Genomic DNA, 228,582 nt, shown 5'->3' with positions numbered 1-228,582 from the left:
TCGTACAGCCTGGTGTACTTCCAGGACCAGTTCGTGTTCCGCGACCGGATGAAGGATTACGACCCGAACAACCCGGGCAACATCCTGTTCTACTTCAAGCAGGAGGTGACCGCGCCGGCACGCCTGGCCGGTACCGTGCTGCTGGTGCACGAGACCCTCGACCAGGTCAAGGAGCCGCGCAAGGCATGGATCTACAACGCCGGCCAGCGCCGTGTGCGCCAGGCCCCGCAGGTGTCGTACGATGGCCCAGGTACCGCGGCCGATGGCCTGCGTACCTCGGACAACCTGGACATGTACAACGGCGCGCCGGACCGCTACGACTGGAAGCTCGAAGGCAAGAAGGAGATGTACATCGCCTCCAACGCCTTCAAGCTGGATGACCCCAAGCTCAAGTACGCCGACATCCTCAAGGCCGGGCACATCAACCAGGACCTGACCCGCTACGAGCTGCGCCGGGTCTGGCATGTGGTCGCGACGCTGAAGCCGGGCCAGCGGCATATCTACGCCAAGCGTGACTTCTACATCGACGAGGACACCTGGCAAGCTGCGGTGATCGACCAGTATGACGGCCGCGGCCAGCTGTGGCGCGTGTCCGAGGCGCATGCCCAGCCGTATTACAACGTGCAGGTGCCGTGGTACACCCTTGAAGCCATCTACGACCTGCAGTCGGGCCGCTACCTGGCCCTGGGCATGAAGAACGAAGAGAAGCGTGCCTACGACTTCGGCTTCAGTGCCAGCAAGGCCGATTTCCAGCCAGCCGCCTTGCGCCAGTCGGGTATTCGCTAAGCTGAAAACCTGCAACTCCGTGTGACCCTCCCAGAACGCCCCGGTATACCGGGGCGTTTCTGTTTGCACGGCCGATAAGGCCGATGAATACCTCGCCAAAGCCCCGCGCCAGCCACTGTCCATCAGCCATGTTGCTTTTTGTCGCAGTCTTTTCCGGGGCAATGGCTTCCATCGTCTTCAAATGCGTTGCATTACCCGCTAGTCTCGCAAGCATCCGTATCGCCGTAGTCTTCCCAACAGAACGAGCCGGCCATGACAGATCTGTCCCGTACGCATGGATTCGCCAGCCAGGCCCTGGGCCTGCTGGACGGGCGCTTCTTCCGGCCGCCACAACCGGACGGCCACGTGCCGCGTGTCCGTTTGTGTCAGCGTTTGCAGGGCGGCCTTGGCGGGCGCCTGCTGCTGGTCAACGCCCCTGCCGGCTTCGGCAAAAGCTCCCTGGCCATCGAATTCTGCGAGTCGCTGCCGAGCCATTGGCGCAGCCTCTGGCTCGGCCTGAGCCAACGGGATGCCGACCCCGGCCGCTTCCTCGAGCGCCTGCTCGAAGGGCTGCAGCAGTACTGCCCGGCTTTGGGGGGGCAGGCCATGGGCCTGCTGAAGATGCGCCAGCGTCACCAACCCTTTGCGTTCGAAGAGTGGATCGACAGCTTGCTCGACGAGTTGGCGCTCTACCTCCAGGCCGATACGCCTTTGCTGCTGGTGTTGGACGACTACCACTTGGCCCAGGGGCCGGTACTTGATCGCTGCCTGCAGTTCTTCCTCAATCACTTGCCCGCAGGCCTGATACTGCTGGTGACCAGCCGCCAGCGCCCGGACTGGCACCTGGCGCGGCTGCGCCTGTCACGTCAGCTGGTCGAGCTTGGTGAGCAGGATCTGCGCCTGACAGCGGACGAATCACTGGCGGTGATCGGCCGCCAGCCCACGGGGCTGCGCGGTCAGGCGCTGGACAACCTGATTCTACGCAGCGATGGCTGGGTGGCTGGGTTACGCTTCTGGCAGTTGGCAGCCAGCGAAACCGGTGACGAGCATGCCTTGCCCCAGGCCCTGCACGGTGGTGAAGGGCTGATCCGTGACTACCTGCTGGAAGAAGTCATCGAGATGCTGCCGGCGGACGTGCAGGCGTTTCTGTTCGACACGGCCTGCCAGGAGCGCTTCTGCGCGGCGCTGTGCGATGCGCTGCGTGAACGTCACGACAGTGACGCGATCCTGCGTTATCTGCAGGCGCATCAGGTGTTTCTGGTGCCGCTGGACGAGCATGGCCACTGGTATCGCTACCATCATCTGTTCTCTGACTTGCTGCGCAGCCGCCAGTCCAGCGAACCGTTGGCGCGCCTGCACCTGCGTGCCTGCCGCTGGTTCCAGGCCCAGGGGTTGCTCGACGAGGCGGTGGAACAGGCATTGCGTGCCGGCCACCTCGATGTTGCAGCCGACCTGGTGCAAAGCCTGTCCGAAGAACAACTGCTGGCTGAGCAGAACGTCGGCATGCTGTTGCGCTGGAAGATGGACCTGCCCGACAGCCTGCTGATCAGCACGCCGCGGTTGATCGTGCTGTACAGCTGGGCGCTGGGCCTGGCCTGCCAGCTGGATGCCGCAGAGGAGCTGGCCGGTTACCTCAGTCGCTTCCTGCCCGCGCCTTCAGCCACTGCCCAGAAGTCGATGCTGGCGCAGTGGCTGGCTCTGAGCGGGGTCATTGCCCGTGGCCGGGGTGACCGCGAACAGACCTTGGCCTATTGCGGCGAAGCGCTGCAGAGCTTGCCGAGCAAGCGCTATGGTCAACGCCTGGTGTGCCTGTCGACGCTGTCCAACCTGGCCATTGCCGACGGCGACTTCTGGCGTGCCCGTGGCTGGAACCGCGAAGCGCTGGAGCTGGCGCAGCGTGTCGGCAACCCATTGTTCGAAGCGCTGGCGCATTACGATCGTGCGCGGGTGCTGCATGCCCGCGGCGAGGTTTTGCGAGCGCTGGATGAAGTACGTCAGGGGTTGCAACGCCTGCAGGGGTTGTCGGCCCAGCGACTGTACGCGGTGCGGGCGCGGCTGACCCTGTACGAAGGCTACCTGCTGGTGGCGCGCCTGCAACCCGCTCAAGGGCGCGCGCGTTTGCGCGCAGGGCTAGGCGAGGCGCGCGCCTGCCGTGACATAAGCGTGTTGATCGGCCATTGCGTGATTGCTTCGCTCGATGGCCGTGAGGGCCAATATGCCGAGGCGTTCGCCGAACTGGCCGAGGCGGAGCGGCTGATGCACATCTGGGATGTGCCACCGATCTTCTACCTGGCAATGATCACCCTGGTGAAGTGCGAGCTGTGGCTCGCGCAGGGGCGTATCGACCTGGCCGAGTCCTGGTTGTTGCGCCTGGGGCAGACCTACGGCGGCGAGCATCCTGCGGCGGCGCCAGAGTTCCACCCTTTGCTGCCGTTACATATCGAACTGCAGCAGGCCCTGCTTGAGCGTGTGCAGCAGCGCAGTGAAGACGCCGTGGCGCGCCTGTGTGCCCTGGCCGAACGTGGCCAGGCCAGTGGCGGCATGATGCTCACCCTGCACGCACTGTCGCAGTGGGTCGACCTGTTGTTGAGCGAAGGGCGTGAAGCACAGGCAGCGCAGCTGTTACCCATGGCGTTGAGCGCAGCCCGGGGCGGGGTGTTACAGCCTTTCCAGCGACTGATCGAATTGCACCCTTCTTGGCTGCGTGAGCAACTGTTGGCGCAACCAGCCTGCCAGGCCCAGGCCGAATTGCTGGCGCGTCTGCCAGAACCTGTGGCACTTACAGGCAGTGCCACTGAAGCATTGAGTGGTCGCGAGCTGGCGGTGCTCGAGCTGATCGCCCAGGGCTGTTCCAACCAGCAGATCAGCGAGCGGCTGTTCATCTCCCTGCATACCGTCAAGACCCATGCCAGCCATATCAACAGCAAACTGGGGGTGGAACGTCGCACCCAGGCAGTGGCCCGGGCCAAGTCCTTGGGATTGCTGGCCTGAAGCTGGTCGCAAGGTGCATGGCACTGTAAAATGATGGCGCAAAGCCATTGTGCCGTTAGCGAGTGAGTGCGCTGCATTCTCCACCCTCATCTTTCCTGACCGGCTGCCGATACAAGTTTCGGCGGTATGCATCGCCTCGCGCCATCCACCCATCCACCCAATACAGGTCGTGTTGATGCTGCAGTACGGGCAAAAGAGCTTTCTGATCGTCGACGACTTCACCGACTTTCGCACGTCGACCCGTTCCATGCTGCGCGAACTGGGCGTGCGCGATGTGGACACCGCAGACAGTGGTGAGCAGGCCCTGCGCATGTGCGGGCAGAAGCGCTACGACTATGTCCTCCAGGACTTCCACCTCGGTGACGGCAAGAAGAACGGCCAGCAGGTCCTTGAAGACCTGATCCTCGACAAGCTGATCAGCCATGAGTGCGTGTTCATCATGGTCACGGCCGAGAGCAGCCAGGCCATCGTGCTCAGTGCCCTGGAGCACGAGCCGGATGCCTACCTGACCAAGCCGTTCAACCGCGTGGGCCTGGCTCAGCGCCTGGACAAACTGACCCAGCGCAAGACCCTGCTCAAGCCGATTCTGCAGGCGCTCGACCGTGGTCGCCCGGCCGAAGTGCTGGTGGCGTGTGCCGAGCTGTGCAAGAAGGACCCGCGTTTCGCGCCGTTGTGCCTGCGCTATCGCGCCGACGCACTGCGTGACCTCAACCGCTTCGATGAGCTAGAGAAGTTTCTCAAGAGCATCCTCGCCAGCCGCCCGCAACCTTGGGTGTATTCGGCACTCGGCAGCCTGATGCACAAGCGCGGGCAGAACGCCCAGGCCCAGGGTGTCTATGAGCAGGCGCTCAAGGCATTCCCGATCATGCCCGGGCTGTACGATGGCATGGCCGAAGTGCTGGTCGCTCAAGGCGAAACCAAGCGTGCCCAGGGCATGCTCGAAGAAGCGGTGCGCTTGTCGCCCCTGGCAGTGCGCCGACAGGCCGCCCTGGGCAAGTTGGCGCTGGATAACGAGGACTACGAAAGCGCCTCCAAAGCCTTCCGCCATGCGGTGAACCAGGGCCAGAGTTCGCGTTACAAGGACGCCGAAAGCAACCTTGGGCTGGTCCAGGCGTTGATGAGCAAGAACGCCGGCTTCGGCCTGGATGCCCGCGCCCGGGTCGAGATAAACACCGTGCTCAGCGAAGTGGCCAAGGACAACCTCGAAGACCAGGGCCTGCAAGTGCGCGCCCGGCTGATGAAGGCCGCCAGCCTGCAGCAGGCGGGCGACCCCGAGACCGCCGCCAAGCTCACCGAGCAGGCCATGCAGCGGCTGGAGAAGATGGACCAGTTCTTCTCGGTCGAGGCCGCCTTGACCGTGGCCAGGCAACTGCAGTCGCTGGGCCAGGAAGCGGCCGGCGGCAGCATCCTCAAGGGGTGCGTGGAAACCTACGGCGATGACCCCAAGGTCATGCAAAGCGTGGCCAAACTGACTGACGACCCAGCCGTACTGGGCGCGGTCACCGAAGCGGTCGACCTCAACCGCCAGGGCGTGCGCAGCTACCAGGCCGGTCAACTCAACGAGGCCTTGCAGATGTTCCGCAAGGCTCTGTCGCTGCAACCGAAAAACATCAGTATCGCGCTCAATACGGCGCAGGCCTTGCTGCGCCTCGGTGGCGAGGTGACACCCCCAGCGATCCAGCAGGAATGCCGCGACTGCCTGACCCGCGTGGCCGGTATCCCGACCAGCGACAGCCGCTACGACCGCTACCGCAAACTGCACATCAAGGTCTTCGGCGCATGAGCCAGGATAACCAGGGGCTGGATTTTTCCACGGTGATCGCCTCCACCGTGCATGACCTGAAGAACTCGCTGTCAGCGCTGATCCAGTCCCATGACCAGTGGATGGCACGGCTGCCTGAAGAGTGGCGCAGCGGTACTGAGCAGGGCGTGATCGAGCATGAGTTCCGTCATCTCAACGGCATGCTGGTGCAGTTGCTGGGGCTGTACAAACTGGGGGTGAATCAGCTGCCGGTATGCCCCGACTACCACGAGCTGGATGACTTCATCGAAGCGCAACTGGCGGCCCATCAGGAAGTGCTGCAGCACAACGACATCCTCGCGACCTGGCGTGTCGAGACTGACAACCCGCTGGGCTTCTTCGACCGCGAACTGGTGGCTTCGGTGATCGCCAACGTGATCACCAACGCCACCCGCTATGCCGGCCATGCGCTGCTGGTCAGCATCGGCGAGGAAGACGAGCACCTGATCATCAGCGTCAACGACGACGGCCCGGGTTACCCGGCGCGGATGCTCGAGCGCCAGCAGGATTACGTGCAGGGTATCGACTCGCAGAGTGGCAGCACCGGGCTCGGGTTGTATTTCGCGGCGCGGATTGCGGCATTGCATGAGCGAAACGGCGTGCGCGGGCGGATCGAGATTGCCAACGGTGGGGCGCTTGGGGGTGGGTTGTTCAGGTTGTATTTGCCGTAAGCGGTTAGATCCCTGCATTGAACTTTGTAATGAATTGAAATCCAAGCTGACGATGGGCAGGTAAATATTCCTAGCGCCTTGTGGGATGAGTCTAAAACACGATAATGGGGCCGTTGGGCCCTTTTTTCTTGGTTTTCGCAATGATAGTAATCGCGCCTCCATTACTCACTCTGCGAGCGCCTTGTGGACAAATTCATCCGCCTCACACCTCTTCGGCTATCCCCCTTTCATCCGGTTAAGTCCTATTCCGGCAAGGGGGAAGTCCGCCGTTACGAACTCGCCTCCCTTTTAGAGCAATGCCAATTTGATGCTCCTCAATCAAAGGAGGTTGAGAGTTGGAAGCGAATGCCTTCCATCGGCCGTGAGATCTGAGTCGGTTCGCGAGGGGACGGGTATGAGGAGGCGACACAATGATCTTCGTTACCAGGTATTTCGCTCTCAAGCCAGGGCACTTTCGTGCGAGTGCATCAGTCAGGACGGATTTTTGAGAGAAGGGCTTGAGGCGGATCAGGTGCGCATAGAGCCTATTACCTCGGAGGCGATATCCACTTGTTTAGGCTGGGGAGAGGAGGCCAGTACTTTTCCGTGGGAAGAGGTTTGCACCTGGAAGGCAAGCGACCTCAAGGGTTTTGACGTTTCCATCTGGTATGGGGCAGACCTTTGTGGTCTTTGCTACGCGAGCCCACGAAAAAGCCGCTTGTGTATCAAAGTCATTCTGTTGGAGAGCAACCCAGACAAGAGTCACCCGTTGAAGGGCGAAATCGCCTCTCTCGCACTCACAGCCATAGATTTTTACGCACGTATGCTAGGTTGCCGCGAGATTGAGATACAGGATCCTGTCACTGCTGCCAGACCCCTATACGAAGCGTTGGGCTTCAGCAGTATGGAGGATGGTCGGCTTGTGATCCGGGTTGAACCTTAATAACATCGAGACAGTGTTAGCGAAGCTATGGAGGAAATCATGCGATCCGAAAAGAGCCGTGAAAAGCCGATAGCCGTAGCCAAATTCGAGGCTGAGGCACGACGACTGGCAGGCCAGATCTCCGTGAATCAGCTGCGTTTTCTTCAAGTCGCCAAAGCCAGGGGTGAGGCACTGGAGCCGGCGGGTCCGCTGGCCGGCCCTCAAGCCTGACATGCCTCAAGTTGCGGCGGCGCACTCATCAGATCGAGAAACCCATGAGCGCTGCCCCCACCACCCTCGTCCGCGAAACTTTCCCTGTAGGCCCCTTGCAGTGCAACTGCACCCTGATCGGTGACCCGGTCAGCAAGAAGGCCATCGTCGTCGACCCAGGCGGTGACCCGGACAAGATCCTCGCCCGTCTGCAGGCCCATGGCCTGACGCTGGTGAGCATCATCCACACCCACGCGCACTTCGACCATTTCCTCGCTTCGGGCAAGCTCAAGGAGCTCACTGGCGCTACCTTGCACCTGCACAAGCAGGACCAGCCGCTGTGGGACAACCTGGAAATGCAATGCCAGATGTTCGGCGTGCCCTTTACTCCGGTACCGTCGCCAGACCGTTGGCTGGGCGATGACGAGGAGCTCGCCTGCGGTTGTGGCGTGGCCCTTCACACGCCTGGGCACACGCCAGGCTCGATGAGTTTCTGGTTCTCCGATGCCAAGCTGCTGATCGCTGGCGACACCCTGTTCCGTCGCGGCATCGGCCGTACCGACCTGTGGGGCGGTGACCAGCGCGCCATCGTTCGCTCGATCAAGGAGCGGCTGTATCGCCTGGACGAAGATGCCATCGTGGTCACTGGCCACGGGCCGGATACACGCCTCGGCGACGAGATGCGCGAGAACCCGTTCGTGCGGGCTTGAGCCTGGATGAAAAGCCTTTCATGGAATTTTTCCGTATCCTAGCGATCTATGCCTGGCATAGATCCCTTTGCGATCTGCCGAACACACGAATTTTTGTAGGAGCTTGTCCATGTTCACCATGCGTCGTCTGATTATCGTCGCAACCGTTGCCGCCCTGATGACTGGCTGCGCCGGGCAGAATCCTTATGACAGCCAAGGCCAGGCTCAGGGTGAGTCCTCGGGGATGAGCAAGACCGCCAAGTACGGCGGCCTGGGCGCGCTGGCCGGTGCTGTTGCCGGTGCCGCCATCAACCACAACAACCGTGGCAAGGGCGCACTGATCGGTGCCGCCGCAGTCGGTGCTGCCGCTGCCGGTTATGGCTACTACGCCGATAAGCAAGAAGCCGAGCTGCGCGCGAAAATGGCTAACACTGGCGTTGAAGTTCAGCGCCAGGGCGACCAGATCAAACTGATCATGCCGGGCAACATCACCTTCGCCACTGACTCGGCCAACATTTCGCCGAGCTTCTACAGCCCGCTGAACAACCTGGCCAACTCGTTCAAGTCGTTCAACCAGAACACCATCGAAGTGGTGGGCTTCACCGACAGCACCGGCAGCCGCCAGCACAACATGGACCTGTCGCAGCGCCGCGCTCAGGCCGTCAGCACCTACCTGACTTCGCAGGGCGTGGACGCTTCGCGTGTTTCGGTTCGTGGCATGGGCCCGGACCAGCCGATCGCCAGCAACGCCGACGCCAATGGCCGCGCACAGAACCGCCGTGTAGAGGTCAACCTGAAGCCTATTCCAGGCCAGCAGTATGACCAGCAGCAAGGCCAGGTTCAGCAGTACCCCTAAGCCGTTCAGCACGGCGCAATGAAAAAGGGCAGGCCGGTAACGGCCTGCCCTTTTTCATTTCAGCGGATGCTGCTGGCCTGAATAGCAGTAAGGGCGATGGTATGGACGATATCGTCCACCTGCGCCCCTCGCGGCAAGTCGTTCACCGGCTTGCGCAACCCCTGCAGCATTGGCCCCAGGCTGACCCCATCGGTACTGCGCTGCACCGCCTTGTGGGTGGTGTTGCCAGTGTTCAGGTCAGGGAACACGAACACCGTCGCCCGGCCGGCCACCTGGCTCTCAGGGGCCAGCTGGCGAGCGACCTGCGGGTTGGCAGCGGCGTCGTACTGCAGCGGCCCGTCGATCAGCAGCCCTTGCTCTGCCGCCTGTGCCAGGCGCGTGGCTTCGCGCACTTTTTCTACTTCCTCGTCACTGGCCGAATCGCTCGAGTAGCTGATCATCGCCACCCGTGGCGCGATGCCGAAGGCCTGCGCCGACTCGGCGCTCTGCCGGGCGATCTCGGCCAGTTCGCTGGCGCTGGGGTGCGGGTTCATCACGCAGTCGCCGTACACCAGCACCTGCTCGGGGAACAGCATGAAGAACACCGACGACACCAGGCTGGCGCCGGGCGCGGTCTTGATCAGTTGCAGCGCCGGGCGGATGGTGTTGGCGGTGGAGTGCACCAGGCCCGAGACCAGGCCATCGACCTCATCCAGGGCCAGCATCATGGTGCCGATCACCACCGGGTCTTCCAGCTGCTGCTCGGCCATGGGCGCGTTGAGGTTCTTGCTCTTGCGCAGGTTGACCATTGGCTCGACATAGCGCCCGCGAATCAGTTCTGGGTCGAGAATCTCCAGGTCCGAGGGCAGGGTAATGCCCTGTGCACGGGCCACGGCTTCGACTGCTTCGGGCTTGGCCAACAGCACGCAACGGGCGATGCCGCGCGCCTGGCAGATTGCCGCGGCCTGCACCAGCAGCGGCTCGGCGCCCTCCGGCAGGACGATGCGCTTGTTGGCCTGCTGCGCCCGCTGGATCAGCTGGTAACGGAATACCGCTGGCGACAGGCGCATTTCCCGTGGCGTGCCGCAGCGCTGGTGTAACCAGGCGGCGTCCAGGTGGCTGGCGACGAAGTCGGTGATGAATTCGGCCCGATCACGGTCATCCACCGGGATTTCGCGGTTCAGCGAGTTGAGCAGGTTGGCGGTGTCGTAGGAGCCGGTGCTTACCGACAGAATCGGCAGGCCGGCCTGCAGGGCACCACGGCAAAGACCAAGGATGCGAGCATCAGGCTTGCTGTCGCTGGTCAGCAGCAGGCCAGCCAGGGGCACGCCGTTGATTGCGGCCAGGCTCACGGCGAGGATGATGTCGTCGCGATCGCCCGGGGTCACCACCAGGGTGCCCGGGGTCAGCAGCGGTACCGTATTGGCCACGGTGCGGGCGCAGATGATGATCTTGTTCATCCGCCGCTGCTCGTAGTCGCCGGCGTTGAGCACCTGGGCGCCGAGCAGTTCGGCCACGTCACGGGTGCGTGGGGCGTTCAGCTCGGGCTGGTAGGGAATACAGCCGAGCAGGCGGAAGTCGTTGCCGCGCAGCAGTGGCGAATGCTCGCGCAGGCGGGTGGCGAAGTCGGCCATGCTCTCGTCGGTGCGCACCTTGTTGAGGATCACCCCCAGCACTTTCGGGTCGCGCGGGCCGCCGAACAGCTGGGCCTGCAGTTCGACCCGCCCGGACAGCTCGCTGAGCACTTCGTTTTCCGGGGCGGAAACCAGGATCACTTCGGCATCCAGGCTCTTGGCCAGGTGCAGGTTGACCCGTGCGGCGTAGCTGGCGTGGCGAGTCGGCACCATGCCCTCGACCACCACCACGTCATTACCGACGCAGGCTTGCTGGTACAGGCGGATGATTTCTTCGAGCAATTCGTCCAGCTGGCCATCGCCAAGCATGCGCTCGACATGGGCCAGGCTCAGTGGCACCGGTGGCTTGATGCCGTGGGTACGGGCGACCAGTTCGGTGGAACGCTCCGGGCCGGTGTCGCCGGGATGAGGCTGGGCGATCGGCTTGAAAAAGCCGACCTTCAGCCCGGCCCGTTCCAGGGTGCGGACCAGGCCCAGGCTGATGGAGGTCAGGCCGACACCAAAGTCGGTCGGCGCAATGAAAAATGTCTGCATGCGTGCTTCTCGAAATAAGCGGTGCAAGGAATCAACGGCCAAGGGTAGCGCTATCGGCCCCTTGTGCGCACCAGCCGCAAGCGAATGGTTGGCCGATGCGCTCGGCGCGCTGTTCGGCGTCGAGCACCCACGGGCGTGCCTGCCACGGTGGCTGGTGGCGCAGGTGCTGGGTGTGGCCGCAGGACAGCTCGACCACCCAGTGGCCTTCTTCGTCCTGGTGGAAGCCGGTGATCCGACTGATGGGTCGCCCCTCGTCCGCGCTGCGGTCGCATTCAGGCGATGCCTTGGTTACACTTGTCAGTTCTACATACTTTTGCAAAAGGTCTTGCCCCATGCTGATCGCCGCCAACAAGGCTGTCTCCATCGACTATACCCTGACCAACGACGCCGGGGAGACCATCGACAGCTCCGCCGGCGGTGCGCCGCTGGTTTACCTGCACGGTGCCGCCAACATCATCCCGGGCCTGGAAAAAGCTCTGGAAGGCAAGCAAGCCGGTGACGAGCTGGAAGTTGCCATCGAGCCGGAAGACGCCTACGGCGAATACCTGGCCGAGCTGGTCAGCACCCTGAATCGCAGCCTGTTCGAAGGCGTCGACCAACTGGAAGTCGGCATGCAGTTCCACGCTTCGGCGCCGGACGGCCAGATGCAGATCGTCACCATCCGCGACATCGACGGCGACGACATCACTGTCGACGGCAACCACCCTCTGGCTGGCCAGCGCCTGAACTTCAAGGTCAAGGTTGTCGACGTGCGTGACGCCAGCGAAGAAGAAATCGCTCACCGTCACATCCACGGTGAAGGTGGCCATCACCACTGATTTTCTGCGCTAAGCTCAGAAAGTCGCCAGGCGCTCGGACAAGCCGGCATGCCTCCCCAGCGGGAGGTGCGCGGCTTGGAAGAGCGCCTTTTTAGTGGGCGCAATTTGCCCCCAGCGGCAACCGGGAACCTGAGAGGGGATTCATCATGAGTGCATTTCACGACCTGACGTTGAAGGCGCTGAACGGCGAGGACCTGCCCCTGGCACCGTTCAAGGGCCAGGTGGTGCTGGTGGTCAATGTCGCCTCCAAGTGTGGCCTGACACCGCAGTATGCTTCGCTGGAAAAGCTCCATCAGCAATTCAAGGGCAAGGGCTTCAATGTGCTGGGCCTGCCCTGCAACCAGTTTGCTGGCCAGGAGCCGGGCAGTGAGAAGGAGATTCAGGAGTTCTGCCGCCTCAACTATGGCGTCAGCTTCCCACTGGGAGCCAAGCTGGAGGTCAATGGCCATGAGCGTCACCAGTTGTACCGTCTGCTGGCGGGCGAGGGGGCGGAATTCCCTGGGGACATAACCTGGAACTTCGAGAAGTTTCTGGTGGGCAAGGACGGCCGGGTCCTCGCGCGCTTTGCCCCGCGTACCGCTCCTGACGATCCAACGGTGGTTCAGGCCATCGAAAAAGCCTTGAATTGATCTTTTGCCGGGGCGCGAAGCGGCCCCGGCGATGTACCAGAATCACTCAAATCAATAATGCTGGGCCCAGCCTCTCGCACACCCTAACCTCAGGCGCATTTCCTACCCCAGACGGAAGCGCCCCATGTCCAGCAACCCCCTGTTCCAGCCGTTCACCCTCGGCGCGCTCGAGCTGCCGACCCGCGTCGTCATGGCGCCGATGACCCGTACCTTCTGCCCTGGTGGCGTGCCGCACGCCGGCGTGGTCGAGTATTACCGCCGCCGTGCCGCGGCAGGCGTGGGGCTGATCATCACCGAAGGCACCACGGTCGGGCACAAGGCAGCCAACGGCTACCCCAATGTACCGCGCTTCCATGGTGAAGATGCCTTGGCTGGCTGGAAGCAGGTGGTCGACGCGGTGCATGCCGAAGGCGGCCGTATCGTCCCGCAGCTGTGGCACGTCGGCACGGTGCGCCGCCTGGGCACCGAGCCAGACGCCAGCGTGCCGGGTTACGGGCCGAGCGAGAAGGTCAAGGACGGCCAGGTGCTGGTGCATGGCATGTCGCATGACGATATCCGCAACGTGATCGCCGCCTTTGCCCAAGCGGCCCACGATGCCAAGGCCATCGGCATGGACGGCGTGGAGATCCATGGCGCCCACGGCTACCTGATCGATCAGTTCTTCTGGGAGGCCAGCAACCGCCGCAGCGACGAATATGGCGGCGACCTGGCTGGCCGCTCGCGCTTCGCCATCGAGCTGATCCAGGCCGTGCGCGCTGCCGTGGGGCCGGACTTCCCGATCATCTTCCGCTTCTCGCAGTGGAAGCAGCAGGACTACAGCGCACGTCTGGTGGAAACGCCGGAAGCACTGGCAGCCTTCCTTGAACCGCTGTCGGCGGCGGGTGTGGATATCTTCCACTGTTCGACCCGGCGCTTCTGGGAGCCCGAGTTCGAAGGTTCCGAGCTGAACCTGGCCGGCTGGACCCGTACACTCACCGGCAAGCCGACCATCACCGTCGGCAGCGTGGGGCTCGATGGCGAGTTCCTGCAGTTCATGGTCGCCACTGACAAGGTGGCCAAGCCGGCCAGCCTGGAAGGCTTGCTGCGCCGTCTGGGCGACGAAGAGTTCGACCTGGTGGCGGTTGGCCGTGCCCTGCTGGTGGACGCCGAGTGGGCGCAGAAAGTGCGCGAAGGGCGTGAAGCGGACGTGCTGCCGTTCAGCCGCGAGGCGTTGACGACTCTGGCTTGATCGCCAGTGCGGCGCCTGTCGGTTGGCTGCCGGCAGGTGCCGTGTGGCAGGCGTTGAACAAGTGTGATTCGAATTGCTCGACGATCGCTGGCCAGCCTTGGCGGCTGGCGTGCTGGCGGGCGTTCAGGCGAACCCGGCGCAGGGTTTCGCTTTCTTCCAGCAGCCAGCAGGCGGCATCGATGAATGCGCACTGCTCGCCAGGCATGGCCAGCGCGCCACTGTGACCATGGCGGATGTGCTGGGCCGCGGCAGCTTCATCGTAGGCGACCACGGCCAGCCCCGAGGCCATGGCTTCGAGCACCACGTTGCCGAAGGTTTCGGTCAGGCTCGGAAACAGGAACAGGTCGCCGCTGGCGTAGTGTTCGGCCAGCGCTTCACCGCGCTGCGCGCCGCAGAACACCGCATCCGACATCTGCTGTTCGAGGGCGGCCCGCTGCGGGCCATCACCCACCACCACCAGGCGCAGGCGCCGTTGTGGATACGTTTTCTGCAAGGCGTGCAGGCAGGGCTGCAACAGCGTCAGGTTCTTCTCTGCGGCCAGACGCCCGACGTGCAGCACGGCGATATCGTCCGCGCCGAGCCCCCAGCTTTCGCGTAACGCCTGGCTGCGTCTGGCCGGGTTGAACAGGCCGGCATCGACGCCCCGGGCCATCAAGGCCAGGCGCTCGAATCCGCGGCGTTCCAGCTCCAGGCGCTGGCTGACGCTGGGTACAAGGGTGGCGGCGGTTCGTCGATGGAACCAGCGCAGGTAATGGGTGAGCAGGCGCGCCAGCAGGCCGAGGCCGTATTGGCCGGAGTATTGCGGGAAATTGGTGTGAAAGCCGCTGACCACGGCAACCCCCAGGCGTCGCGCGGCGCGCAGGGCGCTGAGGCCCAGTGGCCCTTCGGTGGCGATGTACAGCACGTCCGGGCGATGCCGGCGCCAGCGGCGCAACAGCTTGTGCATCGACATCTCGCCCCACTGCAGGCCGGGATAGCCGGGCAGTGCCCAGCCACGGCAGAGCAACAGGCCCTGGTCATCGTCCGCCGGTGCCTCGTTGGCTTGCCGTGGGCGAACGATTTCCACCTGGTGACCACGCTGTCGCAAACCTTCGCTGAGGCGGCCAAGGGTATTGGCCACACCGTTTATTTCGGGTGGGAAAGTTTCGCTGACAAGGCAGATACGTAGGGCAGGTGTATTCATGACAAAAAGTGTCCACCTGTCGCGTTGCGCTCAAATGACGGCTTTGTGACGTGCAGGTGACGCCTGATTTCCGGCAGTTTCGCCTGTGTGAATATTTCTTTGCAGCGTGCTCAAGCGGCACGTGGTGCAGCCGATGAAGATGCATCCGAATCGGTTTGATGCGCTCCGGGAGTGCGGTGATGTTCAACAGCAAGCTCAAGAAAGAAATCCAGCAACTGCGCGAAGAGCTGATGGCCGTCGAGCAGGTCAAGAGCAGCCTCGACAGCGAGATGCTGGTGCTGCAGCTCGACCCCCAGGGGCGCATCGAGCAGGTCAACGGCAACTTCGAGAGCGAGATGCTCTATCGTGCCGAGCAATTGATTGGCCGTAACATCGAAGAGATCGTGCCGGGCCATGTTAAGAAGCTGGATTTCTACCAGCGCATGAAAAACGCCATCACCCGTGGCGAGCACCTCAACGGCGCATTCCGCCTGCTACGCGGCAACGGTGAGGAAGCCTGGCTGCGCTCTATCCTGCAGCCGGTGAAGACTGTCGACGGGCGGATCAAGCATTTCTCCATGCACTCCAGCGACCTGACCCGCACCATCGAGACATCGCGTGAGCATGAAAGCCTGATCAAAGCGCTGATGCGCTCCACCGCCGTGATCGAATTCAACCTCAACGGCGAGGTGCTGACGGCCAACGAGCGCTTCCTGCAGACGGTGGGCTACAACCTGGAGCAGATACGTGGCAAGCATCACCGCATGTTCTGCGAACCGGAGGAAGCCAACTCGGCGGGTTACCAGGCATTCTGGGACAACCTGCGCCGTGGCCAGTATGTGGCCGACCGTTTCAAGCGAATCGACGCCCATGGGCGCACGATCTGGCTGGAGGCTTCCTACAACCCGATCTTCGATGCCCATGACGTGCTGTACAAGGTGGTCAAGTTCGCCACCGTGATCACCGACCAGGTCAATCAGGAGCAGGCGGTGGCGCAGGCTGCCGACATTGCCTACAACACCTCCCTGGAAACCGACACCAGTGCCCGCAAGGCCACCGATGTGGTGACCCAGACCGTGGACGTGATGCGTGGGCTGGAAGGCTCGATGCAGGATGCTGCCGAGGGTATCCAGGCGCTGGACAGGCAGTCCAAGGTGATTGGCGCAATCATCAAGACCATCAGCGACATCGCCGGGCAGACCAACCTGCTCGCGCTCAACGCCGCCATCGAAGCCGCCCGCGCCGGCGAGCAGGGTCGCGGCTTCGCCGTGGTCGCCGACGAAGTGCGGCAGCTGGCCTCGCGTACCAGCAGCGCCACCGAGGAGATTGCCAAGGTGGTGCAGCAGAACGAGCAACTGGCCCAGGCGGCGGTGGACATCATCGACACCAGCAAGCGCCAGGCCGAACAGGGGTTGGCGTTGGCGGCGGATACCGGCGGGGTGATCGTCGAGATTCAGGAAGGGGCGAAGAAGGTGGTGGATGCGGTGGGGCAGTTTTCCAGCCAGTTGAGCCACTGATAGCGGCTCGTGAGGACAAAGGGCTCAGCACGGCCCTTTGCCATGGGCTATGGGTCAATCGGCCTGTTCGGTTTGCTTGATGTGTCGGTAGACGGTCGAGACGGCGTCGCCAACTGCCGCCAGGTCGACGTTGATAAGATGCTCCTCACCGTTCACGCCACGAGCCCCGAAGATACCCCCGGCTGGACTGATGGTGGGGGCTTCGCTGTTAAGCACCGCATCGACCAGCAACTCGACCAGGGGCGGCTGTAGTTGACCGCGCCGCTGTGAGAGTCCCAGGTGGTGTAGTGCAAGCGCTCGATTGGCTCAAGGATGTCATTGGCTTCCAGGGCCTCGCGCAGCCGCCACTTCACTCGCTGCTCGGCGATGGCCGTGCCCTGAAGATGCTCTGGGATACCTGCCAGCTCAATGAAGTCTTTCGATTTGACGTCTGTGAATTCCATCTTCGATCTCCTGTGATTTGAAGCCCGCAATGGTGCGGCCTTGAGCGCATTGAAGATCGAACAGAGCCGAGGCAGGCGCTAAGTATCTACTACGTGCGCTCCCGCACCCAAAACAACGTAGCCCCCGCCACCGCCGCCGGCATCATCAGCACGTTCACGCCCGGAATGAGCAAGGCCAGGTAGGTAATCCCGCCAAACCCCATCGACTGCCAGCGCTTCTGCCGCAGCCAGGCCAGCATGTCCTGCCAGCTCATCTTGTTGTTGTCTGCTGGGTAGTCGATGTACTGGATGGCCATCATCCACACGCCGAATACCAGCCACAGCGGCGCGGCGATCACGTTGACCACCGGGATCAGCGACAGGATGAACAGGCCGATGGCCCGCGGCAGGAAGTAACCGAGCTTGCGCATCTCGCGGCCGAAGGTGCGTGGCACCATGGCCACCAGTTCACCCCAGCTGAACGCCGGGAACGGGTCTTGGCCGCGCACCACCACTTCGACCTTTTCCGCAAGAAAGCCATTGAACGGCGCAGCGATGACGTTGGCCACCAGGGTGAAGGTGAAGAACACCATCAGCACCAGCAAGGCGACGAACAGTGGCCAGAGAATGTAGGAAAGGAAGCTCAGCCAGCTGGGCAGGGTCGGCATCAGGGCGTCGAGCCACAGGCTGAACTCGTGGCCGGCGAAGTAGATCAGGCCGCCGAACAGCAGCAGGTTGATCGCCAGCGGCAACAGCACGAACATCCGCAGGTTGGGGCTCAGCACCAGTTTCAGGCCTTCGCGCAGGTACTGGGGGCCGGAGAGGACAGGGGCTTGCATCGGGACACTCCGCAGAGAAGGGAAAACGCGCTGACCTTACCGAGTTTGCCGCGCCGACGAAAGGCAGGCGGACGTGAAGAAACCGGCTGTAACAAATGTGCCAGGGCCGTTTGCCCAGGTGAAATTCGCAGATAGAGGATGCCTATGAGGTGGATTGTCGAAGGATATTTCCTTAATCTCTGCCACCTCGCTACAGTGCGCTCAACTTTCCGCTTTCTGGGCCTGCGCGTTGTAGCACTTCCCCAAGTGCTGCGTGGGTCCTTTTTAATTTCCAGCTGGCGGCCCCGTTGGGCCCGCTCGACAGGAGTTCGACATGTCTGAAGTACGTCATTCGCGCGTCATCATCCTCGGTTCCGGCCCTGCCGGTTACAGCGCCGCGGTCTACGCCGCCCGCGCCAACCTCAAGCCACTGCTGATCACCGGCATGCAGGCGGGTGGCCAGCTGACCACCACCACCGAAGTCGACAACTGGCCGGGCGACCCCCACGGCCTGACCGGCCCGGCCCTGATGCAGCGCATGCAGGAGCACGCCGAGCGTTTCGAGACCGAAATCGTCTTCGACCACATCAATGCCGTCGACCTGGCCAACAAGCCGTTCACCCTGCAGGGTGACAGCGGCAAGTACACCTGCGACGCGCTGATCATCGCCACCGGCGCCAGCGCCCGTTACCTGGGCCTGCCGTCGGAAGAAGCGTTCATGGGCAAGGGCGTGTCGGCCTGCGCCACCTGCGACGGTTTCTTCTACCGCAACAAGCCGGTCGCCGTGGTCGGCGGCGGCAACACTGCCGTGGAAGAAGCGCTGTACCTGGCCAACATCGCCAGCAAGGTGACCCTGGTGCACCGCCGTGAAACCTTCCGCGCCGAGAAGATCCTGGTCGACAAGCTCAACGCCCGTGTCGCCGAAGGCAAGATCGAACTCAAGCTCAACGCCAACCTGGACGAAGTGCTGGGTGACAACATGGGCGTGACCGGTGCGCGCCTGAAGAACAACGACGGCAGCAGCGACGAAATCAAGGTCGACGGCGTGTTCATCGCCATCGGCCACACCCCGAATACTTCGCTGTTCGAAGGCCAGCTGACCCTCAAGGACGGCTACCTGGTGGTTGCTGGCGGCCGTGAGGGCAACGCCACCGCCACCAACGTCGAAGGTGTGTTCGCTGCCGGTGACGTGGCTGACCACGTTTACCGTCAGGCCATCACCTCGGCCGGCGCCGGCTGCATGGCGGCACTGGACGTCGAGCGTTACCTGGACGGCCTGGCCAACGCCTCGTTCTGATTCAGGAAATAAAAAACCGGCCATCTGGCCGGTTTTTCATGCCTGCGATTCGCTCACAGGCTCAGTCGCATCGACAGGTCAACGGCCTTCACATCCTTGGTCATGGCGCCAATCGAGATATAGTCGACGCCGGTCTCGGCAATCACCCGCAGGGTGGTTTCATTGACCCCGCCACTGGCTTCCAGCTTGGCCTTGCCAGCGGTGATACGCACCGCTTCGCGCATGTCATCCAGGGTCAGCTCGTCGAGCATGATGATGTCGGCGCCAGCATTCAGCGCCTCGCGCAGTTCCTCCAGGCTTTCCACTTCGATTTCCACCGGTTTGCCCGGGGCGATGCGGTGCGCCGCCGCCACGGCTTCGGCCACGCCACCGCTGGCGGCAATGTGGTTCTCCTTGATCAGGAAAGCGTCATACAGGCCGATGCGGTGGTTGTGGCAACCGCCGCAAGTGACGGCGTACTTTTGCGCAAGGCGCAGGCCCGGAAAGGTCTTGCGGGTGTCGAGCAGCTGCACCTGGGTGCCTTCGACCAGGTCGGCCAGGTAGCGCGCACGGGTGGCCACACCCGACAGCATCTGCAGGAAGTTCAGTGCACTGCGCTCACCGCTGAGCAGAGAGCGCGCCGGGCCTTCGAGGTGGAACAGCGGCTGATTGGCGGTGGCGCGCTCGCCATCGGCCACCTGCCAGTGCACGGCCACGCGCGGGTCAAGCTGACGGAACACGGCATCGACCCAGGCAGTGCCGGCAATCACGCAGTCTTCGCGGGTGATGATGGTGGCCTTGGCCAGGCGCTCGGCCGGGATCAGCTGCGCGGTGATGTCGCCGCTGCCGATGTCCTCCAGCAGTGCACGGCGCACATTGGCTTCGATCTCGGCGGTCAGGTCGGCAAGGCGTAGGTTCGGCATGGTCGGCTCCACAAGCTAGATGCCGGCGATTATAGGGCAGGGGGGCTGTGCCGTGTACAGCTTGCCTTGCAGGTGACCATTGGTCAGGTCAAATGAGCATTTGCCCGAAAACACAGTCACTTGCCCGCCAGAGAAGAGTGCTGGCAGCTGCCGGCATTTTTACCGATAATGGCGCCTAACAATTGGCGTCATAGCTTTGACGATTTTTCGCGCTGTCGAATACATTACCCAGCAAGGAGTCCGGGATGCATAAAGAAGGCAAGGTGGTGCCCCTGGCGGCGGCCATCGATCGAGGGGCACGCACGCCCTTGCCTTGCCTTCCGGTGTTGCTCCTGCAGGTGCGTGACAAGGCTGCCCTGCAACTGCGCCAGGGCCTGCAGGCGCTGTTCGACAATGCCGACGACACGCTTTTCGAAATGGCCGACCGGGCAGCCGACCGCTTCGACCAGAACCTGTACTTCGAAGCGATGCGTGACCTGCGCCTGAAGCGCAAGCACATCGAACGCGGTTTTCTCGACATCTTCTACGACACCTTCGCCCGGATCGGCCAATTCGACCCGCTGGGCCAGCAGGCGTCGAAAAACCAGGCGTACAGGGAGCGTGCCGTCGCCGTCGACGGCATGGTCGCACGGGTGCTGTCGCGTGATGGCCTCGCCCTCGAGCAACTGGGCATGCGTTTGCAGTGCCTGCTTGCGCGCAGCTTCGACGAACAACAGAACCCGTTCGGGCCTGCTGCGCTGTGTGGCTATTTCCTCGATGCCGGGCGCAACCTGGGCGTGGGCCTGCGGGTCAAGCTGATCCTGCTCAAGCTGTTCGAGCGCTATGTGCTGCGTGACATCGACGTGCTTTATGTCGAAGCCAACCAGTTGCTGGCCGCTGCGGGCGTGATGCCGGAACTGCAGCCAGCCCCGCGTCGACGCGCCGAAGACCGCCGCCTGAATGCGCGGCGCGCGCCGGCCAACCGGGAACCAGATGCCATGGGGGCTGACAGTGCCGGGCAGGCCTTCATGCGTTCGCTGGAAGGCCTGCTGGCGCCGTGCAGAGGGCGCATCGCCCCGCGCCTGCAAGCCGCCGCCAGCGCCGAGCCGATCAGCACCGCCGACTTGCTGCGCCTGCTTTCGCACCTGCAGCATTATGTTCCGGCCACGATCGACGATGACGACTTCGACCTGGGGCAGCAGCTTGAACAATTGCTGCTGCGGGTCAGCGTGCGCAGCGGTACGCGCCGGCGTATCGCCTGCGCCGACGAGGACATGATCAATCTGGTCGGCCTGCTGTTCGCCTACATCGCCGCCGACGACAACTTGCCGCTGAGCCTGCGCGCGCTGATCGTTCGCCTGCACATTCCGCTGCTCAAGGTGGCACTGCTGGACAAAGGCCTGTTCAGCCGTGCCAGCCACCCGGCACGGCGCCTGCTCAATGAGATTGCCGCTGTCGCGATCGGCTGGGAAACCGGCAGCGAAGGCCTGCGCGACAGCCTGCACCTGCGCGTGGAGCGCATCGTCCAGCGCCTGCTCAACGATTTCACCGAAGATGCCTCGCTGTTCGCCGAGCTGCTGGAGGACTTCCTCGCCTTCAGCCAGGACGAACGCCGGCGCAACGAACTGCTGGAGCAGCGCACGCGCGATGCCGAAGAGGGGCGCGCGCGTGCCTTGCAGGCCCGCCAGCAGGTGCAGCAGGTGCTCAACCAGCGCCTGCGCGGGCGCACCCTGCCGCAGGTGGTCGTGCACATGCTGGTCCAGGCCTGGAGCCAGGTGTTGCTGTTGGCGTGGCTCAAGCAGGGCGAGGCATCCCAGGCCTGGCAGCAAGCGCTGGCGACCATGGATAGCCTGCTCGCCAGCATTGCTCTGCATCAGCAGCCCCAGGTGTTGCTGCAACAGGTGCCAGGCTTGCTCAAGGCCCTGCGCGATGGCCTGGCCAGTGTGGCGCTGGACTCGGCGGCCACTCGCGAATTCTTCCTGCAACTGGAGCAACTGCACTTGCGTGCGTGTGCGGGGGGCGCACAGCCAGATGTCAGCGATGAACTGGCCGAGGTCCTGGTGGCCGAAGACATCGTGCTGGCCATCGCCGAAGAGTCCGCCTGCGCGCCACTGCGTCAACTCGATGAACACGCGGCGGAGCTGCGCCAGGTGCAGCGCTTGCGGATCGGCACCTGGGTAGAAATACTCGATGATGACGAGCCGCTGCGCTGCAAGCTGGTCGCGCGCATCGACAGCAGCGACCGCCTGGTCTTCGCCAACCGTACCGGGATGAAGGTGCGTGAATGGAGCTCGGCCGGCCTGGCGCAGGCCCTGCGCCGAGGCGAGGCGCGCTTGCTGGATGATGGCCTGCTGTTCGAGCGGGCCCTGGAAGCCGTCCTCGAAGGCCTGCGCCAGCAACAGGTGCACTGAGCCGACGGCATTACAATCATTCACATGCACTGTGGCCCGCGTGCAGGGCATACTGCAGCTCTGTACCGGTGTTTTTCAGGATCTGCCCCATGCAATTGGACCGTGCCACTGGCTGGTTCCACGGAAACGGAATCACCCACTGCCCCTCGCCGAACTTCAACGCCCGCCCGGACGGTGAAGCGATTTCCCTGCTGGTAATCCACAACATCAGCCTGCCACCGGCCTGCTTCGGCAGTGGCAAGGTGCAGCAGTTCTTCCAGAACCGCCTGGATCCGAACGAACATCCTTACTTCGCCAGCATCACCCACCTGACCGTCTCGGCACACCTGTTCGTCGAGCGTGACGGGGCGGTGACCCAGTTCGTGTCGTTGCTCGACCGTGCCTGGCATGCCGGTGTGTCGTGTTTCGACGGGCGTGAGGGCTGCAACGACTTTTCCATCGGGATCGAACTGGAAGGCACCGACGATCTGCCCTATACCGATGCCCAGTACGCCGTGCTGGAGCAACTGACCCGGCAGATCCAGGCCGCCTGGCCGGTGATCGACCTTGAGCGCATCCAGGGCCACAGCGACATTGCCCCAGTGCGCAAGACCGACCCTGGCCCGGCCTTCGACTGGGCGCGTTACCGCAAGGCTGTGAGGGACAACGAGGACAACGCATGAGTTTTCTGGTGCTGTTACTGGCGCTGTGGGTAGAGAAGTTTTCTGCGCTGCGCCATCAGGTACAACGGGACGGTTTCTTCCTGGGCGAACTGGTGCGCCTGGAGCGCAGCGGCAAGGTGCATCCCTGGTGGACACTGGCGATCCTGGTGCTGGCGCCAGTGGCGGTACTGGTGCTGTTGCTGCACGTGCTGGACCCGGTGGCCTACGGTTTGCTGGCCTTGCCGGTGCACTTGCTAGTGCTGATCTACAGCCTGGGGCGCGGCGATGCCAAGGCTTCCCTCGGGCCATTCCGCGATGCCTGGCGGCGTGGCGACGACCAGGCCGCACTGCATGTGGCCGAACGCGACCTGGGCCTGGCGGCCGACGAGCCACACAGCCTGCTGGTGCGTGTGCAGGGTTACCTGTTGTGGCAGGCCTATCAGAGCTTCTTCGCGGTGATTTTCTGGTACTTCGTGCTCGGTCCTGGCGCGGCGCTGGCCTACCGCCTGCTGGCGCTGACAGGCGAGCATAGCCGCCAGCCCGCGCTCAAGGCCCGTGCCGAACAGCTGCGGCATATCATGGACTGGCTGCCAGTGCGGATGCTCGCCCTGAGCTTCGCGCTGGTCGGCAATTTTGTCGCAGTAATGCGGGTGATGCTGCACGAGCTGCTCAACTGGCATATCAGCGCCGGGCACCTGGTGGCCAGGGTCGGGCGCATTGCCGATGATATCCCCGAGGAAGAAGACCCCCAGCGCGGGCTGGGGCGGCTGGACAGCCTGTGGGAGCTGCTGCTGCGTTGTGCGGTGTTGTGGTATGCAGGGTTTGCCCTGTGGACAGTGCTGGTGTGAGCACCTTCGCGGGCAACGGTTAACCTTAAGTTACAAACCTCCGATTCGATCTGCGTTATACAAGTGGCCTAGTGCTATCTCTGCAGAACAACAAGAATCCATGGAGGTGCCCCGTGAAGCGTCTGCTCTACCCGGCCATCGCATTGATGAATCGGCTGAGCTTCGGCCAGAAGTTCAGCCTCATCAGCGTCCTGTTCTTCCTGCCCATGCTGGCCACCAGTTTTTATCTGGTGCGCGATGCCTACCAGCAGTTCCATGCCACCCGCGCCGAGTTGCAGGGCATTGCCCCGCTGAGCGACAGCCTGACCCTGCGCGCCGACCTGGAGGCGCTTGGCAACCTGTTGCAGGTCAATGCCGTGCTCGGCCAGTCGGGCCAGGCGGGGGACCTGGAGACGCGTATCGCTGCGTTGCAGGACAAGGTCCAGGCGCAGTTGCACACGCTGCAAGGTGATGAGGCGGTACCCCAAGGCAAACTCGAAGAACTGGCCACTGCATTTGCCAGTGCCCGGGCGGAATCCTCTCTGCAGAACAAGGCTGCGTTGTTCGACAAATTGCTGGCCCAGGCCCAGATGCTGGGCAAGCAGGTGGTCAGCCAGTCCGGCCTGAGCCAAGACAGCCAGGCTACGGTGCGCCAGCTGAGCGAACTGCTCGGGGTCGCCACGGCGCAAGTCACTCAGGCCTTGGGTGAGGGCCGGGCCATGGGTGCCGTTGCTCTGGGGCGGGGGTTCATCGACTCTGCTGGCAGTGCCCGTTTCGAAGATCTGTTGCAGCGCCTCGATCGCCTTGGCGCCGACTATGCCTTGCGGCTGGATGATGCCCTGGCCACGGACCGGGCCGTCAAGGCCAGCCTGGCGGGCGCGGCAGCCACCAGTCAAGCGACAGTCAGGCAGGCTGCGTCGTTGTTCGAGGAGCAGGTGGTGGTGGCGGAAACGCTCGATGCCCCTTGGCCGGCGTTCTATCAACAGGTCAGCGAACTGATGGCGCAGACCTATCGCTTCAACGACGCCGTGCTCGCACACCTGCAAGGGCAGTTGCAGGAGCGCCTGGCCGAGCAGCGCTTGCGGATGCTCGCCCTGGGCACGCTGCTGGCCGGTGTCTTCGTGCTGATCCTGTACTTGTACGGCGGCTTCTATGTCTCGACCCGGGCCACCTTGCGCCGGCTGGGCGGTGCCATGGACAAAGTGGCCGCGGGCGACATGACGGTCAGCTTCCAGGCCCATAGCCGTGATGAATTGGGTGAGTTGGGCCAGGGCTTCAGCGAAACCGTGCGGCGTATCCGCAGCCTGATTGACCAGGTCGGACGCACCGTGGTGGCCGTCGAGGAGCAGGCCGGGCAGGTGCTGGCCGTGTCGGCGCGGAGCAATCAGGCGGTCAGCGGCCAGCGTGAACAGATCGAGCAGGTGGCCACGGCGATGAACCAGATGAGCGCCACCGCGCAGGAGGTGGCGCGCAGTGCCGCACTGGCGGCCAACGGCGCACAGCAGGTCAACCTGGAAAGCGCCAACGGCCGTACCCTGGTGGCCAGCCAGCAACACAGCATCGGCCGCCTCGCCGAGGAAATCGACCAGAGCGTGCTGGCGATCAATCGGCTGGCCGATGACAGCCAGGCCATTGGCCAGGTGCTGGAGGTGATTCGCGGCATTGCCGAGCAGACCAATCTGCTGGCGTTGAACGCGGCCATCGAAGCGGCGCGGGCCGGTGAGCAAGGACGAGGGTTTGCCGTGGTGGCCGATGAAGTGCGTACCCTGGCCCGGCGTACCCAGGACTCCACTGCGCAGATCGCGCAGATGATCCAGCGCCTGCGCGAAGGCGTGGAGCAGGCGGTGCGGGCGATGGGCAGTAGCCATCAGATGGCCGCGGGCACTGTCGATGAGGCGCGCCAGGTGCAGCAGGCGCTGGGCAATATCCTTGGCGCGGTGGGTGGCATCGTCGAGCAGAACCAGCAGATCGCAGCAGCGGTCGAGCAGCAGACGGCGGTGGCCCATGACATCGACCGCAATATCGTCGCGATCAACCGGGCGGCGCAGGATACGACCCAGGGTGCTTGCCAGACCGAGGATGCCAGCCGTGTGCTGTCGACGCAGGTGGTGGAGTTGAAACGCCTGATCGGGGCATTCAGGGTGTGATTGCCTGCACCGGCCCTTTCGCGGGGCAAGCCCGCTCCCACAGGTACTGCGCAAAATTCGAGATGTGTAGAAATCCTGTGGGAGCGGGCTCGCTCCGCGAAAGGGCCGGTACTACCAGCCGAAAAGCTCGCAGGCATTACGGCTGCTGACTTCAGCCAATACCTCAGCCTCGATGCCCATCACTTCGGCCAGTGCCTCGGCAATCTCCGGCAGATGCTCCGGGCTGTTGCGCATACCGGCAAACATCACCGGTGCCATGTCTGGCGAATCGGTTTCCAGCACGATGCTTTCCAGCGGCAGACGCGGCAAGGTCTTGCGCAGGCGCAGTGCCTGCGGCCAGGTCGCTGCACCGCCCAGGCCAAGCCGGAAGCCCAGCTTGATGTACTCGCGCGCCTCTTCGTAACTGCCGGCAAAAGCATGGATCACCCCCGCCCGCGCCGGCTTGTAGCGCTTGAGCGTGGCAATCACCTGGGCGTGGCTACGACGCACGTGCAACAGGGCAGGCAGCGCGAAGTCGCAGGCCATCTGCAGCTGCGCTTCGAACAGCGCCTGCTGGCGTTCCTTGTCCAGCGTTTCGAGGTAATAGTCCAGGCCGAATTCGCCAACTGCACACAGCCGTGGGTCGCCCTGCAGGCGTTCCAGCCAGTCGCGCAGTTGCGTCAGGTGCTCCGGCCGGTGCTGCTCCAGGTAGACAGGATGTAGCCCCAGCGCCGCATGCACGTTGCCTTTGGCGCAGGCCAGGTCCCACACCCGCTGGAAATTCGCCTGGTACACCCCCAGCACCACCAGGCGCTCCACCCCACGCGCCGCCGCGTTGGCCAGCAGGCGCGGGCGGTCGGCGTCGAAGTCGGGGAAGTCCAGGTGGGTGTGGGTGTCGATCAGGCGCATGGTCAGGCCGCGGTGATGCGTTGCTTGAAGGTTCGGCCAATGGCGTGCACGCCGGGCTCGTAGCGCTTTTCCTCGATGGCGGCCAGGGCCAGCTCCAGCGCGGTGGCGGCGATCAGGCCGTGCTGCTGGGCCATGGCGTTGACCGGCAGTGGCAGGAAGTCGAGCAACTGGTTGTCACCGAAGGTGCCCAGGTGCAGCTGGCGCGAATCGGCCGGGAGCGCCTGCAAGGTATCGAATACCCCCTGCAGCAGCACGTAGGAGGTGGTCACCAGGGCATCCGGCAGGCCGCCTTGTTCGTCGATCAGCTGCTGCATCAGGCGTTGGCCGCATTCACGGCTGAAGCCTTCGCCCTGATAGCGGCGGACCACGCCGCCGAAACCTTGCATGGCTTCGTCGAAACCACCGGCGCGCGCCTGGCTGACCGACAGTTCCGGGCGGGCACCGATCAGCGCGATGCTGTTGGGCGCGGTGGCCAGCAGGCTTTCGGCCAGCTGGCGGCTGGCATCGCGGTCGTCGCTGATCACCGAGCAGAACTGTGCCGGGTCCAGGCGCCGGTCAATGGCGATCACCGGCAGGCCCTTGTCCTGCAGCTCACGGTAACTGTCGTCCTCCGGCGGCAGGCAGCTGGCGACAAACAGGGCATCGCAACGGCGGGCGCGGAACAGCTGCTGCAGTTGGCGCTCACTGTCGGGCTGGTCATCGCTGCTGGCGATCAGCAGCTGGTAGCCGCGGGCGCGAGCGCCTTGCTCGAGCTGTTTGGCGATGCGGGCATAGCTGGGGTTCTCCAGATCCGGGAGAATGAAGCCCAAGGTACGAGTGTGTCGGCTGCGCAGGCCGGCTGCTTGCGGGTTGGGGGTGAAGCCATGGGCCTCGACCACCGCGCGCACCCGCTCGACAGTGCTGTTGCTGATGCGCTGCTGTTCGGCCTTGCCATTGATGACATAACTGGCAGTGGTCACTGACACACCGGCCAGACGGGCGATATCGCTGAGTTTCACCGAATTTTCCTTGTTATTACCGGGACTGGCTACGGAACCAGGACCGGGTAGTTTGACCCGTGTTGGCCGCCACGCGCAGGCGACCATTGTCGCAATTGTCCGACAGGATGGGGCTTTTTCCTCGGAAGATTATCGAGTAACGTGGCCGCTTGGTCAGATTAAACGTTTCAGCTATTAATTTTTCTGCCTCGGCTGCCTGCTGTGCAAGGCTGTCGAACTGGCTGATTCTGTGAATATCACAACAATACCTCAGTACCCGGCATCAAAACCAAGCTGGGGCTGCAAAAGGAGAAGGTCATGCTCGAGCTCGCCAAAGAGCAGATAGCCATGGGCCAGACGGCCGCCGACAAGGCCGGGGCGTTGCGCCTGCTGGCGGATCAACTGGTGGCCGACGGCCTGGTTGCCGAAGGTTATCTCGAAGGCCTGCAGGCGCGCGAAGCGCAAGGCTCGACGTTCCTTGGGCAGGGCATCGCCATCCCTCACGGCACCCCGCAGACCCGCGAGCTGGTGTTCGCCACCGGCGTGCGCCTGCTGCAGTTCCCCGAGGGTGTGGACTGGGGCGATGGCCAGATCGTTTACCTGGCCATCGGCATCGCCGCCCGTTCCGACGAACACCTGCGCCTGCTGCAGCTGCTGACCCGCGCCCTCGGCGAAACCGACCTGGCCGAGGCATTGCGCCGGGCCAGCTCAGCCGAGGCATTGCTCAAGCTGCTGCAAGGTGCGCCGCAGGAACTGGCGCTGGACGCGCAACTGGTCGGCCTGAACCTGCCAGCTGAAGATTTCGATGAGCTGGCCTGGCGCGGTGCCCGTCTGCTGCAGCGTGCCGGTTGCGTCGACAGCGGTTTCGCGGCCGTGCTGCAGCAGGCCGACCCCCTGCCACTGGGTGAGGGCCTGTGGTGGCTGCACAGCGAGCGTCAGGTGCGCCAACCCGGCCTTGCCTTTATCACCCCGCAGCAGCCCCTGCGTTATCGCGACCAGCCGCTCAATGGCCTGTTCTGCCTGGCCAGCCTTGGCGCGGCCCACCAGGCGCTGCTCGAACGCCTGTGCGAAGTGCTGATCGAAGGCCGTGGGCAAACCCTCTACCAGGCCACTAGCAGCCGAGCCGTGCTCGAGGTGCTGGGCGGCGAGGCGCCGCTTGACTGGCCCACTGCGCGTATCGTGCTGGCCAACCCACATGGGCTGCATGCCCGCCCGGCGAAGGTGCTGGCGCAACTGGCCAAGGGTTTTGAGGGCGAAATCCGTGTGCGGGTCCTCGATAGCGTGCAGCCGGCGGTGTCGATCAAGAGCCTGAGCAAGTTGCTCAGCATCGGCGCCCGCCGTGGTCAGGAACTGGAGCTGAGCGCTGAACCGTCTATTGCTGGCGATGCCTTGCCCGTCCTGCTGGCCGCCATCGAGCAAGGTTTGGGCGAGGAGGTCGAGCCGCTGGTGCAGACCACCACTGCGGACGTTGCTGGCACCGCCGTGGCAGTCCAGGCGCCTGCTGCGGGCAGCCACATCCAGGGCGTCAGTGCATCGCCTGGGATCGCCAGCGGGCCGGCGCATGTCTGCGTCGAGCGCGATATCGATTATCCACTGCGCGGCGAGTCGCCCGCCCAAGAGCGCCTGAAGCTGCGCGACGCGCTGAATGTCGTGCATGGCGAATTGCAGGCGCTGGTGCAGCGCAGCAGCAAGTCGATTGGCGAGATTTTCGTCACCCACCAGGAAATGCTCGCCGACCCGGCCCTGAGCGACGATGTCGACGCCCGCCTGGCCCAGGGTGAAAGTGCGGCGGCGGCCTGGATGGCGGTGATCGAAGCCGCAGCGCGCCAGCAAGAAGCGCTGCACGATGCCCTGCTGGCCGAGCGCGCTGCCGACCTGCGCGACATTGGTCGCCGGGTGCTGGCCCAGTTGTGCGGCGTGCAGGCCCAGGCCGAGCCGGAACAACCCTATGTGCTGGTCATGGGCGAGGTCGGCCCCTCCGATGTCGCCCGCCTTGACCCGGCCCGAGTCGCCGGCATCGTCACCGCTCATGGCGGTGCCACCGCGCACAGCGCGATCGTCGCCCGTGCCTTGGGCATCCCGGCGGTGGTCGGTGCGGGCCCGGCGATCCTGATGCTCGCTTCCGGCACGCCGCTGCTGCTCGACGGCCAGCGCGGCGTGGTCAGCGTCGCGCCGCCCGCCGACGAGCTGCAACGCGCCCTGGCCGAACGCGATCGGCGCGAACAACGCCTGCAAGCTGCCTGGTCACAGCGCCATGAACCGGCAGTAACCCGCGATGGCCATGCCGTCGAAGTGTTCGCCAACATCGGCGAGAGCAGCGGCATCGACAAGGTGGTGGAGCAGGGCGCCGAAGGCGTTGGCCTGCTGCGCACCGAACTGATCTTCATGGCTCACACCCAGGCGCCCGATGTCGCTACCCAGGAAGCGGAGTACCGCCGCGTACTCGACGGCCTCGGCGGCCGGCCACTGGTGGTGCGCACCCTCGATGTGGGGGGCGACAAGCCGTTGCCCTACTGGCCGATCGCTGCCGAAGAAAACCCGTTCCTCGGCGTGCGCGGTGTGCGGCTGACCCTGCAGCGCCCGCAGATCATGGAAGACCAGCTGCGTGCGTTGCTTCGCGCCGCCGATCAGCGGCCCCTGCGCATCATGTTCCCCATGGTCGGGCAAATTCACGAATGGCGTGAGGCGCGGGCCATGGTCGAGCGCCTGCGCCTGGAAACCCCGGTCGCCGATCTGCAGGTCGGGATCATGGTCGAGGTGCCGTCCGCCGCCTTGCTGGCGCAGCAGCTGGCCCGTGAAGTGGACTTCTTCAGCATCGGTACCAACGACCTGACCCAGTACACCCTGGCCATCGACCGTGGTCACCCGAGCCTGTCTGCCCAGGCCGACGGCCTGCACCCGGCGGTGCTGAGCCTGATCGACATGACCGTGCGCGCGGCTCACGCCGAGGGCAAGTGGGTAGGCGTGTGCGGCGAGCTGGCCGCCGACCCGCAGGCGGTGGCCGTGCTGCTGGGGCTGGATGTGGACGAGCTGAGCGTGGCCGCCCGCAGCATTGCGGAAGTCAAAGCCCTGGTGCGCCAGGCTGATCACCAAACGGCCCGCGCCCTGGCGCGCGAGGCCTTGCAACAGGACAGCGCCGCAGCGGTTCGTGCGCTGGTGGAGCGTTACTGAATGGCCAAGATCCTCACCCTGACCCTGAACCCGGCGCTGGACATCACCGTCAGCCTCGACGCCCTGCGCCCAGGCCACGTCAACCGTGCCCACGACCAGCAAAGCCATGCTGCAGGCAAAGGCCTGAACGTGGCCCAGGTGCTGGCCGACCTTGGCCACAGCGTCACAGTCGGGGGCTTCCTGGGCCGCGACAACCTGCAACCGTTCGAGGCGCTGATCGCCCGGCGCGGTTTTGCCGACTGCTTCGTGCGGGTGGCCGGTGAAACCCGCAGCAACCTCAAGCTGGTCGAGGCCGATGGTCGGGTTACCGACATCAACGGCTTGGGGCCGGAGGTCGACGAAGCCGCCCGCGCCGAGCTGCTGCGCCGCCTGCAGCAAGTGGCGCCCGGGCACGACGCGGTGGTGGTCGCGGGCAGCCTGCCGCGTGGCATCAGCCCCGAATGGTTCCGCCAACTGCTCGAGCAGTTGCAGGCACAAGGGCTCAAGGTGGCCCTCGACAGCAGCGGTGACGCGTTGCGTGCCGGCCTGCAGAGTGCCCCCTGGCTGGTCAAACCCAATACCGAAGAACTGGGCGAAGTCCTGGGCCTGGCCGTGCAGACCAGCGCCGAGCAGCGCGCCGCTGCCGGGCAACTGCTGGCCAGTGGGGTCGAGCATGTGGTGGTGTCGGCGGGCGAGCAGGGGGTCAGCTGGTTTACCGCTGGCCATTCGCTGCAAGCGCGCCCGCCCCTGGTGCGGGTTGCCAGTACCGTAGGCGCCGGTGATTCGCTGGTCGCCGGCATGGTCCACGGCCTGCTGGCGGCGGAATGCCCACAGCAGACCTTGCGCCGCGCCACGGCCATTGCCGCGCAGGCCGTCACCCAGGTCGGCTTCGGCATCTGCGACCGCGAGCAGCTCGCGCAGCTGGAGGCCGCCGTGCAACTGACAGAACAACAAGAGGGTTGCCGATGAACATCGCCATTGTCACCGCTTGCCCCAACGGGCAGGTGTCCAGCGTGCTCAGCGCCCGCCTCCTGGCGGCTGCCGCCCAGCGCCGGGGTTGGAGCACCAGTGTCGAGGTACAGGATGCCGAACATCCAGAGCGCCAGCTGACGCCTGCGCAGATAGCCGAGGCCGATTGGGTGCTGGTGGTCGCCACCGGCCCGGTGGACCTCGCGCGATTCGCCGGCAAGCGCGTGTACCAGAGCACCCCGGCGCAGGCCCTGGCCGACCGTGAGGGCTTCCTCGACGAGGCGGCGGGCAAGGCCGAAGTGCTGGCTGCCCAGCCGGTCAGCGCGGTGCCTTCTGCGGCTGTACGGATCGTCGCGGTCACCGCGTGCCCGACGGGCGTGGCGCATACCTTCATGGCGGCTGAAGCCTTGCAGCAGGCGGCGCAACAGCTGGATTACCAGCTCACCGTCGAGACCCAGGGCTCGGTCGGCGCGCGCAACCCGCTGTCGGCCCAGGCCATTGCCGATGCCGATGTGGTGCTGCTGGCCGCTGACATCGAGGTGCCAACGGCACGCTTTGCCGGCAAGCGTATCTACCGCTGCGGCACCGGTATCGCCCTCAAGCAGGCGCGTGCGACCCTGGACAAAGCCCTGGCCGAGGCCAGGGTCGAAAGTGCCACGGATGCTGCAACAGCGGCACCTGCCAAGGCTGAGAAAACCGGTGTCTACAAGCACCTGCTGACCGGTGTTTCGTTCATGCTGCCGATGGTGGTGGCCGGTGGCTTGCTGATCGCCCTGTCGTTCGTCTTCGGCATCGAAGCCTACAAGGAGCCGGGCACTCTGCCCGCCGCACTGATGCAGATTGGCGGCGAGGCGGCATTCAAGCTGATGGTGCCGTTGCTCGCCGGTTACATCGCCTGGTCCATCGCCGACCGCCCGGGCCTGGCGCCGGGGATGATCGGCGGCCTGCTGGCCAGCACCTTGGGAGCCGGCTTCATCGGTGGCATCGTCGCCGGCTTTCTCGCCGGCTACAGCGCCAAGGCCATCGCCCGCTGGGCACGCCTGCCGAGCAGCCTGGACGCGCTCAAGCCAATCCTGATCATCCCGCTGCTGGCCAGCCTGTTCACCGGCCTGGTCATGATCTACGTGGTCGGCCAGCCGGTGGCGGCCATGCTCGAAGGGCTGACGCACTTCCTCGACAGCATGGGCACCACCAACGCCATCCTGCTCGGGCTGCTGTTGGGCGGGATGATGTGCGTCGATCTGGGCGGGCCGATCAACAAGGCCGCCTATGCCTTCTCGGTGGGGCTGCTGGCGTCCTCCAGCTATGCGCCGATGGCGGCGACCATGGCCGCCGGCATGGTGCCGCCGATCGGCCTGGGCATCGCCACCTTCCTCGCCCGGCGCAAGTTCGCCCAGAGCGAGCGCGAGGCGGGCAAGGCGGCGCTGGCGCTGGGGCTGTGCTTCATTTCCGAAGGTGCGATCCCGTTCGCGGCCAAGGACCCGCTGCGAGTGATCCCGGCGAGCATTGCCGGTGGCGCCTTGACCGGTGCGCTGTCGATGTACTTCGGCTGCAAGCTGATGGCGCCCCATGGCGGGCTGTTCGTGTTGCTGATCCCCAATGCGATCAACCATGCGCTGTTGTATCTGCTGGCGATTGTGGCGGGGAGCCTGGTGACGGCAGTGGTGTATGCGGTGATCAAGAAGAGCGAGCGGGTGGAATTGGCTGTGGCATCAGCTAAAGGCTAGAGCCTTCTGTTGGCCTTACCGGCCTCTTCGCGGGGCAAGCCCGCTCCCACAGGAATCGCATGATCCCGTAGGCAACGGTGTACATGTGGGAGCGGGCTTGCCCCGCGAAGAGGCCGTAACAGGCTAGCGCCGATGCTTCTGCCGCAACGGCACCAGCAGATCGGCCAGGCCGTTGTGGTCGACCTCGTGCATCAAGGCCAGTAACCCACCCAGTTCCCCCGCCGGAAAGCCCTTGCGTGCGAACCAGGCCAGATAATCCCCCGGCAGGTCGGCAATGATCCGCCCCTGGTACTTGCCAAAGGGCATGGTGCGAGTTACCAGCAGTTCGAGCATTTCCGGTTTCATCGACGAAGCCTGGCAGTGAATGAGCGCCGACCATACTGCAATCTGCACGAGCACCCAAGCGGCAATCATGCATAACGCCGTTTTCAGGCTTTGCTCAATATCTTTTAACTTTATGATTTAAAAGGATTTATTTTTTAATCATGGCTTGGCACGAAGGCTGCTCTGGTACAGATGACTATCACCTGCCAAGGAGTTCGTACCATGAGCAACCCCAACAAAGACGTGATCGACGTACTTAACGATCTGGTCGAGTACAGCAAGGATGGCGAAAAAGGCTTCAAAGCCTCGGCCGATGATGTGAAAAACTCCGAACTGAAAGCGTTCTTCGTCCAGCGCGCCGGCGAATGCGCCAGTGCGGCGGCTGAGCTGCAGAGCGAAGTGCGCCGCCTGGGCGGCGACCCGGAAACCTCCACCAGCATCAGCGGCGACCTGCACCGTGGTTGGGTCAACCTGAAGTCGATGGTCACCGGCAAGGACGAGGAAGCGGTGCTCAATGAAGTGGAGCGCGGCGAAGACCATGCCCTCAAGGCCTACAAGGAAGCACGTGAGAAACTGGTGAAGCTGGGCCGGATGGCCAGCGATCAGAGCTATGCGCTGGTGGAGAAACAGCTGCAGGGCGTGCAGCGTAACCATGACCAGGTGAAAGCGCTGCGCAACGCCGCCCGCGCGCGTTCCTAGTCCACCGGCCCCTCGACCCGGTTGCGGCCATTGGCCTTAGCCCGGTAGAGCGCTTCGTCCGCGGCACCCAGCACTTGTGTGAGATCTTGCTGGGTGCCGGGGGTGTAGACCCCGACGCCAATGCTCACCGTCACCGCGTGGTGATCGTCAGCAAATGGCGCCAGTGATTCGACTTGTGCGCGGATGCGCTCTGCCAGTACCAACGCGCCCGCCAGCTCTGTCTCAGGCAAGAGTACCTGAAACTCTTCGCCCCCATACCGTGCAGCCAGGTCGGCCGGGCGGCGAATGCACAGCTGCAGCGTGCTGGCGACCTCACGCAAGGCATGGTCACCCCCTGCGTGGCCATGGCGCTGGTTGAATGCCCTGAAGTGATCCACATCCACCATCAGTACTGCCAACGGCTTGCGGTTACGTTGGGCGCGCGACCATTCCTGGCGTAATACCTGGTCCAGCCGGCGGCGGTTGGCCAGGCCGGTCAGGCTGTCGGTGGCGGCCAGGGTCGCCAGGCCTTGTTCGGCTTCGTGGCGGCGGCGCAGTTCGCGGCCCAGCAGCAGCGTCAGCCAGAGAATGCCGATACACAAAACCCCGGTTGCGACGCTGACGACGATGGCGGTTCGTCGCCACGACTGGAAGACTTCCTCGGCCGAATGCACCACCAGCACGATCAAGGGAAGGTCGGCAACCCGGGCAAAGGTATAGATGCGCTGGGTGCCGTACACGCTGGATCTGGCGGTGAAGCTGCCGCTGCGTTCTCCCAGGATGCGTTTGAAGTTGGGCCGGTCGCCGAAGTTGGTGCCGATCAGCGGATCCTTGTCCCTGGTTGGCTGCCGGGCCAGCAACTGGCCGTCGGTATTGAGCAGGTTGATGCTGCTCTCATCACCGATGTCGAGGCGTTGGAACAGCTGATTGAAATAGGACAGGCGCAACGCACCTGCGGCCAACCCTGCAAAAGAGCCGTCAGCTGCAGAGATGCGCCGGCTGAAACTGATGCACCAGTCGAGGTCGCCCAGCCTTGCCTTGAAGGGTGGGCTGATGAACAAGCCGAGGCGCGGGTTGTCGCGATGAGCCTGGAACGCCGGGGTGTCGGCAAAGTTGGCCTGGCGTGGTTTGATGCTTATCGAGTCACCGACCACATCGCCTTTGGCATTCAGCCAGAGGATGTCACCTCGTACCGGGGCGGCGAAGGTCTGATTGAACAGGATCTGCTGGCGCAGCTCGGGGGCAACCTTCAGTAGCTCCGGGTGCCGCACGGCCCAGATCAATCCGCGCAGGGACTGATCGTAGAGTTCGACGTTGCGCAGGATATCGCTTTCGATCAGCTGCACGATGTTGCTGGAGGAGCGCATGGCCGATTGCTCGACGTTTTCGCGTTCGCGGGCCAGCAGGTAGCTGACGATGGCCACGATGGCGAGCACGGCAAGGCAACTGCCCAGGTTGAGGATCAGCTCGGGGTGCGACCTGTAGAATGCGAAACGCGGAGATCGAGTGGGCATGCGCGCTACTGCTGAGGCAGGGCCATTTTCGGCGGGCGACATTCTAGGGAAGTGCGGATTGTCGGACAACATTTGTCCGACGGAATCATGTGGCATTGAGTTGTACTGTGGGCGGGCTTGCCCCGCGAAGCAGGCAACGCGTTGCATGGCACCGGCTCTGCCGGTGTTCGCGGGGCAAGCCCGCTCCCACAGAGGACCGAGGTCTCAGGTCAGAAGATGTTCAGTGGGTAATCGACGATCACCCGCACTTCATCGTTGTCGCTGTTGCTGTCGATCGAGGCATAGCCCTGGCTGCCACGGTGGGTGGCATAGCGCAGCTGCACCGCCAGATCCTTCAGGTCGCCTTCCTGGAACACATACTTCACGTCCAGGTCCCGCTCCCAGTGCATGGCGTTCTTGCCATCGGCGCGGTAGTAGTCGTAGTGGCTGGTGTCCTGGGTGGCCTTGGTCAGGTCCGCCTCACCGCGCGAGTACGACAGCGACGTGCTCAGGCCCGGGATACCGATACCGGCGAAGTTGTAGTCGTACTGCAGCTTCCACGAACGCTCATTCGGGGCGTTGAAGTCCGAGTACATGCGCGAGTTGTCCAGGTACACGCTGTCGCCCAGGTTGATGTAGTCGAACGGCGTGTTGCCGTTGACCCGCTGGTAGGCGGCGGTGATGCTGTGGTAACCGGCGTTGACCGTGAAGTGCAGGCTGTAGGTGTTGTTGTCGATCTTGCCCAGCAGCGCCTGGCCGGTGTCCTGGGTGTGATAGAAGTGCACGCCCGGGTTGAGGCTGACCAGGTCGTTGACCACGTAGGTGTAGTCGAAGTCGGCGTAGTACTGGTTCCAGATGTCCTTCAGCTCGGCCGCGTACAGGTTGGTGGTGATGTTCTCGGTACCGCTCCACGACGCGCCCGCCCAGTTCAGGTGCTTGCTCTTGTCGTGCTCATCCAGGGTGCCGTAGTAGGTGTCGATGCGACGGTGGCCGCTCTGGTTGTACGGGTGGGTGAAGCTGACCTGGCCGCCTTCGAGCAGCAAGCCGTCGACGCTGTGGTTGGTCAGGCTCACACCGCGGAAGGTCTGCGGCAGCATGCGGGTTTCACCGCCAGCGATCACCGGGTTGGTGATGAACAGGTCACCGGCTTTCAACTCGGTGTCGAACGCCTTGAACTTGACCGCTGCACCGGCCGTGGAGAACGAGTGCGGGGCTGCGCCCAGTTCACCGTCGTCCTTGATGTGCTCGGGCAGGATGCTGGTGCCGGCATGGCCGCCACCGCCGTCGAGCTTCAGGCCCAGCATGGCATGGGCATCGAGGCCGAAGCCAACCACGCCCGGGGTGTAGCCGGACTCGAAACGGGCGACCGCGCCCTGGCCCCACTCGCGGGTGTCGCGCACGCCGGCGTTGTGGTTGTCGCGGTTGAAGTAGGCATTACGAAAATGCAGGTTGAAGGACGAACCTTCGATGAAGCCATCAGCCTTGTCTTCATCTGCCTGGGCGGCGAAGGGGATCGTTGCAGTCAACGCAATGAACAGCGGGGTAAAACGAAACGCGGAAGGCACCGGTACTAGCTCCTTTGGTCTGGCGGTGGGGCAGTTTTTATTTTTGAATGTGCGTTTTTTTATTGTGTACGTTACGGCGGGGCTGATAGTTAGAGCACATAAAAAAAGCCGCTGATCGGCAGCGGCTTTAAAAGGCTAACATATCGGCACCAACGGTGCCCATGGCGTAGCCGAGGGAAAACAGGAGCGGGTTCGATGCGCGATCAGCTATCGGCATTGGCGTCGCTGGAAATTTTCGAAGCTGTCTGTTCTGCGTCTTTGCCGGCGTCAGCCTTGTGTGCCAGGGCTTCGCGGGAGTCTTGGTGAACAGCGGCAAGTTCTGCAGTGCGCGCAACGAAAGCCGGGGATTCTTCGGCCATGGCCAGGGGCGACAACAACAGGGACGACAGAACGAAAACGCTGGCAATACCCATACTGTTGGACATGATTGAAACTACCTTCTTGCGGGGCAAGTGCTATGAGGACGGGGCTAAAGTTAGTCCGTTTAATGCCCCGGAAACAGCGTCTATGGCGATAAGCACTGTTGCGCAAAAGGTAATGATGCCGGAAGAGCACTTGGGCGTTTGCCTGAAAGGCCCGTGCCAGAGGGTTCGCGTGGCCCATTGTCGGAGCGGTTTCAAATCGCAGAACTATCACTTTTACCAGGTGACACGCGGCGCGTCAGGCCAGATGCTGGATGCATGGCTTCCGATATCTTCTCGAAACGCGAGGCAGGCACGACATGGCAGCGCGTTCGACCAGGCAAATGCGAGCACAGGCAGCTGTCCTGCATGCAGGTACGCCAACAGTCACCAGCCCTTTCCATACCTTGGCTCTTTATCGTGCGGAATACACCCCCGGCGTTTCGCCGCGCTTGCTGAGTGAACGCACGGTCAAGGATCCGTCAGCCCGGGCAACACGAATATTCGGTGCGCGAGCCTTGCTCAACGAGGTCACCGCAAACGCGGACGCAGAGACGGTCACTGCCCTTGATGGCCGACCCTTGTCGTTGCATACCGCGGATGGTGATGTCGCCCTGCGTTTACAGGACAGTGCCGGGCGCCCGCTGTGGTCGCTCAATGCCCAGCAGACAGCGACCGCTATGAGCTACGAAGCAGCCTCGCTCAGTGGGCGGCCACTGTCGTTGACGGAGATGGCTGCCGGTGCCCCGTTAGGCCGTGTACGTGAACGTTACTGTTATGCACCTGCGGGAGAATCGTACTGGAAGGCCCGCAATCTCTGCGGACATGTGCGGGAATCCTGTAACAACGCAGGCATCGACCGATCACTCAGCCTGTCACTGACTGGCCAATCTTTGGCGTCCGAGCAATGTCTCCTGAAGGTTGAAATAGAACAACCGGATTGGTTTCGTACCACAGAAGAAGATGTCGAGGCCCCCCTGGAGGTTTTGAATCGGCTCGATGCTACCGGCGCCCTGCTGAGTACCACTCATGCCGCCGGTGTCACCACTCTCGAGATTTACGGCATCAGCGGTGCACGCGAGCAGACGCGGGTCAGATACATGAAAGGTGGCAAGGTTGGAGAAGTCGTTACTTTGCGCGACGCTCGCTATGCTGCCAATTCCAGGCTGCTGGAGCAAACCGCTGGTAACGGTGTCCTGGACCGCTATGAATATGACCCCCGGGTTCCTCGTCTCAAGCGACGTCTGACCGCTCGCCCTGTGGGCCACCCTCTGGGCGGTCTGGTCATCAGTGACCTGCATTACGAGCACGATCCAGTCGGCAACATCCTCAGCCTCGATGACCAGGGTGCAGACCCTGAGTGGCACAACAACCTGCAGGCCACGGGGCTTCGACAATACGCTTACGACACGCTGAACCGCTTGGTTTCGGCAACCGGACGTGAGCGCGTGCTTGCGGCTCGGCATCATCCCTCATCAGGCATTCGCAGTGACCCGAGTGCTGGCCAGGTGTGGGCTCCCTACAAAGAAGAGTATTCCTACGATGATGGAAACAATCTTTGGCGGATCTGGCATAACGCAGGCGCAGGTCAGCGCACGGTCGAACTCGACGTGGCGCTAGGGAGCAATCATGCCGTCATGAAAGGGCAAGGGCATACGCCTGAGACGGGCTTTCTGGCTGGAGGGTTGCAGAAACAGCTGGCCGGTGGGGGGCATTTGCAGTGGCATGCGGACAACCAGCTCAAGGCTGTCACCCTGATCAGGCGCAACCATGAAGACGATGACGAAGAACGCTATCACTACGCGGATGGAGCTCGACGGACCCGCAAAGCGCTTTCGGTAAAAGTCGGTGGTGGCAGGCAGACTACCTTGACCACGTACACCCACGCTTTCGAGCTGCGCCAGCGAGCGTTGGGAGGTGTGTCCGAGCCCCAGCGTCATGTGGTTATCACGACGATGGGAACTGCTCGTTTGGTGATGAGCCCACCCAATGGCGAAGCGCAACTGCGTTTCGGCTTCAGCGATCACTTGAACAGTTCGGGCGGTGAGACGGACGCTGCTGGCAAGGTCATCGTGCGTGAGGAATATGCACCCTATGGTGGGACGGTTGGTGAAGATGAACCCGCAACCGAAGTCGACAACTTGACGCAACGAACGCTGCGCCATGCGGGTAAGGAGCGGGATGCGACGGGTTTGTATTTTTACGGTTGGCGTTATTACCAACCGGAAGTCGGACGCTGGTTGAGTGCGGATCCAGGCGGCTTGATCGATGGGGTAAATCTATTCCGGATGGTCAAGAATTCGCCTGTGAATTTTCATGATGACAACGGCAGGGTCCCGCTTGACGTGAACGCACTCAGAAATAATAACGTGGGTGGCTATCCTGCAACTTCCGTAAGTCTTTCATTGTTGAATGAAGAGACACCTAATGACGTGCTCATGAGGGAGGAAATGGAACATTCGGAAATTGATGATTACAAAATCTCATCGTTTTCTGGTCAGCCCCCTCAACTCTCAGGGTTCACGGCTGAGTTTCTCCCGAATGTTTGGATAATAAGTTTTTTGCAGCGGGACCCTATCCTGAAAGCCCATGCATCAACGGTGGTGCTTGAACAATATAGGCTGGTGTCGAAGGCGAATAACTTCTATGGCACGTTGCCGACAGCCATCGTGTTTAGCGATGTCGTCAATCAGCAGGCAATCCTTTCGCTGAAAACGAGATTTAAAGATCTATTTTCATCCTCTCAAAGACAAGCTTATTCAAGGGTAAAGCGCTTTCTTGGAACGCCAGGGCTGGGTATGTTTACCACTGGATTAATTAATCGTCTGGGTTTGGAGGCTACAGCCGTCAGCTTGCATGATAATAAATTTATCAAGGTTGAAGTCAGGCCTGCGACTGAGACGACCCTGGAGCAAAATCGACTGGCGGAAACTGCTCTGCGCGCTCAGCTGTCGAAGCAAAAAGCTGATTACCGTACCCAGGCAAGTAACAGAAGAGGGCGATTAACACGATTGTAAGCCATCGGGTCTCGCCTGCGTGATCGCGGCGTACGTTTAGAGGACGTCGGCAGCATATGGCGGCGTAGAGTATCTCTGACAATGTAGAAGCATCAACCTGAGCTTGTCATGTGCACGCGGGGCAAGCGTATGCCAAATGTATTTGAACCTGACACACTGCGCACGAAAACTTCGCCACCGTGCATCACCGCAATCGCCTTGACGATCGCCAACCCCAACCCATGATTACCGCCACCGCTGTTGCTGCGCGCCGCGTCCACCCGGTAGAACCGCTCGAACAGCAGCGGAAGGTGTGCATCATCGATGGCCGGCCCGGGGTTGCTCACTGCGATGCTGACCTGTTCAGGGCCTGCCTCGATACGAACATCAATGAGCTGGTGCGGCGCCGTATGCTGCACGGCATTGTTCAGCAGGTTGATCAGCGCCCGGCGCAGTTGGGCCTTCTCGATGGGGGCCTGGGCATCGCCGCTGACGGTGACGCTGACCTGGGCGTCTTCGAGGATGTAGTCCAGGTAATCGAGGGTGGTGGCGACTTCTTCGGCCAGCGAGGCCTGGGTCAGTGCGGTGGCCTTGCTGCCCTGGTCGGCGCTGGCGAGGAACAGCATGTCGTTGATGATGCTGCGCAGGCGCTCCAGCTCTTCCAGGTTCGATTGCAGCACCTCGAAGTAGTGCTCGGCGCTGCGTCCGCGGGTGAGGGCGACCTGGGTCTGGCCGATCAAATTGGTCAGCGGCGAGCGCAATTCGTGGGCGACGTCGGCGTTGAAGGCTTCGAGCCGCGAATAGGCCTGGCTGACCCTGTCCAGCGCTGCGTTGAAGGCGCCGGCGAACTGCGCCAGCTCCGGCGCCAGGTTGACCGTCTGCAGACGCCCGTCCAGGCGTGGTGGTGCCAGGGCCTGAGCCTCGACGGACAACGCCAGCAGCGGCCGCAGGCCGATACGCGCCACCCAGTAACCCAGCACCGAAGCCAGCAGCACACCGAGCACGGCCAGGCCGACTATGGCCACCAGCAGGCTGTGCTGGGCTTGCCAGAAGGTTTCGGTGTCGATGCCGATCAGAAAGCGCAGCGGCGGGCGCTCGCCCAGGGCCGGCAGTTCGCTGACCAGCACTTTGTACGGGTAGGGCCGCTCGGGCAGGCGCAGGTCGCGCATGCCTTGTCCACCTTCGGCGAATGCCCGGACCAGCTCGCTGGGGTGGCCGTATTCGTAGTCCGGGTTACTGCTGACTACCCAGAAGCGGATGCGCTTGTCTTCCTCGCTGAGCAGGTTGAGCTTGTTGTTGATCTTGGCCCAGTGCTCGGGTGTGCCGAAACGGTTGAGGGTGGACTCCAGCACGCTGAAACGCGCATCCAGCTCGGCCGCCGGCAACAGGTCGAGGCTGCGGTCGACCTGGCGGTACAGCGCCGAGCCGATCAGCACGAACACCCCCAGCGCCACCAGGATGAACAGTGCCGACAGGCGCAGGGCGATGGAATTAAGCGGCGCGGTTTTCCAGGACATAGCCCATGCCTCGGATGGTGTGCAGCAGCTTGTTGTCGAACGGCCCGTCGAGCTTGGCACGCAGGCGCTTGATGGCCACTTCGACGACATTGGCGTCGCTGTCGAAGTTGATGTCCCAGACCAGCTCGGCGATGGCGGTCTTGGAAAGGATTTCGCCCTGGCGCCGGGCCAGCACGCTGAGCAGCGAGAATTCCTTGGCGGTCAGCTCCAGGCGCTGGCCGGCGCGGCTGGCCTTGCGCGCCATCAGGTCGATCCACAGGTCGCCGACCTGGATCTGCAACGGCTCGTGGCTGCTGCTGCGGCGGGTCAGGGCCTGCAGCCGGGCGACCAGTTCGAGGAACGAGAACGGCTTGCCCAGGTAATCGTCGGCGCCTTCGCGCAGGCCGTGGATGCGGTCTTCGACGCGCTCGCGGGCGGTGAGCATGATCACCGGCGTCTGCTTGCGCGCGCGCAGTGCGCGCAGTACGCCGTAGCCGTCCAGGCCCGGCAGCATCACATCGAGCACGATCACCGCGTAGTCGCCCTCCAGGGCCAGGTGCAGGCCGTCGATGCCGTCCCGTGCAAGGTCGACGGTAAAGCCCTGTTCGGTCAGGCCGCGATGCAGGTAGTCGGCGGTTTTTTCTTCGTCTTCGATGATCAGCACACGCATGGTCTTGTCCTAGCTGGCACTTGGCGCCGCCGCACGGGCGGCCTGGCGGCGGTGGAACAGGCGCTCCAGGGCCAAGTATATGACCGGGGTGGTGAACAGCGTCAGCGCCTGGCTCACCAGCAACCCGCCGACCACCGCGATGCCCAGCGGCTGGCGCAGCTCGGCGCCGGCGCCGAAGCCGAACATCAGCGGCACCGCGCCCAGCAGGGCGGCCAGAGTGGTCATGATGATCGGCCGGAAGCGCGTCAGGCACGCCTGGTGAATCGCCTGCTCGGGCGTCATGCCGTGGTGGCGTTGGGCTTCCAGGGCGAAGTCGATGAGCAGGATGCCGTTCTTCTTGACGATACCGATCAGCAACACCACGCCGATCAGGCCCATGATGCTGAAGTCCTGGCCCATGGCCCAGAGCAAAATCAATGCTCCCAGGCCGGCCGAGGGCAGGGTTGAGATGATGGTCAATGGGTGGACGAAGCTCTCGTAGAGCACGCCGAGGATGATGTACACCGCCACCAGTGCGGCGAGGATCAGCCATGGCTGGCTCGACAGCGAACTCTGGAAGGCCTGGGCCGCGCCCTGGAAGTTGCCGCTGATCGAGTCGGGCATGCCCAGTTCGCGCTGGGTGCGTTCGAGGATCTTCACCGCGTCGCCCAAGGCCACGCCGGGGGCCAGGTTGAACGACAGGTTGGCCGCCGGGAACAGGCCATCGTGGCTGATCGACAGAGGGCCGGTGCTCGGTGGCGCGACATGCGCCAGGGCCGACAGCGGCACCATCTCGTTGGTCAGCGGTGAGCGCAGGTAGAAGAAGTTCAGGCTCTCGGCCTTGCCGCGCTGCTTCGCGTCCAGCTCGAGGATCACCTTGTACTGGTTGGTCTCGGTCTGGAACTCGCTGATTTGCCGCTGGCCGAAGGCATCGTACAGCGCCTGGTCGACGTCGGTGGTGGTCAGGCCGAAGCGCGCCGCAGCCTGGCGGTCGATGTCGATGCGGGTGACGCTGGCGCCCAGCTGCAGGTCGTTGGACAGGTCGCGGAACACCGAGTTTTCCCGCAGGCGGTCGGTCAGGCGCTGGGTCCACAGGTTCAGCGCCACGCCGTCGTTGCTCTTGAGCACGTACTGGTACTGGGTGCGCGAGGGGCCGGAGCTGAGGTTGATGTCCTGGCCGGCGCGCATGTACAGGACGATGCCCGGCACCTGGGCCAGCTTCGGCCGCAGCCGGTCGATCAGCTCGCTGGCCGACACATCGCGCTCACCACGCGGCTTGAGGGCGATCCAGAAACGGCCGTTGGCGATGGTCTGGTTGCTGCCGGTGACCCCCACCGAATGGGAGTAGGCTTGCACCGCCGGGTCGTCACCGATGATCTTCGCCAGCGCCAGGTGCTTCTCGACCATCGACGGGTACGACACGTCTGCCGCCGCCTCGGTGGTGCCGAGGATGAAACCGGTGTCTTGCAGCGGGAAGAAGCCCTTGGGGATGCCGACGTAACCGACCACGGCCAGGGCCAGGGTCACGCCGAACACGCCAAGGGTCAGGCGCTGGTGGGCGAGCGCCCGGTTCAGGCCCTTTTCGTACCACTTCACCAGCCGTTCGCCGAAGCCGCCGTGGTGCTCGCCGGGTGGCCGGCGCATGAACAGTGCGCACAGGGTTGGCGCCAGGGTCAGCGACACCACCACCGAAATGAGGATGGTGGAGGTGGCGGTCAGGGCGAATTCCTTGAACAGCCGGCCGACCACACCGCCCATGAACAGCAACGGGATGAACGCGGCAATCAGCGAGAAGCTGATCGACACCACGGTAAAGCCGATCTCGCCCGCGCCTTTGAGCGCCGCCGTGCGGCTGTCGTCGCCGGCCTCCAGGTGCCGGTGGATGTTCTCCACCACGACGATGGCGTCGTCCACCACGAAACCCACCGAGATGACGATGGCCACCAATGTGAGGTTGTTGAGGCTGAAGCCCATGACGTACATCAGCGCGCAACTGGCGATCAGCGACACGCCGAGCACGCTGGACACCACCATCGTTGCCGACCATTGGCGCAGGAATAGCGCCATCACCCCGATCACCAGGGCCACGGCGATCATCAAGGTCAGCTCGACTTCGTGCAAGGAGGCGCGAATGGTCTGGGTGCGGTCCTGCAGCACCGACACTTCGATCGACGCGGGTAGCATTTCCTGCAGCTTGGGTAGGGCCGCCATCACCCGGTCGACGGTGTCGACGATGTTTGCCCCAGGCTGGCGGAACACCACCAGGTTGAGCCCCGGCTGGTCGCCGGACCAGGCTTTGACATAGGCGTTCTCGGCGCCGTTGATGACCTTGGCCACGTCCTTGAGGTGCACCGGCGCGCCGTTACGGTACGAGACGATCAGCTGGGCGTAGTCTTCGGGGTGGAACAGCTGGTCGTTGGCGGCGATGGTCGAGACGCTGTGTTCGCCGTACAACGCGCCCTTGGCCAGGTTCAGGCTGGTCTGCTGGATGGCCTGGCGCACATCGGCCAGCGTCAGGCCGATGGCAGCGAGTTTTTCCGGCTGGGCCTGCACGCGAATGGCCGGGCGCAGCTGGCCGGTGATGTTGATCAGGCCGACCCCTTCGATCTGGCTGAGCTGGCGTGCCAGCAGGGTTTCGGCGTAGTCGCTGAGGTCATTGCCGGGCATTTGCGCGGAGCTGACGGTGAGCACCAGCACCGGGCTGTCGGCCGGGTTGACCTTGCGCCAGGTCGGCGGGTTGGGCAGGTCCTGGGGCAGGCGGGCGGTGGCGGTGTTGATCGCCGCCTGGACTTCCTGGGCGGCGGTGTCGATGTTCTTGTCGAGGGTGAACTGCAGGATCAGCGTGGTCGAGCCCAGCGCACTGCTGCTGGTCATCTGGGTCATGCCGGGGATGGCGCTGAACTGCACCTCCAGCGGCGTGGCCACCGAGGACGCCATGGTTTCCGGGCTGGCACCGGGCAGCTGGGTGGTGACCTGGATGGTCGGGAAGTCCGCTTCGGGCAACGGTGCCACCGGCAGCCGCGGGAAGGCGATGGCGCCGAGCAGTACCAGGGCGAAGGTCAGCAGCAGGGTGGCGATCGGGTGGTCGATGCACCAGGCCGAAACACCGTTGCGGGTATTCATGGCTGGCTCCTGCGGTCAGCCATTTCCGCCGGCGGCGGTGCGTCCGGAGTGACCTCGACCCGCGAGCCGGGCTTGAGCCGTGACTGGCCGTCGAGCACCAGGCGCTCGCCAGGCTTGACCCCGGCGATGATGTTCAGGCCGCTGTCCTGGTACAGCACCTTGACCGGCACGCTGGTGACCTTGTCACCGTCCAGGCGGTAGACGAAGTGCCCATCGACGCCCCGCTGCACCACCGGCGGCGGCACCACCAGCGCGTTCTCCTCGACCGCCGTGCGCAGGCGGATGGTGACCAGTTGCCCCGGCCACAGGCGGCCGTCCTTGTTGTCGAATTCGGCCTTGACCCGCACCGTGCCGGTGTTGGCCGAGATCTGGTTGTCGATCAGCGCCAAGTGGCCTTCGCCCAGCAGGCTGCGTTCGCCGTCGGCGTCCATGTAGGCCTCTACCAGCGCCGGGGTTGGCGCCTTGAGCAGGGCCTGCAGGGTGGGCAGCATCTGTTGCGGCAAGGCGAACTCGACGGCGATGGGGTCGATCTGGGTGACGCTGAACAGGCTTTGGGTGTCGCTGGTGCGTACCAGGTTGCCGGGGTCGACATTGCGAATGCCGACGCGCCCGGTCACCGGCGAGCGGATCTGTGTGTAGGACAGCTGCACTTCGGCATTGGCGATGGCCGCCTGGTTGCCCTTGACCGTGGCCTGCAGCTGGTTGACCAGTGCCTGTTGCTGGTCGAGGGTTTGCTTGGACACGCCATCGTCGGTGCTGAGCAGGCGGTAGCGCTTCAGGTCGACGCCGGCCACCTGGATCTGCGCCTGGCTCTGGCCGAGCTGGGCGCGGGCCTGGTCGAGGCTGGCGCGGATTGCGCGGTCATCCAGGGTGGCGAGCAGGTCGCCTTCCTTGACCCACTGGCCTTCTTTGACCAGCACCTGGGTCAGTACGCCTTCGACCTGTGGTCGCACTTCGACGCTGTGCAGTGAAAGCACCGAGCCGATGGCGCTGGCATAGCGCGGCACGTCCTGCTGGGCGACGCTGACCACGCGCACCGGGATCGCCGCTTGTGCACGGGGCGTGGAGGCCTCCTGGCGTTGGCCATACCAGACGCCCAGGGCCACCAGGGCGAGCAGCGCCAACGCGACGAGAAGTACAGAACGGGAAGGACGTCGCATCGGCGCGGGCACCTTGGCCAAGGGGTGGGAAACGGAGGTATGTATTGGAGTTTATAGCGCTGTGACCGGGTCGGCAGCGTGACAGCTGGCTGACAGCGGTGACAGGTTGGGGGTGGTGTTGGGTTTGGGGATGTCCGGCTTGAGTTTTGGCGTGATGCGGAAATCGAGCGCCGCCCGCGCGGCGCATCGCGAGCTAGCGCTCGCTCCTACGTTTGTTCCGGGCCAGTAACGCTTGTGGCAGGCGCGCGCGACCGCCTTGGTGGTACGACGCGATATCACGACATGCGCCAAGGCGCCCGCGCGCAAATCCCACAGGAATAACTGGCCCGAAATAAACGTAGGAGCGAGCGCCAGCTCGCGATGCGCCGCGCGGGCGGCGCTCGATCTCATAGGCGCTGAAGATGTCGTGGCAAGCACCTTGTGGCCCTAACGCGAACCTGCCACGGCCTGCTCACCTAAAACCCAATGAAGGCATAGTAGACCGGCGCCTCAGCAGTGGTCCGCAATCCCCGAGCCTGCAAATCACTCACCAGTTCAGGCTGCTCCACATGCAGCATCCACTCAGCCCCGTTCCCTGATGACGCCTGCGCCAGAGCAGCGGCAAAGGCCGTCATGTCCGGCAGCCAAGCGGTAAACCCATTGCCCTTGAGCGCGCTGGTGGTCATCCCCAGTGCCTCGCAGATGGCCACCTTGGCCGCAATATCATCACGATCCGCCTGCCGCGAAGCCTGCACCAGCGCCAGCAGCGCCGGGTCCACCGGCAGCGAACCATGGATCAGTTCAGGCCCTTGCTCCCAAGCCTCCGGTGGGCAGTCCTTGTTCTCCGGCCGCAGCGGAATATGCGGGTTGATTTCCACCGGGTAGATGCGACAGACCAGTGGTCGGTTTTCATAAATGGTGCACAGGTCGTTGTCGTCGAGGTTGCGACAGCGCCCCGGGTTGAACGCGGCAAAGGTCACCGAAACGCGCACTTCGCTGCCGCCGCAAGGCACCGGATACGAGCGACGCAACACATGCTCGCGCTGGTCCACCGGCATCCCTGGGCCATCGGTCACGAAGCCTTCGATCAAGACCACCACCTGACCACCGCCTGTTGCCCATTGGCGCGCCTCGTCCAAGGTCAATGGCACATGGTGGCCAGTACAGCATTTGCCACAGCCAGTACAGGCAAAACGCAGGCCGTCGTTCACTTGGCGTCCGGGTTCCATTCGCTGACGTAGGCATGCTGCTGCTTGCGGTCGTACAGGCACAGCTCGGTGCCGGTGCGTTGCTGCATGTGCTTCTGTGGATAAACCCCTTCGATCAGCAAGGCGCTGAAACCGACCTGGTCATCGAACTCCGCCGGTTTGCCACGGGCGTGGGCATCCTTGAACTGGCTGGCCTTCAGGCAGGCCTTGAGCATCTGCTGGCGCTGCTCGTTCCACGCCTGGGTGCTGGAGGCCTGGGCAACACCGCTGAACAGGGCGCAGGCGATCAGGAGAGAGCAGAAAAACTTCATACGCGGTTCCGGGAATTGTTCCGAGGGGCGCGAATTATGCCCGAGTCATCCCTGGCGGCAAGCCAGGGAGTTTGTCGCTGAATATAACAACACGTGCTTCAGCGCTCGGCAAACACCACGGTCCGCGCCGCCGTCACCAGGCAGTCGGTCAGGTCGGGCGAGGAGAACTTGGTGAGGATGGCATTGGCCCCGGCCACCTTGGCTTTCTCGCTGCTCATGGCGCTGTCCAGCGAGGTGTGCAGTAGCACATAGAGGTGCTGGAAGTCCGGCGTCTCGCGCAAAGTGCGGGTAAACGCATAGCCGTCCATCTCGGACATTTCGATGTCCGAGACGATGATGTTGATCTCCTGGGCGGTGCCCTGCAGCTCCAGCAGCACGTTCATCGCATCCTTGGCACTGCGTGCCGTGTGGCAGTCGATACCGAGATTTCGCAGGGTGTGCACCGACTGCTGCAGCGCCACCTGGCTGTCGTCGACCACCAGGATGTTGGCGGCGGCCAGCAGGCTGGCGTCTTCCTCGCTCAGCTCGCCCGGCTGTGGCTCAGGCTCCGGTGGGGCGATGCCGTGGATGACCTTTTCGATGTCCAGCACCTGCACCAGGGTGTTGTCGACCCGGGTCACGCCGGTGATGAACGAACGGTTGCCCGAGCCGAACGGCGGCGGCTTGATGTCGGTGCTCAGGCAATGGACGATGCGGCTCACGGCCTGCACGTGCAGGCCTTGGCGCGAGCGGCTGATCTCGGTGACGATCAGGCAGCCGCCCTGTGGGTCTTCAAGTGGGCGTTCGCCGATGGCGCGGGACAGGTCGATCACCGACAGCGAGTTGCCGCGCAGGATGGCCACGCCTTTAACGTGCGGGTGCGACTCGGGCAGCTTGGTCAGGGGCGGGCAGGGGATGATCTCGCTGACCTTGAGCAGGTTGATTGCCATCAGCTTGCCGCTGCGCAGGGTGAATAGCAGCAGCGACAGCGAGTCCGCGCGGGCATTTTGCGTGGCCATGGTGACCTTCGTGGGAGACAGGGGATGACGGGTTATCGGCCTGATTTCGCGGCGCTTTAGCGTCCATGCACAGATTGCCAAGGAGTGCAGGATCCTGTGGGAGCCGCGCTTGCCGGCGATGGGCCGCGAAGCGGCCCCACGATTTCAAGGTTGTTGCATAAATTGCCGGGGCCGCTTCGCGGCCCATCGCCGGCAAGCGCGGCTCCCACAGGTATCTGTGTCGCGCCTGAGATCAGCGTTCACGCAGGGCCTCGCGGGCGCGGTTCAGCGGTTTGATCAGATAATCGAGGATGGTCTTCTCGCCCGTACGGATATCCACCGTGGCAATCATCCCTGGCACGATCGCGAAGTGCTTGCCGGCTTTGTTGGTCAGGCTGTCCTGCTCGGTGCGGATGAACACCCGGTAGTAGTAGATCTCCGGTTTCACCTCATCCTGCAGGGTATCCGGCGAGATCCCCACCACTTTGCCTTCCAGCCCGCCATACACCGAGTAGTCATAGGCGCTGATCTTAACCTTGGCCGCCTGGTCTGGGTGGATGAAGGCGATGTCCCGTGGGGCGATGCGCGTTTCGATCAGCAGCCGTTCGTCCATCGGTACGATCTTCATCACCTGCCCGCCAGGCTGCACCACGCCACCCAAGGTATTCACTTCGATATCCTTGACGATGCCGCGCACCGGCGAGCGCAGGGTCAGGCGGGTGAGCGAATCGCTGCGCCCGCGAATCACCTCCGACAGGCTGTCGGCCTCGGCACTGGCCTTGGCCAGCTCTTCGCGGGCGCGCACCAGGTATTCGGAGCGGGCTTCATTGGCCTTGAGCTCCAGCTCCGAGCGCTGGCGGTTCAGGCGGATCACTTCGACCCGGCTGGAGGCGCCCATCTTGGCCAGGTTTTCGGTGATCTTCAGCTCTGCACGCACCAGCCGCAGCGAATCCTCGATGCCGGCCAGGGTCTGTTCCAGGCCACGGCGGCGGGTTTCGTACAGCGCCGTCTCGGCGTCGATCAGGTCGGGCGAATCGCGCAGGCTTTCAGGGAAACTCAGCGGCTTGCCGGTAACCTCGGCACGCAGGCGCGCCACGCTGGCCTTGGCCGCACGGTACTTGGCTTCGCTCTCGCCAACGCTGGAGGCGGTCTTGGTCGGGTCGAGCTGGGTGAGGACCTGACCGCGTTCGACCAGGTCGCCTTCGGCCACGTTCATCTCGGCGACGATGCCGCCTTCGAACGACTGGATCACCTGCTCGCGTGAACTGGGGATCACCTTGCCCGTGCCGGTGGACACCTCGGTCACCTCGAACCAGGCGGCCCAGGCCAGGAACGCGGCGAGCATGATTGCGCAGATGGTGATGATGCGGCCGGCGCGCAGCACGGCCTGGTCGTCCTGGCCATCCAGGTAGGAGGCGGGGAGTTCGTGGTTGCTCATGCCTGCGCTCCTTGCAGCTTGGCCAGGGCGGCGTCGCGTTTGTCGTCGATGACGATGCGCCCGCCGTCCAGCACGATGATGCGCTCCACGCGCTGCAGTACGCTGAGGCGGTGGGTGGCGATCACCAACGTGCGGCCCTGGCAGAAGCGATCGAGGTTATCCAGCAGCTTGCGTTCGGTGACGTCGTCGAGCGAAGCGGTGGGCTCGTCGAGCAGCAGCACCTGCGGTTGGCGAACCAGCAAACGCGCCAGCACCAGGGCCTGACGCTGCCCGCCGGACAGGCCCACGCCGCCTTCGAGAATCAGGTGGTCGAGGCCCTTGGGCAGGTGGCGGACGAACTCCAGCGCCCCGGTGGCGGCCAGCGCGGCTACCAGTTCCTGGTCGCTGGCCTGGCCGGCGCCGAGGGTGAGGTTTTCCCGCAGGGTGCCGTGGAACAGCCGGGCGTACTGGGCCAGCAGGCCGACGTCACGACGCAGGTCGGCCGGGTCGAGGTGGGCCATGGCGATGCCGTCGAGGCTCACTTCGCCCTGGCTCAGGTCCATGGCACCGCCCAACGCCTGCAGCAGGGTCGATTTGCCGGCGCCGTTGCGCCCGAGCACGGCGATGCGCTCGCCGGGCTGGATGTCGAGCTGGCCGATGCTCAGCACCGGTGGCGCTTCCGGGCTGTAGCGGAAGTGGGCCTGGCGCAGCGCATATTCGCCACGGATCGCCGGCAGGTGCACGCGGGCCTCGCCTTCGGGGTGGTCGACCGGCGCCTGCATCAGTTTGTCCAGGCCTTGCAGGGCCACCTTGGCCTGCTGCCAGCGGGTCAGTACGTGGGTCAGCTGCGCCAGTGGCGCCATCATCCGTGACGACAGCATCGAGGCAGCCACCAGGCTACCGGTGGTGAGGTCGCCGGCAATCACCATCGGCGCGCCGATCACGATGACCACGGCGAACACCGCGCCTTGCACGTTCTGGGTCCAGGTCACCAGGCCGTTGGTCAGGGTGCGCAGGCGCAGGCTGGTGTGCGCGCAGGCGGCGTTGTACTGGTTCCACTGGCGCTCGAAGCGCGCCTCGGCCTGCAGCGCCTTGATCTCGTCCAGGCCCTGGATGCTCTCCACCAGCATGGCGTTGCGCAGCGACGACTCGCGCATCGAGGCATTGGCCAGTGCCGCCAGGCGCCGCTGCGCCAGCAGCCCCGGGATGACCATGGCCAGCAGCGCCACCAGCGGGATGAACACCAGCACCCCGCCGATCAGCCAGAACACCAGCAGGAACAGCAGGAAGAACGGCAGGTCGGCCAAGGCCGTGGCGGTGCTCGAAGTGATCAGGTCGCGGATCGACTCCAGCTCGCGCAACTGCGAGATGAACGAGCCGGTGGATTTCGGCCGTGCCGAATTGCGCAGGCGCAGCGCATGGCCGTAGACCAGGTCGGACACCCGCAGGTCGGCACGCTTGCCCAGCAGGTCGGTAACCTTCAGCCGCAGCAGGCGCATGCTGAAGTCGAACACCAGCGCCAGTACCACGCCACCGAACAGCACGTACAAGGTTGGCAGTGACTCGGCGGGGATCACCCGGTCATACACCTGCATCGAAAACAGCACCCCGGCCAGGGCCAGCACGTTGGCCACCAAGGAGGCGACCATCACCTGGCCGTACGGGCGCAGGTCGCGCAGCACGATACGGGTGAACCAGTGGCGGTCATAGGGCGCGGTATAGTCGTCGGTGCGCACATCCCGCAGCGGCCGTGCCGGGCGCATCAATGCCACGCGGTTGATGCGCCCTTCGAGCGCATCACGGGGCAGGCGCGAGGTCAGGCGCTGGTCGCCGGCGAACACCACGGCCAGCTCGTTTTCCTCGGTCACCGCCTCGACCGTGGCCAACTGGCCATCGTCCAGTTCCAGCACCAGCGGCGTGCGCCACTGGCGCAGGCCCTTGGCGTCGTAGCGCACGAAGCGCAAGGTCAGCCCGGCCTGGCGGGCCATGTGCCGGAGGATCTCATCCAGCGGGCGCGCATCTTCGACCGCCGCCAGGCGAATGCGCTGGGGCGAGACATCCAGGCGATAGTGGTGGGCGACCTGCAGCATCACTTCCAGCCACGGGCCCAGATCGGGCCGGTGCACCACCGGCTGCTCCGGATTCTGCGCCTGACCGGCCTGGGTCAGCTTGACGGTATCGTTCATGGCTCGATTTCCACCCCTTGCAGGTTGCGCCCTTCCAGCCCGAAGGCGGTACGCAGGGCGCCGGAGTTGTACAGGCAGTCGACATCCAGGCGCAGCAGGTCGGAGCGGGTGCCGGCGAGTTCGAAGCGTGACTGGTAGATCTCCTGCTCGGCGTTGAGCAGGTCGAGCAAGGGCCGGGTGCCCAGGTCCAGGTATTGCCTGCCATACAGTGCGCGGGCTTCCTGGATGCTGGCCTGGCGCGCTTCAAGCGAATTCAGGCGACGGCCCAGCCCGGACGTCTGCGCCATGGCTTCGGCCAGGCCGCGGCGGGCCTGCAGGCGTGCGGCGTCTTCGGCGGAATCGGCGGCGCTCAGGGCATGGCCGGCGGCGCGGCTGCGGGCGCTGATGGCACCACCCTGGTAGATGGGCACCTCGACGTTCAGGTAGATGCCCGCCTGGGTGCGGTCCAGGCTTCGGTTGTCGCGGTTGTAGTCGTTGTCCAGGTAGTGGTTGACCTGCGGTTGCAGCGACAGCGTGGGGTAGGCTTCGGCCTTGGCCTGGGCCAGTTCGGCCTGGGACTGGGCGCGCAAGGCCAGGGCCATCAGCACGGCCGGCAACCGGTCGCTGCCGCCTGAAGCGCGCTTGCACGCATGGTTCAGCTCTGGTGGCGACTCCTCGGCCAGGGCCGGCGGTGCTACCCGGCCAAGCAGTTCGGCCAGGGTCGAACGCCAGCGTTCGTACTGCGACTGGTATTCCTCGAGGGTGGCGCGGGCGCCTTCCACCCGCGACTCGGCCTGGACCACATCGGAGCGGGTGCTGGCGCCCATGTCGCTGCGCTGGCGGGCCATGCCGGCGATGTCGCCGACGCCACGGATCTGGTCGCGGGCGATGACCATCAATTGTTCGTAACGGCGGGTTTCGATCCAGGCGTAGGCGGTGTCGCGGGCGAGGTCGTCGACCACCAGCAGGATATTGGCCTGGGCCCGGGTAGCGGCGGCCTGGGCGGCACTGACGGCATTGTCGACCTTGCCGAAGTCGTAGAGCATCTGCTTCAACGACAGGTTCAGCGCCTGGCTGTTGCGGTCGCCGCCGTAGCCGGTGTCATAACCGGTGCGCAGACCGCCGGAAATCTGTGGGTAGTAACCGGCACGGGCGACGTTGATGCCTTCGCCCTGCTTGTACAGGTTGCCGACCGCCTCGGCGATGCTCGGGTGCCACTGCGCGGCGGTCAGCACCGCCTCGGCCAGCCCCAGGCGGTCGCCATTGTTGTTGGACTGCCCTGAAGGCGGGCGAGCGGGGATGGCGTCGGGCGCGTCGCGCATCAATGAGGGCCCGATGGTGCGCAGTCTGGGGTCTATGTCATCGGCTGCCTGGGCGACCGGGTTCAGGTTCAACACCAGGAGCCCGAAGGCTCCCAGCCACAGCGGTGACAGCGTACTGCTTCGCTTCACGAAATTCCCTTACTGCTGTTCGTCCTTGCCGCCGGGCAGCGTGCCCGGCGGGTTACAGCGGCCTCAGACAACATGGATGCTGTTCTGCACCCAGAGGTGATGGCTCGGATCTTCCTGGGCCGTGTATTGGTTATAGTCGATGCCATCGACAGTCTGGTTACTGACCAGGGCCCAGTTGTCCGTCATGTGCACCGAGTCTTTGTCATCCCCCTTGATGATCAGTGTGTCGTTGCCGGTTTCGGTGATTTTCACCACGTCCGCCAGGTTGAGCGTCAGCGCTACGGCGCTGGTGTCGTTGAGGTCGATCACCTCGATGTTGTGGATACGGTCGGCCAAGGTGCCCAAGTCGATGCTGGCATCGCCGCCACCCCACAGCAGGGTGTCGGTGCCGGTGCCGCCATCGACGCTGGCGAAGTTCTGGTCGACCAACTCGAGGGTGTCGTTGCCAGCGCCGCCCTCCAGGGTGATGTGCCCGCCCTGGCTGCCGACCAGGTGGTCGTTGCCGTCGGTGCCGGCGATCACCTCGCTGGAGGCTGAGGCTGCGACGCTGGCCACGGCCACGCTATCGTCGCTGGTGTCGGCCACCAGCGCGGAGAAGGTGGTGAGGCCGGCGGCGTTGTCCAGGTTGACGGTGAGCGTGGCGGTGTCGGTGGTGCCGTTAGGGTGGGTCAGCTCATAGGTGAAGGTGTCGTGCTGGCCGATCACCGCCGAGGTCAGCCCGCTGTTGAGGGTGTAGGTGTAGCTGCCGTCCGCTTGCACCAGCAGCGTGCCGTAGGTGCCGGCCACGCTGACCCCGTTGTGGCCGGGGATGGTGTAGGTGCCCGCGGCCGTCAGCACGCTCAGCACCGTCAATGCCGAACCCAAGGTGTCGGTACCCGACGGGTCGGTGATCAGGTTGCCGCTGGCCACCGTGGCGCTGCTGACCACGTACTCGGTGAGGTGTGTGGTGGTGGTGTTGAGGCTGGTGGTGATGGAACTTGCCAGGCCGATGCCGCCGGCGCTGACCACGATGTGGTAGGTGCCCGCGCCCTGGTTCTGGAAGGTGTAGCCGGAGCCGCCACCGAGCAGGCTGACCAGCGAGCTGCCCGTGACCGTCTGCACCACCACGTACTGGCCGGTGCTGGTGTTGAGCTTGAGCAGCTGGATGGTGGTGCCATTGAGCAGGCTCAGCAGGTTGGCCGAATTGACCACCACTTGCAGGTTGGCCGTAGTGTCGGTGGCGACCGTGGTGGTGTAGGTGGCCGAGCGCGAGCCGATCAGTGGCAGGGTCAGCGAGCCCAGGGTGGCGCTGCTGCTGTCGACCCGGTTGGCCAGGGTGATGTGGCTGCTGTCGATGTCGTTGACGGCATTCACCACCGTGGCCGGCGCGCTGAGATTGCTGTCGTTCCAGATCTCCGTGGCCTGTGGGCTGTCGATGCGCACGTAGAGGTTGGCCGTGGCGGTCAGGCCGTTCGGGTGCACCAGCTCATAGCTGAACACATCCACCTTGCCGACACTCGACGGGCTGCCGCTCGGGGTGTAGGTGTAGCTGCCGTCGGCATGGATCAACAGGGTGCCGTACTGGCCCTGCACCGTGGTACCCGCGCCACTGGCGGCGGTTACGTAGGTGCCGTTGACCAGTATCTTCAGCACGGCGCCGCTGTCCGGGCCGAGGGAGTCGACCGCACCATTGGTGCCCGGGTCGGTGATGACGTTGCCCGAGGTGGCAGTGCCGGTACCGGTGAACTGGGTCAGGCTGGTGGCTTCGATGTCCAGGCTGGTGGTGACCTGGGTTATCAGGCCGATACCTCCGCTGGCCACGGTCAGGCGGTAATCGCCGGCCTGCAGCTTGCCGATGTCGACCTGCAGCCCCAGCGGCAGCACGATCAGGTCCAGCAGCCCCTGAGTGTTGCCGGTGGCGATGGTCACCCAGGCACCACTGGCATCTTTCACCTGCAGGGTGAAGGTGGAGTTGTTGAGCAGTGCCAGCACGCTGTTGGTGGTCAGCGTCAGGGTCGGGTCGACCGTGGTGCCAGGTGCCACCGTCCAGGTGTAGGTCTTGCTGAAGCCCGACAACAGGGTGGTGAAGCTGTCGGTGTAGGTGGTAGTGGCGGTGACCGGCGCCAGGTTGACGGTGGCGGTGGCCAGGTTGTTGCTGGCGATGACCGGGGCGTTGGCGTCGACGTCCGGTGCGGTGATATTGACGTTGCCCGACACATTGCTGCGTGGGTCGGTCAGCGTCACCGACAGCACCTGGCCGTTGTCCTGGGCCGGGCTGAGGGTCACGGTGAAGGTACCGTTGGGTTGCACGGTCGCAGTCTGCAGCACGGTGCCGCTGGCGCTGCGCACGGTGACGGTGGCGCCGACCTCGCCGGTGCCGGTGAGGGTGGTGCCGTCGGCGCTGATCACCAGGTTGGCGGCATTGGCCGGAGGAGTGAGGTCCGGCGCGTTCAGCGTAGTGGCGGTGGAGGTGTTGCCGGCGGCATCGGTGAGGGTGACGCGCAATGCCTGGAAGTTGATCTGCGCCGTGCTCAAGCTGACCACGTACTGGCCATTGCTGCCTACTGTGGCGGTGCCGAGCACAGTCCCGGCACTGTTGCGCACGGTCACCGTGCTGCCGATCTCGCCGGAGCCGCTGACCGAGTTGCCGTTGGCGTTGATGCTGGCCACCGGCGCGGCTGGCGGAGTGGTATCTGGCGCGGTGATGCCGGTGCTGCCGGACAGGTTGCCGGCGGCATCGGCCTGGCGCACCACCAGTGCCTGGCCGTCGTTCTGTGCGGTGGTCAGGGTGACGCTGAAGGTGCCGTTGGCCTGCACCACGGCTGTGCCAAGTGCTGTTCCTCCCGGGCCTGTCACTGTAACGGTGGCGCCCGCTTCGCCGACGCCAGTGAGCACGGTCCCGGTGCCATTGATCGCCAGGTTGGTCGGTGCCAGCGGCGCCTGGGTGTCCGGCACGGTGTAGCTGGTGATGCCGGAAACGTTCAGCGCGGCGTCGGCCTGGGTCAGGCTCAGCACTTGGCCGTTGAGCTGGGCGCTGGCCAGGTTGATGCTGAATACCCCACCACCATTGACCAGGCCGGTGCCGAGCAGGTTGCCGCTGGCATCGCGCACGGTCACTGTGGCGCCGGCTTCACCGGTACCGGCGAGCACCAGGCCGTTGACCGACAGCGCGGTGACCACCGGGTTGGCCGGTGGGGTGATGTCGGCTGCTGTCAGGAACACCGGTTGCGACTCGCCGCCCAACAGCGACACCGAGGTCACGGACAAGTGTTGGCCGTTGAGTTGGGCGGCGCTCAAGGTGATGCTGAAGCCACCATTGCCAATGTTGGCCGAGCCGCTGCCGATCAGGTTGCCGGCGGCGTCGTAGACGCGAATCGACGTGCCGGTGGCGGCGGTGCCGGTCAGGGTCAGGCCGTTGGCGGCCAGCGCCACGTTGACCGGTGGCTCGGGAGGCGGAATGAGCGGCGTGAGATAGGTTGCCACCGCCGAGGTATTGCTGGCGGCATCGGTTTGGGTAACAGCCAGGGAGGCTGCTGAACCGGGTGTTGGCGACAGATTGATCGAGAAGGTGCCGCCACTGCCGACCACGCCAGTGCCGATGACTACGCCACCGAAGCTGACCGTCACGGTCGCACCGGCTTCGCCACGCCCGGTGAGGATGTCGTAGGTGTTGCTGATGGCGAGGTTGGTGACCGCCGCGGGTGGCACGCTGTCGATGGTCTGATAGGTGGCCGGCAGCGAGGCATTGCCAGCGGCATCGGTCGACACCACGGTCAGCACCTGGCCAGTGCTCTGCGAACTTGCGAAGGTGACGGAGAAGACGCCGCCAGCCGGCACCGTGACAGTGCCCAGCACGGTGTTGTCCGGGGCGCGCACGGTGATGGTGCTGCCCACCTCGCCCGTGCCGGTGAGCAATGTGCCGCCGGTGAGGACCAGGTTGCCGGGCTGCACGGGTGGGGTCAGGTCCGGTGCGGTCAGCAACAACGGTGCGGACGGGTTGCCGGTGGCGTCCTGGGCGATAATGGTCAGCACTTGGCCATTGATTTGCGCAGTGGTGAGGGTGATCACGAAGCTGCCATCGGCAGCAACGGTGCCTTGGCCGATAAGATTACCCAGGTTGTTCATCACCGTGATGTGCGCGCCAGCCTCGGCGCTAAGTGGGATACCGCTGATCTGCGTGCCACTGGCGTTGAGGGTGGCGACCACCGTGGCCGGCGGGGTTATGTCGGCGGCGGTGAGGGTGGTGATCGGCGAGATGTTGTTGCTGGCATCCTGCAGGGTGACCTGCAGCACCTGGCCGTTGAGTTGAGCCCCGCTCAGGTTGACCACGAAGGTGCCGTTGGCGGCCACCGTGGCGGTGCCGATCTCCACGGTGCCGACGTAGACCCGCACCGTGGTGCCGGCTTCGCCGGTGCCACTGAGCTGGTCGCCAGCAGCATTGAGGTGCAGCGCGGTGGCGGCAGCCGGCGGAGTCAGGTCCGGTGCGTTGACCGAGACCGGTTCGCTGATGTTGCCGGGTGGGTCGGCCTGTTGTACCGAAAGCACCTGCTGGTTGATCTGCGCGGGGGTCAGCGTGACGCGGAAACTGCCGTCGGCGAGTACCAGGGTGGTGCCCAGCAGTACGCCCGCGGCGTTGGTCACTGTGACGGTCGCACCCGGTTCACCCGAGCCGCTGACCACGCTTCCGTCGGCGTTGATGACGACGTTGGTGAGCAGGTCTGGTGGGGTGAAGTCCGGTGTCAGCAGGGTCGCGACGGCCGACACGTTGCCGGCGCCATCGGTCTGGGTAAAGCTGAGCAGTTCGGCATTGCCCAATGCCGGGTTGAGGGTAATGGTGAAGTGGCCGCTGGCGTCGACCAGCGCCGTGCCGATCGTTTGGCCGAGCGGGTTGAGGACCGTGACCGAAGCTCCCGCTTCGCCCCGGCCGGTGATGGTCACTCCATCACTGGAAATGGCCAGTTCGCTGGGCGCATTCGGTGGTGTCGTATCCGGCGCCGTGATGGCGGCGGCGGTGGACTGGTTGCCGGCGGCATCGGTCAGCACCACCTGCACTTGCTGGCCGTTGGCCTGCGGTGTGAGCAGGGCGACCTGGAAGGTGCCGTTGGCCAGGACCACGCCAGTGCCCAGCACGCTGCCATCGAGCGCGACGACCTTGACCTGGGCATTGGCTTCGCCAGTACCGTTGAGCAGTGTGCCGCCCCCGGCGAATGCCAGGTTGGCCGCTGCATCCGGCGCTACCCGGTCTGGCGCGGTGAGGCTGATGCTGTTGGACTCGTTGCCGGCGGCGTCGGTTTGCGCGGCGCTGAGCAGCTGCCCGTTGATCTGTGCGGCACTGAGGTTGAGGGTGAAGTTGCCGTTGGCATCGACCACTGCGGTGCCCAGCGCCAGCCCGCCGAGGCCGGTGACCGTAACGGTGGCCCCGGCTTCCCCGTGGCCGGTCAGTATCAGGCCATCGGCTGACAGCACCAGGCTGCTCAGCGGTTGCGGCGCGGTGGTGTCCGGCGCCTGCAGGGTGGCCGGCAGCGATACGCCACCGTCGGTGCCCACTGCACTCACATGCAGCACTTCGCCATTGGCCTGGGCACTGCCGAGGGCGACGGTGAAGGTGCCATCGTTGCCCACCGGTGCGCTGCCGAGCAACGCGCCTGAGGGGCCGTAGACGTTGACCGTGGTACCCGGCGTGGCCGTACCGGTGATGGCCAGGCCATTGGCCGACAACACCAGGTTGCCGGGGATGTCCGGCGCGGTGATCCCGGGTGCGGTGACCGTCAATGCCGGGGAAGTGTTAAGTGCGGCATCAGCCTGGGTCACGCTGAGGATTTCGCCGGTGCTGGCGGCAGGGATCAAGGTCACGCTGAAGTGGCCATCGGCACCGACGACCGCGGTGCCCAGGATCGTGCCGTCCGGTGCACGCACGGTCACCGTGGCGCCGACCTCGCCGGTGCCCGCCAGCGTCGCACCATTGGCAGCGACGGCGAGGCTGGCGACTGCGGCAGGGGGCGTCGTGTCGGCGGCCGTGTAGGACGCGGCAGTCGAGACATTGCCCGCAGCATCGGTGGCGCTCACCTGCAGGATCTGGCCGTTGTTCTGCGCGCTGTTCAAGGTGAGCTGGAAGGTGCCATTGCTGGTGGCCACGGCGGTGCCCAGCACATTGCCCGCAGCATCGCGCACGGTCACGGTGCTGCCCGCTTCGGCGTTACCGCTCAGCTGCAGGCCGCCACTGGACAGGGCCAGGGCGCTCGGTGCCGCGGGTGGCGTGTGGTCAGGGGCGATGACGCTGACGGCGGTGGAGGTGTTGTTGCTGGCGTCGGTCTGGGTCACGCTCAAGTGCTGGGCATTGAGCTGGGCACTGGTGAGGGTGAGGGTGAAGCTGCCATTGGCCGCTACCAGGCCGGTGCCGATGATGGTGCCATCCGCGCCGCGCACGGTCACGCTGGCACCGGCTTCGCCGAGGCCTGTGAGGGTGAGCCCGTTGTTGTTGAGCACCACGTTGGTCAACGCGGTTGGCGCGGTCAGGTCTGGAGTCACCAGGCTGATGGCGGGCGACACGTTGCCCGCAGCGTCCACCTGGCTCACGCCAATCGCCTGGCCGCTGATCTGCGGCGTGTCGAATGTCACCGTGAAGCGCCCGTCGGTGCCTACGATGGCACTCCCCAGCACGGTGCCGGCGGCATTGCGCACCTGCACGGTGGCACCCACTTCGCCGCTGCCGGACAACTGCTTGCCATCGGCACTGAGTACCGGGTTGGCAACTGCGGCGGGTGGCGTGCGGTCTGGCGTCGCCAGGCTGGCGGGTCCGGACACGTTGCCCGCGGCATCGGTCAGGGTCACCTGCAGCGGGCTGCCGGTGGTCTGCGCGCTGGGCAGGGTGATCTGGAACTGCCCGCTCAGGTTTACCGTGCCGGTGGCCAGAATGGCCCCGCTGGCGTCACGCACTGTCACGGTCGCACCGGCTTCGCCCTGGCCGCTGACTACGGTGGCGGCGCTGTTCAGGCTCAGGCCAGTGGCGGCGTTCGGCGCCTGCAGGTCGGCCGCTTGCAGCGTGACCGCCAATGAAGTGTTGCCGGCGGCGTCGGCCTGGGTGATGGTGAGGTTCTGGCCATTGGCCTGGGGCGGCACCAGGGTGACGCTGAACAACCCGTTGCTGGCGACGGTCGCCGTGCCCAGCACGGTGCCTTGGGCATCGACCACGCGTACCGTGGCGCCCACTTCACCGTGGCCGGTCAGGGTGCTGCCGGTGCGGTCGAGGGCCAGCAGGTTCGGCGCATCCGGCGCAATGGTGTCGGCGGCGACAATGATCGCCGGCACCGACGGTTTGCCACCGACCGACAGGCGGGCGCTGACCTGCAGGGTCTGGGCATTGAGCAGGGCATTGGCGAAGAAGATATGGAAGACGCCATCGGTGCCGACCGTGCCAGTGCCCAGGGTGGTGCCGCCAGAGGTAACGGTGATCAGTGAGCCGACCGTGCCTTCGCCGGTCAGCAGGAAACCGTCGGCGCTCAGCGACAAGGCGGATGGCGTGGCCGCTTCGGTTCCGTCAGGGCCGCTCACGTTGATCGATGTTTCGTTGTTACCGCCATCGCGCACCACCACTTGCACCGTGTCGCCGGTGACCAGGTGTGGGTTGACCGGTATCACGAACGTGCCATCCGGGCCGGCGGTGCCGGTGCCCAGCACGGTGTTGCCATCGCGCACGATGACCGTTGTGCCAGGCTCGGCGCTGCCGCTGATGGTGCCGCCGTCGGGGCTGACCGTGACGTCGGCGGCCGGGGCGGGCGGGGTGGTATCGGGCGCAGTGACGGTGGATGGCGCGGTTGCGTTGCCGGCTGCATCGCTGACCACCACGCTCAGGGTCTCACCGTTGGTGAGCGGCGTATCCAGTGGCACGCTGAAGCTGCCATCGCCGTTGACCGCGACAGTGACCACGTTGCCGTTCGGGTCGGTCACGGTCACCGAACTGGCACCTGGCGCACTGCCGGTGACGGTGCTGCCGTCCGGGCTGACCAACAGTCCGACGGGCAGCTCCGGCGGGGTGATGTCCGGCGCGTTGACCGGTGCGCTGGTGGACGCGTTGCCTGCTGGGTCGAGCAATGTTACCTGCAGCGTCTGGCCATCGAGCTGCGCCGGGGTCAGCGCCACACTGAAGCTGCCACCGACGGGTACTACCACGCTGCCGAGCAGGTCGCCTGCGGCGTTGCGCACTTCGACCGTCGCGCCGACTTCGCCGGTGCCATGCACGCTGCTGCCGTCGGCGCTGACCTGCAGACCAGCCGGCGTGGCCGGGCCGGTGGTGTCCGGTGCGGTGAACGAGGTCGATGGCGAGTTGTTCCCGGCACCGTCGATCAATACCACCGACAGGACCTGGCCATTGGTCTGTGGGGCGCTGAGGGTAATGCTGAAGCTACCGTCGGCACCGACAATGCCGTCGCCGAGCAATTGCCCGGCGCTGTTACGCACTTCCACGGTCGTGCCGATTTCGCCCACACCGTTGAGCACGGTGCCGCCACTGACCAACCCCAGGACCACTGCCGGGCTGGGTGCCTGCAGGTCACTGGCGACCACGGTACCAGCGCCAGAGGCGTTGCCGCCGCCATCGGTCTGGGTGACGGACAAGGTCTGGCCGTTGAGCTGCGCAGGGATGAGGGACACGCTGAAACTGCCATCGGCCTGAACCACTGCGGTGCCCAGTACCACGCCACCGACGCCGGTCACTTTCACTTGCGCGCCAGGCTCGCCGCTACCGGTGACCATGGCGCCGTCGGCCGACAGCAGCAGGCCAATCGGCGCATTCGGCGCCTGGGTATCCGGGGCCGGTAAACCGACGGCGGCCGAAACGTTACCGGCAAGGTCGGTCTGTTCGACGGTCAATGCCTGGCCGTTGGTCTGTGGCGGAACCAGGGTGACCGCGAAGCTGCCATCTCCTGCCACCAGCACGCTGCCCAGCACGCTGCCGTCCGGCCCGCGTACCGTGACCGTGGCGCCGGGTTCACCGGTACCGCTGACCGTCGTGCCCGTACCGTCGATGGTCGGGTTGCCGACCACCTGCGGCGGGGTGTGGTCGGGTGCGGAGAAGGTCACTGGCCCGGCACTGTTGCCGAGGCTGTCGGTGGCCTCCACGGTCAGGCTTTCACCGTTGCGCTGCGCCGCAGTGAGGGTGACGTCGAAGCGCCCGTCGGCGCCGACCAGCGCAGTCCCCAGTACGCTGCCATTGGCCGCGCGCACGGTCACCGTCGAGCCGACCTGACCCAGGCCGGTGAGGTGCAGGCCGGTGATGTCGACAGCCAGGCCGGAAGGCTGCAGCGGGCCATCTGTATCCGGGGCGGTTATGTTGGCGGTCGAACTGTTGCCAGCAGCGTCGCGCAGTACTACATCCAGTGCCTGACCATCGGTTTGCGCGGGGGCCAGGGTGACGCTGAACTGGCCGTTGGCACCCACCACCGCGCTACCGAGCAGCGTGCCCTGGGCATTGGTCACCTGGACCGTGCTGCCAGGTTCGCCGCGGCCGGTGAGGGTGGCGCCGTCGGCGCTTACCAGCAGGTCGCTGGCCTGGTTGGGCGGGGTGATGTCCGGTGCGCTGATCTGGGTCGGCAACGAGCTGTTGCCGTCGGCATCGATGGCAACCACGTCGAGCAGTTCACCGTTGGCCTGGGCCGGATTGAGGCTGATGGTGAAGGTGCCATCGTTGCCGGCCTGCACGCTGCCGACCACGCTGCCGTTGGCATCACGGACCTCCACCAGGCTGCCGGCCGGCGCACTGCCGCTGATCGATGTGCCATCGCCGGCGACCACCAGCCCGCTGGGGCTTTCCGGCACCTCGGTGGCCGGGACGATGACCGTCAGGGCCACCGACGGGTTACCGGCTGCGTCGGTCTGTACCAGCACCAGCGACTCGCCCGCAGTGACCGGGTTATCGAGGTTGACCAGGAACGTGCCATTGGCCGCGACCACACCGGTGCCGAGGACGGTGCCATTGCCATCGCGGATTTCTACAGTCGCGCCGGGCTCGCCGCGGCCGGAAACCGTCAGGCTGCCGTCACCGACCACCACATCGCTGATGATTGCCGGCGGGGTGGTGTCCGGTGCGGTGTAGCTCAGCGGCGCAGAGGCGTTGCCGGCCGCGTCGGTGGCGGTGATGGACAGTTGTTCGCCATTGGCCTGGGCAGGGGCGAGGACCAGGCTGAAGCTGCCATCCCCAGCGACGATGCCGCTGCCGATCAGGTTGCCATCGGCATCACGCACATCGATTCGGGCACCCGGCTCGGCGGTACCGGCCAGGGTGATGCCATCGGTCAGGCTGAGCCCGATCGGTTGCGCAGGCGCCAGGTGATCCGGCGAGGTCAGCGGGCTGGGTGTCGAGACGTTGCCAGCCGCGTCGGTGAGGGTGACCTGCAGCGACGAGCCATCGACCACCGGTGCCGTGAGTTGCAAGGTGAAGGTGCCATCGGCTTGCACGGTACCGGTACCGATTACTTGGCCCTGGTCATTCAGCACATTGACCGTGGCATTGATTTCGCCACGGCCAGAAACCGTGCGCCCATCGGCACTGATGATCAGGTCGGTGGCGGGCTGCGGCGCAGTGGTGTCACCACCGCCATCGACATCCGGCGCGGTGACGTTGCCTGCCGTGGAGGTGTTGCCTGCAGCGTCGGTGGCAGTGACCTGCAATTGCTCGCCGTCGACTTGCGCGGGCGAGACGGTGACGCTGAAAGCGCCTGAAGCGCCGGCCACAGCGGTGCCGAGAACAGTGGTGCCATCGGCGGCCAATACCCGTACGGTGCTGCCGGGCTCCGCGCGGCCGGTGACCGTGCTGCCATCGGCGCTGACGGCGAGGTTGCCGGGTGCGGTGGGGGCGGTGATGTCCGGAGCGCTGACCTGAGTGGGCAGGGAGGTGGTGCCGGCGGTGTCGACGGCCGTCACATCCAGCAGTTCGCCATTGGCCTGTGCCGGGTTGAGCACGACAGTGAAGGTGCCGTCGGCGCCTACCACCACGCTGCCCACCACGGTGCCGTTGGCATCGCGCACATCCACCCGGGTGCCGGCCGGAGCGTTGCCGCTGATGCTACTGCCGTCGGCGGCGATGACCAGGGCGTTCGGGCTGTCCGGTACCTGAGCCAGCGGCACGTCGTACTGCAGCGCCGGGGAAGCATTCCCGGCAGCATCGGTCTGCACCAGGCTCAGGCGTTCGCCAGGCTGAACTGCGGGGTCGAGGTCGATCAGGAAACTGCCGTTGGCGGCGACCGTGCCGGTACCTAGCAGGGTGTTGTTGCTATCGCGCACCTCGACGGTGGCGCCGGCTTCACCGCGCCCGCTCAGGGCCAGGCCACCACTGCCGACCACAATGTTGCTGACTTCGGCCGGTGGGGTGTTATCCGGCGCCGTGTAATCGAGTGGCGCGGAGGTATTGCCCGCCGCATCGGTCAGGCGCACGTCCAGGGTTTCGCCATTGGCCTGGGCCGGGGAGAGGGTGATGCTGAAGTTGCCATCGGCACCCACCGTACCGCTGCCGATCAGGTTGCCATTGCCATCGTGCACTTGCACGATGCTGTTGGGTTCGCCTTTACCGCTCAGCGTCACGCCATCGACCAGGGCCAGGTCGGTGGGTTGCGCCGGTGGTTGCAGATCGAGCGAGGTTACCGAGCCTGGTTGCGACACGTTGCCGGCTGCGTCGGTGAGGGTCACCTGCACGCTGCTGCCATCGTTCACAGGCGGGTTGAGGGTAATCAGGAAGTTGCCATCGCCGGCGACGGTGCCACTGGCGATCAGGTTGCCCTGGGCATCACGCACCTGCACGCTGGCGCCGACTTCGCCGCGACCACTGAGTTGCTGGCCGGCCAGGCCGATCACCAGGTTGGTGGGCGCATCGGGTGGCGTGGTGTCGCCGCCATCGATGTCGGGGGCGGTGACGTTGCCTGCGGTGGAGGTATTGCCGGCGGCGTCGGTGGCGGTGACTTGCAGCGCTTCACCGTCGACCTGTGCTGGCGTGAGGGTAATGGAGAAGACCCCCGTTGCATCGACCACGGCTGTGCCGAGCACGGTGGTGCCATCGGCAGCCAGCACACGTACGGTGCTGCCGACTTCGGCGCGGCCGGTGATGGTGCTGCCATCGGCGCTCACGGCCAGGTCGGCAGGTGCGCTTGGGGCGGTAATGTCCGGGGCGCTGACCTGCGCAGGTAGCGATGAGGTACCGTCGGCATCGACGGCGGTCACGTTCAGCAGTTCGCCGTTGGCCTGTGCCGGGGAGAGGGCGACGGTGAAGGTGCCGTCGCCACCGACCAGCACGCTACCCACCACGGTGCCGTTGGCATCGCGCACATCCACCCGGGTGCCGGCCGGTGCGATGCCGCTGAGGCTGCTGCCGTCGGCGGCCACGGTCAGGTCGGTCGGGCTGGTCGGTACAGTGGTGCTGGGCACTGCATAGTCGACGGCGGTGGAAGCATTGCCGGCGGCATCGGTCTGCACGATGCTCAGCTGCTCACCCGGCTGGGCAGCCGGGGCCAGGTCGATGATGAAGGTGCCATTGGCACTGACCGTTGCGGTGCCGATCAGGTTGCCACTGGCATCGCGAACTGCGACGGTGGCACCGGCTTCACCGCTGCCTGCCAGTTGCAGGCCACCTGGGCCCACGGCAATGCCGCTGACCGGGTTGGGTGCGGTGATGTCAGGGGCGTCGAACTGCAGCGGCGCAGAGGTATTGCCGGCGGCATCAAGTAGGCGCACGTCCAGCGCTTCGCCATTGGCCTGGGCCGGGGAGAGGGTGATGCTGAAGTTGCCATCGGCACCCACCGTGCCAGTGCCGATCAGGTTGCCGCCGCCATCGCGTACTTGCACGATGCAGTTGGCTTCACCTTTACCGCTGAAGGTCACGCCATCGACCAGGGCCAGGTCGGTGGGCTGTGCCGGGGGTTGCAGGTCGGGCGAGGTGACCGAGCCCGGTTGCGAGACGTTGCCGGCTGCGTCGGTGAGGGTCACCTGCACGCTGCTGCCATCGTTCACAGGCGGGTCGAGAGTAATCAGGAAGTTGCCATCGCCGGCGACGGTGCCACTGGCGATCAGGTTGCCCTGGGCATCCCGCACCTGAACGCTGGCACCTGCTTCACCGCGGCCGCTGAGCTGCTGGCCGGCTTGGCCGATCACCAGGTCGGTCGGGGAGCCCGGGGGTGCTGTATCGGGCGGATTGCCGACGCCATCGTCCGGTGCGCTGATGGTGGTGGCGCTGGAGACGTTGCCGGCAGGGTCGGTGACCGTGACTTGCAAGGGTTGGCCATCAGTCTGTGGTGGCTGCAAGGTGACGCTGAACTGGCCGTCGGCACCGGCCACCGCACTCCCCAGAACAGCGCCGTTGGCACCGACTACTTGCACGGTCGAGCCGGGTTCGGCGCTGCCGGTGAGGGTGTTGCCTTGTGCGTTGATTGCCAGCTCCGTCGGTGCTGTTGGCGCGGTGGTGTCCGGTGCGGTAACCGCACCAGGCTGCGATGCGTTGCCCGCAGGATCGGTCAGGGTGACGCCGAGGTTCTCACCGTTGGCCTGAGGGGTGTTCAGGGCGACATTGAAGCTGCCGTCGGCATTCACCGTGCCGCTGCCGATCAGGTTGCCTGCGGCGTCGAACACCTTCACCGTCGCGCCCGCTTCACCGCGCCCGCTCAGGCGCAGGCCGTCGGGCGAAACCAGCAGGTCGATGGGCGTGGTGGGCGGTGTGGTGTCGCCGGGCGCGCTGCCGCCACCTCCGCCGCCACTGCTGTTGTTGGCCGCTGCGGCCGCGCCGCCGACACCGAGCAGGCTGAGGCCGGCGATGGCGAAGGTCGAGGTGCCGGCGCCAGCGACACCGATGCCGGCTACCAGCTCGTCAAGCGAGGCCACTTCGTCGAAGGTGAAGCCGGTGAACGCCGTCGTATCATAGTTGGCGTGCCACAAAGTGCCGTCTTCGCCAACGAACACCATGTCGCTGCCAACACCTGCCTGGTCCACGGCAAAGAAATTGCCGACGGTAACCTTTTCTCCGGATTTGAGCGTAACGATGAGGTCCTGGCCACGCCGGGTGACGGTGGCCACCTGGTCGGGAGCAACCGGCATCTGCACGACGCCTGGGCTGTTGAGGGTGATATTGCCCCAGGCATTCTGGGTGGCTACGGCGGATTGCTTGTCGGCGACGACGATGTTGTCCATGAGTGCTCCCTGCTGGATTTCGGTACACAGGGCCGCCTTCGCGACCCTTGGCCGTGTAACCGGAGATTAGGGAGATATAGCAGTCCAGCAGATTGCCACCAGATGGCTTTCCGGGTAGTCCTTTAGTGAATGTGGGGTCAGCGAAGCCCCAGGCGACGGGCCAGGCGGCTCAGGTTGGCACGGTCCAGGCCCAGCTCGCGGGCTGCTGCGGCCCAGTTGTCCTGATGACGTTGCAGGCAGGCATCGATCACCTGGCGCTGGTAATCATCCAGTGCTTCGCGCAGGCCGCCGACGGGTACCGCGAGGGTTGCAGGCGTGGCATGGGCAAGGGGCGCTATCGTGGCTGGCTGGGCGGCTCGCAGGTCGAGGTCGCTGGCTTCCAGGGTGAGGATGCGTGGGCGCTCCGGGTGTTGGCCCATGGCCTTGAGGGCCGAGCGACCGATCAGGTGTTCGAGTTCGCGCACGTTGCCCGGCCAGTCATACGCCAGCAGTGCTGCTTGCGCTTCACTGCTCAGCCGAAGGCTGTTCAAGCCAAGGCGCGATCGGTTCTGTTCGAGGAAGTAGCCGGCAAGAAGCAGCACGTCGCGCCCGCGCTCGCGTAAGGGCGGGACCTGTAGCGGGTACACGCTGAGGCGGTGGTAGAAGTCGGCGCGGTAGTTGCCTGTACGCACCTCGGCGGCCAGGTCGCGGTTGGTGGCGGCGATCAGGCGCACATCGACGCGGTGTTCGCGGTCCGAGCCCAGGCGTTGCAGTTGGCCGCTCTGCAGCACGCGCAACAGCTTGGCTTGCACGGTCAACGGCAATTCCCCGACTTCATCGAGGAACAGCGTACCGCCGTTGGCCAGCTCGAACTTGCCGCGGCGTTCGCCGTGGGCGCCAGTGAAGGCGCCACGCACATGGCCGAACAGTTCGCTTTCCACCAAGGTGTCGGGGAGGGCTGCGCAGTTTAGGCTGACCAGGGGTTTGTCGGCGCGGTTGCTGGCCTGGTGCAGGGCCATGGCCACCAGTTCCTTGCCCACGCCGGTTTCGCCAGTGATCAGCACGGTCAGCTCGCTGCCGCCTACCAGGCGGATTTCTTCGAGCAGGCGCTTGTGCGCCGGGCTCTGGCCGATCAGCTCCTTGTCCTGGCCGCTCGCCTGGCGGTAGATCTCGGCGCGGTGATGCTCGTCTTCGGCGCGCAAGGCCAGGTGCTCGATGCGCTCGGCCACGGTCACGGTAGCGGCGGCGAGGCTGGCGAAGGCCTGCAGGGCCTCCAGCTCAAGGCTCTGGAACTGGCCGGGGGTGAGGGCGTCGAGGGTAACCAGGCCCCAAGGGCGCTCGTCGACCATCAGCGGGCAACCCATGCAGTCGTGCACCTCAAGGGCAGCGTCATGAGCGTTGACCAGGCCATCGTAAGGGTCGGGCAGCTCGGAGTCGCTGGCAAAACGTGTCGGCTCCGGGCGGCTGAGCAGGATCTGGAAGCGCGGGTGCTCACTCACTTTGAAGCGACGGCCCAAGGTATCGGGCGAAAGCCCGTCGACGGCCAGCGGCACCAGCCATTCGCCGTCCAGGCGCAACAGCGCGGCGGCATCGCAGGGCAACAGCCCGCGCATGGCCTGCAGCAGGCGCCGGTAGCGCTCCTGGTCGGGCAAGTCGCGGGACAGGTCACTGACCAGGGGCAGCAAGGTGGTGAGCAACGGCTTTGTAGTCATATGGACTCCTGTAGGTCGTTTTGACTATACGCCCGGGTAGGTCGATTTGACATGATCGGCGTCAATACCCTGATTTCATTGGCGAAAAAAGTTGGCACGATTGCTGTAATAGCAGGGGCAACCATTTGAAGCCTCAGGCTCAGGAGTTGTCGCAAATGCTCAATGCCGAACAACGTGCAATCATCAAAGCCACTGTCCCACTGCTGGAAACCGGTGGTGAGGCGCTGACCACCCACTTCTACAAGATGATGCTCAGCGAATACCCAGAGGTCCGTCCGCTGTTCAACCAGGCCCACCAGGCCAGCGGCGACCAGCCGCGCGCCCTGGCCAATGGCGTGCTGATGTATGCCCGTCACATCGACCAGCTGGAGCAGTTGGGTGGCCTGGTCGGCCAGATCATCAACAAACACGTTGCCCTGCAGATTCTGCCGGAGCACTACCCGATCGTCGGCAGCTGCCTGCTGCGCGCCATCGAAGAAGTGCTGGGCAAGGAAATTGCCACCCCTGAGGTCATCGCTGCCTGGGCCGCTGCCTACGGCCAGCTGGCCGACATCCTGATCGGCGCCGAGGAAAGCCTCTACAAACAGAAGGAAGAGGCTGCCGGCGGCTGGCGTGGCACTCGCGAATTCCGCCTGGCCCGTCGCGAGCAGGAAAGCAGCGAGATCACCTCGTTCTACTTCGCCCCGGTGGATGGCCAGCCGGTACTCAAGGCCGAGCCAGGCCAGTACATCGGCCTGCAGCTGTTCATCGACGGTGCCGAGCAGCGCCGCAACTACTCGCTGTCGGCCCTGTGCGACGGCCAGCAATACCGTATCAGCGTCAAGCGCGAGGATGGCGGCAAGGTCTCCAGCTACCTGCACGATGAACTGGTGGTGGGCGACACCCTGCAGCTGTTCCCGCCTGCGGGTGACTTCACCTTGGCGGCCAGCGACAAACCGTTGGTGCTGATCAGCGGTGGCGTGGGCATTACCCCGACCCTGGCGATGCTCGAAGCCGCACTGCAAACCCCGCGTGAGGTGCATTTCATCCACTGTGCGCGTAACGGTGCCGTGCATGCCTTCCGCGACTGGGTCGACGGCCTGGCCGAGCGCCATCCGCAGCTCAAGCGCTTCTACTGCTATGCCGAGCCGGAAGGTGGTGCTGCCGCCGATGCGGTGGGCCTGCTGAGCGAGGACCTGCTGGCCGAGTGGCTGCCGCACGGGCGTGACGTGGATGCCTACTTCCTTGGGCCTAAGGGCTTCATGGCGGCGGTCAAGCGTCAACTCAAGGGCCTGGGTGTGCCAGAGCAGCAGAGCCGCTACGAGTTCTTCGGCCCGGCGGCTGCCCTGGAGTGATGTATTGACTGTGCTGGCCTCTTCGCGGGGGCAAGCACAGGCGCAAGAATTCCTGCCTATATATAAGGAAAGATGAACGGTGCCTCGGGCACCTTTCATCTTTAATCCTCCTTTAATCACTGTATCCTTCACTCCCGGGTGTCGAGGGGCTTGCCCCTGCGCGGCACCCGGGCAGCCGCTTTTTTACCGGCCGACGTTGAACCGACGTTGCTGCAGCCGGTCACAGAGTCTCCGGATAGCCCTGCGCAGTACTGCCTCGCCGCTTCCTCGACACGCTAACGGGCCATGCCTGCGTGTAGAATTGCACTCAGGCGGGCGGACCACGCTGCCACCTATCCATCGAAGGAATCGGCAATGAACGAACAAACATCGCGCCTGAATCGCGAACGGCGCTTTCTGGTGCTGCTGGGGGTGATCTGCCTCGCCCTGATCGGCGGAGCGCTGTACATGCAGGTGGTACTGGGTGAGGCACCTTGCCCACTGTGCATCCTGCAACGCTATGCCTTGCTCTTTATCGCCCTCTTCGCGTTCATTGCCGCTGCCATGCCTGGGCGCCGCAGCCTGACCCTGTTCGAGGGCCTGGTGGTGCTCAGTGCCATCGGCGGAATCGTTGCGGCTGGCAACCATGTGTATATACTCGCCAACCCCATGGTCAGTTGCGGCATCGATACGCTGCAACCGATCGTCGACGACCTGCCCCTGGCCAAGCTCTGGCCACTGGCGTTCCAGGTCGACGGCTTCTGCAGCACGCCGTACCCGCCGATCCTTGGTTTGTCACTGGCGCAGTGGGCCCTGGTGGCGTTCGTCCTGACGGCCATCCTGGTACCGTTCGGCATCTACCGCAACCGGCGCCAGTCTTAGACATAAGTCCCGATTTCGGTGTGGTCTTTTGCACCGGATGAGAAGAGCGAAAAGTCCTCTCCCGCTTGATCCAGATCAACCTCAAAGCCTTGCGAAATGCGGGTTCGAGGGCTAGCAAGCGGGGTGCGACAAACTGTCGCGAAGTTGATTTGTCGAGTCGGATTGTTACGGATTCTGTAAAGGACTGTTGCTCAATAAGTCATAGTCAAGGGTTGGCGACCTATCTACAATCGCCCCCAATTTCCGTTCGGCACTGCTTGCGAGTCGCAGGATTGAAGGAAGCCCCAGCGCTCCTTTTTGCTGACTTCGTCAAGTTTCGCCCAACGGCGATACCGGGCGGACCCCCCTCCGCGTTTTCCCGCACCAAATGGACTTGGTCTGAAGTACAGGCCTGTTGCCTACGAAACCATAAGCACCGCTAACACGCTTTGCGCCAAGGTCCTGCAGTCGGACCCGGGCAGGAGCGAGTACGGGCGCGAAATGCCGCACTTGGCAGGACGAAGTGTTGGCTACCAAAACACAAATTGCATTGAAGCAAGCTGATCTAGAGGTCGTGAGATGAGTAAAAAGCGTTACCCCAGACTGTTTGGCATATTGCCCTTTTTAGGCATGCTTTTACTCAGTGGGTGCAACTGGACCCTGCTCGACCCGAAAGGTCAGGTCGGCATTGAGCAAAAGAACCTGATCCTGATCGCGACCGGCCTGATGCTGCTGGTGGTGATTCCGGTCATCATCATGACCGTGGCGTTCGCCTGGAAGTACCGTGCTTCCAACAAGGCTGCCACCTACACCCCCGACTGGTCGCACTCGACCAAGATCGAACTCGCGGTGTGGATCATCCCGATCATCATCATCATCGCCCTGGGCTACGTCACCTACAAGTCGACCCACAAGCTGGACCCATACCGTCCGCTGGATTCCGACGTGAAGCCGATCCAGATCGACGTGGTCGCGCTGGACTGGAAATGGCTGTTCATCTACCCGGAACAGGGCATCGCCACCGTCAACCAGATCAACTTCCCGGCTAACGTCCCGGTGAACTTCCGCGTCACCTCCGACGCCGTGATGAACTCGTTCTTCATCCCGGGCCTGGGTGGCCAGATCTACGCGATGGCGGGCATGACCACCAAGCTGCACCTGATCGCCAACGAAAACGGCGTGTTCGACGGTATCAGCGCCAACTACAGCGGTGCTGGCTTCACCGGCATGAAATTCAAGGCCAATGCGACCTCTCAGGAAGACTTCGACAAGTGGGTCGCCGAGGTCAAGCAGTCGCCACTGAAACTGGGCAAGGCCGAATACGAAGCACTGGCCAAGCCTAGCGAATACAACCCAGTCGCGCTGTACAGCGAGGCACCTGCTGAGCTGTTCCAGACCATCGTCGACAAGTACGAAGGTATGAACCGCGGCAAGCCGGTCCACGAAGAAGCTGGCAGCAAAGACCTGGCCACAACCAAGGGTGTGGAATCGAGTATGCAACCAGCTGCCGGGGCAGAGGAGTAAGAGATGTTCGGTAAACTAAGCCTGGAGGCGATACCCTATCACGAGCCGATAGTCATGGTGACGCTTGCCATGATCGCGCTCGGCGGTATCGCTGTCGTCGGTCTTATCACCTATTTCCGCAAGTGGACCTACTTGTGGACCGAGTGGCTGACTACTGTCGACCACAAAAAGATCGGCGTGATGTACATCATCGTCGCGATGGTCATGCTGCTGCGTGGCTTTGCCGACGCCATCATGATGCGTACCCAGCTGGCTGCCGCTACCGGTGGCTCCGAAGGCTACCTGCCGCCTGAACACTATGACCAGATCTTCACCGCTCACGGTGTGATCATGATCATCTTCATGGCGATGCCGTTCTTCACCGGCCTGATGAACCTCGCGGTTCCTCTGCAGATCGGTGCACGTGACGTTGCCTTCCCGTTCCTGAACTCCCTGAGCTTCTACCTGCTGCTGGCAGGCGTGCTGCTGGTCAACATCTCGCTGGGCGTTGGTGAATTCGCCAAGACCGGCTGGGTTGCCTATCCGCCGCTCGCGGGCATTCAGTACAGCCCTGGGGTGGGTGTCGACTACTACATCTGGGCGCTACAGCTCTCAGGCTTGGGTACGACACTGACCGGCGTGAACTTCCTCGTCACCGTGATGAAGATGCGCGCACCTGGCATGAAGCTGATGGACATGCCGATCTTCACCTGGACCTGCACCTGGGCCAACGTGCTGATCGTGGCTTCGTTCCCGATCCTGACCGCTGCACTCGCACTGCTGACTGTTGACCGTTATCTGGACTTCCACATTTTCACCAACGAGCTTGGTGGGAACCCGATGATGTACGTCAACCTGTTCTGGGCGTGGGGTCACCCTGAGGTTTACATCCTGATCCTGCCGGCCTTCGGCGTGTTCTCGGAAGTGACTTCGACCTTCTCCGGCAAGCGTCTGTTCGGCCACCACTCGATGATCTATGCATCGGGCGCCATCGCCGTTCTGGGCTTCGCTGTATGGCTGCACCACTTCTTCACCATGGGTGCCGGCGCCAGCGTCAACACCTTCTTCGGCCTGGCGACGATGCTGATCTCCATTCCGACCGGTGTGAAGCTGTTCAACTGGCTGTTCACCATGTACCAGGGCCGTGTGCGCTTCACCGCACCGATGCTGTGGACCCTGGGCTTCATGATCACCTTCTCGATCGGTGGCATGACTGGCGTTCTGCTGGCTGTTCCAGGTGCTGACTTCGTGCTGCACAACAGCCTGTTCGTAATCGCTCACTTCCACAACGTGATCATTGGTGGTGCGGTATTCGGCTACATCGCCGGCTTCGCCTACTGGTGGCCAAAAGCGTTCGGCTTCAAGCTGAACGAGAAGTGGGGCAAAGCTGCCTTCTGGTTCTGGATCTCCGGCTTCTACGTTGCGTTCATGCCGCTGTACGCCCTGGGCTTCATGGGCATGACCCGTCGTCTGAACCACTCCGACAACCCACTGTGGGAACCCTACCTGTACGTAGCCGTTGTCGGCGCCGTGCTGATCCTGTTCGGTATCGCCTGCCAGCTGATCCAGATCGTCGTTTCGATCCGCGATCGCGAGCAGAACCTGGACGTGACCGGCGACCCATGGGGCGGCCGTACCCTGGAATGGTCGACCTCGTCGCCACCTCCGTTCTACAACTTCGCCCACATGCCAGAGAAAGTTGGCCTGGACTGCTGGAACGAAGCCAAGGAAGCCGGTGTTGCCTACAAGGTGCCGGGCAAGTACGAAGCGATCCACATGCCGAACAACACCGCTACCGGTCTGTTCATGGGTCTGTTCCTGACTGTCTTCGGCTTCGCTTTCATCTGGCACATCTGGTGGCTGGTTGGCGCGAGCCTGCTGGCAACCATCGCGGTCTTCGTTCGCCACGCTGCGCGTGACGACCAGGGCTACATGGTTCCGGCCGAAGAAGTGGCGCGCATCGAAGGCGAGCGTCTGAAGGCGCTGGCCAAAGCAGGTGCTCTGCCTGCCGGCGCACGTGTCGAATCGTTTGAACGGGTGTAATCAATGTCCAGTCAAGTAATCCACGGTGGCGCGCATGGTCATGACCATGCTCACGATGACCACCACCACGACTCGGGCCAGATGACCGTCCTCGGTTTCTGGCTGTACCTGATGACCGACTGCATCCTGTTTGCGTCGCTCTTCGCCACCTACGCGGTGCTGTCCGGCAGTTTTGCCGGCGGCCCGTCGGGTCACGACATCTTCCAGCTCGACTTCGTAGCTGTAGAAACGCTGTTCCTGCTGCTGTCCTCGATCACCTTCGGCTTCGCCATGCTGAAGATGTTCGACGGCAAGAAAGCGGGCGTACTGGGCTGGTTGGCTGTGACCTTCCTGTTCGGTGCAGGCTTCATCGCGATGGAAATCTATGAATTCCATCACCTGATCAGCGAAGGCTTCGGCCCGACTCGCAGTGGCTTCCTGTCGGGCTTCTTCGCCCTGGTAGGCACCCACGGTCTGCACGTGACCGCCGGCCTGATCTGGATGGCAATCATGATGTACCAGATCAACAAGCACGGCATCACGCCGACCGCCAAGACCCGCATGAGCTGCCTGAGCCTGTTCTGGCACTTCCTGGACGTGGTCTGGATCTGCGTATTCACCGTCGTCTACCTGCTGGGAGTTCTGTAATGGCTAACGCACACGACACTCATCACGAAGGTAACCACGGCAGCGTCAAGTCGTACATGATCGGCTTCATCCTGTCGATCATCCTGACCGCGATCCCGTTCGGCCTGGCCATGTCGCCAAGCCTGCCGAAGAACCTGACCGTTCTGATCATCGTGGCCATGGCTGTGATTCAGGTAGTGGTACACCTCGTGTACTTCCTGCACATGGACCGCTCGAAAGAGCAGCGTTCCAATGTGTCGACGTTCCTGTTCACCGCGATGGTAATCGCTCTGCTGGTCGGCCTGTCGCTGTGGATCATGTTCAGCATCCACTTCGAAATGATGGCCAAGTGAGGTAAGACTGCATGTCCGTAAAGCACTTTATCCAAATCACCAAACCGGGGATCATTTTCGGTAACGTGCTTTCCGTGGCAGGCGGTTTCTTCCTTGCCTCGAAGGGCCATGTGGACTTCGCCCTGTTCCTGGCGGTGGTGATCGGTACTTCGCTGGTGGTGGCGTCCGGATGCGTGTTCAACAACTGCATCGACCGTGACATCGACCACAAGATGGAGCGCACCAAGAACCGCGTCATGGTGCAGGGTGGCATGTCGCTGACCCTCGCGCTGATCTACGCCACCCTTCTCGGGGTGGCGGGCTTCAGCCTGCTGTATGTCCAGGCCAACCCGCTGTCGGCGTTCTGCGCGCTGATTGGCTTCATCGTCTACGTCGGTTTCTACAGCCTCTGGCTGAAGCGCAAGTCGGTGCACGGCACCTTGGTCGGCAGCCTGTCTGGTGCCATGCCTCCGGTGATCGGCTACTGCGCCGTGAGCAACAGCTTCGACCTGGCTGCAGTGACCCTGCTGGTGATGTTCAGCCTGTGGCAGATGCCGCACAGCTTTGCCATCGCGATCTTCCGCTTCAAGGATTACAGCGCTGCCAACATTCCGGTCCTGCCGGTGGCACGTGGTGTCCTCGCGGCGAAGAAGCAGATCGTGCTTTACGTGCTGGCGTTCCTGCTCGCCACTTTGATGCTCACCCTCGGCGGTTACGCCGGCCTCGGCTACCTGGCCGTGGCGGCAGCCATGGGCCTGTACTGGCTGTACATGGCCTGGGGTGGCTACAAAGCTGAAGACGACAGCAAGTGGGCCCGCAAGGTGTTCGGCTTCTCCATCCTCACCGTCACTGCCCTGAGCGTGATGATGGGTGTGGACAGCCAGACCGCTGCGGACGTGCTGATGACCTACGCGCGCTGATCGAGGCGAGTGCTTCACCAAAGAACCCGGCCATTGCGCCGGGTTTTTTTATGCCTGAGATTTTTGTGTTGGCTTCTTCGCGGGCGTGTCCGCGAAGAGGCTTGGCTTGAAAACATAAAACTCTGATTCTCGAACAATAAATCTGAAAAGTTCTAACAAAACAGGAAATTGTCCTTTACAGGCATCCTGTTTCGGCACTATCTTCTGATTCAGGCCGCCGCAACGGCCAGCGTCGCTCGGACGGTTCCGGGCGCTTACGTCTCCAGAGGAAACCATGGCCAATCCAGGTTCGCCGCGCCGCTTCGCGCGCATCGATCGTCTCCCCCCTTACGTCTTCAACATCACTGCCGAACTCAAGATGGCTGCCCGCCGCCGTGGCGAGGACATCATCGACCTGAGCATGGGCAACCCCGATGGCGCGACCCCGCCGCACATCGTCGAGAAGCTGGTGCAGGTCGCCCAGCGTGATGACACCCATGGCTATTCCACCTCCCGCGGTATTCCACGCCTGCGCCGGGCCATCTCCAACTGGTACAAGGAGCGCTACGAGGTCGATATCGACCCGGAAAGCGAAGCCATTGTCACCATCGGCTCGAAAGAAGGCCTGGCGCACCTGATGCTCGGCACCCTCGACCATGGTGACACCGTACTGGTGCCCAACCCGAGCTACCCGATCCACATCTACGGTGCCGTGATCGCCGGCGCCCAGGTGCGCTCGGTGCCGCTGGTGCCAGGGGTAGACTTCTTCAACGAACTGGAGCGGGCGATCCGCGAATCGATCCCCAAGCCGAAGATGATGATCCTCGGCTTCCCGTCCAACCCCACAGCCCAGTGCGTGGAGCTGGACTTCTTCGAGCGCGTGGTGGCCCTGGCCAAGCAGTACGACGTGCTGGTGGTGCACGACCTGGCCTACGCCGACATCGTCTACGACGGCTGGAAGGCCCCGTCGATCATGCAGGTACCTGGCGCCAAGGACATCGCGGTGGAGTTCTTCACCCTGTCCAAGAGCTACAACATGGCCGGCTGGCGGATCGGCTTCATGGTCGGCAACCCTGAGCTGGTCAGCGCCCTGGCACGGATCAAGAGCTACCACGACTACGGCACCTTCACCCCACTGCAGGTGGCGGCCATCGCCGCGCTGGAAGGCGACCAGCAGTGCGTGCGTGACATCGCCGAGCAGTACCGCCAGCGCCGCAACTTGCTGGTCAAGGGCCTGCATGAACTGGGCTGGATGGTCGAGAACCCCAAGGCATCGATGTACGTGTGGGCGAAGATCCCGGAGCAGTACGCGCACCTGGGTTCGCTGGAGTTTTCCAAGAAGCTGCTGGCTGATGCCAAGGTCTGCGTATCGCCGGGCATCGGTTTTGGCGACTACGGCGATGACCACGTGCGCTTCGCCCTGATCGAGAACCAGGACCGCATCCGCCAGGCGATCCGCGGTATCCGCCAGATGTTCCGGGCCGATGGCCTGACCCAGAAGTAACGCTTCACCCGGGCCCGCTCAGGCGGGCTCGGGATTGCCGGATCAACGGCAAACTATTTTTGCATTGCCCCTCTTCTCAGCCGACCTGGCTTCGATTACAAATGGCGCGCGGGCCCAGCCCCGATAACAACAACCCTCCTTCCGTGCCATCATGTCAGAATACAACCCTTGCCTTGACTGCGGCGCCTGCTGCGGGTATTTCCGTGTGTCCTTCTTCTGGGGCGAATGCCAGTCTGCCGGCGGCCTTGTGCCGGATGACCTGGTGGTACAGATCAACCCCACCCGCGTTGCCATGATCGGCACCGACGCCAAGCCTTGCCGCTGTGTGAGCCTGCAGGGCGAGATCGGTACCGAGGTGGCGTGCACCATCTACGCCAACCGTTCCAGCCCATGCCGTGAGTTCGAGGCGTCGTGGGAGGGCGGGGTGCATAACCCGAGTTGTGACGATGCGCGGGCGGCCTATGGGCTGCCGCCGTTGACGCCGCCGGGGGCCAACGAGCCGCATTGGCCGGATGATGGGGCCGAGGTGGCCTGAGACATCAGCTGTAAGAAATGTCTGAATCTGAAACCAAATGCTTCAGCAGGGTGGGGGTGGCGATTTATCCTACGGCCTCTGTCGGATGCCGTCTGATAGGCAGGGAACTGCTTCAGCGATAACTTCATGGCTCGCCCACATTGGCGAGCGAGTGTGAGAACTCGTTGTTGGTAGACGGCCATTTTTATGGCAGCTGTGCGCGTGCAGGCTTCGGTCTGACCGTGATGTCTCCAACACGGGCTTCTCACCTCGCGCACGGCTGCCACCCTAATCTGTGAGAAGGATTGAGGCGGTTGCTTCCATTTAAGCCATTGGAGACAACCATGAAAAAGTTGGTACCTGATCCACCTCCTTCTTTTCCTATCCCCTACATTTCAATTATTTCCGACCTGTCCCTCGAAGATGCCAAGCCCCACGCCGCCGTGCTCATGGATGCCCTTTCCAACACCATCCAGCTCTATCTGAAAACCGAAGATAAAGAGCAGCGCAAAGTCGTGCAGGAAAACCTCGCCATCCTCACCGAACTGCTCCGAGCGCTGTTCGCTCATATGGCGAAGCTCGAGGTGGCCCATGACTGATGAGCTGAAGTCCCGAACCACGGCAGGCAAGGAGACCTTTCTCGACCTGTACGCCATCCAGCCCGGTATCCCGCTCGATCATGCCTTTGATGAGCTGTCGGTGTTGCTGGGGTGTATTCGCCACCTGAGCGAAGAGGCCGAGATGGAGAGCAACCTGATCGCGGGCAGTGCGACGCGGATTCTCAGTGCCATGGCCAAGGCGCTGATAAATGACATGGAAATGGGCCTGAACCGCAGCGCCTGATAGTTTTTGGGGCCGCTTTGCGGCCCATCGCCGGCAAGCGCGGCTCCCACAGGTACAGCGCAAGCCTCGGCCCTGTGACACTCCTGTCGGAGCCGCGCTTGCCGGCGATGGGCTGCAAAGCAGCCCCGGGATGCTTGAACCGGTCACATGACGTTAAACTGTCATCTCCCCAGCAATGGACAGGAGATCCGGCGTGACCCCACCCCGCAGTTTCCCGACTGACCTCTGCCTCGACAGCCCGCGCCTGCAGCTGCGGCCGATGCGCCACGCTGACGCTGTGCAGTGGCTGACGATCATGGCCGACCCCGAGGTCATGCGTTACTGGCACCATGCACCCTGGCAAGACCTGGCCGAAGCCGAAAGCGCCCTGGCCGCCGACCGCGAAGCCTATACCAATGGCGACCAGCTCAAGCTGGGCATGTACCGCCGCGACAATGGCGAACTGATCGGCATGGTCCAGCTGTTCAACATCGACGATGTCTCGCGCCGTGGCGAGATCGGCTACTGCCTGGCCAGCGCGGTGCAGGGCAGGGGCTACATGGACGAAGCGCTGACCTGCTTCATCGACTACATCGCCCATACCCTGCACATGCGCCGTCTGGAAGGCGAGATCGACCCACGCAACCAAGGCTCGGCCCGCACCCTCGAACGCCAGGGCTTCGTGCTCGAAGGCACGCTGCGGGCGCGCTGGTGCGTGGCGGGCGAGCTGACCGATTCGGGCATCTACGGCCTGCTGCTGGAGCCGCCAGTCGCATGACCCTGAGCGCCCGCTTACCGGCCTTCTACCTGACCCTGAGCCTTGCCCTTTACCTGCTCAGCCTGGCCTTCGACGGCGCCCAGTTGAGCGCAGGCCGGCATATGCCGGCACTGCAGATGTTCCTGTATGGGCCCTGGGGCATCCCCTTCGGGATGTTCCAGTGGTTCGCCAACCCGCTGCTGGCGGTCGCGATTCTTTGCCATCGACGCTTTCGTCGGCTGGCGTTGCTGCTTGGGCTGGGCGCGTTGTACCTGGCCGCCACCAGCTTCGGTATCGAACGCCTGCCAGACAACATCAGCTATGAATTCACCAACCGTACCGGTTTCGGCGCGGGCTTCTACCTGTGGCTAGCAGCGATCGCAGTGTTCTGCGTGGGCCAGGCCTGGCAGTGCTGGACCGCGCGCAGCAGTGACGATGTGCCGGGCTGGAACTGGCTGGATGTCGCCCTGATCGCGGCGCTGGCCGTGGCCGCTTATGCGGCGACCCAGATGCCAGCGCTGCAATTCGAGCCGGGCAAGGTGCTGATGCCGCCAGAGCCGGTACAAACGCTATGAAGGGATTTGCGATGAACAAGCGATACCTGATGCTACTGGCCTTCGTTGCGCCGGTGGCGCTGGCCGATGACAACTCGCCGGCCTACAGCCAGTGCATGGACAAAGCCTCCAGCACGGTGGCCATGAGCAGTTGCATCCAGGCAGAGACCCAACTTCAGGACCAGCGCCTGAACCGGGTTTACAAGCAGCTGACGAGCAAGCTTGAATCGGGGCCGCAGAAGAGCCTGCGCGATGTGCAGCGGCAGTGGATCGCCTACCGCGATGCCAACTGCAGGTTCCACATACAGGCCAGTGGCGGGACCATGGCGCAGCTCGAAGGCGGCATGTGTGTGCTGGACATGACCCGCGAGCGAGCGGCGGAGCTGGAGCGGGTGCTCAGCCCCGGGCAGTGACCTTGCCTGAGGCTAGCTCCCACAGGAGGGGCGCGCCTCGATCAACGTCGAGCGCGGGCCTTGAGGTATTCGCGCACTTCCACGCCATCCCCGGCAAACTCGATCCGCTCGGCCTTGGCTTCACGCTGGTAGGCGTACATCGGGTCGTAGTATTCCTTGAGCAGCCCTTCGATCCAGCCCCGGTGCAGGTCCACCGCGCCACTGCGCAGTTGCTCGTCCAACGCCTCGTTCAACATGGCTGACAAGCGCTGGAAGCGCTCTCCACCAAGACGCTTGTGGATGTTGCCCATGCTCTGCAGCATGCGCCCGGCAAACTTCAGCCGACCGCCTTCCTCGCCATGCACATCAACGAACTCGGCGCACAGGTTGATCACGTAATCGCGCAAGATACGCTCTACGCGGTTCTCGAAACTGTCCTCCAGCCACACCATCGGGTACTGCTGCATGCCCTGGTACAGCTCCAGCGGCACCGAGCAACTGCCGACGATGCGGCCTTCATCTTCCAGCACGAACTGTTCGATGCCCCGGGCACGCTTCTTCAGCACGTCGACGGCCAGCTTGTTCTCGAAGTCGATCTGCGCCGGCTGGCCGGTGGCGCGTTTGCCGAAGCTGGAGCCGCGGTGGTTAGCGTGGCCTTCGAGGTCGAGCACGTTGTTCAGCTGGTGCAGCACGTCGGTCTTGCCGGTGCCGGTGAGGCCGCCTACCAGCACGAAATCGCATTGCTCCACGGCCTGCTGGGTGGTTTCCAGCAGGAAGGTGCGCATGGCCTTGTAGCCGCCCTTGATGCGGGGGTAGTCGATGCCGGCCTCGTCGCGCAGCCACTGCTGCACGATCAGCGAGCGCAGGCCGCCACGGGCGCAGTACAGGTAGCCATCAGGGTGGGCCTTGGCGAAGCTGGCCCAGGCATGCAGGCGCTCGCGCTTGGTCGCGCCGCTGACCAGCTGGTGGCCGAGGGTGATGGCAGCGGCCTGGCCCTGCTGCTTGTAGCAGGTGCCGACCTTCTGCCGCTCCTGGTCCGTCATCAGCGGCAGGTTGACGGTGCCGGGGAAGGCACCTTTGACGAATTCGATCGGCGCGCGCATGTCCATCATCGGTGCGTCGTCGAGGAACAGTTGGCGCAAGTCGGTGCAGTCGGGGCGCATCAGTTCACCTCGACCGCATGGCTCTGTCGCTCGACCAGCAGGCCGATCGGCGACAGGTTGAGCCCCAGTTCGCCTGCCACTGCCAGGAACTCGGCCTCGCCTTCGGGGGTGACGGCAACCAGCAGGCCGCCGCTGGTCTGCGGGTCGCACAGCAGGTGCTTCTGCTCGTCGGTCAGCGCGCCGAGCTTGTGCCCGTAGCTGTCGTAGTTGCGCAGTGTGCCGCCAGGAATGCAGCCTTCGGCAAGGTAATGGTCGACGCTCGGCAGGCGTGGCACGGCGGCGTAGTTAAGTTCCGCCGTCAGGCCGCTGCCTTCTGCCAGCTCCACCAGGTGGCCGAGCAGGCCGAAGCCGGTGACGTCGGTCATTGCCTTGACCCCATCGAGCTTGCCAAAGCGGCTGCCCGGGGTATTCAGCGTGCACATCCAGTCGCGTGCCAGGCCCTGGTCCTGCTCGCGCAGCTTGGCCTTCTTCTCGGCGGTGGTGAGGATGCCGATGCCCAGTGGCTTGGTCAGGTACAGGCGGCAGCCTGCAGTGGCGGTGTCGTTGCGTTTGAGGTGGTGCTTGCTGACCACGCCGGTGACCGCCAGGCCGAAGATTGGCTCGGGGGCGTCGATGGAGTGGCCGCCAGCCAGCGGGATGCCGGCTTCGGCGCACACGGCGCGGCCGCCGCGGATCACTTCGCGGGCGACTTCCGGTGGCAGCACGTTGACCGGCCAGCCGAGGATGGCGATGGCCATCAGCGGGTCGCCGCCCATGGCGTAGATATCGCTGATGGCATTGGTGGCGGCGATGCGCCCGAAGTCGTACGGGTCGTCGACGATCGGCATGAAGAAATCGGTGGTCGATACCACCCCGCGCTCGTCATCCAGGGCATACACGGCGGCGTCGTCACGTGAGGCATTGCCGACCCACAACTTCGGGTCCAGGGCCTGGGCGCCGCTCTCGGCGAGGATCACATCCAGCACCTTGGGGGAGATCTTGCAGCCACAGCCGGCACCGTGGCTGTACTGGGTGAGGCGAATCGGCTCGCTCATGTGTACCTCGCAAAGGGGTCAATTTGTTGCGCCGATTGTAGCAAAGCTGGCCTTTGTGCCTGCGCCTCTTATACTTCCCACGGTCGGCGCGCATGCCGGCCTTTGACTGCAATTGACCCGGAGAACTCCCATGCTCAAACGCCCCCTGGCGCTCGCCGCCGGCCTCGTGCTGTCCTGCTGTGCCGTAGTTGCCCAGGCAGCCGATACCTTGCGGGTCAGTGCCATCCCCGACGAAGCGCCGACCGAACTGCTGCGCAAGTTCGAGCCACTGGGCCAGTACCTGTCCAAGCAACTGGGCATGGACGTGAAGTTCGTTCCGGTTGCCGACTACCCGGCGGTGGTCGAGTCGCTGGCCAGCAACCGCCTGGACATGGCCTGGCTGGGTGGTTTCACTTTCGTCCAGGTGCACCTGAAGGACCCGACCGCCACGCCGCTGGTGCAGCGTGAGCAGGACGCCCAGTTCACCTCCAAGTTCATCACCGCCAACCCGGCCGTGAAGAGCCTGGCCGACCTCAAGGGCAAGTCGTTCGCCTTCGGTTCGATCTCGTCCACCTCGGGCAGCCTGATGCCGCGCTACTTCATGCTCAAGGAAGACAACATCAAGCCTGAGAGCTACTTCAGCCGTGTGGCCTATTCCGGTGCCCATGACGCGACCGTAGCCTGGGTGCAGGCGGGCAAGGTCGACGGCGGCGTGCTCAATGCCAGCGTCTGGCAAAAGCTGGTCGATGCCGGCAAGGTCGATACCAGCAAGGTCAAGGTGTTCGCCACCACGCCGGCCTACTACGACTATAACTGGACCGTGCGCGGCAACATGGACCCGGCGCTGAAAGAGAAAATCAAGAAGGCCTTCCTCGACCTCGACCCGGCCAACCCGGAGCACAAGGCGATCCTCGACCTGCAGGCGGCCAGCCGCTTCATCGAGACCAAGCCTGAAAACTATGCGGGCACCGAGCAAGCTGCACGTGAGGCCGGCCTGCTCAAGTGACTATTCATGTACACGGCGCCGGCCTGCGCCACGGCCAGGTCCGCGCGCTCGATGCTGTCAGCCTGAGCATCGCCAAGGGTGAGCGGGTGGCGATCATCGGCCCCTCGGGGGCCGGCAAGTCCAGCCTGCTGCACCTGATGGCCACCGCCGTGCAGCCCAGCAGCGGGCACCTGGAACTGTTTGGTGAGCAGCCCTGGGCGCTGTCTGCCGGGGCGCGCCAGCGCCTGCGTGCACGGATTGGCCTGGTGCACCAGGCACCGCCGCTGCCGCCACGCCAGCGTGTGGTGACGGCAGTACTGGCGGGGCGCCTGGGGCAGTGGGGCCTGCTGCGTGGCCTGCTCAACCTGGTGTATCCGACCGATGTGCCGGGGGCGCGTCAGGCCTTGGCCGAGTTGGGCCTGGCCGACAAGCTGTTCGTTCAGTGCGGGCAGTTGTCCGGCGGGCAGTTGCAGCGGGTCGGCATCGCCCGGGCGTTGTATCAGCGGCCGGAAGTGCTGCTGACCGACGAGCCAGTGTCGGCCATGGACCCGGTGCTGGCCGATCACAGCCTGGCATTGCTCAATCGCCATGCCCAGGCCAATGGCGTGACCCTGGTGGCCAGCCTGCATGCAGTGGACCTGGCGCTGGCGCATTTCCCACGGGTGATCGGCATTCGTGAAGGGCAGGTGGCGTTCGACTGCCCGGCCGAGGCGGTGACCACGCAATTGCTGGATGCGCTGTACGCCAACGAGCAACTAGGCTCGCCCGCGCAAGCCCAGGGGCCGACCCTGACCGTGCAGATTCCACGATGCTGAAGGCCGACGCCCGCGACCCGGCTGCGTTGCCGCGTTTGTTGCTGACTTTGCTGGCGTTGACCGTGCTGTGGCCTGGGCTGCAATTGAGCGAACTGAACCCAGGCGTCTTGCTGCAGGCGGAGAACCGGCAGCAGATCGCCAGCTTCACCAGCGCCTTCTGGCCGCCGGCGCATGATGCCGAATTCCTCAAGTTACTCTACGAATCCACCTTGCAGACCTTGGCCGTGGCGACTGCCGGCATGGCCCTGGCGCTGTTGCTGGCGGTGCCGACCAGCCTGCTGGCCAGCCGTGCACTGTCACTGCGCGCCGCCTCCCGGGGTGGCCGGGCCGGGCCGTGGTCGCGCTTGTTGCGCCTGCCTGTGCGCGGCTTGCTGATTTTCCTGCGCAGCGTGCCGGAGATCGTCTGGGCGCTGTTGTTCGTGCGGGCCGTAGGCCTGGGGCCGACGGCCGGGGTGCTGGCCATCGCCATCACCTACAGCGGCATGCTCGGCAAGGTCTATGCGGAAATCTTCGAATCGGTCGACCAGCGCCCGGCGCATGCCTTGTTGCAGGCTGGCAGCGGCCGATTGACGGCGTTCTTCTACGGCATCCTGCCCAGTGCGTCGGCGGAAGTGGTGTCGTACACCGTCTATCGCTGGGAATGCGCCGTGCGCGCGTCGGTGGTGATGGGCTTTGTCGGGGCTGGCGGGCTGGGGCAGCAAATCGACCTGTCGATGCGCATGTTCGCCGGGGGCGAGGTGGCGAGCATGCTGCTGGCGTTCCTCGGCCTGGTGCTGCTGGCTGACCTGCTCAGCCGCTTCCTGCGCGGGAGGCTGGCATGAACCGGGTGATCAACCTGCTGGTGATCGTTGCCATCGGGGTAGCGGTGGTGGCGTCGTTCGGTTATCTGCAACTGGACCTGCATGCCTTGGTGGGTGATGGCGGGTTGGGGCAGATGGGCGAGTATGCAGCTCGCTTCCTGCACCCGGACTGGTCCGGCGAGCACTTGCAGGCTGTAGGGCGGGGTGCCATGGAGACCCTGGCCATGTCCGGGCTGGGCACCTTGCTGGCGATGGTCCTCGGCATGCTGCTGGCCTTGCCGGCGGCGGGGCGCTTCGGTTGGCCGCTGCAATCGCTGGCGCGGTTGCTGCTCAATGCCTTGAGGGCCATTCCGGAGTTGGTGTGGGCCGCCTTGACGGTGCTGGCGGCGGGTCTTGGGCCCAATGCCGGTACCTTGGCCCTGGCGCTGCACACATCCGGCGTGTTGGGGCGCTTGTTCGCCGAAGCGCTGGAGAATGCGCCGGTAGAACCTGCCGCTGCGATTCGCTTGCAGGGTGGTGGCCAAGTGGCGGCGTTCTGTTTCGGGACCTTGCCGAACCTGTGGCCGCAGCTGCTCGCTTACAGCCTGTACCGCTGGGAGAACAACATTCGCATGGCCAGTGTGTTGGGGTTTGTCGGAGCAGGGGGGCTGGGGCAGATGCTCTACACCACCCTGAGCCTGTTCCAGGAGGCCCAGGCGAGTACGGTGATCATGGCGATGTTGCTGCTGGTGTTGCTGGTGGATGCCTTCAGTGATGTGTTGCGCCAGCGGTATGTGCGGGCCTGACCGATAGCCGGGGCTGCAAAGCAGCCCCATTCACGAGACCAACTCCCCACACTGAGCTTCCCGCTGCATCGATTCCAGATTCCGCTCGATGGTCTCGCAGATGGTATCCATCTGGATCTGATGCTCACTGAAGCGAAACGGACTCTGCAGATCAGTCCCGATCCGCTCGATCGCCAGCAGCATGAACCCAACCACTGTCGACGCCAGTGGCGTGAACCAGCCCAGCGATTCCACCAGGCCCACCGGTACGATCAGGCAGAACAGGGTGATGAACAGCCGTGGAAAGTACACGTAGGGGTAGGGCAGCGGTGTATTGGCGATCCGCTCCATGCCGCCCTGGGCATTGGACAGGTCCACCAACGTCGACTCCAGCCGCGCCAGGCGAATGCTGTCCAGCCGCCCGGCCTGGTATTCCCGTGCCAGCAACGCCGCCGAGCCGCTGAGAATATCGTTGGCGAAGTTGTTCGAACGGTTGCGCCGCTCGAACTCCCCCGGCGGGATGAATGCCATCAGTTCGTCCGGGCAGGCCTCACCCTTCAGGTGCGCCGCCAGGCAGTTCACATAGGCGATGTGCCGGCGCAGCAGGGTCGCCTTGACCGGGTTCAGTCCATCCTCGCTGTCATCGATCAGTGTCAGCGTCTGCCGGGCGAAGCTGCGCGAACCGTTCACCAACGCTCCCCATAAAGTTCGCGCTTCCCACCAGCGGTTGTAGGCGCTGCTGTTGCGAAAGCTCACCAGCACCACCAGCGCCGAACCCAGCAAGGTCAGTGGAATCAACGGCAGGGTGAACTTGCTGTTGAAGAACAGCATGAAGTCGATGGTGACCAGTACGTCCCAGAGCAGCAGCCAGAACAGCGACCAGCCGATGTAGCCGAACGTCTTGACGATCAGGCGGTACTTGCGGGCGATGACGTCTTTCACACGAGCTGCCTCGAAAAGCCGGGGATGCAGGATGGGACGTCGAAGGGCGGGTATGGTTCGGTGCTGTTCGTCCTGAGGTGTTACTGAAGGTGTTGTTTAAAAGCGGGAAGCGGACTACACGGCTTTCAGAAGCCGCTGGCTAGGGTATCGATAAAAGAACTGGCACTGTCGATGCTTCTTCATTTCGCGCATTTATGCAGAGGTTCTGATGAAGCGAAATCCGATTCCTTTCGACATGGCAACACTCCTGGATTGCGAAGAAGCAATCGAGGAGTATCTGATGCAGGTGATGAGCGATGGCAACTCTGCCGAGCTCGCCCGGGCGCGACTTGACGTCGACAGGGCCCGGACGCGCAGTGCCCTGATCAACGAAGCTGCTGTTTCATCTGCACCAAGGCCACCCGCCTGCCATCCTGAGCCTGCCGCTCCTCGATGCCAAACGGCACGAAGCCAAGCTGTGGATAAAGCAGCAAGCCTGCGGTGTTGTGGTTGAAGCACGACACCCAGACCTCCCGCGCCGCGAACTGCTCGCGGGCCAGCTCGATCATGCACTGCACTAGGTAACGTGCCACGCCCTGACCGCGAACGGCGGGGGCCACCACTACGTTGCCGAGGGCGCATACACCACCGTGCTCGGCCTTGTAGAAGTTGGCGAAACCGAGCACCAGGCCGTCGCCTTCGACCACGGTCGAACCGTTGCGTTGGGCGATGGCGTCGCTCAGTTGCGCGGGGGTGAGCGGGTAGATGGCTTTGGGGAACATGTAGTACAGCTCGTCCGGGCCCTGAGGGAAGCAGCAGATGGCCGGGATGTCACTGGCGTGAACGGGGCGGTGGGCAAGGTGCATGGCAGGTCCTTTTGCGTGAATGTGCCGGGCACATCAACAGTATCGACTGCAACCGTATCATGTTGGCCCGCAGCGGTGGATCAAGGCTTGCCGGCTACTGCCACATAGCCCTTGATCGCAGCAGGCGCGCCGTGTGGCTTGCCCTTGTGCGCCAGGTACTGGAAGCGCCGCCATTCCTTGTCGATCTCGCTGTACGACATGAACACACTGACCCGTGCCTTGTCGGCCAGGTCCGGGCGGTTGCGGGCATCGATCCCGTCCTTGGCGATGAAGGCGACATTCATTCCGACCACCTTGCCGTCATCGGCGAACACAGGGCCGCCTGACATGCCCTTGGTGATTGGGCCATCATGCACCGCGTAGAAAACACTTCCCGGCGTGCCTTCGAGGCGCACCAACGAGTCGAGCGTGTGACCCTTGCCCTGCACTGGCATCATCAAGCTGTTGAAGCCGACCGCAGTCACCGACTCGCCCGGCACGAACTGGCGCCACTGCGGCACCTTGCCGGCCTTGTGCTTGAAAAACACCACATCACCCAGCCCTTCATGCACCACGTTGCGCAGGAACGGAGTGTGCTTGGCAGTGACGGCGTAGTCTTCGTTCCACTGGATGGCACTGGCCATCAGCAGCATCGGGAGGGGGGCACCGGAAGTGACGACAAAAGCCTGGTCGTAAACGGGGTCTGAAACGTATGCGGTTGGCATTCCATTGCACCCACTCAGCAGCATCATTGCTGCCAGACAGGGCGCGGTTTTGTTCATGGGGCACGCAGTGATCAAGGATGAAGGGGATGTCACTATGGCCAAGTGACATTACGGTATCAATACTTTTGGCATATCACCGACGAGTGACAGCTTATGGCCATCACTGGGGTGGCGGCCAATTGATTTGCTGGATGCCTGGAGGGGCTGAAGCCGTTGGGGTGGCGTCAAAAGGGCGGGGCTTTTGGCTTGTCAGGACGAATGAGTTGAGTTGAGCTCGATTTAGCTCATGACTTGGATCGATGCAGGTCGTCCATTCTGAAGTTGTTTGAACGCCCCACAGCCAGCCACACGGGTGTGTAATCTGCTGTGGAGTGATCACGGTACCAGGTGAGATCTCAAAGGCCGGGTTGGTCGTTGTGCAGCGTGATCACGCTGTAGGCAAATTCGTTGTCCTTTTTGGACTTCCCTTTGGTTGAGTCGGCCACCTGAACTCTGTCGTCGTCATGCACGACCAGTATCTGGCTGTCGCTAAGTACTTCGACGCCCTCCGGCTTGTTATCGAACCAAAGTGGCCGTCCATCAGGGTCGAGGAACGGCTCAGGCATGCCTGCCTTGTCTTGGGAAAGTAAGGACATCGGTAAACTCCACAGGTAGCCCCCGATCTTGTCGCCATCCTCATGGCTGGTGGTCGCCAGCAGACGCTTGTTGTAAGGGTCATACTCCAGCCCCGAGAGACCAAGCGGGCGGTCGTCCCCTGGCACTTTCGGGGTGAATTGATATGCCACTTGGAAGTCGCCGTCCAGCACGATTTGACCCTTGGTCATTTTGATCGGCGTTTGCAGGATGATGAACGCTGGCTTGGCGGCATGGTAATCAGCGCCCAGTCGGCGGATGCCCAAGAGCAGCCTGTTGCCCGGAACCACTGCGATGCCTTCTACCTGAAAGAAGGATTCGCCAAGCACTGCGCCGATCTGCTGATGAAGCGCGTTCGGATCACCCAGAACATTGATGGACTCGGGGTTATCCACAGGCCAGTAGAGCACTGTGCTGGATGCCGGGTTGATTGCCCTGGTAAAGGCATTAGTAGCGATTGCATAGGAGGCGTCACCGAAGGTGACCTTTGTCAGGCCCTCCAGCTTATCTGCGGTTTCTATCGGCTCGCCTTGTAGATAGGTCAGTGATTTGAAGTTGAATGGGGGCTTCGGCGAGCCTTGAAAATTAATTGAGAACAGGGAAGAAGTGCCTTCGCCCGGAATGGGCTTGTCATTGGCAAGGTACAGTTGCTGGCCAATTTTCACGACGGCGGATATCTCGCAGTTCACGTCTTTGTGGCTGCGGTGGGCAGCATCGAGACAGCGGCCGGTAAAGTGCTGTACGGAACTGGACTGAATCGACGGTGCCGCATGGGTCGATGCAGCGACCAGCAGGGTCGAGGCGAGCAAGGCGAAACACAGGTTCTTCTTCATGGCGAGACTCCATGCATAAGCGGTAATGGAGGAGTCAGGTTATGGAACAGAGCGCAGCAAGGGGATTGGGAGCTTTTGCCAGGCGCAAGCCAAATTTCAGGCACAAAAAAACCGACCATAAGGTCGGTTTTTTCTGGATCTTGGTGCCCCGAGGGAGACTCGAACTCCCACTCCTTTCGAAAACGGATTTTGAATCCGCCGCGTCTACCAATTCCGCCATCAGGGCTTAGGCGCCGCAGTATAGAGAGGTCGTCCAAGCCGGTCAATCGGCTTTCATGGTCAATTTTCACACATTGGGCTAAACTTCCCGGCCCTGTCGAACCCGAACATCATCATGCGCGTCGCCGATTTTTCTTTCGAACTCCCCGATTCCCTGATCGCCCGCCACCCTCTGGCCGAGCGCCATGGCAGCCGTCTGCTGGTCCTCGATGGGCCGAGCGGGGCGTTGGCGCACCAGCAATTCCCCGATCTGCTCGACTATCTGCGGCCGGGCGACCTGATGGTATTCAACAACACCCGGGTGATTCCGGCGCGGCTGTTTGGCCAGAAAGCCTCCGGCGGCAAGCTGGAAGTGCTGGTCGAGCGCGTGCTCGACAGCCACCGCGTGCTGGCCCATGTGCGTGCCAGCAAGGCGCCGAAGGAAGGTGCAGTGATCCTCATCGATGGCGGTGGCGAGGCCGAGATGGTCGCCCGTCACGACACGCTGTTCGAGTTGCGCTTCACCGAAGAGGTGCTGCCGCTGCTCGATCGCGTCGGCCACATGCCGTTGCCGCCATACATCGACCGCCCCGATGAAGGCGCTGACCGTGAGCGCTACCAGACCGTGTATGCCGAACGCGCGGGTGCGGTTGCTGCGCCGACTGCGGGCCTGCACTTCGACGGAGCGCTGCTGGAAAAGATCGCCGCCAAGGGCGTCGAGCGCGCCTTCGTCACCCTGCACGTGGGCGCCGGCACCTTCCAGCCGGTGCGGGTCGACAAGATCGAAGACCACCACATGCACAAAGAGTGGCTCGAAGTGAGCCAGGATGTGGTCGACGCCATCGAGGCCTGCCGCGCCCGTGGCGGTCGGGTGATCGCGGTCGGTACCACCAGCGTGCGCTCGCTGGAGAGCGCGGCGCGTGATGGCGTGCTCAAGGCCTTCAGCGGTGACACCGACATCTTCATCTATCCGGGCCGGCCCTTCCATGTGGTCGATTGCCTGGTCACCAACTTCCACCTGCCGGAGTCCACGCTGCTGATGCTGGTCTCGGCCTTCGCCGGTTACCCCGAGACCATGGCTGCCTACGCGGCGGCGGTCGACAACGGATACCGCTTCTTCAGTTACGGTGATGCCATGTTCATCACCCGCAATCCGGCGCCACGCGGCCCAGAGGATCAAGCATGAGTCGCACCTGTCGAATGTCGTTCGAACTGCTGGCCACCGACGGCAAGGCCCGTCGCGGCCGGCTGACCTTCCCCCGTGGCACGGTCGAGACCCCGGCGTTCATGCCGGTGGGCACCTATGGCACGGTCAAGGGCATGCTGCCGCGTGACATCGAGGCCATCGGCGCCGAGATCATCCTCGGCAACACCTTCCACCTGTGGCTGCGCCCGGGTACCGAGGTGATCAAGAAGCACAACGGCCTGCATGACTTCATGCAGTGGAAAGGCCCTATCCTCACCGATTCTGGTGGATTTCAGGTGTTCAGCCTGGGCGCCATGCGCAAGATCAAGGAGGAGGGTGTCACCTTCGCCTCGCCTGTCGATGGCTCCAAGGTGTTCATGGGCCCGGAAGAGTCCATGCAGGTGCAGCGCGACCTGGGCTCGGACATCGTGATGATCTTCGACGAGTGCACGCCGTACCCGGCCGAGCACGACGTGGCGCGCACCTCCATGGAGCTGTCGCTGCGTTGGGCCCAGCGCTCGAAGAATGCCCACGGCGACAGCACCGCAGCGTTGTTCGGCATTGTCCAGGGTGGCATGTACCAGGACTTGCGCATGCGCTCGCTGGAGGCGCTGGTCAATATCGACTTCGACGGCCTGGCCATCGGCGGCCTGTCGGTCGGCGAACCGAAGCACGAAATGATCAAGGTCCTGGATTACCTGCCGGACCAGATGCCGGCTGACAAACCTCGTTACCTTATGGGGGTAGGCAAACCGGAAGATCTGGTTGAGGGTGTGCGCCGCGGCGTCGACATGTTCGACTGCGTGATGCCCACGCGCAACGCGCGCAACGGCCACCTGTTCGTCGATACAGGGGTGATCAAGATCCGCAACGCGTTCCATCGCCACGATGATTCGCCGCTGGATCCGACCTGTGACTGCTATACCTGCACCAACTTCTCCCGTGCTTATCTGCATCATCTGGACAAGTGCGGCGAAATGCTGAGCAGCATGCTGAATACCATCCACAACTTGCGCCATTACCAGCGCTTGATGGCCGGTTTACGCGAGGCTATTCAACAGGGTAAATTGGCCGCCTTTGTCGACGCCTTCTACGCCAAACGCGGGCTGCCTGTGCCGCCTTTGGACTGACTGTTCGCATCCATTATTAGAAAATTACATTAGGAGTGCCCAATGAGCTTCTTGATCCCCGCCGCTTACGCGGACGCTGCAGCACCCGCCGCCGGCCCAGCCGGTACCGGTTTCGAGTGGATTTTCCTGGTCGGTTTCCTGGTCATCTTCTACCTGATGATCTGGCGCCCGCAGTCCAAGCGCGCCAAAGAGCAGAAGAACCTACTGAGCAACTTGCAGAAAGGTGACGAAGTTGTCACCAACGGCGGCATCGCCGGCAAGATCGTCAAGGTTTCCGATGACTTCGTGGTCCTGGAAGTTTCCGACACCGTCGAGCTGAAGTTCCAGAAGGGTGCCATCGCGGCCACCCTGCCAAAAGGTACGCTCAAGGCTATCTGAGTTACCGGTTTCATTTTTCCAGTCGGGGCGCGCAAAGCGCCCCGCGTCTTGAACGGGCGGCGTGATGCTGAACAAATACCCTCTGTGGAAATACGCACTGATCCTGGTGGTACTGGCGATCGGTTTCATTTATTCCGCTCCCAACCTCTACCCGGATGATCCGGCGGTGCAGATCAGCGGTGCCAGTTCGGCGCTGCAAGTCAACCAGGCCGACCTCGACCGCGTCAGCAAGGCGCTGGGCGATGCCGGTATCACCGTCAAGGGCGCAAGCCTGGGTGAGAAGGGCAGTGGGCTGATTCGCCTGACCAACCAGGAAGATCAACTGCCAGCCAAGGATGTAGTGCGCAAGGCACTGGGCGATGATTACGTCGTGGCCCTGAACCTGGCCCAGACTACCCCGCAATGGCTGCGCAACCTGGGTGCAAGCCCGATGAAGCTGGGCCTGGACCTGTCCGGTGGTGTGCACTTCCTGCTGGAAGTGGACATGGACAAGGCCATGAGCGCCCGCATGAAAGTCTACGAAGGCGAGGTCAAGACCTTGCTGCGCAAAGAGCGCATCCGCTACCGCAGCCTGCCGCAGCAGGATGGCGGTGTAATGCTGGGCTTCACTGACGATGCTACCCGCGAACAGGCACGTGCCCTGATCCGCAAGAATTTCAATGATTTCGACCTGACCACCACCGAGCGCAACGAGCTCGCCGTGCTGCGTCTGGCGCTGACCCAGGCGAAAGTCGCCGAGATCCGCGAATACTCGATCAAGCAGAACCTCACCACCGTCCGCAACCGTGTGAACGAGCTGGGCGTGGCCGAGCCGCTGGTACAGCGCCAGGGCGCCAACCGCATCGTGGTCGAGCTGCCGGGCGTGCAGGACACTGCCGAAGCCAAGCGTATCCTCGGCAAGACCGCCAACCTGGAGTTCCGCTTCGGTGCCGAGCCGGGTGCTTCCAAGGCCACTACCGAGGTCTTCGAGTTCCGCGAGGGCAACCGTTCGGCTGCTGTCGAGCGTGGCCTGATCATCACCGGTGACCAGGTCACCGATGCCCAGGCCAGCTTCGACGAGCACGGCCGCCCGCAGGTTAACATCCGCCTGGATGGCCACGGTGGCGAGCTGATGAGCCGTGCGACCCGCAGCAACGTTGGGCGCAGTATGGCGGTGATCTTCATCGAGCAGAAGCCGGTCACCCGCTACGTCAAGCAGACTGTCGATGGCGTCGAGAAGGACGTTGCCGTACAGAGCTTCCAGGAAGAGAAGAAGATCATCAGCCTGGCGACCATCCAGTCGCCGCTGGGCAGCCAGTTCCGCATTACCGGCCTCAACGGCCAGGGTGAATCCTCGGAGCTGGCCCTGCTGCTGCGTGCCGGTGGTCTGGCCGCGCCGATGTACTTCGCCGAAGAACGTACCATTGGCCCAAGCCTGGGTGCCGACAACATCACCAAGGGTATCGATGCGTCGCTGTGGGGCATGCTGTTCGTCTCGCTGTTCATCATCGCCATCTACCGCGGCTTCGGCGTGATCGCCACCGTCGCCCTGGCGGGCAACATGGTGCTGCTGCTGGCGCTGATGTCGCTGCTGGGTGCGACCCTGACCCTGCCTGGTATCGCCGGTATCGTGTTGACCATGGGTATGGCGGTGGACGCCAACGTGCTGATCTTCTCGCGTATCCGCGAAGAACTGAATGCCGGCATGTCGGTGCAGCGCGCCATCCACGAAGGTTTCAACCGCGCCTATACCGCGATCATCGACGCCAACCTGACCAGCCTGCTGGTCGGCGGCATCCTGTTCGCCATGGGTACCGGCCCGGTCAAGGGCTTTGCGGTCACCATGTCCCTCGGGATTTTCACCTCGATGTTCACCGCCGTCATGGTGACCCGCGCAATGGTCAACCTGACTTGCGGCGGGCGTGACATCAAGAAGCTGTGGGTTTGAGGGAGCTGCGATGAAAACCATCAACTTCATGGGCGTGCGCAATGTCGCGTTCGCCATTACCGTGCTCCTCACCGTGCTGGCGCTGTTCAGCTGGTGGCAGAAGGGCCTGAATTTCGGCCTGGACTTCACCGGCGGTACGCTGATCGAGCTGACCTACGAGCGCCCGGCCGACCTCAAGGCGGTGCGTGCCGAGCTGGTCGATTCCGGCTTCCACGAGGCCGTGGTGCAGAGCTTTGGCGCCACTACCGACCTGCTGGTGCGCATGCCGGGCGATGACCCGCAGCTGGGTGCCAAGGTGGGCGCGGCCCTGCAGAAGGCTGGCGGCGACAACCCAGCCACCCTCAAGCGCGTCGAGTTTGTCGGTCCGCAGGTGGGTGAAGAGCTGCGCGACCAGGGCGGCCTCGGCATGCTCCTGGCGCTGGGCGGCATCCTCATCTACCTGGCTTTCCGCTTCCAGTGGAAGTTCGCCGTGGGCGCGATCGTCTCGCTGATCCACGACGTGGTGGTGACCCTGGGTATCCTGTCGTTCTTCCAGATCACCTTCGACCTGACGGTGCTGGCAGCGGTACTGGCGATCATCGGCTACTCGCTGAACGACACCATCGTCGTGTTCGATCGGGTGCGTGAGAACTTCCGCGTGATGCGCAAGGCCTCGCTGATCGAGAACATCAACGTCTCGACCACTCAGACCCTGCTGCGCACCATCGCCACCTCGGTGTCGACCTTGCTGGCGATCGCCGCGCTGCTGTTCTTCGGTGGCGATAACCTGTTCGGCTTCTCTCTGGCACTGTTCATCGGTGTCATGGCCGGTACCTACTCGTCGATCTACATCGCCAACGTGGTACTGATCTGGCTGAACCTGAACAGCGAAGACCTGATCCCGCCGGTGAAAAACGAAGGTGTGGATAACCGTCCTTAAGGATTAGTCCTACGCCGTTCGGCGATGAAAAGGCGTGAGTGTTGAACTCACGCCTTTTTTTTTGCTCCAAGGCTGGGAGAAAGCAGGTTAGCCCCTGCAGGTACAACAGGAGGTTCATGTGAACAAATCAATGCTCGTAGGCGCTGTGCTGGGTGCTGTCGGTGTTACTGCCGGAGGTGCTGTTGCCACCTACAGCTTGGTGAACAAGGGGCCTGAGTATGCCCAGGTCACCGACGTGCAACCGATCAAGCAACAGGTCAAGACCCCGCGCGAGGTCTGCAAGGACGTCGCCGTTACGCGTCAGGCGCCGGTCAAGGACCAGCACCAGATCGCCGGTACCGTGGTCGGTGCCATTGCCGGCGGCCTGCTGGGTAATCAGATCGGCGGCGGCACTGGCAAGAAGATTGCCACCGTGGCCGGTGCGGTCGGTGGTGGTTATGCCGGTAACAAGGTGCAGGAAGGCATGCAGCAGCGTGACACCTACACCACTACGCAAACGCGCTGCAACACGGTCAACGACATCAGCGAGAAGGTGGTGGGTTACAACGTGACCTATTCCATTGGTGATCAGGTGGGCAAGGTGAAGATGGACCGCGAGCCGGGTTCGACCATTCCGCTGGACAAGAATGGCAAGCTGATCCTCAGCGAAGCCGGGCAGTAAGCACCGGGTACAAAAAAAGCACCTCGAGAGGTGCTTTTTTTGTACCTGAAATCCGCGCTTAGCGCTTCATGTGCTCAGGCAGGTGTGGCTGGATAGCGGTCAGTACGGCCTTGAAGCACTTGATGTTGCCTGCAACGATGTGGCCCTTGTCGAGGAAGTCGTGGCCACCGTTGAAGTCGCTCACCAGGCCACCGGCTTCCTGGATCAGCAGCACGCCCGCCGCCATGTCCCATTCGGACAGACCCGACTCCCAGAAGGCGTCGAAACGGCCGGCAGCCACATAGGCCAGGTCCAGGCTGGCGGAGCCGGCGCGGCGGATGCCGGCGGTCTGGCCAGTCAGGGCGCGGAACATGCCCAGGTAGTTGTCCATGTCAGCCATCTGGTTGTCACGGAACGGGAAGCCGGTACCCAGCAGGGCGCCGTCCAGGCTGGTACGCGAGCTGACGCGCAGGCGGCGGCCATTGAGTTGGGCGCCACGGCCACGGCTGGCGGTGAATTCTTCCTGGCGAACCGGGTCGACGATCACGGCGTGCTCGAGGCGGCCACGGTATTTGCAGGCGATGCTGACAGCGAAGTGCGGGATGCCACGCAGGAAGTTGGTGGTGCCGTCCAGCGGATCGATGATCCACAGGTAGTCCTTGCCTTCTTCGCCGGTGCCGGCGTGCAGGCCGGTTTCTTCACCTTGAATGGAGTGGTTCGGGTAGGCCTTGCGCAGGGCGTTGACGATGCTCTGCTCAGCGGCGCGATCCACTTCGGAGACGTAGTCCTTGGCCTCTTTCTCGTCGACCTTGATGCTATCCAGGCGTTCGATGGAGCGGAAAATCAGTTCACTGGCGCTGCGAGCGGCGCGCAGGGCGATATTCAGCATAGGCTGCATGGGCGGGTCACCTGGAGATGTTAAAGAAGAAAGCCGAACATTCTAGCAGAAAAGTTTGGCGGCAGAAGTGTCACATTTGCTTTCATGGCGTTACGCTGGTCGGTTCTGTAAGATCGATTTCCCCCAAACCTGCATCTGTGAGCACAACACCTTGCTGCAAAATATTCGTGTTGTTCTGGTCAATACCAGCCACCCCGGCAACATCGGCGGCGCTGCGCGTGCCATGAAAAACATGGGCTTGTCGCGTCTGGTGCTGGTGCAGCCAAAAGAGTTCCCGTCCGGCGACGCCACCGCGCGCGCCTCGGGCGCCGACGACATCCTGGCCAATGCCCAGGTGGTCGACAGCCTTGAAGACGCGCTGGTCGGCTGCAGCCTGGTCATGGGCACCAGTGCCCGTGAGCGCAGCATCCCCTGGCCGTTGATCGACCCGCGCGAGTGCGGGGCCAAGGCCGTGGAGCACGCCACCGGCGGTGAAGAGATCGCTCTGGTGTTCGGGCGCGAACACGCCGGCCTGACCAACGAAGAACTGCAGCGATGTCACTTCCACGTGCACATTCCCTCGAACCCCGACTTCAGTTCGCTGAACCTTGCCGCCGCGGTCCAGGTGCTCTCCTATGAGGTGCGCATGGCCTGGCTGGCAGCCGAAGGCGCGCCCTCGAAAGTCGAGAAGTTCGATGCCAACTCGCTGCGCAGCAACGAGCTGGCGACCATGGACGAAATGGAGCTGTTCTATGAACACCTGGAGAAGACCCTGGTGGACATCGGCTTCCTCGACCCTGAGAAGCCCAAGCACCTGATGGCGCGCCTGCGCCGGCTGTATGGGCGCAGCTCGGTCAATCGTTCGGAAATGAGCATTTTGCGCGGCATCCTCACCGAGACCCAGAAGGTCGCACGGGGCGAGCCGCATAAACGGAAGGACTGACAGATGTTCGAGCGTCTGCGTGAAGATATCCAGAGCGTTTTCCATCGCGACCCGGCGGCGCGCAATGCCTTTGAGGTGCTGACCTGCTACCCCGGCATGCACGCTATCTGGCTGCATCGCCTGGGCAACGCCCTGTGGAAGCGCGATTTCAAGTGGCTGGCCCGCCTGGTGTCGAACTTCGGTCGCTGGCTGACCGGTATCGAGATCCATCCCGGTGCGACCATTGGTCGGCGCTTCTTCATCGACCATGGCATGGGTATCGTCATCGGCGAAACCGCCGAGATCGGCGACGATGTCACCCTCTACCAGGGCGTGACCCTGGGCGGTACCAGCTGGAACAAGGGCAAGCGCCACCCGACCCTGGAAAACGGTGTGGTGGTAGGGGCGGGCGCCAAGGTGCTGGGCCCGTTCACCGTCGGTGCCGGGGCCAAGATCGGTTCCAATGCAGTGGTGACCAAGGCGGTGCCAGCCGGCGCCACTGCCGTCGGCATCCCGGGGCGGATCATCGTCAAGAACAGCGAAGACACCGAGCTCGAGGCCAAGCGCAAGGCCATGGCCGAGAAGATCGGTTTCGATGCCTACGGTGTCAGCGGCGACATGCCGGACCCGGTAGCCCGTGCCATCGGCCAGATGCTCGACCACCTGCAGGCCGTCGACGAGCGCCTGGAGGGCATGTGTGGCGCGCTGACCAAGATGGGCAGTGACTACTGTGCCAAGGAACTGCCGAAACTGCCGGAAGATGATTTTGCGATCGAAACCCAGGCGGCTCAGCGCGACACTCAGTCGCATTGATTGCGCCGCAGTGAAGTCACTCTGACATATGGGGCGTGTGCTCACGTCCCATTGCTGCTACACTCGCGCCCGCCTCCCAGATGCAAATCCGACTAAAGCAGTAGGTCTAATAGTTGACTTAAATGCTCGGGAATCGCATACTCGCACACATTCCGTAACTCCCGTGGTACCCATTAGCCATGCGACTGACTACCAAAGGCCGATACGCCGTCACTGCCATGCTCGACCTGGCATTGCACGCGCAGCATGGGCCGGTGTCTTTGGCCGACATTTCCGAGCGCCAGGGCATTTCCCTTTCTTATCTGGAACAGCTGTTCGCCAAGCTGCGCCGCAGCAGCCTGGTCTCCAGTGTGCGCGGTCCGGGCGGTGGCTACCAGCTGTCGCGCGGCATGGAAACCATCCAGGTGGCCCAGGTCATCGACGCGGTCAACGAGTCGGTCGATGCCACCCGTTGCCAGGGCCTCGGGGATTGCCATGCCGGTGACACCTGCCTGACCCACCACCTGTGGTGCGACCTCAGCCAGCAGATCCACGAATTCCTCAGCGGCATCAGCCTGGCCGACCTCGTCATGCGCCGTGAGGTGCAGGAAGTCGCCCAGCGCCAGGACCTGCGGCGTGTCGCAGGCCGTACCGCCTTGCTGGACAAGATTGAGACGTCCGCCGTCGACTGACCTTTTAATAGTGACGAGCGACGCCACCGCCTGATAGGAGATACCCATGAAGTTGCCGATCTACCTCGATTACTCCGCTACCACGCCGGTCGACCCTCGTGTCGCCCAGAAGATGGCCGACTGCCTGCTGGTCGACGGCAACTTCGGTAACCCGGCCTCGCGCTCCCACGTGTTCGGCTGGAAGGCCGAGGAAGCGGTCGAGAACGGCCGCCGCCAGGTTGCCGACCTGATCAACGCCGACCCGCGCGAAATCGTCTGGACCAGCGGTGCCACCGAGTCCGACAACCTCGCCCTGAAAGGCGTGGCGCACTTCTATCAGACCAAGGGCAAGCACATCATCACCTCCAAGATCGAGCACAAGGCGGTCCTGGATACCGCTCGCCAGCTCGAGCGTGAAGGTTTCGAAGTCACCTACCTGGAGCCCGGCGAAGACGGCATCGTCACCCCGGCCATGGTCGAAGCTGCCCTGCGCGACGACACCATCCTGGTCTCGCTGATGCACGTGAACAACGAAGTCGGCTCGATCAACGACATCGCCGCCATCGGTGAACTGACCCGTTCGCGCGGCGTGCTGTTCCACGTCGACGCCGCCCAGTCGGCCGGCAAGGTCGAAATCGACGTTCAGAAGCTGAAGGTCGACCTGATGTCGTTCTCGGCGCACAAGGTTTACGGCCCTAAAGGTATCGGCGCGCTGTACGTCAGCCGCAAGCCGCGCGTGCGCCTGGAGGCCATCATTCACGGCGGTGGCCATGAGCGCGGCATGCGTTCGGGCACCCTGCCGACTCACCAGATTGTCGGCATGGGCGAAGCCTTCGCCATCGCCAAGCAGGAAATGGCCGCCGAAAACGTGCGCATCAAGGCCCTGAGCGACCGCTTCTTCAAGCAGGTCTCGGACCTCGAAGAGCTGTACGTCAACGGCAGCAAGACTGCTCGCGTACCGCACAACCTGAACCTGAGCTTCAACTACGTCGAAGGCGAGTCGCTGCTGATGTCCCTGAAGGACATCGCCGTATCGTCCGGTTCGGCCTGTACCTCCGCTTCGCTCGAGCCGTCGTATGTACTGCGCGCTCTGGGCCGCAACGACGAGCTGGCGCACAGCTCGATCCGCTTCTCCTTCGGCCGCTTCACCACCGAAGAAGAAGTCGACTACGCCGCGCAGCAAGTCTGCATGGCCGTCAACAAACTGCGTGAGCTGTCGCCGCTGTGGGACATGTACAAAGACGGCGTTGACATCTCCAAGATCGAGTGGGCCGCCCACTAAGCAGTCGCCGGCAAGAGCGGCTCCCTGATGAGGAAGGAATTGCACCATGGCATACAGTGAAAAGGTCATCGACCACTACGAAAACCCACGCAACGTCGGCAAGATGAACGCCGAGGACCCGGATGTCGGTACCGGCATGGTCGGCGCTCCAGCGTGCGGTGACGTGATGCGCCTGCAGATCAAGGTCAACGAGCAAGGCATCATCGAAGACGCCAAGTTCAAGACTTACGGCTGCGGTTCGGCCATCGCTTCCAGCTCCCTCGCCACCGAGTGGATGAAGGGCAAGACCCTGGACGAAGCCGAAACCATCAAGAACACCCAGCTGGCGGAAGAACTGGCGTTGCCGCCAGTGAAGATCCACTGCTCGGTACTCGCCGAAGATGCCATCAAGGCAGCCGTTCGCGATTACAAGCAGAAGAAAGGCTTGATCTAAGCCGCCCGTTGCAAGGTAAGACTCAAGGAGTTCCGATGGCTATCAGCATGACAGAAGCCGCCGCCAACCACATTCGCCGCTCCCTCGACGGGCGCGGCAAGGGTGAGGGCATTCGCCTGGGCGTGCGCACCACCGGCTGCTCGGGCCTGGCCTACGTGCTGGAGTTCGTCGACGAGCTGGCCGCAGAGGACCAGGTGTTCGAGAACCATGGCGTCAAGGTGATCATCGATCCCAAGAGCCTGGTATACCTCGATGGCACCGAGCTGGACTTCGTCAAGGAAGGGTTGAACGAGGGCTTCAAGTTCAACAACCCCAACGTGCGCGGTGAGTGTGGCTGCGGCGAAAGCTTCAACGTTTGAGGCTGGCCGTGGGTACTCCTTGTCATTTCGCTCTGTTTGACCTCCAGCCCTGCTTCCGCCTGGACCTCGACAAACTGGCCACTCGCTATCGCGAGCTGGCCCGCGAGGTTCATCCGGACCGCTTCGCCGACGCCTCCGAACGCGAGCAGCGGGTAGCGCTGGAAAAGTCCGCGGCTCTCAACGACGCCTACCAGACCCTGCGCAGTGCGCCACGCCGTGCCCGCTACTTGCTGGCTATCGGTGGCCACGAAGTGCCCCAGGAAGTCACGGTCCATGACCCTGATTTCCTGTTGCAGCAGATGCAGTGGCGCGAAGAGCTCGAAGAGCTGCAGGACGAAGCTGACCTTGATGGCGTGGCCGTGTTCAAGAAGCGCCTGAAGGCCGCTCAGGACACGCTCAACGAGGATTTCGCCGCCTGCTGGGATGTGCCTGCCGAGCGCGACAAGGCCGAGCGCCTGATGCGCCGCATGCAGTTCCTCGACAAGCTCGCCCAAGAAGTGCGCCAACTGGAAGAGCGCCTCGACGATTAACCCGGTGTCGCCCGTGATGACGCCTAAGGTATTCAGATAAGCATGGCCCTACTGCAGATCGCCGAACCCGGTCAAAGTCCTCAGCCGCACCAGCGTCGCCTGGCGGTGGGGATCGACCTGGGTACCACCAATTCTCTGGTCGCTGCCGTGCGCAGCGGTCGCAGCGAGCCCCTGCCCGATGCGCAGGGCAACGTCATTCTGCCGTCGGCGGTGCGTTACCTGGCTGGCCGCAACGAAGTCGGCTTGGCCGCACGTGAAGCAGCATCCAGCGACCCGCTGAACACCGTGCTGTCGGTCAAGCGCCTGATGGGTCGTGGCCTGGCGGACGTCAAGCAGCTCGGTGAGCAGCTGCCTTACCGCTTTATCGGCGGCGAGTCGCACATGCCGTTCATCGACACCGTCCAGGGGCCGAAAAGCCCGGTGGAAGTGTCCGCCGACATCCTCAAGGTGCTGCGTGAGCGTGCCGAAGCCACCCTGGGTGGCGAGCTGGTGGGTGCGGTCATTACCGTACCGGCCTATTTCGACGACGCCCAGCGCCAGGCCACCAAGGATGCCGCGCGTCTGGCCGGTCTGAATGTGCTGCGCCTGCTCAACGAACCAACCGCCGCTGCCGTGGCCTATGGCCTGGACCAGAACGCCGAAGGCCTGGTGGCCATCTATGACCTGGGTGGCGGTACCTTCGATATTTCCATCCTGCGCCTGACCGCCGGTGTGTTCGAAGTGCTGGCTACCGGTGGCGATACCGCCCTGGGCGGCGACGATTTCGATCATGCCATTGCCGGCTGGATCATCGAACAGGCCGGCCTGTCCGCCGATCTCGACCCGGCTACCCAGCGCCAGCTGCTGCAGGCCGCCTGCGCTGCCAAGGAAGCCCTGACCGACGCTGATACTGTCAGTGTCAGCCACGGCGGCTGGTCTGGCGAGCTGAGCCGCACCGCCTTCGAAGCGATGATCGAGCCACTGGTTGCCCGCAGCCTGAAAGCCTGCCGCCGCGCCGTGCGCGACAGCGGCGTCGAGCTGGAAGAAGTGGGCGCAGTGGTGATGGTTGGTGGTTCGACCCGCGTGCCGCGTGTGCGCGAAGCGGTGGGCGCGCTGTTTGGTCGCACCCCGCTGACCTCGATCGACCCGGATCAGGTGGTGGCCATCGGTGCCGCCATCCAGGCCGACACCTTGGCCGGCAACCGCCGCGAAGGTGGCGAACTGCTTCTGCTCGACGTCATCCCGCTGTCCCTGGGTCTTGAGACCATGGGCGGGCTGATGGAGAAGGTGATCCCGCGCAACACCACCATTCCGGTGGCCCGCGCCCAGGAATTCACCACCTACAAAGATGGCCAGTCGGCCATGATGATCCACGTCCTGCAGGGTGAGCGCGAGCTGATCAGCGACTGCCGCTCCCTGGCGCGCTTCGAACTGCGCGGCATTCCGGCCATGGTTGCCGGCGCTGCCAAGATTCGCGTGACCTTCCAGGTCGATGCCGACGGCCTGCTCAGCGTTGCGGCCCGTGAACTGGGTTCGGGCGTGGAAGCCAGCATCCAGGTCAAACCATCCTACGGCCTGACCGACGGCGAGATCGCCCGCATGCTCAAGGACTCCTTCGAGCACGCCGGCTCCGACAAGCAGGCGCGCCAGCTGCGCGAGCACCAGGTCGACGGCGAACGTCTGCTCGAAGCGGTGCAGGGCGCCCTGGATGCCGACGGCGAGCGCCTGCTCAGCGAAGACGAGCGGGTCGCCATCGAGTACCAGATGCAAGAATTACGTGATTTGCTCAGCGGCACCGATGGCGCGGCCATCGAGCAACAGACCAAGCGTCTGTCGCAGGTGACCGATGCATTTGCCGCCCGTCGCCTTGATTCGACGGTCAAAGCCGCACTGGCCGGGCGCAACCTGAATGAGATCGAGGAGTAACCGATGCCCCAGGTGATTTTCCTGCCGCACGAGAAGTTCTGCCCGGATGGGCTGGTGGTTGAGGTGGAGCCAGGGACCAACATCCTGGAGCTGGCCCACGAGCACCACATCGAGATGGAAAGCGCGTGCGGCGGTGTGTGCGCCTGCACCACCTGCCACTGCATCGTGCGCGAAGGCTTCGACTCGCTCGAGGAAGCCGACGAGCTGGAAGAGGATATGCTGGATAAGGCCTGGGGCCTGGAGGCGCAGTCGCGCCTGGCCTGCCAGGTGATCGTTGGTGAGGATGACCTCACCATCGAGCTGCCCAAATATACGCTCAACCACGCTGCCGAAGCGCCGCACTGAGGTTTGCCCCATGAGCTTGAAATGGATTGATGTACTTGAGATCGCCATCCAGCTTGCGGAAAGCAAGCCGGACGTCGATCCTAAATATGTGAATTTCGTCGATCTGCACCGTTGGGTGCTGGCCTTGCCAGAGTTCAGCGACGATCCGTCACGTGGCGGTGAGAAAGTCCTCGAGGCCATCCAGGCGGCCTGGATTGAAGAAGCCGACTAAGCGTGACGCTGCAGGTTAGGCAATCCCCTGGAACCCGCGTATAATTCGCGGGTTTAATTTTTCGTAACACTCATATTCTGGAGTTTTCCATGGCTGTTCAACGTACTTTCTCGATCATCAAGCCTGACGCCGTTGCCAAAAACGTTATCGGCAAGATCACTACCCGCTTCGAAGAAGCTGGCCTGAAAATCGTTGCCTCGAAAATCAAGCAACTGTCCAAAGCCGAAGCTGAAGGCTTCTACGCCGAGCACAGCGAGCGCGGCTTCTTCGGTGACCTGGTTGCCTTCATGACTTCCGGCCCGGTCGTTGTTCAGGTTCTGGAAGGCGAAAACGCCATTGCCAAGAACCGTGAGCTGATGGGCGCTACCAACCCTAAAGAAGCTGCTGCCGGCACCATCCGTGCTGACTTCGCCGAGTCGATCGACGCCAACGCCGTTCACGGTTCGGACTCCGAAGCTGCTGCTGCTCGCGAAATCGCTTACTTCTTCGCTGCTACCGAGGTAACCACTCGCTAAGCGAAAGCTTACGGGTGAAGGTGAATCCATGACGACATCTACTGGCAAAATCAACCTGTTGGGGCTGACCCAGCCGGAAATGGAAAAGTTCTTCGACTCGATAGGGGAGAAGCGCTTCCGTGCCGGTCAGGTGATGAAATGGATTCACCATTTTGGCGTGTCCGACTTTGCGGCCATGACCAACGTTGGCAAGGTCTTGCGCGAGAAGCTCGAGGCCGTTGCCGAGATTCGCCCTCCGGAAGTGGTCAGTGAAGACATTTCCGCCGACGGCACCCGCAAGTGGGTGATCCGCGTTGCCTCCGGCAGCTGCGTCGAGACCGTCTACATCCCCACCGACGACCGCGGTACCCTCTGCGTTTCGTCGCAAGCCGGCTGCGCCCTGGACTGCAGTTTCTGCTCCACCGGCAAGCAAGGCTTCAACAGCAACCTCACCGCCGCTGAAGTGATCGGCCAGGTGTGGCTTGCGAACAAATCCTTCGGGACCGTCCCGGCCAAGATCGACCGCGCGATTACCAACGTGGTCATGATGGGCATGGGCGAGCCCCTGCTGAACTTCGACAACGTCATCGCCGCCATGCACATCATGATGGATGACCTGGGCTATGGCATTTCCAAGCGTCGCGTGACCCTGTCCACCTCGGGCGTGGTGCCGATGATCGACGAACTGGCCAAGCACATCGACGTGTCCCTGGCGCTCTCGCTGCATGCGCCGAACGACGAACTGCGCAACCAGCTGGTACCGATCAACAAGAAGTACCCGCTGAAGATGCTGCTGGAATCGTGCATGGGCTATATGTCGACCCTGGGCGGCAAGCGCGTGCTGACCATCGAGTACACCCTGCTCAAGGATGTCAACGACCAGCCTGAGCATGCGGCACAGATGATCGAGCTGCTGCGCGACGTACCGTGCAAGATCAACCTGATCCCGTTCAACCCGTTCCCGCATTCGGGCTACGAGCGGCCGAGCAACAACGCGATCCGCCGCTTCCAGGACCTGCTGCACCACGGTGGTTTCAACGTCACCACCCGTACCACCCGTGGCGACGACATCGACGCCGCCTGTGGTCAGCTGGTCGGCCAGGTCAACGACCGTACCCGCCGCAGCGAGCGCTACATTGCGGTACGCCAGCTGTCCGCTGACGCCGAGCTGCAAGACAGCGCCGTGCGTCACTGAGTCCGGCCTTGCCATGAGCCTGCGCGCCGCGCTGTCGATCCTTGCGCTTTTGCTGCTGGCCGGCTGCGTGTCGGGCGGCGCGAGCGATCCCCTGGCCAACCGCCAGGGGCGGACGGAGGCAGGGCGGGCCTACACACAGCTTGGCCTGGGTTATTTGCAACAAGGTTTGACCCAGCAGGCCAAGGCACCCTTGGGCAAGGCCCTTGCGCTGAATGCCGGGGATGCCGATGCTCACGCGGCCCTGGCCCTGGTGTTCCAGGCCGAAGGCGAGCCAGCACTTGCCCAGGCGCACTTTGAAAAAGCGCTGGCCGCCCGCTCGGACGACACGCGAATTCGCAACAACTACGGCAGTTTCCTATATGCTCAGCAACGTTTTGCCGAAGCCGAGCAGATGTTTCGCCTGGCCAGTGCCGATACCCTGTATCCTGAACGTTCGCGGGTGTACGAGAACCTTGGCCTGACTGCCCTGGAGCTCGACGATCGCGTCCAGGCACACGCGTATCTGACCAAGGCCCTGCAACTCAATCGACGCCAGCCCAGAGCGTTGCTGGAAATGGCTGAGTTGTCCTACGAAAACAGGCATTATGTGCCGGCCCGGGATTACTACGATCGTTTCAGCCAGTTGAGCGATCACAGCGCCCGTAGCCTTCTGCTGGGCAGCCGCCTTGCCCGGGTGTTCGACGAGCAGGGCACCCTGGCCGATCTGGGCCAGCAATTACAACGACTTTATCCCGGTACGCCGGAATATCAGCAATACCTGTCGGAGCAACGATGAAAGCCGCGCATCCCGAAGTAGCAGCAGCGACTGGCCAGAACCCCGGTGACCTGTTGCGCCAGGCCCGCGAGAAACGGGAGTGGTCGCAAGCCGAGGTGGCTCGCAAGCTCAACCTCACCGTAAGTTCGCTGAACCACTTGGAAACCGGCGCCTTCGACAAGCTGCCTGGGCATACCTTCGCCCGTGGTTACATCCGCGCCTATGCCAAATTGATGGACATGGACCAGGCACCGCTGGTCGAGGCCTTCGACCAGTACACCGGCACCCACGCCAAGGGCAGTGAAGTGCATTCCCTGGGGCGTATCGAAGAGCCGGTGCGCCTGTCGCACAACATCATGCGCGGTGTCACCTTGTTGCTGCTGGTCGCGGTGGTCGGTGGCAGCTTCATCTGGTGGCAGGACCAGGGCAGCATGAAAGGCAAGGACCTGGCCAAGATGGCGCTGGAGCACGTGGAAGTCGAAAGTGCTGACGGCACCACCCAGATTCACCCGCTGGACGAGCCTGAAGACCAAGCCGTGACGGCGGGCCAGCAACCTGAGAGCGCACCGCTGCCGCTGGAACAGGCCTCTGCCGAAGCCACAGCTGAAACTACCAGTGAAGCCGCTCCGGCCACTACGGCACCTGCTCCAGCAGCCGTTCCCGCTCCGGTTCAGCAGGCACCGGCCCATGCTGTCGCACCAGCCCCGGCCCCTGCGGCTCCAGTAGCGCCAGTAGCGCCTGTTGCCAGCGTGCCGGCTGTCGCTGCCGCCGAGCCTGTCGCCCCTGCGGCCGTGCCGGCCGGCAGTGCCAAGGTTGCAATCCAGTTCACCGCCGATTGCTGGACCCAGGTGTCCGATGGCAACGGCAAGGTGCTGTTCAGCGCCATCAAGCGCAAGGGGGACAACCTCGAGCTGACCGGCAAGCCGCCGTTCGCGGTCCGCCTGGGCTTTGCCCGTGGCGCCCAGGTCAGCTACAACGGCCAGGCCGTCGATGTTGCCCCGTTCACCAGTGGCGAGACTGCTCGCCTGAAGTTGGGACAGTAAGTCATGCACGGCGAATCTCCGATCAAACGTCGCGAATCCCGCAAAATCTGGGTCGGCAATGTGCCGGTGGGTGGTGATGCCCCCATCGCGGTGCAAAGCATGACCAACACCGACACCAACGATGTCATGGCCACCGTGGCGCAAATCCAGCGCCTGGTCGATGCCGGCGTCGACATCGTCCGCGTCTCGGTACCGGACATGGACGCCGCCGAGGCGTTCGGCAAGATCAAGCAGCTGGTCAGCGTGCCGCTGGTTGCCGATATCCATTTCGACTACAAGATCGCCCTGCGCGTGGCCGAGCTTGGCGTCGATTGTCTGCGTATCAACCCGGGCAACATCGGCCGTGAAGACCGTGTGCGCGCGGTGGTCGACGCTGCCCGCGACCGCGGTATCCCGATCCGCATCGGCGTCAACGCCGGCTCCCTGGAAAAGGACCTGCAGAAGAAGTACGGCGAGCCGACCCCGGCCGCGCTGGTCGAGTCGGCCCTGCGTCACGTCGAGCACCTCGACCGCCTGGACTTCCAGGACTTCAAGGTCAGCGTCAAGGCCTCCGACGTGTTCATGGCGGTGGAAGCCTACCGCCTGCTGGCCAAGCAGATCATCCAGCCGCTGCACCTAGGGATCACCGAAGCCGGTGGCCTGCGCTCGGGGACGGTGAAATCCGCCGTCGGCCTCGGTATGCTGCTGGCCGAAGGCATCGGCGATACCATCCGTATCTCGCTGGCGGCCGACCCGGTCGAGGAAGTGAAGGTCGGCTACGACATCCTCAAGTCGCTGCACCTGCGTTCGCGTGGCATCAACTTCATCGCCTGCCCGAGCTGCTCGCGGCAGAACTTCGATGTGGTCAAGACCATGAACGAGCTGGAAGGGCGCCTGGAAGACCTGCTGGTGCCGCTGGACGTGGCGGTGATCGGTTGCGTGGTCAACGGCCCTGGCGAAGCCAAGGAATCCCACGTGGGGCTGACCGGTGGTACGCCGAACCTGGTCTACATCGACGGCAAGCCGGCGCAGAAGCTGACCAATGACAACCTGGTCGATGAGCTGGAGAAGCTCATCCGCCAGAAAGCGGCCGAAAAGGTCGAGGCTGACGCGGCGCTGATCGCCCGCAGCTGACACACAGATTCGTAAGGACTTTTCGTGAGCAAATCGCTGCAAGCCATCCGTGGCATGAACGACATCCTGCCAGAGCAGTCGCCGCTCTGGCGCTACTTCGAAGGCACCGTTGCCGGCCTGCTGGACACCTACGGGTACAGCCAGATCCGCACGCCGATCGTCGAGTTCACCGAGCTGTTCAAGCGCTCCATCGGTGAAGTGACCGACATCGTCGAAAAAGAGATGTACACCTTCGAGGACCGCAACGGCGATTCGCTCACCCTGCGCCCCGAAGGCACTGCAGCCTGCGTGCGCGCTGTGCTGGAGCATGGCATTACCGGCAACGGCCAGGTGCAGAAGCTCTGGTACATCGGCCAGATGTTCCGTCACGAGCGCCCACAGAAGGGCCGCTATCGCCAGTTCCACCAGATCGGTGTGGAAGTGTTCAACCTGGACGGTCCAGATATCGACGCCGAGCTGATCATGCTGACCTGGCGCCTGTGGGGCCTGCTGGGTATCCAGGACGCGGTCAAGCTGGAGCTCAACAGCCTGGGTACCAGTGAAGCCCGTGCCCGCTACCGTGACGCGCTGGTCGAGTTCCTCTCGGCGCGCCTGGAGCAGCTCGACGAAGACAGCCAGCGCCGCCTCAAGAGCAACCCGCTGCGCATCCTCGACAGCAAGGATCAGGGCACCCAGGCGGTGCTGGTCGGCGCGCCGAAGCTGGAAGACTACCTGGACGACGATTCCCGCGTGCACTTCGAGGGCCTCAAGGCACGTCTCGATGCCGCTGGCATCCCGTTCGTGATCAACACCAAGCTGGTACGCGGCCTGGACTACTACAGCAAGACCGTGTTCGAGTGGGTCACCGACAAGCTCGGCGCCCAGGGCACCGTCTGTGCCGGTGGCCGTTACGACGGCCTGGTCGAGCAGATGGGCGGCAAGCCGACCACGGGCGTTGGTTTCGCCATGGGCATCGAGCGCCTGATCCTGCTGCTGGAAACCCTCGGCAAGGTCCCCGAGTCGATCAACCGCACCATCGACGTCTACCTGTGCGCCTTCGGCGAGCAGGCGGAACTGGCTGGCCTGCGCCTGTCCGAAGGCCTGCGCGATCGCTTGCCGGGCCTGCGCCTGGCGGTCAACGCCGGGGGTGGCAGCTTCAAGAGCCAGTTCAAGAAAGCCGACAAGAGCGGCGCACTGTTCGCCCTGATCCTCGGCGACGACGAACTGGCCAAGCAAGAAATCGGCTTGAAGCCCCTGCGTGGTCAGGGCGAACAACAGAACATTGCCTGGGATGCTCTGGCTGAGCACCTGGAAACCGCGATCGCTAAGGCGTAACGCGGTTCAACAAGCGAATAGGCGAAAAGGAGTATTGGGGTGTCGAGTACCGATGATGAACTGGCAGGGGTCAAGGACTGGTGGAACCGCAACGGCAAGCCGCTGCTGACCGGTGCCCTGCTGGCTGGCGTGGTGGTGTTGGGCTGGAATACCTGGCACAAGTACCAGAACAACCAGTCGCAAGGTGCCTCGCAGCTGTATCAGGCTTTGCTTGAGACCAGCCTGACGCCAAATGGCCAGCCAGACGCGACCAAGGTTGCGGAACTGGCCGGCAAGCTCAAGAGCGAGTTCGGCGGTACGGCGTACGCCCAGTACGGCAGCCTGTTCGTGGCCAAGGTCGCGGTCGAGAGCGGCAAGCTCGACGACGCCGCTGCCGAGCTGAAAAGCGTGCTCGACAAGCCGGCCGACGTCACCCTGGGCGAAATCTCGCGCCAGCGCCTGGCGCGCGTGCTCGCCGCCCAGAACAAAGCCGAAGAGGCTCTCAAGCTGCTCGACGGTGACGCTGACAAGGCCTTCCTGGCCAGCCGCGAAGAACTGAAGGGTGACCTGCTGGTGCAACTGGGTCGCGGCGACGATGCCCACAATGCCTACGAAAAAGCCAAGGCCGCGCTGTCTGATGAAGCAGCGGTCGGTGGCCTGCAACTGAAGCTGGATGACCTGGCCAAAGGGGACGCGTAAGTGATCGGTTGGAAACAAGCAGCAGTGCTGACCCTGGCCGTGCTGGCCGCAGGTTGCAGCAGCAACAGCAAGAAGGAACTGCCACCGGCCGAACTGACCAAGTTCACCGAAGAAGTGGTGCTGAAGAAGCAGTGGAGCCGTTCGATCGGTGACGGCCAGGGTGAAACCTACAACACCCTGGTTCCGGCGATCGAGAACGACCGTATCTACGCCTCCGACGTCAACGGCGAAGTCTTCGCCCTCGACCGCATCACCGGTGACGTGGTGTGGAAGAAAGACCTCGAGCTGCCGGTATCCGGCGCAGTCGGCGTGGGCTACGGCCTGGTCATGCTCGGCACACTCAAGGGTGAAGTCATCGCCCTGGACTCCAGCACTGGTGAAGAACGCTGGCGTTCGCGTGTTACCAGTGAAGTGCTGGCTCCGCCAGCCAACAATGGTGACGTCGTCGTCGTGCAGACCCAGGATGATCGCCTGATCGGCCTGGACGCCGCTACCGGCGACCGTCGCTGGATCTATGAAAGCACCCCGGCCGTGCTGACCCTGCGTGGTACGGGCGCGCCAATCGCCACCAACCGTCTGGCCGTCGCCGGCCTGTCCACCGGCAAGGTGGTAGCGGTGGACATCAACAACGGCGTGCCAGTGTGGGAGAGCCGCGTGGCGATCCCGCAGGGCCGTTCCGAGCTGGACCGCGTGGTCGACATCGACGGCGGCCTGCTGCTGTCCGGTGGTACCCTGTACGTCAGCACCTACCAGGGCCGCGTAGCGGGCCTGGACCTGGAAAGCGGCCGCGTGCTCTGGCAGCGCGATGCCTCCAGCTACGTGGGTGTCGCCCAGGGCTACGGCAACGTCTATGTCAGCGAAGCCACCGGTACCGTTGAAAGTGTCGACGAGCGCTCTTCCAGCGCGCTGTGGACCAACGATTCGATGGCCCGCCGTCAGCTGAGTGCGCCAGAAGTTTTCTCCAGCTACGTAGCTGTGGGGGACTTCGAGGGTTACCTGCACCTGCTGAGCCAGGTCGATGGCCGCTTCGTCGGCCGTGAGCGTATCGACAGCGATGGCCTGCGCGCCCGCCCACTCGTGGTCGGCGACACCATCTACGTCTTCGGCAACAGCGGCAAGCTCGAGGCACTGACCATCCGCTGAAGCTATGCTTGAAGCCTTGGCGGGCTTCAGGCTGCGGCGTAGGACACGCCGCCCGAACTCCGGCCGCTGCCTTGCAGCGGCCTTTGCATTTTCAAGAATTCAAGAGTGGAGAGCCGCATGGTTCCCGTAATCGCCCTGGTGGGCCGCCCGAACGTCGGCAAATCCACCATGTTCAACCGCCTGACCAAGACCCGCGATGCCATCGTCGGTGACTTGTCGGGCCTGACCCGTGACCGTCAATACGGTGATGCCACCTGGCAGGGTCGTTCCTTCATCCTCATCGACACCGGTGGTATCACTGGTGACGAAGTGGGCATGGACGAGAAGATGGCCGAGCAGTCGCTCATGGCCATCGAAGAAGCCGACTACGTGCTGTTCCTGGTCGACGCCCGCGCCGGCATGACCGCCGCCGACCAGATGATTGCCGAGCACCTGCGCAAGCGCAACAAGTCGGCCATCCTGGTGGCCAACAAGATCGACAACATTGACGCCGATGTCGCCCGCGCCGAGTTCTCGCCGCTGGGCATGGGCAACGCCATTCCGGTGGCCGGCTCCCAGGGCCGTGGCATCAATGCGCTGATGGAAAGCGTACTCGGCCATATTCCTCGTGACGCCGAGGAAGAAGCTCTGGACCAGGAAGTCGCCGAAGGCGAGGAAGCGGTTCGCATCCCCGGCCCGAGCGAGAAAGATGGCATCAAGATCGCCATCATCGGCCGCCCGAACGTGGGCAAGTCGACCCTGGTCAACCGCATGCTCGGCGAAGAGCGTGTGGTGGTATACGACCAGCCGGGCACTACCCGCGACAGTATCTACATCCCGTTCGAGCGGGATGATGAGAAGTACACGTTCATCGACACCGCCGGTGTGCGCAAGCGCGGCAAGATCCACGAGGAAGTCGAAAAGTTCTCGGTGGTGAAGACCCTGCAGGCGATCAAGGACGCCAACGTGGTGATCTTCGTCATGGATGCCCGCGAAGGTGTGGTCGACCATGACCTCAACCTGCTGGGCTTCGCCCTGGAAGCCGGCCGCGCCATCGTCATCGCCCTGAACAAGTGGGATGGCATGGAGTCGGGCGAGCGCGACTACGTGAAGACCGAGCTGGAGCGCCGGCTGTTCTTCGTCGACTTCGCCGACATCCACTTCATCTCGGCCCTGCACGGCACTGGCGTCGGCCACCTGTACAAGTCGGTACAGGCTGCGTTCAAGTCGGCGGTCACCCGCTGGCCGACCAGCCGCCTGACGCAGATCCTCGAAGATGCCGTGAGCGAGCACCAGCCACCGCTGGTCAACGGTCGCCGCATCAAGCTGCGCTATGCCCACCTCGGTGGCGCCAACCCGCCGCTGATCGTGATCCACGGCAACCAGACCGAGAAGATTCCGAAGTCCTACTCGCGTTACCTGGAAAACACCTACCGCCGTGTGCTGAAGCTGGTCGGTACGCCGATCCGCATCGAGTACAAGGGCGGTGAAAACCCGTACGAGGGCAAGAAGAACACCCTCACCGATCGCCAGGTCAACAAGAAACGCCGCCTGATGTCGCACCACAAGAAGGCCGAGAAGAAGCGTCGCGACAAGCGCTGATTCCAGCTTCTGCTTCTTCGCGGGCTCGCCCGCGAAGGGGCACTTTGATTCAGCGCAATCCCCTATTGTTTCAACCTTTTTCCTGACCGCTCGATCCGCTATGCTCGGACTCCACCCCCGTGCCGGATACACCCCAGGAAAGAGGGCTCCATGATCCGCAGCAAACTGCCGAATGTCGGCACGACCATCTTCACCACCATGTCCCAGCTCGCCGTTCAGACCGGCGCGCTCAACCTGTCCCAGGGTTTCCCCGACTTCAACGGCCCGCAGGCGCTGCTCGATGCAGTCGGCCGGCACGTGGCCGCCGGGCATAACCAGTACTCGCCGATGACCGGCCTGCCAGCCCTGCGCCAGCAAGTAGCGGCCAAGGTCGCGCGGTTGTATGGCGCACAGGTGGATGCCGATCAGGAGGTGACCATCACCCCGGGCGCGACGGAGGCGATATTCTGCGCCATCCAGGCAGTGATCCACGCCGGTGACGAGGTGATCGTCTTCGATCCCTGCTACGACAGCTACGAGCCCTCCGTGGAACTGGCGGGCGGGCGCTGTGTGCATGTGCAACTGAGCGACGGCGACTTCCGCATCGACTGGCAGAAGTTCAGCGATGCCTTGAGCCCAAGCACGCGCATGGTCATTCTCAACTCGCCGCATAACCCCAGCGGCGCGCTGATCAGCCGTGAAGACCTCGACCAGCTGGCCCGGCTTATCGCCGATCGCGATATCTACCTGATCAGCGACGAAGTCTACGAACACCTGGTCTACGACGGCGTGCGCCATGCCAGCGTGCTGGCCCACGAGCAGCTGTACTCGCGGGCGTTCGTCATCAGCTCGTTTGGCAAGACCTACCACGTCACCGGCTGGAAAACCGGCTACGTGATCGCACCGCCGGCCTTGAGCGCCGAACTGCGCAAGGTGCATCAGTACGTCAACTTCTGTGGCGTGACGCCGCTGCAATGTGCATTGGCCGATTTCATGGCCGAGCACCCAGAGCACATCGATGAGCTGCCGGCCTTCTACCAGGCCAAGCGCGACCTGTTCTGCGACCTGCTCGAAGGCTCGCGCTTCAGCTTTACCCGCACCGCGGGCACCTATTTCCAACTGGTGGACTACTCGCAGATCCGCCCGGACCTGAACGATGTCGACATGGCCCTTTGGCTCACCCGTGAGCATGGCGTAGCGACCATTCCAGTGTCGGTGTTCTACCAGCAACCCATCCCCGAGCAACGCCTGGTGCGCCTGTGCTTTGCCAAACGTGAGGAGACGCTGCGTCAGGCAGCGGAAAAACTATGCGCGATCTGAGTGCACTGCCCAACCTGAAAGTCGCCCTGGTCCAGACCACCCTGGCCTGGCATGACCGTGAGGCCAACTACGCGCATTTCGAGGTGCTGCTGGAGCAGGCGCGCGGTAGCGACCTGGTGGTTCTGCCAGAGATGTTCACCACGGGTTTTTCCATGCAGTCGGAAACCCTCTGCGAGCCCGAGAACGGCCCGACCTACAAATGGCTCAAGGCCCAGGCCAAGCGCATCGACGCGGTGATTACCGGCAGCGTGATCATCCAGGCCGCTGACGGCAGCCACCGTAACCGCTTGCTGTGGGCGCGGCCTGACGGCGAGATCCTGCATTACGACAAGCGTCACCTGTTCCGCATGGCGGGCGAGCACAAGCACTACACCCCGGGTGAGCGCCAGGTGCAGTTCGAGGTCAAGGGTTGGCGGGTGCGCCCGCTGATCTGCTACGACCTGCGCTTCCCGGTGTGGAGCTGCGACGCCCAGGACACCGACCTGCTGCTGTATACCGCCAACTGGCCGGCGGCGCGCCGCCAGCACTGGAACCGCCTGTTGCCGGCGCGGGGTATCGAGAACTTGTGCTACGTGGCGGCGGTGAACCGGGTGGGGACGGACGGCAAGGGCTTTGCCTACTCAGGGGACAGCCAGGTGCTGGACTTCCAGGGTGAAAGCCTGCTCAGTGCAGGGGAGGCGGACGGGGTTTTCACCGCGGTGTTGAGCGCGGCGGAGCTGGCTGCGTACCGCACCAAGTTCCCGGCCAACCTGGATGCCGATACCTTCGAGCTGCACTGAAGCCTGTACCGGCCTCTTCGCGGGCATGCCCGTTCCCACAGGTACTACACCATCCCTGTAGGAGCGGCGGTGCGGCGATCCGACTTGTCCCGCGAAGAGGCCGGCCCTGGTTACACCAATCTCAAATCAATACACATCCCGTCTATACCGCCCATCCTCGATCAGCTGCTGTACAGCCTCTTCCCCCAGCAAGCCGTTAAGCGCCGCATCCACCCCGGCAGCCATGCCTTGCAGGCTACCGCAGACATACACACAAGCCCCGTCAGCCACCCAGCGCTTGAACTCATCGGCGTGCTGCAGCAACACATCCTGCACATACACTTTCTCGGCCTGATCCCTGGAGAACGCCAGGTCCAGCCGCGCCAGGTCGCCGCTGTCGAGCCACCCTTGCAGCTCCGCGCGACACAGCAGGTCATGCGCCCGGTTACGCTCGCCGAACAGCAGCCAGTTACGCTGCTCGCCCGCATTGACCCGTGCCCGGAGCAGGCTGCGCAGGCCGGCCAGGCCAGTGCCGTTGCCGATCAGGATCATCGGTGCAGACGTCTCCGGGAGGTGGAAACCACTGTTGCGGCGCAGGCGCAGGCTCAAGGTGCCGCCCTGCGGCAGGTACTCGGTCAGCCAGCCGGAACCCAGGCCGAGGTTGCCGTCGGCATGGCGCTCCTGGCGCACGATCAGCTCCAGCACGCCATCGCTGGCGATCGAGGCGATCGAATACTCGCGGCTACCGATCGGCACCAGCGCATCGACCAATGCCTGCGGATGCAGGCCAAGCAGGTGATCGCGACGGCTCGGTAGCTGGCGGCCAGCCAATGCTTGGCTCAAGGCCTGCGGCAGGCCATCGACTTGTACGCTGGCCATGGCGTCCAATGCCATGCCGTGAAGGAACGCGTCGATCCGTGGCTGGCCATTTAGCGGCAGGATCTCCACCAGGTCACCGGCTTCCCAGCTGGCGGGCTCTTCAGGTTGCAAGCCCAGCAGGTAGACCGGCTGGCCTTGGCTGCCCGGGTTGAGCAGATCGCGCTGCACCAGGGTCCAGTTGCCGAAGCTTGGCGGTTGCCAGGCGCTTACCGGTTGAGCACCGGTCAGTTGCGCCAGTTCCTGCTGCCACTGCTGCAGTGCGGCCTGGTCGGCGTTGTCCACTTCCACCGGGCTGAATGCGCTGCTGGCGCCACGCTCGCCAAGCCACGCCTGCAAGCGCCGGGCGAAGCCGCAGAAGTGCGGATACTGGCGGTCGCCGAGGGCGAGTAGGGCATAGCTGAGATTGTTCAGTGCCCACGGCTGGCCGAGGATATTGCGTTCGAAACTGCGGGCACTGTCGGGCGCCTCGCCATCGCCGAAGGTACTGACCACGAACAGCGCACGGCGGGACTGACGCAGGTCCTCTTCGCGCAGGTCGCCAAGGGCTCGAACCTGAACCGGCAGACCTGCTGCCTGCAACTGCCCGGCACTCTGCCAGGCCAGTTGCTCGGCGAAACCGCTCTGGCTGGCGAAGCCGATCAGCCAGCTGTCGCTGCCGGCCTGGTTGTCATCGACAGTGCCGCGGGCGGCGCGCACCTGGCGCTTCTTGCGGCGGCGGTCGAGGTACAGCAGCCAGCCGGTGACGAAGAACAGCGGCATGGTCAGGCTGGCAATGGTGACGATGATGCGACCCGGCAGGCCGAAGTATTCGCCGACGTGCAGGGCGTAGACGCTTTGCAGCAACTGCGCCTTGAAGGATTTGTCGCGGTAGCGGTCCTGGCTCTTGACCTGGCCGGTGGCCGGGTCGAGCACCAGGGTGTTGAACGCACGCGGATGAGCGGCGTCCTCAAGCAGGTAGAACAGGTTGGCCGGTTGTCCGCCCACCGGCGGCAGGCGCAGGTTGTATATGGCCAAGCCAGGGCCGGCGGCGTCCTTGAGGTTGGCCCAGATGGCGTCGTAGTCGACCACCAGCGGCGGCGCGTTCTTGTCGACCTTGGGCGGCCCGTGGCGGCCGCGTCCTTCGCCGCGCTTTTGTTGCTGGCCGGCGGCGGGTTCGTCAGCCAGCAGTTTGTTCAGGCCGGAGCGGTACCATTCATAGGACCAGAACAGCCCGGTCATTGCGAACAGGAGGTAGAACAGCAGGCACCAGGTACCGGCCACGGCGTGCAGGTCCCAGTTGAAGGCACGGCCTTTCTTGGCCCAATCGAGGGTCAGCCAGGTGCGCCAGTTCAGCGCCTTGCGCGGCCAGCGCAGGTATAGGCCGGACAGGCAGAAGAACACCAGCATCAGGGTGCAGGCACCGGTGATCTGGCGGCCAGTGTCGCCCATGGCGAGGAAGCGGTGCAGGGTCAGCATCAGGTTGAAGAAGCCTTGCCCGGCCGCCTCGCCCTTGAGTTCGCCAGTGTACGGGTCGGCATAGCGCAGCGCGCCTCGGCGCTCGCCCGGTGGCGGGGTGAAGAACACCCGCGCGGCATTGCCTTCGCGCACGTCCACCCACAGCATCGACACCTTGTCGCCTTGCTCGGCCTCGACCCGGCGCACCAGCTCGCCCGGCGGCAGCACGCCCTCGGCGCGCACCTCGACCTTGAGCACATCGGCGTTGAAGGCGCGCAGCAGCTCTTCCTGGAACGAGTACAGCGCACCGGTGATGCCCATCAAGGCCAGCACCAGGCCAGCAGTGATGCCAAAGAACCAGTGCAGTTGGAACAGCGTCTTCTTCACCACATCTCTCACCTTGTGTTGCTGCCACAAACCGCGCGGCTTGCATTATGCCTTGATACGCAAAAGCCCCGCTCACTGGTATGAACGGGGCTTGGCGGTGTTTCGTCAGAAGTGGACGCTGGTGGTCAACAAGGCAGTCCGCCCGGCCGCCTGGTTGGCGAAGTGGGTGGAGAACGCCTTGTCGTAGTAGACCTCGTTGGTCAGGTTCTGCACGTTAAGTTGCAGGTCGACGTTCTTGGTCAGCTTGTAGGCGGCCATGGCGTCGTAGCGCACGTAGCTGTCGACCATGGTGGTGTTGGCCACGCTGCCATAAACGTCATCCACGTAGAAGGCGCCGCCACCGACGGTCAGCTTCGGCGTGATCGAGTAGGTCGTCCACAGGCTGGCGCTGTTGTTCGGCGTGTTCGGCAGCTGGTTGCCGTCGTTGGCCTTGCCCAGCGGGCCGCCGTCGATCTGGCGCGCTTGCATGTAGGTGTAGCCGGCGAATACCTGCCACTTGTCGGTGATCTTGCCGCTGGCCGACAGCTCGATGCCCTGCACGCGGGTTTCGCCGACGTTTTCGTAGGTGGTGGTGTTCACCTGGACGCGGGCGTTTTCCTTCTCGGTGCGGAACAGCGCAGCGGCCAGGGACAGGCGCTCGTCGAGCAGGTCCCACTTGGTGCCGATTTCGTAGTTGGTGGTCTCTTCCGGCTCCATGTCGCTGCTGAGCAGGTTGCCGTTACGGTCTGGGGTGCCACCCAGCGGGTTGCCTTCGGTGCCTTCACCCAGCATGGCGCCTGGTGGCGTAGCCGAGGTGGCGTAGGACACGTAGATGCTGCCGTTCTCGGCCGGTTTCCACACCAGGCCCAGTTGGCCGGTCACGAACTCGCTGACGTCGTCGCCTTTGGCTGTGGTGGTGCCGGCGGCATTGTAGGTCTTGTAGTCGGTGTCGAAGTGGTCGTAGCGCAAGCCCATGTTGAGCAACCACTCGGGGGTCAGCTCCAAGGTGTCGAACACGTAGATCGCGCGGGTCTTGCTCTTGGTGTCGGTGCCAGCGTAGTTGCGGGCAACACTGCCGTTCCACGGATCATCCGGGTTCGGATTGCTCAGCGAGGTGCAGTTGTAGCCGCTGGTAGCTCCGATCATGCCAGGGGTGCAGTTGGTGTTGGCAGCGCCGCCCGGGACGGTGTCGGTGTTGACGGTGTACGACGAGCGGTCGCTCTCTTCCCGGCTCAGCTCGATACCGGTGGAGAAGCTGTTTTTCAGGCCTCCCAGGTAGAACTCGCCGAACAGGTCGGTCTGGTTGGTAGTGGTGGCGGTGTTGCCAACGCGGGTGTTGGCGCGGCGCCAGACGCTGCCGTTGTTGACGTTGCCCTTGCTGTCGTCGGGCTGGGTCAGGATGTAATCCTGCATGCTGTTGCCGTGACGCAAGGTGTTCTTGATGGTCAGCGTGTCGGTCAGGTCGTGCTCGATGGCGAAGGTGGCGATGTCGACACGGGTCTTGCGGAAGTCGCGGTCGGTGAGGCCGTAGAAGTTGTCGCTGTCGCCACCGTCGTTCGGCTTGCTCGGGTGCGCAGAGGTACGTGCGGCGCTGCCACCGGTAGGGATGGTGTACGGAATGCCCGAATCCGGCAGGTCGTCACTTTCCAGGTGGTAGTAGTCGAGGTTGACGCGGGTGGCGGTGCCCAGACCGAAGGCCAGCGACGGGGCGATACCCCAGCGGTCGTAGTTGACCTTGTCACGGCCGGCGACGTTGCTTTCGTGGGTCATCAGGTTCAGGCGGCCGGCAACGGTGTCGCTGAACTGGTAGTTGCCATCGAAGGTGTAGCGCTGGGTCTGGTCGCTGCCCCAGGTCCAGGCGCCATCGAGCGAGTTGCCCAGGTGTGCACGCTTGCTCACCAGGTTGATGGTACCGCCTGCGGCGCCACGGCCACCGATGGCCGAGTTAGGGCCCTTGGCCACTTCGACCGATTCGATGGCGAAGATTTCGCGGGTCTGGGCGCCCGTGTCGCGCACGCCATCCAGGTAGGTGTCACCCTGGGCGTCGAAGCCACGGATGAACGGGCGGTCGCCTTGCGGGTTGCCGCCTTCGCCAGCACCAAAGGTGATGCCGGGCACGGTGCGCAGGGCGTCCTGCAGGGTCAGGGCGTTGGTGTCCTTGATCACTTGCTGCGGGATGACGGTGACCGAACGCGGGGTGTCCACCAGCGGTGCGGTGTACTTCTGCGAGGAGGCCTTTTCGACCTTGTAATCGGTACTGGCCTGCTCAGCCTTGCCATTGACGCTGGTGGCGTCGAGGGTGACGGCATTGCTGGCAGCCGGGTCGGCGGCGTAGGCGCCCGAAGCGCTCAGGGCTACCCCGATGGCCGAGACGATCAGGCGTGGTGAACTCACTGCAGATGGTACGTGACGCATTGTTATTGGCCTTCCCCAAGGTGTGAAGGCCGCGGATGTTAATGTAAGGGATTGTAAGGCACAATTGAGACTCGTTACCATTCGCTAAGAATTTACAATCTTTACATATTCTCTTTACGATTTATGGACGCTGAATCGTCTAAGGCACAGCCAGGGCTTGTGCAGCGTAAAAGGGAATCAATATCATTGAGCCCTTTACAGATCTTAACGGTGCCGCCGCCATGCTGCTTCATATCCCAGGGTTGTTCGACGCCGATGAACTGGCCCGTATCCGCGAGGCGCTGGAGCAGACTGACTGGGCCGACGGCAAGGTCACGGCCGGTTACCAGTCGGCCAAGGCCAAGCACAACCTGCAGCTGCCGGAAGGGCACCCGCTGGCCAAGGAGCTCGGCAGCGCACTGATCGACCGCTTGTGGCAGACCCCGCGTTTCATGTCGGCGGCGCTGCCGCACAAGGTGTTCCCGCCACTGATCAACTGCTACCGCGAGGGCGGCAACTTCGGTTTCCACATCGACAACGCCCTGCGCCAACCCAAGGGCAGCCCGGAGCGGGTGCGCACCGACCTGTCCTCGACCCTGTTCCTCAGCGACCCGGACAGCTACGACGGCGGTGAGCTGGTGATACAGGACACCTACGGCATGCAGCAGGTCAAGTTGGCGGCCGGCGACCTGGTGCTGTACCCCGGCACCAGCCTGCACAAGGTCAACCCAGTGACCCGTGGCGTGCGCTATGCGGCGTTCTTCTGGACCCAGAGCCTGGTGCGCGAGGACAGCCAGCGGGCGCTGCTGTTCGAAATGGACAATGCCATCCAGCAGCTCACCGCCGATGTGCCGGATCACCCGTCACTGCTGCAGCTGACCGGCACCTACCACAACCTGCTGCGCCGCTGGGCCGAGGTCTGAGCCATGTCCTATCAGTTGCGTCGTGAAGAAGTGGTGGATGCTGCCGGCCTGCAGGCCATGCTCGAACACAGCCCAGGCAAGGCGGCTCAGGCGATCCTGGCGGCGGCGGGGGAGGGCATGGTCGAGGCGCAGTTGCTGCTTGGGCAGATCCTGCTCGATGGCCGTGGCATCGAGCAGGATGCCGGTGTCGCCCGACGCTGGTTCGGCATTGCCGCGCAGGGGGGCAGTGCCATGGCGCACAACATGCTCGGTCGTTGCCTGGAACATGGCTGGGGGGGCGAGGTGAACCTGGCGCAGTCGGCCATTCACTATGCACGGGCGGCCGATGCCGGGCTGGATTGGGGGTTGTACAACCTCGGCAATCTGCTGGCTACCGGGCGTGGCCTGCCGGCCAACCAGGCCCAGGCGCTGAGCTGTTACGAGAAGGCCGCGCAGATGGGCCATGCCAAGTCGATGAACCTGTATGGGCGCTACCTGGAGCATGGTATTGCTACGGCGCCGAGCCCGGTGCGGGCGGTGCGCTGGTATCGGCGATCGGCCGAAGCGGGGGATTTTCGTGGGATGTTCAGCCTGGCGATGGTGTTGGCCGAGCGGGGTGAGGTGGCCGAGGCCGGGAGCTGGCTGGAGCGCGCGCGAGTCCAGGGGAATGAGAACTTCCTGCGCAGCGCCCTGGTGACATTGCAGGGAGCGGGGCCGGTGTTGATGGCCTTTGCCGGGAGCTATGCTGAAGAGCTGCAGCGGCGCGAGGCCTGATGTCGCCTGTGCCGGTACAGGAGATCACACATGAAAACGGGGCCTTTCGGCCCCGTTCTGCATTACAGGTAGTAAGCCTTCAGCGGCGGGAAGCCGTTGAATTCCACTGCGCTGTAGCTGGTGGTGTAGGCGCCGGTCGACAGCCAGTACAGGCGGTCACCGATGGCCAGGTTCAGCGGCAGGCCATACTTGTAGTTTTCGTACATGATGTCGGCGCTGTCACAGGTCGGGCCGGCGATGACCACTTCTTCGGCTTCGCCTTTCTTCTCGGTCCAGATCGGGAACTTGATGGCTTCGTCCATGGTTTCGATCAGGCCGGAGAACTTGCCCACGTCGGTGTAGATCCAGCGCTCGACGGCGGTGCGCGACTTGCGTGCGACCAGCACCACTTCACTGACCAGGATACCGGCGTTGGCGATCAGCGAGCGGCCTGGCTCGAGGATGATTTCCGGCAGGTCGTCACCGAAGTCTTCCTTCAGGAAGCGAATGATCTCTTCGGCGTAAGTCTCGAGGCTGTTGGTACGGGTGATGTAGTTGGCCGGGAAGCCGCCACCCATGTTGATCAGCTTCAACTCGATGCCGTCTTCTTCCTTCAGGCGCTCGAAGATCACCTTGACCTTGGCGATGGCCGCGTCCCATACGCTGATGTCGCGCTGTTGCGAACCAACGTGGAAGGAGATGCCGTAAGGCACCAGGCCCAGGTCACGGGCGAGGATCAGCAGGTCCATGGCCATGTCGGTCTGGCAGCCGAATTTGCGCGACAGTGGCCAGTCGGCCGTGGTCGAGCCTTCGGTGAGGATGCGAACGTATACCTTCGAGCCCGGCGCGGCCTTGGCGATGTTGCGCAGGTCGGCTTCCGAGTCGGTGGCGTACAGGCGCACGCCCTTCTCGTAGAAGTAGCGGATGTCCTTGGACTTCTTGATGGTGTTGCCGTAGCTGATACGGTCGGCGCTGACGCCACGGCTCAGGACCTTGTCCAGCTCGTAGATCGAGGCAATGTCGAAGCTCGAACCTTTCTCTTTGAGCAGGTCGATGATCTCGACGGCCGGGTTGGCCTTGACCGCGTAGTACACCTTGGCGAATTCGAAACCAGCACGCAGGTCGTCATAGGCCTGGCTGATCATCTGGGTGTCGATGAGTACGAACGGGGTTTCCTGCTTGTCGGCGAACGCCTTCATTTTCTGGAAGGTATCACGCGCGAAATAGTCTTCGACCTGGATCGACATGCTCAGGGACTCCATGGGCAAACTGAAAGATTAAGTGGCTGCAAACTGAACGTCCTCCGTATCCCCACTTTGGTTCGCCTACTCAGTACTTGAGCCGGATGGATCGTTTCCAGCATGGACGTTCGGCGCGCACTTTAGGGCGTGAAGAATGCAGAATCAACAGGCAATCCGGGCGCGATCGTCGTGGAACGACGCCCTACCCGTTGAATAACCGACTCGCATGACCAGCTGATGTTCCCCTGGGTGTTTCAAGCGTAAAAAATTGTGGAATGGAGCGTTCTGACCCCTGTGCAGGCAAGCCCCTTTTTACAGGCATCAAGCGATTCCTGTGGGAGCGGGCGTGCCCGCGAAAAGGCCTCAGGTGTTCATATTTATGGCCACATTTCCCTGGCACCACCGTGCATGAAAAAGACGATAAATTTTTTGTTACCGTCGGGCAGATTTGCCGTTATGGATGAGAAACATTACTATTCGCACCCTCATCCGCCTCCCTGACGACCCCGACCGTGTCCGGACACAAAGGCTTCCTCGACCACTACCATGAGCTGATCGGCACCTGGACGCGCAAGTTGCGCAGTCGTCAGCAGGCCGAGGACCTCACCCACGATGCCTTTGTCCGGGTACTGGAAAACCCGCGCGAAGAGGTCGAGCAGCCTCGCGCCTACCTGCACCAGACCGCCCGCAATATCGCCGTGGACGGGTTTCGCCGCGAAGACCGGCGTCAGGCCCTGGAGCTGGAGGCTTTCGATGAAGGCAGCAGCGCCAGCGACGACCCGGAAGCCTACATGCATGCCCTGGAGCTGGCCGACAGCGTCGAGCGTGCATTGGCCGAGTTGCCGCTGAACTGTCGCCGGGTGTTCATCTGGCAGAAGCTTGAAGGCCTGAGCCAGGCCGAGATTGCCGAGCGCATGGGTTTGACCAAGAACATGGTCGAAAAGTATATGATTCGCACGCTCCGACATCTGCGTGAGCACCTGGATGTGTCAGCACGATGAGTCAGGAGACCTTTCCGATGAAACAGCACGGTTCCGAGACCGTCCGTGAGCAGGCGGCCGCATGGTTCGTGCGCATGCAGGACGCGCCGCGCGATGCCGCGCTGCACAAGCAGCTACGTGCGTGGCTGGCCGCCGACCCCAGCCACCGTGCCGAGTACGATGCCCTGGCCACGGTCTGGAGCGCGGCGGAGCTGATCCCGCGCCAGCGCCTCGAAGCGCTGTGCGAGCCAGACCCGGTACGCCAGCTGCCGCAGCGGCGCCTGCTGCGCCAGGCGCTGGCGGCGAGTGTGGCGGTGGTGGCGCTGGGGCTGGGCTGGACGGGCTGGCACTACCAGCAGCTCAATCACCAGGATCAGCTGCAGACGGCCTTTGGCGAGCGCCGCCAGGTCGAGCTGCCCGATGGTTCGCACCTCGAACTCAACGGCGCCACCCAGCTGCACGTCGATTTCAGCCCAGGCCGTCGGCACATCCAGTTGAACGCAGGTGAGGCGATGTTCATCGTCGCCCACGACAGCAGCCGCCCGTTCGTGGTCGATACCGCCCAGGGCAGCGTGACCGTGACCGGCACCCGTTTCGATGTGCGCCTGGACCCGGCCGCTACCCGTGTTGCGGTGGAGCAGGGTTCGGTGCGTGTGCAGGGGAGCGACACCTCGTTGGCGCAACTGGGCGCTGGCCAAGGTTCCCACATAGACGCGCATGGCAAGGTCGCCGCACCTTATGCGGTCAACGCCAGCGCACTGACCGCCTGGCGCCAGGGCAAGCTGGTATTCGACAACGCTACCCTCGCCGAGGTGGTGGCCGAAGTGTCGCGATATCGCGCCCAGCCACTGCGCGTGGCACCTGGCAAAGTTGCCCAGTTGCGCGTCTCCAGCACCTTTAGCACCGATGACACGGACGCGCTGCTGCGCGCCTTGCCGAGCATCCTGCCGGTGGCGATCAAGGCCAATGAAGACGGCTCCCGCGAAATAATTGCGAAATAGATTCAGGTTTTTTTCCGCTCGTTCGTCTTCCCCGCCAGCTGCAACTGCCAAGCATTTCCATTCGCATGCGGTTGGCGTTTATTCCTTCTTCAGGATGTTTCGACGACGTGAACAACAACAAACCTTATCCACGCTTGAGCGCTCTGGCGCTGGCCCTGGCGGTCAGCACCGCAGCCGTCAATGCCCAAGCCGAGCAGGCAGGCACGATCCAGATCCAGGCCCAGCCTCTGGCCTCGGCACTGAGCCAGTTGGGCCAGCAGACCAACCTGCAGCTGTTCTTCAGCCCCGAGCTGGTGGCTGGCAAGCAGGCCCCGGCCGTGTCCGGCAACCTGGCGCCCGAGCAGGCGCTGCAGCAACTGCTGCAGGGCAGCGGGCTGACCTACGAGAAGTCCGAGGACACGGTGGTGGTGAAGCCGGCCCAGCCTGCCGGCACGCTCACCACCGGCAGCCTGGAACTGGCGCCCACCGACGTGAAGGTGGTCGGTGACTGGCTGGGCGATGCCGACCAGGCCGTGGTGCAGAACCACCCTGGCGCGCGCACCGTGGTGCGCCGCGAGGCGATGGTGGAGAAGGGCGCGATGAACGTGCGCGATGTGCTGCGCGGCATCCCTGGTGTACAGGTACAGGACAGCAACGGCACCGGTGGCAGTGACCTGTCGCTGAACGTTGGCGTGCGTGGCCTGACCTCGCGCCTGTCGCCACGCTCGACCGTGCTGATCGACGGCATTCCGGCAGCCTTTGCGCCCTACGGCCAGCCGCAGCTGTCAATGGCACCGATCTCTTCGGGCAACCTCGACAGCATCGACGTGGTGCGCGGCGCAGGCTCGGTGCGCTATGGCCCGCAGAACGTCGGCGGGGTGATCAACTTCGTGACCCGGGCGATCCCCGAAAAGGCATCGGCTGAGCTGTCCACCACGCTGGAAACCTCCCAGCATGGCGGCTGGAAGCACACCGAATCGGCGTTCGTCGGCGGCACTGCCGACAATGGCATGGGCGTGGCGTTGCTCTATACCGGTGTGAACGGCAATGGCTACCGTGAAAGCAACAACGGCAACGACATCGACGACGTCATCCTCAAGACCCATTGGGCACCGACCGACGTCGACGAGTTCTGGCTCAACTTCCACTACTACGATGGCCGTGCCGACATGCCTGGTGGCCTGACCCAGGCGCAGTACGACAGCAACCCGTACCAGTCGCTGCGCGATTACGACTACTTCGCCGGCCGGCGCAAGGACGTGTCGTTCAAGTGGCAGCGCCAGCTGGACGATGCCACCCAGTTCGAAGTGCTGACCTATTACACCGACAGCTTCCGTGGCAGCGCCATCGCCGCGCGCGACATGAAGACCCTGTCGTCGTACCCGCGCAATTACCACACCTTCGCCATCGAGCCACGGGTGTCGCGGATCTTCTTCGCAGGCCCTACCACGCAGGAAGTCAGCGTCGGTTACCGCTACCTGAAAGAGGCCATGCGCGAGCAGTCGACCCGCCTGGCGCTGATCGACAACGTGCCGACGCCCACGCCGACGTCCGACGGCCACGTGTTCCAGGACCGCAGCGGTGGTACCGAAGCCAGCGCCTACTACATCGACGACAAGATCGATGTCGGCAACTGGACCATCACCCCGGGCATCCGTTTCGAGCACATCAATACTGACTGGCGGGATCGCCCGGTGCTCGATGCCAACAACCGCCCTGTGCCGGAGAAGAACCGCAGCATCACCAGCAACGAGCCACTGCCGGCGCTGAGCGTGATGTACCACATCTCCGATGCCTGGAAGCTGTTCGCCAACTACGAGACCTCGTTCGGCAGCCTGCAGTACTTCCAGCTGGGCCAGGGCGGCACCGGCAACAGCACGGCCAACGGCCTGGAACCGGAAAAAGCCAAGACCTACGAGCTCGGTACCCGTTATGACAACGGCGGCTTCGCCGGTGAGCTGACCGCGTTCTACATCGACTTCGACGACGAGTTGCAGTACATCAGCAACGACGTGGGCTGGACTAACCTCGGCGCGACCAAGCACCAGGGTATCGAGGCTTCGGTGCGCTATGACCTGGCCGGGTTGGACCCGCGCCTGGACGGCCTGTCGGTGAGCGGTGGCTACACCTATACCCGCGCGACGTATGAAGGGGATATTCCGGGCTTCAAGGGCCGTGACCTGCCGTTCTATTCACGCCAGGTGGCCACAGCCGGCGTGCGCTATGCGATCAACCGCTGGACCTGGAATCTGGATGCCTTTGCCCAGTCCAAGCAGCGTGCGCCGGGGACCGGGATCAATGCCAATGGTAGCTTCACGGGTGACTACATCACCGAACCGAGTGCCGATGGGCAGTATGGCGATATTCCGGGGTATGTGACCTGGCATGCCCGTGGTGGGTATGAGTTCGGGCCGCAGATGTCCAACCTGAAGCTTGCGGCGGGGGTAAAGAACCTGTTCGACAAGCAGTTCTTCACGCGTTCGAGCGACAACAATGCCGGCATTTATGTCGGTGAGCCGCGGACCTTCTATGTGCAGGCCAGTGTAGGGTTCTGATACCGCGTTGCCTGCTTCGCGGGACAAGCCCGCTCCTACAGGTGCAGCGCCAGCCTCAAGGCTAGTAGAGGACCTGTGGGAGCGGGCTTGTCCCGCGAATGGGGCGCGAAGCGCCCCCAGCGATTACGAAGCCACCACCTCGGCCGGCGAAACAATGCTGGTCTTCGCCCCCCGCGAACGCCCCGAGCTCAGGTAGGCCGCAATCGACTCCTGCGTCACTTCGCCCAGGAACACCTGCTCGGCATCCAGCACCGGCAACCAAGCCCGGTTGAACTCGTACATCCGCGACAACAGGATGCGCAGGTGCTCGTCATGCGACGCCGTGGCATTGAACGGCCGCAGGAAGTCGCCACAGGTGCCTTGCTGGCGGTGCATGTCACGCCGACGCACATACCCCAGCGCCTTGTTCTGCCCATCGGTCACCACCACATAGCGGCGGTCGTGCTCGTCGAGCAGCTCCAGCGCATCGCTGACCGGCGTCTGCGGGCTCACCGATGGCGCGTTGTCCGCCGCATCCTCCGCACGCACCAGCAGCAGGCGCTTGAGCGTGCTGTCCTGGCCGACGAAGTTGCTTACGAAGTCATCCACCGGGTGCGCCAGCAAGGTGTCCGGGTGGTCCAGTTGCAGCAGCTTGCCGGCGCGGAAGATGGCGATCTTGTCGCCCAGCTTGATCGCCTCGTCGATGTCATGGCTGACCATGATCACAGTCTTGTTCAGCGCCCGTTGCATCTCGAAGAACTCGTTCTGGATCATCTCGCGGTTGATCGGGTCGACCGCGCCGAACGGCTCGTCCATCAGCAGCACCGGTGCTTCCGCCGCCAGTGCGCGGATCACGCCGATGCGCTGCTGCTGGCCGCCGGACAGCTCACGGGGGTAGCGCTGCAGGTATTGCTTGGGTTCGAGCTTGATCATGTGCATCAGCTCGCGGGCGCGCTCGTGGCACTTCTGCTTGTCCCAGCCGAGCAGACGCGGGACCACGGTGATGTTCTCCTCGATGGTCATGTTGGGGAACAGGCCGATCTGCTGGATCACGTAGCCGATGTGTCGGCGCAGGGTCACTTCGTCGAGGGCGCTGGTGTCTTCGCCGTTGATCAGCACCCGGCCTGAGGTCGGTGCGATCAGGCGGTTGATCATCTTCAGCGTGGTGCTCTTGCCGCAGCCTGACGGGCCGAGGAATACGCAGATTTCACCTTCATTGACGGTGAGGCTGACAGAGTCGACGGCTTTGACGTCCTTGCCGTTGACGTTGAAGGTCTTGCTGAGGTTCTGGAGTTCGATCATGAGCGCAGTCCTTCTGGAGTCAGGGCACGTTGCAGGGTTTGCAGGAGCAGGTCGGCGACGATCGCCAGCAGGCTGACCAGCACGGCGCCGACCAGCAGCATCGACATGTCGCTGCGGCTGATGGAGGTGAGGATGAGCACGCCCAGGCCGCCGGCGCCGATGGTGGCGGCGATGGTCATGACGCCGATGTTCATCACCACGGCGGTGCGCACGCCGGCGAGGATCACCGGCACTGCAATGGGCAGCTCGACCATGCGCAGGCGCTGGCCGAAGGTCATGCCGATGCCGCGCGCCGCTTCACGGATGCCGGGCTCGACGTTGGTCAGGGCCAGGTAGGTGTTGCGCAGGATCGGCAGCAGCGAATAGAGGAACACCGCAGTGATCGCCGGCAGCGGGCCGAGGCCCTGGCCGAACTTGGAATAGAACGGCAGCAGCAGGCCGAACAGGGCGATGGACGGGATGGTCAGCAGCACCGTGGCGCTGGCCTGCAGCGGGCCGGCAACAGCCGGGAAGCGGGTCATCAGAATGCCCAGCGGCACGCCGACGATGATTGCCAGGCCCACGGCGACGCCGACCAGCATGATGTGCTGCCAGGTCAGCTGCAGCACCTGGGCCCAGTCGAGGTGGGCGAATGTGTCGAGCAGGCTCATGGCTGTACCTCGCTAGGCATTGGGTGCTCACGCAGGAAGGCCGCGGCCACCGTGGTCGGGTTCTGGTGTTCCACGTCGACCTTGGCGTTGAGCTGGCGCATGGTTTCGTCATCCAGCTGCTCGGCCAGGGGCTTGAGCAGGCCGACCAGTTTCGGGTTGGCGTCGAGCACCTGTTTACGCACCACTGGGGCGGCGGTGTAGTCGGGGAAGTAGTGCTTGTCGTCTTCCAGCAACTTGAGGTCGAACGCGCTCAGTCGGCCGTCGGTGGTGTACACAAGGCCGGCGAACACCTGATTGTTGTGCATGGCGGTGTAGACCAGCCCGGCATCCATCTGGCGGATGTTGGCACGGCCCACTTGCAGGTCGTACATCTCTTTCAGGCCGACCAGGCCGTCCGGGCGGTTGGCGAACTCGGTGTCCAGTGCCACCAGATGCTTGCGCTGGCTTTCGTCACGCAGCACCAGGTTGAGGTCGCTGATGGTATTGACCTGTGGATAAGCCTCGGCCACCTGCTTGGGCAGGCCGAGGGCATAGGTGTTGCTGAACTTCGACGGGGTCAGCCAGATCAGGTCCTTTTTCGCGTCCAGTTCCTTGACCTTGGCGTAGGTGGCCTCGGCATTGGGCATGCGCTCGTCGATATGGTTGTATGAGACCAGCGACACGCCGGTGTATTCCCACATCAGGTCGAGTTGCCCGGTTTCCTGGGCCTGGCGCGCGATGCTGCTGCCAAGGCCGGTGGTGACGCGCACGTCGAAGCCGTTGGCACGCAGGTATTGCGCGGTGATTTCGGCGAGCACGGTCTGTTCGGTGAACACTCGCGCGCCGATGCGGATCAGGGGTTTTTCCGCTGCCTGGGCAAATCCTGCGAACAGCAGGGCCGCGCCCAGCAGCAAGGCGATTCTCTTGTTCATGGGTTCCCTCTTGTTATCCAGCCAGGCCACGTTCCAGCCAGCGCTTGCTGGAGAAACTCACCAGCGCATCCAGCACCAGCGCCAGCAGTGCGGTACAGGCGGCACCGAGCAGCAGTTGTGGCTGGTTGTTCAGGGCGATGCCGGGGAAGATCAGGCTGCCCAGGCTGTTGGCGCCGATCAGGAAGGCCAGCGGCGCGGTGCCGACGTTCAGTGCCAGGGCCACGCGCACGCCGCCGACGATGATCGGCACGGCGTTGGGCAGTTCCACCTGCCAGAGTTGCTGGCGCGGGGTCATACCGATGCCGGTGGCGGCTTCCTTGAGCGAGGCGGGGACGTTTTTCAGGCCCTCGTAGGTGTTGCGCACGATGGGCAGGAGGGAGGCGAGGAACAGCGCGAAGATCGCAGGCCCGGCACCGATGCCCAGGATACTCAGGGCGATGGCCAGAACGGCCAGGGGGGGAATGGTGTTGCCAACGTTGAAGAACTGCATGAAGCGTTCGGCTTTGTCGACCCGGTGCGGTCGACTGAGCGCAATGCCGGCAGGGATGCCCACGGCCAGCGCCGCCGCCATCGAAGCCAGCACCAGTACCAGGTGCGCTTGCAGGTAGAACCCAAGATCGTCGCGATAACGCGCGATCGTGTCGATGCCGATCCAGTGGATCAGCAGGGCCAGGATGACGAGCACGGTGGCGCATCCCAACAGCCCTTTACCGTAGCTTTTTGCCACAGGCGGACTCCTTGTGTTGTCGGCGAGCACACTTCTTGGTAGCCGGCCAGTGCTGGCGGCGGGTGGTGTGTTCGCGAGTAGCAGCGTGAGGCAGCCGAAGGCTGCGATCAGGCCATGAGCCGAACCCCGTCGGGCCCGAAAATGCTGATGACACTAGCCCCCCAACCGAAGCGGATTGCAGGGGGATGGACGTCTCCGTTGGCGTAAAGGTTCCCATCTGAGACGGCATTTGGCCAGCGTTAATCACTGGGGGAAAGCTAGCATGGCGAGAAAAAACAGCGGGTTAATGCGCTGCAGGCGTTGAAATAGCTGCCCTGTGGCCTTTTGTCGTGATAAAGCGATTGTCTGATGAATTTGTTGCGTCTGTACTGGCCCTTTCGCGGGCACCACTCATTCCTCAGGTTTTGGTCCAGGCCCAACTTCAGGTATGATATCGCCCCTTTTAAATCCCCCAGTCAGGCGATTTCCCATGACCAACCAGGCCGCCGAAGTCGCGAAGCGCCGCACTTTCGCAATCATTTCCCACCCCGACGCCGGTAAGACCACCATCACCGAGAAGCTCCTGCTGATGGGCAAGGCCATTGCCGTCGCCGGTACCGTGAAGTCGCGCAAGTCCGACCGCCACGCCACTTCCGACTGGATGGAAATGGAGAAGCAGCGCGGCATCTCCATCACCACCTCGGTGATGCAGTTCCCGTATCGCGAGCACATGATCAACCTGCTCGACACCCCCGGCCACGAAGACTTCTCGGAAGATACCTACCGCACCCTGACCGCGGTGGACTCGGCGCTGATGGTGCTCGACGGCGGTAAAGGTGTAGAGCCGCGGACCATCGCCCTGATGGATGTGTGCCGCCTGCGCGACACGCCGATTGTCAGCTTCATCAACAAACTCGACCGTGACATCCGTGACCCGATCGAACTGCTCGACGAGATCGAAGCCGTCCTGAAGATCAAGGCCGCGCCGATCACCTGGCCGATCGGTTGCTACCGCGACTTCAAGGGCGTGTATCACCTGACCGGCGACTACATCGTGGTGTACACCCCGGGCCACGGTCACGAGCGCACCGAAGCCAAGATCATCCAGAACCTGGACTCCGACGAAGCTCGCGCGCATCTGGGCGACCAATACGATTCGTTCGTCGAGCAACTGGAGCTGGTGCAGGGCGCCTGCCACGAGTTCAACCAGGAAGAGTTCATCAGCGGTCAACTGACCCCGGTGTTCTTCGGTACCGCGTTGGGCAACTTTGGTGTCGACCATGTGCTCGACGCCGTCGTCGACTGGGCGCCGCGCCCGCTGGGCCGCGTGGCCCACGAGCGGACCGTCGAGCCTGTTGAAGAGAAGTTCACCGGCTTCGTGTTCAAGATCCAGGCGAACATGGACCCGAAACACCGCGACCGTATCGCCTTCATGCGCATCTGCTCGGGCAAGTACGAGAAGGGCATGAAGATGCGCCATGTGCGTATCAACAAGGACCTGCGCATCGGCGATGCGCTGACCTTCTTCTCCTCCGAGCGTGAGCAGCTGGAAGAGGCCTATGCCGGCGACATCATCGGCCTGCACAACCACGGCACCATCCAGATCGGCGACACGTTCACCGAAGGCGAGTCGCTGGGCTTCACCGGTATCCCGCACTTCGCCCCGGAGCTGTTCCGCCGCGTGCGCCTGAAGGACCCGCTGAAATCCAAGCAGCTGCGTCAAGGCCTGCAACAGCTGGCCGAAGAGGGTGCGACCCAGGTGTTCTTCCCGGAGCGCAGCAACGACATCATCCTCGGTGCGGTCGGTGTGCTGCAGTTCGACGTGGTCGCCAGCCGCCTGAAGGAAGAGTACAAGGTGGAATGTGCCTACGAGCCGATCACCGTCTGGTCGGCCCGCTGGATCGGCTGCGATGACAAGAAGAAGCTCGAGGAATTCCAGAACAAGGCCATGGAAAACCTGGCCATCGACGGTGGCGGTCACCTGACCTACCTGGCGCCGACCCGGGTCAACCTGGCGCTGATGGAAGAGCGCTGGCCGGACATCAAGTTCCGCGCCACCCGCGAGCATCACTGATCGCTGATTTGGGGCTGCTGTGCAGCCCTTCGCGGGACAAGCCCGCTCATGGGATCGCACTCACCTGTAGGAGCGGGCTTGTCCCGCGAAGGGCCGCAAAGCGGCCCCATTTCAATTCCCGGCTTTGATGCTGGTCCAGATCCGGGTCCGAATACGATCAATCTTCGCCGGCATCGCCTCAAGGGCATACAACTTGCCCATCACATCCTCGCTCGGGTAAATCATCGTATTACCCTTCATCGCCGGCTCCACCAGCCCGTCCGCCTTGAGGTTGCCGTTGGCGTACTGCACATGGTTGCTGATGTTGGCCATCACTTCCGGCTGCAGCAGGTAGTTCATATAGGCATACCCGGCCTTTTCATCCGGCGCATCGGCCGGCATGGCCACCATGTCGAACCACATCGGCGCACCTTCCTTGGGGATCGAATACCCCACCTTCACCCCGTTCTTCGCCTCTTCGGCGCGGTTCTTCGCCTGCAGTACGTCCCCCGAGAAGCCCACCACCACGCAGATATCGCCGTTGGCCAGGTCACCGGTGTACTTCGATGAGTGGAAGTAGCTGATGTACGGCCGCACCTGCATCAGCAGCGCCTTGGCCTTGTCGTAGTCGGCCGGGTTCTGGCTGTGGTGCGGCAGGCCCAGGTAGTGCAGGGCGATCGGCAGCAGCTCGGGGCCGTTGTCCAGCACCGCGACGCCGCAGCTCTTCAGCTTGCTCATGTACTCGGGCTTGAAGATCAGGTCCCAGGAATCCACCGGCGCATTGTCGCCGAGCACTGCCTTGACCTTGTCGATGTTGTAGCCGATGCCAGTGCTGCCCCACAGGTACGGGAAACCATACTGGTTGCCCGGGTCGTTGACCTCCAGCGCCTTCATCAGCACCGGGTTGAGGTTGTGCCAGTTGGGCAGCTGCGACTTGTCCAGAGGCTTCAGGGCCTTGCCCTGGATCTGCCGGGCCATGAAGTGGTTGGAGGGGAACACCACGTCGTAGCCGGAGTTGCCCGTCATCAGCTTGCCGTCGAGGGTCTCGTTGCTGTCGTAGACGTCGTAGGTCGGCACGATGCCGCTGGCTTGCTGGAAGTTCTTCAGCGTGTCGGGCGCGACGTAGCTGGACCAGTTGTAGATCTTCACCGTTTCGGTGGCGCTGGCGACGCTGGCGGCCAGCATCAGGGGAGCGAGAAGGAGCGTGCGCATGTCGGGTTTACCTTGCTTTGTCTGTTGTTATCGAAGGCAGGCGATCAGCGGATCAGAAAATCAGAACGTAGGTCTTGCGCACGGTCTCCTGGATGTCCCAGATGCCGGTGCTGTTGGCCGGTAGCATCAGTACGTCTCCGGCTTCTATGACCAAGGGCTCGCCACCGTCGGGGGTGAAGGTGCAGCGGCCCTTGATGAAATGGCAGAACTCCTGCTGCACGATCTGCCGCCGCCAGCGCCCGGGCGTGCACTCCCAGATGCCGGCTTCGACGCCGTCGCTGCGTTCCACGCAGGTGACCGAAGCCACTGCCACGGGTTCGCCAAGCGGCACCGCGACCGGGTTGGCGCTTTCGAGCACGGCGCTGTCTGTGTGTTTGAACTGGGTGATGTTCATGACCGGTGGATCCTGTGTCGGGGTAAGGGAAGTCAGTGCATGAAGCCTTCCATGAAGTCCGCAAGGGAGCTGGCCAGGCGCCGCCTCCAGGGCGCGCTGGCGGGGTTGGCGAGGGTCCGGTCCTCGTGGACGAAGCTCTGGATGATCGCGTTGTAGCCGAGCCAGCGGCAGGGCTCGGGCGGCCAGCTGGCCAGGCTCGCAACCGGGCGGTTGTCGAGCACCCAGGGTTGCGCGGTCAGTTGGTTGTGCTGGTTGAGGATCAGCGCCGCCAGCGTGCGGCCGCCAAGGTTGGTGGCACCGACACCTTCGCCACCGTAGCCGCCGGCCAGGGCGATGCCGCGCTGGCGGTCGCACAGCATGTGCGGGCGGAAGCGCCGCGCCATGCCCAGGTTGCCGCCCCAGGAGTGGGTGATGCGTGCGTGCTTGAGTTGCGGGAACAGTTCGCCGAACAGGTAGCGCCGCAGTTCGATTTCGTGCTCTTCAAGGTTGAAGTTCTCGCGCAGGCGGCCACCGAAGCGGTAGCCGCCACGGGCGCCGAACACCAGGCGGTTGTCGGCGGTGCGCTGGCCGTAGGTGACCTGGCGGCTGCTCTCGCTGAAGGCCTGGCCTTGATTCAGGCCGATCTGTTCCCAGGTGGATTCCGGCAGTGGTTCGGTGGCCACCAGCAGGCTCTGCACCGGCAACTGGTGCTTGCCCAGCGGCGGCAGGCTGGCTGCGTACCCTTCGACCGCCGGCACCATCCACTGGCAGCGGATGCGCGCCAGGGGCGAGCGTACTTCGCCGGGCTGCCAGTCGATGGCCGGGGTGTTCTCGTAGATCGTCACGCCGAGGGCTTCCACGGCCCGAGCCAGGCCACGGGCCAGCTTGGCCGGGTGAATGGTCGCGGTGTGCGGGCTGTAGATCGCGCCGTAGGCATTGCTGACACGCAGTTGCGCGTCCAGCTGCTCGGGGCGCAGCCAGCGGTAGTCGTCTTCGGTCATGCCTTGGCGATACAGATCGTCGAGGTAGGCGCGCAGGCTGCGTTCCTGCTCCGGGTAACGCGCGGCGCAATACAGCACGCCGCCTTTGCGGTAGTCGCAGTCGATGCCCTCGCGCTGCAACACGCTGTGCACTTCATCAGGAATGCCATGCAAAAGGTCGATGCTGGCGCGGCGCTGCTGCGGCGACAGGGTGGCGAGCAGGCGGTCTTCGCCGAGCAGGTTACCCATCAGCCAGCCGCCATTGCGCCCCGAAGCGCCGAAGCCGGCGATGTTGGCCTCGATCACCGCGATGTTCAGTTGCGGCGCCTGGCGCTTGAGGTAATAGGCGGTCCACAGGCCGGTGTAGCCGGCGCCGATGATGCAGACATCGACCTCGAGGTCCTGGCGCAGGGCCGGGCGCGCGCACAGCGGCTCGTCGAGCTGGTCCATCCACAGGCTGAGCGTGCGCAAGGGTTGCATCGGGTTTTGCTCCACATCCGTCAAGGTCTGTGGGCGATGCTAGTGGTGTCGGCCGGTGGCTGTCTTACGTGCGTGCACGCAGGGAAATTTGCTTGAGATAGGCCTTGGGCGTGAGGCCGGTGTGTTCGCGGAAGCACTTGTAGAACGCCGAGAGCGAGTTGAAACCGGCGTTGAATGCCAGATCGTCGATCGGCGCCTCGACGCTGTCGTCGTCGAGGCTGGCCATCAGGTGTTGCAGGCGCGCCTGGTTGACGTAGCGGTAGAAGCTTTGCCCAAGCACCTGGTTGAGCAGGTAGGAGATCTGGTTGCGGCTGTAGCCACTGGCGTCGGCCACCTGCTGCAAGTCCAGCTCTGGGTCGAGGTAGGGACGCTGGCGCTGGAAGTAGTGCTCCAGGTCCTGGGCCATGGTCGACAGCTGCCGTGGCGACAGGCCCAGGCGGCTGGTGGCCGGGCGCGGGCCGCTGCTGACCAGGCCGTTGCCGTTCTGGCGAACCAGGGTGGCGTACTCGTTGACCCGCCAGATCAGGCCGTCCTTGACGGTGATCGCTTCGCTGGACTGGAACGCCACCAGGCCGTCGCCGCCCTGTACCGTGACCTGGTACTGGATGAAGGCGGTGCAACCGTCGACGCGGATGCGGTCGCTGTGGACGATGTCCTCGCCGGCTTCATGGGGCAGGCAGGCGCGCACGTAGTCGCGTAGCTCGCGGTAGCCGAGCACGCGGTTCTGGAAGAAGTCGTGGTAGTGGATGTCGGGGTGGTAGAGCGCGATCACGCCGTCGAGATCACGGTGCTTCCAGCACAAGTGGTAGCGCAGCACGGTGTCGGCGGTCAGCGGGGTCTGGGCGGGCGTGTCGAGAAGGGTCATGCCCGAATCATGCCTTGCCCTCTGGGCGTCGACAAGAATGCAGAACACCTGATGCAGTTCGGCAATTCGCGCATTTTGCACGGTTCAGGCGCTGGTCTGATTGCTAACTTGTTGATTTGGAAGGGTGTCATTTTTTGTCACAACTGGCACAGCCGCTGCAATGGTTATTGCGCGAATGGAATTCTCGCTAACAACCCAATACAGGCGAACACATCATGATCCCCTCTGCCGACTATCCCGTTGTTGATCCCCAAAGCCGTTCAGGAGTGTCCTGGGCCGCGATCTTCGCTGGTGCCGCCGCCGCTGCTGCCTTGTCCCTGATCCTTGTGGTTCTTGGGGCAGGATTGGGCTTTGCAGCGACTTCCCCTTGGGCTAACGAAGGGGCGAGCGCCAAGGCGCTGGGCATTTCCACCATCGTCTGGCTTCTGCTCACCCAGATCATTGCATCAGGCCTAGGCGGCTACATCGCGGGTCGGCTGCGAGTGAAATGGGCCAACCTGCATGGTGATGAAGTGTACTTCCGCGATACCGCCCACGGCTTCTTGTCCTGGGCAGTGGCGACACTGGTGGCGGCAATGCTGGTACTGGGCGCTGCGGGCAACGTGATTGGCGCGGGTGCCAGCGCGGCCTCCCAGGCGGCGACCGTGACCGCTGCGGCAGGGGGAGCTGCTGCGGCTGGCAACAACAGCAATTCGATGGGGTATTTCGTCGATAGCCTGTTCCGTGGCGAGGGGCCAGCTCCAGTCAGTGAGGATGCCGCCAATGGCGTGGCAGCTCGCATTCTGGCCAAAGGAATCGCCAGTGACGGCGCCTTGCCCGCAGAGGATCGTGCCTACCTGGCGCAGCTGGTGGCCCAACGTACCCGCTTGACCCAGCCGGAGGCCGAGGCACGCGTCGATCAGGTCATGGCACAGGTACAGCAGCTGAAGGTGGATGCCAAGCAAGCGGCTGACAAAGCGGCCAAGGTGGCGGCCTGGACTGCGCTGTGGACCTTCGTCGCGCTGCTTTGCGGCGCATTCTTTGCCAGCGTGGCTGCGTTGTATGGCGGCCGTCTGCGCGACCGCGTGCAATGGCTTGAAGGCGACTACGTCGCTCATCGCACCATTCAACGTTAATCAAGGAGAATCACCATGCGCTCGATATTGCTTTGGATGCTCGGGGTACCTATTCCCGTCATCATCCTGATTGCTTTGTTCATGCATTGATCCAAAGGGCGGCGTAAGCCGCCCTTTGCGTTGGTGCCCGATAGAGAAATGAACCATGCGCTCTTTATTGCTATGGATGATTGGGATACCGATACCCGTAATCATCCTGATCTGGATTTTCATGCATTGAGAAGCTGGGGCTGCGAGGCGGCCCCAGCAATCTAAAGCCTAAAGAAACTGCTCGGCATAATGGCAGGCGACCTGTCGCGTACTCACTTGCCGCAACGCCGGCACCTCCTTGGCACAGCGCTCGGTCGCATACGGGCAGCGCTTGTGAAACGCACACCCATCCGGCGGATTCAGCGGGTTGGGCAACTCCCCGGCAATACGAATCTTCGGTTTCAACGGGTCGGGATGAATCGCCGGTGTCGCCGACAGCAGCGCCTGGGTGTACGGATGCAAAGGTTTCTCGTAGATATCCTCCTTCGGCCCCATCTCCGCCGGCCGCCCCAGGTACATCACCAGCACCTGATCGGCCACATGCCGCACCACCGCCAGGTTGTGGGAGATGAACACGTAGGCGGTGTTGAACTCTTTCTGCAAGTCCATGAACAGGTTCAGCACCTGGGCCTGGATCGAAACGTCCAGCGCCGAAGTCGGCTCATCCGCCACCAGCACCTTCGGTTGCAGCATCATCGCCCGGGCCAGGGCAATCCGCTGGCGCTGACCGCCAGAGAACATATGCGGGTAGCGCTGGTAATGCTCAGGGCGCAGGCCGACCTGCTCCATCATCTTCTGCACTTTCTCGCGCCGCTCGGCCTTGCTCAGTGAGGTGTTGATCAGCAGCGGCTCGACCAGTTGGTCACCGATCTTCTGCCGTGGGTTGAGCGAGGCATAGGGGCTCTGGAACACCATCTGCACGTCGCGGCGCAGTTGCTTGCGCTCGGACTTGCTGGCGCCTTTCACTTCGGTGCCAGCAATCTGCAGCGAGCCGGAGGAGGGCTCCTCGATCAGCGTCAGGGCGCGGGCCAGGGTCGACTTGCCGCAGCCGGACTCACCGACCACGGCCAGGGTCTTGCCGGCCTCCAGTTCGAACGACACGCCGTTGAGCGCGCGCACCAGGGCGTGGCCCTTGAACAGCCCGCGGGAGACTTCGTAATGCCGGGTCAGCTCCCGGGCAGTGAGAACGACGGCCATCACGCCACCTCCTGGTTCAGCGGGTAGAAGCAACGCACCAGGCTGTGGGCCTGCGGGTCGAGGGGTGGGCGCTGGTGGCGGCAGTTGTCCTGCACGTACGGGCAGCGCGGCGACAGCAGGCAGCCAGCCGGGCGGTCATAGCGGCCGGGGACGATACCGGGCAGGGTGGCCAGGCGCTCGGCGCCGATGCTGTGCTCGGGGATCGCCGCCAGCAGCGCTTCGCTGTAGGGGTGGGCGGGCACGTCGAACAGCTCCGGCACCTGGCCGACTTCCACGGCCTGGCCGGCGTACATCACGCACACGCGTTTGGCGGTTTCGGCGACCACGGCCAGGTCGTGGGTGATCAAGATGAGCGCCATGTTGCGCTCTTTCTGCAGGTTGACCAGCAGTTCCATGATCTGCGCCTGGATAGTCACGTCGAGCGCAGTGGTCGGTTCGTCGGCGATCAGCAGCTTGGGTTCGCCGGCAATCGCCATGGCGATGGCGACGCGCTGGCTCATGCCGCCGGAGAGCTGGTGCGGGTAGGCGTCCAGGCGGCTTTCCGCAGCCGGGATTTCGACTTTTTTCAACAGCTCAAGGGCACGCTGGCGCGCCGCCTTGCCCTTCAGGCCCAGGTGCTGGCGCAGCACTTCCTCGATCTGGTAACCGACGGTGTAGCTGGGGTTGAGCGCGGTCATCGGGTCCTGGAAGACCATGGCGATGTCTTTGCCCACCACCTTGCGCCGCTGGCGGCCGCTGAGCTTGAGCATGTCGGTGCCATCGAAGGTGAGCGAATCGGCGGTGATGCGCCCGGGGGCATCGATCAGGCCCATCAGGGCCATCATGGTGACGGACTTGCCCGACCCGGACTCGCCGACAATGGCGAGGATCTCGCCGACCTCCACCGCCAGGTCCAGGCCGTCGACCACGGGCACGGCATTGGCGTCGCCGAAGCGCACGTTCAGGTTGTTGATCTGCAACAGTGACATGGCGTTCTCCTCAGGCGGCGTTCTTGAGTTTCGGGTCCAGCGCATCGCGCAGGCCGTCGCCCATCAGGTTGATTGCCAGCACACTGAGCAGAATGGTCAGGCCAGGCAGGCTCACCACCCACCAGGCGCGCTCGATGTAGTCACGGGCCGAAGCCAGCATGGTGCCCCACTCGGGGGTTGGTGGTTGCACGCCGAGGCCGAGGAAGCCCAGGGCGGCGGCGTCGAGGATCGCCGACGAGAAGCTCAAGGTGGCCTGCACGATCAGCGGTGCCATGCAGTTGGGCAGCACGGTGACGAACATCAGTCGTGGCAGACCGGCACCGGCCAGGCGTGCGGCGGTGACGTAGTCACGGTTCAGTTCGCCCATCACCGCAGCACGGGTCAGGCGCACGTAGGACGGCAACGACACGATGGCGATGGCGATCACGGTATTGATCAGGCCAGGGCCGAGGATGGCGACGATGGCCACGGCCAGCAGCAGCGAGGGCAGGGCCAGCATCACGTCCATCAGGCGCATGATCGAGGGGCCGAGCACCTGCGGGAAGAAGCCGGCCAGCAGTCCCAGCAGGATCCCCGGGATCAGCGACATCACCACCGACGACAGGCCGATCAGCAGCGACAGCCGCGCGCCCTGGATCAGGCGCGACAGCAGGTCGCGGCCCAGTTCGTCGGTGCCGAGGATGAACTGCCAGCTGCCGCCGTCAAGCCACACCGGCGGGGTCAGCAGAAAGTCGCGGTACTGCTCGCTCGGGTCATGGGGGGCGACCCATGGCGCGAACAGGGCGCAGAACACCACCAGGCACATGAAGGCCAGGCCCATTACCGCGCCCTTGTTGCGCGAGAAGGCGTGCCAGAATTCTTTGTACGGCGATGGGTAGAGCAGGCTCTGGTCCACCGGGCTGGCCGGTGTGACGGATTTCGGAATCGGGCTAGTCATGGCGAAGGCCTCAGCGCTGATGACGGATGCGTGGGTTGGCCAGGCCGTAGAGGATATCCACGACGAAGTTGACCAGGATCACCAGGCAGGCGATCAACAGGATGCCGTTCTGGACCACGGGGTAGTCACGGGCGCCGATGGCTTCGATCAGCCATTTGCCGATGCCCGGCCAGGAGAAGATGGTTTCGGTGAGCACGGCGCCGGCCAGCAGTGTGCCGACCTGCAGGCCGAACACCGTCAGCACCGGGATCAGCGCGTTGCGCAGGCCATGCACGAACACCACGCGGGCGGGCGACAGGCCCTTGGCGCGGGCGGTGCGGATGTAGTCTTCACGCAGCACTTCGAGCATTGACGAACGGGTCATGCGGGCGATCACCGCCAGCGGAATGGTGCCAAGCACGATGGCCGGCAGGATCAGGTGCATCACTGCGTCCTTGAACGCGCCTTCCTCGTCGCTGAGCAGGGTGTCGATGAGCATGAAGCCGGTCTTCGGCTCGATGTCGTAGAGCAGGTCGATGCGCCCGGAAACCGGGGTCCAGCCCAGGCTCACCGAGAAGAACATGATCAGGATCAGGCCCCACCAGAAGATCGGCATGGAATAGCCGGCCAGGGAAATCCCCATCACCCCGTGGTCGAACAGCGAACCGCGCTTGAGCGCAGCGATCACCCCGGCCAGCAGGCCGACCACGCCAGCGAACAGCAAGGCGGCGAGGGCCAGCTCGAGGGTGGCGGGGAACAGGGTGAGGAACTCGGTCCACACGCTCTCGCGGGTGCGCAGCGATTCACCGAGATCGCCGTGGGCCAATTTGCCGACGTAGTCCAGGTACTGGACCGGTAGTGGCTTGTTCAGGCCGAGGCGCTCCATGGCCTGGGCGTGCATCTCGGGGTCGACCCTGCGCTCGCCCATCATCACTTCCACCGGGTCGCCGGGGATCAGGCGTATGAGCGCGAAGGTCAGCAAGGTGATACCGAAGAAGGTCGGTATCAGCAGGCCCAGGCGCCGGGCAATAAAACTCAACATTGTCGGGGTTACCTCATCAGCAGGTCACGCAGTGTCGCCGGTGCCCGTGCGGGGTCCCGGCGATCGTTGTTGTTCTACTTCACCCGGGTGGTGGCGAAGTTGTTGTTGGTCAGAGGGTTGATCACGTAGCCCTCCACGTTGTCACGCATGGCGGTGAACATCTTCGGATGGGCCATGCTGATCCAGGGTTGATCGTCATCGTACACCTTCAAAGCCTCGGCATAGAGCCTGGCGCGTTCGTCGTTGTCGATCACTTCGCGGGCGCGGGTGATCAGCTCCTGGAATTCAGGGTTGCACCAACGTGCATAGTTCTCGCCGCTTTTGGCGGCATCGCAGCTGAGCAGCGGGCTGAGGAAGTTGTCCGGGTCGCCGTTGTCGCCGGCCCAGCCGGTGGACACCAGGTCGGCCTCGCCGTTCTTGGCACGGCGCAGCATCTCGGCCCACTCCATCACGCGGATATCCAGCTTCAGGCCGATCTGCTTGAGGTCGGCCTGCAGCATTTCGGCGGACAGGCGTGGGTTGGGGTTGGTCGCCCCGCCGCCGTTGCGGGTGAACAGGGTGATCACCGTGCCTTCCGGTACCCCGGCTTGCTTGAGCAGCTCGCGGGCTTTGGCCAGGTCGCGGGGCGGGTTCTTGTTCTCGGTGTTGTAGCCGATCATGGTCGGCGGGTAGGGGTTCACGCCGACCAGTGCGTTGCCCTTGCCGAACAGCTGGTCGACGTGGGTCTGGCGGTCGAAGGCCATGTTGATGGCTTTGCGCACGCGTACGTCGCTCAGGTACTTGTGTTCGGTGTTCATCGCGATGTAGCCGGTGACCAGGGCTTCGATTTCGTCGACCTTGAGCGTCGGGTCTTGCTTGATCAACGGTATGTCATCGGGCTTGGGGTAGAGCGCCACCTGGCATTCGTTGGCACGCAGTTTCTGCAGGCGCACGTTGCTGTCGGTGGCGATGGCAAAGATCAGCGCATCGGCCGGTGGCTTGCCGCGGAAGTAGTCCGGATTGGGCTTGTAGCGAACCTGGGCATCCTTGTTGTAGCGCTGGAAGATGAACGGGCCTGTGCCGATCGGCTTGCTGTTGAGGTCGCCAGTCTTGCCGGCCTTGAGCAACTGGTCGCCGTATTCGGCGGAGTAGATCGAGGTGAAGGCCATGGCCATGTCGCGCAGGAACGGTGCTTCGGGGCGGGTCAAGGTGATCACCACGGTGTGGTCGTCGGTCTTGGCCACCGACTTGAGCAGGTCCTTGAAGGCCATGCTCTCGAAGTACGGGTAGCCGACGCTGGTCTTGTCGTGCCACGGGTGGTGCGGGTCGAGCTGGCGATTCACGCTCCACAACACGTCGTCGGCGTTGAAGTCGCGGGTCGGCTTGAAGTAGTCGGTGGCGTGGAACTTCACCCCCTGGCGCAGGTGGAAGGTGTAGGTCAGGCCGTCGGGCGAAATGTCCCAGCGTTCGGCCAGGGCCGGCTGGATGTCGGTAGTGCCGGGCTTGAAGTCGACCAGGCGGTTGAACACTGTCTCGGCCGAGGCATCGGCGGTGACCGCAGTGGTGTACTGGACGATGTCGAAGCCTTCCGGGCTGGCTTCGGTGCACACCACCAGCGGCTTGGCCGCGAGGTTGCCGGCGGCGCCGAGGATGACCGCTGCCAGGGCAGCGCGGAGCGGTAGCGATGTCATGGAAACTCCCTGCATGCATTGATTCCAGCGTAGCCGCCACGGCCCGGGTTGAAGCGGGCCATGGCGCCAGCGGTCAGAGAATGTTGAATGGAATGGTGGTGACCACGCGAAACTCGTCCAGGCTGCCATCGGCCTGGGCCTTGCTGGCGCGGTGGGCGGTGTAGGTGGCGCGGATGCTGGTGTCCTTGAACGGCCCGCTCTGCACGGCGTAGCTGGTGCCGATGCCCCACTCGTAGTGGGTTTCGCCGTCCAGGCCGTTCACGTCATAGGCGCTGCCACGGTAGTGGGTGCCGTCGATGCCCCAGCCACGGGCGTTGTACAGGTTGAACTTCAGGCCCGGCACACCGTAGGGCGCCATGTTCAGCACATAGGAAAGCTGCAGGGATTTCTCGTTGGGGCCGTTGAAGTCCGACAGCAGCGAGTTGGCCAGGTAGATGCCGTTGGTTTCGTGCAGGTAGTCGAAGTACTCGTTGCCGTTGACCTGCTGCCACGACGCCGTAAGGGTGTGCGCCTGGTGGGTCAGGCCGAGCGACAGGCTGTAGGTGTCGTTGTCGATCTCGCCCATCTTCTTGCTGCCTTCGTCCACCGTCTTGTAGTAGTTCAGGCCAGTGGTCAGGGCGAGCACGGCGTTGTCGCCGAGGACGTGGTTGGCGCCGAAGTAGTACTGGTTCCAGAAGTCGTCGACCTTGGTGGCGTACAGGCTGGTGGTCAGGCTCTTGAACGGCTGGTAGTTGACCCCGGCGGTGCTGGCACGGTCGGTCTCGACGCCGGTGGCGCTGTATTCGCTGCGGAACTTGCTCAGGCTCTGTTCGGTGCGTGGTGAAACGCGGTCGAAGGTGCCCAGGTCGATCGACAGGTTGTCGAACTCGGCACTGTGCAGGAACGCACCCTGGAAGCTCGACGGCAGCGCACGGTTACCGATGTAGGCGATCATCGGCGTGTCCACCGACTGGCGGCCAACGGTGAGGGTGGTGTTGGAGACGCGTGCCTTGACGTTGGCCAGGCCCATCTTGCTCCACTGGCCGACCGGGTCGCCGTCGCTGTGGGTGAGCGTTCGGTTGTTCGGCCCGGCAATCGCGGCGCGGCCCTGTTCCAGCGCGATGGCGTTGTAGCCGGCGGCTTCGACGGCGAAGCCCACGGTGCCCTGGGTGAAGCCCGAGCTGTAGTTGAGGATGGTGCCTTGCACCCAGTTGTCGCGGCTGTGGGTGTCGTGGCGGGTGCCGTCGCTCTTGTAGTACTTCCACAGCGGTGCGCGGGTGGCGCGTTCGCGGGCGTACCAGTTGCGCGTGCTACCGGATAGGCTCTGGCCACCGATGAAGCCGTTGGCCTGGTCCTGTTCGCTGCTGGATTTCAGGCTGATCGGGACGTAGTCCTGGCTCTGGGTGTCGGCCTCTGTCACGGCGGAAAAGGTGCCGATGGATAAGGCCAAAGCGGTTAAGGTGAATAGTCTCAAGGTTAAAGCTCCCTTTCTGTTCTTTTAGTTATTGCCTGGCCTTGTGGGCCGGGTTGCTTGCTGCGGTGTTGCCAGGGTTGCCCGGGGTCGCCGGGCAAAATCGGGGGAGGTGTGTTGGCCGGAAAGGGCTACCGCTCAGTCAACACTCACACCGGAAAAGTTATTGCGCCCGAACGGGCTGACCTTGAAATCGGCCACCTTGATGCTCAGCGGCTGGTTCACCGTGGAATGCGCCACCGGAGTGATCGGCACCTGCTGCTTCAGCCGTTGCTGGGCCTGCTGGTACAGCGCCGTGCGCTGCTCGAGGTCGGTAACTTGCTTGGCCTGCTTGACGAGGCTGTCGTACTGCGGATCGCACCACAGCGAGTAGTTGTTGCTGCCGATGGCGTCGCAGTTGTAGAGGGTGCCGAGCCAGTTGTCCGGGTCGCCGTTGTCGCCGGTCCAGCCGATCAGGGCGATGTCGTGCTCGCCGCTCTTCATGCGCTTGAGGTATTCGCCCCATTCGTAGCTGACGATGCGCACCTTGAAACCAAGCTTGTTCCAGTCGGCCTGGAGCATCTCGGCCATCAGCTTGGCATTGGGGTTGTACGGGCGCTGCACGGGCATGGCCCACAGGGTGACCTCGGTGCCCGGTTTGACCCCGGCCTGCTGCAGCAGCCGCTTGGCCTTTTCCGGGTCGAAGGGGGCGTCCTTGAGGCTGCTGTCATAGGACCACTGGGTCGGTGGCATGGCATTGACCGCCAATTGGCCGGAGTCCTGGTACACCGCCTGGATAATCGCTTTCTTGTTCACCGCCATGTCCATGGCCTGGCGCACTTCCAGGCGGTCGAACGGCGGGTGCTGGGTGTTGTAGGCGATGTAGCCGAGGTTGAAGCCCGGCTGCTGCATGACTTGTAGATTGCCATCGGCCTTGAGCGCGGGCAGGTCGGCCGGGCGCGGATGCAGGGTGACCTGGCATTCATTGCGGCGCAGCTTCTGGATGCGCACCGATGGGTCGGTGTTGATCGAGAACACCAGGTTGTCGATCTTCACTTGCTCCGGCGCCCAGTAGTTCTTGTTCCCCTTGAAGCGGATCTGCGAGTCCTTCTGGTAGCGCTGGAACACGAACGGCCCGGTGCCGATCGGTTGCTGGTTGATGTCGCTGGGGCGCCCGCTGGCCAGCAATGTTTCGGCGTACTCGGCCGAGAGTATCGAGGCGAAACTCATCGCCAGGTTCTGGATGAAGGCGGCATCGACCTTGTTCAGGGTGAATATCACGGTCAGTGGGCCGTTTTTCTCGACCCGGGCGATGTTCTTGTCCAGGCCCATGCTGACGAAGTAGGGGAATTCGGTGGGGTAGGCCTTACGGAATGGCTGGTCCTTGTCGAGCATGCGGTTGAAGGTGAACAGCACGTCGTCGGCGTTGAAATCGCGGCTCGGTTTGAAGGCCTTGTTGGCGTGGAACTTCACGCCCTCGCGCAGATGGAAGGTGTACCGCAGGCCATCGTCGGAGACCTCCCATTTCGTCGCCAGCGCCGGGTGCACGGCCGTGCCACCGCGCTCGAACTCCACCAGCCGGTTGTAGATCGGCTCGGCGGCGTCATTGTCGGTAGCACTGGTGTACTGGGCAGTGTCGAAGCCGGCCGGGCTGCCTTCGGAGCAGAACACCAGGTTCTTGGCCTGAAGGGCAGGGGCCTGGCTCAGCAGGCCGAGGGCGAGCAGGGTCGAAAGGCGGGTGACGTGGCGCATGGCGGTTCCTTTTCCAGCTGTTCAAGCCGCTTCGGGGTACGAATGGCGGCAACAGTTTCCCGACTCCGTCGCGGGTGGCGTCGGAGCGGGTGTGCAGTGCTTGGTTGCGGTGAAGCGGCCCCCGCTGCGGTCTGGCGGGGGCCGGGATCTACCCTATTTGTCCACGCTGACGCCGTAGAAGGCGTTCAACGCGAACGGGCTGATCTTGAAGTCTTTCACCTTGGCGCTCATCGGCTGGTACACCGTGGAGTGGGCGATCGGGGTGATCGGCACCTGCTCCTTGAGGATGTGCTGGGCCTTCTGGTAAAGCTCGGTACGCTTGGCCTGGTCTGAAGTGGCCTTGGCCTGCTTGATCAGGTCGTCGTAGGGCTTGTAGCACCACTTGGAGAAGTTGTTGCCGTCGATGGCATCGCAGCCGTAGAGGGTACCGAGCCAGTTGTCCGGGTCACCGTTGTCGCCGCTCCAGCCGATCAGCATGGCGCCCTGTTCGCCGCCTTTGGAGCGCTTGATGTACTCGCCCCATTCGTAGCTGACGATCTTCGCCTTGATGCCGATCTTGGCCCAGTCGGATTGCAGCATCTCGGCCATCAGCTTGGCGTTGGGGTTGTACGGGCGCTGCACCGGCATGGCCCACAGGGTGATCTCGGTGCCTTCCTTGATGCCGGCTTCCTTGAGCAGCTGCTTGGCTTTCTCCGGATCGTACGGCGCGTCCTTGATGCTGGTGTCATAAGACCACTGGGTCGGCGGCATGGCATTGACTGCCAGCTGGCCGGCGCCCTGGTAGACCGATTCGATGATCTTCTTCTTGTCCACGGCCATGTCCAGTGCTTCGCGGACTTTCAGCTGGGCCAGCGGGTTGGGCTCGTTGCTGCCCTTGATCTTGTCCATCACGTTGTAGGCGATGTAGCCGAGGTTGAAGCCGGCCTGCTGTGGCATCTGCAGGTTCTTGTCGGCTTTCAGCGGCTCGATGTCGGCCGGCCGCGGGAACAGGGTGACCTGGCACTCGTTCTTCTTCAGCTTCTGCATGCGCACCGAGGCGTCGGTGGTGATGGCGAAGATCAGGTTGTCGATCTTCACGTCCTCGGGCTTCCAGTAGTCCTTGTTGCCCTTGAAACGGATCTGCGCGTCTTTCTGGTACTTGCTGAACACGAACGGGCCGGTGCCGATCGGCTTCTGGTTGATGTCGGCGGCCTTGCCGTCCTTGAGCAACTGGTCGGCGTACTCGGCGGACTGGATGGAGGCGAAACTCATGGCCAGGTTCTGGATGAACGCGGCGTCCACTTCATTGAGGGTGAACTTCACCGTGTGATCGTCGAGTTTCTCCACCTTGGCGATGTTCTTGTCCATGCCCATGTCGGTGAAGTACGGGAATTCGGTGGGGTAGGCCTTACGGAACGGGTGGTTTTTGTCGAGCATGCGGTTGAATGTGAACAGCACGTCATCGGCGTTGAATTCGCGGGTCGGCTTGAAGTAGTCGGTGGTGTGGAACTTGACCCCTTCGCGCAGGTGGAAGGTGTAGGTCTTGCCGTCGTCGGCCACGTCCCACTTGCTTGCCAGGCCAGGGATTACTGCGGTACCGCCGCGTTCGAACTGGGTCAGGCGGTTGAACACGGTCTCGGCCGAGGCGTCGAAGTCCGTTCCGGTGGTGTATTGCCCCGGGTCGAAGCCGGCCGGGCTGCCTTCGGAGCAGAACACCAGGTTGGACGCGGCGTGGGCTAGCGGAGCGCCGGCGAGCAAGCCTGCACCGAGCAGGAACGGAATGACTGCGTGTTTAAGCATGGTGGCCTCATTGTTGTCATTTTTGGTTTGAGGTGGCCTCGTGAGCCGACCTGCGGATACTTATGCAGGGGGTATTCCCAATGCAACAGGCAGAAGGATAGTTGGCGTCAGAAAAGTAGTACGGGCGTACATGGATGTCGCATTCGTATAACTTTCAGCGAAGTTGAACGTTTGCGAGGGTGAAATGATGGCTTTTTGCTGGATGTTTCCGGGCATCAGAGGGTGTAGGAAGCACCTGCATGGTGCGTAGGAAATATCTGAAATTGGCGAAAGGGGGCGCCGAGCGCCCCCGGCGATCTTCAGGGCATCTGCACTTCGATCAGTCCATCGGCATTCATGCTGACCTCGCTGGTACCCGCCTCGATATCCGGCGCAGGCGCCGCCTCGTCCGCCGCCTTCGCCATCATCGCCATCGGCGCGCTACGCAGGTAAGGACGCGGGTAGCCGGAGCTGTTCAGGTTCAGGCTGACCACTTTATAGCCCTTGCCCCCCAACGCTTCGGTGGCCAGCTGCGCCCGGGCCTTGAACGCATTCACCGCATCCTTGAGCAGTTCATCCTCGCTGGCCTTGCGCGTGGCCGGGGCAATGGAGAAGTCCATGCCGCCCATCTTGAGGTCCTGCAGCAGGTCGGCAGTGAGCTGGGACAGGGCCGGGAAGTCGGCACCTTCCAGGCGCAGCTCGGCACGCTCGCGCCAGCCGGTGATCTTCTGGCCCTTGCTGTCATACACCGGGTAGCTGTTGCGGCTGCCCTGGCTGATCTTCACGTCCTTGACCTGGCGCGCCTGCTGCACGGCCTTGTTCATGGTTTCGGTGATCTGCTTGGCGAGCTTGCCCGGGTCGGTATTCTGCGCTTCGCTGTAGAGGGTCACGACCATCAGGTCGCGCGCCACTTCCTTGCTGACTTCGGCGCGCAGCGAAACCTGGTTATAGCGCGGTTCGTCGGCCGCCAGTGCCGGCAGGCTGGCGAGCAGGCCGCAGGACAGGATCAGGGCCGCGCCGCGACGTGGGATGTGCATGTGTTACTCCTTGGCAATAGTGGGCGTGGGTTCTGGACATCCATTCCACGCATGGCCCATCAGACTCGCAGCAGTGTAGTGGGTTCAAAAGTGCCATCATGAACTTGTGACAAAGTGTGGCGCTTTGCCGCATCGCTGCAGCGGGGCGCCCGGCTTCGGTATACTCCAGCCGATTTTCCTGGAGCACTCATCGGGAGAGCGCATGCTCGCCGCCGCACAACCGTTGTCCGCAACACGCCAGAACCTCTGGCGCCTGACTGTAATTCGCGTTCTGGTCCTGGCCGCCCAGGCAGGCTCCGTGGGCGTTGCCTACTGGACCGACCTGCTGCCGCTGCCGTGGCTCTCGCTGGCCGCGACCCTGGCCCTGTCGTCGCTGCTCTGCGCCTTCACCGCCTTGCGCCTGCGCCTGTCGCTGCCGGTCACCGAGACCGAATATGCCTTGCAGCTGGCCTGCGACCTGCTGATTCACAGCGCCTTGCTGTACTACTCAGGTGGCTCGACCAACCCGTTCGTGTCCTATTACCTGGTGCCGCTGGCTATCGCTGCGGTGACCTTGCCGTGGCTGTATTCGCTGATCCTCTCGGGCATCGCCCTGACTGCCTACAGCCTGCTGCTGGTGCAGTTCTACCCGCTCGAAGGGCTGCCGATGGCGCGGGACAAGATGCAGGTCTACGGCATGTGGCTGAGTATCGCCCTGGCCGCCGCGGTGATTACCTTCTTCGCCGCGCGCATGGCCGAGGAGCTGCGCCGCCAGGAGCAACTGCGTTCCGAGCGCCGCGAAGAAAGCCTGCGTGATGAACAGCTGCTGGCCGTGGCCACCCAGGCTGCCGGCGCGGCCCATGAACTGGGCACACCCTTGGCGACCATGAGCGTGCTGCTCAATGAAATGCGCCAGGACCACACCGACCCATTGCTGCAGGAAGACCTGCAGATCCTTCAGGACCAGGTCAAGCTGTGCAAGGAAACCCTGCAGCAGCTGGTGCGTGCCGCCGAGGCCAACCGTCGCCTGGCCGTGGTCGAACAGGATGTCACCGCCTGGCTCGACGAGGCGCTGAACCGCTGGCACCTGATGCGCCCGGAGGCCAGTTACCGCTTCCAGCGCCTGCGCGACGGCCAGGTACCGCGCCTGACACCGCCACCGGACCTGACCCAGGCGCTGCTGAACCTGCTGAACAATGCCGCCGATGCCTGCCCCGATGACCTGCAGGTGACCCTTGACTGGGACGCCCAGGACATCCTGATCAGCATCCGCGACCATGGGCCCGGCGTGCCGCCGGCCATTGCCGAAGCGATCGGCAAACCCTTCATTACCACCAAGGGCAAAGGCTTCGGCCTGGGCCTGTTCTTGAGCAAGGCCAGCGTGACCCGTGCGGGCGGTTCGGTAAAACTCTATAGTCATGAACAGGGTGGCACCCTGACCGAACTGCGCCTGCCCCATGGCAAGCGAGGAGATGAATGATGAGCGAAGAAAACCAGGTCGAAGGCGAAGAGCTGCCGCACCTGCTGCTGGTGGACGATGACGCCACCTTTACCCGGGTCATGGCCCGCGCCATGAGCCGCCGTGGTTTCCGCGTGAGCACTGCTGGGTCCGCCGAGGAAGGCCTGATCCTGGCCCAGCAGGACCTGCCGGACTACGCCACGCTGGACCTGAAGATGGAAGGCGACTCGGGCCTGGTGCTGCTGCCCAAGTTGCTGGAGCTGGACCCGGAGATGCGCGTGGTGATCCTGACCGGTTACTCGAGCATCGCCACCGCCGTCGAGGCGGTCAAGCGCGGTGCCTGCAACTACCTGTGCAAGCCGGCCGACGCTGACGACGTGCTGGCCGCGCTGCTGTCGGAGCATGCCGACCTGGATTCGCTGGTGCCGGAAAACCCGATGTCGGTGGACCGCCTGCAGTGGGAGCACATCCAGCGCGTGCTGAACGAGCACGAAGGCAATATCTCCGCCACCGCGCGGGCGCTGGGCATGCACCGCCGTACCCTGCAGCGCAAACTGCAGAAGCGCCCCGTACGCCGCTGAGACGGTGTTGGCTTCTTCGCGGGGCAAGCCCGCTCCTACAGGATTTTCATCAGGCCCTGGGCCGGCGGTGAACCTGTAGGAGCGGGCTTGCCCCGCGAAAGGGCCGGCACAGGTCTATCAAGATAGTCCTCCACGATCCCCGCAATTCCTGACGCGTTGGCGTATCATTAGCCGCCTAACGGCAAACCTTTCAGGACCGCTTGCGCATGCTCGCCCTTCTCATCCAGACGCTGAACATCACGGCGCCCGTTTTCGCCATGCTGTTCATGGGCGTGTTGCTCAAACGCATCCACCTGATCGACGACAATTTCAATCGCGTCGCCTCGCAGCTGGTGTTCAACGTCTGCATGCCGGCGTTGCTGTTCCTCGGCATCTATCACGCCGACCTGGCCACGGCGGTGCAGCCCAAGGTCATCCTCTACTTCGTCGCCGCCACTCTGGTCGGCTTCGCCGTGTCCTGGGGCATGGCCATCTGGCGCAGCCCGCTGGCCGACCGCGGCATCTACACCCAGGGCGCGTTCCGCGGCAACAACGGCGTGATCGGCCTGGCCCTGGCCGCCAGTCTCTATGGCGACTACGGCATCTCCCTGGGGGCGGTGCTCGCCGGCCTGGTGATCCTCATGTACAACTCGCTATCGTCGGTGGTGCTGGCGGTGTACAGCCCGGACCTCAAGTCCGACCCCTGGAGCATCTGCAAGAGCATCTTCAGCAACCCGCTGATCATCAGCGTGCTGGTGGCCACGCCGATGGCTTATGGCCAGGTGCCGCTGCCCAACTGGCTGCTCACCTCGGGCGACTACCTGGCACAGATGACCCTGCCGCTGGCGCTGATCTGCATCGGCGGCACCTTGTCGCTGGCGGCGCTGCGCGACAGCGGCAAGCTGGCCATCGATGCCAGCCTGGTGAAGATGGTCTGGCTACCGCTGATCGGCACCCTGGGTGCCTGGTTGTGCGGTTTCCGTGGGGCCGAGCTGGGCATCCTGTTCCTGTACATCGGCAGCCCGACGGCGGCGGCCAGTTATGTCATGGCTCGCGCAGCCAACGGCAACCATGAACTGGCGGCGTCGATCATCGTGATCACCACGTTAATGGCGGCGATCACCACCAACATTGGTATTTTCATCTTGCAGTGGGGCGGATGGATCTAGATCCTTGTCTGCAAAACAACAGCAACAACACTGCCTCACTGAGCCAAAGGACACTTCATGCAAGACCAGAGCACGCCCGAGCAGCTGAAGCGCGGGTTGAAGAATCGCCATATCCAGCTGATCGCGCTGGGTGGTGCCGTCGGCACCGGGCTGTTTCTGGGCATCGCCCAGACCATCCAGCTGGCCGGCCCCTCCGTTTTGCTGGGTTACGCCATCGCCGGTCTGATGGCCTTTTTCATCATGCGCCAATTGGGTGAAATGGTGGTCGAGGAGCCGGTCGCTGGCAGCTTCAGCCACTTCGCCCACCAATACTGGAGCGAGTTCGCCGGGTTCGTCTCCGGTTGGAACTACTGGGTGGTGTATGTGCTGGTCGGCATGGCCGAGCTCACTGCCGTGGGTATCTATGTGCAGTACTGGTGGCCGGAGTTCCCGACCTGGGCCACGGCGGCGATCTTCTTCGTGGTGATCAACCTGATCAACCTCACCCAGGTGAAGGTCTATGGCGAAATGGAGTTCTGGTTCGCCCTGGTCAAGGTGGTGGCCATCGTCAGCATGATCGGCTTCGGCGCCTGGATGCTCGCCAGCGGTCACGGCGGCCCCGATGCCAGCGTGGCCAACCTGTGGCAATACGGCGGGTTCTTCCCCAATGGCGTGACCGGGCTGGTGATGGCGCTGGCGGTGATCATGTTCTCGTTCGGTGGCCTGGAGCTGGTCGGTATTACCGCCGCCGAGGCCGACAACCCGCGCCAGAGCATCCCCAAGGCGACCAACCAGGTGGTCTACCGCATCCTGATCTTCTACATCGGCGCCCTGGCCGTACTGTTGTCGCTGTACCCTTGGCAGAAAGTGGTGCAGGGCGGCAGCCCGTTCGTGATGATCTTCCACGAGCTGGACAGCGACCTGGTGGCGACCATCCTCAACATCGTGGTACTGACTGCCGCGCTGTCGGTGTACAACAGTTGCGTGTACGCCAACAGCCGCATGCTGTTCGGCCTGGCCAGCCAGGGGGATGCGCCACGCCAGCTGCTCAAGGTCAGCCGCAGCGGCGTGCCATTGACGGCGTTGGGCGTTTCGGCCTTTGCTACCGGCATGTGCGTGGTGATCAACTACCTGATGCCCGGTGAGGCGTTCGGCCTGTTGATGGCGCTGGCGGTGTCGGCGCTGGTGATCAACTGGGCCAGCATCAGCATTACCCACCTGAAGTTCCGCAAAGCCAAGCTGGCGGCAGGGATTACCCCGTTCTACCAGAGCTGGGGGCACCCGCTGACCAACTACCTGTGCCTGGCGTTCATCGTACTGATCCTGGTGGTGATGTACCTGACCCCGCCGATTCGCATCTCGGTGATGCTGATTCCGGGGTGGATTGCGGTGCTGTGGGTGGCCTTCAAGCTGAAGAAGGCTCGCCAGGTTCGTCGTTAGATTTTTATCGCCATTGAGACCGAGCGCCGCCCGCGCGTCGCTCGATCTCACAGGCGAAAAAAGGCCCAAGGCATGCACTGTCCTGCCTTAATGCTGTCGCCGCCAGGCACGTACGGTGGTAAACAGCAGCACCGCACCTAGCACCGGTAGCACATAGAACAGCATCAACCGCTCCAGGCGGCCGGCCAGTGGCATGCCCATGGTGAAGGCTGCCACATGCAGGCCATAGACCACATACAGGCAGAGGAACACCAGTCCCTCGACGCGGGTGACACGGTAGCCGGAGTAGAACACGGGCAGGCTCAGGGCTGCGACACCCAGCATTACCGGAAGGTCGAAAGCCAGCGCATTCGGCGAGATGCTCAGCGGCTCGGGGGTGATCAGCGCCGTCAGGCCGAGCACTGCCAGCAGGTTGAACAGGTTGCTGCCGATCACCGTACCGACCGCAATCTCCCGCTCGCCGCGAATGGCAGCGACCAGCGCGGCGGCAAGCTCAGGCAGGGACGTGCACACGGCAACCACAGTCAGGCCGATGACGCGTTCGGACAGGCCGAGATCGGTGGCCACTTCAACGGCCGCTTCCAATAGCAGGTGGCCGGCCAGGCTCAGCAGGCCAAGGCCGAACAGGACCTGCAGCAGTGTTCCGGACCAGAAGCGCCCGGCGCTGGCAGCCCCGGCATGCTGGGCGGGATAGGTGCGGGCATAGTGGCGAGACTGGTGCCACAGCATGGCCAGGTAGCCGGCCAGGGCGAGCAGCAGCAGCAACCCTTCGGCCCGGCCCAGGTGGCCATTGGCACAGAGCGCATAGACCAGGCCGCTGGCGACGATCATCAACGGGATGTCCAGGCGCACCAGTTGGCGTGATACCCGCAGCGGGATGATCAGCGCGGCCAGGCCGAGGATGACCAGTACATTGAAGATGTTGCTGCCGATCACGCTGCCCACGGCCACATCGGGCGCACCTTGATAAGCGGCTTGCAGGCTCACGGTCAGCTGTGGCGCGGTACTGCCGAAGGCCACCAGGCTCAAGCCGATGATCAGTGGTCGCACGTGCAGGCGCTGGGCCAGGCGCAGGGCGGCGCGCACCAGGAGCTCGGCTCCGGCGATCAGCAGCAGCAGGGCAACGCCCATTTGCAGCAGGCTGAAGGTGGGGAGGGTGGCCAGGTCGAAAATAATCGGGCTCCAGTCAGGACGGGTGTCAGGTCAGTCGCTCAGACCTTGTACCCGGACGCGCGCCGTTCCGCTACGGAGCATGCCGATTTTTTCTGCTGCGGCACGTGACAGGTCGATCAACCGGCCGCGGGTATGCGGGCCGCGGTCGTTGATACGGACCACCACGCTGCGATCGTTGGCCAGGTTGGTGACCAGCACCCGGCTGCCGAATGGCAGGCTGCGGTGGGCGGCGGTGAGACCATGCTGGTTGAACGGTTCGCCGCTGGCGGTGCGTTTGCCATGATGGCGCGAGCCGTAAAAGGAGGCGGTGCCGGTTTGGTTGTAACCGCGCGGGTCGATGTCGTGGCTGGCGCAGCCGGCCAGGACAGAGAAGAGGGCTAGCGTACCTAGGGATCGTTTTAGCAATTCGGATGCTCCGGTGCATTGGGGCCGCTGTGCGGCCCATCGCGGATGAATCCGCTCCTACAGGCGTGTCGCTATCCTCTTTAGGAGCGGATTCATCCGCGATCGAGGGCAAAGCCCTCGCCGCTTTTTTCAGCTCAACCTTCGAGCTTGGCCTTGAGCAATTGGTTCACCTGCCCCGGGTTGGCCTTGCCTTTGGACGCCTTCATCGCCTGGCCGACGAAGAAGCCGAACATCTTGCCGCGCTTGGCCTCGTCGGCGGAGCGGTACTGTTCGACCTGCTCGGCGTTGGCAGCGAGCATTTCGTCGAGCATCTTGTCGATCGCACCGGTGTCGGTGACCTGCTTGAGGCCTTTGCTCTCGATGATGCTGTCGGCATCGCCCTCACCGGCGGCCATGGCCTCGAACACGGTCTTGGCAATCTTGCCGCTGATGGTGTTGTCGCGAATGCGCAGCAGCATACCGCCCAGGTGCGCGGCGCTGACCGGCGCCTGGTCGATCTCGATGCCCAGCTTGTTCAGCAGGCTGCCCAGCTCGACCATGACCCAGTTGGCGGCCAGTTTGGCGTCGCCACCGATCTTCACCACTTCTTCGAAGTAGTCCGCCTGTTCGCGGCTTGAAGCCAATACGTTGGCGTCGTAGGCCGACAGGCCGTACTGGCTCTGGAAGCGCTCGACCTTCTGTGGCGGCAGCTCCGGCAGGCCGGCGCGGACGGTCTCGAGGAAGCTGTCCTCGATCACCACCGGCAGCAGGTCCGGGTCGGGGAAGTAACGGTAGTCGTTGGCCTCCTCCTTGCTGCGCATGGAGCGGGTCTCGTCCTTGTTCGGGTCGTACAGGCGGGTTTCCTGCACCACCTTGCCGCCGTCCTCGATCAGGTCGATCTGGCGCTGGATTTCGCTGTTGATCGCGCGCTCGATGAAGCGGAACGAGTTGACGTTCTTGATCTCGCAGCGGGTGCCGAACTCGGCCTGGCCTTTCGGGCGGATCGACACGTTGCAGTCGCAGCGCAGCGAGCCTTCGGCCATGTTGCCGTCACAGATGCCCAGGTAACGCACCAGGGCGTGGATGGCCTTGACGTAGGCCACGGCTTCCTTGGCGCTGCGCATGTCCGGCTCGGAGACGATTTCCAGCAGCGGCGTACCGGCGCGGTTCAGGTCGATGCCGGTGGAGCCGCTGAAGTCTTCGTGCAGGCTCTTGCCGGCGTCTTCTTCCAGGTGCGCGCGGGTAACGCCGATGCGCTTGATGGTGCCGTCTTCCAGGGCGATATCCAGGTGGCCCTTGCCGACGATCGGCAGGTCCATCTGGCTGATCTGGTAGCCCTTGGGCAGGTCGGGGTAGAAGTAGTTCTTGCGCGCGAACACGTTGCGCTTGCCGATTTCGGCATCGATCGCCAGGCCGAACATGCAGGCCATGCGCACGGCTTCCTGGTTCAGCACCGGCAGTACGCCGGGCATCCCCAGGTCAACCAGGCTGGCCTGGGTGTTCGGCTCGGAGCCGAAGGTGGTGGCGCTGCCGGAGAAGATCTTCGACTGGGTGGCCAGCTGGGTATGAATCTCCAGCCCGATCACAACTTCCCATTGCATGTGTGAATTCCTCAGAAGCCGTTAGGGGCGCGGGTGTGCCAGTCGGTGACTTGCTGGTAACGGTGCGCGACGTTGAGCAGGCGGCCTTCCTGGAAGTACGGGGCCAGCAGCTGCACGCCGACCGGCAGGCCATCGACGAAGCCGGCTGGCATCGACAGGCCCGGCAGGCCCGCCAGGTTGGCGGTGATGGTGTAGACGTCTTCCAGGTAGGCGGCGACCGGGTCGCTGCTCTTGGCGCCAAGCTTCCAGGCCGGGTTCGGCGTGGTCGGGCCGAGGATCAGGTCGACATCGTTGAACGCGGCCATGAAGTCGTTCTTGATCAGGCGGCGGATCTGCTGCGCCTTGACGTAGTAGGCGTCATAGTAGCCGGCCGACAGGGCGTAGGTGCCGACCATGATGCGGCGCTGCACTTCGGCGCCGAAGCCTTCGCCACGGGAGCGCTTGTACAGGTCGGTCAGGTCTTTTGGCTCTTCGCAGCGGTAGCCGAAGCGCACGCCGTCGAAACGCGACAGGTTGGAGGAGGCTTCTGCAGGCGCGATCACGTAGTACGCCGGAATGGCATGCTGCATGTTCGGCAGGCTGATTTCCTTGACCACCGCACCGAGCTTTTCCAGCTCCTTGACGCTGGCCTGGACCAGCTCGGCGATGCGCGGGTCGAGGCCGGCACCGAAGTACTCCTTCGGCAGGCCGATGCGCAGGCCCTGCAGCGAGCCGTTGAGGCCAGCGCTGTAATCCGGTACCGGCTCGTCGATGCTGGTGGAATCCTTGGCGTCGAAGCCAGCCATGCCTTGCAGCAGCAGGGCGCAGTCTTCGGCGGTGCGTGCCAGTGGGCCACCCTGGTCGAGGCTGGAGGCGTAGGCGATCATGCCCCAGCGCGATACACGACCGTACGTCGGCTTGAGGCCGGTGAGGTTGGTCAGTGCCGCCGGCTGGCGGATCGAGCCCCCGGTGTCGGTGCCGGTGGTGGCCGGCAGCAGGCGCGCGGCCACGGCGGCGGCCGAACCACCGGACGAGCCACCAGGCACGTGCTCGAGGTTCCACGGGTTCTTCACCGCGCCGTAGTGGCTGGATTCGTTGGCCGAACCCATGGCGAACTCGTCCATGTTGGTCTTGCCCAGGGTGACCATGCCGGCTTCGGCCAGCTTGGCGACCACGGTGGCGTCGTACGGCGCCTTGAAGTTGTCGAGCATCTTCGAGCCGCAGCTGGTGCGTACGCCGAGGGTGCAGAACAGGTCCTTGTGGGCGATCGGTGCACCGAGCAGCGCGCCGTTCTCGCCAGCGGCGCGACGGGCGTCGGCGGCACGCGCCTGGCCCAGGGCCAGCTCTTCGGTGACGCTGATGAAGCTGTTGATCTGTGGGTCGATCTGCTTGACGCGCGCCAGCAGGGCGCCGGTCAGCTCTTCGGAGGAAAACGACTTGTCGGCGAGTCCGCGAGCGATCTCGGCCAGGGTCAATTCATGCATGGCAGGCTCTATCCCTTACTCGATGACTTTCGGAACCAGGTACAGACCGCTTTCGGTCGATGGTGCGATCGCCTGGTAGGCGTCGCGCTGGTTGCTTTCGGTGACCTGGTCAGGGCGCAGGCGCTGGCTGGCCTCCAGGGGGTGGGCCAGGGGTTCGATGCCGTTGGTGTCGACCGCTTGCATCTGGTCGACCAGCCCGAGAATGCTGTTCAGGGCGTCAGTAATGCGTGGCAGTTCGCCGTCATTCAGGCCCAGACGGGCCAGATGGGCGATCTTTTCCACGTCGCTGCGTTCAAGCGCCATGGTGATCTCCTGGGGAAACAAAGAACCGAATAGGGTCCGCGGTGAGGAACATGTCAGCATTTTGGCGGTCTAACGGCCGCGATCATCTGCTGGCGTGCTCGGAAAAACAGCCAATTTAACATATTGGCTCCTTGCCCAAAATCCCTGCCATTGTTAGAGTTTGCCGCACTTTTTTACCCACGCTTTCCCCAGGGTCACTTTCCCATGTTCAAGAAACTGCGTGGCATGTTTTCCAGCGATCTTTCCATCGACCTGGGGACTGCCAACACCCTTATTTACGTGCGTGAGCGCGGTATCGTCCTGAATGAGCCCTCGGTTGTTGCCATCCGTACCCACGGCAACCAGAAAAGCGTCGTCGCCGTCGGTACCGAAGCCAAGCGCATGCTGGGCCGTACGCCAGGTAACATTGCTGCCATTCGTCCGATGAAGGACGGCGTCATCGCCGACTTCAGCGTCTGTGAAAAAATGCTGCAGTACTTCATCAACAAGGTTCACGAAAACAGCTTCCTGCAGCCGAGCCCACGTGTGCTCATCTGCGTGCCGTGCAAATCGACCCAGGTAGAGCGCCGCGCCATTCGCGAGTCGGCCCTGGGCGCCGGTGCCCGTGAAGTGTTCCTGATCGAAGAGCCGATGGCCGCTGCCATCGGTGCCGGCCTGCCGGTCGAAGAAGCCCGTGGCTCGATGGTCGTCGATATCGGTGGCGGTACCACCGAAATCGCACTGATCTCGCTGAACGGTGTGGTTTACGCCGAGTCCGTCCGCGTCGGCGGCGACCGCTTCGATGAAGCCATCGTCACCTACGTGCGCCGCAACTACGGCAGCCTGATCGGCGAGTCCACCGCCGAGCGTATCAAGCAGGAAATCGGCACCGCCTACCCGGGCGGCGAAGTGCGCGAAGTCGATGTGCGCGGCCGCAACCTGGCCGAGGGCGTACCACGCGCCTTCACCCTGAACTCCAACGAAGTCCTTGAAGCCCTGCAGGAATCCCTGGCGACCATCGTTCAGGCGGTCAAGAGCGCCCTGGAGCAGTCGCCGCCGGAGCTGGCCTCCGACATCGCCGAGCGCGGCCTGGTGCTGACCGGTGGTGGCGCACTGCTGCGCGACCTCGACAAGCTGCTGGCCCAGGAAACCGGCCTGCCGGTGATCGTCGCCGAAGATCCGCTGACCTGCGTCGCCCGTGGCGGCGGTCGCGCCCTGGAGATGATGGACAAGCACGCGATGGACCTGCTCTCCAGCGAGTGATCCCCACTGCTTTCGAAAGCCCGGTTTACAGGTAAGCACGCGCAGTGCTACCTGTATGCGCTGGGCTGGCGTCCATCCGGGCGTTGTTTCCGTCAACCCGCAAACAGGCTGGTGCGTTGTCCCATGTCCAATGACCTCCTGAGTCGTCCACGAGGAACGGCCCATTAAACCGCTTTTCTCCAAGGGCCCTTCGCTGGGCGTTCGCCTGCTGGTGCTGGTGGTGCTGTCGGTCGCGTTGATGGTTGTCGATGCGCGTTTCGACGTGCTCAAGCCGGTGCGCAGCCAGATGGGCCTGGTACTCATGGAATCGTACTGGATCACCGACCTGCCGCAGCGAGCGTGGCAAGGCGTGGCCGGCCAGTTCGGCAGCCGCACCGAGCTGATCGCCGAAAACGAAAAACTCAAGACCGAAGCCCTGCTGCTGCAGGGGCGCCTGCAGAAGCTGGCGGCCCTGACCGAGCAGAACGTGCGCCTGCGCGAGCTGCTCAACTCCTCGGCGCTGGTCAACGAGAAGGTCGAGGTAGCCGAGCTGATCGGTGTCGACCCCAACCCGTTTACCCACCGTATCCTCATCAACAAGGGCGAGCGTGACGGCGTGTTCCTCGGCCAACCGGTGCTCGATGCCCGGGGCCTGATGGGCCAGGTGGTCGAATTGATGCCGTATACCTCGCGGGTCCTGCTGCTGACCGACACGACCCACAGCATTCCGGTGCAGGTCAATCGCAATGGCCTGCGCGCCATCGCCAGCGGCACCGGCAACCCGGAGCGCCTCGAGCTGCGTCATGTCGCCGACACCGCCGACATCAAGGAAGGCGACCTGCTGGTGAGTTCCGGCATGGGCCAGCGCTTCCCGGCCGGCTACCCGGTGGCCACGGTCAATGAAGTGATCCACGATTCCGGCCAGCCATTCGCCATCGTCCGCGCCATCCCTACCGCCGCGCTCAACCGCAGCCGCTACATGCTGCTGGTGTTCAGTGATCGCCGGACCCCGGAGCAGCGCGCCACCGACGCAGCGATCGCCCAGGAAGAAGCCGATCGAAAAGGCACTGGTCAACCTGCAGTCAATGCCGAGCATCCGGCGGCGACTCCGGTGACTCCGGCGACTCCGGCGGCAGCGACCGCTACGGGTCAGCCACCTGCAGCCCCGGCCGCAGCGCCTGCCAGCCCCGCCGCCGCACCGGCGGCACCTGCCCATCCACGGAGGCAATGATGGCCAAGTCGCGCCGTAATCACGGTTGGGTCATCTGGCTGACGTTCGCCATCGGCCTGCTGCTCAGCGTTTCGCCCATGCCGCAGTTCCTCGAAGTGTTCCGGCCCATGTGGCTGGCAATGCTGGTGTCGTTCTGGACCTTGAACGTGCCGAACAAGGTGGGCATGACCACCGCCTTCGTCCTGGGCCTGGCCGAGGACGTGCTGTACGGCACCTTGCTGGGGCAGAACGCGTTCATCCTCACCCTGATCACCTTCCTCGTACTGTCGCTGCAGCAGCGCCTGCGCATGTTCCCGCTGTGGCAGCAGAGCCTGGTGATCCTGGTGATCTTCGGTATCGCCCAGCTGATCCAGCTGTGGCTCAGTGCGCTCACTGGCAACCGCCTGCCAACCCTGGCGCTGGTCTGGTCTGCCGTGATCAGTGCCTTGCTCTGGCCATGGATCAGCTTCGCCCTGCGCGACCTGCGCCGACGTTTGCATATCAACTGACGGCGCTGCCACTGACAGGGAGATGTCTGAATGAAACCCCTCTACCTTGCCTCCGGCTCACCGCGCCGGCGTGAATTGCTCGGCCAGATCGGCGTGCCGTTCACCGTCATCAGTGCACCCATCGATGAAACTCCGCTGCCGGGTGAAAGCGCCGAGGCCTATGTCGAGCGCCTGGCCCGGGCCAAGGCCGAAGCCGGCCTGGCCACGCTTCAAGGCCCTGCCGTGGCGCTTGGCGCCGACACCGCGGTGGTGCTCGATGGTCGTATTCTCGGCAAGCCGGAAAACCGGGAACATGCCCTGACGATGCTGGCCGAGCTGGCTGGCCGCGAGCACCAGGTGCTGACAGCGGTGGCCTTGAGCGATGGCCAGCACTGCGAGAGCCTGTGCGTCAGCAGCACGGTGCGTTTCCGCCCTGTCGATGCCGCAGAAGCCGAGCGCTATTGGGCCAGTGGCGAACCTGCGGACAAGGCGGGGGGCTACGCCATCCAAGGCCTGGGCGCGGTGTTCGTCACCGGGCTCGAAGGCAGTTACTCAGCGGTGGTCGGCCTGCCCTTGAGCGAAACGGCCGACATGCTCGCCCGGTTCGGTATCGCCTGCTGGCAGGTACCGGCGCTTTTGCCAGAGGTAACAAACCAGCGGTAGCCAGCCCGGCGCGCGCGATCCATCATTACCGAAGACCTTTGACGAGAGCCTGCCATGAGTGAAGAGATCCTGATCAACATCACCCCGATGGAATCGCGTGTGGCGGTGGTGGAAAACGGGGTGCTGCAGGAAGTGCATGTCGAGCGCACCCAGCGCCGCGGCATCGTCGGCAATATCTACAAGGGCAAGGTGGTGCGGGTGCTGCCGGGCATGCAGGCGGCGTTCGTCGACATCGGCCTGGAGCGCGCGGCGTTCATCCATGCGTCGGAAATTTCCCAGCGCGAAGGCTCTGCGGTGGAGAACATCACCGCACTGGTGCACGAGGGCCAGGCCCTGGTGGTGCAGGTGACCAAGGACCCGATCGGCACCAAGGGCGCACGCCTGACCACGCAGCTTTCGATTCCCTCGCGTTACCTGGTGTACATGCCGCGCAGCAGCCATGTCGGCATTTCCCTGAAGATCGAAGACGAAGCCGAACGCGACCGCCTCAAGCAGGTGGTCAGCGACTGCATGGACAGCGAGAACATCAAGGACGCCGGGGGCTTCATCCTGCGTACCGCCGCCGAGGGCGCGCGGGCCGAAGAAATCCTTCAGGACATCCGCTACCTGCGTCGCCTGTGGGAACAGATCGGCAGCCAGATCCAGACCTGCGGCGCACCCACGGTCATTTACGAAGACCTTGGCCTGGCCCTGCGCACGCTGCGCGACCTGGTCAACCCGAAGATCGAGAAGATCCGCATCGACTCGCGGGAAACCTTCCAGAAAACCACACAGTTCGTCGTCGAACTGATGCCGGAAATCGCCGATCGGCTGGAGCATTACCCAGGCGAGCGGCCGATTTTCGACCTGTATGGGGTCGAGGACGAAATCCAGCGTGCCCTGGAGCGCAAGGTGCCGCTCAAGTCCGGTGGCTACCTGGTGGTCGACCCGGCCGAGGCGATGACCACCATCGACGTCAACACCGGTGCGTTCGTCGGCCACCGCAACCTCGAAGAAACCATCTTCAAGACCAACCTCGAAGCGGCGACGGCCATCGCCCGCCAGCTGCGCCTGCGCAACATCGGCGGGATCATCATCATCGACTTCATCGACATGGAAGACGAAGAGCACCAGCGCCAGGTGCTGCGGACCCTGGAAAAGCAGCTGGAACGCGATCATGCCAAGACCAACATCATCGGCATCACCGAGCTGGGCCTGGTGCAGATGACCCGCAAGCGCACCCGCGAAAGCCTCGAACAGGTCCTGTGCGAACCCTGCGTCGCTTGCCAGGGCCGTGGCAAGCTGAAAACCCCCGAAACCATCTGTTACGAGATCTTCCGCGAAATCCTTCGCGAAGCCCGTGCCTACCAGGCTGAAGGTTATCGCGTGCTGGCCAACCAGAAAGTGGTCGATCGCCTGTTAGACGAAGAGTCAGGCAACGTTGCCGAGCTGGAAACCTTCATTGGCCGAACCATTCGCTTCCAGGTCGAGTCGATGTATTCGCAGGAACAATATGACGTGGTGCTGCTCTGAGGCTTTCTGATACCCGCCCTGGATGGTACTGGCTGGCAAAATCGGCACGTCAGGCCATCATGGATAAACGACCTGGAGGGCCATGGCCATGGGACGTCTGAACCGCGTTCTTGTCGCCTTGACCCGCTGGGGGCTGGGCATCTGCGCCTTGCTCGCGGTACTGGTGGCGTTGTATGTCAGCCTGGGTCGCGAGCTGGTGCCACTGGTGGCCGAATACCGTGCCGACGTCGAAAGCAAAGCCGAACAGGCGCTGGGCCTGCCCGTGCATGTGGGGGCTCTGGAAGGGCGCTGGAGTGGCTTGGCGCCTGTATTGCGCGTGCGTGACCTGCAACTGGGCGAGGGCGCATCGGCCCTGCGCCTGGATGACGTCAAGGTGGTGCCCGACCTGTGGGCCAGCCTGACCTCCCGTGAGGTGCGCCTGGCGCGTATCGAACTCGGTGGTCTGCAACTGATTCTGCGCGAAGACGAGCAGGGGGCCTGGGCCCTCGAAGGGCTGCCAAAAAAGGACGACGCGCCGCTGGACCCTGCCGAGCTGTTGCAGCGCTTGCGCCAACTGGGCCGCATCGATGTGTTCGACAGTCAGGTCACCCTGCAGCCCTGGCAGCGGGATCCGCTGACCCTTACCTACGTCAGTGTCGGCCTGCAGGCCGGCGCATCACGCCAGGCCCTTGACCTGCGTGCGACCTTGCCCGACGGCCAGCCGCTGGCGATCAATCTGCGCAGCCGGGCAAGCGCCAAGGCGTGGCGCGAAGGCGAGGTCGAGGCCTACCTGAGCCTGCCACAAAGCGACTGGGCGCGGTGGTTGCCGCCCCGTTTGCTGGGCCAGTGGCGGGCAGAGGCGCTGCAGGCCGGTGGCGAGTTCTGGGTCGACTGGAGCAAGGGCCAGTTGCAGCAGGCGGTGGTCCGTCTCAACGCCCCGCAGTTGCGCGGTGCCTACACCGAGCGCAAGGCCGTGACCCTGGACAATCTTGCCGTGGCGGCCTGGTTCCAGCGCCGCGATCAGGGCTTCGATGTGGTGGTGGATTCACTCGCTGCGAGCATTGGCAAGACGCGCTGGGAATCGCACCTGCAATTGAACCAGCGGCTGGGCGATGACCCGGCGGACGAAACCTGGCAAGTGCAGGCCGACCGCCTAGACCTCACTCCCTTGACCCCCTTGATCGATGCATTGGCCCCCTTGCCAGACAAGCTCATGACCGTGGTCGATGCGCTGAAAGTCACCGGGGCCCTGCGCAACGTTCGCCTGGAAGCACGGCCAAAAGCCGAAGGTGATCAGCGCTTGAAGTTCGCTGCCAACCTGGAGCGGGTCGGTTTCGATGCCTATCATGGCGCGCCGGCGGCCGGTAATGTCAGCGGCAGTATCAGCGGCGACCTGGGGCATGGCGAGCTGCGCCTGGATACTGATGCTTTCATGCTGCATCTGTATCCGATCTTCGCCAAACCCTGGCAGTACCAGAAGGCCAATGCGCGCCTGACCTGGGCACTGGACAAGCACGGTTTCACCCTCATCGCACCCTACCTCAAGGTGCTGGGCGAGGAAGGCAAGATTGCCGGCGACTTCCTGATTCGCCTGCTGTTCGACGAAGGCGCCGAAAGCTACATGGACCTGCGCGTCGGGCTGACCGAAGGCGATGGTCGCTACACCGCCAAGTACCTGCCGGAAGTGCTGAGCCCGGCCCTCGACGAATGGCTGCGCAGCGCCATCGTCAAAGGTAACGTCGACCAGGGCTACTTCCAGTACCAGGGCTCGTTGAACCATGGCGCCGCGCCGGAAGCTCGCAGCATCAGCCTGTTCTTCAAGGTCCACGATGCCGCACTGGACTTCCAGCCAGGCTGGCCGCAGGTGCAGCAGGTGGACGGCGATGTGCTGATCGAAGACAGCGGCGTGCGCATCAAGGCCAGCAAGGGCCTGTTGCTCGACACCAAGGTCAGCGACGTCAGCGTGAACATTCCCCATGTCGACAGCGGCCAGCACAGTCACCTGTACCTCGACGGCAATTTCGACGGCAGCCTCGGCGATGGCTTGAAGATTCTCAAGGAAGCACCGATCGGCACTGGCGAGATCTTCGCCGGCTGGGAAGGCGAGGGCCCACTCGAGGGCAAGCTCAAGCTCGACGTACCCCTGGCCCACGGCGAGCGGCCAAAAGTGCTGGTGGACTTCGCCACTGCCGACGCACGCCTGAAGGTGGCCCCGCCCAGCCTGGACCTGACGCGCCTGAAGGGCGACTTCAGCTTCGACTTCGACAAAGGGCTGAGTGGCAAGAACATCAGCTTGCAAGTGTTCGGCAAGCCGGCCACTGCGCAGATCAGCGCCGAGGGCCAGCCCGGGCAGATGCAGACGCGCATCAACGCCAGTGGCCAGGCTTCGCTGAAGTCCCTGACCGACTGGCTGCAGTTCAAGCAGACCTTGCCCGCCTCCGGCGATCTGCCCTACCAGTTGCAGGTCAATCTGGGCAGCCGTGATAACAGCTTGAATGTCAGTTCTTCGCTCAAGGGGCTGACCATCGACCTGCCGGCCCCCTTCGGCAAGGCAGCGGCGGATACTCGCGACACCCGTTTCAGCATGAACCTGCAAGGGCCTGAGCGGCGTTTTGATGTCGCTTACGCCGACCTGGCCCGTTTCGCCTACGCCGCACCGGCCGACAAGCTGGGCCAGGGCCGTGGCGAATTGCTGCTTGGCGCCGGGCAGGCGCAACTGCCAGCGGCGCAGGGGTTGCGGGTGAAGGGGCGGCTGGACAGCCTGGACCTGGGCCCCTGGCAGGAACAGGCGGCACGCTTTGCCGGTGACGACCCCGGTGGCAATGCCCGGCAGAACCTGCAGGGTGTCGACTTGAGCATCGGCCAACTGAAAGCCTTCGGCATGAACCTCAACCAGGCCGTGGTGCGCCTGGCCCGTGGCGGTACAGCCTGGGACCTGCGCCTGGACAGCAAGGAAGTGATCGGTAACGCACGAGTGCCGGATGCCAAGGCTGCGCCGATGGTCGTGCGCCTGCAGACCCTGCGCCTGCCGCCTGCCGACCCGGCCGAGACACAATCGGAAGAAGGCCCTGACCCGCTGGCCTCGTTCGACCCGCGCAAGGTGCCGGCCCTGGACCTGAGCATCGACAAGCTGTACCGCGGCGACGACCTGTTCGGCAATGTCGCACTGAAGCTGCGACCCACTGCACGGGGTGTGGCGGCGCAGGACATCGACCTGGATTTCAAAGGCCTGCATGTCGATGGCAGTGGCGGTTGGGAAGGCGAAGCCGGGGCCACCAGCAGCTGGTACAAAGGCCGACTCGATGGCAAGAACCTCGCCGATGTGCTCAAGGCCTGGGGTTTCGCTCCGACCGTGACCAGCCGTGATTTCCGCCTGGATGTCGACGGCCGTTGGCCCGGTTCGCCAGCCTGGGTCGGCCTCAAGCGCTTCTCTGGCAGCATGGATGCTGCCTTGCGCAGCGGTCAGTTCGTCGAAGTGGAAGGTGGTGCCCAGGCCCTGCGCGTGTTCGGCCTGCTCAACTTCAACTCGATTGGCCGGCGCCTGCGCCTGGACTTCTCCGACCTGTTCGACAAGGGCCTGGCCTACGACCGGGTCAAGGGCCTGCTGGTGGCCAGCAGCGGTGTCTACGTGACCCGCGAGCCGATCACCGTGACCGGGCCGTCGAGCAACTTCGAACTCGATGGCACCCTGGACCTGGTGCGCGATCGGGTCGCGGCCAACTTGCAGGTGACCTTGCCGGTGACCAACAACCTGCCGCTCGCCGCGCTGATCGTCGGTGCACCAGCGGTTGGTGGCGCGCTGTTCCTGGTCGATCGGCTGATCGGCGACCGGGTGTCGCGTTTCGCCAGCGTGCACTATCGCGTAGAAGGCCCGGTGAAAGAGCCTAAAATCACCTTTGTGAAACCGTTCGATAAATAACTTCGGGAGTGCCCATGAAGGCAGCGGTCATCCAGATGGTCAGCCAGGACGATGTGCTGGCCAACCTGCAGCGTGCGGGCGCCCTGCTCGAACAGGCGGCCTTGGGCGGTGCACGGCTGGCGGTGCTGCCGGAAAACTTCGCGGCGATGGGGCGCAAGGATGCCGCTGCCATTGGCCGCGCCGAAGCCCTGGGCGAAGGCCCGATCCTGCCATGGTTGAAACGCACCGCACGCGACCTCAGATTATGGATTGTTGCCGGTACCTTGCCGCTGCCGCCACAAGGCCAGCCAGACGCCAAGGCCCACGCCTGTTCGCTGCTGATCGACGAACACGGCGAAGTAGTGGCGCGCTACGACAAGCTGCACCTGTTCGACGTGGATGTGGCCGACAACCGTGGCCGCTACCGCGAGTCCGATGACTATGCCCATGGTGCCCAGGTGGTGGTGGCCGATACGCCGGTAGGGCGGCTGGGGCTCAGCGTATGTTACGACCTGCGCTTCCCCGAGCTGTACAGCGCCTTGCGCGGTGCAGGCGCGGAGCTGATCACGGCATCGGCCGCCTTTACTGCGGTCACAGGTGCTGCGCATTGGGAAGTACTGATCCGTGCCCGGGCCATCGAGACCCAGTGCTATGTGCTGGCGGCGGCCCAGGGCGGTACCCATCCAGGCCCGCGGGAAACCCACGGGCATGCGGCGATCGTCGACCCTTGGGGGCGGATCGTCGCAGAACAGGCGCACGGCGAAGCGGTATTGCTCGCCGAGCGCGACATTGATGAACAGGCGTCCATCCGGGCGCGCATGCCGGTCACCACGCACCGGCGCTTTTTCTCGCAGGACGCCTTGCGGCCTGCGCACACCTCGGAGTGACTATGAGCCAGATGTTATCCACCGTCAGCGAGCAGCTCCTGGCCCCGGGCGGACTCACCCTCGACAGCCTGCAGAGCGTGCTGGGCGAACTGGCCGGCCCCGGCATCGACGCCGCGGACCTGTATTTCCAGGGCCAGATCTCGGAAACCTGGGCGCTGGAGGACGGCATCGTCAAAGAAGGCAGCTTCAACCTCGACCAGGGTGTGGGCGTGCGTGCCCAGTCCGGTGAGAAGACGGGCTTTGCCTACAGCAATGCGATCAACCTCGAGGCGCTGACTTCGGCGGCCCGTGCTGCCCGCTCGATTTCCCGAGCCGGCCAGAACGGCACGGTGCAGGCGTTCCGCAGCCAGGATGTCACTGCGCTGTATGCGCCGGACAACCCGCTGGATGTGCTCAGCCGTGCCGAAAAGGTCGAGTTGCTCAAGCGTGTCGATGCCGCCACCCGTGCCCTCGACCCGCGTATCCAGCAGGTCAGCGTAAGCATGGCCGGGGTCTGGGAGCGCATCCTGATTGCTGCCGCCGACGGTAGCCTGGCCGCCGATGTGCGCCCTCTGGTACGTTTCAATGTCAGCGTCATCGTCGAGCAGAATGGCCGCCGCGAGCGTGGCGGGCAGGGCGGTGGCGGGCGTACCGACTACCGCTTCTTCACTGAAGACCGCGTCATGGGCTATGCCCGTGAAGCACTGCGTCAGGCGCTGGTGAACCTTGAAGCTATCCCGGCCCCAGCCGGCACGTTGCCGGTGGTACTGGGTTCCGGCTGGTCGGGCGTGCTGCTGCATGAAGCGGTCGGCCATGGCTTGGAAGGCGACTTCAACCGCAAGGGCAGCTCGGCATTCAGCGGGCGTATTGGCGAGAAGGTCGCTTCGGAATTGTGCACCATTGTCGACGATGGCACCCTCGAAGGTCGCCGTGGCTCGTTGAGCGTCGATGACGAAGGCACGCCGACCGAATGCACCACGCTGATCGAGAACGGCATCCTCAAGGGCTACATGCAGGACAAGCTCAATGCACGCCTGATGGGCATGGCGGTTACCGGCAACGGTCGCCGCGAGTCCTATGCGCACTTGCCGATGCCGCGCATGACCAACACCTACATGTTGGCCGGCAAGAGCGATCCGCAAGAAATCATCGCTTCGGTGAAGAAAGGCATCTACTGCGCCAATCTCGGCGGCGGCCAGGTCGATATCACCAGCGGCAAGTTCGTGTTCTCGACCAGCGAAGCCTACCTGATCGAAGACGGCAAGATCACTGCGCCAGTGAAGGGCGCGACCCTGATCGGCAACGGGCCGGAGGCCATGAGCCGGGTGTCGATGGTCGGTAACGACCTGGCGCTGGACAGTGGTGTGGGCACGTGCGGCAAGGATGGGCAATCGGTGCCGGTAGGCGTCGGGCAGCCGACCTTGAAGCTGGATGCGATTACCGTGGGCGGTACTGGCGCTTGATGAATGTCCGGGGGCTGCAAGGCAGCCCCAGACGGCGGGAATCAGCGCAGGCCGCGCTGCATCTCGTCGAGATCGCGGATGTACTTGAACACCTTGCGCGCAGCGGCAGGCGGTTTGTTCCGCGCCTTTTCGTGCTGGGCATGACGGATCAGCGAGCGCAGTTGCTGGCGATCGGTCTCGGGGTATTCGTTGACGAAACGCTCGAGGTCTTCGTCGTTACCGTCGATCAGGCGGTCGCGCCAGCGCTCCAGGTTGTGGAAGCGCTCGTTGTACTGGCGGCTGGAGCTGTCGATCTGCTCGAGCACGGTGTGGATGGCATCCAGGTCCTGGTCGCGCATCAGCTTGCCGACGAACGACATGTGGCGTTTGCGTGCACCGTGGGCGGTGTGCTTGCTGGCATCGGCCAGGGCCTTGCGCAGCTCGTCGGTGAGCGGCAGGCGCGCCAGGGTGTCGGCCTTGACTGTGGTCAGCCGCTCGCCGAGTTCGACCAGCGCATGCAGCTCGCGCTTGATCTGGGTTTTGCTTTTTTCGCCGTCGAAGGCGTCGTCGTATGAATCAACCATGGTGGCAGTCCGCTAGAAATCGCCGCCATGATAACCAGTCGGGGGCCGCTTGTCCGGCCCGGTCGTAGAATGACCCTCGCCGAACGCAGAATTTGAGTGGAGAAAACCATGAGTGCAGTCCAGAGCGTAGGCCCCAAGGACCTGCCAGCGTTGCAGGAGCAGGTCGAGGCGATCATTGCAGAAGCACGCAAGCAAGGCGCCAGTGCCTGCGAAGTAGCGGTATCGCTGGAGCAGGGCCTGTCCACCACGGTGCGCCAGCACGAGGTCGAGACGGTCGAGTTCAACCGCGACCAGGGCTTTGGCATCACCCTCTATGTCGGCCAGCGCAAGGGTTCGGCCAGCACTTCGGCCAGTGGCCCGGAGGCCATCCGCGAAACCGTGGCCGCCGCGTTGGCGATTGCCAAGCATACGTCCGAGGACGAATGCTCGGGGCTGGCTGACGCCGCGCTGATGGCCCGCGAGATCCCCGACCTCGACCTCTATCACGACTGGGATATCGAGCCGGAGAAGGCCATCGAGATGGCGCTGGCCTGCGAGGCGGCGGCATTCGATGCCGACAAGCGCATCCTCAATGCCGATGGCACCACTCTGAACACTCACCAGGGTTGCCGCGTGTATGGCAACAGCCACGGCTTCATTGGTGGCTACGCCTCGACCCGGCACAGCCTCAGTTGCGTGATGATCGCCGAAGGCGACGGCCAGATGCAGCGTGACTACTGGTATGACGTGAACCGCCAGGGCAATCTGCTGGCCGACCCGCGCAGCATTGGCGTGCGCGCCGCCCAGCGCGCCGCCAGCCGCCTCGGTGCGCGGCCGGTACCGACCTGCGAAGTCCCCGTGCTGTTCTCCGCTGAACTGGCGGGTGGCCTGTTCGGCAGTTTCCTGTCGGCCATCTCGGGCGGCAACCTGTACCGCAAGTCGTCGTTCCTCGAGGGTACCATCGGTCAGCGCCTGTTCCCGTCCTGGCTGACCCTCGACGAGCGTCCGCACATCCCACGCGCACTGGGCAGCGCTGCATTCGACGGTGACGGGCTGGCGACTTACGCCAAGCCGTTCGTCGACAAAGGCGAGCTGGTGTCGTACCTGCTGGGTACCTACTCAGGGCGCAAACTGGGCTTGCCGAGCACTGCCAACGCCGGGGGCGTGCACAACCTGTATGTCACCCATGGCGTAGAAGACCAGGCGGCTCTGATCCGGCGCATGGGCCGTGGCCTGCTGGTGACCGAGCTGATGGGCCATGGCCTGAACATGGTGACCGGCGATTACTCGCGCGGCGCGGCGGGCTTCTGGGTTGAGAACGGCGAGATCCAGCATGCAGTGCAGGAAGTGACCATTGCCGGCAATATGAAGGACATGTTCCAGCAGATTGTTGCGATTGGCAGTGATCTTGAAACGCGTAGCAATATCCACACAGGGTCGGTGCTGATCGAGCGGATGACGGTCGCTGGCAGCTGATTTTTGCAGAAATGCCCACTGACATTGAAACCCGGCCATCGCGCCGGGTTTTTTCTTTCATCACCTCCCACTTGAAGTGATTCTGGTTATCACTTAATAATGAATATCATTATCTAGTAACCCGGCGATGATGTTCATGAAACCCGTCCTCCGCGAACTGCCCTACCTGGAAAACTGGCGCTGGCTCAGCCGGCGCATCCGCTGCGCGCTCGAGCCCGACGAGCCGCGCCTGATCGAGCACTACCTGGCCGAAGGCCGTTACCTGGTGTGCTGCACCGAAACGTCGCCATGGACCGTGGCACTGACCTCCTTCCGCCTGCTGCTGGATACCGCCTGCGACCGCATGTTGCCCTGGCACTGGCGCTGCCTGTGCCTGGACCAGGCCTGGCGCCCACTGCTCGACCTGCGCAACCTCGATCGCCGCGAGCAGAACCAGCGCTGGCAGCCCTATGCCTTGCAGCTGGCCAACTGCCGGCTGCTGCCGTCGATTTCTCCCGATGAACTGATGCAAGGATTTGAAGATGAGTGATACCCGTATCGAGCGTGACAGCATGGGCGAGCTGCAGGTACCGGCCAAGGCCCTGTACGGCGCCCAGACCCAGCGCGCGGTCGACAACTTCCCGATCAGCGGCCAGCGCATGCCGGCCCAGTTCATCCGCGCCCTGTTGCTGGCCAAGGCCGCTGCGGCCAAGGCCAACGTCGAGCTGGAGCAACTGTCGGCAGGGCAGGGCCAGGCCATCGTCAAGGCAGTCGAGCAACTGCTGGCCGAAGACTTCATCCAGCACTTCCCGGTGGATGTATTCCAGACCGGCTCTGGTACCAGTTCGAACATGAATGCCAACGAGGTGATTGCCACCCTGGCCAGCCGCGTGCTCGGTGAAGCGGTCAATGCCAACGACCACGTCAACTGTGGGCAGAGCAGCAACGACATCATCCCCACCACCATCCATGTCAGCGCCGCACTCGCGCTGCATGAGCAACTGCTGCCTGCGTTGAGCCACCTCGTTCAGGTGATCGAGGCCAAGTCGTCCCAGGTGCATCAGTATGTGAAGACTGGCCGTACCCACCTGATGGATGCCATGCCGGTGCGCATGAGCCAGGTGCTCGATGGCTGGGCTGCGCAGATCAATGGCGCCAAGGCCCACCTCGAAGCGACCCTGCCGAGCCTGCAGGCACTGGCCCAAGGCGGTACCGCGGTGGGCACCGGGATCAACGCCCACCCGCAGTTCGCTGCTGGCTTCGCACGCCAACTGAGCGGTCTCACCAAGGTCGAGTTCACCCCCGGCCATAACCTGTTCGCGCTGATCGGCTCCCAGGACACCGCCGTGGCGCTGTCTGGCCAGCTCAAGACGACTGCCGTGGCACTGATGAAAATTGCCAACGACCTGCGCTGGATGAACTCTGGCCCCTTGGCCGGCTTGGGTGAAATCGAGCTTCAGGGCCTTCAGCCGGGCTCCTCGATCATGCCGGGCAAGGTCAACCCGGTGATCCCGGAAGCCACTGCCATGGTCGCTGCCCAGGTGATCGGCAATGACGCCACCATCGCTGTGGCCGGCCAATCGGGCAATTTCGAGCTGAACGTGATGCTGCCGGTGATCGCCCGCAACCTGCTGGAGAGCATCGAGCTGATGGCCAATGCCAGCCGCCTGCTGGCCGACAAGGCCATTGCCAGCTTCAAGGTCAACGAAGGCAAGCTCAAGGAAGCCTTGGCGCGTAACCCGATCCTGGTCACCGCGCTGAATCCGATCATCGGCTACCTCAAGGCCGCCGAAATCGCCAAGACCGCCTACCAGCAGGGCCGCCCGATCATCGATGTGGCACTGGAGCACACCGACCTGTCGCGTGATCAGCTCGAGGCGCTGCTGGATCCGGAAAAGCTCACCGCTGGTGGCATCTGATACGCCATAGCGCCCAGAGGAAACATCGTCATGCAGCACTGGAAACGCACGACCGAGACGGCCAACCGCCTGTTCGAACAGGGCGAGCTGGTCGACGCCCGGGAGCACTACCTGCAGGCCCTGGCCCTGGCGCAGGTGCTGTTCGAGCGCTGGCATGACGTCGATGAGGCCGTGGCCGCCCTGGTCATCGCCCATCACAACCTGGCCGACCTGCACCTGCGCCTGAACCAGCCACACGAGAGCGCCGACTACCTGTGTGCCGCACATCAGCGATTGCTCCAGGCCAGCCAGGAAGCGCGCTTGCCGCAGACGTTGCGTGATGCCGCGCTGCGCCACAGCGGCCGCACCTACACCGAACTGCTGAGTTTCATTGCCGAGTACGGCCAGTACCCGCGTACCGAGCGCCTGCTCAATCGACAAGGCGCCGAGACCAGTGAGCTCGCTACCGCGCCGAACCTGGCGCCCAGAACCCCTGCCTACGGAATCCATTGATATGCCGCATACCTTGCCTGCACTGACTTACGCCTACGATGCGCTGGAACCACACATCGACGCGCAAACCATGGAAATCCACCACACCAAGCACCACCAGACCTACGTCAATGGCCTGAACGCGGCCATCGAGGGCACCGAGTGGGCCGAATGGCCTGTCGAGAAACTGGTCGGTGCGGTCAAGCAACTGCCTGAGAACCTGCGCGGTGCAGTCACCAATCACGGTGGCGGCCACGCCAACCACAGCCTGTTCTGGACGGTCATGTCGCCCAAGGGCGGTGGTCAGCCACAAGGCCAGCTGGCCACGGCCATCGAAGCCGAGCTGGGTGGCTTCGAGGCATTCAAGGAGGCCTTCACCAAGGCGGCGTTGACCCGTTTCGGCAGCGGCTGGGCGTGGCTCAGTGTCACCCCGCAGAACAAGCTGGTGGTGGAAAGCAGTGGTAACCAGGACAGCCCGCTGATGCACGGCAATACGCCGATCCTCGGCCTGGACGTGTGGGAGCACGCCTATTACTTGAAGTATCAGAACCGTCGCCCGGAATACATTGGCGCTTTCTACAACGTGATCGACTGGGCGGAAGTGGATCGCCGCTATCTCGAAGCCCTGAAGTGAGTCGGCCCGGTATGCGCTCTGAGGTGATGTCTGTCAGCAGTGTGCGCCTGTTCCGCTTGGCGCTGGGAACCTTGCTGCTGCTGGCCGGTACAGCGCTGCTGCTGGCCCGTGGCATTGCCTGGCTGGACCTTGAACCGCGCATGTTGCGTGCCCTGGAGGGGGGCGCACTGTGCGCATTGGGTACGGCGCTGGGCGCAGTACCGGTGCTGGTGATTCGCAACATGCCGGTGGCCTTGGCCGATACCTTGCTGGGCTTTGGGGCGGGGGTAATGCTGGCGGCCACGGCGTTCTCGCTGATCATCCCTGGGCTGGATGCCGCCCAGGCCATCGGTTTCAGCCCTTGGGGCGCCGGTGGCCTGATCAGCTTCGGCCTGATGCTCGGCGCCCTGTGTCTGTTTCTGGTCGATCTCAAGGTCTCTGGCGCATCGCCGGAGGCGCTGGTCGGCACCGAAAATCAGCCGGTGATCGCCGCAAGGATCTGGTTGTTCGTGATCGCCATCATCGCCCACAACATCCCCGAAGGCATGGCCATCGGTGTGTCTGCCGGTGGTGGCATGGCCGACGCCGATAGCCTGGCCATGGGCATCGCCTTGCAGGATGTGCCTGAGGGGCTAGTGATAGCCCTGGTGCTGGCAGGCGCTGGGATGCCCCGGTTCAAGGCGTTCCTGATCGGTGCCGCCTCTGGCCTTGTCGAGCCACTGGCTGCGGTGATCTGTGCCTGGCTGGTGAACATGGCGGAGTTGCTATTGCCGGTGGGCCTGGCCTGTGCGGCCGGGGCGATGCTGCTGGTGGTGACCCAGGAAATCATTCCCGAGTCGCGCAGCAACGGGAATCACCGCTTGGCCAGCCTGGGGCTGTGCATCGGCTTTTGCCTGATGATGGTGATGGATACTGCGATGTCTTGAGTGTGGATGAACGAGGGACCTTGGGTTGGGTCAGGCGAAGATGACTTCCACCCGACCTTCTCGGCGGGAGCGAGGGGCGGCTTTCACTACGATTTGTACATCGCGGCCAAGCCGGGCCAGACAATCGATCATCTTGGTTTCACTGATACCGCGAAATTTACCGCGCATCATGTCGGAAACCTTGGGTTGGGGAAGGCCAAGGACTGCCGATGCTTGCACCTGGGTCATATGACGGGCCTTGATGATGCTGCATATCTTGCTGGCGAGATGCGCCTTTACCAGCATCTCGCTGGCATTTTCACTGCCAAGGTCGGTATAGACGCTGCCGCTGCCTTCTTCGATCTCAATCATGTTTCTCTCCTCGAGAGTGAGCTTCAGCCAGTTTCAGGCGTGACTTGATCAAGTCAAGGTCGTGGCTGGAGGTCTTGATGCCAGAAGTGGATTTTTTCTGGAAGCAATGCAACACGTAGACTGCTGAGCCGAATGTCACCGTGTACACCGCACGATAGGTGCTACGGTTGTGGTCCTCCACGACCTCCAGCACGCCCGCCCCGCTGAACCCTTTGAGACACTTTGCCTGCAAATGTTTGCCACCTTCCTGCGCCTGGTGCAGTGCAAAACCGAAAATGTCCTGAACATCTTCTGGCAGTGCTTGGAGATCCTTTTTAGTGCTGCCCACCCAGTAAAGCGTCTTGATCCGTTTGTATGCTTTCATGGCGTGATCTCAATCTATACCTATATAGGTATAAAGACAACCGCGCCAGATTTCACTCTGATAATTGGCAGGGGATGTTGCAGGTAGGGGGTTACTCGCCTTCGTCGAAGTAGTTGTTGATCAACGCCACCAGCGCCTCCAGGGCGTCGCTATCCTGCTCACCCTCGGTCAGCAGGTGCACCTGAGTACCTTTACCCGCCGCCAGCATCATCACCGCCATGATGCTTTTGCCGTCCACCATCTTGTCGGGCGCGCGGCCGACGCGGACCTGGCAGGGGTATTTGCCGGCCACGCCGACGAACTTGGCTGCCGCCCGGGCATGCAGGCCCAGCTTGTTGATGATGGTGATTTCGCGGGCGGGCATCGTGCGGTGGATCCTGTGGGCTAGAGGTCGCGGTGGCGAACCTGGACGTTTTTCAGGGATTGCTGCAACAACTGGCCGAGGCGTTCGGTGATGTAGACCGAGCGGTGGTGGCCACCTGTGCAGCCAATGGCGATGGTGACATAGGCGCGGTTGCTGGCAGCAAAGCGCGGCAGCCATTTGAGCAGGTAGCTGGAAATGTCATTGAACATTTCTTCGACGTCCGGCTGTGTGGCAAGGTAGTCGATGACTGGCTGCTCCAGGCCGGAGTGTTCGCGCAGCTCCGGCTTCCAGTACGGGTTGGGCAGGCAGCGTACGTCGAAAACCAGGTCGGCATCGACCGGCATCCCGCGCTTGAAGCCGAACGACTCGACCAGGAAGGCGGTGCCGGGCTCGGGCTGATTGAGCAATCGCAGCTTGATCGAATCGCGCAGCTGGTAGAGGTTGAGGCTGGTGGTATCGATCTTCAGGTCGGCAAGGTCGGCAATCGGCCCCAACAGTTCGCTTTCAACCCGGATCGCTTCGGCCAGCGAGCGGTCGGCATTGGTCAGCGGGTGGCGGCGGCGGGTTTCCGAGAAGCGCTTGAGCAGCGTGTCCTCGTCGGCATCAAGATAAAGCACATCACACTGGATGTGGCGTGCACGGGCTTCCTCTAGCAGTTCGGGGAAGCGTGACAGATGGCTCGGCAAGTTGCGAGCATCAATACTGACCGCTACCCGTGGCTGCAAAAGCTCGGTGTTCATCAGCGCGTTCTCTGCCAGCTGTGGCAGCAGCCCGGCCGGCAGATTGTCAATGACGTAGAAACCGTTGTCTTCCAGTACATCGAGGGCGGTGCTCTTGCCGGAGCCGGACCGGCCGCTGACGATGATCAGGCGCATATTCAGTGCTCGTTCTGTGCGTCCAGGACAACCTGGTACAGGGCCTCGCTGCTACCGGCGGCACGCAAGCGATCGCGGACCTCCTTGCGATCGAGCATGCTGGCGATCTGGCGCAGCAGTTCAAGATGGGCATCGGTGGCCGCCTCTGGCACCAGCAGGACGAACAGCAGATCCACCGGGGCGCCATCGATGGCGTCGTAGTCGATCGGCGCGTCCAGATGCAACAGTGCACTTACCGGGGCAGAGCAGCCTTCAAGTCGGCAGTGGGGAATGGCAATGCCATTGCCAAAGCCGGTCGAGCCCAGTTTTTCGCGAGCGATGAGCTTTTCGAAGACGTCTTGCATCGCAAGCTCGGGTACTTGCTCGGCAATCAGGTTGGCGACCTTTTCCAGGGCGCGCTTCTTGCTGCCGCCCGGCACGTTCACCAGGGAACGGCCGGGGGTCAGGATGGTTTCAAGTCGGATCATGGATGAGAGGGATCAGCGGGCGGCTGCACCTTGCAGCAAGCTTTGCTGTTTTTCCTTGTGTTTTTTCAGTTGGCGGTCGAGCTTGTCGGCCAAGGCGTCGATCGCTGCATACATGTCTTCGTGTTCCGCGTTGGCAACCACTTCACCGCCGGGAATCTGCAGGGTCGCCTCGACCTTCTGCTGCAGCTTCTCGACTTTCATGATGACCTGCACGTTGGTGATCTTGTCGAAGTGACTCTCCACGCGAGCGAGCTTTTCAAGCACATAATCGCGCAGTGGCTGGGTGACTTCTACATGCTGTCCACTGATATTGACTTGCATACAGCTTCTCCTTTGTTGCCCGTGCATAAAGAGGCAGGTCTTGCACCTGCCCCACAAACGCTGTGGCACATCCGGGGGCTACATCAGTCGCTTGCGCTCGCTCGACGGTGCGATGCCGAGGGACTCGCGGTACTTGGCGACGGTGCGACGGGCTACCTGGATGCCTTGTGCCTCCAGTAAACCAGCGATCTTGCTGTCACTCAATGGCTTTTTCTGATTTTCCGCGGCAACCAGTTTCTTGATGATCGCGCGGATCGCCGTAGACGAGCATTCTCCGCCTTCGGCAGTGCTGACGTGGCTGGAGAAAAAGTATTTCAGTTCGTAGATGCCACGCGGGGTGTGCATGTATTTCTGCGTAGTCACCCGCGAAATGGTCGACTCATGCATGCCCACCGCTTCGGCGATGTCATGCAGGACCAGCGGCTTCATCGCTTCGTCGCCGTGGTCGAGGAAGCCGCGCTGATGCTCGACGATCTGCGTGGCGACCTTCATCAGCGTTTCGTTGCGGCTTTGCAGGCTCTTGATGAACCAGCGTGCCTCTTGCAACTGGTTGCGCATGAAGGTGTTGTCGGCGCTGGTATCGGCGCGGCGAACGAAGCCGGCATACTGCGGGTTGACCCGCAGGCGCGGGATCGCCTCCTGGTTAAGCTCGACCAGCCAGCGGTCGCTGTCCTTGCGCACGATCACGTCGGGCACCACGTATTCCGGTTCGCTCGACTCGATCTGCGAACCTGGCCGCGGGTTGAGACTCTGGACCAGCTCGATCACCTGGCGCAGTTCGTCTTCCTTGAGCTTCATGCGGCGCATCAGCTGGCTGTAGTCGCGGCTGCCGAGCAGGTCGATGAAGTCGGTGACCAGGCGCTTGGCTTCGCTCATCCAGAGCGTGCTGGCAGGCAGTTGACGCAATTGCAGCAGCAGGCACTCGCCCAGGGAGCGGGCGCCGACACCGGCCGGCTCGAACTGCTGGATGCGGTGCAGCACCGCTTCTACCTCGTCGAGTTCGATGTCCAGCTCCGGGTCGAAGCCTTCGCAGATTTCTTCGAGGGAATCTTCCAGGTAGCCCTGGCCGTTGATGCTGTCGATCAGGGTGATGGCGATCAGGCGGTCGGTATCGGACATCGGGGCCAGGTTCAGCTGCCACAGCAGGTGGCTCTGCAGGCTTTCGCCGGCCGACGTGCGGGTGGTGAAGTCCCACTCGTCGTCATCGTTGCTCGGCAGGCTGCTGGCGCTGGTCTGGTAAATATCTTCCCAGGCGGTGTCGACTGGAAGCTCGTTGGGTATTCGCTCGCTCCACTCACCGTCTTCCAGGGTTTCGGCACTGGTGGTGCTTTCCTGGAAGCTGTTTTCCTGGACTTCGGCGACCGGCTTGTTTTCGGCGTTGTCCGCCATCGGGTCGCTGTTGTCGAAGTCGTCGCCGTCTTCCTGACGTTCGAGCATCGGATTGGACTCCAGCGCTTCCTGGATTTCCTGCTGGAGGTCCAGGGTGGAGAGCTGAAGTAGGCGGATGGCCTGTTGCAACTGCGGGGTCATCGTCAGTTGCTGGCCCATTTTTAGGACGAGCGATGGTTTCATGGCTGGGGCTTAATACCTTGTTCGCCGGCGCGCATGCGCCATCCACTACACGAGGGCGCCGGAGCGCCAAATTCAAGCAAGTTTTATGCCTCAAATTGTAGCGTTTGCCTAGAGCACTGTAACAACTTAAGCCCCGACAGGGCGTTAATGCCAGTGCTCCAGGCAGGTCCTGGGGATCAGAGTCGGAACTCGTGGCCCAGGTAGACCTCCTTGACCAGGTCGTTGGCCAGGATGGTCTCGGCGTCGCCTTCGGCGATCAGTCGACCGTCGTTGACGATGTAGGCGGTCTCGCAGATGTCCAGGGTTTCACGGACGTTGTGGTCGGTGATCAGTACACCGATACCCTTGGCCTTGAGGTGGTGGATGATCTGCTTGATGTCGCCCACGGAGATCGGGTCGACACCGGCAAACGGTTCGTCCAGCAGGATGAACTTCGGTGCGGTGGCCAGGGCGCGGGCAATTTCGACGCGGCGGCGTTCACCACCGGAAAGGCTCATGCCGAGGTTGTCGCGGATGTGGCTGATGTGGAATTCCTGCAGCAGGCTTTCCAGTTCCTTGCGCCGCCCTTCACGGTCGATGTCCTTGCGGGTTTCGAGAATGGCCATGATGTTGTCGGCCACCGACAGCTTGCGGAAGATCGAGGCTTCCTGCGGCAGGTAGCCGATACCGGCGCGGGCACGGCCGTGCATGGGCTGGTGACTGACATCGAGGTTGTCGATCAGTACGCGCCCCTGGTCGGCCTGGACCAGCCCCACGATCATGTAGAAGCAGGTGGTCTTGCCGGCGCCGTTGGGGCCGAGCAAGCCGACGATCTGCCCGCTGTCGATCGACAGGCTGACGTCACGCACGACTTGCCGCCCCTTGTAGCTCTTGGCCAGGTGCTGGGCTTTGAGGGTTGCCATTTACTCGGCCTTCTTCTTCGGCTGGATCACCATGTCGATGCGCTGACGTGGCTGTGTCACGTTGCCACCACGTCCGGCGGTCGCAACCTGGGTCTTGGTGTTGTAGACGATCTTCTCGCCTTCGGTGGTGTTGCCTTCGTTCTCGACCTTGGCGCGGTCGGTGAGGATCACCGTGTCTTTCTGCGCCTGGTACTGGATGGTCACCGCCCAGCCTTTCATCTTGTCGGGCTTGGCCGCAGTCTGCTGCTGCTCGAAGTACGCCAGGTTGCCCACCGAGGTCACCACGTCGATGTCGCCATTGGCGGCACGGGTCATGGTCACGGTGTTGCCTTTGATCATCATCGAGCCCTGGGTGATGATCACGTCGCCGGTGTAGGTGGCCACACCCTGCTTATCGTCCAGGTGCGCGTTGTCGGCCTGGATACGAATAGGCTGGTCACGGTCGTTCGGCAGGGCGAAGGCGCTCGCGCTTCCCAGTGCTGCTGCGCTCAGGCTGAGCAAAAGGGGGAGGGTTTTAACGAGCCTCATACTGTCCTCTTACGTTAGAGAGCAAGTCGATCTTGCTTTCTTTCAAATACGCTTTCATTCCCTTGCCTGTGGTTGTGCCACCGGCGCCGTCGATTCTAACGGCTTGCTCGGTCTGCGCATATTGCTTCTGCGGGAATACGGTCATGCGCGAGCTGGTAATGATGGTATCGCGCTGTTTTTCGTCGGTGCGGGCAATCCGCACCTGGTCGATCAGTTCGACTTCGCTACCGTCAGGGTTGACCTCGGCGCGCACGGCCTGCACGTGCCACGGGTACTGAGTGCCGCGGTACATGTGCAGGTCGGGTGTGGTCACCAGTGTGACTTCGCTGGCCTTGAGGTGTTCGACCTTGTCGGCTGTCATTTCGTATTGCAGCTTGCCGTCGGGCAGGAACTGCACGCTGTGCGCGTTAATCGCATAGTAGTCGATGGCGCTTTCGTCGACCTGGACCACTGGCTTGTCGAGGAAGCTTTCAGGGCTGACATTCCAGTAGCCGACTGCCGCCAGCACCGCGGCGATTACCGCGAGCAGTGCAATGTTGCGGGCTTTCTTGCTGAACATGGGCAACCTTAAAGGTAGTTGGCGTTGGCAGCGTCCAGGGTGCCCTGGGCCTGCATGATCAGTTCGCAGAACTCGCGTGCAGCACCTTCGCCGCCGCGTGCCTGGGTTACGCCGTGGGCGTGCTGGCGAACGAACGGCGCGGCGTTGGCTACGGCAATACCCAGGCCGACCCGGCGGATCACCGGCAGGTCGGGGAGGTCGTCGCCCAGGTAGGCGACCTGGTCATAGCTTAGGCCCAGATCGGCGAGCAGGCCGTCGAGCACTACCAATTTGTCTTCGCGACCCTGGTAAAGGTGAGGAATACCGAGGTTTTTCGCCCGGCGCTCTACCACTGGGGTCTTGCGTCCGCTGATGATTGCCGTGGTTACGCCCGAGGCCATGAGCATCTTGATGCCTTGGCCATCAAGGGTGTTGAAGGTCTTGAACTCGCTGCCATCTTCGAGGAAATAAAGGCGGCCATCGGTCAGCACGCCGTCGACGTCGAAAACGGCGAGCTTGATTGCCTGGCCGCGTTGCATGAGATCTTGGGTCATCGGTTCGTTCTCCTTTACATCACACCGGCGCGCAGCAGGTCATGCATGTTCAGGGCGCCGGTCGGGCGGTCGTCCTTGTCCACGACCACCAAGGCGCTGATCTTGTGGTCTTCCATGATCTTCAGGGCCTCGGCGGCAAGCATTTCGGCGCGAGCAGTCTTGCCGTGCACAGTCATCACCTGGTCAATCAGTGTGGTGTGCACGTCGATGTTGCGGTCCAGGCTGCGGCGCAGGTCGCCGTCGGTGAAGATCCCGGCCAGCTTGCCATCGTCGTCCACGATCACGGTCATGCCCAAACCTTTGCGGGACATTTCAAGAAGCGCGTCCTTGAGCAGTGTGCCGCGCTGTACCTGGGGCAGTTCGTCACCGGCGTGCATGACATTCTCGACCTTGAGCAGCAGACGGCGGCCCAGGGCACCGCCAGGGTGCGAGAAGGCGAAGTCTTCGGCGGTGAAACCACGGGCTTCGAGCAGGGCGATGGCCAGCGCGTCACCCAGCACCAGCGCCGCAGTGGTGGAGGAGGTCGGGGCCAGGTTCAGCGGGCAGGCTTCATGGGCGACGCTGGCGTCAAGATTGACCTCGGCGGCCTGGGCCAGGGGCGAGTCCGGGTTGCCGGTCAGGCTGATCAACTGGATCCCCAGGCGCTTGATCAGCGGCAGCAGGGTAACGATCTCGGCGGTGCTGCCGGAGTTGGACAGGGCCAGAATGACGTCATCGCGGGTGATCATGCCCATGTCGCCATGGCTGGCTTCAGCCGGATGCACGAAGAACGCTGGCGTGCCGGTGCTGGCCAGGGTGGCGGCGATCTTGTTGCCGATATGCCCCGATTTGCCCATGCCGACCACCACGACCCGACCCTTGCTTGCCAGGATCAGCTCGCAGGCCTTGACGAAATTGGTGTCGATGCGGGCCACCAAGCCTTCTACGGCCTCGAGTTCCAGGCGCAGGGTGCGCTGGGCGGAGTGGATCAGCTCGCTGGATTGGCTCATGTCGAAAAGCAATGCCTGATTAAAAGGCGGCGATTATAGCCGCAATACAAGAAACCCTCATCCTTTCGATTGCCCTGGCAAATGTCATCAAAGCCTGTCGTTGGCCTGAACGACCTGTTTCCATGCCCTTGGGGGCGCAGGGTCAGCGGTGCTATAGTTCGCCGCTATTCGGCCTGCCAAGGGTGTGTGTGCCTTCACGATGAGGGCCGGCGTCCATTAGTGCGAGGCTGCACTAGCAAGGAGTCTAGATGAGTGTGGATAGCGCCTACGCGGTCGAGTTGAAGGGAGTCACCTTCAAGCGCGGTTCGCGCAGCATTTTCAGCAATGTCGACATCCGTATCCCGCGCGGCAAGGTCACCGGGATCATGGGGCCGTCGGGTTGCGGCAAGACCACGCTGCTGCGCCTGATGGGCGCGCAGCTACGCCCGTCGGGCGGTGAAGTGTGGGTGGCCGGGCAGAACCTGCCGAGCCTTTCGCGCAGCGACCTGTTCGATGCGCGCAAGCAGATGGGCGTGCTGTTCCAGAGCGGTGCGCTGTTTACCGATCTCGACGTGTTCGAGAACGTCGCATTCCCTTTGCGCGTACATACCCAGCTTTCGGACGAAATGATCCGCGACATCGTGTTGATGAAACTGCAGGCGGTTGGCCTGCGCGGTGCCATCGACCTGATGCCGGACGAGCTGTCCGGCGGCATGAAGCGCCGGGTGGCACTGGCACGGGCGATTGCCCTGGACCCGCAGATCCTGATGTACGACGAACCGTTCGTCGGCCAGGACCCGATTGCCATGGGTGTACTCGTGCGCTTGATCCGCCTGCTCAACGATGCCTTGGGTATTACCAGTATCGTGGTCTCCCACGATCTGGCCGAAACCGCCAGTATCGCCGATTACATTTATGTGGTTGGTGATGGCCAGGTGCTGGGCCAGGGTACGCCCGACGAGCTGATGGGCTCGGACAATCCGCGCATTCGCCAATTCATGAAAGGCGACCCGGACGGCCCGGTGCCATTCCATTTCCCTGCGCCTGACTACCGCGCCGATCTGCTGGGAGCGCGGTGATGCGCAGAAAATCCTTACTCGAGCGTATCCGCCTGCTTGGGCGTTCGGCGATCGACGTGCTGGCCGTGCTCGGGCGCTCGTGCCTGTTCCTGTTCCATGCGCTGATCGGCCGTGGCGGCATTGGCGGTGGTTTCCAGCTGCTGACCAAGCAGCTGTACTCGGTGGGCGTGCTGTCGCTGGCGATCATTGTCGTTTCCGGCGTGTTCATCGGCATGGTGCTGGCCCTGCAGGGTTACAGCATCCTCACCAAGTACGGTTCCGAACAGGCCGTCGGGCAGATGGTTGCCCTGACCCTGCTGCGTGAGCTTGGCCCGGTGGTCACCGCGCTGCTGTTCGCCGGCCGTGCAGGTTCCGCGCTGACCGCCGAAATCGGCAACATGAAGTCCACCGAGCAGCTGTCCAGCCTGGAAATGATCGGTGTCGACCCGCTCAAGTACATCGTTGCGCCACGCTTGTGGGCCGGTTTCATCTCGCTGCCGCTGCTTGCGCTGATTTTCAGCGTGGTCGGCATCTGGGGTGGATCATGGGTCGCAGTCGACTGGCTGGGCGTTTACGAAGGCTCGTTCTGGGGCAACATGCAGAACAGTGTTTCCTTTACCGACGACGTGCTCAACGGGTTGATCAAGAGCCTGGTGTTCGCCTTCGTCACGACCTGGATTGCCGTATTCCAGGGGTACGACTGCGAACCCACCTCAGAAGGGATCAGCCGTGCCACTACCAAGACCGTGGTCTATGCCTCGTTGGCAGTACTGGGTCTGGACTTTATTTTGACCGCCTTGATGTTTGGAGATTTCTGATGCAAAACCGCACCCTGGAAATCGGTGTCGGCCTGTTCCTCCTGGCCGGGATCCTGGCACTGCTGCTGCTGGCCCTGCGCGTCAGCGGGCTGTCGGCCAGCCCGAGCAGCGATACCTATAAAGTTTATGCGTACTTCGACAATATCGCCGGTTTGACGGTCAGAGCTAAAGTGACCATGGCCGGTGTGACGATCGGCAAGGTCACCGCCATCGATCTGGACCGTGATTCCTACACCGGTCGGGTGACCCTGCAGCTGGACAAGGCGGTCAACAACCTGCCGACCGACTCTACTGCTTCGATCCTGACCGCCGGCTTGCTTGGCGAGAAGTACATCGGTATCAGCGTGGGCGGTGAAGAAGACGTGCTCAAGGACGGTTCGACCATCCATGACACTCAGTCGGCGCTGGTACTGGAAGATCTGATTGGCAAGTTCCTGCTCAACTCCGTTGGCAAGGAACCCAAAGAAGCGCAACCGGCTAATTAAGGAGTTTCCATGATTTCGATCCTGCGACGTGGCCTGCTGGTGCTGCTGGCGGCCGTCCCCCTGTTTGCCCTGGCCGCGCAGTCGCCGCACGACGTGGTGCAGAGCACGACCACCGAGCTGCTGGGTGAGCTCAAGGCCAACAAGGAGCAGTACAAGTCCAACCCGCAAGCGTTCTACGACACCCTTGACCGGATCCTCGCGCCGGTGGTCGATGCCGACGGTATCTCCAGAAGCATCATGACCGTCAAGTATTCGCGCAAGGCCACGCCCGAGCAGATGCAGCGCTTTCAGGAAAACTTCAAGCGCAGCCTGTTCCAGTTCTACGGTAACGCGCTGCTGGAGTACAACAACCAGGGCATCGTCGTAGACCCGGCCAAGGCCGATGACGGCAAGCGCGCCTCTGTAGGCATGAAGGTCACCGGCAACAATGGTGCCGTGTACCCGGTGCAGTACACCCTGGAAAACCTGGGTGGCGAGTGGAAGGTGCGTAACGTCATCGTCAACGGCATCAACATCGGCAAGCTGTTCCGTGACCAGTTCGCCGACGCCATGCAGCGCAACGGCAACAACCTGGACAAGACCATCGACGGCTGGGCCGGCGAAGTGGCCAAAGCCAAGGAAAAGGCCGACGAATCGCCAGAGAAGACCGTCAAATGAGTGAGGCCGCTGTAACCATGGCCGAGCCGGGCGTGCTGCGCCTGGCCGGCGAACTGGATTACCGCAGCGGGCCGGCCCTGCGCAAGCAGGGCAAGGCGCTGATCGGCGCTTGCCGTGAGGCGCGTCTGGTGCTGGATTGTTCGGCCGTGGCGCGCTCCACCAGTGTCGGCCTGTCACTGCTGCTGGCGTTCATCCGTGACGCCGAGGCAGCCGGCAAGGCCGTCGAGGTGCGTGCCATGCCCGACGACATGCGGGAAATCGCCGGGGTTTATGACCTGGATGAGGTGCTGGCAAGCTGATGGCTTGGCAGTGATGAGAGGCCCCTCGGTCGCGCGCCCCTTCGTTGGGCTTCGCAGGCGAGGGGCTTTTTTGTATGATGGCCGACCCGTGCGCATCGGGCGCCGATTGAGGTTGAGCATGCAGGCCGTAGAAGTTAAGAGCTTCCTTGAAGAGAAATTGCCGGGATCCCGGGTCGAAGTTGAAGGCGAAGGCTGCAACTTCCAGTTGAACGTGATCAGCGACGAGTTGGCTGGCCTGAGCCCGGTCAAACGTCAGCAGGCGATCTATGCTCACCTGAATCCGTGGATCGCCAATGGCAGCATCCATGCGGTAACCATGAAATTTTTCAGCAGCGCAGCCTGGGCTGAGCGCACCTGAGCCAACTTGGCGGCGAGACACCAATGGACAAACTGATTATTACTGGCGGCGCTCGTCTCGACGGCGAGATCCGCATTTCCGGCGCGAAGAACGCGGCTCTGCCGATCCTGGCGGCGACCCTGCTGGCCGATGGCCCGGTCACCGTGGGCAACCTGCCGCACTTGCACGACATCACCACCATGATCGAGCTGTTCGGGCGCATGGGCATCGAGCCTGTGATCGACGAAAAGCTGGCGGTGGAAATCGATCCGCGCACCATCAAGACCCTGGTAGCCCCTTACGAGCTGGTCAAGACCATGCGCGCCTCGATCCTGGTGCTCGGCCCCATGGTCGCGCGCTTCGGCAAGGCTGAAGTGGCCCTGCCAGGCGGCTGCGCCATCGGTTCGCGCCCGGTCGACCTGCACATCCGCGGCCTCGAGGCCATGGGTGCGAAGATCGAAGTCGAAGGCGGCTACATCAAGGCTGAGGCTCCTGAAGGCGGCCTGCGCGGTGCGCACTTCTTCTTCGACACCGTGAGCGTGACCGGTACCGAGAACATCATGATGGCCGCTGCCCTGGCCAAAGGCCGCAGCGTGCTGCAGAACGCCGCGCGCGAGCCTGAAGTGGTCGACCTGGCCAACTTCATCAACGCCATGGGCGGCAAGGTCCAGGGCGCCGGTACCGACACCATCACCATCGATGGCGTTGAGCGCCTGCACTCGGCCACCTACCGCGTCATGCCCGACCGTATCGAGACTGGCACCTACCTGGTCGCCGCTGCCGTGACCGGCGGCCGTGTCAAGGTCAAGGACACCGACCCGACCATCCTCGAGGCAGTGCTGGAAAAGCTGAAGGAAGCAGGCGCCGAACTTACCACCGGTGAGGACTGGATCGAACTGGACATGCACGGCAAGCGGCCGAAAGCCGTCAACCTGCGCACCGCGCCGTACCCGGCGTTCCCGACCGACATGCAGGCGCAGTTCATCTCGCTGAACGCCATCGCCGAAGGCACTGGCGCAGTCATCGAGACGATCTTCGAAAACCGCTTCATGCACGTGTACGAAATGCACCGCATGGGCGCGCAGATCCAGGTCGAAGGCAATACCGCGATCGTCACCGGCGTGCCGGCACTCAAGGGTGCTCCGGTGATGGCCACCGACCTGCGTGCATCCGCCAGCCTGGTGCTGTCGGCGCTGGTCGCCGAAGGCGACACCCTGATCGACCGCATCTACCACATCGACCGTGGTTACGAGTGCATCGAAGAAAAACTGCAGATGCTCGGCGCGAAAATCCGCCGCGTACCGGGCTAGTTGCCCGCTGGCACAAGGATGTGCCATTCGAATTGAATGCGGCCGGGCTGTAGCAGCCCGGCCGGCAGTAGCCGCTTAAGGACCGACGTTCCAATGTTGACCATCGCGCTTTCCAAAGGCCGTATCCTCGACGATACCCTGCCGTTGCTGGCCGAGGCCGGTATCGTGCCGACCGAGAATCCGGACAAGAGCCGCAAGCTGATCATCCCCACTACGCAGGACGACGTGCGCCTGCTGATCGTGCGTGCCACCGACGTGCCGACCTATGTCGAGCATGGTGCCGCCGACCTCGGTGTGGCTGGCAAGGACGTGCTGATGGAGTACGGCGGCCAGGGCCTGTACGAGCCACTGGACCTGCAGATTGCCCGCTGCAAGCTGATGACCGCCGGCGCGGTCGGTGCGCCCGAGCCCAAGGGCCGTCTGCGCGTCGCCACCAAGTTCGTCAACGTGGCCAAGCGTTATTACGCCGAGCAAGGCCGCCAGGTCGACATCATCAAGCTTTATGGCTCGATGGAACTGGCACCGCTGATCAACCTCGCCGACAAGATCATCGACGTGGTCGACACCGGCAACACCCTGCGTGCCAACGGCCTGGAACCCCAGGAACTGATCGCCACGATCAGCTCGCGCCTGGTGGTCAACAAAGCCTCCATGAAGATGCAGCACGCCCGCATCCAGAGCCTGATCGACACGCTGCGCGCAGCGGTCGAATCGCGACACCGCGGTTGACATCTGCGCGCGGCCTTCGCTGTCGCGCCCGTCTATCCGCGTCATAGCCACTTTTCTCGGGTGCCCGCGCGGATGGACTGGTAGCCTAGGGCGCCTGAGCATTCGCTAATAATCGAGGCCCTCGCCATGACCGTGTCCACTGCAATTGCCCGTCTCAACGCTGCTGACCCGGATTTCGCCCGACATCTGGATCATCTGCTGAGCTGGGAAAGTGTGTCCGATGACGCGGTCAACCAGCGCGTGCTCGACATCATCAAGGCCGTGCGCGAGCGCGGTGATGCCGCGCTGGTGGAGTTCACCCAGCGCTTCGACGGTGTTGACGCCAAAAGCATCGATGACCTGATCCTCGGCCGCGAGCGCCTGGAACTGGCCCTGACCCGCATCACCGACACCCAGCGTGCAGCCCTGGAAAAGGCCGCCAACCGTGTGCGCCTGTACCACGAGCGGCAGAAGCAGGACTCCTGGCAGTACACCGAAGCCGACGGCACCGTGCTCGGCCAGAAGGTTACCCCGCTGGACCGTGCCGGCCTCTACGTGCCGGGCGGCAAGGCGTCGTACCCATCCTCGGTGCTGATGAATGCCATTCCCGCGAAGGTCGCCGGTGTCGCCGAAGTGGTGATGGTGGTGCCGACCCCACGTGGCGAAGTCAATGAACTGGTGCTGGCCGCTGCCTGTATTGCCGGTGTCGACCGGGTGTTCACCGTCGGTGGAGCCCAGGCCGTAGCCGCCCTGGCCTATGGCACCGAAAGCGTGCCACAGGTAGACAAGATCGTCGGCCCGGGCAACATCTACGTGGCGACCGCCAAGCGCCACGTGTTCGGCCAGGTCGGTATCGACATGATCGCCGGCCCGTCGGAAATCCTCGTGGTATGCGACGGCCAGACCGACCCGGACTGGATTGCCATGGACCTGTTCTCCCAGGCCGAGCATGACGAAGACGCCCAGGCGATCCTGGTCAGTCCGGATGCCGCATTCCTCGATCGCGTGGCCGCCAGCATCGACAAGCTGCTGCCGACCATGGAACGTGCCGAGATCATCGAGAAGTCGATCAACGGCCGTGGCGCGCTGATCCAGGTGCGTGACATGCAGCAGGCCATCGAAGTGGCCAACCGCATCGCCCCCGAGCACCTCGAACTGTCGGTCGCCGACCCGCAGGCCTGGCTGCCACAGATTCGCCACGCCGGTGCGATCTTCATGGGTCGCCACACCAGCGAAGCGCTGGGCGATTACTGCGCTGGCCCCAACCACGTGTTGCCGACCTCCGGTACCGCGCGCTTCTCGTCGCCGCTGGGGGTGTATGACTTCCAGAAGCGCTCGTCGATCATCTTCTGCTCCGAACAGGGCGCATCCGAGCTTGGCCACACCGCCTCGGTCCTGGCTCGTGGCGAGTCGCTGACCGCCCACGCCCGCAGTGCTGAATACCGTATCCTGACCCAAGACAAGGGGAACTGAGCATGAGTCGATTCTGGAGCCCCTTCGTCAAGGCGCTGGTGCCTTACGTGCCGGGCGAGCAGCCCAAGCTGGCCCGCCTGGTCAAGCTGAACACCAACGAGAACCCGTATGGCCCGTCGCCCAAGGCACTGGAAGCCATGCGCGCTGAGCTGAACGACAATCTGCGCCTGTATCCGGACCCTAACAGTGACCGGCTCAAGCAGACGGTGGCCGAGTATTACGGCGTCACTCCGGCCCAGGTGTTCGTCGGCAACGGCTCGGACGAGGTGCTGGCGCACATCTTCCACGGCCTGTTCCAGCACGCTCGCGGCCCGCTGCTGTTCCCGGATGTCAGCTACAGCTTCTATCCGGTCTACTGCGGCCTGTACGGCATTCCTTTCGAGCAGGTGGCGCTGGACGAGCAGTTCCAGATCCGCATCGCCGATTACGCCAAGCCCAACGCCGGGATCATCTTCCCCAACCCCAACGCGCCAACTGGCTGCCTGCTGCCGCTGCAAGCGATCGAGCAGCTGCTGCAAGCCAACCGCGACTCGGTCGTGGTGGTGGATGAAGCCTACATCGACTTTGGTGGCGAGACCGCCATCAGCCTGGTGGACCGCTACGACAACCTGCTGGTGACCCAGACCCTGTCCAAGTCGCGTTCGCTGGCCGGGCTGCGCGTCGGCCTGGCCGTCGGCCATCCGGACCTGATCGAGGCCCTGGAGCGGATCAAGAACAGCTTCAACTCCTATCCGCTGGACCGCATGGCCATCGTGGGGGCGGCGGCGGCGTTCGAAGACCAGGCCTACTTCGAGGAAACCTGCCGCAAGGTGATCGACAGCCGTGAAACGCTGGTCGAGCAGCTGGTTGCAAAAGGCTTCCAAGTGCTGCCATCGGCGGCCAACTTCATCTTCGCCCGCCATCCGCAGCAGGATGCCGCGCAGTTGGCGGCGCGCCTGCGTGAACAAGGGGTGATCGTGCGTCACTTCAAGCAGGCGCGGATTGCCCAGTTCCTGCGTATCACCATTGGCACGCCGGAGATGAACCAGGCGTTGGTCGATGCGCTGAACTGATCACGGCCATTTGCAGGAGTGAGTGAGCTCGCTCCTGCAGGTGGTCCCGCGCACATAGTTGCTGCTTTCCTCGATGACGAATGGCTTGCTTACCGGCCTGGTGCGCACCGCTACGGGTGTCTCATTCAGTTCGAGCACATAGTCGCTGGCCTGGCGCATGCCCTGCGGATCAGTCCATTGCTGCAGGTAGGCCTGCACGGTCGCGACTAACTGGCCATTTCTGTGAATGGTCACGGTGCCTTGTGAATCGCTGTTCCACAGCAACTTGGCTTCGCCTTCAATGGCCCGTGCCTTGCGTACTCCGGTAGCACCCAGCAGTGGCGTGCCATCGAGCTTCCATTCCGTCAGCAGGTCGAGCCCCATGTGCCGGAGCACGGTCGGGGCCACCGATGTCTGCGCTGCATAGCCATACAAGTTGTTGGGCCCCGGGTTGTCCTCTGGAATGCTCGGTTGGTTCAACTCTTCGTTCAACGGCTTGTTGCTGGCGATGAACACCGTCTTCTCCTGCTCGGTCACGCCACCATGGCCTGAGCCCCAGTAATCACGACCGTGGTCGGTAGAGACGATCACCAACCAGTCCTCCTGCGGGTTCTTGTGGGCACGCGCCGCGACCTCGTCCAGCAGGCGCCCCAGTCTGTCGTCAGTCTCGCGCAAGGCAAACTGGTAAGCCGGGCCGAAACCGCTGGCGTGGCCTGCTGCATCCGGCTCGTCAAGCTGGATGAAGGTGAAGTCGGCAGGTGTGTTTTCGAGGATTTCCAGGGTTCGGGCGGTAACCTGCTCATCGCTCAGGCCGCTTTCGCGCACATTGTTGCCTTGCGCGTCTTCCAGCAGGAACGCCGTGTTGATCGGTGACCAATTGACGATGCTGGAGAGATAGGCGTTTGGCAGGGCGTCACGCAGTCGTTTGAACAGGCTGGGGAACTCAGGGTCGACCCGCAAGGATTCGTTATTGGAAATGACCCCGTGCTTGTTGGCCCATACCCCGGTGAGCAAAGTCATCCAGCCCGGCCCACTGTTAGTCGCCTGTTCGCTGGCGCGGCCGTTGATGCCTCCGGCATAGGCTTTGCCGTAGATCAGGCGCTTGCGCAGGTTGCTATCCCCACCCAGTTGTTCATAGTGCTTCAGTTGCACGCCGTCCATTCCGATGATGAGCGTCTTGGGCTGGATTGGCGGTTGTCTGGTGTCGCACCCTTTGAAGAGCGCGACGAGCAGCAGGCCGGTTGCTGTCAGGGCAATCAACCGCAATGTTCTGGACATGGTCATGAATGGGGCCTTGATGGAGTCGTGCCAAGCGTTGCAACAAGGTACATTGCTGACAACTGTTAGAAATGCCAGTTGAATTGATGTCCGGAAGGCGTTCCATTAAGCTCTGTAAATTCATCGGATGATTGGTTGAGTGAAATGAGCAGCGAATTGACCAAGCGTTCCCTGGTCGAACTTGCGGTCGAACGTATGCGTGAGCGCATCCTGCAAGGCGACTGGCAAGTCGGGCAGCGCTTGCCAACCGAACCGGTACTGGCGCTGGAACTGGGCATCAGCCGCAATACCGTGCGCGAAGCCATGCGTGTGCTGGCGTTCAGTGGCCTGGTGGAAATCCGCCAGGGTGACGGCAGTTACCTGCGGACCTGCCAGGACCCGTTGCAGGCCGTGCAGGCCATGTCGCGCTGCACCCTGGAACAAGCCCGCGAGACTCGGCACATCCTCGAAACCGAGGCGATTGGCCTTGCAGCGCTCCGCCGTACCGAAGCCGACCTACAAGACCTGCGCGTAGCGCTGACGGGCAGTGCCGAGCACTTCCACGGTGATGTCGATGCCTATGTCAGCTGCGACCTGGTGTTTCACCAGCGCTTGATCGACGCCGCGCACAACCCGGCACTGAGTGAGCTGTACCGCTACTTTTCAGGCGTCGTGGCGGCAGCGCTGCAACACAACATGGCGACCGTGCCCCGTTGCCAGGCGACCTTCGACCTGCACGGGCAGATCCTCGACGCCATCGAACAACGCGATCCGGAGCGGGCCAAGGCCCTGAGCCGGACCCTCATCGAATCCTGAAGACGAGAAGGCCATGGCTGAACCCATCACCCGAGACGCGCCTGCACGCGCGCGCGAACTGGAAGAACTGCTGATCGACGCCGAGGCCGACGATGCCCAGGTGCAACAACAGCCACCGGCCCTGCAGCGGCCCTGGCTGTTGCTGCTGGGCCTGGTGCTGGTGGCATTGAACCTGCGCCCGGCGTTGTCGAGCATGGCGCCGGTGCTCGGGCAGGTCTCTGCAGGGCTTGGCCTGAATGCCTCAGAGGCCGGCCTGCTGACCACCTTGCCGGTGCTCTGCCTGGGGCTGTTCGCACCGCTGGCGCCGGTGCTAGCGCGCCGCTTCGGCAGCGAGCGGGTGATCCTGGGCATCCTGCTCACCCTGGCGTTGGGAATCGTGGTGCGCAGCGCCCTGGGGGCTGTCGGTGTGTTCATCGGCAGCGTCATGGCCGGTGCCAGCATCGGCATCATCGGCGTACTGCTGCCCGGTATCGTCAAGCGCGACTTCCCGCGACATGCGGGCACCCTGACTGGCGTCTACACCATGGCCCTGTGCCTGGGGGCGGCCATGGCAGCGGGGGCTACCGTGCCGTTGACCCAGCATTTCGATGACAACTGGGCCTTTGGCCTGGGCTTCTGGATGCTACCGGCGTTATTGGCCATGCTCGTCTGGTTACCGCAAGCGCGCCAGGGCCATGGCCTGCACAAGGCTGCCTACCGGGTGCGCGGGCTGTGGCGTGACCCGCTGGCATGGCAGGTCACGTTGTACATGGGGCTGCAGTCGTCGCTGGCCTACATCGTCTTTGGTTGGTTGCCATCAATCCTTATTGGTCGTGGCCTTAGTCCGACCGAAGCCGGCTTGGTGCTTTCCGGCTCGGTGATCGTGCAGTTGATCAGTTCGCTGGGCGCACCCTGGCTGGCGACCCGTGGCAAGGACCAACGGCTGGCCATCGTGATCGTGATGCTGGTTACGTTGGCGGGGCTGTTCGGATGTCTGTATGCCCCGATCGACGGGCTGTGGGGCTGGGCGGTGCTGCTGGGGCTGGGGCAGGGCGGTACCTTTGCCTTGGCGTTGACGCTGATCGTGCTGCGCTCGAAGGATGCCCATGTGGCGGCGAACCTGTCGAGCATGGCCCAGGGCGTGGGTTATACCCTGGCGTCCATGGGGCCGTTCGCGGTTGGCCTGGTGCATGACCTGACCGGTGGCTGGGCAGCAGTGGGGTGGATCTTTGCCGTGCTGGGCGTTGGGGCCATCGTATTCGGGCTTGGCGCCGGGCGGGCGCTGCATGTGAAGGCGACCTGCGAAAAACTCTGATAAGGAGGATGGCCTTGCCCGCGAAGAGGCCGGCACTGGCGAAAGCATTGTTGGCAGATTATCGTGCAAGCTTCGACTCCCAGGACGGACCTGCTTCCATGACTGACGCCAACCATGACCTGATCACCCGCTTCTACCAGGCCTTCCAGCGCCTGGACGCCGAGGCCATGGTGGCCTGCTACAGCGAAGACATCGTCTTCAGCGACCCGGTATTTGGCACCCTGCGCGGTCGTGATGCCGGTGATATGTGGCGCATGCTCACGGCGCGCGCCAAGGACTTTACCCTGACCTTCGACCAAGTCCGTGCCGACCCACACAGCGGCTGTGCGCACTGGGTTGCAACCTACCTGTTCAGCCAGACCGGCCGCACCGTGGTCAACGATATACAGGCGCGCTTCGTCATCCGCGACAACCTGATCTGCCAGCATGACGACAGCTTCGACCTGTGGCGCTGGTCGCGTCAGGCACTGGGGGCGCCAGGTTTGTTGCTGGGTTGGTCGCCGATGCTGCAGAACAAGGTTCGCCAACAGGCTTTCAAAGGGCTGCGCGCGTTCCAGCAAGCGCATTGAGCGGTTAAGCTGTCGGCCATGAGCATCGTCAACGAAGTCGCCGTAAACCCGCAGTGCAAACCTTGGTACGTCTATCTGGTACGGGCTGCCAATGGCTCGCTGTACTGCGGTATCAGCGATGACCCGCAGCGGCGTTTCGCTGCCCACCAGAAAGGGCAGGGCGCGCGCTATTTCAAGACCAGCCCGGCACAGGCGCTGGTGTATGTCGAGCAGTGGCCGGACAAGGGCGAGGCGCTGCGCCAGGAGCGCCTGGTGAAAAAGTTGCGCAAGTCGGCCAAGGAGGCGCTGGTCGCCTCCTATGTGGCCGTCTGATCAGTCCTTGCGGCGCTTGAGCTGATCCACCAGCGTGGTCGGCAAGCCTTTGATGATCAGGGTACCGGCGGCCTCGTCATACTCCACCTTGTCACCCAGCAGGTGCGCTTCGAAGCTGATCGACAGGCCTTCGGCCCGCCCGGTGAAGCGGCGGAACTGGTTCAGGGTGCGTTTGTCTGCGGGGATTTCCGGCGACAGGCCGTAGTCCTTGTTGCGGATGTGATCGTAGAACGCTTTCGGGCGGTCCTCGTCGATCAGGCTCGACAGCTCTTCCAGGGTCACCGGCTCACCCAGCTTGGTCTGGGTGGTGGCGTACTCGACCAGGGTCTGGGTTTTCTCGCGGGCGGACTCTTCCGGCAGGTCCTCGCTTTCGACGAAGTCGCTGAAGGCCTTGAGCAGGGTACGCGTTTCGCCCGGCCCGTCGACACCTTCCTGGCAGCCGATGAAGTCGCGGAAGTAGTCCGAGACCTTCTTGCCGTTCTTGCCCTTGATGAACGAGATGTACTGCTTGGAATTCTGGTTGTTCTTCCACTCGGACAAGTTGATGCGCGCCGCCAGGTGCAGCTGGCCGAGGTCGAGGTGGCGCGACGGTGTCACGTCGAGCTCGGCGTTCACCGCCACGCCTTCGCTGTGGTGTAGCAGGGCAATGGCCAAATAGTCGGTCATGCCTTGCTGGTAGTGGGCGAACAGGATGTGGCCACCGGTGGAAAGGTTCGACTCTTCCATCAGCTTCTGCAGGTGCTCGACCGCTATCCGGCTGAAGGCAGTGAAGTCTTTCTCGTCTGCCAGGTACTGCTTCAGCCAGCCGCTCAGCGGGTAGGCCCCGGACTCGCCGTGGAAGAAGCCCCAGGCCTTGCCTTGCTTGGCGTTGTAGCTGTCGTTGAGGTCGGCCAGCAGGTTTTCGATGGCGTCCGATGCGCTCAGCTCGGTATCCCGCGCATGGAGCACGGCGGGGCTGCCATCGGGCTTCTTGTCGATCAGGTGAACGATGCAATGACGGATTGGCATGGAATTCTCGGTGAGTCTGGGGCGGCCATAAGCCGCGCTGCAAAAGTCGTCCAGTTTACCCCAAGCAACAGGCGCTGCAGTGGCCGGATGTTGGCAGAAATGCCGGTTGTTCGTTTTTTGTTCAGATTTGTAGGTTTTCGGCTGAAACCCCCGAAAATCCTGCACTAAATCGAAGCGGGTAGCGGATATTTATCCATTCCTGTGGTAGCTTTGCGCCGTCTTGCGCCCCTCGTGTGGCGCATTGCTGGCAGCGTGCTCATGCCGTGTCGAACCAAACGCCGATTTGCGCATCTACATTCGCGATTGGCGCGGCCCTCCAGAATCCAGGGGCTGGCCCGATAACGTCGTAGAACGCTGCATAACTACTGATTTAGATAGGGAAGGAACACCACCATGGCATTGACCAAAGACCAACTGATTGCCGACATCGCTGAAGCCATCGACGCGCCAAAAACCACCGCTCGCAACGCACTGGAGCAACTGGGCCAGATCGTTGCCGACCAACTGGAAAACGGCGCTGAAATCACCCTGCCAGGCATCGGCAAGCTGAAAGTCAGCGAGCGTCCTGCCCGTACCGGCCGCAACCCTTCGACTGGCGCTGCCATCGAAATCGCTGCCAAGAAAGTCGTCAAGTTCGTTCCGGCCAAAGCCCTGAACGATTCCATCAACAAGTAATTGTTGATGCGTTGACCGAACCGCGCCCGGCTTGCCCGGGCGCGGTTTTTTCATGCCTGCGATTTGCGCCCGGCGTGCCAGGCCTGGCGTGCGATGTCGTCGTGGAAGCTCCACGCGACCATGCGGCTCTGCTTCTGGCCCTGGCCCATCTCGGTGATGCGCACCGCCTTGGCACCGGCCTTCTTCAATGCCGCCTCGATGCCAGGCAGGTTGCTGGCCTTGGACACCAGGCTGGTGAACCACAGCACCTGCTGTGCGTACTGTGCGCTTTCGTCGACCAGCTGGGTGACGAAGCGGATCTCGCCGCCCTCGCACCACAGTTCGTTGTTCTGCCCGCCGAAGTTGAGCACTGGCAGCTTGCGCTTAGGGTCTTGCTTGCCGAGGTTCTTCCACTTGCGCTGGCTGCCACGGGTGGCTTCCTCGCGCGAGGCATGGAAGGGTGGGTTGCACAATGTCAGGTCGAAACGCTCATCCGCTTGCAATAGGCCGCTGAGGATGTGCTTGCGGCTGGCTTGCTGGCGCAGGCTGATGCCCTTGGTCAAACCGTTGGCCTGGACGATGGCCTTGGCCGAGGCCAGCGCAACCGGGTCGATGTCCGAGCCGAGGAAACGCCAACGGTAATCGCTATGGCCGAGCAGCGGGTAGATGCAGTTGGCACCTACGCCGATATCCAGCGCACGCACCTGGGCGCCTCTGGGCACCTCGCCGGCATTGTCCTCGGCCAGCAGGTCGGCGGCCACGTGAATGTAGTCGGCGCGGCCGGGGATTGGCGGGCACAGGTAGTCGGCCGGGATGTCCCAGTGCTGGATGCCGTATTGCGCCTTGAGCAGGGCACGGTTGAACACACGCACGGCTTCAGGGTTGGCGAAGTCGATGCTGGGTTTGCCGTGGGGATTGGTGATGGTGAAGCGGGCCAGGTCAGGGTGGGCCTTGATCAGGCTGGGGAAGTCGTAGCGACCCTGGTGGCGGTTGCGCGGGTGCAGGGTGGGTTTGTTCGGAGTCATGCTCGGGTCCGGTTTTGCATGTGCTGGCCAGAGGGCCGCTGTGCGGCCCATTCGCGGCACAAGGCCGCTCCCACAGGATAGTGGTGCTCCTTGAAGGCAGCGCCATTCCTGTGGGAGCGGCCTTGTGCCGCGAACGAGGGCGAAGCCCTCGCTGCTCAGATCAGCAATGTCAGGTTACAGCGCTGCAATCCGCGCATGCTGCTCGGTGAAGTTGGCCAGGGCCTGTTCGGACTCGGCCAGCTTGGCGCGTTCCTTCTCGATCACGGCAGGCGGCGCCTTGTCGACGAAGGCGGCGTTGGACAGCTTGCCGCCCACGCGCTGGACTTCACCCTGCAGGCGCTGGATTTCCTTGCTCAGGCGCGCCAGCTCGGCGTCCTTGTCGATCAGGCCGGCCATCGGTACCAGCACCTGCAGGTCGCCAACCAGAGCGGTGGCCGACAGCGGTGCTTCGTCGGCATCGCCGAGCACGGTGAACGATTCGACCTTGGCCAGCTTCTTCAGCAGGGCTTCGTTTTCCTGCAGGCGACGCTGGTCGTCGGCGTTGGCGTTCTTGAGGAACAGCGGCAATGGCTTGCCTGGGCCAATGTTCATCTCGGCGCGGATGTTGCGCAGGCCGACCATCAGCTCCTTCAGCCACTCGATATCACCTTCGGCGGCGGCATCGATGCGGCTTTCATTGGCCACTGGCCATGGCTGCAGCATGATGGTCTTGCCTTCGATACCGGCCAGCGGTGCGATGCGCTGCCAGATTTCTTCGGTGATGAACGGCATGAACGGGTGCGCCAGACGCAGCGCCACTTCCAGCACACGGACCAGAGTGCGACGGGTGCCGCGGGCGCGCTCGACCGGGGCGTTTTCGTCCCACAGCACAGGCTTTGACAGTTCCAGGTACCAGTCGCAGTACTGGTTCCAGATGAACTCGTACAGCGCCTGGCTGGCCAGGTCGAAGCGGAACTGCTCGAGCTGGCGGGTTACTTCGGCTTCGGTGCGCTGCAGCTGCGAGATGATCCAGCGGTCCGCCAGCGACAGCTCGCAGGCTTCGCCGTTCTGGCCGCAGTCCTCGCCCTTGTCCAGCACGTAGCGGGCGGCGTTCCAGATCTTGTTGCAGAAGTTGCGGTAGCCTTCGACGCGGCCCATGTCGAACTTGATGTCGCGGCCGGTCGAGGCCAGCGAGCAGAAGGTGAAGCGCAGGGCGTCGGTGCCGTAGCTGGCGATACCTTCCGGGAACTCGGCCTTGGTCTGCTTGGCGATCTTCTCGGCAAGCTTGGGCTGCATCATGCCGCTGGTGCGTTTTTCCAGCAGGGCATCGAGGGTGATGCCATCGACGATGTCCAGCGGGTCAAGCACGTTGCCCTTGGACTTGGACATCTTCTGGCCCTGGCCATCGCGCACCAGGCCGTGCACGTACACGGTCTTGAACGGTACCTGCGGGGTGCCGTCTTCGTTCTTGATCAGGTGCATGGTCAGCATGATCATGCGCGCAACCCAGAAGAAGATGATGTCGAAGCCGGTCACCAGCACGTCGGTGGAGTGGAACTTCTTCAGGAACTCGGTCTGTTCCGGCCAGCCCAGGGTGGAGAAAGTCCACAGGCCCGAGCTGAACCAGGTGTCGAGGACGTCGTCGTCCTGGCGCAGGTTCACATCGCTGCCGAGGTTGTGCTTGGCGCGGACTTCTTCTTCATTGCGGCCGACATACACCTGGCCGGCCTCGTCGTACCAGGCCGGGATGCGGTGGCCCCACCACAGCTGGCGGCTGATGCACCAGTCCTGGATGTCGCGCATCCAGGAGAAGTACATGTTCTCGTATTGCTTGGGCACGAACTGGATACGGCCATCTTCCACGGCTTCGATGGCAGGTTCTGCCAGCGGCTTGGTGGAGACGTACCACTGGTCGGTCAGCCATGGCTCGATGACGGTGCCCGAACGGTCGCCTTTCGGCACTTTCAGGGCGTGGTCATCGATGCTCACCAGCAGGCCCTGGGCGTCCAGGTCGGCGACGATCTGCTTGCGCGCGACGAAACGGTCGAGGCCGGCGTACTGGGCAGGCAGGCTGGTGTCGATCTGCTCGTTGAGGCTGCCATCGAGGTTGAAGGCCTGGGCGGCGGACAGCACCAGGGCGTTCTTGTCGAAGATGTTCAGCAGCGGCAGGTTGTGGCGTTTGCCGACTTCGTAGTCGTTGAAGTCGTGGGCCGGGGTGATCTTGACGCAGCCAGTGCCGAATTCCGGGTCGCAGTAGTCGTCGGCGATGATCGGGATGCGGCGGCCGACCAGTGGCAGTTCGACGAACTTGCCGATCAGTGCCTGGTAGCGCTCGTCGGTCGGGTTGACGGCAACGGCGGCATCACCGAGCAGGGTCTCCGGACGGGTGGTGGCGACCACCAGGTAGTCCTTGCCCTCGGCGGTCTTGGCGCCGTCGGCCAGCGGGTAGCGCAGGTTCCACAGGTGGCCCTTCTCGTCGTGGTTTTCCACTTCGAGGTCGGAAATGGCCGTGTGCAGCTTGGTGTCCCAGTTGACCAGGCGCTTGCCGCGGTAGATCAGGCCGTCCTCGTGCAGGCGCACGAAGGCTTCCTTGACCGCCTCGGACAGGCCGTCGTCCATGGTGAAGCGCTCGCGGCTCCAGTCGACCGACGAGCCCAGGCGGCGGATCTGGCGGCTGATGTTGCCACCCGATTGATCCTTCCATTCCCAGACTTTCTCCAGGAACTTCTCACGGCCCAGGTCGTGACGGTTCTGGCCCTTGGCCTCGAGCTGGCGCTCGACCAGCATCTGCGTGGCGATACCGGCGTGGTCGGTACCTGGCTGCCACAGGGTGTCGCGGCCTTGCATGCGGCGGAAACGGATCAGGGCGTCCATGATCGCGTTGTTGAAACCGTGCCCCATGTGCAGGCTGCCCGTCACGTTCGGTGGCGGGATCATGATGGTGTAGGACTCACCTGCACCTTGTGGAGCGAAATAGTTTTCGGACTCCCAGGTGTTGTACCAGGAAGTTTCGATGGCGTGCGGCTGGTAGGTCTTATCCATGCGCGGCGGGACCCTGTGCATTTATTCGGGAAAGCCGAAAAGTATAACGAAGGCACAGGGTTTAGGCGACAGGCCGGGGGCTGCTTTGCAGCCCTTTCGCGACACAAGGCCGCTCCCACAGGAGGACTGCGCTCACTGTGGGAGCGGCCTTGTGTCGCGAAAGGGGCGCAAAGCGCCCCCAACGATGTTATTCCGAGCGCTTGATCAACCGCTCGATCCGCGCATCCAGGCGGCGCTTGATCTCGTTCTCGATATGCGGGGTGAAGTCGTTGATCACGTCCTGCATGATCATCTGCGCGGCGGCTCGCAACTCGCTCTCCAGGTGCAGCAGGGTGTCCTGGCGGCGGGTCTGCGGATCATCCTCGGGCTCAGCTGCTGCTGCGGGCTCGGCTTCAGGCGCTGGCGTCGCGTTACCTGCAGGTACATCGAGCAACAGGGGAATCTGCTCGACCGTTTCGGTCAGCAGCGGCGGCTGCAGGTCGGCATCGCCGAGCAGCTGGCGAATCGATTCCAGATCATCCAGCAGATGGGCGGAGTCGGGTAGGGCGGAAGGCTTGTCCATCGTCGTTAAAGTCGCTGTAAGCGGTGGTCTTGCAGAGCATAGCCCTGTTCGCGGTAGAAACGGAACCGCTCGCGGGCCGATTGGCGAATGCCGGGCTCCTCGACAACGATCTCGGCAACCCGCTCGAACTGGCCGACGAACCCCGGTACACCGGCACCCAGGTTGATCAGCAAGTCACGGTGTTCGCCGGCATCGTCGGCAAGGCCCAAGGCTACCCTGGCATCTGCGTGCACTTCGGCCAGGTCGTGGGGCACGAAGGCTTCGCCCTTGAAGCGCCACAGGCGTTGATCCAGCTCGTTGCGCTGCTCGGCATCCTGGCAATGCAGGTAGACCCGGTGGCCGAGGCGCCAGGCCTTCTCGCACAGCTTGCAGGCGAAGTCCAGCCGCGCCGACAGCGAGTCGGTGGGCAGGATATAGAAATCGACTTTGCTCATGGTGTGGTCTGCCAGCCGGCGGCACCTGGGGTGCCGCCAGCGTCATGGCATCAGGCGCCAGCGCGGTCCAGCAGGTACTGGGTCAGCAGCGGGACCGGGCGACCGGTAGCGCCCTTGTCCTTGCCGCCGCTGATCCAGGCCGTGCCGGCGATGTCCATGTGCGCCCAGTTGTAGGCCTTGGCGAAGCGAGACAGGAAGCAGCCCGCGGTGATGGTGCCGGCTTTCGGCCCACCAATGTTGCCCATGTCGGCGAACGGGCTGTCGAGTTGTTCCTGGTACTCGTCGAACAGCGGCAGCTGCCAGGCACGGTCGTCGGCACGCTTGCCGGCATCGAGCAGTTGGCCGACCAGCTCGTCGTTGTTGCCCATCAGGCCCGAGGTGTGGCTGCCCAGGGCGACGATGCAGGCGCCGGTCAGGGTGGCGATGTCGATCACCGCCTGCGGCTTGAAGCGTTCGGCGTAGGTCAGGGTGTCGCACAGCACCAGGCGGCCTTCGGCGTCGGTGTTGAGGATCTCGACGGTCTGGCCACTCATGGTGGTGACGATGTCGCCTGGGCGGGTGGCACCGCCGCTCGGCATGTTCTCGGCGCAGGCCAGCAGGCACACCAGGTTGATCGGCAGCTGCAGTTCGAGGACCGCGCGCAGGGTGCCGAACACGCTGGCGGCGCCGCACATGTCGTATTTCATTTCATCCATGCCGGCGCCTGGCTTGAGGCTGATGCCGCCGGTATCGAAAGTGATGCCCTTGCCCACCAGCACGAACGGCTTGTCGGCCTTCTTGCCGCCCTGGTAGTTCAGCACGATCAGGCGTGGCGGCTGGTCGCTGCCCTGACCCACGGCATAGAACGCGCCCATGCCCAGGTCCTTGATCTTCTTCTCGTCCAGCACTTCGACCTTCAGGCCCTTGTGGGCCTTGCCCAGTTCCTTGGCCTGCTCGGCCAGGAAGCTCGGGTGGCACAGGTTGGGCGGCAGGTTACCCAGGTCGCGGGTAAAGGCCATGCCGGTGGCGATGGCGCTGGCGTGCTTGACGGCGCGCTCGACCTCGGCCAGGCCGGCCTTGTCGGCCAGCACGGTGACCTTCTTCAGGGCACGCGGTTCGGCCTTCTGGCTCTTGAAACGGTCGAACACGTATTCACCGTCGAGCAGCGTCTCGGCCAGCAGGCGGTATTTGCCGTAGTGGGCGTCGCGGTTGCTGACCGCGATGTCGTCCAGGGCCAGCACGGCATCGCCGCCGTTCAGACCCTTGAGCACGCCGGCCACGCTGGCCACCAGCTTGCGCCATGCGCGGTCACCGAGGGCTTCGTCCTTGCCGCTGCCGACCAGCAGCACGCGCTCGGCCTTCAGGCCTGGCACGCTCTGCAGCAACAGGGTCTGGCCAGGCTTGCCGGCCAGGTCGCCACGCTTGATCACCGCGCTGATGGCGCCTTCGCAGGCTTGGTCGACGGCCTTGGCCACGGTACCGAGCTTGCGCCCTTCACCGACCGGCACCACCAGAGTGGCGGTTTTTACGGATGCAGCGGCTACGCTTTTTACAACCAGTTCCATGTCAGGGTCCCCGAATGATCTATGCAGTTGGCGCTATGCGAATTCGCGCTCTGGACGGGCCTGGCCGCGTTGTCGCGTGCCAGCGGAAAAGCTGCCAGTTTGAGCCTCCCGCAAGCGTGCTGACAAGCCCGATGTGGGCCTTCATGCGCGGCCAAGTGACAGGCGCGGCCAATCACAGGATAATGCGCGCACTTCATATGGAGGTTCGCCGTCGGCGAACCGGCTTTGGTCCTGGCTGTCACAGGCCAATGTTTGGCAGTCCGCCCCTGACAACCCAGGAGTGTCTGGTTTGATCGTCTTTCGTTATCTGTCCCGCGAGGTCCTGGTGACCTTGAGCGCCGTCAGCGCCGTGCTGCTGGTGATCATCATGAGCGGGCGCTTCATCAAGTACCTGGCCCAGGCGGCCCAGGGCATCCTCGACCCTGGCGTGCTGTTCCTGATCATGGGTTTCCGCTTGCCTGGTTTCCTGCAGCTGATTCTGCCGTTGGGTTTGTTCCTCGGCATTCTCCTGGCCTACGGCCGGCTGTATCTGGAAAGCGAAATGACCGTCCTGTCGGCAACCGGCATGAGCCAGCAGCGCCTGCTGGGCCTGACCATGGCGCCAGCGGCGCTGGTCGCCCTGGTGGTTGCGTGGCTGAGCCTGAGCCTGGCGCCGCTGGGTGTTGCCCAAGTGCAGCAGATCATTGCCCAGCAGGACACCCTGACGGAGTTCGACACGCTGGAGGCGGGCCGCTTCCAGACCCTGCGTGACGGTAGCCGGGTCACCTACACTGAAGCGCTGTCCGACGACCGCATCAAGCTGGGCGGGGTGTTCATTTCCGAGAAGCGCTTCAATCAGGACAAGACCAAGGACCGCGCGCCTTCGGTACTGGTTGCAGAAAAGGGCCATCAGGAAATACAAGCCGATGGCAATCGCTACCTGGTGTTGGAAAACGGCTACCGCTATGACGGCAACCCCGGCCAGGCCGATTACCGTGCAATCAAGTACGACACCTACGGCGTGTTGCTGCCAAAGCCGGAGGTCGCCGAAGAAGTGACCGACCGCGAAGCGATTCCGACGCTTGATCTGTTCGGCAAGACCGACCTGCGAGAGCGTGCCGAGCTGCAATGGCGCCTGTCGCTGCCGATCCTGGTATTCATCGTGACCCTGATGGCCGTGCCACTGGCCAGGGTCAACCCGCGCCAGGGCCGCTTCCTCAAGCTGCTGCCGGCGATTCTTCTCTACATGGCTTACCTGACGATGCTGATTTCCGTACGCGGCGCTCTGGAGAAAGGCAAATTGCCGATCGGCCTGGGCATCTGGTGGGTGCACGGCCTGTTCCTGTTGGTCGGCCTGGCCCTGATGTACTGGGAACCCGTGCGCCTGAAGCTGGCTGCCCGTCGTGCGGAGGTAGCCCATGGCTAAGCTCGACCGCTATATCGGCCAGAGCGTGTTGCTGGCCATCCTGGCCGTGCTGGGGATCATCCTCGGCCTGGCTTCGCTGTTCGCCTTCATCGATGAGATGGGCGACCTGAGTGATACCTATACCCTGATGGATGCGGGCAGCTTCGTCCTGTTGACAGCACCGCGGCGTCTGTACGACATGTTGCCGATGGCGGCGCTGATCGGCTGCCTGATCGGCCTGGGCAGCCTCGCCAGCAGCAGCGAGCTGACCATCATGCGCGCTGCCGGTGTATCCATTGGCCGTATTGTCTGGGCGGTGATGAAGCCGATGCTGGTGCTGATGCTGGCCGGCCTGCTGATTGGTGAATATGTAGCTCCCGTCACCGAGAACAAGGCCCAGGCCGACCGCTCGCTGGCTCAAGGTGGTGGTGAAGCGCAATCGTCCAAGCATGGCATGTGGCACCGCCAGGGTGAGGAGTTCGTACACATCAACGCCGTGCAGCCCAATGGCCTGCTACTGGGCGTCACCCGCTACCGTTTCGATAACGAGCGCAAGATTCAGACTTCGAGCTTCGCCCGCCGTGCCCAGTATGAGGAAGACCACTGGGTGCTCAGCGATGTCAGCACGACCCACTTCCGCGGTGACCACACCGAAGTGGTCAAAGCCCCGACCGAAAACTGGGATGTTTCGCTGACGCCGCAACTGCTCAATACCGTGATCATGGCCCCCGAGTCGCTGTCGATCACCGGGCTGTGGGACTACATCCACTACCTGTCCGACCAGGGCCTGAACAACGCTCGCTACTGGCTGGCGTTCTGGACCAAGGTCATGCAACCGATCGTGACCGCAGCATTGGTGTTGATGGCGATCTCCTTCATCTTCGGCCCGCTGCGTTCGGTCACCCTCGGCCAGCGCGTGTTCACCGGCGTGCTGGTGGGCTTCGCGTTCCGCATCGGCCAGGATTTGCTGGGCCCGTCGAGCCAGGTGTTCGGCTTCCCACCGTTGCTGGCGGTGGTGATTCCGGCAGGCATCTGTGCCTTGGCTGGGGTGTGGTTGTTGCGTCGGGCGGGTTGATGACCTGAGCAGTTGAAAAAGCCGACCCCAGGGTCGGCTTTTTTGTGCCTACTTTTTCTGCTTCGGTACCCGCACCAGTTGGGTGTCCGAATAGATGTCATGCCAGCCGCGTTTGCGCTTGTCGATCAGCGACCAGAAGAACCCAAGCCCCAGGCACAGCCAAGAAGCAATCGACACCACGAAGCGCAACAGTGCCTGCCACAGGCTGATCGCGCTGCCGTCGGCGTTCTGCACACGCACGCCCCACACCTGCATGCCCAGGGTCTGGCCGCCATGGGTCCAGAACTTGGCAAAGAAGCCGAACAGGGCGAACAGCAGCACGGTCGAGAGCAGCGGGTCGCCATCCAGCGCGCCGGCCTCGGTCAGTTCACGCATGCGGGCTTCGCCGATGATCGTCATCTGGATCATCTTGTAGGCCCCGGCGGTGACGATCAGCAGTGCCGTGCACAGCAGGAAGTCGTAGAACATCGCCGCCAGGCGTCGGCCCAGGCCGACCGGTGGGAAATCACCCTGGGGGGAGAGCAGAGGCTTGGACATGCAGAACAGCTCCGAATGGCGAAGCCGCTATTCTACGGGCAAAAAAAAACCCCTGCATATGGCAGGGGCTTTTTAGAAGTCGGGCTTGTGCTTAGACAGGCTGGACTTTGTCAGCCTGCATGCCTTTTTGGCCTTGGACTGCTTCAAAGGTGACCTTCTGGCCTTCTTTCAGGCTCTTGAAGCCGTTACCTTCGATGGCACGGAAGTGCACGAACAGATCCGGACCGCTTTCTGGGGTGATGAAGCCGTAACCTTTTTCGTCATTGAACCACTTGACGGTACCGTTCTGACGCTCAGCCATTGTCTTATTTCCTATGAAGCTTAAATTTTGATGACAGTTTCTTTCACGTTATATATGAGTGAAAGATTACTGGGCTGGGTTGCAGGAAAGTAAGAGACGTCGAACGGGTTGTAGCAAATCTCGGCTACTGGCCCAGGTCACGAACTGTTGCGACCCATGCAAACACAGTGCAGTGACTCTACGCCAACTCCCGAGAAAAAAACAAGCCCTTGGTCGTATAGAAAATCGGCGTTTTTCCGATAACCGACAGATTTGTCGGAAACGGCGTGGCGCCTGGCCTGGCGCCATGTTCAAAAGTTATTGGGCAGGTTCGAAATCGAATATTTAGCACCTGCCCGTACACCTCAGACGCTACCTTCAGCCACGGTAGTAACGCTGTGCAACGAAAGGCATTTTGCTGACTTTCAAGGCAACCTTCTTGCCGCGTACCACGGCAAACAGAGGCGTATCGATTGCAGCATGTTCACTATCGATATAACCCATTGCTACAGGTGCGCCGAGTGTCGGGCCAAAGCCACCACTGCACACTTTGCCTACGGGTTTATCGTTTGCATCGACAATATCCGCGCCTTCACGTACTGGCGTACGTTCCTGCGGCAACAAGCCCACACGTTTGCGCGCCACGCCATCGCGCTGATGGGCAAATATGGCCTCGGCACCCGGGAAACCGGCGGCACGCGCGCCATCGGCACGGCGTACTTTGGAAATCGCCCACAGCAGGCTGGCTTCGACCGGGGTGGTTTCGGTGTTCATGTCGTGGCCATACAGGCACAGGCCAGCTTCCAGGCGCAGCGAGTCGCGCGCACCCAGGCCGATAGGCTGCACCTCAGGCTCGGCCAGCAGGCGACGCGCCAGGGCTTCGGCAGTGCCCACCGGCACGGAGATCTCATAGCCGTCTTCGCCGGTATAACCCGAGCGGCTGACGAAGCAGTCTACACCCAGCAGTTGCACCGGGCGGAACTGCATGAAGGTCATGCCCGCCACTTCCGGCGCCAGGCGCTCAAGCACCTTGACCGCCGCCGGGCCTTGCAGGGCGAGCAGGGCACGTTCTTCGAACAGAGGCTGCACTTCACAACGGCTGCCGATGTGTTTCTGCAGATGGGCCAGGTCCTGGTCCTTGCACGCCGCGTTGACCACCAGGAACAGGGTGTCGCCACCCAGATTGGCGACCATAAGGTCATCAAGGATGCCGCCTTGCTCGTTGGTGAACATGGCATAGCGCTGCATCCCCACCGGCAGGTCGATGATGTCCACCGGCACCAGCGACTCCAGGGCCTTGGCTGCGTCGGCGCCGCGCAGGACGATCTGGCCCATGTGCGAGACATCGAACAGGCCGGCCTGCTCGCGGGTATGCAGGTGTTCCTTGAGCACGCCCAGTGGATACTGCACTGGCATGTCGAAGCCGGCGAACGGCACCATGCGCGCGCCCAGTTCCAGGTGCAGGGCGTGCAGCGGGGTCTTTTGCAGTGTTTCGGACATCGGTGACTCCTTGGTTTTTTTATCGGGTCAACATTCGATGATGTTGACGGCCAGACCGCCGCGGGCGGTCTCCTTGTATTTGCTTTTCATGTCGGCACCGGTCTGGCGCATGGTACGGATCACCTTGTCGAGCGAGACGTAGTGTTGCCCGTCACCACGCAGGGCCATGCGCACGGCGTTGATGGCCTTCACCGAGCCCATGGCGTTGCGCTCGATGCAGGGCACCTGAACCAGGCCACCTATCGGGTCGCAGGTCAGGCCGAGGTTATGCTCCATGCCGATTTCAGCGGCGTTCTCCACTTGTTGCGGGGTACCGCCCATCACTTCGCACAGGGCGCCTGCAGCCATCGAACAGGCCACGCCGACCTCGCCCTGGCAGCCGACCTCGGCTCCGGAAATCGAGGCGTTTTCCTTGTAGAGGATGCCGATCGCGGCAGCGGTGAGCAGAAAACGCACCACGCCGTCCTCGCTGGCGCCAGGGACGAAGCGCATGTAGTAGTGCAGAACTGCAGGGACGATACCCGCTGCACCATTGGTCGGTGCGGTGACCACGCGCCCGCCGTAGGCGTTTTCCTCATTGACTGCCAAGGCGTAGAGGTTGACCCAGTCGAGTACCGACAGGGCATCGCGCAGGCTCGCTTCCGGGTGACGGCTGAGCTGCCGGTACAACGCCGGAGCACGGCGCTTGACCTTGAGCCCGCCGGGCAGGATGCCCTCATGGCGGCAGCCGGCCTCTACGCAGTCCTGCATGACCTGCCAGATGCGCAGCAGCCCGGCGCGGGTTTCGGCTTCCGGGCGCCAGGCCGCCTCGTTGGCCAGCATCACCTGGCTGATCGACAGGTGCTGCGCGGTGCAGTGGCCGAGCAGTTCCTTGGCGGTCTTGAAAGGGTAGGCCAGCACGGTGCTGTCCTCGACGATGCGGTCCTGGCCGGCGGCATCTTCGTCGACTACGAAGCCGCCGCCCACCGAGTAGTACTCGCGGCTGCGGATTTGCAGCCCGGCGGCATCGAAGGCACGAAAGATCATGCCGTTGGGGTGATAGGCCAGGGGTTTGCGGATCATCGCCAGGTGCTGCTTCTCAACGAAGGCGATGGTCTGCTCACCCAGCAGGCTGAGCTGGCCGCTGGTGCGGATGGCCTGCAGGCGGGCGGGGATGGATTCGGTGTCGATGGTATCTGGGTGCTCGCCTTCCAGGCCGAGCAATACCGCCTTGTCGCTGCCGTGGCCTTTACCGGTGGCGCCGAGCGAGCCATACAGCTCGGCCTTGACGCAAACGGTGCTGGCCAGCAGGCCATCGCGGCGCAGCCCTTCGGCGAAGCGTGCGGCGGCGCGCATCGGGCCGACCGTGTGGGAGCTGGAGGGGCCGATGCCGATCTTGAACAAGTCGAAGACGCTCAGTGACATGGTGGATCCTCCTGAAGATCTTTGGGGCTGCTACGCAGCCCTTTCGCGACACAAGGCCGCTCCCACAAAGAGCGGCGCGGTCCCTGTGGGAGCGGCCTTGCGTCGCGATTGGGCCGCAAAGCGGCCCCAGCTTCCTAAAGGCCGCCTCAGGCGTCCTGATAGCTCTCGATCGACGGGCAGGCGCAGACCAGGTTGCGGTCACCAAACACGTTGTCGACCCGGCCAACTGGCGGCCAGTACTTGCCTTCCACCAGGCTCGGCAGCGGGTACACCGCCTGCTCGCGGCTGTAGCCATGGGCCCATTCGCCAACCAGCTCTGCCGCAGTGTGCGGGGCGTTCTTCAGCGGGTTGTCGTCCTTGTCCAGGCTGCCGGTTTCCACCGCGCGAATTTCCTCGCGGATCTGGATCATCGCGTCGCAGAAGCGATCCAGTTCTTCTTTGGACTCGCTCTCGGTCGGTTCGATCATCAGCGTGCCGGCCACCGGGAACGACATGGTCGGCGCATGGAAACCGAAGTCGATCAGGCGCTTGGCCACGTCATCGACGCTGATGCCGCTGGTGTCCTTGAGCGGGCGCAGGTCGAGGATGCATTCGTGGGCGACCAGGCCATTGCCACCGGTGTACAGGACAGGATAGTGCTCTTCCAGGCGGCGGGCGATGTAGTTGGCGTTGAGGATGGCCATCTGCGAAGCACGCTTGAGGCCGGCACCGCCCATCATGCGAATGTACATCCAGGTGATCGGCAGGATGCTGGCGCTGCCGAACGGCGCGGCGCACACCGCGCCCTCGGTGTTTGCAAGCGCAGCGTGGCCTGGCAGGAATGGCGCCAGGTGCGACTTGACGCCGATCGGGCCGACGCCCGGGCCGCCACCGCCGTGCGGGATGCAGAAGGTCTTGTGCAGGTTCAGGTGCGACACGTCCCCACCGAACTTGCCTGGGGCGCACAGGCCGACCATGGCATTCATGTTGGCGCCGTCGATATAAACCTGGCCTCCGTTGTCGTGGATGATCGCGCAGATTTCGCCGATCGCTTCCTCGAACACGCCGTGGGTCGACGGGTAGGTGATCATGATCGCGGCCAGGCGCTCGCGGTGTTCGATGGCCTTGGCGCGCAGGTCCTCGACATCGACGTTGCCACGGGCGTCACAGGCCGTGACCACCACGCGCATGCCGGCCATGTGTGCGGTGGCGGGGTTGGTGCCGTGGGCCGAAGACGGGATCAGGCAGATGTCGCGGTGGCCTTCGCCACGGCTGCGGTGGTAGGCGCGGATGGCCAAGAGGCCTGCGTACTCACCCTGGGAGCCGGCGTTGGGCTGCAGCGACACGGCGTCGTAGCCGGTGGCGGCGCAGAGCATGGCTTCCAGCTCGGTGGTCATCTGCAGGTAGCCCTGGCTCTGCGCGGCCGGGGCGAACGGGTGCAGGTTGCCGAATTCGGCCCAGGTCACCGGGATCATTTCGCTGGCAGCGTTGAGCTTCATGGTGCACGAGCCCAGCGGGATCATGCTGCGGTCCAGGGCCAGGTCCTTGTCGGCCAGGCGGCGCAGGTAGCGCATCAGCTCGGTTTCGCTGTGGTAGCGGTTGAACACCGGGTGCTCGAGGATGGCCGACTGGCGCAGCAGGGCGGCCGGCAGGCGCGAGCCGGTGCTGGCGGCCAGAGCGGCGAAGTCAGGCTGGGCCTGGTCAGCGCCGAACAGCTGCCAGAGGACTTCGACGTCGGCCTGGGTGCTGGTCTCGTCGAGCGACAGGCCCAGGTGAGCGGCGTCGATCTGGCGCAGGTTGATGCGCTGGGCGCGGGCCTTGTCGTGCAGGCTGGCGGTGGCGCTGCCAGTGGCCAGGGTCAAGGTGTCGAAGGCGGTTTCGCCAACCACGTCCAGGCCCAGGGTTTTCAGGCCGGCTGCCAGAATCGCGGTCAGGGCGTGGGTGCGTTCGGCAATGCGCTTGAGGCCGGCCGGGCCGTGGTACACGGCGAACATGCTGGCGATGTTGGCCAGCAGCACCTGGGCGGTGCAGATGTTGCTGGTGGCCTTCTCGCGGCGGATGTGCTGTTCGCGGGTCTGCATGGCCAGGCGCAGGGCGGTCTTGCCGAAGCGGTCGATGGACACGCCGACCAGGCGGCCTGGCATGTCGCGCTTGAAGGCATCACGCGTGGCGAAGTAGGCCGCGTGCGGGCCACCGAAGCCCAGTGGCACGCCGAAGCGCTGGGCACTGCCGATGGCCACGTCGGCGTCGAACTCGCCTGGCGGGGTCAGCAGGGTCAGGGCCAGCAGGTCGGCGGCAACGGCAACCAGGGCGTTGGCTGCGTGGAAGCGCTCGACGACGTCGCGGTAGTCGAACACTTCGCCGTTGCTGGCCGGGTATTGCAGCAGGGCGCCGAAGAAGGCGCTGACATCGCCCAGCTCACGCTCGTCGCCGACCACGATCTCGATGCCCAGCGGCTCGGCACGGGTGCGCAGCACGTCGAGGGTCTGCGGGTGGCAGTGCACGGAGGCGAAGAAGGTGTGGCTGGCCTTGTTCTTCGACAGGCGCTTGCAGAAGGTCATGGCTTCGGCAGCGGCGGTGGCTTCGTCGAGCAAGGAGGCGTTGGCGATCGGCAGGCCGGTGAGGTCGCTGATCAGGGTCTGGAAGTTCAGCAGCGCTTCCAGGCGGCCCTGGGAAATTTCTGGCTGGTACGGAGTGTAGGCGGTGTACCAGGCCGGGTTTTCCAGCAGGTTGCGCAAGATCGGTGCCGGGGTGTGGGTGTTGTAGTAGCCCTGGCCGATGTAGCTCTTGAACAGCGCGTTCTTGCCGGCGATGGCTTTCAGCGCAGCGAGGGCATCGGCCTCGCTCTGGCCATCTTCCGAGCCGAGCACGCTGGTGCCCTTGATGCTGTCGGGGATGACTGCGGCGCTCATGGCCTCCAGCGAGTCGAAGCCCAGGGTGGCGAGCATGGCTTGCTCGTCAGCGGCGCGCGGGCCGATGTGACGGGCGATGAATTCGTTGGCGGTGCTGAGGTTGATGGTCATGGTCGGATTCCTCAGGCGTCGTCGTTGGCTTTGATCAGGCGGTCGTAGGCGTCCTGGTCGAGCAGGGCGGTGACTTCAGCCATGTCGGCAGGCTTGAAGCGGAAGAACCAGCCTTCGCCCAGCGGGTCTTCGTTGACCAGTTCGGGGCTGTCGTTGAGGCCTTCGTTGACGGCGACCACTTCACCGGTCAGGGGCATGTACACGCCGCTGGCGGCTTTTACCGATTCGACGGTGGAGGCTTCGGCACCTTTGTCGTACTGCTGCAGCTCGGGCAGTTGCACATAGACCACATCGCCAAGGGCGTTCTGGGCGTAGGCGGTGATGCCCACGGTGACGCTACCGTCGGCTTCGACGCGCAGCCATTCGTGATCTTCAGTGAAACGCAACTCGCTCATGGGGAATCCTCGGGAAGCAGGGCGTTGGGCGCGGTACGTCCGCGCTCTTGGGTTGGGATTCCATAAGCAATAATGCGGCCACTCTAGTAAAATATATATAAATCAATGACATATATGAAATCCAAGCGAGTGTGCGCTGCGTGCTGTAATGAAATCGTTACAGTGGCTGCCGCGCCAGAAACATATATTGGAATCATGGCCTTGCCTTTACTGGATAGGATGTAGCTGTATTGAATTCGTTACAACGTATCGAAATCGATACGATCGGTTGATGGTTAGCTTAATTTTTAGATGAATAGGTAGTTTTCAGGTGCTCTATTGGTTGTTGTAAGAAACTTCTGTTTTTACGTGTCTGCCGTTTAAGTTGGCTCTTGTAGTTCTATCTCTCTTTGAATTGGTAGCATTGCCTGCTGCGACTTTATATGACTCTTCATGCAGATTCTCTGCTGGCTGCCGAGTATCAGGCGCGTAGTTGAAATGACGTACAAGTGGCCAAATATGCCAGATATCTCAAGCAGTTGCACTTTCGAACACACGTTTCTGAGGAAAAACGGATGTCTAGAAAACGCAGGCAAGTAGAGTTGGCCAACAGCTATGTAGAGGGAGTGCCACCTGAGTTAGACATTCCCCCTGGTTATTCTGGGCCGCTACCACCGTTGGGGAACAATCCCCAGGGGGACTGGTTCAGGGATATGAAAGCTGGCAGTAAAGAAGCAAAGGAACAGCGCGCGCTTTTCAATAAAGCGCCTTATGCCATGAAAGCGGCTGACGATGAAGCGAAAAATGAGTATGTAACACAATTAGCGATGGTGGCGCAGCGTATTGAATTGGATGCGCAAGCACTTCACCAGAGTTTGGGTGGGCAGCCACAAACTCATATTGAAGTGCTCAGGCAGGACGTCAGTGTACGAAGTATGCTTGTTGAGCGAAAAACTCAGGATTTAAACAGGCATCCCGCGGCTGCAAGCAGTTACTTCGGCTCGACCCCATTCGGCAAAAGCCCCGTTGAATATGCGGTTGCAACTTATCGCTTGAGCGTACAGATGCGTTTGCGACCTCCAGCCTTGGAACAAGCACTGAAAAGTTCTTATCGCGCTGCTTACTCGGCTCAGTTGAGTGAAGCTGAGATACAGATACTTCAGGCGCAGATCGGGGCGTTGCACCAAGCCATTGCAAGCGCTGAAGCACAAGCGCTTGCAATGACACAAGCCCAAGCCCAAGCCCAAGCCCAAGCCGAAGCCGAAGCTGCGGCTCGAGCCAGGCAGAATTAGAAGCTGCGGCGCGAGCCGAGGCGCATGCCAGGGCCCAGGCTTTAGCTACCGCACAGGTCAAAGCCCGCGAGGCAGCCGAGAAGACCGCAGCCCAGAGGGCGTTGGCAGAGCAGGTCATACGCCAAGCCAACACTTACAAAGCTCCGCTATCTGAGCTAGTGGCAAAGCCAGCCATCGTCATGGCCACGGCAGCAGCTCCGGCGCTGCAGGGTGGCGTAGAGCTGGCCACGGCCATACGCACTGCCGTCTTATCAGTGGGTGCCGCTTCGATCGAAGCGGTGGCAGGGTCCTTCCTGGCAGGAACCTTTGCTTTGCTGTATTCCCCCAAGCTGGGCAATGGGGAGCTGCAAGACAACTACATCCTGAGTACGCCGCTGACCGACCTTAACGTCGAACTCGATGCTGCTGCCCAGGCTGCTGCTGTCGAACTCGGCGCGGTCGACCTGCCGGTACGGATGGGTGACAAGCGCGAGCAGATCGGGCCGACCGAATTGTTCGCCGTTCGCACTGATGGCGATGTCATCTCTTCTGCGGTGCCGGTACTGGCGGCGGAATTCAACGCGCAGAACGGTCAGTACATCGTCACCACAGACGATTTACCACCCAGAACATTGATCTGGACGCCCGCCGTCGAGCAATCTGACAGCTCGACTACCTTGCCAGCGACCCCTCCACGCGCAACGGCGATGGTTGGGCCTACGCTCGAACCGCTCGAAGGCCGAATCGACGCATACCCTGATTTGCCGGATGTCGGGTTTGATGACTACGTCATCATCTTCCCGGCAGACTCGGGGTTACCCCCCCTTTATGTGATGTTCAAAAGTCCCAGGAATATGCCTGGGGTGGTATCAGGTAAAGGTCAACTGATACAGGGGGAGTTCCTGTATGACGGAAACAGAGAGGGGGCTCCGATTCCTGCTCAGATCGCCAGCAAACTGCGAGGCAAGAAATACAGTAGCTTTGGTGCATTTCGTCGGCGACTTTGGCAATTGATCGGTCGTAGTCCAATCTTTGAGAAACAATTCCAGCTTGGCGATCTACTGATCATGCGTAGAGGGTTGGCTCTCCTTGCAGATCCGGATGAACGGGTTGGAGGAAGAATAAAATATGAGATTCACCATGTGAAAAGAATTGCCGATGGTGGCGGGGTATATGATGTTGATAATATGCGGATAATGTCGCCAAAATTCCATGCTGAAATTCATGAGGGAAGGTAGGGTTCATGCGCAAGGAATTATCTGATTTTACGGAAAAAGAGTTTTTTGAGCTAGTGTATGCAATCTATCACGGTGATCCTAGGTTCTATCCAACAGATCGGGCTCACACTCAAGGGATACTGGAGTTCGAACGCTTGGCAGGGCATCCGGCAGGATCCAATCTGATTTTTCGGCCTAGAAAGGTAGGAATTGGAGACTCACCAGCTGATGTAGTAAATGAAGTTAAAAGATGGCGAGCTGAACAGGGATTATCGGGTTTCAAAGTTTCATAACCACCCAATGGAACTCCCCGGTCGCGTTATGGCGGGGAGTTCCGACTTAGGGGACGCAATCTTCCAGTTCAGTAATGCTTCCCTCCGTGTATCAGCTTGCTGCAAAAAACGGCAGCGCCAGATACAGCTTGATCACGATGACGTTAATGATGTCGATAAAGAACGCCCCCACCATCGGCACCACTAGAAACGCCAGTTGCGACGGCCCGAAGCGGTGGGTCACGGCCTGCATGTTGGCAATGGCGGTCGGTGTGGCGCCCAGGCCGAACCCGCAGTGCCCTGCCGCCAGTACCGCAGCGTCGTAGTTGCGTCCCATGACCCGGAAGGTGACGAAGATCGCGAACAGGGCCATGAGCAAAGTTTGCGCCGCCAGTATGATCAGGAAGGGCAGGGCCAGTGCTGCCAGGTCCCACAATTTGAGAGACATCAGGGCAATGGCCAGGAACAGCGACAGACTGACATTACCCAGCACCGACACTTCACGCTCGAACACCTGGTACAAGCCCAACGCTGAAAGCCCGTTGCGTAGCAGTACGCCCACAAACAGGACGCACACGAAGGTGGGCAGCTCGAAGGCCGTGCCGAGCAGTTGACCATTCAAGAGTGTGCCGCCGAGCAGGCTGACGGAAATCAGCGCCAGGGTTTCGATAAACGAAAAGGGCGTGATCAGGCGTTCTTTTTGGGGTTCTTCAAAACCCTTGGGCAAGTGAGGTACTGTTTGCTCCGCGCCGGGGATCTGCACACGTTTGATCAGTAGGCGGGCAACCGGGCCGCCAATCAGGCCGCCCAGCACCAGACCAAAGGTGGCGGAGGCCAGGGCCAGTTCCGAGGCGGAGGCCAAACCATATTTTTCGCTGAAGGTGCTGCTCCAGGCCGCGCCCGTGCCATGGCCGCCGGACAGCGTGATGGAGCCGGTCAGCAGGCCCATCAGCGGGTCCAGCCCCAACGCCGTGGCCAAGCCGATGCCCATGGCGTTCTGCACCAGCAGCAAACCGGTCACGACGACCAGGAAGATTGCGACTACGCGTCCACCTTTTTTCAAACTGGCGAAGTCTGCGTTCAGGCCGATGGTGGCGAAGAACGCCAGCATCAGCGGCGTCTGCAGTGAAGTATCGAACTGCACGTTCAGATCGAAACTGCGTAATGCCAGCAAGATCAGTGCAACGACCAGCCCACCGGCAACCGGTTCGGGAATGTTGTAGGTTCGCAGGATGGTGACACGTGTGACCAGCCCGTGACCCAGCAACAGGACGAGAGAAGCGGCGACTAAAGTGCCGTAGAAGTCGAGTTCCAGCATGAGAGGCGTTCTTTCCAGCAACAGGGATGAACGCCAATTTTCGCAGCAGCGTGCGAGCAAGTATCGGTCGAACTCGTAGGGATATTCTTAGAAATGGGGCGTCAAGTCCTAGGTTTTGCCGGGAATTCCGTACTTGCGCAAACGTTGAGCAATGGCCGTATGCGATGTCTGCAAGCGCCCGGCCAGTTGCCGGGTCGAGGGGTAGCTGGCGTATAGGCGCTGCAGCAGTTCACGCTCGAAGTCCCCCACCGCCTGCTCCAGGCTCGCCACGTCGCCATCCTGCCCACGCGCCACCGAGGTGCCGGCGATGTCCAGGTCGCCGATATCCACCAGGTTGCTCTCGCAGATGGCCGCCGCACGGAAAATCACGTTCTGCAGCTGGCGCACGTTGCCGGGCCAGGGGTTGGCCAGCAAGGCCGAATGGGTGGCCGGGGTCAGACGACAAGGCGGGCGCTGAATCTGCGTGCAAGCCTGCTGCATGAAGTAGTGCGCCAGCATCAGGATGTCCTGGCCACGATCACGCAGCGGCGGTACCTGCAGGTTGAGCACATTCAGCCGGTAGAACAGGTCTTCACGGAACGTGCCTTCGGCGACCATGCGTTCCAGGTCGCGGTGGGTGGCGCTGATGATGCGCACATCCACCTTCACCTCGCGGTCGCCGCCCACGCGGCGGAAGCTGCCATCGCTGAGAAAGCGCAACAGCTTGGCCTGCAGGTACGGCGACATTTCGCCGATCTCGTCGAGAAACACCGTGCCTTGGTTGGCCAGCTCCATCAGCCCCGGTTTGCCGCCACGCTGGGCGCCGGTGAAGGCGCCGGGTGCGTAGCCGAACAGCTCGCTCTCGGCCAGGCTCTCGGGCAGTGCGGCGCAGTTCAGGGCGAGGAACGGTGCGGCATGGCGGCTGCTGATGGCATGGCAGGCGCGTGCCACCAGTTCTTTGCCGGTGCCGGTTTCGCCATGCACCAGCAGCGGCGCGTCGAGGGCCGCCACGCGCAGGGCGCGGGCCTTGAGCGTGCGAATCGCTGGCGACTCACCAAGCAGCGCATCGAAGCCTTCGGCGTGGTCGTGGTGCAGGGCCGACAGACGCTCACCCATGCGGTTGGGCGGATACAAGGTCAGCAGGCCGCCCGCGTTGGTGATTGGCGAGGCGTCCAGCAGCAGGCTCTGGCCGTTGAGCTGCATCTCGCGCATCGGCAGGTGGAAGTTGTTGTCCAGCAAGGCCTGCAGCAGGCCGGGGTCGTTGAACAGCTCTCCCACCGAGCGCCCGGCCGATTCACGGCCGCACAGGGCGATCAGCGCCGGGTTGGCCAGCAGCACCTTGCCAGCGCTGTCCACCGCCAGCACCGGGTCGCTCATGGCGGCGAGCAGGGCGTCGAGCTGCAGGTGGCGGCGCTGGCCGGGGAGGATGTCGACCACGTCCACCGACTGCACGCCACGGACTTCGAACAGCGCGTCGTGGAGTTCTTCGAGCACGGCGGGGCTGAGGGTCGGGGCGTCGATGTAGACGTTTGGTGGGACCATCTCCACGGCGTCCAGGTTGAGGTTGCGGGCACCGAGCAGGGCGAGGACTTCCTGGGTGATGCCGACGCGGTCGATGAAGCTGACGTGGATGCGCATGGGGGAGGCGGGGGTTGTGGCCGGGGAGGACAGTAGTATGCCTTAACATCGCCGGGGCTGCGCAGCAGCCCCCGGTCCTTGAAATCACTCCAGATGTTCAGGCTTGATCGGGTCGCCCGACTTCACATCCAGCTTCTCGCGAATATCCGCGAACATATGGTCATAGAGCTTGTGCGGCGAGCTCAGGTTCTCGAATTTCTTCGGCGGCGTCAGATAAGACTGCGCCTTGCGGGTCAGTAGCATGAGGAAGCTGGGCAACACCTGGTCCTTGGCCAGGAAGAACTTTTCATCCACTGGCTTGCCTTCGATGCCGCCGTGCATGCGGAACTGGATACCTCTGCCTTCCTTGGGATCGGTAGTCGCCTCGTATTCGATGTTGAGGTCATAGCTGTGGTCATTGTTGTTCAGCGCAGTGCGCTCGATATGTACATGACCGGGCTCATACTTGGCCATGGCGATCTCCTTCAGAAGGTTGAATGACGGGCGCCGGGCGCCCGCCCACTGCAATCAACGGTAGCTGATACCCGGCTTTTCGGTGCTCACGCGGGTGCCGGCGACGCCTTTGACGATGCCCTCGATATTCTCCAGCGAGCTGATCACCGCCACCTTGCCGGTGTGCCGGGCAAAGTCGCAGGCTGCCTGCACCTTCGGCCCCATGGAGCCGGCGGCAAAGCCGAGGCGTTCGAGTTCGTCGGGGTGGGCCTGGGCAATGGCTTTCTGGGTCGGCTTGCCCCAGTCAATGTAGGCGCCATCGACGTCCGTGGCGATTACCAGAAGGTCGGCTTCCAGCTGTTCGGCCAGCAGCGCCGAGCACAGGTCCTTGTCGATCACCGCCTCGATGCCTTTGAGCTTGCGGTTTTCATCGTACATGGTGGGGATGCCGCCACCGCCGGCGCAGATCACGATGCTTTTCTTTTCCAGCAGCCACTTGATCGGGCGGATCTCGAAGATGCGCTTGGGTTTCGGGCTGGCGACCACGCGGCGGTACTTGTCGCCGTCGGCCTTGACCACCCAGCCTTTTTCCTTGGCCAGGCGCTCGGCCTCTTCCTTGCTGTAGACCGGGCCGATGAACTTGCTCGGGTCCTTGAAGGCCGGGTCGTTGGCGTCCACTTCCACCTGGGTCAGCAGGGTGGCGAACGGCACTTCGAAGGCCAGCAGGTTGCCCAGCTCCTGTTCGATCATGTAGCCGATCATGCCTTCGGTTTCGGCACCGAGCACGTCGAGCGGGTAGGCTTCGTCGGGCTTGTAGGCCATGCCCTGGAGCGACAGCAGGCCGACCTGGGGGCCGTTGCCGTGGGCGATGACCAGTTCGTTGCCGGGGTGAATCTTGGCAATCTGCTCGGTGGCGGTGCGGATATTGGCGCGCTGGTTGTCAGCGGTCATGGGCTCGCCACGGCGCAGCAGGGCGTTGCCGCCCAATGCAACAACGATACGCATGGGGAATGTCCTTTAGCGAAGAGGGAGGGGCGCCGCCCCATGGGCAAGGGCGGCGCGGCCGGCTTACAGGTCAGCCAGGGTCGAAACCAGGATCGCCTTGATGGTGTGCATGCGGTTTTCCGCCTGCTCGAAGGCGATGCACGCCGGCGACTCGAACACGTCATCGGTCACTTCGATGCCGTTGGCCAGGTCCGGATACTGTTCGGCAATCTGCTTGCCGACCTTGGTCTCGGAGTTGTGGAACGCCGGCAGGCAGTGCATGAACTTGGTCCGTGGGTTGCCGCTGGCTTTCATCAGCTCCTTGTTCACCTGGTAGGGCTTGAGCTGCTTGATGCGCTCGCCCCAGGCTTCGATCGGCTCGCCCATCGAGACCCAGACGTCGGTGTGGATGAAGTCGACGCCCTTGACCGCGGCCTTGGGGTCTTCGGTCAGGGTGATGCGTGCGCCGCTTTCTTCGGCGTACTTGTGGCAACGCTCAACCAGGTCGTCATGAGGCCACAGCGCCTTGGGCGCGGCGATGCGCACATCCATGCCGAGCTTGGCGCCGATCAGCAGCAGCGAGTTGCCCATGTTGTTGCGGGCGTCGCCCAGGTAGGCGTAGCTGATGTCGTGCAGCGGCTTGTCGCTGTGCTCACGCATGGTCAGCACGTCGGCGATCATCTGGGTCGGGTGGTATTCGTCGGTCAGGCCGTTGAACACCGGCACGCCGGCGAACTTGGCCAGCTCCTCGACGATTTCCTGCTTGAAGCCGCGGTACTCGATGGCATCGTACATGCGCCCCAGCACGCGGGCGGTGTCCTTCATGCTTTCCTTGTGGCCGATCTGCGAGGAGTTGGGGTCGATGTAGGTGACGTTGGCGCCCTGGTCATAGGCGGCGACTTCGAAGGCGCAGCGGGTGCGGGTCGAGGTCTTCTCGAAGATCAGGGCGATGTTGTTGCCCTTCAGGTGCTGCTGCTCGGTGCCGGTGTACTTGGCGCGCTTGAGGTCGCGGGACAGGTCCAGCAGGTACTTCAGCTCGCGGGTGGTGTGGTGTTCGAGGCTGAGCAGGTTGCGGTTGTGAATGTTGAACGCCATGACTTTTCTCCTTGAGTTTGGTGAACACACCGGCCGCCGCTTTGTGAGGGCGGCCGGGGGTAATGGGCGTTAGTAGTCGATTGGGTCGCGCACGATCGGGCAGGTCATGCAGTGGCCGCCGCCACGGCCCCGGCCCAGCTCGCCGGCGCTGATGGTGATGACCTCGATGCCGGCCTTGCGCAGCAGGGTGTTGGTGTAGGTGTTGCGGTCGTAGCCGATGACCACGCCCGGCTCGATGGCCACCACGTTGTTGCCGTCATCCCACTGTTCGCGTTCGGCGGCGAAGCTGTTGCCGCCGGTCTCGACCACGCGCAGCTTGACGCCCAGCTGCTCGCCGACCACCTCGATGAACGACTTGTTGATACGGCGCACATCCATACCGTAAGGCTTGCTTTCGTCCGGACGGATGATGAACGGTACGATCTCATTCACCACTTCCGGGAAGACCGTGACCAGGTCGCGGTCGCAGAAGCTGAACACGGTGTCCAGGTGCATGGCAGCGCGGGACTTCGGCAGGCCGGCAACGATGACTTCCTTGACCGCACCCTTGGCGAACAGGTTGCGTGCCAGCTGGCCGATGGCCTGACGCGAAGTGCGCTCGCCCATACCGATCAGCACGATGCCGTTGCCGATCGGCATCACGTCACCGCCTTCGAGGGTGGACTGGCCGTGTTCCTTGTCCGGGTCGCCGTACCAGACTTCGAAGTCGGCGTTGGTGAACTCCTTGTGGAACTTGTAGATGGCGGTGGTCAGCAGGGTTTCCTGGCGACGCGCCGGCCAGTACATCGGGTTCAGCGTCACGCCACCGTAGATCCAGCAAGTGGTGTCGCGGGTGAACTGGGTGTTGGGCAGCGGCGGCAGGATGAAGCTGGAATGGCCCAGGTAGTCGTTGTACATCTTGACCACATCGGCGCCTTCGCTCTGTGGCAGGTCCTGGCCGGCCACACCACCGATCAGGAACTCGGCCAGGTGGCGTGGTTCGAGGCCTTCCAGCCAGCTGCGAACTTCGTTGTTCAGGCCTACGCCGACGGTGTCATCGGTGATCTTGCGGTCGAGGATCCACTTCAGGGCCTCGGGTTGCTGGACGATGTCGGTCAGCAGGTTGTGCATTTCCAGCACGTCGACGCCGCGCTCGCGCATCTTGGTCACGAAGTCGAAATGGTCACGCTTGGCCTGATCGACCCAGATCACATCGTCAAACAGCAATTCGTCACAGTTGCTTGGCGTCAGCCGCTTGTGTGCCAGGCCCGGTGCGCAAACCATTACCTTGCGCAGTTTGCCGGCTTCGGAGTGGACACCGTACTTCTGTTTTTCAGCGGACATGGTTTCATTCCTCCAATTGAACGAAGACGTGGGTCAAAGGGTCAGGAAGCCGTCATACAGGCCGAAGGCTGCCACCAGGGCGCCGATGACCACGGCTGCGAAGATCAGTTTTTCCACGTTGGTGAAGATCGGTTGGCCTACTTCACGCTTGGCCTTGGCGAACAGGATCACGCCAGGGGCATAGAGCAGGGCCGAGAGCAGCAGGTATTTCACGCCGCCGGCATACAGCAGCCAGATGGCGTATATCAGCGCGATGCCGCCGATGATCAGGTCCTTCTGCCGCTCGGCAAGGGCCTGCTCGTAGGTTTCGCTGCGCAGTGCCAGCAGGAAGGCATAGCCAGCCGACCACAGGTAAGGCACCAGGATCATCGAGGTGGCGAGGTAGATCAGCGACAGGTAGGTACTGCTGGAGAACAGGGTGATGACCAGGAAGATCTGCACCATGGCGTTGGTCAGCCACAGAGCGTTGGCCGGCACCTGGTTGGCGTTCTCGCGGCGCAGGAACTCCGGCATGGTGTGGTCCTTGGCGGCGGCGAACATGATCTCGGCGCACAGCAGCACCCACGACAGCAGGGCCCCGAGCAGCGAGATGATCAGGCCGACGCTGATCAGCACCGCGCCCCAGTGACCGACCACGTGCTCGAGCACGGCGGCCATCGACGGGTTCTGCAGCTTGGCCAGTTCCGGTTGGGTCATGATGCCCAGCGACAGCACGTTGACCAGTACCAGGAACAGCAGCACGGTGACGAAGCCGATGACCGTGGCCTTGCCCACGTCGGAGCGTTTTTCCGCCCGGGACGAGAAGATGCTCGCGCCCTCGATGCCGATGAACACCCAAACGGTGACCAGCATCATGTTGCGCACCTGGTTCATCACGCTGCCCAGGTCTGGCGTGCCCACCGCCCAGATGTCGGCGGTGAAGATGTCGAGCTTGAA

At 63.3% G+C, this 228,582-nt stretch carries 200 protein-coding genes, 1 tRNA gene and 2 pseudogenes (2 of these 203 running past the window's edge); 113 read left to right on the top strand and 90 right to left on the bottom strand.

Translation table 11 applies throughout. From position 1 onward, the window contains the following. From C2H86_RS07745 to C2H86_RS07720, 7 genes are all read left to right on the top strand, one after another. On the top strand, positions 1-786 hold the 3' portion of the coding sequence (locus C2H86_RS07745; RefSeq protein WP_103445685.1) for a DUF1329 domain-containing protein. Its footprint begins 579 nt before the window's first position; the window shows 786 of its 1,365 coding nt (coding positions 580-1,365); the start codon falls outside the window, past its left edge; it ends in the stop codon at positions 784-786. A gap of 252 nt (positions 787-1,038) precedes the next feature. Beyond that, entirely contained in the window at positions 1,039-3,756 is a 2,718-nt protein-coding gene (locus C2H86_RS07740) for a LuxR C-terminal-related transcriptional regulator (RefSeq protein ID WP_159412098.1), read from the top strand. A 175-nt stretch (positions 3,757-3,931) separates the two neighbouring features. Further along, positions 3,932-5,539, top strand: coding sequence for a tetratricopeptide repeat-containing response regulator (locus C2H86_RS07735; RefSeq protein ID WP_159412097.1), 1,608 nt, complete (start codon positions 3,932-3,934; stop codon positions 5,537-5,539). Further along, a complete protein-coding gene (locus C2H86_RS07730) occupies positions 5,536-6,228 on the top strand; it encodes a sensor histidine kinase (protein WP_159412096.1) in 693 nt (230 codons plus the stop codon). Before C2H86_RS07735 ends, C2H86_RS07730 begins: the two co-directional genes overlap by 4 nt. 961 nt (positions 6,229-7,189) lie before the next feature. Then, positions 7,190-7,360 carry a hypothetical protein gene (locus C2H86_RS28175; RefSeq protein ID WP_205524598.1) on the top strand — a complete coding sequence of 57 codons (171 nt, stop codon included), beginning with the start codon at positions 7,190-7,192 and terminating at the stop codon, positions 7,358-7,360. Positions 7,361-7,404: 44 nt separating this feature from the next. Next, positions 7,405-8,049 carry an MBL fold metallo-hydrolase gene (locus C2H86_RS07725; protein WP_159412095.1) on the top strand — a complete coding sequence of 215 codons (645 nt, stop codon included), beginning with the start codon at positions 7,405-7,407 and terminating at the stop codon, positions 8,047-8,049. Positions 8,050-8,158: 109 nt separating this feature from the next. Beyond that, the gene (locus C2H86_RS07720) at positions 8,159-8,884 is read left to right on the top strand and encodes an OmpA family protein (protein ID WP_159412094.1); all 726 of its coding nucleotides are present in this window, start codon (positions 8,159-8,161) and stop codon (positions 8,882-8,884) included. Positions 8,885-8,943: 59 nt separating this feature from the next. On the opposite strand, the gene pta is transcribed toward C2H86_RS07720, so the two are convergent. Both pta and C2H86_RS07710 read right to left on the bottom strand, forming a co-directional pair. Next, positions 8,944-11,031, bottom strand: a complete 2,088-nt coding sequence (gene pta / locus C2H86_RS07715; RefSeq protein WP_159412093.1) for a phosphate acetyltransferase — start codon at positions 11,029-11,031, stop codon at positions 8,944-8,946. 31 nt (positions 11,032-11,062) lie between these two features. Continuing rightward, positions 11,063-11,365 (bottom strand): DUF3565 domain-containing protein, encoded by a 303-nt coding sequence (locus C2H86_RS07710; protein ID WP_159412092.1) that lies wholly within the window; start codon positions 11,363-11,365, stop codon positions 11,063-11,065. Between C2H86_RS07710 and C2H86_RS07705 the strand changes: the two genes are divergently transcribed. The 3 genes from C2H86_RS07705 to C2H86_RS07695 all read left to right on the top strand — a co-directional run bounded on the left by C2H86_RS07705 (position 11,364) and on the right by C2H86_RS07695 (position 13,706). Continuing rightward, a complete protein-coding gene (locus tag C2H86_RS07705; protein ID WP_027918346.1) occupies positions 11,364-11,849 on the top strand; it encodes an FKBP-type peptidyl-prolyl cis-trans isomerase in 486 nt (161 codons plus the stop codon). The genes C2H86_RS07710 and C2H86_RS07705 overlap by 2 nt on opposite strands. 146 nt (positions 11,850-11,995) lie before the next feature. Continuing rightward, positions 11,996-12,478, top strand: a complete 483-nt coding sequence (locus C2H86_RS07700; RefSeq protein WP_159412091.1) for a glutathione peroxidase — start codon at positions 11,996-11,998, stop codon at positions 12,476-12,478. Positions 12,479-12,602: 124 nt separating this feature from the next. Further along, positions 12,603-13,706 (top strand): NADH:flavin oxidoreductase, encoded by a 1,104-nt coding sequence (locus C2H86_RS07695; protein ID WP_159412090.1) that lies wholly within the window; start codon positions 12,603-12,605, stop codon positions 13,704-13,706. Here C2H86_RS07695 and C2H86_RS07690 read toward each other — a convergent pair. Then, a complete protein-coding gene (locus C2H86_RS07690; RefSeq protein WP_159412089.1) occupies positions 13,675-14,889 on the bottom strand; it encodes a glycosyltransferase family 4 protein in 1,215 nt (404 codons plus the stop codon). The two genes, C2H86_RS07695 and C2H86_RS07690, sit on opposite strands and share 32 nt — an antisense overlap. A gap of 158 nt (positions 14,890-15,047) precedes the next feature. Here C2H86_RS07690 and C2H86_RS28635 point away from each other — a divergent pair. Both C2H86_RS28635 and C2H86_RS28630 read left to right on the top strand, forming a co-directional pair. Further along, positions 15,048-15,797 (top strand): annotated as a pseudogene (locus tag C2H86_RS28635) (PAS domain-containing protein); the annotation flags it as partial. A 156-nt stretch (positions 15,798-15,953) separates the two neighbouring features. Then, positions 15,954-16,385, top strand: a complete 432-nt coding sequence (locus tag C2H86_RS28630; RefSeq protein WP_430738581.1) for a methyl-accepting chemotaxis protein — start codon at positions 15,954-15,956, stop codon at positions 16,383-16,385. Positions 16,386-16,537: 152 nt separating this feature from the next. On the opposite strand, the gene C2H86_RS07680 is transcribed toward C2H86_RS28630, so the two are convergent. Both C2H86_RS07680 and cysZ read right to left on the bottom strand, forming a co-directional pair. After that, positions 16,538-16,828 (bottom strand): hypothetical protein, encoded by a 291-nt coding sequence (locus C2H86_RS07680; protein ID WP_163985944.1) that lies wholly within the window; start codon positions 16,826-16,828, stop codon positions 16,538-16,540. Positions 16,829-16,917: 89 nt separating this feature from the next. Beyond that, on the bottom strand, positions 16,918-17,646 hold the full coding sequence (gene cysZ, locus C2H86_RS07675; RefSeq protein WP_159412086.1) for a sulfate transporter CysZ: 729 nt from the start codon (positions 17,644-17,646) through the stop codon (positions 16,918-16,920). A 313-nt stretch (positions 17,647-17,959) separates the two neighbouring features. Between cysZ and trxB the strand changes: the two genes are divergently transcribed. After that, positions 17,960-18,922: a thioredoxin-disulfide reductase gene (gene trxB / locus C2H86_RS07670; RefSeq protein ID WP_159412085.1), complete on the top strand. Its 963-nt coding sequence runs from the start codon at positions 17,960-17,962 to the stop codon at positions 18,920-18,922. Positions 18,923-18,975: 53 nt separating this feature from the next. Here the strand turns inward: trxB and nadC are convergent, their stop codons facing one another. Continuing rightward, the gene (nadC, locus tag C2H86_RS07665) at positions 18,976-19,824 is read right to left on the bottom strand and encodes a carboxylating nicotinate-nucleotide diphosphorylase (RefSeq protein ID WP_159412084.1); all 849 of its coding nucleotides are present in this window, start codon (positions 19,822-19,824) and stop codon (positions 18,976-18,978) included. A gap of 245 nt (positions 19,825-20,069) precedes the next feature. Between nadC and C2H86_RS07660 the strand changes: the two genes are divergently transcribed. The 4 genes from C2H86_RS07660 to C2H86_RS07645 all read left to right on the top strand — a co-directional run bounded on the left by C2H86_RS07660 (position 20,070) and on the right by C2H86_RS07645 (position 25,829). Continuing rightward, on the top strand, positions 20,070-22,214 hold the full coding sequence (locus tag C2H86_RS07660) for a DUF1631 domain-containing protein (RefSeq protein WP_159412083.1): 2,145 nt from the start codon (positions 20,070-20,072) through the stop codon (positions 22,212-22,214). Positions 22,215-22,303: 89 nt separating this feature from the next. Beyond that, complete coding sequence (ampD, locus tag C2H86_RS07655; protein WP_159412082.1) at positions 22,304-22,876, top strand: 1,6-anhydro-N-acetylmuramyl-L-alanine amidase AmpD; 573 nt, start codon at positions 22,304-22,306, stop codon at positions 22,874-22,876. Next, on the top strand, positions 22,873-23,703 hold the full coding sequence (ampE, locus tag C2H86_RS07650; RefSeq protein WP_159412081.1) for a regulatory signaling modulator protein AmpE: 831 nt from the start codon (positions 22,873-22,875) through the stop codon (positions 23,701-23,703). Before ampD ends, ampE begins: the two co-directional genes overlap by 4 nt. 113 nt (positions 23,704-23,816) lie before the next feature. Continuing rightward, on the top strand, positions 23,817-25,829 hold the full coding sequence (locus tag C2H86_RS07645) for a methyl-accepting chemotaxis protein (RefSeq protein ID WP_159412080.1): 2,013 nt from the start codon (positions 23,817-23,819) through the stop codon (positions 25,827-25,829). Between the two features lie 111 nt (positions 25,830-25,940). Here the strand turns inward: C2H86_RS07645 and C2H86_RS07640 are convergent, their stop codons facing one another. Both C2H86_RS07640 and cra read right to left on the bottom strand, forming a co-directional pair. Continuing rightward, positions 25,941-26,717, bottom strand: coding sequence for a TatD family hydrolase (locus tag C2H86_RS07640; RefSeq protein ID WP_159412079.1), 777 nt, complete (start codon positions 26,715-26,717; stop codon positions 25,941-25,943). 2 nt (positions 26,718-26,719) lie between these two features. Continuing rightward, positions 26,720-27,715 (bottom strand): catabolite repressor/activator, encoded by a 996-nt coding sequence (gene cra, locus C2H86_RS07635; protein ID WP_159412078.1) that lies wholly within the window; start codon positions 27,713-27,715, stop codon positions 26,720-26,722. Between the two features lie 297 nt (positions 27,716-28,012). On the opposite strand from cra, the gene ptsP reads away from it, so the two are divergent. The 3 genes from ptsP to C2H86_RS07620 are packed head-to-tail and all read left to right on the top strand — an operon-like array spanning position 28,013 to position 33,540. After that, positions 28,013-30,865 (top strand): phosphoenolpyruvate--protein phosphotransferase, encoded by a 2,853-nt coding sequence (gene ptsP / locus C2H86_RS07630; RefSeq protein ID WP_159412077.1) that lies wholly within the window; start codon positions 28,013-28,015, stop codon positions 30,863-30,865. Further along, the gene (gene pfkB / locus C2H86_RS07625; RefSeq protein ID WP_159412076.1) at positions 30,866-31,813 is read left to right on the top strand and encodes a 1-phosphofructokinase; all 948 of its coding nucleotides are present in this window, start codon (positions 30,866-30,868) and stop codon (positions 31,811-31,813) included. After that, entirely contained in the window at positions 31,810-33,540 is a 1,731-nt protein-coding gene (locus C2H86_RS07620; RefSeq protein WP_159412075.1) for a PTS fructose-like transporter subunit IIB, read from the top strand. Before pfkB ends, C2H86_RS07620 begins: the two co-directional genes overlap by 4 nt. A 123-nt stretch (positions 33,541-33,663) precedes the next feature. Here C2H86_RS07620 and C2H86_RS07615 read toward each other — a convergent pair whose 3' ends face one another. After that, positions 33,664-33,885, bottom strand: a complete 222-nt coding sequence (locus C2H86_RS07615; protein WP_060512540.1) for a DUF3820 family protein — start codon at positions 33,883-33,885, stop codon at positions 33,664-33,666. A gap of 201 nt (positions 33,886-34,086) precedes the next feature. Here C2H86_RS07615 and C2H86_RS07610 point away from each other — a divergent pair, with 201 nt between their 5' ends. Then, on the top strand, positions 34,087-34,563 hold the full coding sequence (locus tag C2H86_RS07610; protein WP_159412074.1) for a ferritin-like domain-containing protein: 477 nt from the start codon (positions 34,087-34,089) through the stop codon (positions 34,561-34,563). Here C2H86_RS07610 and C2H86_RS07605 read toward each other — a convergent pair. The 3 genes from C2H86_RS07605 to C2H86_RS07595 form a co-directional block, all read right to left on the bottom strand. Then, a complete protein-coding gene (locus C2H86_RS07605) occupies positions 34,560-36,056 on the bottom strand; it encodes a GGDEF domain-containing protein (protein ID WP_159412073.1) in 1,497 nt (498 codons plus the stop codon). The genes C2H86_RS07610 and C2H86_RS07605 overlap by 4 nt on opposite strands. A gap of 209 nt (positions 36,057-36,265) precedes the next feature. Further along, on the bottom strand, positions 36,266-37,600 hold the full coding sequence (locus tag C2H86_RS07600; protein WP_159412072.1) for an OprD family porin: 1,335 nt from the start codon (positions 37,598-37,600) through the stop codon (positions 36,266-36,268). Positions 37,601-37,803: 203 nt separating this feature from the next. Next, the gene (locus C2H86_RS07595; protein ID WP_159412071.1) at positions 37,804-38,025 is read right to left on the bottom strand and encodes a hypothetical protein; all 222 of its coding nucleotides are present in this window, start codon (positions 38,023-38,025) and stop codon (positions 37,804-37,806) included. A gap of 296 nt (positions 38,026-38,321) precedes the next feature. On the opposite strand from C2H86_RS07595, the gene C2H86_RS07590 reads away from it, so the two are divergent. Next, positions 38,322-41,018: an RHS repeat-associated core domain-containing protein gene (locus C2H86_RS07590; protein WP_159412070.1), complete on the top strand. Its 2,697-nt coding sequence runs from the start codon at positions 38,322-38,324 to the stop codon at positions 41,016-41,018. A gap of 92 nt (positions 41,019-41,110) precedes the next feature. On the opposite strand, the gene C2H86_RS07585 is transcribed toward C2H86_RS07590, so the two are convergent. The 12 genes from C2H86_RS07585 to norR all read right to left on the bottom strand — a co-directional run bounded on the left by C2H86_RS07585 (position 41,111) and on the right by norR (position 70,766). Next, positions 41,111-42,514: a heavy metal sensor histidine kinase gene (locus tag C2H86_RS07585; protein ID WP_159412069.1), complete on the bottom strand. Its 1,404-nt coding sequence runs from the start codon at positions 42,512-42,514 to the stop codon at positions 41,111-41,113. Then, positions 42,489-43,163 (bottom strand): heavy metal response regulator transcription factor, encoded by a 675-nt coding sequence (locus tag C2H86_RS07580; protein WP_027918369.1) that lies wholly within the window; start codon positions 43,161-43,163, stop codon positions 42,489-42,491. Before C2H86_RS07580 ends, C2H86_RS07585 begins: the two co-directional genes overlap by 26 nt. Before the next feature lie 9 nt (positions 43,164-43,172). Next, complete coding sequence (locus C2H86_RS07575) at positions 43,173-46,265, bottom strand: multidrug efflux RND transporter permease subunit (protein ID WP_159412068.1); 3,093 nt, start codon at positions 46,263-46,265, stop codon at positions 43,173-43,175. Then, positions 46,262-47,425 carry an efflux RND transporter periplasmic adaptor subunit gene (locus tag C2H86_RS07570; RefSeq protein ID WP_159412067.1) on the bottom strand — a complete coding sequence of 388 codons (1,164 nt, stop codon included), beginning with the start codon at positions 47,423-47,425 and terminating at the stop codon, positions 46,262-46,264. The genes C2H86_RS07575 and C2H86_RS07570 overlap by 4 nt, the downstream gene beginning before the upstream one ends. Before the next feature lie 455 nt (positions 47,426-47,880). Next, positions 47,881-48,615 (bottom strand): YkgJ family cysteine cluster protein, encoded by a 735-nt coding sequence (locus C2H86_RS07565; RefSeq protein ID WP_159412066.1) that lies wholly within the window; start codon positions 48,613-48,615, stop codon positions 47,881-47,883. Further along, entirely contained in the window at positions 48,612-48,923 is a 312-nt protein-coding gene (locus C2H86_RS07560; protein WP_159412065.1) for a hypothetical protein, read from the bottom strand. Before C2H86_RS07560 ends, C2H86_RS07565 begins: the two co-directional genes overlap by 4 nt. Before the next feature lie 98 nt (positions 48,924-49,021). Beyond that, a complete protein-coding gene (locus C2H86_RS07555) occupies positions 49,022-49,921 on the bottom strand; it encodes a chemotaxis protein (RefSeq protein ID WP_159412064.1) in 900 nt (299 codons plus the stop codon). Between the two features lie 232 nt (positions 49,922-50,153). After that, positions 50,154-51,338, bottom strand: coding sequence for an HlyD family type I secretion periplasmic adaptor subunit (locus tag C2H86_RS07550; protein ID WP_159412063.1), 1,185 nt, complete (start codon positions 51,336-51,338; stop codon positions 50,154-50,156). Beyond that, positions 51,335-53,503, bottom strand: a complete 2,169-nt coding sequence (locus C2H86_RS07545; RefSeq protein ID WP_159412062.1) for a type I secretion system permease/ATPase — start codon at positions 53,501-53,503, stop codon at positions 51,335-51,337. The genes C2H86_RS07550 and C2H86_RS07545 overlap by 4 nt, the downstream gene beginning before the upstream one ends. Then, the gene (locus tag C2H86_RS07540; RefSeq protein ID WP_159412061.1) at positions 53,500-54,933 is read right to left on the bottom strand and encodes a TolC family outer membrane protein; all 1,434 of its coding nucleotides are present in this window, start codon (positions 54,931-54,933) and stop codon (positions 53,500-53,502) included. Before C2H86_RS07540 ends, C2H86_RS07545 begins: the two co-directional genes overlap by 4 nt. 63 nt (positions 54,934-54,996) lie before the next feature. Further along, the gene (locus C2H86_RS07535) at positions 54,997-69,075 is read right to left on the bottom strand and encodes a BapA/Bap/LapF family large adhesin (RefSeq protein WP_159412060.1); all 14,079 of its coding nucleotides are present in this window, start codon (positions 69,073-69,075) and stop codon (positions 54,997-54,999) included. A gap of 137 nt (positions 69,076-69,212) precedes the next feature. Continuing rightward, entirely contained in the window at positions 69,213-70,766 is a 1,554-nt protein-coding gene (gene norR, locus C2H86_RS07530) for a nitric oxide reductase transcriptional regulator NorR (RefSeq protein WP_159412059.1), read from the bottom strand. 155 nt (positions 70,767-70,921) lie between these two features. On the opposite strand from norR, the gene hmpA reads away from it, so the two are divergent. The 14 genes from hmpA to C2H86_RS07460 all read left to right on the top strand — a co-directional run bounded on the left by hmpA (position 70,922) and on the right by C2H86_RS07460 (position 82,887). Continuing rightward, positions 70,922-72,100, top strand: a complete 1,179-nt coding sequence (gene hmpA, locus C2H86_RS07525) for an NO-inducible flavohemoprotein (protein WP_159412058.1) — start codon at positions 70,922-70,924, stop codon at positions 72,098-72,100. 354 nt (positions 72,101-72,454) lie between these two features. Then, complete coding sequence (locus C2H86_RS07520) at positions 72,455-72,961, top strand: disulfide bond formation protein B (RefSeq protein WP_159412057.1); 507 nt, start codon at positions 72,455-72,457, stop codon at positions 72,959-72,961. Between the two features lie 558 nt (positions 72,962-73,519). After that, the gene (gene cyoA / locus C2H86_RS07515) at positions 73,520-74,464 is read left to right on the top strand and encodes a ubiquinol oxidase subunit II (protein WP_159412056.1); all 945 of its coding nucleotides are present in this window, start codon (positions 73,520-73,522) and stop codon (positions 74,462-74,464) included. Between the two features lie 3 nt (positions 74,465-74,467). Then, a complete protein-coding gene (cyoB, locus tag C2H86_RS07510) occupies positions 74,468-76,486 on the top strand; it encodes a cytochrome o ubiquinol oxidase subunit I (RefSeq protein WP_159412055.1) in 2,019 nt (672 codons plus the stop codon). A 3-nt stretch (positions 76,487-76,489) separates the two neighbouring features. After that, complete coding sequence (gene cyoC / locus C2H86_RS07505; RefSeq protein ID WP_159412054.1) at positions 76,490-77,113, top strand: cytochrome o ubiquinol oxidase subunit III; 624 nt, start codon at positions 76,490-76,492, stop codon at positions 77,111-77,113. Beyond that, positions 77,113-77,445 (top strand): cytochrome o ubiquinol oxidase subunit IV, encoded by a 333-nt coding sequence (cyoD, locus tag C2H86_RS07500; RefSeq protein ID WP_103445642.1) that lies wholly within the window; start codon positions 77,113-77,115, stop codon positions 77,443-77,445. The genes cyoC and cyoD overlap by 1 nt, the downstream gene beginning before the upstream one ends. A gap of 11 nt (positions 77,446-77,456) precedes the next feature. Then, positions 77,457-78,344, top strand: a complete 888-nt coding sequence (gene cyoE, locus C2H86_RS07495; RefSeq protein ID WP_159412053.1) for a heme o synthase — start codon at positions 77,457-77,459, stop codon at positions 78,342-78,344. Positions 78,345-78,618: 274 nt separating this feature from the next. Next, positions 78,619-79,827 (top strand): alanine transaminase, encoded by a 1,209-nt coding sequence (gene alaC / locus C2H86_RS07490; RefSeq protein WP_159412052.1) that lies wholly within the window; start codon positions 78,619-78,621, stop codon positions 79,825-79,827. Between the two features lie 151 nt (positions 79,828-79,978). Beyond that, entirely contained in the window at positions 79,979-80,362 is a 384-nt protein-coding gene (locus C2H86_RS07485; RefSeq protein WP_079229671.1) for a YkgJ family cysteine cluster protein, read from the top strand. 323 nt (positions 80,363-80,685) lie between these two features. After that, on the top strand, positions 80,686-80,940 hold the full coding sequence (locus tag C2H86_RS07480) for a hypothetical protein (protein ID WP_159412051.1): 255 nt from the start codon (positions 80,686-80,688) through the stop codon (positions 80,938-80,940). Next, a complete protein-coding gene (locus tag C2H86_RS07475) occupies positions 80,933-81,184 on the top strand; it encodes a DUF3077 domain-containing protein (RefSeq protein WP_159412050.1) in 252 nt (83 codons plus the stop codon). Before C2H86_RS07480 ends, C2H86_RS07475 begins: the two co-directional genes overlap by 8 nt. Before the next feature lie 193 nt (positions 81,185-81,377). Beyond that, positions 81,378-81,941, top strand: a complete 564-nt coding sequence (locus C2H86_RS07470; protein ID WP_159412049.1) for a GNAT family N-acetyltransferase — start codon at positions 81,378-81,380, stop codon at positions 81,939-81,941. After that, positions 81,938-82,495, top strand: a complete 558-nt coding sequence (locus C2H86_RS07465) for a hypothetical protein (protein ID WP_159412048.1) — start codon at positions 81,938-81,940, stop codon at positions 82,493-82,495. Before C2H86_RS07470 ends, C2H86_RS07465 begins: the two co-directional genes overlap by 4 nt. Before the next feature lie 11 nt (positions 82,496-82,506). Continuing rightward, positions 82,507-82,887: a lysozyme inhibitor LprI family protein gene (locus tag C2H86_RS07460; RefSeq protein ID WP_159412047.1), complete on the top strand. Its 381-nt coding sequence runs from the start codon at positions 82,507-82,509 to the stop codon at positions 82,885-82,887. Positions 82,888-82,928: 41 nt separating this feature from the next. Here the strand turns inward: C2H86_RS07460 and mnmH are convergent, their stop codons facing one another. Both mnmH and selD read right to left on the bottom strand, forming a co-directional pair. After that, positions 82,929-84,029, bottom strand: coding sequence for a tRNA 2-selenouridine(34) synthase MnmH (mnmH, locus tag C2H86_RS07455; RefSeq protein ID WP_159412046.1), 1,101 nt, complete (start codon positions 84,027-84,029; stop codon positions 82,929-82,931). Continuing rightward, positions 84,029-85,063: a selenide, water dikinase SelD gene (gene selD / locus C2H86_RS07450; protein WP_159412045.1), complete on the bottom strand. Its 1,035-nt coding sequence runs from the start codon at positions 85,061-85,063 to the stop codon at positions 84,029-84,031. The genes mnmH and selD overlap by 1 nt, the downstream gene beginning before the upstream one ends. A gap of 130 nt (positions 85,064-85,193) precedes the next feature. Between selD and C2H86_RS07445 the strand changes: the two genes are divergently transcribed. The 4 genes from C2H86_RS07445 to phnE are packed head-to-tail and all read left to right on the top strand — an operon-like array spanning position 85,194 to position 88,427. Next, positions 85,194-86,048: a putative selenate ABC transporter substrate-binding protein gene (locus tag C2H86_RS07445; RefSeq protein ID WP_159412044.1), complete on the top strand. Its 855-nt coding sequence runs from the start codon at positions 85,194-85,196 to the stop codon at positions 86,046-86,048. Continuing rightward, positions 86,045-86,842 (top strand): phosphonate ABC transporter ATP-binding protein, encoded by a 798-nt coding sequence (locus C2H86_RS07440; RefSeq protein WP_159412043.1) that lies wholly within the window; start codon positions 86,045-86,047, stop codon positions 86,840-86,842. The genes C2H86_RS07445 and C2H86_RS07440 overlap by 4 nt, the downstream gene beginning before the upstream one ends. Then, positions 86,836-87,663, top strand: a complete 828-nt coding sequence (locus tag C2H86_RS07435; protein WP_159412042.1) for a PhnE/PtxC family ABC transporter permease — start codon at positions 86,836-86,838, stop codon at positions 87,661-87,663. The genes C2H86_RS07440 and C2H86_RS07435 overlap by 7 nt, the downstream gene beginning before the upstream one ends. Continuing rightward, entirely contained in the window at positions 87,660-88,427 is a 768-nt protein-coding gene (gene phnE / locus C2H86_RS07430) for a phosphonate ABC transporter, permease protein PhnE (protein ID WP_159412041.1), read from the top strand. Before C2H86_RS07435 ends, phnE begins: the two co-directional genes overlap by 4 nt. A gap of 30 nt (positions 88,428-88,457) precedes the next feature. On the opposite strand, the gene C2H86_RS07425 is transcribed toward phnE, so the two are convergent. Beyond that, entirely contained in the window at positions 88,458-89,348 is an 891-nt protein-coding gene (locus C2H86_RS07425) for a bestrophin family protein (protein ID WP_159412040.1), read from the bottom strand. Between the two features lie 208 nt (positions 89,349-89,556). Between C2H86_RS07425 and C2H86_RS28590 the strand changes: the two are divergent. Beyond that, positions 89,557-89,673, top strand: a pseudogene (locus tag C2H86_RS28590) (addiction module antidote protein); the annotation flags it as partial. A gap of 40 nt (positions 89,674-89,713) precedes the next feature. Here the strand turns inward: C2H86_RS28590 and C2H86_RS07420 are convergent. The 4 genes from C2H86_RS07420 to C2H86_RS07405 all read right to left on the bottom strand — a co-directional run bounded on the left by C2H86_RS07420 (position 89,714) and on the right by C2H86_RS07405 (position 92,589). Further along, positions 89,714-90,193 carry a GNAT family N-acetyltransferase gene (locus C2H86_RS07420; RefSeq protein WP_159412039.1) on the bottom strand — a complete coding sequence of 160 codons (480 nt, stop codon included), beginning with the start codon at positions 90,191-90,193 and terminating at the stop codon, positions 89,714-89,716. An 80-nt stretch (positions 90,194-90,273) separates the two neighbouring features. Further along, positions 90,274-90,921 carry a trypsin-like peptidase domain-containing protein gene (locus tag C2H86_RS07415; protein WP_159413070.1) on the bottom strand — a complete coding sequence of 216 codons (648 nt, stop codon included), beginning with the start codon at positions 90,919-90,921 and terminating at the stop codon, positions 90,274-90,276. 371 nt (positions 90,922-91,292) lie between these two features. After that, on the bottom strand, positions 91,293-92,363 hold the full coding sequence (locus tag C2H86_RS07410) for a hypothetical protein (RefSeq protein ID WP_159412038.1): 1,071 nt from the start codon (positions 92,361-92,363) through the stop codon (positions 91,293-91,295). Between the two features lie 141 nt (positions 92,364-92,504). Continuing rightward, positions 92,505-92,589: transfer RNA gene (locus C2H86_RS07405), tRNA-Leu, on the bottom strand. Between the two features lie 108 nt (positions 92,590-92,697). On the opposite strand from C2H86_RS07405, the gene queA reads away from it, so the two are divergent. From queA to C2H86_RS07375, 6 genes are all read left to right on the top strand, one after another. Next, positions 92,698-93,747, top strand: a complete 1,050-nt coding sequence (queA, locus tag C2H86_RS07400) for a tRNA preQ1(34) S-adenosylmethionine ribosyltransferase-isomerase QueA (RefSeq protein ID WP_159412037.1) — start codon at positions 92,698-92,700, stop codon at positions 93,745-93,747. A gap of 14 nt (positions 93,748-93,761) precedes the next feature. Then, entirely contained in the window at positions 93,762-94,877 is a 1,116-nt protein-coding gene (gene tgt, locus C2H86_RS07395) for a tRNA guanosine(34) transglycosylase Tgt (RefSeq protein ID WP_163986015.1), read from the top strand. Between the two features lie 42 nt (positions 94,878-94,919). Further along, positions 94,920-95,255: a preprotein translocase subunit YajC gene (gene yajC / locus C2H86_RS07390; RefSeq protein ID WP_027920288.1), complete on the top strand. Its 336-nt coding sequence runs from the start codon at positions 94,920-94,922 to the stop codon at positions 95,253-95,255. Positions 95,256-95,319: 64 nt separating this feature from the next. Beyond that, on the top strand, positions 95,320-97,182 hold the full coding sequence (gene secD / locus C2H86_RS07385; RefSeq protein ID WP_159412036.1) for a protein translocase subunit SecD: 1,863 nt from the start codon (positions 95,320-95,322) through the stop codon (positions 97,180-97,182). 10 nt (positions 97,183-97,192) lie between these two features. Next, positions 97,193-98,101, top strand: coding sequence for a protein translocase subunit SecF (gene secF, locus C2H86_RS07380; RefSeq protein WP_159412035.1), 909 nt, complete (start codon positions 97,193-97,195; stop codon positions 98,099-98,101). A gap of 118 nt (positions 98,102-98,219) precedes the next feature. Beyond that, positions 98,220-98,762 (top strand): glycine zipper 2TM domain-containing protein, encoded by a 543-nt coding sequence (locus C2H86_RS07375; RefSeq protein WP_054887558.1) that lies wholly within the window; start codon positions 98,220-98,222, stop codon positions 98,760-98,762. Between the two features lie 58 nt (positions 98,763-98,820). On the opposite strand, the gene suhB is transcribed toward C2H86_RS07375, so the two are convergent. Continuing rightward, a complete protein-coding gene (suhB, locus tag C2H86_RS07370) occupies positions 98,821-99,639 on the bottom strand; it encodes a type III secretion system regulator SuhB (RefSeq protein ID WP_016393981.1) in 819 nt (272 codons plus the stop codon). A gap of 151 nt (positions 99,640-99,790) precedes the next feature. Here suhB and trmJ point away from each other — a divergent pair, with 151 nt between their 5' ends. From trmJ to C2H86_RS07265, 21 genes are all read left to right on the top strand, one after another. Continuing rightward, complete coding sequence (gene trmJ, locus C2H86_RS07365; RefSeq protein ID WP_159412034.1) at positions 99,791-100,561, top strand: tRNA (cytosine(32)/uridine(32)-2'-O)-methyltransferase TrmJ; 771 nt, start codon at positions 99,791-99,793, stop codon at positions 100,559-100,561. Positions 100,562-100,564: 3 nt separating this feature from the next. After that, positions 100,565-101,353 carry a serine O-acetyltransferase gene (gene cysE, locus C2H86_RS07360; RefSeq protein WP_159412033.1) on the top strand — a complete coding sequence of 263 codons (789 nt, stop codon included), beginning with the start codon at positions 100,565-100,567 and terminating at the stop codon, positions 101,351-101,353. A gap of 179 nt (positions 101,354-101,532) precedes the next feature. Next, entirely contained in the window at positions 101,533-102,024 is a 492-nt protein-coding gene (gene iscR / locus C2H86_RS07355) for a Fe-S cluster assembly transcriptional regulator IscR (RefSeq protein WP_054887562.1), read from the top strand. 46 nt (positions 102,025-102,070) lie between these two features. Further along, on the top strand, positions 102,071-103,285 hold the full coding sequence (locus tag C2H86_RS07350) for an IscS subfamily cysteine desulfurase (RefSeq protein ID WP_103445623.1): 1,215 nt from the start codon (positions 102,071-102,073) through the stop codon (positions 103,283-103,285). Between the two features lie 46 nt (positions 103,286-103,331). Next, positions 103,332-103,718: a Fe-S cluster assembly scaffold IscU gene (gene iscU / locus C2H86_RS07345; RefSeq protein ID WP_007929523.1), complete on the top strand. Its 387-nt coding sequence runs from the start codon at positions 103,332-103,334 to the stop codon at positions 103,716-103,718. 35 nt (positions 103,719-103,753) lie between these two features. Next, positions 103,754-104,077, top strand: a complete 324-nt coding sequence (gene iscA / locus C2H86_RS07340) for an iron-sulfur cluster assembly protein IscA (RefSeq protein WP_023630636.1) — start codon at positions 103,754-103,756, stop codon at positions 104,075-104,077. An 8-nt stretch (positions 104,078-104,085) separates the two neighbouring features. Beyond that, on the top strand, positions 104,086-104,607 hold the full coding sequence (gene hscB, locus C2H86_RS07335; protein ID WP_027920280.1) for a co-chaperone HscB: 522 nt from the start codon (positions 104,086-104,088) through the stop codon (positions 104,605-104,607). A gap of 42 nt (positions 104,608-104,649) precedes the next feature. Then, positions 104,650-106,512 (top strand): Fe-S protein assembly chaperone HscA, encoded by a 1,863-nt coding sequence (hscA, locus tag C2H86_RS07330; protein ID WP_159412032.1) that lies wholly within the window; start codon positions 104,650-104,652, stop codon positions 106,510-106,512. 3 nt (positions 106,513-106,515) lie between these two features. After that, entirely contained in the window at positions 106,516-106,857 is a 342-nt protein-coding gene (gene fdx, locus C2H86_RS07325; RefSeq protein WP_027920278.1) for an ISC system 2Fe-2S type ferredoxin, read from the top strand. A gap of 10 nt (positions 106,858-106,867) precedes the next feature. Continuing rightward, positions 106,868-107,068 carry a Fe-S cluster assembly protein IscX gene (gene iscX / locus C2H86_RS07320; RefSeq protein WP_027920277.1) on the top strand — a complete coding sequence of 67 codons (201 nt, stop codon included), beginning with the start codon at positions 106,868-106,870 and terminating at the stop codon, positions 107,066-107,068. Positions 107,069-107,157: 89 nt separating this feature from the next. After that, positions 107,158-107,583 carry a nucleoside-diphosphate kinase gene (ndk, locus tag C2H86_RS07315; RefSeq protein WP_023533373.1) on the top strand — a complete coding sequence of 142 codons (426 nt, stop codon included), beginning with the start codon at positions 107,158-107,160 and terminating at the stop codon, positions 107,581-107,583. Positions 107,584-107,611: 28 nt separating this feature from the next. Then, a complete protein-coding gene (gene rlmN / locus C2H86_RS07310; RefSeq protein WP_054887568.1) occupies positions 107,612-108,757 on the top strand; it encodes a 23S rRNA (adenine(2503)-C(2))-methyltransferase RlmN in 1,146 nt (381 codons plus the stop codon). Positions 108,758-108,770: 13 nt separating this feature from the next. Then, positions 108,771-109,532, top strand: coding sequence for a type IV pilus biogenesis/stability protein PilW (gene pilW, locus C2H86_RS07305; RefSeq protein WP_159412031.1), 762 nt, complete (start codon positions 108,771-108,773; stop codon positions 109,530-109,532). After that, entirely contained in the window at positions 109,529-110,554 is a 1,026-nt protein-coding gene (locus C2H86_RS07300; protein ID WP_159412030.1) for a RodZ domain-containing protein, read from the top strand. Before pilW ends, C2H86_RS07300 begins: the two co-directional genes overlap by 4 nt. 3 nt (positions 110,555-110,557) lie before the next feature. After that, complete coding sequence (gene ispG / locus C2H86_RS07295; RefSeq protein WP_027920273.1) at positions 110,558-111,667, top strand: flavodoxin-dependent (E)-4-hydroxy-3-methylbut-2-enyl-diphosphate synthase; 1,110 nt, start codon at positions 110,558-110,560, stop codon at positions 111,665-111,667. 24 nt (positions 111,668-111,691) lie between these two features. Beyond that, the gene (gene hisS / locus C2H86_RS07290; protein ID WP_159412029.1) at positions 111,692-112,981 is read left to right on the top strand and encodes a histidine--tRNA ligase; all 1,290 of its coding nucleotides are present in this window, start codon (positions 111,692-111,694) and stop codon (positions 112,979-112,981) included. 39 nt (positions 112,982-113,020) lie between these two features. After that, positions 113,021-113,659: a tetratricopeptide repeat protein gene (locus tag C2H86_RS07285; RefSeq protein WP_159412028.1), complete on the top strand. Its 639-nt coding sequence runs from the start codon at positions 113,021-113,023 to the stop codon at positions 113,657-113,659. Next, positions 113,660-114,802, top strand: a complete 1,143-nt coding sequence (bamB, locus tag C2H86_RS07280) for an outer membrane protein assembly factor BamB (RefSeq protein ID WP_159412027.1) — start codon at positions 113,660-113,662, stop codon at positions 114,800-114,802. 117 nt (positions 114,803-114,919) lie between these two features. Further along, on the top strand, positions 114,920-116,383 hold the full coding sequence (gene der / locus C2H86_RS07275) for a ribosome biogenesis GTPase Der (protein ID WP_110637516.1): 1,464 nt from the start codon (positions 114,920-114,922) through the stop codon (positions 116,381-116,383). A gap of 150 nt (positions 116,384-116,533) precedes the next feature. Then, entirely contained in the window at positions 116,534-117,682 is a 1,149-nt protein-coding gene (locus C2H86_RS07270) for a pyridoxal phosphate-dependent aminotransferase (RefSeq protein WP_159412026.1), read from the top strand. Continuing rightward, a complete protein-coding gene (locus tag C2H86_RS07265; RefSeq protein ID WP_159412025.1) occupies positions 117,670-118,461 on the top strand; it encodes an amidohydrolase in 792 nt (263 codons plus the stop codon). Before C2H86_RS07270 ends, C2H86_RS07265 begins: the two co-directional genes overlap by 13 nt. 126 nt (positions 118,462-118,587) lie before the next feature. Here C2H86_RS07265 and C2H86_RS07260 read toward each other — a convergent pair whose 3' ends face one another. Then, positions 118,588-121,143, bottom strand: a complete 2,556-nt coding sequence (locus tag C2H86_RS07260; protein WP_159412024.1) for a PepSY domain-containing protein — start codon at positions 121,141-121,143, stop codon at positions 118,588-118,590. A gap of 102 nt (positions 121,144-121,245) precedes the next feature. Next, positions 121,246-123,534 carry a TonB-dependent receptor gene (locus C2H86_RS07255; RefSeq protein WP_159412023.1) on the bottom strand — a complete coding sequence of 763 codons (2,289 nt, stop codon included), beginning with the start codon at positions 123,532-123,534 and terminating at the stop codon, positions 121,246-121,248. Positions 123,535-123,755: 221 nt separating this feature from the next. On the opposite strand from C2H86_RS07255, the gene C2H86_RS07250 reads away from it, so the two are divergent. Together C2H86_RS07250 and C2H86_RS07245 are read left to right on the top strand one after the other, a co-directional pair. Beyond that, positions 123,756-124,436 (top strand): Fe2+-dependent dioxygenase, encoded by a 681-nt coding sequence (locus tag C2H86_RS07250; protein WP_159412022.1) that lies wholly within the window; start codon positions 123,756-123,758, stop codon positions 124,434-124,436. Positions 124,437-124,439: 3 nt separating this feature from the next. Next, the gene (locus C2H86_RS07245; RefSeq protein WP_159412021.1) at positions 124,440-125,189 is read left to right on the top strand and encodes a tetratricopeptide repeat protein; all 750 of its coding nucleotides are present in this window, start codon (positions 124,440-124,442) and stop codon (positions 125,187-125,189) included. Between the two features lie 62 nt (positions 125,190-125,251). On the opposite strand, the gene C2H86_RS07240 is transcribed toward C2H86_RS07245, so the two are convergent. Continuing rightward, the gene (locus C2H86_RS07240; protein WP_159412020.1) at positions 125,252-126,415 is read right to left on the bottom strand and encodes a type III PLP-dependent enzyme; all 1,164 of its coding nucleotides are present in this window, start codon (positions 126,413-126,415) and stop codon (positions 125,252-125,254) included. Between the two features lie 506 nt (positions 126,416-126,921). Between C2H86_RS07240 and C2H86_RS07235 the strand changes: the two genes are divergently transcribed. From C2H86_RS07235 to C2H86_RS07225, 3 genes are all read left to right on the top strand, one after another. After that, positions 126,922-127,410 (top strand): RNA polymerase sigma factor, encoded by a 489-nt coding sequence (locus tag C2H86_RS07235; RefSeq protein WP_159412019.1) that lies wholly within the window; start codon positions 126,922-126,924, stop codon positions 127,408-127,410. 17 nt (positions 127,411-127,427) lie between these two features. After that, a complete protein-coding gene (locus C2H86_RS07230) occupies positions 127,428-128,390 on the top strand; it encodes a FecR family protein (RefSeq protein ID WP_159412018.1) in 963 nt (320 codons plus the stop codon). A 107-nt stretch (positions 128,391-128,497) separates the two neighbouring features. Continuing rightward, complete coding sequence (locus C2H86_RS07225; protein WP_159412017.1) at positions 128,498-130,924, top strand: TonB-dependent siderophore receptor; 2,427 nt, start codon at positions 128,498-128,500, stop codon at positions 130,922-130,924. Positions 130,925-131,047: 123 nt separating this feature from the next. Here C2H86_RS07225 and C2H86_RS07220 read toward each other — a convergent pair whose 3' ends face one another. From C2H86_RS07220 to C2H86_RS07205, 4 genes are read right to left on the bottom strand one after another with little or no spacing between them, the layout of a single operon-like run. Beyond that, entirely contained in the window at positions 131,048-132,205 is a 1,158-nt protein-coding gene (locus tag C2H86_RS07220; protein ID WP_103445605.1) for an osmoprotectant ABC transporter ATP-binding protein OsmV, read from the bottom strand. Next, positions 132,202-132,855 (bottom strand): ABC transporter permease, encoded by a 654-nt coding sequence (locus C2H86_RS07215; RefSeq protein ID WP_159412016.1) that lies wholly within the window; start codon positions 132,853-132,855, stop codon positions 132,202-132,204. The genes C2H86_RS07220 and C2H86_RS07215 overlap by 4 nt, the downstream gene beginning before the upstream one ends. Next, positions 132,852-133,766 (bottom strand): glycine betaine ABC transporter substrate-binding protein, encoded by a 915-nt coding sequence (locus C2H86_RS07210; RefSeq protein WP_159412015.1) that lies wholly within the window; start codon positions 133,764-133,766, stop codon positions 132,852-132,854. The genes C2H86_RS07215 and C2H86_RS07210 overlap by 4 nt, the downstream gene beginning before the upstream one ends. 13 nt (positions 133,767-133,779) lie before the next feature. Continuing rightward, positions 133,780-134,493 (bottom strand): ABC transporter permease, encoded by a 714-nt coding sequence (locus C2H86_RS07205; RefSeq protein WP_159412014.1) that lies wholly within the window; start codon positions 134,491-134,493, stop codon positions 133,780-133,782. A 469-nt stretch (positions 134,494-134,962) separates the two neighbouring features. Between C2H86_RS07205 and C2H86_RS07200 the strand changes: the two genes are divergently transcribed. After that, positions 134,963-136,546, top strand: coding sequence for a peptide chain release factor 3 (locus C2H86_RS07200; protein WP_159412013.1), 1,584 nt, complete (start codon positions 134,963-134,965; stop codon positions 136,544-136,546). A 111-nt stretch (positions 136,547-136,657) separates the two neighbouring features. Here C2H86_RS07200 and C2H86_RS07195 read toward each other — a convergent pair whose 3' ends face one another. From C2H86_RS07195 to C2H86_RS07180, 4 genes are all read right to left on the bottom strand, one after another. After that, positions 136,658-137,737 carry a polyamine ABC transporter substrate-binding protein gene (locus C2H86_RS07195; RefSeq protein ID WP_159412012.1) on the bottom strand — a complete coding sequence of 360 codons (1,080 nt, stop codon included), beginning with the start codon at positions 137,735-137,737 and terminating at the stop codon, positions 136,658-136,660. Between the two features lie 52 nt (positions 137,738-137,789). Then, positions 137,790-138,131: a cupin domain-containing protein gene (locus C2H86_RS07190; protein ID WP_159412011.1), complete on the bottom strand. Its 342-nt coding sequence runs from the start codon at positions 138,129-138,131 to the stop codon at positions 137,790-137,792. 32 nt (positions 138,132-138,163) lie between these two features. Continuing rightward, positions 138,164-139,570 carry an NAD(P)/FAD-dependent oxidoreductase gene (locus C2H86_RS07185; RefSeq protein WP_159412010.1) on the bottom strand — a complete coding sequence of 469 codons (1,407 nt, stop codon included), beginning with the start codon at positions 139,568-139,570 and terminating at the stop codon, positions 138,164-138,166. A gap of 64 nt (positions 139,571-139,634) precedes the next feature. Continuing rightward, the gene (locus tag C2H86_RS07180) at positions 139,635-140,435 is read right to left on the bottom strand and encodes an AraC family transcriptional regulator (RefSeq protein WP_159412009.1); all 801 of its coding nucleotides are present in this window, start codon (positions 140,433-140,435) and stop codon (positions 139,635-139,637) included. A gap of 215 nt (positions 140,436-140,650) precedes the next feature. Here C2H86_RS07180 and C2H86_RS07175 point away from each other — a divergent pair, with 215 nt between their 5' ends. Continuing rightward, on the top strand, positions 140,651-141,550 hold the full coding sequence (locus tag C2H86_RS07175) for a hypothetical protein (protein ID WP_159412008.1): 900 nt from the start codon (positions 140,651-140,653) through the stop codon (positions 141,548-141,550). Positions 141,551-141,808: 258 nt separating this feature from the next. On the opposite strand, the gene C2H86_RS07170 is transcribed toward C2H86_RS07175, so the two are convergent. The 9 genes from C2H86_RS07170 to C2H86_RS07130 form a co-directional block, all read right to left on the bottom strand. Next, on the bottom strand, positions 141,809-142,777 hold the full coding sequence (locus tag C2H86_RS07170; RefSeq protein WP_159412007.1) for a peptide ABC transporter ATP-binding protein: 969 nt from the start codon (positions 142,775-142,777) through the stop codon (positions 141,809-141,811). Continuing rightward, positions 142,777-143,745, bottom strand: coding sequence for an ABC transporter ATP-binding protein (locus tag C2H86_RS07165; protein ID WP_159412006.1), 969 nt, complete (start codon positions 143,743-143,745; stop codon positions 142,777-142,779). Before C2H86_RS07165 ends, C2H86_RS07170 begins: the two co-directional genes overlap by 1 nt. Positions 143,746-143,755: 10 nt before the next feature. Next, the gene (locus tag C2H86_RS07160; RefSeq protein ID WP_085673653.1) at positions 143,756-144,682 is read right to left on the bottom strand and encodes an ABC transporter permease subunit; all 927 of its coding nucleotides are present in this window, start codon (positions 144,680-144,682) and stop codon (positions 143,756-143,758) included. Between the two features lie 10 nt (positions 144,683-144,692). Further along, on the bottom strand, positions 144,693-145,703 hold the full coding sequence (locus C2H86_RS07155) for an ABC transporter permease subunit (RefSeq protein WP_027920247.1): 1,011 nt from the start codon (positions 145,701-145,703) through the stop codon (positions 144,693-144,695). A 74-nt stretch (positions 145,704-145,777) separates the two neighbouring features. Next, on the bottom strand, positions 145,778-147,373 hold the full coding sequence (locus C2H86_RS07150) for an ABC transporter substrate-binding protein (RefSeq protein ID WP_159412005.1): 1,596 nt from the start codon (positions 147,371-147,373) through the stop codon (positions 145,778-145,780). Between the two features lie 73 nt (positions 147,374-147,446). Further along, positions 147,447-148,826, bottom strand: coding sequence for an OprD family porin (locus C2H86_RS07145; protein ID WP_159412004.1), 1,380 nt, complete (start codon positions 148,824-148,826; stop codon positions 147,447-147,449). Positions 148,827-148,961: 135 nt separating this feature from the next. Beyond that, entirely contained in the window at positions 148,962-150,554 is a 1,593-nt protein-coding gene (locus C2H86_RS07140) for an ABC transporter substrate-binding protein (RefSeq protein WP_159412003.1), read from the bottom strand. Positions 150,555-150,707: 153 nt separating this feature from the next. Continuing rightward, the gene (locus tag C2H86_RS07135; RefSeq protein ID WP_159412002.1) at positions 150,708-152,333 is read right to left on the bottom strand and encodes an ABC transporter substrate-binding protein; all 1,626 of its coding nucleotides are present in this window, start codon (positions 152,331-152,333) and stop codon (positions 150,708-150,710) included. A 299-nt stretch (positions 152,334-152,632) separates the two neighbouring features. Continuing rightward, positions 152,633-153,349: an SIMPL domain-containing protein gene (locus tag C2H86_RS07130; protein ID WP_110637491.1), complete on the bottom strand. Its 717-nt coding sequence runs from the start codon at positions 153,347-153,349 to the stop codon at positions 152,633-152,635. 202 nt (positions 153,350-153,551) lie between these two features. Here C2H86_RS07130 and C2H86_RS07125 point away from each other — a divergent pair, with 202 nt between their 5' ends. The 4 genes from C2H86_RS07125 to C2H86_RS07110 all read left to right on the top strand — a co-directional run bounded on the left by C2H86_RS07125 (position 153,552) and on the right by C2H86_RS07110 (position 157,935). Then, positions 153,552-154,808 (top strand): ATP-binding protein, encoded by a 1,257-nt coding sequence (locus tag C2H86_RS07125; RefSeq protein ID WP_027920241.1) that lies wholly within the window; start codon positions 153,552-153,554, stop codon positions 154,806-154,808. Then, positions 154,808-155,368: a response regulator transcription factor gene (locus C2H86_RS07120; RefSeq protein ID WP_079229623.1), complete on the top strand. Its 561-nt coding sequence runs from the start codon at positions 154,808-154,810 to the stop codon at positions 155,366-155,368. Before C2H86_RS07125 ends, C2H86_RS07120 begins: the two co-directional genes overlap by 1 nt. A gap of 206 nt (positions 155,369-155,574) precedes the next feature. Continuing rightward, on the top strand, positions 155,575-156,516 hold the full coding sequence (locus tag C2H86_RS07115) for an AEC family transporter (protein WP_159412001.1): 942 nt from the start codon (positions 155,575-155,577) through the stop codon (positions 156,514-156,516). Positions 156,517-156,573: 57 nt separating this feature from the next. After that, the gene (locus C2H86_RS07110; protein WP_159412000.1) at positions 156,574-157,935 is read left to right on the top strand and encodes an amino acid permease; all 1,362 of its coding nucleotides are present in this window, start codon (positions 156,574-156,576) and stop codon (positions 157,933-157,935) included. An 87-nt stretch (positions 157,936-158,022) separates the two neighbouring features. On the opposite strand, the gene C2H86_RS07105 is transcribed toward C2H86_RS07110, so the two are convergent. The 5 genes from C2H86_RS07105 to gatC form a co-directional block, all read right to left on the bottom strand. Then, positions 158,023-159,066 (bottom strand): calcium/sodium antiporter, encoded by a 1,044-nt coding sequence (locus C2H86_RS07105; RefSeq protein WP_159411999.1) that lies wholly within the window; start codon positions 159,064-159,066, stop codon positions 158,023-158,025. Between the two features lie 72 nt (positions 159,067-159,138). Continuing rightward, complete coding sequence (locus C2H86_RS07100; RefSeq protein ID WP_159411998.1) at positions 159,139-159,513, bottom strand: septal ring lytic transglycosylase RlpA family protein; 375 nt, start codon at positions 159,511-159,513, stop codon at positions 159,139-159,141. A 134-nt stretch (positions 159,514-159,647) separates the two neighbouring features. Beyond that, entirely contained in the window at positions 159,648-161,093 is a 1,446-nt protein-coding gene (gatB, locus tag C2H86_RS07095; RefSeq protein WP_159411997.1) for an Asp-tRNA(Asn)/Glu-tRNA(Gln) amidotransferase subunit GatB, read from the bottom strand. An 11-nt stretch (positions 161,094-161,104) separates the two neighbouring features. Beyond that, a complete protein-coding gene (gene gatA / locus C2H86_RS07090) occupies positions 161,105-162,556 on the bottom strand; it encodes an Asp-tRNA(Asn)/Glu-tRNA(Gln) amidotransferase subunit GatA (protein WP_159411996.1) in 1,452 nt (483 codons plus the stop codon). A gap of 15 nt (positions 162,557-162,571) precedes the next feature. Then, the gene (gene gatC, locus C2H86_RS07085; protein ID WP_060511330.1) at positions 162,572-162,859 is read right to left on the bottom strand and encodes an Asp-tRNA(Asn)/Glu-tRNA(Gln) amidotransferase subunit GatC; all 288 of its coding nucleotides are present in this window, start codon (positions 162,857-162,859) and stop codon (positions 162,572-162,574) included. 204 nt (positions 162,860-163,063) lie between these two features. Between gatC and mreB the strand changes: the two genes are divergently transcribed. The 8 genes from mreB (at position 163,064) to tldD (ending at position 174,159) form a co-directional block, all read left to right on the top strand. Beyond that, positions 163,064-164,101, top strand: coding sequence for a rod shape-determining protein MreB (mreB, locus tag C2H86_RS07080; protein WP_003255163.1), 1,038 nt, complete (start codon positions 163,064-163,066; stop codon positions 164,099-164,101). Between the two features lie 211 nt (positions 164,102-164,312). Continuing rightward, a complete protein-coding gene (mreC, locus tag C2H86_RS07075) occupies positions 164,313-165,311 on the top strand; it encodes a rod shape-determining protein MreC (protein WP_240349689.1) in 999 nt (332 codons plus the stop codon). Further along, the gene (mreD, locus tag C2H86_RS07070) at positions 165,311-165,799 is read left to right on the top strand and encodes a rod shape-determining protein MreD (protein ID WP_103445582.1); all 489 of its coding nucleotides are present in this window, start codon (positions 165,311-165,313) and stop codon (positions 165,797-165,799) included. The genes mreC and mreD overlap by 1 nt, the downstream gene beginning before the upstream one ends. 30 nt (positions 165,800-165,829) lie before the next feature. After that, a complete protein-coding gene (locus C2H86_RS07065; RefSeq protein ID WP_159411995.1) occupies positions 165,830-166,441 on the top strand; it encodes a Maf family protein in 612 nt (203 codons plus the stop codon). Between the two features lie 54 nt (positions 166,442-166,495). Next, positions 166,496-167,953: a ribonuclease G gene (gene rng, locus C2H86_RS07060; protein WP_159411994.1), complete on the top strand. Its 1,458-nt coding sequence runs from the start codon at positions 166,496-166,498 to the stop codon at positions 167,951-167,953. An 82-nt stretch (positions 167,954-168,035) separates the two neighbouring features. After that, positions 168,036-171,851: a YhdP family protein gene (locus C2H86_RS07055; protein ID WP_159411993.1), complete on the top strand. Its 3,816-nt coding sequence runs from the start codon at positions 168,036-168,038 to the stop codon at positions 171,849-171,851. Between the two features lie 14 nt (positions 171,852-171,865). Beyond that, positions 171,866-172,717 carry a carbon-nitrogen hydrolase family protein gene (locus tag C2H86_RS07050; protein ID WP_159411992.1) on the top strand — a complete coding sequence of 284 codons (852 nt, stop codon included), beginning with the start codon at positions 171,866-171,868 and terminating at the stop codon, positions 172,715-172,717. A gap of 2 nt (positions 172,718-172,719) precedes the next feature. After that, positions 172,720-174,159 carry a metalloprotease TldD gene (gene tldD / locus C2H86_RS07045; protein WP_159411991.1) on the top strand — a complete coding sequence of 480 codons (1,440 nt, stop codon included), beginning with the start codon at positions 172,720-172,722 and terminating at the stop codon, positions 174,157-174,159. Positions 174,160-174,200: 41 nt separating this feature from the next. On the opposite strand, the gene yjgA is transcribed toward tldD, so the two are convergent. Beyond that, positions 174,201-174,722, bottom strand: a complete 522-nt coding sequence (gene yjgA / locus C2H86_RS07040) for a ribosome biogenesis factor YjgA (RefSeq protein WP_159411990.1) — start codon at positions 174,720-174,722, stop codon at positions 174,201-174,203. A gap of 108 nt (positions 174,723-174,830) precedes the next feature. Here yjgA and pmbA point away from each other — a divergent pair, with 108 nt between their 5' ends. The 6 genes from pmbA to C2H86_RS07010 all read left to right on the top strand — a co-directional run bounded on the left by pmbA (position 174,831) and on the right by C2H86_RS07010 (position 180,085). Then, a complete protein-coding gene (gene pmbA, locus C2H86_RS07035; RefSeq protein ID WP_159411989.1) occupies positions 174,831-176,177 on the top strand; it encodes a metalloprotease PmbA in 1,347 nt (448 codons plus the stop codon). Between the two features lie 127 nt (positions 176,178-176,304). After that, complete coding sequence (locus C2H86_RS07030; RefSeq protein ID WP_060484655.1) at positions 176,305-176,706, top strand: hypothetical protein; 402 nt, start codon at positions 176,305-176,307, stop codon at positions 176,704-176,706. After that, entirely contained in the window at positions 176,699-178,075 is a 1,377-nt protein-coding gene (locus C2H86_RS07025) for a class II fumarate hydratase (protein ID WP_159411988.1), read from the top strand. The genes C2H86_RS07030 and C2H86_RS07025 overlap by 8 nt, the downstream gene beginning before the upstream one ends. Positions 178,076-178,105: 30 nt before the next feature. Further along, positions 178,106-178,567: a hypothetical protein gene (locus C2H86_RS07020; RefSeq protein WP_159411987.1), complete on the top strand. Its 462-nt coding sequence runs from the start codon at positions 178,106-178,108 to the stop codon at positions 178,565-178,567. A 1-nt stretch (position 178,568) separates the two neighbouring features. After that, positions 178,569-179,180 carry a superoxide dismutase gene (locus C2H86_RS07015; RefSeq protein ID WP_159411986.1) on the top strand — a complete coding sequence of 204 codons (612 nt, stop codon included), beginning with the start codon at positions 178,569-178,571 and terminating at the stop codon, positions 179,178-179,180. Positions 179,181-179,191: 11 nt separating this feature from the next. Beyond that, positions 179,192-180,085, top strand: a complete 894-nt coding sequence (locus C2H86_RS07010; RefSeq protein ID WP_159411985.1) for a ZIP family metal transporter — start codon at positions 179,192-179,194, stop codon at positions 180,083-180,085. Positions 180,086-180,115: 30 nt separating this feature from the next. Here C2H86_RS07010 and C2H86_RS07005 read toward each other — a convergent pair whose 3' ends face one another. From C2H86_RS07005 to C2H86_RS06950, 12 genes are all read right to left on the bottom strand, one after another. Continuing rightward, positions 180,116-180,436, bottom strand: coding sequence for a helix-turn-helix domain-containing protein (locus C2H86_RS07005; protein WP_159411984.1), 321 nt, complete (start codon positions 180,434-180,436; stop codon positions 180,116-180,118). Further along, positions 180,429-180,734, bottom strand: coding sequence for a type II toxin-antitoxin system RelE/ParE family toxin (locus tag C2H86_RS07000; protein WP_205524616.1), 306 nt, complete (start codon positions 180,732-180,734; stop codon positions 180,429-180,431). The genes C2H86_RS07005 and C2H86_RS07000 overlap by 8 nt, the downstream gene beginning before the upstream one ends. A 157-nt stretch (positions 180,735-180,891) precedes the next feature. Next, positions 180,892-181,164: an HPr family phosphocarrier protein gene (locus C2H86_RS06995; RefSeq protein WP_159411982.1), complete on the bottom strand. Its 273-nt coding sequence runs from the start codon at positions 181,162-181,164 to the stop codon at positions 180,892-180,894. A 20-nt stretch (positions 181,165-181,184) separates the two neighbouring features. Further along, on the bottom strand, positions 181,185-182,039 hold the full coding sequence (gene rapZ, locus C2H86_RS06990; protein ID WP_159411981.1) for an RNase adapter RapZ: 855 nt from the start codon (positions 182,037-182,039) through the stop codon (positions 181,185-181,187). A gap of 2 nt (positions 182,040-182,041) precedes the next feature. Next, positions 182,042-182,506, bottom strand: coding sequence for a PTS IIA-like nitrogen regulatory protein PtsN (gene ptsN, locus C2H86_RS06985; RefSeq protein WP_159411980.1), 465 nt, complete (start codon positions 182,504-182,506; stop codon positions 182,042-182,044). Positions 182,507-182,518: 12 nt separating this feature from the next. After that, the gene (gene hpf, locus C2H86_RS06980; RefSeq protein WP_003255135.1) at positions 182,519-182,827 is read right to left on the bottom strand and encodes a ribosome hibernation-promoting factor, HPF/YfiA family; all 309 of its coding nucleotides are present in this window, start codon (positions 182,825-182,827) and stop codon (positions 182,519-182,521) included. Between the two features lie 78 nt (positions 182,828-182,905). Further along, positions 182,906-184,399 (bottom strand): RNA polymerase factor sigma-54, encoded by a 1,494-nt coding sequence (locus C2H86_RS06975; protein WP_159411979.1) that lies wholly within the window; start codon positions 184,397-184,399, stop codon positions 182,906-182,908. 176 nt (positions 184,400-184,575) lie between these two features. Further along, positions 184,576-185,301 (bottom strand): LPS export ABC transporter ATP-binding protein, encoded by a 726-nt coding sequence (gene lptB / locus C2H86_RS06970; RefSeq protein ID WP_060511298.1) that lies wholly within the window; start codon positions 185,299-185,301, stop codon positions 184,576-184,578. Then, positions 185,302-185,829 (bottom strand): lipopolysaccharide transport periplasmic protein LptA, encoded by a 528-nt coding sequence (gene lptA, locus C2H86_RS06965; protein WP_060511296.1) that lies wholly within the window; start codon positions 185,827-185,829, stop codon positions 185,302-185,304. Further along, entirely contained in the window at positions 185,816-186,388 is a 573-nt protein-coding gene (lptC, locus tag C2H86_RS06960) for an LPS export ABC transporter periplasmic protein LptC (protein ID WP_159411978.1), read from the bottom strand. The genes lptA and lptC overlap by 14 nt, the downstream gene beginning before the upstream one ends. Positions 186,389-186,396: 8 nt before the next feature. Then, positions 186,397-186,921: a KdsC family phosphatase gene (locus tag C2H86_RS06955; protein WP_159411977.1), complete on the bottom strand. Its 525-nt coding sequence runs from the start codon at positions 186,919-186,921 to the stop codon at positions 186,397-186,399. A gap of 14 nt (positions 186,922-186,935) precedes the next feature. After that, on the bottom strand, positions 186,936-187,910 hold the full coding sequence (locus tag C2H86_RS06950) for a KpsF/GutQ family sugar-phosphate isomerase (protein ID WP_159411976.1): 975 nt from the start codon (positions 187,908-187,910) through the stop codon (positions 186,936-186,938). Between the two features lie 248 nt (positions 187,911-188,158). On the opposite strand from C2H86_RS06950, the gene C2H86_RS06945 reads away from it, so the two are divergent. From C2H86_RS06945 to hisC, 10 genes are all read left to right on the top strand, one after another. Continuing rightward, a complete protein-coding gene (locus C2H86_RS06945; protein ID WP_159411975.1) occupies positions 188,159-188,968 on the top strand; it encodes an ATP-binding cassette domain-containing protein in 810 nt (269 codons plus the stop codon). Then, positions 188,968-189,765: a lipid asymmetry maintenance ABC transporter permease subunit MlaE gene (mlaE, locus tag C2H86_RS06940; protein ID WP_054885955.1), complete on the top strand. Its 798-nt coding sequence runs from the start codon at positions 188,968-188,970 to the stop codon at positions 189,763-189,765. Before C2H86_RS06945 ends, mlaE begins: the two co-directional genes overlap by 1 nt. Beyond that, entirely contained in the window at positions 189,765-190,250 is a 486-nt protein-coding gene (mlaD, locus tag C2H86_RS06935; protein WP_054885956.1) for an outer membrane lipid asymmetry maintenance protein MlaD, read from the top strand. Before mlaE ends, mlaD begins: the two co-directional genes overlap by 1 nt. 9 nt (positions 190,251-190,259) lie before the next feature. Beyond that, positions 190,260-190,907, top strand: coding sequence for an MlaC/ttg2D family ABC transporter substrate-binding protein (locus tag C2H86_RS06930; protein ID WP_159411974.1), 648 nt, complete (start codon positions 190,260-190,262; stop codon positions 190,905-190,907). Further along, a complete protein-coding gene (locus tag C2H86_RS06925; protein ID WP_159411973.1) occupies positions 190,904-191,206 on the top strand; it encodes an STAS domain-containing protein in 303 nt (100 codons plus the stop codon). Before C2H86_RS06930 ends, C2H86_RS06925 begins: the two co-directional genes overlap by 4 nt. A gap of 118 nt (positions 191,207-191,324) precedes the next feature. Then, positions 191,325-191,564: a BolA family protein gene (locus tag C2H86_RS06920; RefSeq protein WP_003255121.1), complete on the top strand. Its 240-nt coding sequence runs from the start codon at positions 191,325-191,327 to the stop codon at positions 191,562-191,564. A 23-nt stretch (positions 191,565-191,587) separates the two neighbouring features. Beyond that, positions 191,588-192,853, top strand: coding sequence for a UDP-N-acetylglucosamine 1-carboxyvinyltransferase (murA, locus tag C2H86_RS06915; RefSeq protein WP_159411972.1), 1,266 nt, complete (start codon positions 191,588-191,590; stop codon positions 192,851-192,853). 93 nt (positions 192,854-192,946) lie between these two features. Beyond that, complete coding sequence (gene hisG / locus C2H86_RS06910; RefSeq protein WP_159411971.1) at positions 192,947-193,582, top strand: ATP phosphoribosyltransferase; 636 nt, start codon at positions 192,947-192,949, stop codon at positions 193,580-193,582. 126 nt (positions 193,583-193,708) lie between these two features. After that, on the top strand, positions 193,709-195,034 hold the full coding sequence (hisD, locus tag C2H86_RS06905) for a histidinol dehydrogenase (protein ID WP_159411970.1): 1,326 nt from the start codon (positions 193,709-193,711) through the stop codon (positions 195,032-195,034). Positions 195,035-195,036: 2 nt separating this feature from the next. Next, a complete protein-coding gene (hisC, locus tag C2H86_RS06900) occupies positions 195,037-196,086 on the top strand; it encodes a histidinol-phosphate transaminase (RefSeq protein ID WP_159411969.1) in 1,050 nt (349 codons plus the stop codon). On the opposite strand, the gene C2H86_RS06895 is transcribed toward hisC, so the two are convergent. Beyond that, positions 196,087-197,349: an alkaline phosphatase family protein gene (locus C2H86_RS06895; RefSeq protein WP_430738573.1), complete on the bottom strand. Its 1,263-nt coding sequence runs from the start codon at positions 197,347-197,349 to the stop codon at positions 196,087-196,089. 138 nt (positions 197,350-197,487) lie between these two features. Here C2H86_RS06895 and C2H86_RS06890 point away from each other — a divergent pair, with 138 nt between their 5' ends. From C2H86_RS06890 to C2H86_RS06875, 4 genes are all read left to right on the top strand, one after another. Then, a complete protein-coding gene (locus C2H86_RS06890; RefSeq protein ID WP_159411968.1) occupies positions 197,488-198,138 on the top strand; it encodes a FadR/GntR family transcriptional regulator in 651 nt (216 codons plus the stop codon). Positions 198,139-198,151: 13 nt separating this feature from the next. Next, on the top strand, positions 198,152-199,432 hold the full coding sequence (locus C2H86_RS06885) for a CynX/NimT family MFS transporter (RefSeq protein WP_159411967.1): 1,281 nt from the start codon (positions 198,152-198,154) through the stop codon (positions 199,430-199,432). 98 nt (positions 199,433-199,530) lie between these two features. Next, entirely contained in the window at positions 199,531-200,001 is a 471-nt protein-coding gene (locus tag C2H86_RS06880) for a nuclear transport factor 2 family protein (protein WP_159411966.1), read from the top strand. Positions 200,002-200,019: 18 nt separating this feature from the next. Further along, the gene (locus tag C2H86_RS06875) at positions 200,020-200,313 is read left to right on the top strand and encodes a GIY-YIG nuclease family protein (RefSeq protein ID WP_159411965.1); all 294 of its coding nucleotides are present in this window, start codon (positions 200,020-200,022) and stop codon (positions 200,311-200,313) included. On the opposite strand, the gene yejK is transcribed toward C2H86_RS06875, so the two are convergent. Beyond that, positions 200,314-201,321 (bottom strand): nucleoid-associated protein YejK, encoded by a 1,008-nt coding sequence (gene yejK, locus C2H86_RS06870; protein WP_159411964.1) that lies wholly within the window; start codon positions 201,319-201,321, stop codon positions 200,314-200,316. A gap of 393 nt (positions 201,322-201,714) precedes the next feature. Here yejK and C2H86_RS06865 point away from each other — a divergent pair, with 393 nt between their 5' ends. Beyond that, the gene (locus C2H86_RS06865; RefSeq protein WP_103445548.1) at positions 201,715-201,996 is read left to right on the top strand and encodes an HU family DNA-binding protein; all 282 of its coding nucleotides are present in this window, start codon (positions 201,715-201,717) and stop codon (positions 201,994-201,996) included. A 50-nt stretch (positions 201,997-202,046) separates the two neighbouring features. Here C2H86_RS06865 and rlmF read toward each other — a convergent pair whose 3' ends face one another. From rlmF to C2H86_RS06840, 5 genes are all read right to left on the bottom strand, one after another. After that, entirely contained in the window at positions 202,047-203,000 is a 954-nt protein-coding gene (gene rlmF, locus C2H86_RS06860; RefSeq protein ID WP_159411963.1) for a 23S rRNA (adenine(1618)-N(6))-methyltransferase RlmF, read from the bottom strand. A gap of 174 nt (positions 203,001-203,174) precedes the next feature. Continuing rightward, positions 203,175-206,021 carry a valine--tRNA ligase gene (locus tag C2H86_RS06855; protein ID WP_159411962.1) on the bottom strand — a complete coding sequence of 949 codons (2,847 nt, stop codon included), beginning with the start codon at positions 206,019-206,021 and terminating at the stop codon, positions 203,175-203,177. A 187-nt stretch (positions 206,022-206,208) separates the two neighbouring features. Continuing rightward, positions 206,209-206,583 (bottom strand): DNA polymerase III subunit chi, encoded by a 375-nt coding sequence (locus C2H86_RS06850; RefSeq protein WP_159411961.1) that lies wholly within the window; start codon positions 206,581-206,583, stop codon positions 206,209-206,211. Positions 206,584-206,588: 5 nt separating this feature from the next. Continuing rightward, positions 206,589-207,017, bottom strand: coding sequence for a DNA polymerase III subunit chi (locus C2H86_RS06845; protein WP_159411960.1), 429 nt, complete (start codon positions 207,015-207,017; stop codon positions 206,589-206,591). A gap of 50 nt (positions 207,018-207,067) precedes the next feature. Beyond that, complete coding sequence (locus tag C2H86_RS06840; RefSeq protein WP_159411959.1) at positions 207,068-208,561, bottom strand: leucyl aminopeptidase; 1,494 nt, start codon at positions 208,559-208,561, stop codon at positions 207,068-207,070. Positions 208,562-208,850: 289 nt separating this feature from the next. Here C2H86_RS06840 and lptF point away from each other — a divergent pair, with 289 nt between their 5' ends. Then, on the top strand, positions 208,851-209,966 hold the full coding sequence (gene lptF, locus C2H86_RS06835) for an LPS export ABC transporter permease LptF (protein ID WP_159411958.1): 1,116 nt from the start codon (positions 208,851-208,853) through the stop codon (positions 209,964-209,966). Beyond that, complete coding sequence (gene lptG, locus C2H86_RS06830; RefSeq protein ID WP_159411957.1) at positions 209,959-211,020, top strand: LPS export ABC transporter permease LptG; 1,062 nt, start codon at positions 209,959-209,961, stop codon at positions 211,018-211,020. Before lptF ends, lptG begins: the two co-directional genes overlap by 8 nt. Before the next feature lie 48 nt (positions 211,021-211,068). Here the strand turns inward: lptG and C2H86_RS06825 are convergent, their stop codons facing one another. From C2H86_RS06825 to gcvH, 6 genes are all read right to left on the bottom strand, one after another. After that, positions 211,069-211,557, bottom strand: a complete 489-nt coding sequence (locus C2H86_RS06825; RefSeq protein ID WP_103445539.1) for an RDD family protein — start codon at positions 211,555-211,557, stop codon at positions 211,069-211,071. Positions 211,558-211,648: 91 nt separating this feature from the next. Then, positions 211,649-211,858 (bottom strand): cold-shock protein, encoded by a 210-nt coding sequence (locus tag C2H86_RS06820; RefSeq protein ID WP_016392187.1) that lies wholly within the window; start codon positions 211,856-211,858, stop codon positions 211,649-211,651. A gap of 357 nt (positions 211,859-212,215) precedes the next feature. After that, positions 212,216-213,337: a glycine cleavage system aminomethyltransferase GcvT gene (gcvT, locus tag C2H86_RS06815; RefSeq protein WP_159411956.1), complete on the bottom strand. Its 1,122-nt coding sequence runs from the start codon at positions 213,335-213,337 to the stop codon at positions 212,216-212,218. Positions 213,338-213,364: 27 nt separating this feature from the next. Further along, positions 213,365-214,741: an L-serine ammonia-lyase gene (locus tag C2H86_RS06810; RefSeq protein ID WP_159411955.1), complete on the bottom strand. Its 1,377-nt coding sequence runs from the start codon at positions 214,739-214,741 to the stop codon at positions 213,365-213,367. Positions 214,742-214,887: 146 nt separating this feature from the next. Beyond that, complete coding sequence (gene gcvP, locus C2H86_RS06805; protein WP_159411954.1) at positions 214,888-217,743, bottom strand: aminomethyl-transferring glycine dehydrogenase; 2,856 nt, start codon at positions 217,741-217,743, stop codon at positions 214,888-214,890. 11 nt (positions 217,744-217,754) lie between these two features. After that, on the bottom strand, positions 217,755-218,138 hold the full coding sequence (gene gcvH, locus C2H86_RS06800) for a glycine cleavage system protein GcvH (protein ID WP_159411953.1): 384 nt from the start codon (positions 218,136-218,138) through the stop codon (positions 217,755-217,757). A gap of 554 nt (positions 218,139-218,692) precedes the next feature. Between gcvH and C2H86_RS06795 the strand changes: the two genes are divergently transcribed. The 3 genes from C2H86_RS06795 (at position 218,693) to C2H86_RS06785 (ending at position 220,898) form a co-directional block, all read left to right on the top strand. Next, positions 218,693-219,409: a hypothetical protein gene (locus C2H86_RS06795; protein ID WP_159411952.1), complete on the top strand. Its 717-nt coding sequence runs from the start codon at positions 218,693-218,695 to the stop codon at positions 219,407-219,409. Between the two features lie 179 nt (positions 219,410-219,588). After that, entirely contained in the window at positions 219,589-220,626 is a 1,038-nt protein-coding gene (locus C2H86_RS06790) for an S-type pyocin domain-containing protein (protein ID WP_159411951.1), read from the top strand. Between the two features lie 5 nt (positions 220,627-220,631). Then, positions 220,632-220,898, top strand: coding sequence for a bacteriocin immunity protein (locus tag C2H86_RS06785; RefSeq protein WP_159411950.1), 267 nt, complete (start codon positions 220,632-220,634; stop codon positions 220,896-220,898). Positions 220,899-220,989: 91 nt separating this feature from the next. On the opposite strand, the gene gltS is transcribed toward C2H86_RS06785, so the two are convergent. The 7 genes from gltS to arcD all read right to left on the bottom strand — a co-directional run. Next, on the bottom strand, positions 220,990-222,195 hold the full coding sequence (gene gltS, locus C2H86_RS06780) for a sodium/glutamate symporter (protein WP_159411949.1): 1,206 nt from the start codon (positions 222,193-222,195) through the stop codon (positions 220,990-220,992). Between the two features lie 108 nt (positions 222,196-222,303). After that, positions 222,304-223,812 carry a sigma-54-dependent transcriptional regulator gene (locus C2H86_RS06775; RefSeq protein WP_159411948.1) on the bottom strand — a complete coding sequence of 503 codons (1,509 nt, stop codon included), beginning with the start codon at positions 223,810-223,812 and terminating at the stop codon, positions 222,304-222,306. A gap of 84 nt (positions 223,813-223,896) precedes the next feature. Further along, entirely contained in the window at positions 223,897-224,265 is a 369-nt protein-coding gene (locus C2H86_RS06770) for a DUF5064 family protein (protein WP_159411947.1), read from the bottom strand. A gap of 54 nt (positions 224,266-224,319) precedes the next feature. Next, positions 224,320-225,249, bottom strand: coding sequence for a carbamate kinase (arcC, locus tag C2H86_RS06765; RefSeq protein WP_103445529.1), 930 nt, complete (start codon positions 225,247-225,249; stop codon positions 224,320-224,322). 63 nt (positions 225,250-225,312) lie between these two features. Continuing rightward, positions 225,313-226,323, bottom strand: coding sequence for an ornithine carbamoyltransferase (locus C2H86_RS06760; protein ID WP_027920178.1), 1,011 nt, complete (start codon positions 226,321-226,323; stop codon positions 225,313-225,315). A 69-nt stretch (positions 226,324-226,392) separates the two neighbouring features. After that, complete coding sequence (arcA, locus tag C2H86_RS06755; protein ID WP_159411946.1) at positions 226,393-227,646, bottom strand: arginine deiminase; 1,254 nt, start codon at positions 227,644-227,646, stop codon at positions 226,393-226,395. Between the two features lie 33 nt (positions 227,647-227,679). Further along, positions 227,680-228,582, bottom strand: the 3' portion of a protein-coding gene (gene arcD, locus C2H86_RS06750; RefSeq protein ID WP_159411945.1) for an arginine-ornithine antiporter. Its footprint extends 525 nt past the window's final position; only the last 903 of its 1,428 coding nucleotides appear in the window; the start codon falls outside the window, past its right edge; the stop codon is at positions 227,680-227,682.

Origin of the sequence: Pseudomonas putida, assembly GCF_009883635.2 — a bacterium.
GTDB lineage: Bacteria > Pseudomonadota > Gammaproteobacteria > Pseudomonadales > Pseudomonadaceae > Aquipseudomonas > Aquipseudomonas putida_W.
This window is presented reverse-complemented; position numbering and strand designations above follow the sequence as displayed.

What these genes read in the sequence shown, in the direction of transcription:
- C2H86_RS07245 (WP_159412021.1), top strand. Translation starts at nt 124,440, where the DNA reads ATGTCCTATCAGTTGCGTCGTGAAGAAGTGGTGGATGCTGCCGGCCTG.
- hmpA (WP_159412058.1), top strand. Translation starts at nt 70,922, where the DNA reads ATGCTCAATGCCGAACAACGTGCAATCATCAAAGCCACTGTCCCACTG.
- C2H86_RS06795 (WP_159411952.1), top strand. Translation starts at nt 218,693, where the DNA reads ATGTCTAGAAAACGCAGGCAAGTAGAGTTGGCCAACAGCTATGTAGAG.
- C2H86_RS06820 (WP_016392187.1), bottom strand. Translation starts at nt 211,858, where the DNA reads ATGGCTGAGCGTCAGAACGGTACCGTCAAGTGGTTCAATGACGAAAAA.
- C2H86_RS07545 (WP_159412062.1), bottom strand. Translation starts at nt 53,503, where the DNA reads ATGAACGATACCGTCAAGCTGACCCAGGCCGGTCAGGCGCAGAATCCG.
- arcC (WP_103445529.1), bottom strand. Translation starts at nt 225,249, where the DNA reads ATGCGTATCGTTGTTGCATTGGGCGGCAACGCCCTGCTGCGCCGTGGC.
- C2H86_RS07250 (WP_159412022.1), top strand. Translation starts at nt 123,756, where the DNA reads ATGCTGCTTCATATCCCAGGGTTGTTCGACGCCGATGAACTGGCCCGT.
- tldD (WP_159411991.1), top strand. Translation starts at nt 172,720, where the DNA reads ATGAGCCAGATGTTATCCACCGTCAGCGAGCAGCTCCTGGCCCCGGGC.
- C2H86_RS06930 (WP_159411974.1), top strand. Translation starts at nt 190,260, where the DNA reads ATGATTTCGATCCTGCGACGTGGCCTGCTGGTGCTGCTGGCGGCCGTC.
- cysE (WP_159412033.1), top strand. Translation starts at nt 100,565, where the DNA reads ATGTTCGAGCGTCTGCGTGAAGATATCCAGAGCGTTTTCCATCGCGAC.
- C2H86_RS06850 (WP_159411961.1), bottom strand. Translation starts at nt 206,583, where the DNA reads ATGGACAAGCCTTCCGCCCTACCCGACTCCGCCCATCTGCTGGATGAT.
- C2H86_RS07005 (WP_159411984.1), bottom strand. Translation starts at nt 180,436, where the DNA reads ATGATTGAGATCGAAGAAGGCAGCGGCAGCGTCTATACCGACCTTGGC.
- C2H86_RS07700 (WP_159412091.1), top strand. Translation starts at nt 11,996, where the DNA reads ATGAGTGCATTTCACGACCTGACGTTGAAGGCGCTGAACGGCGAGGAC.
- C2H86_RS07710 (WP_159412092.1), bottom strand. Translation starts at nt 11,365, where the DNA reads ATGGGGCAAGACCTTTTGCAAAAGTATGTAGAACTGACAAGTGTAACC.
- norR (WP_159412059.1), bottom strand. Translation starts at nt 70,766, where the DNA reads ATGACTACAAAGCCGTTGCTCACCACCTTGCTGCCCCTGGTCAGTGAC.
- C2H86_RS07580 (WP_027918369.1), bottom strand. Translation starts at nt 43,163, where the DNA reads ATGCGTGTGCTGATCATCGAAGACGAAGAAAAAACCGCCGACTACCTG.
- C2H86_RS07215 (WP_159412016.1), bottom strand. Translation starts at nt 132,855, where the DNA reads ATGAGCCTGCTCGACACATTCGCCCACCTCGACTGGGCCCAGGTGCTG.
- pfkB (WP_159412076.1), top strand. Translation starts at nt 30,866, where the DNA reads ATGGCCAAGATCCTCACCCTGACCCTGAACCCGGCGCTGGACATCACC.
- C2H86_RS06810 (WP_159411955.1), bottom strand. Translation starts at nt 214,741, where the DNA reads ATGTCACTGAGCGTCTTCGACTTGTTCAAGATCGGCATCGGCCCCTCC.
- C2H86_RS06950 (WP_159411976.1), bottom strand. Translation starts at nt 187,910, where the DNA reads ATGAGCCAATCCAGCGAGCTGATCCACTCCGCCCAGCGCACCCTGCGC.
- C2H86_RS07445 (WP_159412044.1), top strand. Translation starts at nt 85,194, where the DNA reads ATGCTCAAACGCCCCCTGGCGCTCGCCGCCGGCCTCGTGCTGTCCTGC.
- ampD (WP_159412082.1), top strand. Translation starts at nt 22,304, where the DNA reads ATGCAATTGGACCGTGCCACTGGCTGGTTCCACGGAAACGGAATCACC.
- C2H86_RS07660 (WP_159412083.1), top strand. Translation starts at nt 20,070, where the DNA reads ATGCATAAAGAAGGCAAGGTGGTGCCCCTGGCGGCGGCCATCGATCGA.
- cyoC (WP_159412054.1), top strand. Translation starts at nt 76,490, where the DNA reads ATGTCCAGTCAAGTAATCCACGGTGGCGCGCATGGTCATGACCATGCT.
- hscA (WP_159412032.1), top strand. Translation starts at nt 104,650, where the DNA reads ATGGCCCTACTGCAGATCGCCGAACCCGGTCAAAGTCCTCAGCCGCAC.
- C2H86_RS07150 (WP_159412005.1), bottom strand. Translation starts at nt 147,373, where the DNA reads ATGACATCGCTACCGCTCCGCGCTGCCCTGGCAGCGGTCATCCTCGGC.
- C2H86_RS07730 (WP_159412096.1), top strand. Translation starts at nt 5,536, where the DNA reads ATGAGCCAGGATAACCAGGGGCTGGATTTTTCCACGGTGATCGCCTCC.
- rlmN (WP_054887568.1), top strand. Translation starts at nt 107,612, where the DNA reads ATGACGACATCTACTGGCAAAATCAACCTGTTGGGGCTGACCCAGCCG.
- C2H86_RS07010 (WP_159411985.1), top strand. Translation starts at nt 179,192, where the DNA reads ATGCGCTCTGAGGTGATGTCTGTCAGCAGTGTGCGCCTGTTCCGCTTG.
- C2H86_RS07210 (WP_159412015.1), bottom strand. Translation starts at nt 133,766, where the DNA reads ATGAACAAGAGAATCGCCTTGCTGCTGGGCGCGGCCCTGCTGTTCGCA.
- C2H86_RS07735 (WP_159412097.1), top strand. Translation starts at nt 3,932, where the DNA reads ATGCTGCAGTACGGGCAAAAGAGCTTTCTGATCGTCGACGACTTCACC.
- ptsN (WP_159411980.1), bottom strand. Translation starts at nt 182,506, where the DNA reads ATGATCCGACTTGAAACCATCCTGACCCCCGGCCGTTCCCTGGTGAAC.
- secD (WP_159412036.1), top strand. Translation starts at nt 95,320, where the DNA reads ATGCTGAACAAATACCCTCTGTGGAAATACGCACTGATCCTGGTGGTA.
- fdx (WP_027920278.1), top strand. Translation starts at nt 106,516, where the DNA reads ATGCCCCAGGTGATTTTCCTGCCGCACGAGAAGTTCTGCCCGGATGGG.
- C2H86_RS06775 (WP_159411948.1), bottom strand. Translation starts at nt 223,812, where the DNA reads ATGCGCATCCACGTCAGCTTCATCGACCGCGTCGGCATCACCCAGGAA.
- der (WP_110637516.1), top strand. Translation starts at nt 114,920, where the DNA reads ATGGTTCCCGTAATCGCCCTGGTGGGCCGCCCGAACGTCGGCAAATCC.
- C2H86_RS06890 (WP_159411968.1), top strand. Translation starts at nt 197,488, where the DNA reads ATGAGCAGCGAATTGACCAAGCGTTCCCTGGTCGAACTTGCGGTCGAA.
- cyoD (WP_103445642.1), top strand. Translation starts at nt 77,113, where the DNA reads ATGGCTAACGCACACGACACTCATCACGAAGGTAACCACGGCAGCGTC.
- C2H86_RS07190 (WP_159412011.1), bottom strand. Translation starts at nt 138,131, where the DNA reads ATGAACATCACCCAGTTCAAACACACAGACAGCGCCGTGCTCGAAAGC.
- C2H86_RS07125 (WP_027920241.1), top strand. Translation starts at nt 153,552, where the DNA reads ATGCTCGCCGCCGCACAACCGTTGTCCGCAACACGCCAGAACCTCTGG.
- mreD (WP_103445582.1), top strand. Translation starts at nt 165,311, where the DNA reads ATGGCCAAGTCGCGCCGTAATCACGGTTGGGTCATCTGGCTGACGTTC.
- C2H86_RS07110 (WP_159412000.1), top strand. Translation starts at nt 156,574, where the DNA reads ATGCAAGACCAGAGCACGCCCGAGCAGCTGAAGCGCGGGTTGAAGAAT.
- C2H86_RS07480 (WP_159412051.1), top strand. Translation starts at nt 80,686, where the DNA reads ATGAAAAAGTTGGTACCTGATCCACCTCCTTCTTTTCCTATCCCCTAC.
- C2H86_RS07230 (WP_159412018.1), top strand. Translation starts at nt 127,428, where the DNA reads ATGAAACAGCACGGTTCCGAGACCGTCCGTGAGCAGGCGGCCGCATGG.
- hisG (WP_159411971.1), top strand. Translation starts at nt 192,947, where the DNA reads ATGTTGACCATCGCGCTTTCCAAAGGCCGTATCCTCGACGATACCCTG.
- C2H86_RS07585 (WP_159412069.1), bottom strand. Translation starts at nt 42,514, where the DNA reads ATGTCCTGGAAAACCGCGCCGCTTAATTCCATCGCCCTGCGCCTGTCG.
- gcvP (WP_159411954.1), bottom strand. Translation starts at nt 217,743, where the DNA reads ATGACCATCAACCTCAGCACCGCCAACGAATTCATCGCCCGTCACATC.
- C2H86_RS07680 (WP_163985944.1), bottom strand. Translation starts at nt 16,828, where the DNA reads ATGGAATTCACAGACGTCAAATCGAAAGACTTCATTGAGCTGGCAGGT.
- C2H86_RS07615 (WP_060512540.1), bottom strand. Translation starts at nt 33,885, where the DNA reads ATGAAACCGGAAATGCTCGAACTGCTGGTAACTCGCACCATGCCCTTT.
- cyoA (WP_159412056.1), top strand. Translation starts at nt 73,520, where the DNA reads ATGAGTAAAAAGCGTTACCCCAGACTGTTTGGCATATTGCCCTTTTTA.
- gcvT (WP_159411956.1), bottom strand. Translation starts at nt 213,337, where the DNA reads ATGTCCGAAACACTGCAAAAGACCCCGCTGCACGCCCTGCACCTGGAA.
- C2H86_RS07620 (WP_159412075.1), top strand. Translation starts at nt 31,810, where the DNA reads ATGAACATCGCCATTGTCACCGCTTGCCCCAACGGGCAGGTGTCCAGC.
- C2H86_RS07160 (WP_085673653.1), bottom strand. Translation starts at nt 144,682, where the DNA reads ATGACTAGCCCGATTCCGAAATCCGTCACACCGGCCAGCCCGGTGGAC.
- selD (WP_159412045.1), bottom strand. Translation starts at nt 85,063, where the DNA reads ATGAGCGAGCCGATTCGCCTCACCCAGTACAGCCACGGTGCCGGCTGT.
- C2H86_RS07120 (WP_079229623.1), top strand. Translation starts at nt 154,808, where the DNA reads ATGAGCGAAGAAAACCAGGTCGAAGGCGAAGAGCTGCCGCACCTGCTG.
- C2H86_RS07300 (WP_159412030.1), top strand. Translation starts at nt 109,529, where the DNA reads ATGAAAGCCGCGCATCCCGAAGTAGCAGCAGCGACTGGCCAGAACCCC.
- murA (WP_159411972.1), top strand. Translation starts at nt 191,588, where the DNA reads ATGGACAAACTGATTATTACTGGCGGCGCTCGTCTCGACGGCGAGATC.
- C2H86_RS07050 (WP_159411992.1), top strand. Translation starts at nt 171,866, where the DNA reads ATGAAGGCAGCGGTCATCCAGATGGTCAGCCAGGACGATGTGCTGGCC.
- C2H86_RS07415 (WP_159413070.1), bottom strand. Translation starts at nt 90,921, where the DNA reads ATGCTGCTGAGTGGGTGCAATGGAATGCCAACCGCATACGTTTCAGAC.
- lptC (WP_159411978.1), bottom strand. Translation starts at nt 186,388, where the DNA reads ATGTTCAGCAAGAAAGCCCGCAACATTGCACTGCTCGCGGTAATCGCC.
- C2H86_RS06785 (WP_159411950.1), top strand. Translation starts at nt 220,632, where the DNA reads ATGCGCAAGGAATTATCTGATTTTACGGAAAAAGAGTTTTTTGAGCTA.
- C2H86_RS07720 (WP_159412094.1), top strand. Translation starts at nt 8,159, where the DNA reads ATGTTCACCATGCGTCGTCTGATTATCGTCGCAACCGTTGCCGCCCTG.
- mlaE (WP_054885955.1), top strand. Translation starts at nt 188,968, where the DNA reads ATGCGCAGAAAATCCTTACTCGAGCGTATCCGCCTGCTTGGGCGTTCG.
- cysZ (WP_159412086.1), bottom strand. Translation starts at nt 17,646, where the DNA reads ATGCAAGCCCCTGTCCTCTCCGGCCCCCAGTACCTGCGCGAAGGCCTG.
- C2H86_RS06770 (WP_159411947.1), bottom strand. Translation starts at nt 224,265, where the DNA reads ATGGCCAAGTATGAGCCCGGTCATGTACATATCGAGCGCACTGCGCTG.
- C2H86_RS07460 (WP_159412047.1), top strand. Translation starts at nt 82,507, where the DNA reads ATGAACAAGCGATACCTGATGCTACTGGCCTTCGTTGCGCCGGTGGCG.
- C2H86_RS07240 (WP_159412020.1), bottom strand. Translation starts at nt 126,415, where the DNA reads ATGTCGATCCAGGTCGAAGACTATTTCGCGCGTGATACCTTCCAGAAA.
- C2H86_RS07725 (WP_159412095.1), top strand. Translation starts at nt 7,405, where the DNA reads ATGAGCGCTGCCCCCACCACCCTCGTCCGCGAAACTTTCCCTGTAGGC.
- C2H86_RS07465 (WP_159412048.1), top strand. Translation starts at nt 81,938, where the DNA reads ATGACCCTGAGCGCCCGCTTACCGGCCTTCTACCTGACCCTGAGCCTT.
- C2H86_RS06945 (WP_159411975.1), top strand. Translation starts at nt 188,159, where the DNA reads ATGAGTGTGGATAGCGCCTACGCGGTCGAGTTGAAGGGAGTCACCTTC.
- C2H86_RS07135 (WP_159412002.1), bottom strand. Translation starts at nt 152,333, where the DNA reads ATGCTTAAACACGCAGTCATTCCGTTCCTGCTCGGTGCAGGCTTGCTC.
- C2H86_RS07055 (WP_159411993.1), top strand. Translation starts at nt 168,036, where the DNA reads ATGGCCATGGGACGTCTGAACCGCGTTCTTGTCGCCTTGACCCGCTGG.
- C2H86_RS06955 (WP_159411977.1), bottom strand. Translation starts at nt 186,921, where the DNA reads ATGACCCAAGATCTCATGCAACGCGGCCAGGCAATCAAGCTCGCCGTT.
- C2H86_RS06865 (WP_103445548.1), top strand. Translation starts at nt 201,715, where the DNA reads ATGGCATTGACCAAAGACCAACTGATTGCCGACATCGCTGAAGCCATC.
- C2H86_RS07485 (WP_079229671.1), top strand. Translation starts at nt 79,979, where the DNA reads ATGTCAGAATACAACCCTTGCCTTGACTGCGGCGCCTGCTGCGGGTAT.
- C2H86_RS07475 (WP_159412050.1), top strand. Translation starts at nt 80,933, where the DNA reads ATGACTGATGAGCTGAAGTCCCGAACCACGGCAGGCAAGGAGACCTTT.
- C2H86_RS07140 (WP_159412003.1), bottom strand. Translation starts at nt 150,554, where the DNA reads ATGCGCCACGTCACCCGCCTTTCGACCCTGCTCGCCCTCGGCCTGCTG.
- nadC (WP_159412084.1), bottom strand. Translation starts at nt 19,824, where the DNA reads ATGCCGAACCTACGCCTTGCCGACCTGACCGCCGAGATCGAAGCCAAT.
- C2H86_RS06790 (WP_159411951.1), top strand. Translation starts at nt 219,589, where the DNA reads ATGGCCACGGCAGCAGCTCCGGCGCTGCAGGGTGGCGTAGAGCTGGCC.
- gatA (WP_159411996.1), bottom strand. Translation starts at nt 162,556, where the DNA reads ATGCATGAATTGACCCTGGCCGAGATCGCTCGCGGACTCGCCGACAAG.
- lptA (WP_060511296.1), bottom strand. Translation starts at nt 185,829, where the DNA reads ATGAGGCTCGTTAAAACCCTCCCCCTTTTGCTCAGCCTGAGCGCAGCA.
- lptG (WP_159411957.1), top strand. Translation starts at nt 209,959, where the DNA reads ATGGCTAAGCTCGACCGCTATATCGGCCAGAGCGTGTTGCTGGCCATC.
- tgt (WP_163986015.1), top strand. Translation starts at nt 93,762, where the DNA reads ATGTCGTTCGAACTGCTGGCCACCGACGGCAAGGCCCGTCGCGGCCGG.
- C2H86_RS07020 (WP_159411987.1), top strand. Translation starts at nt 178,106, where the DNA reads ATGCAGCACTGGAAACGCACGACCGAGACGGCCAACCGCCTGTTCGAA.
- mreB (WP_003255163.1), top strand. Translation starts at nt 163,064, where the DNA reads ATGTTCAAGAAACTGCGTGGCATGTTTTCCAGCGATCTTTCCATCGAC.
- C2H86_RS06885 (WP_159411967.1), top strand. Translation starts at nt 198,152, where the DNA reads ATGGCTGAACCCATCACCCGAGACGCGCCTGCACGCGCGCGCGAACTG.
- gltS (WP_159411949.1), bottom strand. Translation starts at nt 222,195, where the DNA reads ATGCTGGAACTCGACTTCTACGGCACTTTAGTCGCCGCTTCTCTCGTC.
- C2H86_RS07640 (WP_159412079.1), bottom strand. Translation starts at nt 26,717, where the DNA reads ATGCGCCTGATCGACACCCACACCCACCTGGACTTCCCCGACTTCGAC.
- yajC (WP_027920288.1), top strand. Translation starts at nt 94,920, where the DNA reads ATGAGCTTCTTGATCCCCGCCGCTTACGCGGACGCTGCAGCACCCGCC.
- C2H86_RS06880 (WP_159411966.1), top strand. Translation starts at nt 199,531, where the DNA reads ATGACTGACGCCAACCATGACCTGATCACCCGCTTCTACCAGGCCTTC.
- cyoE (WP_159412053.1), top strand. Translation starts at nt 77,457, where the DNA reads ATGTCCGTAAAGCACTTTATCCAAATCACCAAACCGGGGATCATTTTC.
- ispG (WP_027920273.1), top strand. Translation starts at nt 110,558, where the DNA reads ATGCACGGCGAATCTCCGATCAAACGTCGCGAATCCCGCAAAATCTGG.
- lptB (WP_060511298.1), bottom strand. Translation starts at nt 185,301, where the DNA reads ATGGCAACCCTCAAAGCCCAGCACCTGGCCAAGAGCTACAAGGGGCGG.
- C2H86_RS07535 (WP_159412060.1), bottom strand. Translation starts at nt 69,075, where the DNA reads ATGGACAACATCGTCGTCGCCGACAAGCAATCCGCCGTAGCCACCCAG.
- C2H86_RS07690 (WP_159412089.1), bottom strand. Translation starts at nt 14,889, where the DNA reads ATGAATACACCTGCCCTACGTATCTGCCTTGTCAGCGAAACTTTCCCA.
- C2H86_RS07015 (WP_159411986.1), top strand. Translation starts at nt 178,569, where the DNA reads ATGCCGCATACCTTGCCTGCACTGACTTACGCCTACGATGCGCTGGAA.
- C2H86_RS07195 (WP_159412012.1), bottom strand. Translation starts at nt 137,737, where the DNA reads ATGCGCACGCTCCTTCTCGCTCCCCTGATGCTGGCCGCCAGCGTCGCC.
- C2H86_RS07270 (WP_159412026.1), top strand. Translation starts at nt 116,534, where the DNA reads ATGATCCGCAGCAAACTGCCGAATGTCGGCACGACCATCTTCACCACC.
- C2H86_RS07575 (WP_159412068.1), bottom strand. Translation starts at nt 46,265, where the DNA reads ATGAATACCCGCAACGGTGTTTCGGCCTGGTGCATCGACCACCCGATC.
- yjgA (WP_159411990.1), bottom strand. Translation starts at nt 174,722, where the DNA reads ATGGTTGATTCATACGACGACGCCTTCGACGGCGAAAAAAGCAAAACC.
- C2H86_RS07265 (WP_159412025.1), top strand. Translation starts at nt 117,670, where the DNA reads ATGCGCGATCTGAGTGCACTGCCCAACCTGAAAGTCGCCCTGGTCCAG.
- secF (WP_159412035.1), top strand. Translation starts at nt 97,193, where the DNA reads ATGAAAACCATCAACTTCATGGGCGTGCGCAATGTCGCGTTCGCCATT.
- C2H86_RS07130 (WP_110637491.1), bottom strand. Translation starts at nt 153,349, where the DNA reads ATGCACATCCCACGTCGCGGCGCGGCCCTGATCCTGTCCTGCGGCCTG.
- rapZ (WP_159411981.1), bottom strand. Translation starts at nt 182,039, where the DNA reads ATGCGCCTGATCATCGTCAGCGGCCGGTCCGGCTCCGGCAAGAGCACC.
- pilW (WP_159412031.1), top strand. Translation starts at nt 108,771, where the DNA reads ATGAGCCTGCGCGCCGCGCTGTCGATCCTTGCGCTTTTGCTGCTGGCC.
- hisD (WP_159411970.1), top strand. Translation starts at nt 193,709, where the DNA reads ATGACCGTGTCCACTGCAATTGCCCGTCTCAACGCTGCTGACCCGGAT.
- hisC (WP_159411969.1), top strand. Translation starts at nt 195,037, where the DNA reads ATGAGTCGATTCTGGAGCCCCTTCGTCAAGGCGCTGGTGCCTTACGTG.
- pta (WP_159412093.1), bottom strand. Translation starts at nt 11,031, where the DNA reads ATGCAGACATTTTTCATTGCGCCGACCGACTTTGGTGTCGGCCTGACC.
- ndk (WP_023533373.1), top strand. Translation starts at nt 107,158, where the DNA reads ATGGCTGTTCAACGTACTTTCTCGATCATCAAGCCTGACGCCGTTGCC.
- trxB (WP_159412085.1), top strand. Translation starts at nt 17,960, where the DNA reads ATGTCTGAAGTACGTCATTCGCGCGTCATCATCCTCGGTTCCGGCCCT.
- ampE (WP_159412081.1), top strand. Translation starts at nt 22,873, where the DNA reads ATGAGTTTTCTGGTGCTGTTACTGGCGCTGTGGGTAGAGAAGTTTTCT.
- C2H86_RS07560 (WP_159412065.1), bottom strand. Translation starts at nt 48,923, where the DNA reads ATGAAGTTTTTCTGCTCTCTCCTGATCGCCTGCGCCCTGTTCAGCGGT.
- C2H86_RS06920 (WP_003255121.1), top strand. Translation starts at nt 191,325, where the DNA reads ATGCAGGCCGTAGAAGTTAAGAGCTTCCTTGAAGAGAAATTGCCGGGA.
- C2H86_RS07170 (WP_159412007.1), bottom strand. Translation starts at nt 142,777, where the DNA reads ATGGCCGTCGTTCTCACTGCCCGGGAGCTGACCCGGCATTACGAAGTC.
- C2H86_RS28175 (WP_205524598.1), top strand. Translation starts at nt 7,190, where the DNA reads ATGCGATCCGAAAAGAGCCGTGAAAAGCCGATAGCCGTAGCCAAATTC.
- C2H86_RS07165 (WP_159412006.1), bottom strand. Translation starts at nt 143,745, where the DNA reads ATGTCACTGTTGCAGATCAACAACCTGAACGTGCGCTTCGGCGACGCC.
- C2H86_RS06875 (WP_159411965.1), top strand. Translation starts at nt 200,020, where the DNA reads ATGAGCATCGTCAACGAAGTCGCCGTAAACCCGCAGTGCAAACCTTGG.
- C2H86_RS07155 (WP_027920247.1), bottom strand. Translation starts at nt 145,703, where the DNA reads ATGTTGAGTTTTATTGCCCGGCGCCTGGGCCTGCTGATACCGACCTTC.
- C2H86_RS06895 (WP_430738573.1), bottom strand. Translation starts at nt 197,349, where the DNA reads ATGACCATGTCCAGAACATTGCGGTTGATTGCCCTGACAGCAACCGGC.
- iscR (WP_054887562.1), top strand. Translation starts at nt 101,533, where the DNA reads ATGCGACTGACTACCAAAGGCCGATACGCCGTCACTGCCATGCTCGAC.
- iscU (WP_007929523.1), top strand. Translation starts at nt 103,332, where the DNA reads ATGGCATACAGTGAAAAGGTCATCGACCACTACGAAAACCCACGCAAC.
- rlmF (WP_159411963.1), bottom strand. Translation starts at nt 203,000, where the DNA reads ATGACTCCGAACAAACCCACCCTGCACCCGCGCAACCGCCACCAGGGT.
- arcA (WP_159411946.1), bottom strand. Translation starts at nt 227,646, where the DNA reads ATGTCCGCTGAAAAACAGAAGTACGGTGTCCACTCCGAAGCCGGCAAA.
- C2H86_RS07705 (WP_027918346.1), top strand. Translation starts at nt 11,364, where the DNA reads ATGCTGATCGCCGCCAACAAGGCTGTCTCCATCGACTATACCCTGACC.
- mnmH (WP_159412046.1), bottom strand. Translation starts at nt 84,029, where the DNA reads ATGCGCCCCGACTGCACCGACTTGCGCCAACTGTTCCTCGACGACGCA.
- C2H86_RS07185 (WP_159412010.1), bottom strand. Translation starts at nt 139,570, where the DNA reads ATGCAACCCTTGCGCACGCTCAGCCTGTGGATGGACCAGCTCGACGAG.
- C2H86_RS07065 (WP_159411995.1), top strand. Translation starts at nt 165,830, where the DNA reads ATGAAACCCCTCTACCTTGCCTCCGGCTCACCGCGCCGGCGTGAATTG.
- C2H86_RS06825 (WP_103445539.1), bottom strand. Translation starts at nt 211,557, where the DNA reads ATGTCCAAGCCTCTGCTCTCCCCCCAGGGTGATTTCCCACCGGTCGGC.
- C2H86_RS07115 (WP_159412001.1), top strand. Translation starts at nt 155,575, where the DNA reads ATGCTCGCCCTTCTCATCCAGACGCTGAACATCACGGCGCCCGTTTTC.
- iscX (WP_027920277.1), top strand. Translation starts at nt 106,868, where the DNA reads ATGAGCTTGAAATGGATTGATGTACTTGAGATCGCCATCCAGCTTGCG.
- C2H86_RS07610 (WP_159412074.1), top strand. Translation starts at nt 34,087, where the DNA reads ATGAGCAACCCCAACAAAGACGTGATCGACGTACTTAACGATCTGGTC.
- C2H86_RS07435 (WP_159412042.1), top strand. Translation starts at nt 86,836, where the DNA reads ATGCTGAAGGCCGACGCCCGCGACCCGGCTGCGTTGCCGCGTTTGTTG.
- C2H86_RS07410 (WP_159412038.1), bottom strand. Translation starts at nt 92,363, where the DNA reads ATGAAGAAGAACCTGTGTTTCGCCTTGCTCGCCTCGACCCTGCTGGTC.
- C2H86_RS07570 (WP_159412067.1), bottom strand. Translation starts at nt 47,425, where the DNA reads ATGCGACGTCCTTCCCGTTCTGTACTTCTCGTCGCGTTGGCGCTGCTC.
- C2H86_RS07180 (WP_159412009.1), bottom strand. Translation starts at nt 140,435, where the DNA reads ATGACCCTTCTCGACACGCCCGCCCAGACCCCGCTGACCGCCGACACC.
- C2H86_RS06855 (WP_159411962.1), bottom strand. Translation starts at nt 206,021, where the DNA reads ATGGATAAGACCTACCAGCCGCACGCCATCGAAACTTCCTGGTACAAC.
- C2H86_RS07550 (WP_159412063.1), bottom strand. Translation starts at nt 51,338, where the DNA reads ATGAGCAACCACGAACTCCCCGCCTCCTACCTGGATGGCCAGGACGAC.
- C2H86_RS07255 (WP_159412023.1), bottom strand. Translation starts at nt 123,534, where the DNA reads ATGCGTCACGTACCATCTGCAGTGAGTTCACCACGCCTGATCGTCTCG.
- C2H86_RS06975 (WP_159411979.1), bottom strand. Translation starts at nt 184,399, where the DNA reads ATGAAACCATCGCTCGTCCTAAAAATGGGCCAGCAACTGACGATGACC.
- C2H86_RS07105 (WP_159411999.1), bottom strand. Translation starts at nt 159,066, where the DNA reads ATGGGCGTTGCCCTGCTGCTGCTGATCGCCGGAGCCGAGCTCCTGGTG.
- pmbA (WP_159411989.1), top strand. Translation starts at nt 174,831, where the DNA reads ATGAGTGCAGTCCAGAGCGTAGGCCCCAAGGACCTGCCAGCGTTGCAG.
- C2H86_RS07420 (WP_159412039.1), bottom strand. Translation starts at nt 90,193, where the DNA reads ATGCACCTTGCCCACCGCCCCGTTCACGCCAGTGACATCCCGGCCATC.
- phnE (WP_159412041.1), top strand. Translation starts at nt 87,660, where the DNA reads ATGAACCGGGTGATCAACCTGCTGGTGATCGTTGCCATCGGGGTAGCG.
- C2H86_RS07605 (WP_159412073.1), bottom strand. Translation starts at nt 36,056, where the DNA reads ATGCCCACTCGATCTCCGCGTTTCGCATTCTACAGGTCGCACCCCGAG.
- C2H86_RS07220 (WP_103445605.1), bottom strand. Translation starts at nt 132,205, where the DNA reads ATGATCGAACTCCAGAACCTCAGCAAGACCTTCAACGTCAACGGCAAG.
- C2H86_RS28630 (WP_430738581.1), top strand. Translation starts at nt 15,954, where the DNA reads ATGCGTGGGCTGGAAGGCTCGATGCAGGATGCTGCCGAGGGTATCCAG.
- C2H86_RS07200 (WP_159412013.1), top strand. Translation starts at nt 134,963, where the DNA reads ATGACCAACCAGGCCGCCGAAGTCGCGAAGCGCCGCACTTTCGCAATC.
- C2H86_RS07350 (WP_103445623.1), top strand. Translation starts at nt 102,071, where the DNA reads ATGAAGTTGCCGATCTACCTCGATTACTCCGCTACCACGCCGGTCGAC.
- iscA (WP_023630636.1), top strand. Translation starts at nt 103,754, where the DNA reads ATGGCTATCAGCATGACAGAAGCCGCCGCCAACCACATTCGCCGCTCC.
- cyoB (WP_159412055.1), top strand. Translation starts at nt 74,468, where the DNA reads ATGTTCGGTAAACTAAGCCTGGAGGCGATACCCTATCACGAGCCGATA.
- hpf (WP_003255135.1), bottom strand. Translation starts at nt 182,827, where the DNA reads ATGCAAGTCAATATCAGTGGACAGCATGTAGAAGTCACCCAGCCACTG.
- C2H86_RS07740 (WP_159412098.1), top strand. Translation starts at nt 1,039, where the DNA reads ATGACAGATCTGTCCCGTACGCATGGATTCGCCAGCCAGGCCCTGGGC.
- ptsP (WP_159412077.1), top strand. Translation starts at nt 28,013, where the DNA reads ATGCTCGAGCTCGCCAAAGAGCAGATAGCCATGGGCCAGACGGCCGCC.
- C2H86_RS06840 (WP_159411959.1), bottom strand. Translation starts at nt 208,561, where the DNA reads ATGGAACTGGTTGTAAAAAGCGTAGCCGCTGCATCCGTAAAAACCGCC.
- C2H86_RS07030 (WP_060484655.1), top strand. Translation starts at nt 176,305, where the DNA reads ATGATGTTCATGAAACCCGTCCTCCGCGAACTGCCCTACCTGGAAAAC.
- C2H86_RS07025 (WP_159411988.1), top strand. Translation starts at nt 176,699, where the DNA reads ATGAGTGATACCCGTATCGAGCGTGACAGCATGGGCGAGCTGCAGGTA.
- queA (WP_159412037.1), top strand. Translation starts at nt 92,698, where the DNA reads ATGCGCGTCGCCGATTTTTCTTTCGAACTCCCCGATTCCCTGATCGCC.
- C2H86_RS06995 (WP_159411982.1), bottom strand. Translation starts at nt 181,164, where the DNA reads ATGCCCGCCCGCGAAATCACCATCATCAACAAGCTGGGCCTGCATGCC.
- suhB (WP_016393981.1), bottom strand. Translation starts at nt 99,639, where the DNA reads ATGCAGCCTATGCTGAATATCGCCCTGCGCGCCGCTCGCAGCGCCAGT.
- alaC (WP_159412052.1), top strand. Translation starts at nt 78,619, where the DNA reads ATGGCCAATCCAGGTTCGCCGCGCCGCTTCGCGCGCATCGATCGTCTC.
- mlaD (WP_054885956.1), top strand. Translation starts at nt 189,765, where the DNA reads ATGCAAAACCGCACCCTGGAAATCGGTGTCGGCCTGTTCCTCCTGGCC.
- C2H86_RS07590 (WP_159412070.1), top strand. Translation starts at nt 38,322, where the DNA reads ATGGCAGCGCGTTCGACCAGGCAAATGCGAGCACAGGCAGCTGTCCTG.
- gatC (WP_060511330.1), bottom strand. Translation starts at nt 162,859, where the DNA reads ATGGCGCTTGAACGCAGCGACGTGGAAAAGATCGCCCATCTGGCCCGT.
- C2H86_RS07555 (WP_159412064.1), bottom strand. Translation starts at nt 49,921, where the DNA reads ATGGCCACGCAAAATGCCCGCGCGGACTCGCTGTCGCTGCTGCTATTC.
- C2H86_RS07520 (WP_159412057.1), top strand. Translation starts at nt 72,455, where the DNA reads ATGAACGAACAAACATCGCGCCTGAATCGCGAACGGCGCTTTCTGGTG.
- C2H86_RS07695 (WP_159412090.1), top strand. Translation starts at nt 12,603, where the DNA reads ATGTCCAGCAACCCCCTGTTCCAGCCGTTCACCCTCGGCGCGCTCGAG.
- gcvH (WP_159411953.1), bottom strand. Translation starts at nt 218,138, where the DNA reads ATGAGCGAGTTGCGTTTCACTGAAGATCACGAATGGCTGCGCGTCGAA.
- C2H86_RS06925 (WP_159411973.1), top strand. Translation starts at nt 190,904, where the DNA reads ATGAGTGAGGCCGCTGTAACCATGGCCGAGCCGGGCGTGCTGCGCCTG.
- C2H86_RS06845 (WP_159411960.1), bottom strand. Translation starts at nt 207,017, where the DNA reads ATGAGCAAAGTCGATTTCTATATCCTGCCCACCGACTCGCTGTCGGCG.
- yejK (WP_159411964.1), bottom strand. Translation starts at nt 201,321, where the DNA reads ATGCCAATCCGTCATTGCATCGTTCACCTGATCGACAAGAAGCCCGAT.
- rng (WP_159411994.1), top strand. Translation starts at nt 166,496, where the DNA reads ATGAGTGAAGAGATCCTGATCAACATCACCCCGATGGAATCGCGTGTG.
- C2H86_RS06760 (WP_027920178.1), bottom strand. Translation starts at nt 226,323, where the DNA reads ATGGCGTTCAACATTCACAACCGCAACCTGCTCAGCCTCGAACACCAC.
- C2H86_RS07595 (WP_159412071.1), bottom strand. Translation starts at nt 38,025, where the DNA reads ATGTCCAACAGTATGGGTATTGCCAGCGTTTTCGTTCTGTCGTCCCTG.
- C2H86_RS07175 (WP_159412008.1), top strand. Translation starts at nt 140,651, where the DNA reads ATGATCCCCTCTGCCGACTATCCCGTTGTTGATCCCCAAAGCCGTTCA.
- gatB (WP_159411997.1), bottom strand. Translation starts at nt 161,093, where the DNA reads ATGCAATGGGAAGTTGTGATCGGGCTGGAGATTCATACCCAGCTGGCC.